At 72.8% G+C, this 201,685-nt stretch carries 192 protein-coding genes, 1 tRNA gene, 1 pseudogene and 3 riboswitches (1 of these 197 running past the window's edge); of the genes and pseudogenes, 106 read left to right on the top strand and 88 right to left on the bottom strand.

Going from position 1 to position 201,685, the window contains the following annotated elements; genetic code table 11:
- Positions 1–96: 96 nt before the first annotated feature.
- Complete coding sequence (locus ACFVFQ_RS12270) at positions 97–747, bottom strand: 4'-phosphopantetheinyl transferase (RefSeq protein WP_383413088.1); 651 nt, start codon at positions 745–747, stop codon at positions 97–99.
- A gap of 158 nt (positions 748–905) precedes the next feature.
- Here ACFVFQ_RS12270 and ACFVFQ_RS12265 point away from each other — a divergent pair, with 158 nt between their 5' ends.
- From ACFVFQ_RS12265 to ACFVFQ_RS12200, 14 genes are all read left to right on the top strand, one after another.
- Positions 906–1,931 (top strand): saccharopine dehydrogenase, encoded by a 1,026-nt coding sequence (locus ACFVFQ_RS12265; protein WP_383413124.1) that lies wholly within the window; start codon positions 906–908, stop codon positions 1,929–1,931.
- Positions 1,928–2,572: a TetR/AcrR family transcriptional regulator gene (locus tag ACFVFQ_RS12260; RefSeq protein ID WP_383413086.1), complete on the top strand. Its 645-nt coding sequence runs from the start codon at positions 1,928–1,930 to the stop codon at positions 2,570–2,572. The genes ACFVFQ_RS12265 and ACFVFQ_RS12260 overlap by 4 nt, the downstream gene beginning before the upstream one ends.
- 149 nt (positions 2,573–2,721) lie before the next feature.
- Positions 2,722–3,909, top strand: a complete 1,188-nt coding sequence (locus ACFVFQ_RS12255) for a cytochrome P450 (protein WP_383413083.1) — start codon at positions 2,722–2,724, stop codon at positions 3,907–3,909.
- Positions 3,910–4,015: 106 nt separating this feature from the next.
- Positions 4,016–4,207 (top strand): ferredoxin, encoded by a 192-nt coding sequence (locus ACFVFQ_RS12250; protein WP_383413080.1) that lies wholly within the window; start codon positions 4,016–4,018, stop codon positions 4,205–4,207.
- Between the two features lie 5 nt (positions 4,208–4,212).
- A complete protein-coding gene (locus ACFVFQ_RS12245; RefSeq protein WP_383413077.1) occupies positions 4,213–5,448 on the top strand; it encodes an NAD(P)/FAD-dependent oxidoreductase in 1,236 nt (411 codons plus the stop codon).
- A gap of 768 nt (positions 5,449–6,216) precedes the next feature.
- Positions 6,217–6,795, top strand: a complete 579-nt coding sequence (locus tag ACFVFQ_RS12240; RefSeq protein WP_383413074.1) for an acyl carrier protein — start codon at positions 6,217–6,219, stop codon at positions 6,793–6,795.
- Between the two features lie 61 nt (positions 6,796–6,856).
- Complete coding sequence (locus ACFVFQ_RS12235; RefSeq protein WP_383413072.1) at positions 6,857–8,224, top strand: beta-ketoacyl-[acyl-carrier-protein] synthase family protein; 1,368 nt, start codon at positions 6,857–6,859, stop codon at positions 8,222–8,224.
- An 8-nt stretch (positions 8,225–8,232) separates the two neighbouring features.
- On the top strand, positions 8,233–9,426 hold the full coding sequence (locus ACFVFQ_RS12230) for a beta-ketoacyl synthase N-terminal-like domain-containing protein (RefSeq protein WP_383413069.1): 1,194 nt from the start codon (positions 8,233–8,235) through the stop codon (positions 9,424–9,426).
- Positions 9,423–10,700, top strand: coding sequence for a beta-ketoacyl-[acyl-carrier-protein] synthase family protein (locus ACFVFQ_RS12225; RefSeq protein WP_383413066.1), 1,278 nt, complete (start codon positions 9,423–9,425; stop codon positions 10,698–10,700). Before ACFVFQ_RS12230 ends, ACFVFQ_RS12225 begins: the two co-directional genes overlap by 4 nt.
- Positions 10,690–12,057, top strand: a complete 1,368-nt coding sequence (locus ACFVFQ_RS12220; RefSeq protein WP_383413063.1) for a beta-ketoacyl synthase N-terminal-like domain-containing protein — start codon at positions 10,690–10,692, stop codon at positions 12,055–12,057. The genes ACFVFQ_RS12225 and ACFVFQ_RS12220 overlap by 11 nt, the downstream gene beginning before the upstream one ends.
- Before the next feature lie 13 nt (positions 12,058–12,070).
- Positions 12,071–14,974, top strand: a complete 2,904-nt coding sequence (locus ACFVFQ_RS12215; protein WP_383413060.1) for an aminotransferase class III-fold pyridoxal phosphate-dependent enzyme — start codon at positions 12,071–12,073, stop codon at positions 14,972–14,974.
- Positions 14,975–15,074: 100 nt separating this feature from the next.
- Positions 15,075–15,821 carry a 3-oxoacyl-ACP reductase family protein gene (locus ACFVFQ_RS12210; RefSeq protein ID WP_383413054.1) on the top strand — a complete coding sequence of 249 codons (747 nt, stop codon included), beginning with the start codon at positions 15,075–15,077 and terminating at the stop codon, positions 15,819–15,821.
- Positions 15,822–15,831: 10 nt separating this feature from the next.
- Entirely contained in the window at positions 15,832–16,662 is an 831-nt protein-coding gene (locus ACFVFQ_RS12205) for an SDR family NAD(P)-dependent oxidoreductase (protein ID WP_383413050.1), read from the top strand.
- Complete coding sequence (locus ACFVFQ_RS12200; protein WP_383413046.1) at positions 16,652–17,491, top strand: thioesterase II family protein; 840 nt, start codon at positions 16,652–16,654, stop codon at positions 17,489–17,491. Before ACFVFQ_RS12205 ends, ACFVFQ_RS12200 begins: the two co-directional genes overlap by 11 nt.
- Positions 17,492–17,551: 60 nt before the next feature.
- Here the strand turns inward: ACFVFQ_RS12200 and ACFVFQ_RS12195 are convergent, their stop codons facing one another.
- The 6 genes from ACFVFQ_RS12195 to ACFVFQ_RS12170 form a co-directional block, all read right to left on the bottom strand.
- Positions 17,552–19,267: a TraM recognition domain-containing protein gene (locus ACFVFQ_RS12195; protein ID WP_383413043.1), complete on the bottom strand. Its 1,716-nt coding sequence runs from the start codon at positions 19,265–19,267 to the stop codon at positions 17,552–17,554.
- Positions 19,264–20,721, bottom strand: coding sequence for an ATP-binding protein (locus ACFVFQ_RS12190; protein ID WP_383413122.1), 1,458 nt, complete (start codon positions 20,719–20,721; stop codon positions 19,264–19,266). The genes ACFVFQ_RS12195 and ACFVFQ_RS12190 overlap by 4 nt, the downstream gene beginning before the upstream one ends.
- A 47-nt stretch (positions 20,722–20,768) precedes the next feature.
- Positions 20,769–22,334 carry an SCO6880 family protein gene (locus ACFVFQ_RS12185; RefSeq protein WP_383413040.1) on the bottom strand — a complete coding sequence of 522 codons (1,566 nt, stop codon included), beginning with the start codon at positions 22,332–22,334 and terminating at the stop codon, positions 20,769–20,771.
- Positions 22,331–23,608, bottom strand: coding sequence for a hypothetical protein (locus tag ACFVFQ_RS12180; RefSeq protein ID WP_383413037.1), 1,278 nt, complete (start codon positions 23,606–23,608; stop codon positions 22,331–22,333). Before ACFVFQ_RS12180 ends, ACFVFQ_RS12185 begins: the two co-directional genes overlap by 4 nt.
- The gene (locus ACFVFQ_RS12175; protein ID WP_383413034.1) at positions 23,598–24,455 is read right to left on the bottom strand and encodes a hypothetical protein; all 858 of its coding nucleotides are present in this window, start codon (positions 24,453–24,455) and stop codon (positions 23,598–23,600) included. Before ACFVFQ_RS12175 ends, ACFVFQ_RS12180 begins: the two co-directional genes overlap by 11 nt.
- A 605-nt stretch (positions 24,456–25,060) precedes the next feature.
- Positions 25,061–25,369, bottom strand: coding sequence for a hypothetical protein (locus tag ACFVFQ_RS12170; protein WP_221906050.1), 309 nt, complete (start codon positions 25,367–25,369; stop codon positions 25,061–25,063).
- A 442-nt stretch (positions 25,370–25,811) separates the two neighbouring features.
- On the opposite strand from ACFVFQ_RS12170, the gene ACFVFQ_RS12165 reads away from it, so the two are divergent.
- Positions 25,812–26,816, top strand: a complete 1,005-nt coding sequence (locus ACFVFQ_RS12165) for an NlpC/P60 family protein (RefSeq protein ID WP_383413031.1) — start codon at positions 25,812–25,814, stop codon at positions 26,814–26,816.
- A gap of 218 nt (positions 26,817–27,034) precedes the next feature.
- Positions 27,035–27,766 carry a phosphatase PAP2 family protein gene (locus tag ACFVFQ_RS12160; RefSeq protein WP_383413028.1) on the top strand — a complete coding sequence of 244 codons (732 nt, stop codon included), beginning with the start codon at positions 27,035–27,037 and terminating at the stop codon, positions 27,764–27,766.
- 109 nt (positions 27,767–27,875) lie between these two features.
- Here the strand turns inward: ACFVFQ_RS12160 and ACFVFQ_RS12155 are convergent, their stop codons facing one another.
- Positions 27,876–29,462 (bottom strand): FAD-binding oxidoreductase, encoded by a 1,587-nt coding sequence (locus ACFVFQ_RS12155; protein WP_383413025.1) that lies wholly within the window; start codon positions 29,460–29,462, stop codon positions 27,876–27,878.
- A gap of 234 nt (positions 29,463–29,696) precedes the next feature.
- The gene (locus ACFVFQ_RS12150) at positions 29,697–29,882 is read right to left on the bottom strand and encodes a hypothetical protein (RefSeq protein ID WP_383413022.1); all 186 of its coding nucleotides are present in this window, start codon (positions 29,880–29,882) and stop codon (positions 29,697–29,699) included.
- 172 nt (positions 29,883–30,054) lie between these two features.
- On the opposite strand from ACFVFQ_RS12150, the gene ACFVFQ_RS12145 reads away from it, so the two are divergent.
- Together ACFVFQ_RS12145 and ACFVFQ_RS12140 are read left to right on the top strand one after the other, a co-directional pair.
- Positions 30,055–30,927 (top strand): hypothetical protein, encoded by an 873-nt coding sequence (locus ACFVFQ_RS12145; protein WP_383413019.1) that lies wholly within the window; start codon positions 30,055–30,057, stop codon positions 30,925–30,927.
- 136 nt (positions 30,928–31,063) lie between these two features.
- Entirely contained in the window at positions 31,064–31,258 is a 195-nt protein-coding gene (locus ACFVFQ_RS12140) for a hypothetical protein (RefSeq protein ID WP_383413016.1), read from the top strand.
- A 33-nt stretch (positions 31,259–31,291) separates the two neighbouring features.
- On the opposite strand, the gene ACFVFQ_RS12135 is transcribed toward ACFVFQ_RS12140, so the two are convergent.
- A complete protein-coding gene (locus ACFVFQ_RS12135; protein WP_383413014.1) occupies positions 31,292–31,732 on the bottom strand; it encodes a metal-sensitive transcriptional regulator in 441 nt (146 codons plus the stop codon).
- 203 nt (positions 31,733–31,935) lie between these two features.
- Between ACFVFQ_RS12135 and ACFVFQ_RS12130 the strand changes: the two genes are divergently transcribed.
- Both ACFVFQ_RS12130 and ACFVFQ_RS12125 read left to right on the top strand, forming a co-directional pair.
- A complete protein-coding gene (locus ACFVFQ_RS12130; RefSeq protein ID WP_383413011.1) occupies positions 31,936–32,556 on the top strand; it encodes a DUF47 domain-containing protein in 621 nt (206 codons plus the stop codon).
- Positions 32,557–32,566: 10 nt separating this feature from the next.
- Positions 32,567–33,565 carry an anion permease gene (locus tag ACFVFQ_RS12125; protein ID WP_383413005.1) on the top strand — a complete coding sequence of 333 codons (999 nt, stop codon included), beginning with the start codon at positions 32,567–32,569 and terminating at the stop codon, positions 33,563–33,565.
- A 125-nt stretch (positions 33,566–33,690) separates the two neighbouring features.
- Here the strand turns inward: ACFVFQ_RS12125 and pstB are convergent, their stop codons facing one another.
- The 4 genes from pstB to pstS all read right to left on the bottom strand — a co-directional run bounded on the left by pstB (position 33,691) and on the right by pstS (position 37,791).
- On the bottom strand, positions 33,691–34,467 hold the full coding sequence (gene pstB, locus ACFVFQ_RS12120) for a phosphate ABC transporter ATP-binding protein PstB (protein WP_383413002.1): 777 nt from the start codon (positions 34,465–34,467) through the stop codon (positions 33,691–33,693).
- A 34-nt stretch (positions 34,468–34,501) separates the two neighbouring features.
- Positions 34,502–35,581, bottom strand: coding sequence for a phosphate ABC transporter permease PstA (gene pstA, locus ACFVFQ_RS12115; RefSeq protein WP_383412999.1), 1,080 nt, complete (start codon positions 35,579–35,581; stop codon positions 34,502–34,504).
- Positions 35,578–36,564 carry a phosphate ABC transporter permease subunit PstC gene (pstC, locus tag ACFVFQ_RS12110; protein WP_383412992.1) on the bottom strand — a complete coding sequence of 329 codons (987 nt, stop codon included), beginning with the start codon at positions 36,562–36,564 and terminating at the stop codon, positions 35,578–35,580. Before pstC ends, pstA begins: the two co-directional genes overlap by 4 nt.
- Positions 36,565–36,660: 96 nt before the next feature.
- Positions 36,661–37,791 carry a phosphate ABC transporter substrate-binding protein PstS gene (gene pstS / locus ACFVFQ_RS12105; RefSeq protein ID WP_383412988.1) on the bottom strand — a complete coding sequence of 377 codons (1,131 nt, stop codon included), beginning with the start codon at positions 37,789–37,791 and terminating at the stop codon, positions 36,661–36,663.
- 483 nt (positions 37,792–38,274) lie between these two features.
- Here pstS and ACFVFQ_RS12100 point away from each other — a divergent pair, with 483 nt between their 5' ends.
- Both ACFVFQ_RS12100 and ACFVFQ_RS12095 read left to right on the top strand, forming a co-directional pair.
- Positions 38,275–39,306 (top strand): NlpC/P60 family protein, encoded by a 1,032-nt coding sequence (locus tag ACFVFQ_RS12100; RefSeq protein WP_383412985.1) that lies wholly within the window; start codon positions 38,275–38,277, stop codon positions 39,304–39,306.
- A 530-nt stretch (positions 39,307–39,836) separates the two neighbouring features.
- Positions 39,837–41,396: a SpoIIE family protein phosphatase gene (locus ACFVFQ_RS12095; RefSeq protein WP_383412983.1), complete on the top strand. Its 1,560-nt coding sequence runs from the start codon at positions 39,837–39,839 to the stop codon at positions 41,394–41,396.
- A gap of 48 nt (positions 41,397–41,444) precedes the next feature.
- Here ACFVFQ_RS12095 and ACFVFQ_RS12090 read toward each other — a convergent pair whose 3' ends face one another.
- From ACFVFQ_RS12090 to ACFVFQ_RS12080, 3 genes are all read right to left on the bottom strand, one after another.
- Entirely contained in the window at positions 41,445–41,786 is a 342-nt protein-coding gene (locus ACFVFQ_RS12090; RefSeq protein ID WP_383412980.1) for a DUF2516 family protein, read from the bottom strand.
- A 147-nt stretch (positions 41,787–41,933) separates the two neighbouring features.
- Entirely contained in the window at positions 41,934–42,569 is a 636-nt protein-coding gene (locus ACFVFQ_RS12085) for a hypothetical protein (protein ID WP_383412977.1), read from the bottom strand.
- A 32-nt stretch (positions 42,570–42,601) separates the two neighbouring features.
- Complete coding sequence (locus ACFVFQ_RS12080; protein ID WP_383412974.1) at positions 42,602–43,054, bottom strand: helix-turn-helix domain-containing protein; 453 nt, start codon at positions 43,052–43,054, stop codon at positions 42,602–42,604.
- Between the two features lie 292 nt (positions 43,055–43,346).
- Here ACFVFQ_RS12080 and ACFVFQ_RS12075 point away from each other — a divergent pair, with 292 nt between their 5' ends.
- The 3 genes from ACFVFQ_RS12075 (at position 43,347) to ACFVFQ_RS12065 (ending at position 45,943) form a co-directional block, all read left to right on the top strand.
- A complete protein-coding gene (locus tag ACFVFQ_RS12075) occupies positions 43,347–44,303 on the top strand; it encodes an SDR family NAD(P)-dependent oxidoreductase (RefSeq protein ID WP_383412971.1) in 957 nt (318 codons plus the stop codon).
- A 109-nt stretch (positions 44,304–44,412) separates the two neighbouring features.
- Positions 44,413–44,751, top strand: coding sequence for a hypothetical protein (locus tag ACFVFQ_RS12070; RefSeq protein WP_383412968.1), 339 nt, complete (start codon positions 44,413–44,415; stop codon positions 44,749–44,751).
- Between the two features lie 7 nt (positions 44,752–44,758).
- Positions 44,759–45,943 carry a glutathionylspermidine synthase family protein gene (locus tag ACFVFQ_RS12065; protein ID WP_383412966.1) on the top strand — a complete coding sequence of 395 codons (1,185 nt, stop codon included), beginning with the start codon at positions 44,759–44,761 and terminating at the stop codon, positions 45,941–45,943.
- Positions 45,944–46,016: 73 nt separating this feature from the next.
- Here the strand turns inward: ACFVFQ_RS12065 and ACFVFQ_RS12060 are convergent, their stop codons facing one another.
- Entirely contained in the window at positions 46,017–46,892 is an 876-nt protein-coding gene (locus tag ACFVFQ_RS12060) for a maleylpyruvate isomerase N-terminal domain-containing protein (protein ID WP_383412963.1), read from the bottom strand.
- A gap of 47 nt (positions 46,893–46,939) precedes the next feature.
- Positions 46,940–47,812 (bottom strand): putative protein N(5)-glutamine methyltransferase, encoded by an 873-nt coding sequence (locus tag ACFVFQ_RS12055; RefSeq protein ID WP_383412960.1) that lies wholly within the window; start codon positions 47,810–47,812, stop codon positions 46,940–46,942.
- A gap of 364 nt (positions 47,813–48,176) precedes the next feature.
- On the opposite strand from ACFVFQ_RS12055, the gene ACFVFQ_RS12050 reads away from it, so the two are divergent.
- From ACFVFQ_RS12050 to ACFVFQ_RS12040, 3 genes are all read left to right on the top strand, one after another.
- Positions 48,177–48,596 (top strand): hypothetical protein, encoded by a 420-nt coding sequence (locus ACFVFQ_RS12050; protein ID WP_383412957.1) that lies wholly within the window; start codon positions 48,177–48,179, stop codon positions 48,594–48,596.
- Positions 48,597–48,655: 59 nt separating this feature from the next.
- A complete protein-coding gene (locus ACFVFQ_RS12045) occupies positions 48,656–49,009 on the top strand; it encodes a winged helix-turn-helix domain-containing protein (protein ID WP_383413119.1) in 354 nt (117 codons plus the stop codon).
- Positions 49,010–49,324: 315 nt separating this feature from the next.
- On the top strand, positions 49,325–50,311 hold the full coding sequence (locus ACFVFQ_RS12040; protein ID WP_383412954.1) for an aldo/keto reductase: 987 nt from the start codon (positions 49,325–49,327) through the stop codon (positions 50,309–50,311).
- Positions 50,312–50,364: 53 nt separating this feature from the next.
- On the opposite strand, the gene ACFVFQ_RS12035 is transcribed toward ACFVFQ_RS12040, so the two are convergent.
- Both ACFVFQ_RS12035 and ACFVFQ_RS12030 read right to left on the bottom strand, forming a co-directional pair.
- The gene (locus tag ACFVFQ_RS12035; protein WP_383412951.1) at positions 50,365–50,739 is read right to left on the bottom strand and encodes a VOC family protein; all 375 of its coding nucleotides are present in this window, start codon (positions 50,737–50,739) and stop codon (positions 50,365–50,367) included.
- Entirely contained in the window at positions 50,739–51,344 is a 606-nt protein-coding gene (locus ACFVFQ_RS12030) for a TetR/AcrR family transcriptional regulator (protein ID WP_383412948.1), read from the bottom strand. The genes ACFVFQ_RS12035 and ACFVFQ_RS12030 overlap by 1 nt, the downstream gene beginning before the upstream one ends.
- A gap of 294 nt (positions 51,345–51,638) precedes the next feature.
- Between ACFVFQ_RS12030 and ACFVFQ_RS12025 the strand changes: the two genes are divergently transcribed.
- Positions 51,639–52,070: a VOC family protein gene (locus ACFVFQ_RS12025; RefSeq protein ID WP_383412945.1), complete on the top strand. Its 432-nt coding sequence runs from the start codon at positions 51,639–51,641 to the stop codon at positions 52,068–52,070.
- A gap of 55 nt (positions 52,071–52,125) precedes the next feature.
- Here the strand turns inward: ACFVFQ_RS12025 and ACFVFQ_RS12020 are convergent, their stop codons facing one another.
- The 5 genes from ACFVFQ_RS12020 to ACFVFQ_RS12000 form a co-directional block, all read right to left on the bottom strand.
- A complete protein-coding gene (locus tag ACFVFQ_RS12020) occupies positions 52,126–52,485 on the bottom strand; it encodes a winged helix-turn-helix transcriptional regulator (RefSeq protein WP_383412942.1) in 360 nt (119 codons plus the stop codon).
- A gap of 72 nt (positions 52,486–52,557) precedes the next feature.
- Positions 52,558–53,127, bottom strand: a complete 570-nt coding sequence (locus tag ACFVFQ_RS12015) for an NADPH-dependent FMN reductase (RefSeq protein ID WP_383412939.1) — start codon at positions 53,125–53,127, stop codon at positions 52,558–52,560.
- Positions 53,128–53,257: 130 nt separating this feature from the next.
- Positions 53,258–53,689 carry an ankyrin repeat domain-containing protein gene (locus ACFVFQ_RS12010; RefSeq protein WP_383412936.1) on the bottom strand — a complete coding sequence of 144 codons (432 nt, stop codon included), beginning with the start codon at positions 53,687–53,689 and terminating at the stop codon, positions 53,258–53,260.
- A 185-nt stretch (positions 53,690–53,874) separates the two neighbouring features.
- Positions 53,875–54,858: an asparaginase gene (locus ACFVFQ_RS12005; RefSeq protein ID WP_383413116.1), complete on the bottom strand. Its 984-nt coding sequence runs from the start codon at positions 54,856–54,858 to the stop codon at positions 53,875–53,877.
- Positions 54,859–54,946: 88 nt separating this feature from the next.
- Positions 54,947–55,711 carry an ABC transporter substrate-binding protein gene (locus ACFVFQ_RS12000; RefSeq protein ID WP_383412933.1) on the bottom strand — a complete coding sequence of 255 codons (765 nt, stop codon included), beginning with the start codon at positions 55,709–55,711 and terminating at the stop codon, positions 54,947–54,949.
- Between the two features lie 174 nt (positions 55,712–55,885).
- On the opposite strand from ACFVFQ_RS12000, the gene dtd reads away from it, so the two are divergent.
- Positions 55,886–56,311 carry a D-aminoacyl-tRNA deacylase gene (gene dtd, locus ACFVFQ_RS11995; RefSeq protein WP_383412930.1) on the top strand — a complete coding sequence of 142 codons (426 nt, stop codon included), beginning with the start codon at positions 55,886–55,888 and terminating at the stop codon, positions 56,309–56,311.
- A gap of 246 nt (positions 56,312–56,557) precedes the next feature.
- On the opposite strand, the gene ACFVFQ_RS11990 is transcribed toward dtd, so the two are convergent.
- The 6 genes from ACFVFQ_RS11990 to ACFVFQ_RS11965 form a co-directional block, all read right to left on the bottom strand.
- On the bottom strand, positions 56,558–57,538 hold the full coding sequence (locus tag ACFVFQ_RS11990; RefSeq protein ID WP_383412927.1) for a YgfZ/GcvT domain-containing protein: 981 nt from the start codon (positions 57,536–57,538) through the stop codon (positions 56,558–56,560).
- 30 nt (positions 57,539–57,568) lie between these two features.
- Positions 57,569–58,024 (bottom strand): Fur family transcriptional regulator, encoded by a 456-nt coding sequence (locus ACFVFQ_RS11985; RefSeq protein WP_383412923.1) that lies wholly within the window; start codon positions 58,022–58,024, stop codon positions 57,569–57,571.
- Positions 58,025–58,045: 21 nt separating this feature from the next.
- Entirely contained in the window at positions 58,046–59,065 is a 1,020-nt protein-coding gene (locus ACFVFQ_RS11980; protein WP_383412920.1) for an ABC transporter substrate-binding protein, read from the bottom strand.
- Between the two features lie 16 nt (positions 59,066–59,081).
- Entirely contained in the window at positions 59,082–59,855 is a 774-nt protein-coding gene (locus ACFVFQ_RS11975; RefSeq protein ID WP_383412917.1) for an ABC transporter ATP-binding protein, read from the bottom strand.
- Positions 59,855–60,898 carry a FecCD family ABC transporter permease gene (locus ACFVFQ_RS11970; protein WP_383412914.1) on the bottom strand — a complete coding sequence of 348 codons (1,044 nt, stop codon included), beginning with the start codon at positions 60,896–60,898 and terminating at the stop codon, positions 59,855–59,857. The genes ACFVFQ_RS11975 and ACFVFQ_RS11970 overlap by 1 nt, the downstream gene beginning before the upstream one ends.
- Before the next feature lie 120 nt (positions 60,899–61,018).
- Positions 61,019–61,103, bottom strand: a riboswitch (cobalamin riboswitch).
- A gap of 56 nt (positions 61,104–61,159) precedes the next feature.
- The gene (locus ACFVFQ_RS11965) at positions 61,160–61,744 is read right to left on the bottom strand and encodes an FABP family protein (protein WP_383412911.1); all 585 of its coding nucleotides are present in this window, start codon (positions 61,742–61,744) and stop codon (positions 61,160–61,162) included.
- 347 nt (positions 61,745–62,091) lie between these two features.
- Here ACFVFQ_RS11965 and ACFVFQ_RS11960 point away from each other — a divergent pair, with 347 nt between their 5' ends.
- Entirely contained in the window at positions 62,092–62,457 is a 366-nt protein-coding gene (locus tag ACFVFQ_RS11960; protein WP_383412908.1) for a DsrE family protein, read from the top strand.
- Between the two features lie 73 nt (positions 62,458–62,530).
- On the opposite strand, the gene ACFVFQ_RS11955 is transcribed toward ACFVFQ_RS11960, so the two are convergent.
- From ACFVFQ_RS11955 to ACFVFQ_RS11925, 7 genes are all read right to left on the bottom strand, one after another.
- Entirely contained in the window at positions 62,531–62,830 is a 300-nt protein-coding gene (locus ACFVFQ_RS11955) for a DUF3099 domain-containing protein (RefSeq protein ID WP_383412905.1), read from the bottom strand.
- A gap of 137 nt (positions 62,831–62,967) precedes the next feature.
- The gene (locus ACFVFQ_RS11950; RefSeq protein WP_383412902.1) at positions 62,968–63,255 is read right to left on the bottom strand and encodes a DUF1416 domain-containing protein; all 288 of its coding nucleotides are present in this window, start codon (positions 63,253–63,255) and stop codon (positions 62,968–62,970) included.
- A 41-nt stretch (positions 63,256–63,296) separates the two neighbouring features.
- A complete protein-coding gene (locus ACFVFQ_RS11945) occupies positions 63,297–64,142 on the bottom strand; it encodes a sulfurtransferase (RefSeq protein ID WP_383412899.1) in 846 nt (281 codons plus the stop codon).
- 165 nt (positions 64,143–64,307) lie between these two features.
- Positions 64,308–64,415, bottom strand: coding sequence for an Ms5788A family Cys-rich leader peptide (locus ACFVFQ_RS11940; protein WP_372503121.1), 108 nt, complete (start codon positions 64,413–64,415; stop codon positions 64,308–64,310).
- 215 nt (positions 64,416–64,630) lie between these two features.
- Positions 64,631–65,332: a DUF2993 domain-containing protein gene (locus ACFVFQ_RS11935; protein WP_383412897.1), complete on the bottom strand. Its 702-nt coding sequence runs from the start codon at positions 65,330–65,332 to the stop codon at positions 64,631–64,633.
- 202 nt (positions 65,333–65,534) lie between these two features.
- Complete coding sequence (locus ACFVFQ_RS11930; RefSeq protein WP_383412895.1) at positions 65,535–66,668, bottom strand: hypothetical protein; 1,134 nt, start codon at positions 66,666–66,668, stop codon at positions 65,535–65,537.
- Positions 66,669–66,678: 10 nt separating this feature from the next.
- Positions 66,679–66,981 carry a MoaD/ThiS family protein gene (locus ACFVFQ_RS11925; RefSeq protein WP_383413113.1) on the bottom strand — a complete coding sequence of 101 codons (303 nt, stop codon included), beginning with the start codon at positions 66,979–66,981 and terminating at the stop codon, positions 66,679–66,681.
- Positions 66,982–67,111: 130 nt separating this feature from the next.
- Here ACFVFQ_RS11925 and ACFVFQ_RS11920 point away from each other — a divergent pair, with 130 nt between their 5' ends.
- Together ACFVFQ_RS11920 and ACFVFQ_RS11915 are read left to right on the top strand one after the other, a co-directional pair.
- Positions 67,112–68,845 (top strand): ABC transporter ATP-binding protein, encoded by a 1,734-nt coding sequence (locus ACFVFQ_RS11920; RefSeq protein WP_383412892.1) that lies wholly within the window; start codon positions 67,112–67,114, stop codon positions 68,843–68,845.
- Positions 68,842–70,863, top strand: a complete 2,022-nt coding sequence (locus tag ACFVFQ_RS11915; protein ID WP_383412889.1) for an ABC transporter ATP-binding protein — start codon at positions 68,842–68,844, stop codon at positions 70,861–70,863. Before ACFVFQ_RS11920 ends, ACFVFQ_RS11915 begins: the two co-directional genes overlap by 4 nt.
- Positions 70,864–70,872: 9 nt before the next feature.
- Here ACFVFQ_RS11915 and ACFVFQ_RS11910 read toward each other — a convergent pair whose 3' ends face one another.
- Entirely contained in the window at positions 70,873–71,784 is a 912-nt protein-coding gene (locus ACFVFQ_RS11910) for an alpha/beta hydrolase family protein (RefSeq protein ID WP_383412886.1), read from the bottom strand.
- 251 nt (positions 71,785–72,035) lie between these two features.
- Here ACFVFQ_RS11910 and ACFVFQ_RS11905 point away from each other — a divergent pair, with 251 nt between their 5' ends.
- The 5 genes from ACFVFQ_RS11905 (at position 72,036) to ACFVFQ_RS11885 (ending at position 77,774) form a co-directional block, all read left to right on the top strand.
- Positions 72,036–72,848 carry a response regulator transcription factor gene (locus tag ACFVFQ_RS11905; protein ID WP_383412883.1) on the top strand — a complete coding sequence of 271 codons (813 nt, stop codon included), beginning with the start codon at positions 72,036–72,038 and terminating at the stop codon, positions 72,846–72,848.
- Positions 72,849–72,872: 24 nt separating this feature from the next.
- Positions 72,873–73,898 carry a LacI family DNA-binding transcriptional regulator gene (locus ACFVFQ_RS11900; protein ID WP_383412879.1) on the top strand — a complete coding sequence of 342 codons (1,026 nt, stop codon included), beginning with the start codon at positions 72,873–72,875 and terminating at the stop codon, positions 73,896–73,898.
- Between the two features lie 143 nt (positions 73,899–74,041).
- Positions 74,042–75,160 carry a S1C family serine protease gene (locus tag ACFVFQ_RS11895; protein WP_383412876.1) on the top strand — a complete coding sequence of 373 codons (1,119 nt, stop codon included), beginning with the start codon at positions 74,042–74,044 and terminating at the stop codon, positions 75,158–75,160.
- A 146-nt stretch (positions 75,161–75,306) separates the two neighbouring features.
- Positions 75,307–76,044, top strand: coding sequence for a response regulator transcription factor (locus tag ACFVFQ_RS11890; RefSeq protein ID WP_383412873.1), 738 nt, complete (start codon positions 75,307–75,309; stop codon positions 76,042–76,044).
- 128 nt (positions 76,045–76,172) lie between these two features.
- Complete coding sequence (locus ACFVFQ_RS11885; RefSeq protein WP_383412870.1) at positions 76,173–77,774, top strand: sensor histidine kinase; 1,602 nt, start codon at positions 76,173–76,175, stop codon at positions 77,772–77,774.
- A gap of 39 nt (positions 77,775–77,813) precedes the next feature.
- Here the strand turns inward: ACFVFQ_RS11885 and ACFVFQ_RS11880 are convergent, their stop codons facing one another.
- Positions 77,814–79,283 carry an LmeA family phospholipid-binding protein gene (locus tag ACFVFQ_RS11880; RefSeq protein WP_383412867.1) on the bottom strand — a complete coding sequence of 490 codons (1,470 nt, stop codon included), beginning with the start codon at positions 79,281–79,283 and terminating at the stop codon, positions 77,814–77,816.
- A 201-nt stretch (positions 79,284–79,484) separates the two neighbouring features.
- Here ACFVFQ_RS11880 and ACFVFQ_RS11875 point away from each other — a divergent pair, with 201 nt between their 5' ends.
- The 4 genes from ACFVFQ_RS11875 to ACFVFQ_RS11860 all read left to right on the top strand — a co-directional run bounded on the left by ACFVFQ_RS11875 (position 79,485) and on the right by ACFVFQ_RS11860 (position 82,430).
- On the top strand, positions 79,485–80,336 hold the full coding sequence (locus ACFVFQ_RS11875) for an NAD(P)H-binding protein (protein WP_383412864.1): 852 nt from the start codon (positions 79,485–79,487) through the stop codon (positions 80,334–80,336).
- A gap of 350 nt (positions 80,337–80,686) precedes the next feature.
- Complete coding sequence (locus ACFVFQ_RS11870) at positions 80,687–81,016, top strand: type VII secretion target (protein ID WP_383412861.1); 330 nt, start codon at positions 80,687–80,689, stop codon at positions 81,014–81,016.
- 1 nt (position 81,017) lies between these two features.
- Complete coding sequence (locus tag ACFVFQ_RS11865; RefSeq protein ID WP_383412858.1) at positions 81,018–82,163, top strand: WXG100 family type VII secretion target; 1,146 nt, start codon at positions 81,018–81,020, stop codon at positions 82,161–82,163.
- Between the two features lie 3 nt (positions 82,164–82,166).
- On the top strand, positions 82,167–82,430 hold the full coding sequence (locus tag ACFVFQ_RS11860; RefSeq protein ID WP_383412855.1) for a hypothetical protein: 264 nt from the start codon (positions 82,167–82,169) through the stop codon (positions 82,428–82,430).
- A 108-nt stretch (positions 82,431–82,538) separates the two neighbouring features.
- Here the strand turns inward: ACFVFQ_RS11860 and ACFVFQ_RS11855 are convergent, their stop codons facing one another.
- Positions 82,539–84,356 (bottom strand): bifunctional metallophosphatase/5'-nucleotidase, encoded by a 1,818-nt coding sequence (locus ACFVFQ_RS11855; RefSeq protein ID WP_383412852.1) that lies wholly within the window; start codon positions 84,354–84,356, stop codon positions 82,539–82,541.
- 166 nt (positions 84,357–84,522) lie between these two features.
- On the opposite strand from ACFVFQ_RS11855, the gene mshD reads away from it, so the two are divergent.
- The gene (gene mshD, locus ACFVFQ_RS11850) at positions 84,523–85,461 is read left to right on the top strand and encodes a mycothiol synthase (protein ID WP_383412849.1); all 939 of its coding nucleotides are present in this window, start codon (positions 84,523–84,525) and stop codon (positions 85,459–85,461) included.
- A 56-nt stretch (positions 85,462–85,517) separates the two neighbouring features.
- On the opposite strand, the gene ACFVFQ_RS11845 is transcribed toward mshD, so the two are convergent.
- Positions 85,518–86,141: a GNAT family N-acetyltransferase gene (locus tag ACFVFQ_RS11845; RefSeq protein WP_383412846.1), complete on the bottom strand. Its 624-nt coding sequence runs from the start codon at positions 86,139–86,141 to the stop codon at positions 85,518–85,520.
- Between the two features lie 303 nt (positions 86,142–86,444).
- On the opposite strand from ACFVFQ_RS11845, the gene ACFVFQ_RS11840 reads away from it, so the two are divergent.
- The 4 genes from ACFVFQ_RS11840 to ACFVFQ_RS11825 all read left to right on the top strand — a co-directional run bounded on the left by ACFVFQ_RS11840 (position 86,445) and on the right by ACFVFQ_RS11825 (position 91,536).
- Complete coding sequence (locus ACFVFQ_RS11840) at positions 86,445–88,724, top strand: RNA degradosome polyphosphate kinase (RefSeq protein WP_383412843.1); 2,280 nt, start codon at positions 86,445–86,447, stop codon at positions 88,722–88,724.
- 127 nt (positions 88,725–88,851) lie between these two features.
- Complete coding sequence (locus ACFVFQ_RS11835; protein ID WP_383412840.1) at positions 88,852–90,093, top strand: CHAD domain-containing protein; 1,242 nt, start codon at positions 88,852–88,854, stop codon at positions 90,091–90,093.
- Between the two features lie 19 nt (positions 90,094–90,112).
- Positions 90,113–90,625 carry an NUDIX hydrolase gene (locus ACFVFQ_RS11830; protein WP_383412836.1) on the top strand — a complete coding sequence of 171 codons (513 nt, stop codon included), beginning with the start codon at positions 90,113–90,115 and terminating at the stop codon, positions 90,623–90,625.
- A 47-nt stretch (positions 90,626–90,672) separates the two neighbouring features.
- Positions 90,673–91,536, top strand: a complete 864-nt coding sequence (locus ACFVFQ_RS11825; RefSeq protein ID WP_383412833.1) for a helix-turn-helix domain-containing protein — start codon at positions 90,673–90,675, stop codon at positions 91,534–91,536.
- A 46-nt stretch (positions 91,537–91,582) separates the two neighbouring features.
- On the opposite strand, the gene ACFVFQ_RS11820 is transcribed toward ACFVFQ_RS11825, so the two are convergent.
- Complete coding sequence (locus ACFVFQ_RS11820; protein WP_383412828.1) at positions 91,583–92,440, bottom strand: class I SAM-dependent methyltransferase; 858 nt, start codon at positions 92,438–92,440, stop codon at positions 91,583–91,585.
- A 196-nt stretch (positions 92,441–92,636) separates the two neighbouring features.
- On the opposite strand from ACFVFQ_RS11820, the gene mshA reads away from it, so the two are divergent.
- Both mshA and ACFVFQ_RS11810 read left to right on the top strand, forming a co-directional pair.
- Entirely contained in the window at positions 92,637–94,019 is a 1,383-nt protein-coding gene (gene mshA, locus ACFVFQ_RS11815; RefSeq protein ID WP_383412823.1) for a D-inositol-3-phosphate glycosyltransferase, read from the top strand.
- Positions 94,012–94,545 carry a YbjN domain-containing protein gene (locus ACFVFQ_RS11810; protein ID WP_383412820.1) on the top strand — a complete coding sequence of 178 codons (534 nt, stop codon included), beginning with the start codon at positions 94,012–94,014 and terminating at the stop codon, positions 94,543–94,545. Before mshA ends, ACFVFQ_RS11810 begins: the two co-directional genes overlap by 8 nt.
- A 15-nt stretch (positions 94,546–94,560) precedes the next feature.
- Here the strand turns inward: ACFVFQ_RS11810 and ACFVFQ_RS11805 are convergent, their stop codons facing one another.
- Together ACFVFQ_RS11805 and ACFVFQ_RS11800 are read right to left on the bottom strand one after the other, a co-directional pair.
- The gene (locus ACFVFQ_RS11805) at positions 94,561–95,862 is read right to left on the bottom strand and encodes an alpha/beta hydrolase family protein (protein ID WP_383412817.1); all 1,302 of its coding nucleotides are present in this window, start codon (positions 95,860–95,862) and stop codon (positions 94,561–94,563) included.
- 204 nt (positions 95,863–96,066) lie between these two features.
- Positions 96,067–97,509, bottom strand: coding sequence for an MDR family MFS transporter (locus ACFVFQ_RS11800; RefSeq protein ID WP_383412815.1), 1,443 nt, complete (start codon positions 97,507–97,509; stop codon positions 96,067–96,069).
- 219 nt (positions 97,510–97,728) lie between these two features.
- Between ACFVFQ_RS11800 and ACFVFQ_RS11795 the strand changes: the two genes are divergently transcribed.
- Positions 97,729–98,490, top strand: a complete 762-nt coding sequence (locus ACFVFQ_RS11795; protein WP_383412812.1) for a phosphoglyceromutase — start codon at positions 97,729–97,731, stop codon at positions 98,488–98,490.
- Positions 98,491–98,641: 151 nt separating this feature from the next.
- Here the strand turns inward: ACFVFQ_RS11795 and ACFVFQ_RS11790 are convergent, their stop codons facing one another.
- Both ACFVFQ_RS11790 and phoU read right to left on the bottom strand, forming a co-directional pair.
- Positions 98,642–98,791, bottom strand: a complete 150-nt coding sequence (locus ACFVFQ_RS11790; RefSeq protein ID WP_383412809.1) for a hypothetical protein — start codon at positions 98,789–98,791, stop codon at positions 98,642–98,644.
- 86 nt (positions 98,792–98,877) lie between these two features.
- Entirely contained in the window at positions 98,878–99,555 is a 678-nt protein-coding gene (phoU, locus tag ACFVFQ_RS11785; protein ID WP_383412806.1) for a phosphate signaling complex protein PhoU, read from the bottom strand.
- 362 nt (positions 99,556–99,917) lie between these two features.
- Here phoU and ACFVFQ_RS11780 point away from each other — a divergent pair, with 362 nt between their 5' ends.
- Both ACFVFQ_RS11780 and ACFVFQ_RS11775 read left to right on the top strand, forming a co-directional pair.
- On the top strand, positions 99,918–101,222 hold the full coding sequence (locus ACFVFQ_RS11780) for a sensor histidine kinase (protein WP_376567388.1): 1,305 nt from the start codon (positions 99,918–99,920) through the stop codon (positions 101,220–101,222).
- Entirely contained in the window at positions 101,219–101,899 is a 681-nt protein-coding gene (locus tag ACFVFQ_RS11775) for a response regulator transcription factor (protein WP_018540121.1), read from the top strand. Before ACFVFQ_RS11780 ends, ACFVFQ_RS11775 begins: the two co-directional genes overlap by 4 nt.
- 73 nt (positions 101,900–101,972) lie before the next feature.
- Here ACFVFQ_RS11775 and ACFVFQ_RS11770 read toward each other — a convergent pair whose 3' ends face one another.
- Positions 101,973–102,578 (bottom strand): DUF461 domain-containing protein, encoded by a 606-nt coding sequence (locus ACFVFQ_RS11770; protein ID WP_383412801.1) that lies wholly within the window; start codon positions 102,576–102,578, stop codon positions 101,973–101,975.
- Positions 102,579–103,397: 819 nt separating this feature from the next.
- Here ACFVFQ_RS11770 and ACFVFQ_RS11765 point away from each other — a divergent pair.
- From ACFVFQ_RS11765 to ACFVFQ_RS11735, 7 genes are all read left to right on the top strand, one after another.
- Entirely contained in the window at positions 103,398–103,880 is a 483-nt protein-coding gene (locus ACFVFQ_RS11765; RefSeq protein WP_003953493.1) for a CarD family transcriptional regulator, read from the top strand.
- Between the two features lie 435 nt (positions 103,881–104,315).
- Positions 104,316–105,062 carry a 2-C-methyl-D-erythritol 4-phosphate cytidylyltransferase gene (ispD, locus tag ACFVFQ_RS11760; RefSeq protein ID WP_383412794.1) on the top strand — a complete coding sequence of 249 codons (747 nt, stop codon included), beginning with the start codon at positions 104,316–104,318 and terminating at the stop codon, positions 105,060–105,062.
- On the top strand, positions 105,055–105,573 hold the full coding sequence (ispF, locus tag ACFVFQ_RS11755; protein WP_383412789.1) for a 2-C-methyl-D-erythritol 2,4-cyclodiphosphate synthase: 519 nt from the start codon (positions 105,055–105,057) through the stop codon (positions 105,571–105,573). Before ispD ends, ispF begins: the two co-directional genes overlap by 8 nt.
- Before the next feature lie 142 nt (positions 105,574–105,715).
- Positions 105,716–106,120 (top strand): PPOX class F420-dependent oxidoreductase, encoded by a 405-nt coding sequence (locus ACFVFQ_RS11750; RefSeq protein WP_383412786.1) that lies wholly within the window; start codon positions 105,716–105,718, stop codon positions 106,118–106,120.
- 128 nt (positions 106,121–106,248) lie between these two features.
- A complete protein-coding gene (cysS, locus tag ACFVFQ_RS11745; protein ID WP_383412783.1) occupies positions 106,249–107,646 on the top strand; it encodes a cysteine--tRNA ligase in 1,398 nt (465 codons plus the stop codon).
- A 161-nt stretch (positions 107,647–107,807) separates the two neighbouring features.
- Positions 107,808–108,761: a 23S rRNA (guanosine(2251)-2'-O)-methyltransferase RlmB gene (gene rlmB, locus ACFVFQ_RS11740; protein ID WP_383412779.1), complete on the top strand. Its 954-nt coding sequence runs from the start codon at positions 107,808–107,810 to the stop codon at positions 108,759–108,761.
- 192 nt (positions 108,762–108,953) lie between these two features.
- The gene (locus ACFVFQ_RS11735) at positions 108,954–110,546 is read left to right on the top strand and encodes a hypothetical protein (protein ID WP_383412776.1); all 1,593 of its coding nucleotides are present in this window, start codon (positions 108,954–108,956) and stop codon (positions 110,544–110,546) included.
- A 379-nt stretch (positions 110,547–110,925) separates the two neighbouring features.
- Here ACFVFQ_RS11735 and ACFVFQ_RS11730 read toward each other — a convergent pair whose 3' ends face one another.
- From ACFVFQ_RS11730 to ACFVFQ_RS11720, 3 genes are all read right to left on the bottom strand, one after another.
- Positions 110,926–111,663 (bottom strand): NDP-sugar synthase, encoded by a 738-nt coding sequence (locus tag ACFVFQ_RS11730; RefSeq protein WP_383412773.1) that lies wholly within the window; start codon positions 111,661–111,663, stop codon positions 110,926–110,928.
- Positions 111,664–111,693: 30 nt separating this feature from the next.
- Positions 111,694–112,110 (bottom strand): hypothetical protein, encoded by a 417-nt coding sequence (locus ACFVFQ_RS11725; RefSeq protein ID WP_383412767.1) that lies wholly within the window; start codon positions 112,108–112,110, stop codon positions 111,694–111,696.
- 324 nt (positions 112,111–112,434) lie between these two features.
- Positions 112,435–113,565, bottom strand: a complete 1,131-nt coding sequence (locus tag ACFVFQ_RS11720; RefSeq protein WP_383412763.1) for an ABC transporter ATP-binding protein — start codon at positions 113,563–113,565, stop codon at positions 112,435–112,437.
- Between the two features lie 266 nt (positions 113,566–113,831).
- On the opposite strand from ACFVFQ_RS11720, the gene ACFVFQ_RS11715 reads away from it, so the two are divergent.
- The 4 genes from ACFVFQ_RS11715 to ACFVFQ_RS11700 all read left to right on the top strand — a co-directional run bounded on the left by ACFVFQ_RS11715 (position 113,832) and on the right by ACFVFQ_RS11700 (position 116,199).
- A tRNA-Thr gene (locus ACFVFQ_RS11715) sits at positions 113,832–113,905 on the top strand.
- 244 nt (positions 113,906–114,149) lie between these two features.
- Positions 114,150–114,335: a hypothetical protein gene (locus ACFVFQ_RS11710; RefSeq protein ID WP_383412759.1), complete on the top strand. Its 186-nt coding sequence runs from the start codon at positions 114,150–114,152 to the stop codon at positions 114,333–114,335.
- Positions 114,336–114,471: 136 nt separating this feature from the next.
- Positions 114,472–115,593 carry an aminopeptidase P family protein gene (locus ACFVFQ_RS11705; protein ID WP_383412756.1) on the top strand — a complete coding sequence of 374 codons (1,122 nt, stop codon included), beginning with the start codon at positions 114,472–114,474 and terminating at the stop codon, positions 115,591–115,593.
- A 351-nt stretch (positions 115,594–115,944) separates the two neighbouring features.
- A complete protein-coding gene (locus ACFVFQ_RS11700) occupies positions 115,945–116,199 on the top strand; it encodes a hypothetical protein (RefSeq protein WP_383412753.1) in 255 nt (84 codons plus the stop codon).
- Between the two features lie 83 nt (positions 116,200–116,282).
- On the opposite strand, the gene ACFVFQ_RS11695 is transcribed toward ACFVFQ_RS11700, so the two are convergent.
- A complete protein-coding gene (locus ACFVFQ_RS11695) occupies positions 116,283–117,281 on the bottom strand; it encodes a zinc-binding dehydrogenase (protein WP_383412750.1) in 999 nt (332 codons plus the stop codon).
- Positions 117,282–117,475: 194 nt separating this feature from the next.
- A complete protein-coding gene (locus ACFVFQ_RS11690) occupies positions 117,476–118,654 on the bottom strand; it encodes an FAD-dependent oxidoreductase (protein WP_383412747.1) in 1,179 nt (392 codons plus the stop codon).
- Between the two features lie 338 nt (positions 118,655–118,992).
- On the opposite strand from ACFVFQ_RS11690, the gene ACFVFQ_RS11685 reads away from it, so the two are divergent.
- Positions 118,993–119,637, top strand: a complete 645-nt coding sequence (locus ACFVFQ_RS11685; protein ID WP_383413110.1) for a pentapeptide repeat-containing protein — start codon at positions 118,993–118,995, stop codon at positions 119,635–119,637.
- Positions 119,638–119,646: 9 nt separating this feature from the next.
- Here ACFVFQ_RS11685 and ACFVFQ_RS11680 read toward each other — a convergent pair whose 3' ends face one another.
- Entirely contained in the window at positions 119,647–120,144 is a 498-nt protein-coding gene (locus ACFVFQ_RS11680; RefSeq protein ID WP_383412744.1) for a hypothetical protein, read from the bottom strand.
- A gap of 143 nt (positions 120,145–120,287) precedes the next feature.
- Here ACFVFQ_RS11680 and ACFVFQ_RS11675 point away from each other — a divergent pair, with 143 nt between their 5' ends.
- Complete coding sequence (locus tag ACFVFQ_RS11675) at positions 120,288–121,589, top strand: SGNH/GDSL hydrolase family protein (protein ID WP_383412740.1); 1,302 nt, start codon at positions 120,288–120,290, stop codon at positions 121,587–121,589.
- Positions 121,590–121,712: 123 nt separating this feature from the next.
- Here the strand turns inward: ACFVFQ_RS11675 and map are convergent, their stop codons facing one another.
- Positions 121,713–122,480: a type I methionyl aminopeptidase gene (gene map / locus ACFVFQ_RS11670; protein ID WP_383412737.1), complete on the bottom strand. Its 768-nt coding sequence runs from the start codon at positions 122,478–122,480 to the stop codon at positions 121,713–121,715.
- A gap of 107 nt (positions 122,481–122,587) precedes the next feature.
- Here map and ACFVFQ_RS11665 point away from each other — a divergent pair, with 107 nt between their 5' ends.
- Complete coding sequence (locus ACFVFQ_RS11665) at positions 122,588–122,875, top strand: helix-turn-helix domain-containing protein (protein ID WP_383412733.1); 288 nt, start codon at positions 122,588–122,590, stop codon at positions 122,873–122,875.
- A gap of 141 nt (positions 122,876–123,016) precedes the next feature.
- Here the strand turns inward: ACFVFQ_RS11665 and ACFVFQ_RS11660 are convergent, their stop codons facing one another.
- Positions 123,017–123,592, bottom strand: coding sequence for a TerD family protein (locus tag ACFVFQ_RS11660; protein WP_383412729.1), 576 nt, complete (start codon positions 123,590–123,592; stop codon positions 123,017–123,019).
- Positions 123,593–123,871: 279 nt separating this feature from the next.
- Between ACFVFQ_RS11660 and arfB the strand changes: the two genes are divergently transcribed.
- Positions 123,872–124,300 carry an alternative ribosome rescue aminoacyl-tRNA hydrolase ArfB gene (gene arfB / locus ACFVFQ_RS11655; RefSeq protein ID WP_383412725.1) on the top strand — a complete coding sequence of 143 codons (429 nt, stop codon included), beginning with the start codon at positions 123,872–123,874 and terminating at the stop codon, positions 124,298–124,300.
- Between the two features lie 59 nt (positions 124,301–124,359).
- Here arfB and ACFVFQ_RS11650 read toward each other — a convergent pair whose 3' ends face one another.
- Positions 124,360–124,968 (bottom strand): flavin reductase family protein, encoded by a 609-nt coding sequence (locus ACFVFQ_RS11650; RefSeq protein ID WP_383412723.1) that lies wholly within the window; start codon positions 124,966–124,968, stop codon positions 124,360–124,362.
- 357 nt (positions 124,969–125,325) lie between these two features.
- Between ACFVFQ_RS11650 and cdgB the strand changes: the two genes are divergently transcribed.
- The gene (gene cdgB, locus ACFVFQ_RS11645) at positions 125,326–127,014 is read left to right on the top strand and encodes a diguanylate cyclase CdgB (protein WP_383412720.1); all 1,689 of its coding nucleotides are present in this window, start codon (positions 125,326–125,328) and stop codon (positions 127,012–127,014) included.
- A 252-nt stretch (positions 127,015–127,266) separates the two neighbouring features.
- Positions 127,267–128,178: a CBM35 domain-containing protein gene (locus ACFVFQ_RS11640; protein ID WP_383412715.1), complete on the top strand. Its 912-nt coding sequence runs from the start codon at positions 127,267–127,269 to the stop codon at positions 128,176–128,178.
- Between the two features lie 52 nt (positions 128,179–128,230).
- On the opposite strand, the gene ACFVFQ_RS11635 is transcribed toward ACFVFQ_RS11640, so the two are convergent.
- From ACFVFQ_RS11635 to ACFVFQ_RS11625, 3 genes are all read right to left on the bottom strand, one after another.
- Positions 128,231–129,160 (bottom strand): 1-phosphofructokinase family hexose kinase, encoded by a 930-nt coding sequence (locus tag ACFVFQ_RS11635; RefSeq protein WP_383412712.1) that lies wholly within the window; start codon positions 129,158–129,160, stop codon positions 128,231–128,233.
- A gap of 187 nt (positions 129,161–129,347) precedes the next feature.
- A complete protein-coding gene (gene nagA, locus ACFVFQ_RS11630; protein WP_383412709.1) occupies positions 129,348–130,592 on the bottom strand; it encodes an N-acetylglucosamine-6-phosphate deacetylase in 1,245 nt (414 codons plus the stop codon).
- The gene (locus tag ACFVFQ_RS11625) at positions 130,592–131,524 is read right to left on the bottom strand and encodes an ROK family protein (RefSeq protein ID WP_383412706.1); all 933 of its coding nucleotides are present in this window, start codon (positions 131,522–131,524) and stop codon (positions 130,592–130,594) included. Before ACFVFQ_RS11625 ends, nagA begins: the two co-directional genes overlap by 1 nt.
- A 307-nt stretch (positions 131,525–131,831) precedes the next feature.
- On the opposite strand from ACFVFQ_RS11625, the gene ACFVFQ_RS11620 reads away from it, so the two are divergent.
- The 3 genes from ACFVFQ_RS11620 (at position 131,832) to otsB (ending at position 134,532) form a co-directional block, all read left to right on the top strand.
- The gene (locus ACFVFQ_RS11620) at positions 131,832–133,100 is read left to right on the top strand and encodes an extracellular solute-binding protein (protein ID WP_383412703.1); all 1,269 of its coding nucleotides are present in this window, start codon (positions 131,832–131,834) and stop codon (positions 133,098–133,100) included.
- A gap of 107 nt (positions 133,101–133,207) precedes the next feature.
- Positions 133,208–133,462, top strand: coding sequence for a DUF3263 domain-containing protein (locus ACFVFQ_RS11615; protein ID WP_383412700.1), 255 nt, complete (start codon positions 133,208–133,210; stop codon positions 133,460–133,462).
- A gap of 110 nt (positions 133,463–133,572) precedes the next feature.
- Positions 133,573–134,532 carry a trehalose-phosphatase gene (otsB, locus tag ACFVFQ_RS11610; RefSeq protein ID WP_383412697.1) on the top strand — a complete coding sequence of 320 codons (960 nt, stop codon included), beginning with the start codon at positions 133,573–133,575 and terminating at the stop codon, positions 134,530–134,532.
- Here otsB and ACFVFQ_RS11605 read toward each other — a convergent pair.
- From ACFVFQ_RS11605 to ACFVFQ_RS11590, 4 genes are all read right to left on the bottom strand, one after another.
- Positions 134,522–135,202, bottom strand: coding sequence for a hypothetical protein (locus tag ACFVFQ_RS11605; protein ID WP_383412694.1), 681 nt, complete (start codon positions 135,200–135,202; stop codon positions 134,522–134,524). The genes otsB and ACFVFQ_RS11605 overlap by 11 nt on opposite strands.
- 84 nt (positions 135,203–135,286) lie before the next feature.
- Positions 135,287–136,285 carry a cytochrome c oxidase assembly protein gene (locus ACFVFQ_RS11600; protein ID WP_383413107.1) on the bottom strand — a complete coding sequence of 333 codons (999 nt, stop codon included), beginning with the start codon at positions 136,283–136,285 and terminating at the stop codon, positions 135,287–135,289.
- 151 nt (positions 136,286–136,436) lie between these two features.
- Complete coding sequence (locus ACFVFQ_RS11595) at positions 136,437–137,942, bottom strand: trehalose-6-phosphate synthase (RefSeq protein WP_383412691.1); 1,506 nt, start codon at positions 137,940–137,942, stop codon at positions 136,437–136,439.
- A 49-nt stretch (positions 137,943–137,991) separates the two neighbouring features.
- Positions 137,992–138,951 carry a glucosyl-3-phosphoglycerate synthase gene (locus ACFVFQ_RS11590; protein WP_383412688.1) on the bottom strand — a complete coding sequence of 320 codons (960 nt, stop codon included), beginning with the start codon at positions 138,949–138,951 and terminating at the stop codon, positions 137,992–137,994.
- A 175-nt stretch (positions 138,952–139,126) separates the two neighbouring features.
- A riboswitch (SAM riboswitch) is annotated at positions 139,127–139,284 on the top strand.
- 17 nt (positions 139,285–139,301) lie between these two features.
- On the opposite strand from ACFVFQ_RS11590, the gene thrC reads away from it, so the two are divergent.
- The 5 genes from thrC to ACFVFQ_RS11565 all read left to right on the top strand — a co-directional run bounded on the left by thrC (position 139,302) and on the right by ACFVFQ_RS11565 (position 145,305).
- Positions 139,302–140,579: a threonine synthase gene (gene thrC, locus ACFVFQ_RS11585; protein ID WP_383412685.1), complete on the top strand. Its 1,278-nt coding sequence runs from the start codon at positions 139,302–139,304 to the stop codon at positions 140,577–140,579.
- Positions 140,580–140,632: 53 nt separating this feature from the next.
- The gene (locus tag ACFVFQ_RS11580; RefSeq protein ID WP_383412682.1) at positions 140,633–140,965 is read left to right on the top strand and encodes a MoaD/ThiS family protein; all 333 of its coding nucleotides are present in this window, start codon (positions 140,633–140,635) and stop codon (positions 140,963–140,965) included.
- Between the two features lie 463 nt (positions 140,966–141,428).
- Positions 141,429–141,632, top strand: coding sequence for a cold-shock protein (locus ACFVFQ_RS11575; protein ID WP_004986573.1), 204 nt, complete (start codon positions 141,429–141,431; stop codon positions 141,630–141,632).
- 466 nt (positions 141,633–142,098) lie between these two features.
- On the top strand, positions 142,099–143,724 hold the full coding sequence (gene groL, locus ACFVFQ_RS11570; protein ID WP_274913949.1) for a chaperonin GroEL: 1,626 nt from the start codon (positions 142,099–142,101) through the stop codon (positions 143,722–143,724).
- A gap of 381 nt (positions 143,725–144,105) precedes the next feature.
- A complete protein-coding gene (locus ACFVFQ_RS11565; protein ID WP_383412679.1) occupies positions 144,106–145,305 on the top strand; it encodes a DUF998 domain-containing protein in 1,200 nt (399 codons plus the stop codon).
- A gap of 217 nt (positions 145,306–145,522) precedes the next feature.
- On the opposite strand, the gene ACFVFQ_RS11560 is transcribed toward ACFVFQ_RS11565, so the two are convergent.
- The 3 genes from ACFVFQ_RS11560 to ACFVFQ_RS11550 all read right to left on the bottom strand — a co-directional run bounded on the left by ACFVFQ_RS11560 (position 145,523) and on the right by ACFVFQ_RS11550 (position 149,407).
- Positions 145,523–147,157 (bottom strand): PTS transporter subunit EIIC, encoded by a 1,635-nt coding sequence (locus tag ACFVFQ_RS11560; RefSeq protein WP_383412676.1) that lies wholly within the window; start codon positions 147,155–147,157, stop codon positions 145,523–145,525.
- 68 nt (positions 147,158–147,225) lie between these two features.
- Complete coding sequence (murQ, locus tag ACFVFQ_RS11555) at positions 147,226–148,191, bottom strand: N-acetylmuramic acid 6-phosphate etherase (protein ID WP_383412673.1); 966 nt, start codon at positions 148,189–148,191, stop codon at positions 147,226–147,228.
- A gap of 262 nt (positions 148,192–148,453) precedes the next feature.
- Complete coding sequence (locus ACFVFQ_RS11550; protein ID WP_383412670.1) at positions 148,454–149,407, bottom strand: MurR/RpiR family transcriptional regulator; 954 nt, start codon at positions 149,405–149,407, stop codon at positions 148,454–148,456.
- Between the two features lie 132 nt (positions 149,408–149,539).
- Here ACFVFQ_RS11550 and ACFVFQ_RS11545 point away from each other — a divergent pair, with 132 nt between their 5' ends.
- The 3 genes from ACFVFQ_RS11545 to ACFVFQ_RS11535 all read left to right on the top strand — a co-directional run bounded on the left by ACFVFQ_RS11545 (position 149,540) and on the right by ACFVFQ_RS11535 (position 150,699).
- A complete protein-coding gene (locus ACFVFQ_RS11545) occupies positions 149,540–149,902 on the top strand; it encodes a hypothetical protein (RefSeq protein WP_383412667.1) in 363 nt (120 codons plus the stop codon).
- A gap of 1 nt (position 149,903) precedes the next feature.
- Complete coding sequence (locus tag ACFVFQ_RS11540; RefSeq protein WP_383412664.1) at positions 149,904–150,173, top strand: DUF4031 domain-containing protein; 270 nt, start codon at positions 149,904–149,906, stop codon at positions 150,171–150,173.
- Between the two features lie 235 nt (positions 150,174–150,408).
- The gene (locus ACFVFQ_RS11535) at positions 150,409–150,699 is read left to right on the top strand and encodes a hypothetical protein (RefSeq protein ID WP_383412661.1); all 291 of its coding nucleotides are present in this window, start codon (positions 150,409–150,411) and stop codon (positions 150,697–150,699) included.
- Between the two features lie 51 nt (positions 150,700–150,750).
- On the opposite strand, the gene ACFVFQ_RS11530 is transcribed toward ACFVFQ_RS11535, so the two are convergent.
- The 5 genes from ACFVFQ_RS11530 to ACFVFQ_RS11510 form a co-directional block, all read right to left on the bottom strand.
- Complete coding sequence (locus ACFVFQ_RS11530) at positions 150,751–152,106, bottom strand: Cmx/CmrA family chloramphenicol efflux MFS transporter (protein WP_383412658.1); 1,356 nt, start codon at positions 152,104–152,106, stop codon at positions 150,751–150,753.
- Positions 152,107–152,195: 89 nt separating this feature from the next.
- Positions 152,196–152,876: a hypothetical protein gene (locus ACFVFQ_RS11525; RefSeq protein WP_383412654.1), complete on the bottom strand. Its 681-nt coding sequence runs from the start codon at positions 152,874–152,876 to the stop codon at positions 152,196–152,198.
- Between the two features lie 18 nt (positions 152,877–152,894).
- Positions 152,895–153,755 (bottom strand): transporter substrate-binding domain-containing protein, encoded by an 861-nt coding sequence (locus ACFVFQ_RS11520; protein WP_383412651.1) that lies wholly within the window; start codon positions 153,753–153,755, stop codon positions 152,895–152,897.
- A 29-nt stretch (positions 153,756–153,784) separates the two neighbouring features.
- Positions 153,785–154,528 carry a hypothetical protein gene (locus ACFVFQ_RS11515; RefSeq protein WP_383412648.1) on the bottom strand — a complete coding sequence of 248 codons (744 nt, stop codon included), beginning with the start codon at positions 154,526–154,528 and terminating at the stop codon, positions 153,785–153,787.
- Positions 154,525–154,992 (bottom strand): hypothetical protein, encoded by a 468-nt coding sequence (locus ACFVFQ_RS11510; protein ID WP_383412645.1) that lies wholly within the window; start codon positions 154,990–154,992, stop codon positions 154,525–154,527. Before ACFVFQ_RS11510 ends, ACFVFQ_RS11515 begins: the two co-directional genes overlap by 4 nt.
- A 303-nt stretch (positions 154,993–155,295) precedes the next feature.
- Here ACFVFQ_RS11510 and ACFVFQ_RS11505 point away from each other — a divergent pair, with 303 nt between their 5' ends.
- Positions 155,296–156,018: a copper homeostasis protein CutC gene (locus ACFVFQ_RS11505; protein ID WP_383412642.1), complete on the top strand. Its 723-nt coding sequence runs from the start codon at positions 155,296–155,298 to the stop codon at positions 156,016–156,018.
- A 269-nt stretch (positions 156,019–156,287) separates the two neighbouring features.
- Positions 156,288–158,579 (top strand): FG-GAP repeat domain-containing protein, encoded by a 2,292-nt coding sequence (locus ACFVFQ_RS11500; protein ID WP_383412638.1) that lies wholly within the window; start codon positions 156,288–156,290, stop codon positions 158,577–158,579.
- 57 nt (positions 158,580–158,636) lie between these two features.
- On the opposite strand, the gene ACFVFQ_RS11495 is transcribed toward ACFVFQ_RS11500, so the two are convergent.
- Positions 158,637–160,844 (bottom strand): HelD family protein, encoded by a 2,208-nt coding sequence (locus ACFVFQ_RS11495; protein ID WP_383412635.1) that lies wholly within the window; start codon positions 160,842–160,844, stop codon positions 158,637–158,639.
- Positions 160,845–161,186: 342 nt separating this feature from the next.
- On the opposite strand from ACFVFQ_RS11495, the gene ACFVFQ_RS11490 reads away from it, so the two are divergent.
- Together ACFVFQ_RS11490 and ACFVFQ_RS11485 are read left to right on the top strand one after the other, a co-directional pair.
- Entirely contained in the window at positions 161,187–161,390 is a 204-nt protein-coding gene (locus ACFVFQ_RS11490; protein WP_383412632.1) for a hypothetical protein, read from the top strand.
- Positions 161,391–161,780: 390 nt separating this feature from the next.
- Positions 161,781–163,025 carry a glycosyltransferase 87 family protein gene (locus ACFVFQ_RS11485; RefSeq protein ID WP_383412629.1) on the top strand — a complete coding sequence of 415 codons (1,245 nt, stop codon included), beginning with the start codon at positions 161,781–161,783 and terminating at the stop codon, positions 163,023–163,025.
- 185 nt (positions 163,026–163,210) lie between these two features.
- Here the strand turns inward: ACFVFQ_RS11485 and ACFVFQ_RS11480 are convergent.
- Both ACFVFQ_RS11480 and ACFVFQ_RS11475 read right to left on the bottom strand, forming a co-directional pair.
- A pseudogene (locus ACFVFQ_RS11480) lies at positions 163,211–164,846 on the bottom strand (DNA repair helicase XPB); the annotation flags it as partial.
- 159 nt (positions 164,847–165,005) lie between these two features.
- On the bottom strand, positions 165,006–167,585 hold the full coding sequence (locus ACFVFQ_RS11475; protein WP_383412626.1) for a helicase-associated domain-containing protein: 2,580 nt from the start codon (positions 167,583–167,585) through the stop codon (positions 165,006–165,008).
- Between the two features lie 197 nt (positions 167,586–167,782).
- Here ACFVFQ_RS11475 and ACFVFQ_RS11470 point away from each other — a divergent pair, with 197 nt between their 5' ends.
- Genes ACFVFQ_RS11470 through ACFVFQ_RS11460 form a run of 3 tightly spaced genes read left to right on the top strand, consistent with a single transcriptional unit; the run spans position 167,783 to position 169,701 of the window.
- Entirely contained in the window at positions 167,783–169,162 is a 1,380-nt protein-coding gene (locus ACFVFQ_RS11470) for a hypothetical protein (protein ID WP_383412623.1), read from the top strand.
- A gap of 27 nt (positions 169,163–169,189) precedes the next feature.
- Positions 169,190–169,453, top strand: a complete 264-nt coding sequence (locus tag ACFVFQ_RS11465; RefSeq protein WP_383412620.1) for a type II toxin-antitoxin system prevent-host-death family antitoxin — start codon at positions 169,190–169,192, stop codon at positions 169,451–169,453.
- Complete coding sequence (locus ACFVFQ_RS11460; RefSeq protein WP_383412617.1) at positions 169,450–169,701, top strand: type II toxin-antitoxin system RelE/ParE family toxin; 252 nt, start codon at positions 169,450–169,452, stop codon at positions 169,699–169,701. Before ACFVFQ_RS11465 ends, ACFVFQ_RS11460 begins: the two co-directional genes overlap by 4 nt.
- Positions 169,702–169,739: 38 nt before the next feature.
- On the opposite strand, the gene ACFVFQ_RS11455 is transcribed toward ACFVFQ_RS11460, so the two are convergent.
- From ACFVFQ_RS11455 to ACFVFQ_RS11440, 4 genes are all read right to left on the bottom strand, one after another.
- Positions 169,740–170,828 (bottom strand): ABC transporter substrate-binding protein, encoded by a 1,089-nt coding sequence (locus tag ACFVFQ_RS11455; protein ID WP_383413102.1) that lies wholly within the window; start codon positions 170,826–170,828, stop codon positions 169,740–169,742.
- Between the two features lie 85 nt (positions 170,829–170,913).
- Entirely contained in the window at positions 170,914–171,765 is an 852-nt protein-coding gene (locus ACFVFQ_RS11450) for an ABC transporter ATP-binding protein (protein WP_383412614.1), read from the bottom strand.
- A complete protein-coding gene (locus tag ACFVFQ_RS11445) occupies positions 171,762–172,865 on the bottom strand; it encodes a FecCD family ABC transporter permease (RefSeq protein ID WP_383412611.1) in 1,104 nt (367 codons plus the stop codon). The genes ACFVFQ_RS11450 and ACFVFQ_RS11445 overlap by 4 nt, the downstream gene beginning before the upstream one ends.
- Positions 172,862–173,872, bottom strand: coding sequence for a FecCD family ABC transporter permease (locus ACFVFQ_RS11440; RefSeq protein ID WP_383412609.1), 1,011 nt, complete (start codon positions 173,870–173,872; stop codon positions 172,862–172,864). The genes ACFVFQ_RS11445 and ACFVFQ_RS11440 overlap by 4 nt, the downstream gene beginning before the upstream one ends.
- 141 nt (positions 173,873–174,013) lie before the next feature.
- On the opposite strand from ACFVFQ_RS11440, the gene ACFVFQ_RS11435 reads away from it, so the two are divergent.
- The gene (locus ACFVFQ_RS11435; protein WP_383412606.1) at positions 174,014–174,688 is read left to right on the top strand and encodes an HAD family hydrolase; all 675 of its coding nucleotides are present in this window, start codon (positions 174,014–174,016) and stop codon (positions 174,686–174,688) included.
- On the opposite strand, the gene ACFVFQ_RS11430 is transcribed toward ACFVFQ_RS11435, so the two are convergent.
- Positions 174,637–174,903: a hypothetical protein gene (locus ACFVFQ_RS11430; protein WP_383412603.1), complete on the bottom strand. Its 267-nt coding sequence runs from the start codon at positions 174,901–174,903 to the stop codon at positions 174,637–174,639. The genes ACFVFQ_RS11435 and ACFVFQ_RS11430 overlap by 52 nt on opposite strands.
- Before the next feature lie 209 nt (positions 174,904–175,112).
- Between ACFVFQ_RS11430 and ACFVFQ_RS11425 the strand changes: the two genes are divergently transcribed.
- Positions 175,113–175,496 carry a cold-shock protein gene (locus ACFVFQ_RS11425; protein ID WP_274913918.1) on the top strand — a complete coding sequence of 128 codons (384 nt, stop codon included), beginning with the start codon at positions 175,113–175,115 and terminating at the stop codon, positions 175,494–175,496.
- A 5-nt stretch (positions 175,497–175,501) separates the two neighbouring features.
- Here the strand turns inward: ACFVFQ_RS11425 and ACFVFQ_RS11420 are convergent, their stop codons facing one another.
- The 4 genes from ACFVFQ_RS11420 to ACFVFQ_RS11405 all read right to left on the bottom strand — a co-directional run bounded on the left by ACFVFQ_RS11420 (position 175,502) and on the right by ACFVFQ_RS11405 (position 179,136).
- Positions 175,502–176,353 (bottom strand): 1,4-dihydroxy-6-naphthoate synthase, encoded by an 852-nt coding sequence (locus ACFVFQ_RS11420; protein ID WP_383412599.1) that lies wholly within the window; start codon positions 176,351–176,353, stop codon positions 175,502–175,504.
- Complete coding sequence (locus ACFVFQ_RS11415) at positions 176,350–177,123, bottom strand: futalosine hydrolase (protein WP_383412596.1); 774 nt, start codon at positions 177,121–177,123, stop codon at positions 176,350–176,352. Before ACFVFQ_RS11415 ends, ACFVFQ_RS11420 begins: the two co-directional genes overlap by 4 nt.
- 26 nt (positions 177,124–177,149) lie before the next feature.
- Positions 177,150–177,659 carry a hypothetical protein gene (locus ACFVFQ_RS11410; RefSeq protein ID WP_383412593.1) on the bottom strand — a complete coding sequence of 170 codons (510 nt, stop codon included), beginning with the start codon at positions 177,657–177,659 and terminating at the stop codon, positions 177,150–177,152.
- Between the two features lie 91 nt (positions 177,660–177,750).
- Positions 177,751–179,136, bottom strand: coding sequence for an MFS transporter (locus ACFVFQ_RS11405; protein ID WP_383412590.1), 1,386 nt, complete (start codon positions 179,134–179,136; stop codon positions 177,751–177,753).
- A gap of 403 nt (positions 179,137–179,539) precedes the next feature.
- Between ACFVFQ_RS11405 and ACFVFQ_RS11400 the strand changes: the two genes are divergently transcribed.
- Positions 179,540–180,445, top strand: a complete 906-nt coding sequence (locus ACFVFQ_RS11400) for a DUF3027 domain-containing protein (protein WP_383412587.1) — start codon at positions 179,540–179,542, stop codon at positions 180,443–180,445.
- Between the two features lie 434 nt (positions 180,446–180,879).
- On the opposite strand, the gene ACFVFQ_RS11395 is transcribed toward ACFVFQ_RS11400, so the two are convergent.
- Positions 180,880–182,346, bottom strand: a complete 1,467-nt coding sequence (locus ACFVFQ_RS11395) for a DUF2079 domain-containing protein (RefSeq protein WP_383412585.1) — start codon at positions 182,344–182,346, stop codon at positions 180,880–180,882.
- 128 nt (positions 182,347–182,474) lie between these two features.
- Between ACFVFQ_RS11395 and ACFVFQ_RS11390 the strand changes: the two genes are divergently transcribed.
- The 4 genes from ACFVFQ_RS11390 to ACFVFQ_RS11375 all read left to right on the top strand — a co-directional run bounded on the left by ACFVFQ_RS11390 (position 182,475) and on the right by ACFVFQ_RS11375 (position 187,653).
- Positions 182,475–183,266: an HNH endonuclease family protein gene (locus ACFVFQ_RS11390; RefSeq protein ID WP_383412582.1), complete on the top strand. Its 792-nt coding sequence runs from the start codon at positions 182,475–182,477 to the stop codon at positions 183,264–183,266.
- Between the two features lie 323 nt (positions 183,267–183,589).
- Complete coding sequence (locus ACFVFQ_RS11385; RefSeq protein ID WP_383412579.1) at positions 183,590–184,231, top strand: SurA N-terminal domain-containing protein; 642 nt, start codon at positions 183,590–183,592, stop codon at positions 184,229–184,231.
- Positions 184,232–184,330: 99 nt separating this feature from the next.
- Positions 184,331–185,344, top strand: coding sequence for a nucleoside triphosphate pyrophosphohydrolase (locus ACFVFQ_RS11380; protein WP_383412576.1), 1,014 nt, complete (start codon positions 184,331–184,333; stop codon positions 185,342–185,344).
- Positions 185,345–185,565: 221 nt separating this feature from the next.
- On the top strand, positions 185,566–187,653 hold the full coding sequence (locus ACFVFQ_RS11375; RefSeq protein WP_383412573.1) for a tetratricopeptide repeat protein: 2,088 nt from the start codon (positions 185,566–185,568) through the stop codon (positions 187,651–187,653).
- 19 nt (positions 187,654–187,672) lie between these two features.
- Here the strand turns inward: ACFVFQ_RS11375 and ACFVFQ_RS11370 are convergent, their stop codons facing one another.
- Positions 187,673–188,029, bottom strand: coding sequence for a hypothetical protein (locus ACFVFQ_RS11370; RefSeq protein ID WP_383412570.1), 357 nt, complete (start codon positions 188,027–188,029; stop codon positions 187,673–187,675).
- A gap of 174 nt (positions 188,030–188,203) precedes the next feature.
- Here ACFVFQ_RS11370 and ACFVFQ_RS11365 point away from each other — a divergent pair, with 174 nt between their 5' ends.
- Complete coding sequence (locus ACFVFQ_RS11365; RefSeq protein WP_383412567.1) at positions 188,204–189,028, top strand: Scr1 family TA system antitoxin-like transcriptional regulator; 825 nt, start codon at positions 188,204–188,206, stop codon at positions 189,026–189,028.
- The gene (locus ACFVFQ_RS11360) at positions 189,015–189,248 is read left to right on the top strand and encodes a DUF397 domain-containing protein (RefSeq protein ID WP_383412564.1); all 234 of its coding nucleotides are present in this window, start codon (positions 189,015–189,017) and stop codon (positions 189,246–189,248) included. Before ACFVFQ_RS11365 ends, ACFVFQ_RS11360 begins: the two co-directional genes overlap by 14 nt.
- Here the strand turns inward: ACFVFQ_RS11360 and ACFVFQ_RS11355 are convergent.
- The gene (locus ACFVFQ_RS11355; protein ID WP_383412560.1) at positions 189,214–190,494 is read right to left on the bottom strand and encodes an MFS transporter; all 1,281 of its coding nucleotides are present in this window, start codon (positions 190,492–190,494) and stop codon (positions 189,214–189,216) included. The genes ACFVFQ_RS11360 and ACFVFQ_RS11355 overlap by 35 nt on opposite strands.
- Positions 190,495–190,601: 107 nt before the next feature.
- Here ACFVFQ_RS11355 and ACFVFQ_RS11350 point away from each other — a divergent pair, with 107 nt between their 5' ends.
- The 10 genes from ACFVFQ_RS11350 to ACFVFQ_RS11305 all read left to right on the top strand — a co-directional run.
- Positions 190,602–191,477: a LysR family transcriptional regulator gene (locus tag ACFVFQ_RS11350; RefSeq protein WP_383412557.1), complete on the top strand. Its 876-nt coding sequence runs from the start codon at positions 190,602–190,604 to the stop codon at positions 191,475–191,477.
- Between the two features lie 256 nt (positions 191,478–191,733).
- Positions 191,734–193,026 (top strand): cytochrome P450, encoded by a 1,293-nt coding sequence (locus ACFVFQ_RS11345; protein WP_383413099.1) that lies wholly within the window; start codon positions 191,734–191,736, stop codon positions 193,024–193,026.
- 239 nt (positions 193,027–193,265) lie between these two features.
- A complete protein-coding gene (locus ACFVFQ_RS11340) occupies positions 193,266–194,345 on the top strand; it encodes a transglycosylase family protein (RefSeq protein WP_383412554.1) in 1,080 nt (359 codons plus the stop codon).
- Positions 194,346–194,595: 250 nt separating this feature from the next.
- A riboswitch (cyclic di-AMP (ydaO/yuaA leader) is annotated at positions 194,596–194,765 on the top strand.
- Between the two features lie 7 nt (positions 194,766–194,772).
- Positions 194,773–195,459: a transglycosylase family protein gene (locus ACFVFQ_RS11335; protein ID WP_383412551.1), complete on the top strand. Its 687-nt coding sequence runs from the start codon at positions 194,773–194,775 to the stop codon at positions 195,457–195,459.
- A gap of 316 nt (positions 195,460–195,775) precedes the next feature.
- A complete protein-coding gene (gene eno, locus ACFVFQ_RS11330) occupies positions 195,776–197,056 on the top strand; it encodes a phosphopyruvate hydratase (protein ID WP_383412548.1) in 1,281 nt (426 codons plus the stop codon).
- A 210-nt stretch (positions 197,057–197,266) separates the two neighbouring features.
- Positions 197,267–197,749 carry a septum formation initiator family protein gene (locus ACFVFQ_RS11325; protein WP_383412545.1) on the top strand — a complete coding sequence of 161 codons (483 nt, stop codon included), beginning with the start codon at positions 197,267–197,269 and terminating at the stop codon, positions 197,747–197,749.
- Between the two features lie 87 nt (positions 197,750–197,836).
- The gene (locus tag ACFVFQ_RS11320; protein ID WP_383412542.1) at positions 197,837–198,406 is read left to right on the top strand and encodes a DUF501 domain-containing protein; all 570 of its coding nucleotides are present in this window, start codon (positions 197,837–197,839) and stop codon (positions 198,404–198,406) included.
- Positions 198,403–199,359: an exopolyphosphatase gene (locus tag ACFVFQ_RS11315; RefSeq protein ID WP_383412539.1), complete on the top strand. Its 957-nt coding sequence runs from the start codon at positions 198,403–198,405 to the stop codon at positions 199,357–199,359. The genes ACFVFQ_RS11320 and ACFVFQ_RS11315 overlap by 4 nt, the downstream gene beginning before the upstream one ends.
- A 470-nt stretch (positions 199,360–199,829) precedes the next feature.
- A complete protein-coding gene (locus ACFVFQ_RS11310; RefSeq protein WP_383412536.1) occupies positions 199,830–201,218 on the top strand; it encodes an NAD(P)/FAD-dependent oxidoreductase in 1,389 nt (462 codons plus the stop codon).
- 201 nt (positions 201,219–201,419) lie between these two features.
- Positions 201,420–201,685, top strand: partial view of a class I SAM-dependent methyltransferase gene (locus ACFVFQ_RS11305; RefSeq protein WP_383412532.1) — the 5' portion only. It continues 1,054 nt past the right edge of the window; the window shows 266 of its 1,320 coding nt (coding positions 1–266); its start codon is at positions 201,420–201,422; the stop codon falls past the right edge of the window.

Raw genomic sequence — 201,685 nt, 5'->3', positions numbered from 1 at the left:
TCCGAGTTTTACTCGGGGAGCGGGGCTTCTTTGCGTTGTATTTGAGTCTCGTTCCCGGGTTTGGCTTGGGGGCGGGGCTTTTTTGCGTTGTGGGGGTCAGGGGGTGGGGAGGGAGGCTGCGGTGAGGAGGAGGGTGGGGGTGGTGTGCCAGGTGCCGAAGAGGGTGGGGTGGTGGGGGAGTTGGAGGCGGGCGGTGAAGGTGTGGGTGGTGGGGGCGAAGGTGATTTCGGCGTCGTCGAAGTCGAGGGGGCGGGGGGAGAGGGGGGCGTAGGTCTTGTAGACCGACTCCTTGGCGCTGAAGAGGAGGCGGTCCCAGGCGATGTCGGGGTGGGTGGTGGTGAGGTGCTGGAGGTGGTGGTGTTCGGCGGGGGTGGTGATGCCCTCGCGGACGGCGGGGGGTAGAGGGGCGTGGGGTTCGGCGTCGATGCCGAGGTGGGGGAGGTCGGTGGTGCGGGTCACGGCGGCGGCGCGGTAGCCGGCGCAGTGGGTGATGCTGCCGGTGATGCCGGGGGGCCAGGCGGGGGCGCCGGTCGGGCCGGGGAGGAGCGGGGCCGGGGGGAGGCCCAGGCGGGCCAGGGCGCGGTGGGCGCACTGGCGGGCGGTGATGAACTCGCGGCGGCGCTTGTCGCCGGCGTAGGCGATCGCGCGTTCCTCCTCCGGGAAGAGGCCGGTGGGGGCGGTCGGCGGTGGGTCACCGAGGGCGTCCTCGCCTACGGCGTGCGGGGGGAGGACGTGCTCGATGAGCATCGGGTGCCTCAACTCCTCGGTGGGGGGCGGTAGTAGACGGTCCGTGGGCTGACGACTCTATGTGACGGGGGCGACAATGACGGCCGTTGTGAATCTAGGTCGCGTGACCTAATGTCTGGGGTGTGGACGATGACCTGCAGCTCGATGTGAATGGTCCGGTGCTCGTGGTCGGCGGTTATGGGACCGTCGGCGGCGAACTGACCCGGCTCGCCGCCCCCTCCTGGCCGTTGCTGCTGACCGGGCGCACGCCCGAGCGTGGGCGGGAGTTGGCCGATGAGGTCGGGGCGGAGGTGCGGCGCTGTGACCTCAGCGATCCGGAGCCGTTCTCGGCCAAGGTCCGGGCCGTGATCAGCACGGTGAACGACCCGGACGACCGGGTGTTGCTGGCCGCCCTGCGGGGCGGGGTGCCGTATGTGGACATCACGCGGTGGACGGCGCGGTTGCAGCGGGCCGTCGCGGTCGCCGCGGTCCATCCGCCGAAGGCGCCGGTGCTGCTGTCGTCGAGTTGGATGGGCGGCGTGAGCACGCTGGTCACCGCGGCGCTGGCGGCCGAGTTGGGCGGGGCGTCCGGGGTGCAGATCGCGATCCGGTACGACCTGAAGGACCGGGCCGGGACGGACTCGGTGGAGTTCATGGACCGGCTGGGGCTGGACTACGAGGTCGTGGAGAACGGCGAGCGGCGGTCGATCATGCCGTTGAGCGACGCCGGGTTCGTGGACATCGGCGGGTACCGGACGAAGGTGGCGCGGATCGACACGCCGGAGCAGTTCACGCTGCCGCTGGTGTTGGGGGTGGACACCGCCATCACGCGGATCGGGTTCAGCGCCAACTCGTCGACGTCGTCGCTGCTGGCGTTGAAGAAGACCGGGTTCTTCCGGTGGGGGCGGGGCGAGAAGTTCGAGAAGACCCGTCGGTCGATGCTGTACTCGCCGGGTGAGGGCGGCAGCGCGCTGCTGCGGATCGAGGTCCACGGGCGGGGCGGCGAGCGCCGTACCGCGGTGGTCAAGGACGCCGCGGGGCAGGCTCATCTCACCGCGCTGGGCGGGCTGTTGGGGCTGCGGCGGGTGCTGGGGACCGACGGGTTCGAGGCGCCGCGCGGGGTGGTGTTCCCGGAGATGACGCCGGCGCCGCAGGACGTGGTGTCCACGTTGGAGAAGGCCGGGGTCGAGGTCACGGTGTCATGAGCGAGGAGAGGGACGGCGGCAAGCCGCACTTGACCCGGCAGGGCAACCTGCGGCGGACGAGTCTGCTGGATGCCGCCGAGTCCGTGCTGGTCGCCAAGGGCAATGCGGATGCGTCGCTGCGGGCCATCGCCGGTGAGGCGGGGGTGCGGGTCGGGCATCTCCAGCACTACTTCCCGACCCGGGCGGATCTGATAAAGGCCGTGCTGGAGCGGGCGTTGGACCGTTCCGTGCAGCGGCTGGCGGAGACCACCGGGCTGCGGTTGGACCCGGCGGACCCCTCGATCATCGAGGTGACGGAGGGGGGCCGGGCGGACGCCGCCGAGGTGGTGGCGGTGGTGCTGGCCGAGCAGGAGGACCCGCAGCTGGTCCGGCTGTATGTCGAGGTGTGGGCGCTGGCGGCGCGGGACGAGGAGATCGCCGCGGTGGTCCGGGAGTTCTACCGGAGGTACGTCGCCCATGTGGAGGCGTTCGTGCAGCAGGGGCGGCCGGAGTGGTCGGCCGATCTCTGCCGGGCGCGGGCCGAGACGTTTGTGGCGTTGGTCGAGGGGGCGGCCCTGATGCGGTCGGGGATCGCCGGGAGCCGGTCGGGCGCGTTGGACGAGCAACTCGCGCGCCAGGCAGTGGGTTTGCTCCGGGACTGAGGAGTCGTTCCGGCGCGTGCAGTGCCGGCCGCCGGGCGTAAGGGTCCGGGGCCGGGTTTCTTCGGGGTCGGTCGGCCCAGGTCCGTTGCGGGATGCCGCCGGGCGGGGCCGACGCCCGTCAGTCATGGCAGTTCTAGGGGGAGTTCGTCATGTCCGAAGTCATCGATCTGGCCGAGCTGGCGGCCACGCCGGGTCTGGAGCGGGAGCTGGAGCGGCTCGCCGCGGACCACGAGATCATCCGTACCCGGCAGTTGAACCAGCAGGAGACCTGGACGGTGCTGGGGGCGGCGCTCACCCGGGAGCTGCTGAGCGATCCCCGGCTCTCCAACGACGTGCATGTGCACGCGCCGCACGGGGCGTTGGTGCCGGGGCTCCAGGTGATGCTGCTGGAGCAGGACGACCCGGCGCACGCCCGGTACCGGCGGCTGGTGAGCGCGGCGTTCGCGTCCAAGGCGGTGCGGCAGTTGGAGCCGCGCATCGTGGAGATCACCCGGCAGCTGTTGGAGAAGTTGGGCGACAGCGGGACGGCGGACTTCATCGACGCGTTCACCTACCCGATGCCGTTGGAGGTGATCTGCGATCTGCTGGGGGTGCCGGGCGAGGACCGGGACCCGTTCCGGAAGTGGGCGATGGACATCTCGGCGGCGCCGTCGCTGGAGGCGATGCAGGCGTCGGCGGGCGAGCTGTTCGGGTACTGCATCGGGCTGATCCGGGCGAAGCGGGAGCGGCCGACCCAGGACCTGCTGAGCGAGCTGATCGCGGCGCGGTTCGAGGACGGTGGGGCGCTGACGGACGAGGAGTTGTCGTCGTTCGCCGCGGTGCTGCTGATCGCGGGGCATGACACGGTGACGAACCTGCTGGCCAACGCGCTGCACGAGCTGCTGACGCACCCGGAGCAGTTGGCCGCGCTGCGCGCGGACCGGTCGCTGGTGGGCCCGGCGGTGGAGGAGGCGCTGCGGTTTCGCGGGTCGGCGATGACGACGGTGAACCGGGTGGCGCTGGAGGACTTCGAGGCCGGTGGGGTCACCATCCGCAAGGGCGAGCTGGTGCGGTTCCTGCTGAACGCGGCCAACCGGGACGTGGAGGTGCGGGCGGACGGCCACACCTTCGACATCGGGCGGGCCACCGCGCAGCACATGGCGTTCGGGATGGGGCCGCACTTCTGCCTGGGGCAGCGGCTGGCCCGCCAGGAGGCGACGATCGCGCTGAACGAGATCCTGGACCGGTTCCCGACGCTGGAGTTGGGGGTGCCGGCGGGGGAGGTCAGGTGGCTGGCCTCGGACGCGATCCGGGGGCTGGTGGAGCTGCCGCTGCGGTACGCGCGGGAGACGGTGTAGGGCTCAGTGTCCCCGCGGTCGGTGGTGCGCCGCCGGCCGCGGGGTGCGGCGGGTGGATGCCCGCCGGGCAACGGCTTGTTCGATAGGGGAGTTGGGGGAGGCAGGCATGCGGATCAAGGTCGATTTCGAGCTGTGTGACGGGCTGGGGCAGTGCGCGCTGGTGGCGCCCGAGGTCTTCGCGCTGGACGACGACGAGCAGTTGGTGGTCGCGGCGGACCCGGCGCCGGAGCTGGCGGGGAAGGTGGCGGCCGCGGCGCGGGCGTGTCCGGTGCGGGCGATCTCGGTCGAGGGGGCCTGAGGGCCGTGCGCGAGGTCGTCGTGGTGGGCGCGGGCCTGGCCGGCGTCCGGGCCTGCGAGTCGCTGCGGGCCCAGGGCTACACCGGTGCGCTGACGGTGGTGTCGGAGGAGGCGGAACTGCCCTACGACCGGCCGCCGTTGACCAAGCAGGTGGTCGCCGGGACGCTCACCGAGGCGGACATCCGGCTGGCGGGCGCCGAGGACTTCGGCGCCCGCTGGGTCCGGGGGACGGCGGCGGTCGGGCTGGATCGGGAGCGGCGCCGGGTGCGGCTCGCCGACGGGGCGGAGCTGCCGTACGACGGGCTGGTGGTGGCGACCGGGGCGCGGGCGCGGGAGTGGCCCGGGAAGGTGCCGGCCGGGGTGCTGACGGTGCGGGGGCTGGACGACGTGCGGGCGCTGCGCGCGGCGGTGGACGGCGGGGCCCGTGAGGTGGTCGTCGTCGGGGCTGGGTTCGTCGGGGTGGAGCTGGCGTCGTCGCTGGTCGGGCTGGGGCTCGGGGTGCGGGTGACGCTGGTGGAGCCGTTCGGGCGGCCGTTGCGGGTGTTGGGTGGGACGGTGCCGGACGTGGTGGCGGACGCGGCGCGCCGGGCCGGGGTCGTGCTGCGGCTGGGGGTCGGGGTGACGGGGTTTTGTGCGGAACGGGGTCGGGTCGCCGGGGTTGAGTTGGCCGACGGGGGCGTGGTGCCGGCCGCGTTGGTGGTGGTGGCGATCGGGATGGTGCCGGCGACCGGGTGGTTGCTGGGGTCCGGGTTGGCGCTGCCGGCGGGGCGGGTGCACTGCGACGAGCGGCTGTTCGCGAGGGAGGCAGGGGCGGACGGGGAAGCCGCGGCGCCGGACCCGCGGCTCGTGGTGGCCGGAGACGTGGCCCGGTGTGATGCGGTGCGGTCGGCGGACGGGCCGGTGGCGTTGGAGCACTGGAGCAATGCGGCGGCGCAGGGGGAGTTGGCGGCGCGGAACCTGTTGGTGGGGCCGGCGGGGGCAAAGCCGTATGTGCATCTGCCGTCGTTTTGGACGTCGGCGTTCGGGCTGCGGATCAAGTCGGTGGGGCTGCCGGGGAGCGGGGATCGGGTGGTCGTCGAGGAGGGGGAGCCGGGGTCACAGAAGATGGTGGAGGTGCACTACCGGGAGGGGCGGTTGGTCGGCGCAGTGAGTGTGAACCTGGGGAAGCGGTTGGCCGGATATGCGCGGCGGCTCCAGGAGGAGCGGGAGTTTCCGGCGGCGGGGGCGGAGGTCGCCGGGTGAGGGCGGCGGTCGGGCCGGTGGCCGGGAAACGTTGCCGTGGCCGGAATTGAACGGCCCTCGTGGCGGCGTTTACGCGCGGTAACCCGCCGCCTTCCTGGGCTTTTCGGTGGGGCCGGGACCGTGTGAATTGCGCGTTAATTTTCGCGTTACCGCGAACCATTCGTGGTTAACCCTTTCTTGTGGCGCTGGGTCACGTGACCTATCGCACAAACGAGTGACGCTCTCTTGGGCCTCTGGTAACGTTTTTGTCGTGCCTCCAGTAGTGGGGCGGGACGGGCTTTGTGAGTGCGTCACAACGATGTGGCCACCGACGGAACTGCCCGTTCTTGGCAAGCAGGTGTCGGGGGATCATTTGCTACGGGGGATGGCCATGTGTAACGCCTACGCAGGCGTCTAAATTCGGGGATTCCTAAGCTGGAATTTTCCCTTCCTCTTGTGCCCACGGGGCAAGTTCCTGGTGCCATGGGCCCAGCGCGTCGGGTTGACGACGCCATGTCACGCCCCAACGGGCAAACCACCACTCACCTTTCATTCACCTTTGCCGTGCGGCAGCCTGCCGTGGCGCTCGTCGACTGACATTCGGCGCGCTGTCACCACGGTTCGCCGAACGGGCTCCTAGCATCGCGCATTCATCGCGCTACGGGTTTTCCGGGGCCGGTGGAACGCGCGCGAAAACACGCTGCCGAGTAATTTCTGCTGCCGTTTTCCGGGAATTTTCATGGCCGGTCGACGGTGGTGTCGAAAGCGCTCAGAAACGAGGAGAGAGCCATGCAGAACCCCTATGCGGCCGAGCAGATCCACGACATCGTGCGGGAGGGGTTGGCCCAGGTCCTGGGCACCGGCGTCGACGAGATCACCGCGGACGCCACCCTGGTCGGCGACCTGGGTGCGGAATCCCTCGACCTGGTCGAATTCCGCTTCGAGATGGAGACCAAGCTGGGCGTGACGCTGCCCAAGTCGAACGTCCTGGACCAGCTCGCCAATGCGCTCGGCGGCTCCGAGCGGCTCTACGACGAGCGCGGCGGGATCACCGAGCTCGCCGCCGACGTGCTGCGCCGCAGCGCCTTCGGTTACTCCGTGGAGCAGGTGCACGCCGGCCAGCGGCCGCACGAGGTCGCCGCGGCGGCCACCAGCGCGCACTGGGCCGCCTTCACCCACGCGATCTTCGACCACCTGCCCGAGCAGTGCACCGAATGCGGCGCGGACAAGGCCGAGTTGGCGGCGTCCGGCAAGGCGATCTGCGCCGGCTGCGGCGCCGCGTTGGAGGCGGCCACCGGTGACGAGGTGATGGCCGAGGGCGTGCGGGCCGCGCTCGTCGCCGTCGGGGACGCCCAGCCCGTCGGCTGACCGCCGAGCGGCCGGTGCACAAGGCGTCGCTCGTCGTGCGAGTCGTGCGAAAGGAAAGCAAGTGACACCCCACTCAACCAACGGGGCCGAACTCCCGACCAACGGGGCAGGGCCCGCGGCCGACGGGCCCGAACGCGAGGTCGTGGTGACCGGGATCGGACTGGTCGCCGGGCAACTCACCGACCCGGAGGCCCTGTTCGACCACCTCGCGGAAGGACGCACGCTCATCACCGAGCACCCCCTCCACTCGGAGTGGGGCGTCCCCTGCGCCGTCTCGGCGCACCTCGACCCCCAGGTCCAGCGGGAGCTGACCGGGGCGGCGCCGGCCGAGGCCGGGCCGCTGGGGCCGGCCGGCGTGCTCGCCTGGCACGCCGCCGCCCAGGCGTGGGAGCGCAGCGGACTGCCGCGGCGGCTGGAGACCGAGCGCGGCGGCGTCTTCCTCGCCTGCAACCGCATGGTCATGGAGCCGGCCGAACTCACCGCGCTGGCCGCCCACGTGGACCACGACGCCGGCGCCCTGGACCTGGACGGTTACCTGGACCGCCTCGACGACGCCGGCACCGACGGCGGGCTCGACCCGCACCGGCACCAGAAGGTCCAGCCGGACACCGCCACCGCCGCGCTCGCCGACTACTTCGGCGCGACCGGCGTGCTGGAGACCCGCGCGGACGCCTGCGCGGCCGGCGGCATGGCCATTGGCAGCGCCTACCGCTACCTGCGCAGCGGCGTGCTCGACGTGGCGCTGGCCGGCGGCGCGGAGACGCTGACCACGCTGGCCTCGGTCACCGCCTTCTACGGGGTGGGCGCGCTCGCCCCGGCGGAGGGGAAGGAGCCCAGCGCGCTCAGCCGGCCCTTCGACAAGGACCGTTCGGGCTTCGTCATCGGGGACGGCGCGGCCTTCCTCGTCCTGGAGTCCCGGGCGCACGCCGAGGCGCGCGGCGCCCGCATCCTGGCCAAGGTCGCCGGGTACGCCGGGGTGACCGAGGCCGGGAAGATGACGTCCAGTTCGCGGGACGGCTCGGACTACGCGGTGTGCATGCGGGCCGCACTGGCCGACGCCGGCCTCGCCCCGGAGGACATCGACCACATCAACGCCCACGGCACCTCGACCGAGGCCAACGACACCTGTGAGGCGGCGGCCCTGCACACCGTCTTCGGGGCGCGGGTCGGCGACGTCCCGGTCACCGGCAACAAGTCCGCGATGGGGCACTCGTTGGCCAACAGCGGGGCGGCCGAGGCGGTGTTGTCGGTGCTCAGCCTGGAGCGCCAGACGCTGCTGCCGACGCTCAACTTCGTCGAGCCCGACGAGGTCACCGCCGGGTTGGACGTCGTCACCGAGCGGCGCCCGGCGCGGGTGCGGACGGTGCTGTCCAACTCCTTCGGCTTCGGGGGCCAGAACTGCTCCCTGATCCTGGCCCAGGCGGGGTGAGCGCGACCATGACGACGCACGACGTGCGACTGACCGCGCCCGGCCTCTACACGGCGGCCGGCACCGACCCGGGCGAGGTGTGGGAGGCCCTGGTCGCCGGCAAGGACACCCGGCGGCCGGTCGCGGAACTCGCCGGCCCCTGGCCGGAGTTCGACACCGCGTACGTGGTCGACGACCCGGACGCGGCCACCCTCGGGGTGCACCGCAGGGTGCTGCGCACCTCGGAGAAGCAGGCCCGGATGGCGCTCTACGGGGCGCGGTTGGCGCTGGCCGGCCCGGCGGCGGACGGCCCGGTGGGCGGCCCCGGATGGGGGCTCTACCTCGGACTGCCCACGGTCGACGAGGAGTTGCTGCGGTTCAGCGCGCTGGAGGGGCTGCACCGGGCCGCCGGTTCGCCGGCCGAGGTCGCCGCCCTCTACGGCCGGGAGGTCCCGCCGTTCAGCGGGCTGTCCCACCTCAACAGCACCGCGGCCGCGCACATCTCGGCGGTCTTCGGGCTGACCGGGGCGATGGCCGCGTACTCGCCGTTCTCCGACGCGGGGCTGACGGCCCTGATCGACGGGGCGCTGTCGATCGCCGAGGGGGAGAACGCGGCGGCGCTGGTCGGGGCGGTGAGCCCCAAGGTGCATCCGCTGCTCTTCGTCCAGTACGAGGAGTTGGGGTGGAACGGGGCCGTCCCCGGGGAGGGCGCGGCCTTCCTGCTCGCCGAACGGGCCGACGGAAGCCCGGACGCCACCGACGGCCCCCGGGCCGGCACCGCGGCCCCGGGGGCGCGGCTGGCCGGCTACGGGCGGGCCTTCGGCGCCGGGGAGGAGGACCGGGCCGAGGCGCTCGCCGAGGCCGTCCACGCGGCCCTGGAGATGGCCGGCACGGACGCCGACGGGATCGGCTGGGTGCTGCCCGACGCTGCCTGGACGCACACCGCCGCGCGCGCCCAAGAGGCCGCGCTGGACCGGGTCTTCGCCGGCGCGGCCAACCGGCCCGCCCACTTCACCGGCGAGCGGGCCACCGGGGTGCTCGGCCCCGCCCACCCGCTGGCGCACACCCTGCTGGCACTGCACGGCCTGGCCACCGGCCGGCGGCTGGTCGCCGACGGCGACGCGGTCCGCGAGGAGCCGCTGCCCGTCCCGCGGGCCCTGGTGCTGGCCTGCGGCGCACGCGGCCAGGTGGGCGCCGTCGTACTGGAAGGAGCCGAGAAATGAGCCGCCGCGTCGTGGTGACCGGGCTGGGCGCCGTCTGCGGACTGGGGCTCGACTGGGAGACCATGTGGGAGGGCCTGACCGCGGGCCGCTCGGCGATCCGCGCCTGGCAACTGCCCGGCGCCCCCAACTTCCCGGTCCGCTACGCCGCGCCGGTCGACGACGCGGCGTTCGCCGCCCGCTACGGCGCCGACGAGGGCCTGGCGGGGCCGCTGGAGCGGCGCACCCGGTTCGGGCTGGCCGCCGCCGCCCAGGCGCTGGCCGACGCCGGCGTCACGGACCCGGGCGCGGTCGGCCGGATCGGCACCGCGGTCGGCTCCGGCGTGCCCGAAAGGGACCCCTACGAGCTGCTGCACGCCATCGGGGAGGACGGCCAGCCCAGTTGGCAGGCGCTCTTCGAGCGGCGCGCCCAACTGGACCGCGCCAGCGGCCTGTTCTGCACCAACGACGCGCTGGCCGCCGGTATCGCCGCCCGTCACCGGCTGCGCGGCCCGGCGCTGAACTTCTCCACCGCCTGCGCCGGCGCCACCCACGCCATCGGTCACGGCTACCGGATGATCCGGCGCGGGGAGGTGGACGCGATGCTGGTGGGCGGCGCCGACTCGGTGCTCAACCTGCCGACCATGACCGGGCTGCACCTGCTGGGCGCCCCGTCCACCTCGGAGCTGTTCGGGGACCGGCTGTGCCGGGCCTTCGACCGGGACCGCAGCGGGCTGGTGGCCGCCGAGGGCGCCGCCATGCTGGTGCTGGAGAGCGAGGCCAGCGCCCGCCGGCGCGGCGCCACGATCTACGCCGAACTGGCCGGTTTCGGCAGCTCGTTGGACGCCTACCAGGTCACCGCCCCGCACCCGGAGGGCCAGGGCGCCGCGCTGGCGATGCGCCGGGCGCTGGCGGACGGCGAGGTGGCGCCGGAGTCGGTGGACTCCATCAACGCGCACGGCACCTCCACCCCCCTGAACGACCCGATCGAGACCCGGGCGATCAAGGACGTGTTCGCGGCCGGCGAGCACTACCGGAAGCTGGCGGTCACCGCCAACAAGACCATGCTGGGCCATCTGATCGCCGCCGCCGGTGCGCCCGAGCTGATCGCCACCGTGCTGTCCGTACGGGACGGCATCGTGCCCCCGACGCTGAATCTGGAGAACCCGGATCCGGCCTGCGACCTGGACTACGTGCCCGAGAAGGCGCGGTACCAGGAGGTGTCGGTGGCGGTGAGCAATTCCTTCGGCTTCGGCGGCCTCAACGCCAGTCTGGTGGTGCGTGGTTATGAGCACTGACATCGATTCGAGCACCGACACCCTGCCCGGCGCCGGGCCGGGCGCGTTTGACCCCGGCGCCTTCGACCCCGACGCGATCGTCGTCACCGGCATCGGCGCCGTGCTGCCCACCGGGCGCGGGCCCGAGGCCCTGTGGACGGCCTGGCGCGAGGGCCGGCCCGCGCTCGTCCCCTACCAGGACCCCTACGTCCGGACGCAGAAGATCACCCACTTCGGGCACGTGCCCGCCGACCTGCAGCAGGTCAGCCGGGACAGCGTCCCTCACAAGCTGCGGAAGTTCGGCACCGCGTTCACCTTCAACGCGGTGCTGGCCGCCGAGGACGCCATGCGGGCGGCCGGCGAGGGCTGGCAGGCGATCCCCGAGGAGCGGCGCGGGCTCTACGTGGCCCAGGACGACTCCACCGAACTGAGCGTCGCCGCCTTCCACAAGGCGCTCGACCAGGCCCGCACCGACACCTCGCCGGGAATGGGCGCGGACCTGACGCGGGTGGTGGCCGAGGCGTTCGGCAACGCCGCGACGTTCAACCCGTTCACCGTCATCCGGGCGCTGAACAACAACACCCTGGCGCTGGTCAGCATCGCCCAGCGGTTCCGCGGCGACTGCGCGGCCTTCGTGCAGGACGCCGGCGCGGCCCTCGGCGCCCTCCAGCGGGCCGCGTTCAGCCTCCGCCACGGGGACTGCGACACCGCGCTGGTGGTCGGCGCCGGCAGCTTCAACGAGCCGCTGAAGCTGGCCGCGCAGTACCGCGCCGGCAACCTCACCGCCGGCGGCCGCGGCGCCGCCTCGCTGCGCAGCTTCGACGCCGAGCGGGACGGCACGGTGCTCGCCGAGGGCGCCGTCGCGCTGGTCCTGGAGCGGGCCGGGGACGCCGCGGCGCGCGGCGCCCGACCCCTGGTCACGGTGTTGGGCACCACGCTGCGGCCAACCGTGGACAGTGCCGTCGGCCCGGCCGCGCTGGCCGAGAGCGCCCGCGGCCTGCTGGCCGCCCACGGGGTGACGCCGGAGCGCCTCGGCGCGGTCCTGGCCGAGGGCCGGGGCACCGTCCAGCACGACGCCGCCGAGACCGAGCTGCTGCGCGCACTGCTGAAGGACTCCGGCGTCCCGGTCAGCTCCGTGCGGCCGGTCATCGGCACCCTGGGCGCCGCCGGCCCGCTGGCCGAACTGGCGCTGGCGCCCAGCCTGTTCGCCGCCGGCGAGCTGCCGCCGATCGCGCACCTTGAGACCCCGCCGGACGGCGGCACCGACTTCGTCACCGGCGCGCCCCGGAAGCGGCGGATCGACTCCGTCCTCAGCCTGCACAGCAGTTTCAACGGGTTCGCGGGCGCCCTGCTCGCCGAGCGGCCGCACCTCGTCTAGGAGACCCCAGTCCATGTCAGCAACACACGCGTTCACCGAGTACGTGCAGCCCCAGATGGGCCGGGTGTTCACCGCCCTGGGACTGGACGTCGAGTACGAGCGGGCCGAGGGCAACACCCTCTACCACCGCGACGACCAGGGCGAGTTGGTGCCGGTCCTGGACCTGATGGGTGGCTACGGCTCCCTGATCCTCGGCCACAACCACCCCGAGATCGTCGCGCACGCCAAGGAACTGCTGGACCAACAGCGGCCCGTGCACGCCCAGTTCTCGCTGCGCGGCGAGGCCGGCCGGCTCGGCGCCGCGCTCAGCGACGTCGTCCGCCGCGAGACCGGCATCAAGGAGCCGTACCTGGCCACCTTCGGCAACAGCGGCGCCGAGGCCATCGAGGCGGCCGTCAAACACGCCGAGCTGGTCCGGGTGACCCGGGCGGCGGCGCTCGCCGAGGAGGCCGCCGCCCATCTGGAGACGGCCGGGGAGGCGCTGCGCCGCGGCACGGCCACCGTCGACCCCGACGCCTACCAACTCCCCGCCCTCCAGGGCCAGATCACCCCCGCCGCCGGCGTCGAGGCGCTGCTGGCCGCCGTCGGCGCGCACAACGCGGCGGCGCTGGCCACCAAGCCGCTCTTCCTGGCCCTGGAGCGGTCCTTCCACGGCAAGCTGGTCGGCAGCGTCCAGCTCACCTACAACGCCGGCTTCCGTGCCCCGTTCCAGAACCTCGGCACCCGGGTCCGCTTCGTCCCCATGGACCGGCCCGACCTGCTGGACCGGATCGCCGAGGACGAGCGGGTGGTGCTGCTCGACGCCGAACTGGCCGACGGCCGGGTGCGGATCGTCGAGCGGGACTTCCCGGCCCTCACCGCCTTCCTGGTCGAGCCGGTGCAGGGCGAGGGCGGCATCCACGCGCTCACCGCCGAACAGGGCCGCGCCATCCGGCTGTTCTGTAACAAGGTCGGCACCGCCCTGATCATCGACGAGGTGCAGAGCGGCATGGGCCGCTGCGGCGCCTTCCTGGCCAGCTCGCTGATCGGGCTGCGCGGCGACTACTACACGCTGTCCAAGTCGCTCGGCGGCGGCCTGGCGAAGGTCTCCGCGATGCTGGTCCGACGGTCGCTGTACCAGGGCGAGTTCGACCTGATCCACAGCTCGACGTTTGCCATGGACGACTTCTCCTCGGCGATCGGCCGCAAGGTCGTCGAGATGCTGGAGGCCGACGACGGGAAGGTCTACCGGCAGGTCACCGAGCGCGGCGAGCGGCTGCGGGAGATGCTCGCCGACCTCAAGTCGGCCTACCCCGACGTCATCGAGGACATCCGCGGCAAGGGCCTGTTCCTCGGCGTCCAGCTGCGCGAACAGGGCGAGGCCCGCTCCATGGTGCTGCGCGGCAGCGCCTACACCGGCGCGCTGGGCTACCTCCTCTCCGGCTATCTGCTGCGCCAGGAGCGGATCCGGATCGCGCCGACCGGCAGCGCCGGTAACGTGCTGCGCATCCAGCCGTCCGCGCAGCTGACCGACGAGGAGATCGCGCGGCTGCGCGGGGCCCTGGACCGGCTCTGCCGCATCCTGCGCTACGAGGACACCCTGCACCTGGTCCACCCGGCCAGCGACCGGACGATCCCCAAGCCGCGGGCCGAGATCCGCGACTTCCGCGGCGCGATCGAGGGCTACGAGCAGGCCGCGCCGCGCGAGGTGACCGGCCCGGTCCGCAAGGTGGCGTTCGTCAACCACCTGATCACCCCGGCCCATCTGCGGCAGGTGGACCCGGCGCTGGCCGACCTCAGCGACGCCGCGCTGCGCTCCTTCGTGCTCGGCATGGAGCCGGTGAAGAAGGCCGCGCCGTATCCGGGCGTGCGGATCGACTCGCCGCTGGGCAGCGCCGTGGAGTTCGCGCTCTACCCGCTGATGGTGGGCTCCGAGCAGATGGGCCGCTACCTGGCGTCCGGGGACGTGGCCGGAATCCGGGCGGACGTCGAGGAGCGGGTGCAGGCGGCCCGCGCGGACGGCTGCGAGGTCGCCGGCCTCGGCATGTACACCTCGATCGTCACCAACAACTGCACCTCCCTCAACGTCCCCGGCATCGCGCTGACTTCGGGCAACGCGCTGACCGTCGCGATGGGCGTACGGGCCATGGAGCGCGGCGCGCGCGACCGCGGCTTCGAGGTCGCTGACGCCACGCTGGCGGTGGTCGGCGCGGCCGGCAACATCGCCTCCGTCTACAGCCAGCTCTTCGCCGAGAAGCTCGGCAAGATCGTGCTGGTGGGCAGCCGCCGGGACGGCTCGGCGCGGCGCCTGCGCACCACCGTGCACGGCATCTACCAGGAGTGCTGGGCGCGGATCGCGGCCGGCGGCGAGCTGACCGGCATCCCGGCCCGGCTCGCCGAGGAGCCGCTGATCGCCAAGTGGCTGGCCGACGGGTCGTCCACCGAGGGCGCGGGCGACGCCGACCGCGGCAAGGCGATCGCCGCCTACCTGGAGGAGCGGTACGGCACGGACCCGTTCCTGACCGTCGCCCAGGACACCGACGCGCTCCGCGAGGCGCAGCTGGTGCTGTGCGCCTCCAACAGCCCCGAACCGTTCCTGACCGGCGAGCACTTCGCGCCGGACGCGGTGGTCTGCGACATCGCGGTGCCCAACAACGCGGTGCCGGACCTGGCCGAGCAGCGGCCCGACCTGGCCTACATGCTCGGCGGCATCGTCGCCACGCCCCACGGCGAGGGCCTGCACCCCTCCGCGCGGGCGTTCCTGGAGGCCGGCCAGCTCTTCGCGTGCATGGCCGAGACCGCGCTGATGGGCCTGGCCGGCATCGACCGGCACTACTCCTACGGGAACATCAGCCGCCAACAGGTCATCGACATCGCCGCGCTGGCCGACGCCCACGGGCTGCGGCTGGCCGACTACAAGAGCGCGCACTCGGTCTGAGCCCCGGGCGCCGCGCGCGACCCGTCGCAGGTACCGCACCGCGCGCGGCGCCCGGCCCATGTGCCGTACGTCCCAACGGACTTGAGAGGACCCAAGCGTCATGGAATTCGCAGGCCAGGTGGCACTGGTGACCGGCGGCAGCCGGGGCATCGGGCGCGCCATCGCCGTCAGACTGGCACAGGAGGGCTGCGACATCGCCCTCAACTACCGCAGCGCGACCACCGAAGCGGAGCAGGTCGCCGAGCAGATCGCGAAGCTGGGCCGCAGGGTCGAGCTGTTCCAGGGGGACGTCTCCGACCCCGAGGTGCCGCAGCGGATCGTCGCCGGCGTCCGCGCCGCTTTCGGGCGGCTCGACGTGCTGGTCAACAACGCCGGGATCACCCGCGACGAACTGCTGGTCAACCAGCAGCTCGCGGACATCCAGGACGTGCTGGCCACCAACCTCGTCGCCCCCATGCTCACCGTCCAGGCCGCGGCGCCGGCGATGCTGCGCCAGCGCTACGGCCGGATCGTCAACATCTCCTCGTCGGCCGCCTCCAAGCCGGGCCGCGGCCAGTCCAACTACGCGGCGGCCAAGGGCGGTCTGGAGTCCTTCACCAAGGCGATGGCGGTGGAGCTGGCCTCCCGGGGCATCCTCGTCAACGCGGTCGCCCCCGGCGTGATCACCACCGACATGACCGACACCATCCGCGCCCACGGCGAGGACGAGATCATGAGCCGGCTGCTGCTGAAGAAGTACGCCGAACCCGAGACGATCGCCGACGCCGTGGCGTACCTCGCCAGCCCGCGCAACACCTACACCACGGGCGAGGTACTGCACGTCGACGGCGGCCTGAAGATGGCGTGAGGGATCGACCATGAGCGAACTGGACACCGCTGCCACGGCCGCCCCCGGGACGGAACGGCGGCCCGCGCCCGGCGAGTTGGCCGGCCGGACCGCGGTGGTCACCGGCGCCGCCCAGGGCATCGGCCGCGAGGTGGCCCTGCTGCTGGCCACCACCGGCGCCGGCCACCTGGTCCTGCTCGACCGGGACGCCGCCCCACTGGACACCGTCGCCAAGGAAGCCCGCGAGCTGGGTGCCGAGGTCACCCCGCTCGTCGCGGACCTGCGCGAGCGGGACGCGGTCCGCGGGGCCCTGCGCACCGCGCTGCGCGCTGCCGGGCCGCTGCACATCCTGGTCAACAACGCCGGCGTCGCCGACGAGAACGGCCCGGACGACGAGGAGACCTGGCTGCGGGTGCTGGACATCAACCTGCACGGCACCTTCGCGGTCACCGCCGCCTGCCTGGAACACCTCGTCGACCACGGCCGGATCGTCAACGTCTCGTCGATCCTCGGCAAGGCCGGCAAGATGCGCAACACCGCCTACTGCGCCTCCAAGCACGGCCTGATCGGCTACACCAAGGGCCTCGCCCTGGACCTGGCGTCCCGCGGCATCACCGTCAACGCGGTGCTGCCGGGCTGGATCGACACCCCCATGCTGCGCCGGGAGATCGCCGCCTCGGCGGAGGAGATCGGCGCCGACCCGGCCCGGATGCTGCGCCAGGCGCGCAAGTCCATCCCGCTGCGGCGGCTGGTCGAGGCGCGCGAGGCGGCCGAGTTGATCGGCTTTTTGGTGTCGGACCGGGCGGCGGCCATCACGGCGCAGTCGCTGACCGTCGACGGGGGGTACACCCGTGGCATGTAGCGCACCCGCCGGCACCCTGCCGCGGCCCCGGACGGCGCCCGCCGCGGACCCGTGGCTGCGCCGGCTGCGCCCGGGGCCGGCGCACCCCGCCGCCGCGGCCGCCCGGATTGTCTGCTTCCCGCACGCGGGCGGCGGCGCCGGCGCCTACCGGCGGCTGGCCACCGCGGTTGCCGCCCGCACCGCCGACGCCCGCCCGCACGAGCTGCTCGCGCTCCAGTACCCGGGCCGCAACGACCGGATCCGCGAGGGGCGCATCGAGGAGCTGACGGAGCTGGCGGCCGGCGCGCACCGGGCGCTGGCGCCGCTGGCCGACCGCCCGTTGGTCCTCCTCGGGCACAGCATGGGCGCCCTGGTGGCCTACGAGACGGCCCGCCTGTTGGAGCGCGACGGCCTGCGCCCCGCGCACCTGATCGCCTCCGGCGCCTGGGCGCCGACGAGGGTGCGCGGCGGCACCGTCCACCTCCGGGACGACGACGGGCTGATCGACGAGATCCGGCGCACCCAAGGGACCGACCCGCGGCTGCTGGACCACCGGGACGTGCTGGCCATGGCGCTCCCGGTGGTCCGCAGCGACTACAAGGCCGTGGAGACCTACCGGCACTGCTCGGGACCGCCGTTGGCCGCCCCGGTCACCGCCCTGGTCGGCGACCGGGACCCGCTGGTGACCGTCGACGAGGCGGCGGCCTGGGCGGAGCACACCACCGGCGGCTTCCGGCTGCGGGTCTTCCCCGGCGGCGACCACTTCTATCTCACCGGCCACTGGGCCGAGGTGGCCGACCACCTGGTCTCGGCCCCGCCCCGCCCGCTGGCGGCGCTGGCGGCCCCGTAACCCCCGAGCCGGCCCGCGGAGTTGGGCCGGGGTGTGGCCCGCCGGGGCGACCCGCGCCGCTCAGGCCGGCGCGAAGTCCTGCGGCCAGCGGGCCCGGGCCTGCTCCCGGGAGCGCATCGTGGCCAGCGTCAACAGGCCGCGCTGCCGGCCCGTTTGGAGCAGCTCGGGCAGCGCGGGCAGCGGGGCGAGCGCCGCGATGTCGTCCAGGACGAGGGTGAGTGGTGGGTCGAGCCGGCCGGCGGATGACCGTTCGGCCATGCGGCGGCCGTGCTCGACCACGTGTGAGAGGAGTGCGGTGAGCAGGGGCATCGCACCCGGGTCGGTGCGCGGGTCCTCGATGGACTCGCCCACCAGGTACAGCGTTCCCCCTTCGGCGACGAATGATTCGAGGGCGAGCGCATCCGATCGCAGCGGATTGCTGGCGTCGCGGATGTGCACCGAGGACAGCGCCGTGAGCGTCCGCCCCACCAACTCCTTGGCCATCTCCCGGCGTTCGGTGTGCGCGGTGAGCACCGACTCCAGCTCGCCGGCCTGCCCGCCGGACGCCTTGGGGTTCGTCCGCAGGATGCGCACCGGCTCCTGGGCGCCGCCCGCCGCGTGCGCCCAACGGTGCAACTGGCGAAACGGGCGGCCGTCCAGCGCGGCGGCGTGCAGCCAGCAGCGCAACAGGGTCGCCGCGGCGTCCGCGAGCGCCGAGTCCAGGGTGCTGGCCGGGCGGACCGGGGCCAGCAGCGCGGCGGCCCGGGCGGTGGCGGTGGCGATGTCCTCGCAGCCCGCGGTGGGCGACCAGCGCAGCCGGGCCGGGGTGTCCAGGCGGTGCGTGGGGTCGTAGGCCAGCAGCGGCCCCCACTTGGCGCGGGCGTCCTTGGTCTCGGCCCAGAGCGCGGGGTCGGTGGTGGCGACGACCAGGGGGCCGGGCGCCGCGGTGGCGGCGGCCAGCGCCGCGGCCCGCGTCACGGCCCGCTCACGGTCGAACTGGAGCCGCGGGAGGGCCGGTTCGGTGACCGCGGCCGCCGGAGCCACCGCGGCCACTGCCGTGGGTGCGTCGGCGGGACGCGGCTCGGGCACCGGCTCGACGACCGGCGGCGCCGACGCCGTCGCGCTGGCCGCCGGATGGGCTGGCGTCGGACTGGCCGGCGCGGGACCGGGCGGCGCCACCGCGGCCTCCGGAGCTGACGAGGCCGCCGGGACCGCAGGGGCCGCCGGGGCAGCCGGTGCCGCCGGGGCAGCCGGTGCCGCCGGAGCCTGCGGAGCCACCGGGGCCTGTGGGGCGGCGGTCTGCGGCGCGTCCGGCGCCGTCGACGCCCCCGCACCGGCCCGCTGCGCCCGCCGCGCCGCCCGTACGGTCCGGTACCGGGTGACCGTCCCGAGCACGAAGATCACCAGCACCAACAGCACCATCAACTCGCCGACGAACAGCCCCCAGAACAGGCCGTAGCCGGGCAGTTGGTCCCTCGGCGCGCCGGGCCAGGCCGCCGCGATGTCGTGCGGCGCGGAGACCAGGTGCGGCAGCGCCAGCGGCGTCCCGCCGTAGGTCACCCCCGACGGCCAACCGCCGTGTGCCAACAGCCCGGCCAGGCCCGTCGCCGTCCACACCACCAGGGTCAGGCCGAGCAGGAAGCCGATCAGCCCCACCAGCAGCGCGTCGGGCACGCCCCGGCTCCGGGGCCGACCGCCCCCGCGGCCGTAGCCGTCGCGCTCCCCACGGCCGTCCGCACGGCCGTCGTAGGGACCGTAGCCGCGGCCGTACCCGTCCTCGTCGTATCCGTGCGTCACGCCACCGTCTCGCTCGACTCGTCCCGCAACTGCCGCTCCATCGCGATCGCTTCGGCCCGCGCCTCGGCCTCGGCGTCCGCCGCCAGCGCCAGCGCGCGCGCCTCGTCCGTCGGCAGCGACGACGACTCGGTCATCGCCCGGTCCGTGTAGACCAGCGGGCGCTCGGCCTCGGTGATGAGGTGCTTGACCACCTGGACGTTGCCGTTGACGTCCCAGACGGCGATGCCCGGGGTCAGCGTCGGAATGATCTCCACCGCCCAGCGCGGCAGCCCCAACACCCGCCCGGTGGCGCGCGCTTCGTCCGCCTTCTGCGCATAGATGGTCCGGGTGGACGCCATCTTCAGGATCGCCGCCGCCTCCCGCGCGGCCGCCCCGTCCACCACGTCGCTGAGGTGGTGCACGACGGCCACGAACGACAGGCCCAACCGGCGGCCGAACTTCAGCAGCCGCTGGAAGAGCTGGGCCACGAACGGCGAGTTGATGATGTGCCACGCCTCCTCGACCAGGAAGATCCGCTTCTTGCGGTCCGGGCGGATCCAGGTGTGCTCCAGCCACACGCCGACGATCGCCATCAGGATCGGCATCGCGATGGAGTTCCGGTCGATGTGCGAGAGGTCGAAGACGATCAGCGGCGCGTCCAGGTCGATGCCGGCCGTGGTCGGGCCGTCGAACATCCCGCGCAGGTCGCCGTCGACCAACCGGTCCAACACCAGCGCCACGTCCAGCCCCCAGGCGCGGACGTCGTCTATGTCGACGTTCATCGCCTCCGCGGAGGCCGGCTCGGGGTGCCGCAACTGCTCGACGATGTCGGAGAGCACCGGCTGTTGTGGACCGCGGGCGCCGCCGCCGGCCTCTCCCACCTCCTCGTACTGGCTGAGCACCGCCGCGTGCGCGACCTTCAGGGCGAAGCCGGCCCGCTCGTCCAGGCCGTGCCCCATGGCGACCTCGATGATCGTCCGGAGCAGGGCCAGTTGGCCGGTGGTGGTGATCGAGGGGTCGAGCGGGTTGAGCCGGATGCCGCCGTTGAGGGCCGCCGTCGGGTCCAGCCGGATGGGCGTTATTCCCAGCTCCTCGGCGATCAGGTTCCACTCGCCGACGCCGTCCTCGCCCTGCGCGTCCAACACCACGACCTGCCGGTCCCGGAAGCGGAGCTGGCGCAGGACGTAGGTCTTCTCCAGCGCGGACTTGCCGTTGCCGGACTCGCCCAGCACCAGCCAGTGCGGCGCCGGCAGTTGCTGCCCGTAGAGCTGGAACGGGTCGTAGATGTAGCCCTTGCCGGAGTACACCTCGCGCCCGATGATCACGCCCGAGTCGCCGAGGCCGGGCGCCGCGGTCGGCAGGTAGACCGCCTGCGCCTGGCCGGTGGAGGTGCGGACGGGCAGCCGTGTCGTCTCCACCTTCCCGAACAGGAAGCTGGTGAAGGCTTCGGTGAGGGCACCGAGCGGATCGAACATGGCCATGACGTACGCGCCTCCCTGGGCTGTCAGCGGCGTTGGCGGCGTTAGCGGCGGATTCCGGTCGCGAACGGCAGGGTGTTCACGAACGCCCGGTGGTGCTCGCGGTCGCACCACTCCAGCTTGAGGTAGGACTTGCCGGCGGAGGCCCGGATGGTCCGCTTGTCGCGGGCCAGGGCCTCGGGCGAGCGCGACGAGACGGTGAGGTAGCCGACGAGGTTGACCCCGGCCGCGCCGGACGCCAGGTCCTCGCCGCGCTGGTCCACCCGCCCGTGGTGCGCCACGTCCCGCGGGTCCACCACCCGGTTCATCTTCGCGGCCCGGCTGGCCTCTGCATCGTCGTTGGTCTTCTCCGTCAGCATCCGCTCGATCGCCACCTCGGTGGGCTCCAGGTCCATGCAGACCGCGACCGTGCGGATCACGTCCGGGGTGTGGACCAGCAGCGGCGCGAGGAAGTTGACGCCCACCGGGGTCAGCGGCCACTCCTTGACCCAGGCGGTGGCGTGGCACCAGGGCGCCCGCGTCGACGACTCCCGGGTCTTGGCCTTGAGGTACGTCGGCTCGGTCGCGTCCAGCTCGGCCGGCCAGGCGTTGCCCTTGCTCATCGCCTGGATGTGGTCGATGGGGTGGTCCGGGTCGTACATGGAGTGCACCAACGACGCCAGCCGCGCCTGCCCCAGCGGCTGGCGGACCCGGATGTCGGCCTCCGTCAACCGGGCGCAGATGTCGGTCAGTTCACGAGCCATCACCACCGCCAGCCCGGCGTCCCGGTCCAGCTTCCGGCGCAGCAGCCCGCCGCGCTGGGCGGCCGCGGCCCGGGCCATGGTGACCGCCTCGGCGGCCAACTCCCGGTTGTAGTGCATGCATGCGACCAGATACGCCCGGTGCTGCTCCGAGGAGGTCGACACCATCGACTGCAACTGGTCGTAGGACTCCTGGAGCCAGCGCGGGGAGTTGGCGTCGCCCCGCTGGGCGACGTCCTTGGCGTGCGCGTCCGGGTCGGCGGGCAGGGTGCGCGCCAACATCTGCAGCCGCGTCACGAAGCCGTCCCCGTTGGCGACGTGCTTGAGCAGCGTGCCGAACCGGTCGACCAGCGCCTCCTGGTCCTCGCTGTCGCGCAGCCCGACGCCCGGCCCCTCGATCTCGATCGCCGCGGTCACCGTCCGCCGGTCGGCGTGCAGCAGCACCGCGATCTCGTCCGGCCCGAACGGCGCCGACAGCCAACTGATCCGCCCGATACCGGGCGGCGGCCCGATCTCCACTTCCCTCCCGTCCAGCCGCACGCCGGCCTCCATCGCCCCGGAGCGGTACACCGCCTCTCCCTTGCGCACGGTACGGCGGAAACTCCGCCGGATCTCAAACCACTTGTAAAAGGTGCGCCCTCGATACGGCACGTAGACCGCGGCCAGCCCCAGCATCGGGAAGCCCGTGAGGCTGGCGATCCGCAGCGGCAGCGAGGGCACCAGCAGCCCGCACATCATGCCGAGGAAGGCGCCGGCGATGATCAACACGATCTCGCCGGTCTCCCGGTTCTTGCCGATGGCGGCATTGGGTCGGGCGCGGCCGATCAGATACGTGCGCCGCGGCGCGATCGGCTGGGACGGCGTGCTCAACGCCCCTCACCTCCTGGTGTGTTGCCGGTGCGGGGGCCGCCGGTACCGGGGTTGGTGCGGGGCGCCGGGGTGCTCGGGGCCGACCGGGAGCCGTGCGCGGCGACCCCGCCGGCCACCGCGTCGGCCGGCCGGGACTGCCCGCCCTGCGCGCCGCCCCCGCCGTCCCCGCCCGAGCGGCGGGAGCTGTGCGTCTTGATGCCCTGCGACACCAGCGCCGCGGGCGAGGAGATCATCGCGGCCGCCTGACTGCCGTCGGTGGCCCGCCCCTTGCTCGTACGGGCCGACACCATCTCGTCGCCGAAGCCGGGCACGAAGCGGTAGATCACCGCGCTCGCGAAGATCGCCAGGATGATGATGGCGAGCCCGGACACCACCGCGGAGAAGGAGTTCGGCCCCTTGTCCCCGGACAGCGCCCCGGCGATGCCGAGCACGATCACGATCACCGGCTTCACCAGGATCACCGCGATCATGATCCCGGCCCAACGGCGCACGTGCCCCCACATGTTCTTGTCGACCAGCCCGGCGTACACCACGGTCCCCAGCAGCGCCCCGACGTACAGCAGCGCGGCCCGCACCACCAGCTCCAGCCACAGCACACCGGCGGCCAGCACGGACACCAGCGACACCACGATCAGCATGATCGGCCCGCCGCCGATGTCCGTCCCCTTGGTCAACGCCTGCGAGAACGCCCCGAAGAAGGTGTCGGTCTGCGCCCCCGTCCCCTTGGCGATGATCGCGGTGACGCCGTCGGTCGCCGACACCACCGTGTAGAGGATCAACGGCGTGAACGCGGACGCCAGCACCGTCAGCCACAGGAACCCGACCGCCTCGCTGATCGCCTCCGTGAGCCGCACCCCGCGCACCGCCCGCTTGGCGACGGCGAGCAGCCACAGCACGAGCGTGAGCACGGTGGACGCGGCGAAGACCACCGCGTACTGCCGCAGGAACGCGGAATTGGTGAAGTCCACCTGCGAGGTCGCCTTCACCGCCCCCGACAACTTATCGACAATCCAGGCCGCGGCTTTGGCACACCCCTTGGCAAGCGAACCGAGCGGGTCGAGGGGGTTGTTGTCGAGGGGGTTGCTCGGCAGCGAGCCGGTTCCTCCCGTTTGGTTCTGTTGCAGACAGTCGGCCAGCGCGGGACCGGTGAAGCCGTCGCAGGGCTTCTGCGGCGCAGCCATGGCGCGCGTCGCGAACATGAGGACGAGGGTCTGCACACCGGCCAGCCCGGCGACGACCGAGAACGCGCGGTGGCGCTGGGGCTTACCGGGCATAGGTGAAACCTCCGTAGCCTTGCACGGCCTTGGTCATGTCCTCCGCAGAAGCGGCCGGCTGATCCTGCCCGACGGGCGCGGGGCCGTTCTTCTGCGTGAACTGGGTGACCTTCCAGTCCCCGCCCTGCCACTGCAGGTCGAAGGTGTTCGTGTACCAGCTCTCCGAGACCGGTTTCTGCGACTTCGGCCCGGCGAGGCCGAAGAGCGCGGAGTACCAGACCGAGACCCGCGCGGTGTCGCCCTGGAACGCCTCGACCTTCGTGCCGACGGGGTTCGCGCGCGAGACGAACGTCAGGCCCTCGGGGGCCGTGCCATCCGGCTTGAGGCCGATCCGCCCGAGGAAGGCCGGATTCGCATAGGCCCTGTCGAGGCTGGTCTTGCGTGCCGCCGCGACGGACGGTGCGTAGACGGAGCCCACGATCTCCTGACGCCTGGCGGCGTTGTACATGCCGTCGCTGTTCAGCGCCACCACATAGTTGGCCGCCGCCGACTGTGCCCCCTGTTCGGTCTTCGGGAAGCCGGAGGCGATGGCTCCGGTCTTGCCGGAGACCGGCTTGGTACCGGTGGGGGCGGTCGGCTGGGCGGCTGCGCCCTGGTCCTTGCCGGAGCCGCCGGATGCCGCGCCCGTCTCGTCGTTGCCGCTGCCGCCGCGGTTCGCGAAGGCGATCGCCGCGATCAGCAGGACGACCACGCCGACGACCGTGATGAGGTTGCGGCTGGAGAGGGTGGACCGGGTGCGGCGGGGCGGGCCGTAGGCGTCGCCCTCGCCGTCGGGGAGTCTGGTCCTGGTCTGGCCCGTGCCGGAGCCGTGGCCGTCGCCGTAGCCCCCGTCGTCGCCGATGCTCATCGCTCCCGTGCCCCCTCTGCCGCCATCGCCGCTGCCGCCCTCGCCGTCCCTGCCGTTGGTGTGCCGCCTTCATATGACCGTAGCCGCGTGGGCGCCGGCTCGGGTGAAGTGGTACGAGTACATCTCACCGTGACGGTTCCTCAGTTGCTGGGCGGCGGAGGCGAATGGGGGACTGTGGGCGGTTTGTGCCCGTCCGCCGAACGCCCGCCGCGGGCTGCTGGTCTCCGGAACCACCTGTCCCCGCGACACGGCCGGCCCAATCGGCCCGCTGGTGGCGGGCGTGGGCACGTCGTGGCTCGGGGCCCCGCGAGCCGGGGTGAAGGAGCGTCAGCATGGGGCCTCGGACCGGGGGATGGGACGTGTGGGGGTACGGGAGGGCACGGGACGGCGGAGAGGGGACGGGCGGGGGCGCATGCGGGGCGGCGCGGGGACGGGCGCGTGCCGACGTGCGCGGGGTGCCGAGCGGTGGCGGCGGGCAGGGCCGGGGTGGTGGCCGGGCCGGGACGCCCGGACGGGCCCGCGGCCGGTGGTGCCGGGCCGCCGGGCCGTCCGTGCGGGCTGCTGGTCGGCTGGGGCCGGTCCGTTGGGTCAGGGCCGGAGGGGCCCTAGACGGCCATGCCGTAGACGATGGTGAACAGCGTGCCCAGCGAGCCGATGATGAAGACCCCGGTGAGGCCGGCCACGATCAGGCCCTTGCCCTGCTCGGCGCTGAAGGTGTCGCGCAGCGCGGTGGCGCCGATGCGCTGCTTGGCGGCGCCCCAGATGGCGATGCCGAGACAGAGCAGGATCGCCACCGCCATGATGACTTCGACCATCACACGGGCCTCGTTGCCCAGGCTGCCGAACGGCCCCCAGTCCGGGGCGATTCCGCCGATGATGGTGGTGATGTCGCCCTTTTGGGCTGCAATGAACATGTGTGAACTCACCGCCCCTTTATGGATAGTTGCCTGACCGTGCCGCTCGGCACGGATGCAGTCTCTATCTTCGCTGACAAAGACGCCATCAGATGTCGACTCGGCGGCTTTCTTCGACGGATCCGGTGGGAGTGCCGTGTGTGCGGCCTTCTTCGCGTCCCGCCGGGCGCCATTGTCTCACCGTGTGTATCACGGGCGATAACGCTGGGCAACGACTGTCTGTCGTTGATTGTCAAGGAGGGTGAGGGGCTGTCAGAGGTGCGGTTTCTGGGAGGGGGAGCCGACGGGGCGTCAGGAGCCTGGCCGGTGCGCCGATGTGACGCGAATCGCACACCGTTCGAAGCGCCCCGTGCGCCGGTTTGTGCGCCTCGGTGCGGCGGCACCGCGCGCGGAGGCCGACGAAAGGGCTGTGAACCCGGCCTGAATGGGGGAGGGTTGGGGGGTGCGGAAATTCTGGGTTGCCGGCGGGCTCGGGGCGGGGCTGATGCTCTGCCTGGTCGGGCTGCTCGTGATCGGTGCGTACGGGGCGGCCGCCGGGCTCGCCGGTGCCACCGGCCGGGCGGTCGGGCTGGCCAAGGGCGCGGTGCCGGCCGCCTACCAGTCGCTGGTGCAGAAGTGGGGCACGCTCTGCCCGGCCCTCAGCCCGGCGTTGTTGGCGGCGCAGCTCTATCAGGAGAGCGGGTGGAACCCCCGCGCGCACAGCCCCGCGAATGCCCTCGGGATCGCGCAGTTCATCCCCGAGACCTGGGCCGCCCACGCCATAGACGGCAACGGTGACGGCAAGAAGGACATCTGGGACCCGGAGGACGCCATCCCCTCGGCCGCCTCCTACGACTGCGAGTTGGCCCGCTATGTGAAGGGCGCACCGGGCGACGCCACCGCGAACATGCTCGCGGCGTACAACGCGGGCGCCTACCGCGTCATCCAGTACGACGGGGTCCCGCCGTACGGCGAGACGCAGGGGTACGTGAAGAGCATCACGACCCTGGCCAAGAGTTTCGAGGCGCCCACCGCCCCGGTGGCCTCCTCCCAGCAGGCGTCCGCCGCCATCTACTACGCCCAGGAGAAGCTGGGCACGCCCTACCTGTGGGGCGGCAACGGCACGGCCGACGAGGGCGGGCGGTTCGACTGCTCCGGGCTGACCAAGGCCGCGTACCACTCGGTGGGCATCGAGCTGCCGCGGGTGGCCAACGACCAGTGGAACGCCGGCCCGCACCCGAAGCGGGACGAACTCCTCCCGGGGGACCTGGTGTTCTTCGCCCACGACCTCAACGACCCGCGGACCATCCACCACGTCGGCATCTACGTGGGCGGCGGATACATGATCAACGCGCCGTACACCGGGGCGGTGATCCGGTTCGACAAGATCGACCAGCCCGACTACATCGGGGCGACGCGTGTGACGTCCGATGGCGCGAAAGCGCTGCCCACCGGGAGCGGTGCTTGACCATGGGTCCTGAACTGCGGTGATGTGTCAAGTTCCGATAACGTCCTGGTGATCATCCCGTGGAGAGTGGAACGCCTCAGGCGGGTGGCGCGTTTCCTTGGCGTGGGAACGCAAGCGCCCTGTCGACGGTTCGCGCTCGACGGCCACACAGATCGGCAACGGGGGTTGGTAGCAGGTAGGCGGCGCTCGCGCGCGCGGAAGATAAGGGGCCACGGCAGATGGCTGGACTCGCATTCGAGGGGCCCAACCCCGATGTCGACGTGCTCGACGGCATCAACGGCCTCGCGAAGCACGCCCCGCAGTGGGTGAACCGCGCGATGGAGTTCATCGGTGAGTACGGCCTGATCGCCGCCCTCGGGGTGCTGTGTCTGCTCGCCTGGTGGTCCGCCCGTCGCAGGCCCGAAGGGCCGGCCGCGATCGCCGGGTTGGTGTGGGCGCCGCTGGCCGCCGGGCTGGCGCTGCTGGCCAACGTCCCGATCCGCGGCTTCGTCGAGCGGCCGCGGCCGTTCAAGGACCACGCCGGCCTCGCGGTGTTGATCCCGGGCAAGAGCGACTTCTCGTTCGTCAGCGACCACGCCACGCTCACCATGGCCGTCGGCGTCGGCCTGTTCATCGCGCACCGCCGCTTCGGGCTGATCGGCATCGGGCTGGCGCTGCTGGAGGGCTTTTGCCGGGTCTACATGGGCGTCCACTACCCGACCGACGTGATCGGCGGGTTCGCCCTCGGCACGGCCGTCGCGCTGCTGCTGGCGCCGCTCGCGCAGGCGCTGTTGGTGCCGCTGATGACGGCGGTGGGGCGCTCCCCGCTGCGGTGGCTGGTGCGGGCGCCGGGGGTGTCGGCGGAGCCGGCCGCGGACGGGCGTGGCGCGGAGTCCGGGCCGGCGTCGGTGGTGAGTGCCGAGCCGGCGCTGCGCCGTCACGACGAGCGGGACAAGGACCTGGCGGCCTGACGGCAACGGACGGCACCGACCGGCCGGATGGAACCGATCGGACGCGGCGCGATGGCCCGGCCCCCTGGAGCGGGGGCCGGGCCATCGGCGTTCTCGGTGGGCGGGGCGCTCAGAGGGCCTGCGCGAAGGTGCTGAACAGCCGCTGCGGGTCGTAGCTCTGCTTGACCTTGTCGAGGCGGGTGCCGGCCGCCCCGTAGTAGGCGGACTTCCAGTCGGTGAGGGCGGCGTCGGTGTAGTTCTGGTAGGCGGCGCCCGAGGAGTGCCGGTGCATCGCGCCGTGGAAGCCGTTGAGCCAGGCGGTGCCGGCGGTGCCGGTGCCGCCGGCGGACCAGGACGTCAGGTACTGGGCGAGGAAGCGGGAGCGGCGGTGGACGAAGGCGGTGTCGCCGGCGCCCACGCGGTTGATGGCGCCGCCCAGCGCGGTGAGCGCGACATTGCCGGCGACGCCCTTGCGGCCGCCGGCCTCTATCTGGGAGAGCAGGGTGTGGATGCCGGCCGCGGACAGCGAGCGGTCGAAGAAGTGCGAGCGGGCGGCGTAGGTCTCCCGGCCCAGGGTGCCGGTACCGGTGTGGCCGGGGAGCGTGCCCTGCATGTGGCACTGGGCGTGGGACTTCTTCGAGCAGCCCGCGTACGCCTCCATCGCCTCCAGGTAGCCGATCGGGGTGAGGCTGACGTGGCTGGCCGGGCCGGGGCCGCCGGGCTGGTCGGCCAGCTTGTCCACGGCGTTTTGGAGGTCGCGGTAGCTGCCCAGGGAGAAGGCCGCGACGGAGACGCCCGGGGTGCCGCCGGGGCGGGCGTCGAAGTGGGCGGTGGACCATATCTCGTCGGCCTGGTCCGGGCCCCACTTCTGCCAAGAGCCCAGCACCGCCGCGGCCTTGGCCCACGGCCAGCTCAAGTACGCCATCACCGCGCGGGGCGCCGGGTGGGTACGGAAGCGCAGTTCGGTGACCACGCCGAAGTTGCCGTTGCCGGCGCCGCGCAGCGCCCAGAAGAGGTCGGGGTGGTGGCCGGCGTCGCAGTCGACGGTCTTGCCGTCGGCGGTGACGACGGTGGCACCGACGAGGCTGTCGCAGGTCAGCCCGTACGCGCGGGAGACCACGCCGTGGCCGCCGCCGAGGGTCAGGCCCGATATGCCGACGGTGGGGCAGGAGCCGCCGGGTATTGTCACGCCGTGCGCGCCCAGGCCCTCGTAGACGTCGATGAGCTTGGCGCCGGCGCCGATCCGGGTGGTGCCGCCGGAGGGCGCGCCGACCTTGTTGAGTGCCGAGACGTCGATGATGAGCTTGCCGTTGCCGCTGGAGAAGCCCGCGTAGGAGTGGCCGCCGCTGCGGATGGCCACGGGGGCGTCGTAGCGGCGGGCGAAGGCCAGGCACTCGGCGATGTCGCCGGGGTGCTTGACGTAGGCGATGGCGGACGGCTTCAGGGCGTCGAAGCGGGTGTTGTAGAGGCGTCGGGCGGTGGCGTAGGAGGCGTCGGACGCGCGTATCAGGTCGCCGTCCAGGCCCTTGCCGAGCGCGCTCCAAGCGGCCTGTGTGGTGGGGTACTTGGCGGCGGCCGCGGTGTTGACGGTGCCGCCGGCCGCGCCGGTGGAGGAGGCCGCGGCCGAGGCGCCGCCGGGCCCGTCGCAGCCGGTGGTTAGGGCGAGCGAGGTGGTCGCGAGTCCGCCGCCGGCCATCAGGAGTGTGCGCCGCTTCACTGGGATGAATCCCCCTTGGTTGTCGTACGGTTCGGCCCCTGCCCGGCCGGTTCGGCCGGCCGGTGGTCGCGGGGCGTGCGGGGCGGGGCGCCGCATCTGGCGGGACCGGCCGGGTGTGCCGCCGTGCGCCGGTGACGTCCGGTTTGCGAGTGAAGTCCGTTGCCCAGTGGTGCTGTTGCGCCCTCACTCCTCAGATGCGGCGCGGGGGGTGGTGGGTTCCCGGAACGGATCGGGTCATTCCACGGGGCGCCCGGGATCGGTGCCGTCGGTGCCCCGCACCGCGGCCAGATGGCGCTCGGCGTCGGTGCGCGCCTGGGAGCGGGCCCGGCGGGCCATCCCGGTCCAGCCGCACGCGCAGCGCGCCAGGCAGAAGGCACCGCGCTCGGTGGTGGAGGTCTGATGCAAGGCGCGTTCGGGCACCCGGCCACGCTACGCGCCCGAGGTGGCGTTGCGTGACGGGGCCCCGGAACGGTCGTTGAACGGATCGGTCGACGCACCGTCAGACGAGCCGGGCGGCGGAACGTCCGACCGTCCCGAGCGGACCGGCGGCCCAGGCGGTCCCGAGCACGAGCGGCCGAGGGGGCTCGTACGCATGGTGGTGCAGGACAGGCGAGGCGGCGCGGTCGCCGCGGCCGTGGCGTGCGGGACGGGGCTGATGGCGGGGCTGCTGGCGACGACGGGCTGTTCGTCGGGCGGGGCCGCGGCGGACGACCAGGCGCAGCCGGTGCGCGCCGTGGCGCGGGCGGCGGCCGCGGTGGAACTGCGGCGCTGCGTCGAGGCGCTGGTCCGGGCGGGCACCGCCAAGGTGCGGACGGCGATGGAGACGGTCAGCGGCGGGACGCTGGTGGCGATCCGGGGCACCGGGGGCTATGACTTCGCCGCCGGCAGCGGGCAGTTGAGGGTGGTGCTGCCGGATCTGAAGGGCAAGCCCAGCGGCGGCCACCAGCCGATCACCGAGGTCCTGGCGCCCGGCGCGCTGTTCATGAAGAACCGCGGCGCGGGGGTGCCGGCCGACAAGTGGGTGCGGGTGGACACCGCGGCGCTCTCCGACGGGAACCTGGTCACCGGCGGGGCGACCGATCCGCTGGCCGCCGCCGAACTGCTGCGCGGCGCACGGGAGGTGACGTACCAGGGGCAGGAGCGGCTGGGCGGGGTCCCGGTGCGGCACTACCGCGGGACGTCCGATCTGACCGCGGCCGCCAAGGCGGCGTCGGCGCGCACCCGGCCCGCGCTGGTGGCGGCGGAAAAAGGGTTCACCACCGCGCTGGTGCCGTTCGACGCGTATCTGGACGATGCCGGGCGGCTGCGCAAGGTCCGCCAGCGGTTCCGCTTCCCCAACGGGGCGCCGAAGGGGGCGGCGGTGACGTCGACGACCGTGCTGTACGGGTTCGGCAGCCGGGTCGCGGTGCGGCTGCCGGACCGGCGGGTCCTCTACACCGGGCGGATCGCCTCGGCGCCCTCGTAGGCCGCGGCGCGTGCCGTGGCCCTCCCGCCGGAGCGGAAATGGTCCTTCCGTGCCATGTGCCAGGCGGGCGGCCCTCCTTACGCTGTCGGGTAACCACCACGGCGTGGGAAGGCGCTCGAAGGAGGAGGTGTCGGACGTGCCCGCCCATCGCCATCCGACCGTTCAGGACCAGGTGGCCCTCGTGGAGATCGACCTCACCGGTGAGTTGATGATCGCGGCGGCGGCCGCGAGCGAGGACCGGCTGAGCACCGACCGGATCGACGAACTCCTGCACGTGGTCGGGGTGCCGCGGGGCGAGGGGGTCGACCGGGAGACGTCGGGCCCGCGCTGACGGGCCCGCGGACGGGCCGCGGACCGCCACACGTCAGCTCCGCAGCATCCGCTCGATGGCCTTGGTCGCCTCCTGGACCTTGGCGTCGATGGCCTCAGGACCCCTGGTGGCGCCCGGAGCGGAGCTCTCGATGACCGCAGCGGCGACGCAGTGCCGCAGGTGCTCCTCCAACAGCTGGAGCCCGAAGGATTGCAGGCCCTTCGTGCTCGCCGAGACCTGGGTGAGTATGTCGATGCAGTAGACGTCTTCTTCGAGCATCCGCTGAAGGCCCCGGATCTGACCCTCGATGCGGCGCAGTCGCTTGATGTGCGCGTCCTTTTGCTTGGCGTAGCCGTGGCCGCCGGGCGCGGAATCTTCCACAGCGGTATCGGTCACAGATCCGGTGTCGCCGACGGGGGCGGATTGCGGTTGGGGGCCGTGGCAGGCCGCGGCGGGTGCGGTCCCGCCGCCGGTGTCCGCGTCCGTGGTCGTCATGGCCATCTCCCGTGGTATTGAGGCGATCCGTATACCCCCGGCGGGTATATCGTACCGAAGTTTTCGGGCCCTCGCGGTACCCCGTGCAGAGCATGCTGCCCGATAGGCGACACTGAAGGAATGCCGGTTAGCTGGGTTAGCTGTGGCTGGATGATGCGCCTAGCATCAACTCGACCGAATCCGATGTACCCCGAGGATTTCACGTGCGCTTTCGTCTGACCCCCAGGGAGACGAGCTTCTACGACATGTTCGCGGCATCCGCGGACAACATCGTCACCGGCTCCAAACTCCTGATGGAACTGCTCGGGGCGGACACCTCCGCACGGGCCGAGATCGCCGAACGGATGCGAGCGGCCGAGCACGCCGGGGACGACGCGACGCACGCGATCTTCCACCAGCTCAACTCCTCGTTCATCACGCCGTTCGACCGCGAGGACATCTACGCCCTTGCCTCGTCGCTCGACGACATCATGGACTTCATGGAGGAGGCCGTCGATCTGGTCGTCCTCTACAAGATCGAGGAGCTCCCCAAGGGCATCGAGCAGCAGATCGAGGTGCTGGCGCGGGCGGCCGAACTGACCGCCGAGGCGATGCCGAACCTCCGCACGATGGCCAACCTCACCGAGTACTGGATCGAGGTCAACCGCCTGGAGAACCAGGCCGACCAGATCCACCGCAAGCTGCTGGCCCACCTCTTCAACGGCAAGTACGACGCCATCGAGGTGCTCAAGCTCAAGCAGATCGTGGACATCCTGGAGGAGGCGGCGGACGCCTTCGAGCACGTCGCCAACACCGTCGAGACCATCGCGGTCAAGGAGTCCTGAGCCCACCGCCATGGACACCTTCGCGCTCATCGTGACCATTGGGGTCGCGCTCGGATTCACCTATACCAACGGCTTCCACGACTCGGCGAACGCGATCGCGACCTCGGTCTCGACGCGGGCCCTGACCCCCCGGGCCGCGCTGGCGATGGCGGCCGTGATGAACCTCGCCGGCGCCTTCCTCGGCAGCGGCGTTGCCAAGACGGTCAGCGAGGGGCTGATCGCCACCCCCCACGGCAGCAAGGGGATGGGCATCCTCTTCGCCGCGCTGCTCGGCGCCGTGGTCTGGAACCTCGTCACCTGGTACTTCGGTCTGCCGTCGTCCTCCTCGCACGCGCTGTTCGGCGGCATGGTCGGCGCGGCGCTGGCCGGCGGGACGCAGGTGATCTGGTCGGGGGTGGTCGAGAAGGTCGTCCTGCCGATGTTCATCTCGCCCATCATCGGGCTGGTGCTCGGCTACCTCGTGATGGTCGTGATCCTCTGGCTGTTCCGGAAGGCCAACCCGCACAAGGCGAAGCGCGGCTTCCGCATAGCGCAGACCGTCTCGGCGGCCGGCATGGCGCTCGGGCACGGCCTCCAGGACGCCCAGAAGACCATGGGCATCGTGGTGATGGCGCTGGTCATCGCCGACGTCGAGAAGGCCGACGACGCCATTCCGCTGTGGGTCAAGCTGGCCTGCGCGATCACCATGTCGCTCGGCACCTACGCGGGCGGCTGGCGCATCATGCGGACGCTGGGCCGGCGGATCATCGAGCTGGACCCGCCGCAGGGCTTCGCCGCGGAGACCACCTCCGCGTCGGTGATGTACCTGGCGTCCTTCATGTTCCACGCGCCGATCTCCACCACCCACGTCATCACCGCCTCGATCATGGGCGTCGGCTCGACCAAGCGCCCGCGCGCGGTGCGTTGGGGCGTGGCCAAGAACATCGTGATGGGCTGGTTCATCACCATGCCGGCCGCGGCGCTGGTCGCCGCCCTGGCGTTCTGGTTCATCAAGCTCACCTTCGCCTGACGCCGCTGGGCGTACGACGGTGAAAGGGCCCGTCCCCGGGTTACGGGGGCGGGCCCTTCGTCCTGCGGTGGCACCGCCATGCAGCACCGCGGGACACCGGTGGCGGCCGACAGGCCCCGAGCGGGTCAGCCGAAGCGGCCGGAGATGTAGTCCTCGGTGGCCTGGACCGACGGGTTGGAGAAGATCCGCTCGGTCTCGTCGATCTCGATGAGCTTGCCGGGCTTGCCGACGGCCGCCAGGTTGAAGAACGCGGTGCGGTCCGAGACCCGCGCGGCCTGCTGCATGTTGTGCGTGACGATGACGATCGTGAAGCGCTCCTTGAGCTCCCCGATGAGGTCCTCGATGGCGAGGGTGGAGATCGGGTCGAGTGCGGAGCAGGGTTCGTCCATCAGCAGCACCTGCGGCTCGACCGCGATGGCGCGGGCGATGCACAGCCGCTGCTGCTGGCCGCCGGACAGGCCCGAGCCGGGCTTGTTCAGCCGGTCCTTGACCTCGTTCCAGAGGTTGGCGCCCTTGAGGGAGCGCTCGACGATCTCCTTGAGCTGGCTCTTCTTGTAGCTGCCGTTGAGCCGTAGGCCGGCCGCCACGTTGTCGAAGATGGACATCGTGGGGAACGGGTTGGGGCGCTGGAAGACCATGCCGACGGTGCGCCGGACGGCCACCGGGTCGACGCCCGGGCCGTAGAGGTTCTCGTCGTCGAGCAGCACCTTGCCCTCGACGCGGCCGCCGGGGGTGACCTCGTGCATCCGGTTCAGGGTGCGCAGGAAGGTCGACTTGCCGCAGCCGGAGGGGCCGATGAAGGCGGTCACCGAGCGCGGCTCGACGGTCATCGAGATGTCGTCGATGGCCTTGTGGGAGCCGTAGTACGCGTTCAGGCCGCTGACGTCGATGCGCTTGGCCATGTCAATCACTGCTTCTTTCGTGGTGGGCGGCCGGTCAGCGGCCGGCTTTCGGGGCCTTCCAGCGGGCGATCCCGCGGGCCACCAGGTTCAGGACCATGACGAGGGCGATCAGCACGAGTGCCGCGGCCCAGGCCCGGTCGTAGGAGGCGTCGGAGCCCTGCTGCCACTGCTGGAAGACGTAGAGCGGCAGGGACTGCTGGGCGCCCTCGAAGGGGTTGTTGTTGATCGTCTTGGCGCCCCAGACCAGCAGCAGCACCGGGGCGGTCTCGCCGGTGATGCGGGCGATGGCGAGCATCACGCCGGTGGTGATGCCGCCGATCGACGTCGGCAGGACGACCTTGAGGATGGTGCGCCACTTCGGGACGCCGAGGGCGAGCGAGGCCTCGCGCAGCTCGTTCGGGACCAGCTTGAGCATCTCCTCGGTGGAGCGGACCACCACCGGCATCATCAGGATCGCCAGCGCCATCGAGCCGGCGAAGCCGGACGGGCCGAAGCCGAGGATCAGGATCCACACGGAGAGGACGAACAGGCCCGCGACGATGGAGGGGATGCCGGTCATCACGTCGACGAAGAAGGTGACGACCTTGGCGAGCGTGCCGCGGCCGTACTCGACGAGGTAGATCGCGGTCAACAGCCCGAGCGGGGCGGCGATCAGCGTCGCCAGGCCGACCTGTTCCAGGGTGCCGATGATCGCGTGGTAGACGCCGCCGCCGGGCATCGCGTCGGGCAGCGTGCCCATCGAGTGGGACAGGAAGTACCCGTCGAGGACCTTGGTGCCGCGGTCGACGGTCTCCCACAGCAGCGAGGCCAGCGGCACCACCGCGAGCAGGAAGGCGGTCCACACCACGCTGGTGGCCAGCCGGTCCTTGGCCTGGCGGCCGCCCTCGACGGCCGCGGTCAGCACGTAGGTGACGACGAGGAAGAGCAGCGCGGCGATCAGGCCCCACTGGACCGTCGAGTCCAGGCCGGCGGCCAGGCCGGTGCCGCAGCCGACGGCGACGGAGGCCAGGGCGAGGACCGGCAGCGTCCAACGGGGGAGCCGGGACTGGGTAAGGGCGAGCGGGGTGCGCGGCTCGGCGACCTTGCGGTGGCGGTGGCTGGTGGCGACGGTCATGAGGAGGCCCCCGAGTACTCCTTGCGGCGGGCGATGATCAGCCGGGCGGCGCCGTTGACGAGCAGGGTGATCACGAAGAGGACGAGGCCGGAGGCGATCAGGGCGTCCTGGCCGAAGGTGTCGGCCTCGCTGAACTTGCTGGCGATGTTCTGGGCGAAGGTGCCGCCGCCCGGGTCCAGCAGGCTTTTGCTGATCAGGAAGCTCGGGGAGAGGACCGTGGCGACCGCCATCGTCTCGCCCAGCGCGCGGCCCAGGCCCAGCATGGAGGCGCTGATGACGCCGGAGCGGCCGAAGGGGAGCACCGACATCCGGATCACCTCCCAGCGGGTGGCGCCGAGGGCCAGTGCGGCCTCCTCGTGCATCCGCGGGACCTGGAGGAAGACCTCCCGGCTGACGCTGGTCACGATCGGCAGGATCATGATCGCCAGCAGGATGCCGACGGTGAACAGCGAGCGGGCGGCCCCGTTGCTGTAGCTGAAGATCCCGGTCCAGCCGAGGTAGTCGTTCAGCCAGCTGTAGAGGCCGCCCAGGTGCGGGACGAGGAAGAGGGCGCCCCACAGGCCGTAGACGATGCTGGGGACGGCGGCGAGCAGGTCGATGACGTAGCCCAGCGGCGAGGCCAGCTTGCGGGGCGCGTAGTGCGAGATGAACAGCGCGATGCCGACCGCGATCGGGACCGCGATGAGCATCGCGAGCACCGAGCTGACGGCCGTGCCGAAGGCGAGGACCGCGATGCCGAACTTGGGCTCGGTGCCGGTGGCGTTCCAGTCCAGGGTGGTGAAGAAGTTGGCCTTGTCGCCGGATATGGCGATCACCGAGCGGTAGGTGAGGAAGGCCGCGATGGCGGCCATGATCACCAGCAGGGCTATGCCGGAACCCCGGGAGAGCCCGAGGAAGATGCGGTCACCGGGGCGGACCGCCTTGCCGGAGACCGATGCGGCGGCCGGTGGCGGGGTGTCGGATAGAGGAGGGGAGTAGTCCATGGGTTTCTCCGGTCTGCGGAGCCCGGGGGGCTCCGGCGCGGCGGTGCACCGGACGGGCGGCGGCCGGGGCGCGGGGCCCGACCACCGCCCGGTGGGTCAGGAGAGCGTGGCGACGGTCTTGCTGACCTTGTCGGCGATCTCGGTCGGGAGCGGGGCGTAGCCGAGGGCCTTGAGGGCGTCCTGGCCGTCCTTGCTGGAGATGTAGGTGAGGAAGGACTTGGTGGCCGGCAGGGTGTCGGCCTTGTTGCCCTTGTCGCAGACGATCTCGTTGGTCACCAGGGTGATCGGGTAGGCGCCCTCGGCCTTGGTGGTGTAGTCCAACTTGAGCGCCAGGTCGTTGCCCTGGCCGGCCGGCTTGGCCGCGGCGATCGCCTTGGAGGCGTTGTCGACGGTGGCCTCGACCGGGGCCTTGGCGCCGGTGTTGATCTTGACCGTGGGGATCTTGCCGGCGGTGGCGTAGGACAGCTCGAAGTAGGAGATCGCGCCGCTGGTCTGCTTGACCTGCGAGGAGACGCCGGCCGAACCGGACGCCGCCTGGCCGCCGCTGCCCTCCCACTTCTTGCCCGGCTCGTGCTTCCAGGCGCCGCCGGAGGCGCCCTTGAGGTACTTGGTGAAGTTGTCGGTGGTGCCGGAGTCGTCGGAGCGGTGGAACGCCTGGATCTTCAGGTCCGGCAGCTTGGCGCCCGGGTTGAGCTTCTTGATCGCCGGGTCGTTCCAGTTGGAGATCTGCGAGTCGAAGATCTTCGCCAGGGTGGGCGCGTCCAGGACGAGGTTGTCGACGCCGGGGACGTTGTAGCCGACCGCGATCGGGCCGCCGACCATCGGCAGGTCGATCGCCTGGCCGCCCTTGCAGACGGACTTCGACTTGGTGATCTCCTCGGGCTTCAACGGGGAGTCGGAGCCGGCGAACGCGGTCTGGCCCTGGAGGAAGGTGGTGATGCCGGCGCCGGAGCCGGTGGGCTGGTAGTTGATCTCGGTGCCCTGGCAGGCGCCGGCGTAGTTCTGCACCCAGACGTCCATGGCGTTCTTCTGTGCCGAGGAGCCGGAGGCGAGCAGCTTGCCCTTGCCCTCGCACTTGATGTTGGCCGCCTTGGCGGAGCTGCCGCTACCGCCGCTCCCACCGCTGGTGTTGTCGGAGCCGCACGCGGAAAGGGCCAGGGCACCGGAGACGGCGAGAGCGCCAACGGCGAGGGCGCGAACCCGGTTTTTGCGCTGAAGCTGCTTCACTGTCGAGAGTTCCTTCCTGGTGCGCGCCGTTTCCTCGGCGTGCGGGTGGTGGCGTGGTGGGCGGTGCCGTCGCCTGCCGGCGCACCGCGCACTCGGTACGGCCGAAATTAGGCAGATCAGGTGAAGCGGCCGATGGAGCGGAGTGAACGCACGGTGAACCTCGGCCGTCGGCTGCGTGCGGCGCGGGCCGGCGTGAGGGCCGGCTCCGGGACGCCCGCCCGGTCGTGAAGTGCCGCCCCAAAGCGCCGCGTTCGGGGCGCGGGCGCCCGTCTTCCGACGAAACGGCCCGTCGCTCTGTCGGTTTACCGGTCGGCATGGCAGCATCCGCGCCGAAGCGCGCACACGAATCGGTGCGGATGGAGCCGGAGGTGACCGGTGGGGAGCCAGGGGGCACAAAGGGGCGTTCGGGACGTGGTGGGGGAGCGGGACGCACGGGGGCTACGTGGCCCACGGGGCGGCCGGTTGGCGGTCTGTACCGCGGTCGTGCTCTGTGCGACGGGGCTGCTCGGCGGGACGGCGACGGCGGCGCAGCACAGGCCCGCCCCGACACCGCCGCCCGACGGCGGGGCGCGCCCTCTCGACGAGGTGCGCAAGGAGATCGAGGGGCTCTACCGCACGGCGGAGCGGGCCACCGACGCGTACAACGCCGCCGAGGAGCAGGTCCAGCTCCAGCAGAAGAAGATCGTCGAGCTGGCCCGCACCATCGTCGCCGCGCAGGGCCGGCTGGCCACCCTCAAGCGGCAGGCCGGGGCGCTGGCCAGCGCGCAGTACCGGGCGGGCGGCATTCCCCCCGAGGCGAAGCTGGTGCTCAACACCGATCCCGAGGCGTTTCTGGCCAATGCCGACCTGGTCCGCAAGGGGCAGCAGGCGATCAAGGGCGTGATCGGCCAACTCACGCACCTCAAGAGTGACTTGGACGGCTACGCCCAGGACGCCAGCCACCGCTGGGAGCAACTGGAGGCCGATCGCCGGAAGAAGGACGCCGCCCGGAAGCAGATCAACGACAAGATCGACGCGGCGAAAGCGCTGGAATCCCGGCTGGCCGCCAAGGAAAAGGACCGGCTGCGGAAACTGGAGGACGACCAGGCGCTGCTGACCCAGCAGAAATGGCTCGACTCCGGCGCGCTCCGGGATATCCGCGGAAAAGCCTCCGAGCAGGGCAAGAAGGCGATTTCCTACGCCACTTCGCAGATCGGCAAGGAATACGTCTGGGGCGCGGTGGGCCCCAACACCTTCGACTGCTCCGGGCTCACCCTGCGGGCCTGGCAGGCCGCCGGCCGGACCATTCCGCGCACCTCGCAGGAGCAATGGCGACAACTGCCCCGGGTGCCGCTCAAGGAGATGCGCCCGGGCGACCTCATCATCTATTTCTCGGACGCCAGTCACGTCGGGATGTACCTCGGCGACGGCGCGATCGTGCACGCCCCGCGCCCCGGCCGGCAGGTGACCATCACCGGCGCCGGCTCGATGCCGATCCTGGGGGTGGTCCGGCCGGACGGTGAGCGGGCCGGCTGACCGGGCGGGCCGGGCGGCACGGAATGATTCCGGACATTCTCCGGCCGCCCCTGGTCGCCCGCTTACCGTCGATTGCCCCCTTTTCTGTGCGCGTTCGACGGTGCGTTCCACACCGCGTTCCGTGTGGCGTCCGTTACGCGTTCCGCCCCGCGTTACCCGTCGTACGGGCGGAATCGACGGCGTTACCGGAAGTCAACGGGCGACCGGATGGGGCAATTTCTCCGGGATCGGTCGCGGTGGCGCGGGGCTGGCTTTCCGTAGCGAAGCGGTAGCGGATTGCGCTCGGGTGGGGTGATGTTCGTCATTCCGCGTGCCGGGCTCCCCAGGTGAAGTGCCATATCGGCGTTGGCATATGACGAAGGCCGCGTGCCAAAGGGCATTCCGCGCCCGGTGCTCCGGACGCTATGGTCGCCATTCGATGCCCGGTAGCGCCCTGCTCAGCTGACCGACGAGCGGGGTCGAGCCGGGCACGGTGGTGCGCCGGACGGTGCGCTACCGCACCCCTCGGGGGGAGGGAAGGAAGCAGACCCATGCCCGTACCCGTACCGCGCCCGCGGACGGCCGTGCTGCCGCACCAGGCAGGACCGGTGAACGCAGGCTGCGCGGAGACCCGCGCGGCCGCCGCCGGCGTGCCCGCGCACGGGGGCTGCTCCGGGGCTTCCCCCGCTCCGCAGGACGCGCCCCACGGGCCCGTCGGTTCCGCCCCGTTGCCCCGGGACCTCCCGGAGGCCGGGCTGCCGCGGCCCGCCGCGGACCCTCGCCTTCCGGCCGGCCGGAAGGCTGCCCACCAGGTGAACGGCCATGCGCCCACCACCGGGGCCGAGACCGTGTCCTCCGCCACACCGCCCGACCCCGAGGTCGAGCCCGTCGCCGCCATGGAGCCGGCGCCCGAGCCGCCCGCCCACGGGCTGACGCTGCTCCTCATCGGCGAGGACCCGAACAACCACGTCCCGGAGATGTGGGACTGGGCCGGCCGCAAGGTCCGGCTGCGCACCGCCCGCAACCTCACCGAGGCCGAGCGGCTGCTCACCGACGACGTGGACTGCATCCTGCTCGACCTCACCCCGGCCGAACCGGCCGGCCGCGAGGAGCGCGACGGGACCCGCGCCGGCGGCTCCGGCGACGAACTCGCCGCCGTCCGCGCCGTCTTGCGCATGGCCCCCGCGCAGGCCGTCCTCGTCCTGACCTGCGAGACGGACGCCGAGCGGGCCGCCGACGCGGTGCGGGTGGGCGCCCAGGACTACCTCTTCCGCGACGAGTTGGACGGCAAGGTGCTCAGCCGCGCGGTCCGCTACGCCGTGGAGCGCAAGCGCGCCGACCTCGCCCAGCGCCAGCTCACCGAGTCCCGGCTGCGCGCCCAGGAGAACGCCCGCCTGGAGCGCGGCCTGCTGCCCACCCCGCTGCTCGACGGCTCGGAACTGCGCTTCGCCGCCTGCTACCGGCCCGGCCGCAGCCGCGCCCTGCTCGGCGGCGACTTCTACGACACCGTCCGCACCCCGGACGGCACCGTGCACGCGATGATCGGCGACGTCTGCGGCCACGGCCCCGACGAGGCCGCGCTCGGCGTCGAACTGCGCATCGCCTGGCGGGCGTTGACCTTCGCCGGGCTCTACGGCGACGAGCTGCTGGCCACGCTCCAGAAGGTGCTGGAGAACGAGCGCCCCGACGACGAGATCTTCGCGACGCTGTGCACCGTCGACATCTCCGAGGACGGCCACCGGGCCGGGGTCTGCCTGGCCGGCCACCCCGCGCCCCTGCTGGCCCGCGCCGGGCAGCAGCCGGAGCTGCTGCCGTACGAGTTCGGCGGCCCGGCGCTCGGGCTGCTGCCGCAGGCCCGCTGGCCGCGCCGCCAGGTCGAGTTGGGCGCCGCCTGGAGCCTGCTGATGTACACGGACGGCCTGATCGAGGGCCGGATCGGCGAGGGCACCCGGCGCCTGGGCCAGGAGGGCATGACCGCACTCGTCACCCGCCAGATGGCCAGCGGTCTCCAGGGCGAGGAGCTGCTGGAGGCATCGGTGCGCGAGGTGCGCGCGCTCAACGGCGGGGAGCTCACCGACGACGTGGCGGTGCTGTTGCTGGACCGGCGGTAGCCGGCGGGTCTCCCCGGTCTCCCAGGGTGCCGTCGGGCCCGCCCGGGCTCAGCGGCCGCCGTTGTACGGCCCGTACGGCCCGTCCGAGCTGGAGCCCTTGCGGAAGCCTCGGCCGCCGCCGCCCACCGCGCGCAGCGCCGGGCGGACGTCGACGGTGTAGACGATCACCGCGATCACGCCGATGATCGGCAGGAACGACAGCAGCGGCAGCAGGAACAGCAGCGCCGTGGCGATCCCGAGGAAGACCAGCCACATCGCCTTGTTGTTCTTGTCCGCCGCGCGGTAGGCGGCCTCGCGGCGGGTGGCCGCATCGACGAGCATCACGGCGGCATACACGCCGAGAGCGAGCTGAACCCAGCTCAGTACGCTCTGAAACCCGTAAATCAGCACGCCGTCCACCACCCGTTAGCCGTTCACCCAGGAAACTCGGTCTGTCATCTCGGTCCGTGCGGCCCTTTCCGCCCCACCGTACCCGGACAACGGGCCGGGCACGTGAACAGTGCCCGGCCCGCCGATGGATCACCGCTCACCGGTGGCTCACTTCGCCGACGGCGGGGTGCTCTTCTTCGCCGGGCCCGCGGCGGGCTTGCGCGGCGCGGCCGGCTTCTTCGCCGTGGCGGTCTTGGGCTCGGTGGAGGCGGTGGCCTTCGTCTGGGCGGGGGCCCCGTTGGCCGGAACGGTCTTGGCGCGGCCGCTGCCCGCGCCCTCGCCCGCGCTCTCCTTGGCCGGCTGCGGCTCGATCGCCACCGCCAGCTCCTCGACTTGCTCGGCGGCGCCGCCGCGCCAGTTCTGCACCGCGCCGCGGCCGCGCTCGGCCAGCTCGTCGTAGGTCTCGCGGGCCTGCACGGCGACCTCGGCGGCCCGGCCGACACCGCGCAGCGCCAGCTCCTGCGCCTGGTCGCGGACCTTCTTCACATCCCCGTCCAGCGACCCCAGCAGCTGGGTCAGCCACTCCTGGGCCTCCTTGGCCTGCTTAGTGACTACGGCCTGGATGTCCTTGGGGTCGGTGCTGCGGACGGCGTCGAAGCGCTTGGGCGCCTCGGCCTTGATCTTCTCGACCAGCTGCGGCACCTCGCCCAGCTTCTCGGCGGCCAGGTCGGCGGTACCGGCCAGGGCGTACAGCGGGGTCGCGTCGGTCAGGGCCTTGCGGACGTCATCGGTGGTGATGGCCATGACGTGGTTCCTCCTGGAAACGATGGGGTTGCTCAGGTGGCGTGCGGGCCGCCGTCGGCCTCTGTCTCATGGGGGCGGCCCCCGTCCTCGGACCCGTCGCCGGCCCGGTGCGGACCGCCGTCGGCCGCGGCACCGCCGAGCCCGTTCTCCTTGCGGAAGGACTCGTAGATCTGCAGCAGGACCTGCTTCTGCCGCTCGTTCAGCGACGGGTCGGTGAGTATCGCGGTCTGCACCCCGGCGCCGTCCGGGGCCCGCCGCTCGTCCAGGATTCCGGCCTGGACGTACAGCGTCTCGGCGGATATCCGCAGCGCCTTGGCCAACTGCTGGAGGATCTCCGCGCTCGGCTTGCGCAGCCCGCGCTCGATCTGGCTGAGGTACGGGTTGGACACCCCCGCGGCATCCGCGAGCTGCCGCAGGCTGAGCTGCGCGGTGCGCCGCTGCTCCCGCAGGAACTCGCCGAGATTGCCGACATTGAGTGATGCCATGACTCGATACTGCACGGTAGCGCTAACTCTTGCAAGCAAGTGCTAGCAAGAGTGACGCGGTCTTGGCGGGGGCGTCCTCTTCGATCGAGGCCCGCGTGGCGCCCTCGTGCGCGGCGGCCGTGACGTGGTGGGCGGGTGCTGTCGGTGGGGCGTCGGCGGTCCGTCGGTGGGGTGTTGGCGGTCACTGCGATCGTGGGCGGGGACCGGGGGCGGGGCGGCAGGGCGTGCGTCATGGCCGGCCCGTCGTCCCGGCGTTCTGCTCGTCGTGCCTCGTGCCATAAGGGAGCCCCGCATGTCGTCTGTGCCGTCCGTGCCCTCCGTCCCGCGCTGGGACGTCCACCGGTTGCCGTCCGCCGACGGCAGCACCTTCCTGGTCACCGGCGGCAACGCGGGCATCGGGTACTTCGTCGCCGAGCAGCTCGCCGCGACCGGGGCCGAGGTCATCCTGGGGAGCCGGAACCCGGCGCGGGCCGAGGACGCCCTGGGGGTGCTGCGTGCCCGGGTCCCCGGTGCGCGGGTGCGGGCCGTCCGGATGGACCTCGCCGACCTCGCCTCCCTCCGGGGCGCGGTGGAGTCCCTGGAGGTGACGCGCCTCGACGCGGTGGTCCACAACGCCGGCGTCGCGCTCGACGGGCCGGCGCGCCAAGAGACCGGCGACGGCCATGAGTTGATGTTCGGCACCAACCACCTCGGGCACTTCGCGCTGACCCGGTGGCTGCTGCCGCTGCTGTCGACCGCGCCGGCGGGCCGCGTGGTGACCATGGGGAGCTTCGCGGCCAAGACCGAGCAACTGGACCTGGACGACCTGGAGTCCCGGCGCGACTACCGGGCCAAGCGCACCTACGGACGGTCCAAACTGGCGCAGATGCACTTCGGGTTCGAACTGGACCGTCGGCTGCGGGCCGCCGGCAGCCCGGTGGCGAGCGTGGTGGTCCATCCGGGCGGCGCCCTCGACTCCCGCACCCCCGGCCGCCCTCCGGTGCACGTCCGGACCGTCGGCGCCTGGCTGGGCGGGCTGCCCGCGGCCGCCGTCCTCCAGGGCAAGGACGCCGGGGCGTGGCCGGCGGTGCGCGCGGTGCTCGATCCGGGCGTGCGCGGCGGGCAGTTGTGGGGACCTCGGGTCCTCGGCCTGCGCGGCCGGCCGCGCAGCGAGCCGCGGTGGCGCAATCTGGTCGACACCGAGGTCGCCGCCCAACTCTGGGCGTCCAGTTGCGCGTTGACCGGGGTCGAACCGGTTGTCGCGCCGTGAGCGGGCCGGGCGGCCGGCGCCGCCGCCCGGCCGCCCTACGGGAGCGGAGGGCGGCCACCTAGGGTGGACGGGCACGATCGTTCGACAGCGACAGACGGGGGTGGCCATCATGGCGCACAAGGCGGACTCGAACCCGATACGGCGGCGGCTGCGCTCCGGCACCGTCATCCTCGGCGGCATGGGGACGCTCGCCGCCGCCCTCACCTCCTGCGCCTCGGAGCCGGACAAGCGCTGCGTGGACCCGAACAGTTATGACGCGGCCCAGGGTTACCGCGTGGTCAGCCCGGCGCGGTGCAAGGGGAGCGCGGCGCCCGGCAGTACCACGAGCGGCCGCTGGTACTACGGCTCCGGCAGCTCCGGCCGCTATGTCAAGGGCGGCTCGTTCGACAAGAGCACCGCCGTCACCCGCGGTGGCTTCGGCTCCCGGTCCGGCTCCTCCGGCGGCTGACCGCGTGATGCGCCGCCACACCATCGAGCCCCGCCCCGACTGGCAGGCCACCGTCGAGGCCCAGGGGTTGATCTACCCGCTCACCCGTTACCCGGACGACTCGCTGCGCCCCTACTGGGACGAGAGCGCCTACTACTCCTTCACGGCCGACGAGGTCGAGGGGCTGGAGGAGGTCGTCGCGGAGCTGCACGGCATGTGCCTGGCCGCCGCCGAGCACCTCGTCGCCCACGACCGGCTCGCCGACCTCGGCATCACCGACCCCCGGGTGGCCGCCCGGGTCGCCGAGGCATGGCGCCGCCGCGCCGAACTCCCCTCCCTCTACGGCCGTTTCGACCTGCGCTACGACGGCCGTGGCCCGGCCAAGCTGCTGGAGTACAACGCCGACACCCCCACCTCCCTGGTGGAGGCCGCCAGCCCGCAGTGGTTCTGGATGGAGGACCGGTTCCCGGCCGCCGACCAGTGGAACTCGCTGCACGAGCGGCTGGTCGCCGCCTGGCAGCGGCAGGCCGCGCTGCTGCCTCCCGGCGCCCCGCTGCACTTCGCGCACTCGGCCGACGACGAGCTCGGCGAGGACCTGATGACCGTCGCCTACCTGCGCGAGACGGCCGAACAGGCGGGCCTTGAGACCGAGGCCATCGCCATGGAGGAGATCGGCTGGGACCCGCTCTCCGGCCGCTTCGTCGACCAGCGGCTGCGCTTCGTCCGGGCCTGCTTCAAGCTCTACCCCTGGGAGTGGCTGACCACCGACGCCTTCGGCCCGCACGTCCTGGACACCCTCGACAACGGCGGCGCCACCGGCACCACCCTGTGGATCGAGCCCGCCTGGAAGATGCTGCTCTCCAACAAGGCGCTGCTGGCCGTCCTTTGGGAGCTCTTCCCCGACCACCCCAACCTGCTGCCCGCCTACCTGGACGGCCCCCGCGACCTGCCCGCCGGCCCCGGTTACGTCGCCAAGCCCCTGCTGGGCAGGGAGGGCGAGGGCGTCACCGTCCACCCACCGGGAGCCGACCCGGTCCGGCCCGAAGGGCCCTGCTGCTACCAGGCGTTGGCCCCGCTGCCCGACTTCGACGGCAACCGGGTGGTGCTCGGCGCCTGGGTGGTCGACGGCGAGCCGGCCGGGCTCGGCATCCGAGAGTCGGCCGGCCTGGTCACCGACGGCTACGCCCGCTTCCTGCCGCACGTCATCCGGTGAGAGAGCCCGGGCGGGCGCGGCGACCGACACCGCCCCCGGAGGGGCGCCGGGCTGCGTAATTACCCTTCTCCTCCTACTCCTTGAGCCAGAAGCTGACGGCGTCCAGCCAGGCGTCGAGGAGGTCGAGGTCGCCGGTGATCTCGACCGGGCCGGTGTGTGCGCCGACCGGACCGGGGATCGGGCCGCGGGTGGGGAGGCGGCCGTAGACGAGCAGCAGGAGGTCGCTCAGGGCGCCGCGGACGGTGGTGGTGGCCTGCGTGGCGAGGGTGCCGGCGGGCGGGCGGTGCCAGGTGAGCGCGTCGGCCTCCAGGCCGATCAGCCAGTCCGCCGCGGCCTCGGGGGTGGCGTCGGTGGCCTGGAACCTCAGGCTGTGGCCGGCGCCCATGAACGCGCATATCCGCGGCCTGGGTTCGAGCACCACCGGCAGTGAGCCGAAGGACATCCACTCGTCCAGGGCGTCGAGGGCGACGTCCTCGACGACGGCGAACGGGCGGTTGGCCGGGGCCGGGCCGGCGGGGGACCGGGCGGTGGCGAAGGCGGCGTCCGCGCGGTGCACCACCGTCTCGTGGGTCATCCGGCGGGCCCAGAAGGCCGGCGTGCCGCCCGGGGCCACCGTCCAGACCGCGGTGTCGGGCCCGGTGGTGCGCAGGACGTCGGCCAACTGCTCGGCGCCCTCGGTGAGCCAGGCGCCGAGCGCGGCCGCGTCCACATCGGCATAGCCGGTGACGTCGTTGACCAGGTCGTCGGGGACCGGGTCGGTGGCCCTGGTCCGGACGATGGTGTCGACCCAGCGGTGCGCACCGCCGAGGTGGCGCACCAACTGGGCGAGCGTCCAGCCGGGGCAGGTGGGCACCGGCGCCGAGAGGTCGGCGTCGGACAGACGGGTGCTCAACAGGGCGGTCTGGGCGACGATTTCGGCACAGTGGCGGTCATAGCTCATCGAAGCCATGTGCCCACCGTACGGCGACCCACTGACAACGGCGAGGGAGTTACCCGCTACGGAGCCGTGGCGCTCCCGGGGCCGGCCGGGCGGGTGCCGATGACGACGGTGGCGAAGAGCTCGTCGGAGGTGGCCACTTGGGGGAGCAGCCCGCTCTGCCGGAAGGTCCGCACCGCCCGGGCCGCCTGGCGTTCGCCGGTCTCCACCAGGAGGTGGCCGCCCGGCGCCAGCCATCGGGGCGCGGCCGCGGTCACCCGCCGCAGCACGTCGAGCCCGTCCGCGCCGCCGTCGAGCGCCACCAGCGGCTCGTACTCGCGGGCCTCCGGCGGCAGCAGCCCGACCTCCTCGGTGGGCACGTAGGGGATGTTGGCCGTCAAGACGTCGATCCGCCCCTGGAGTTGGGCGGGGAGCGGGGCGAACAGGTCGCCCTCGTAGACCAGGCCGCCGCCGGCGGCGGCCACGTTGCGGCGGGCGCAGCGCACCGCGGCCGGTTCGATGTCGGCGGCGTGCAGTTCGACCTCGCCCAGCGCGGCGGCCAGGGCGGCCCCCACGGCGCCGGAGCCGCAGCACAGATCGACCGCCACGGGGCGCCGGCCGGTCCGCCCGGCGGCCCGGCGCCCGAGGGCGACGGCCTGGTCCAGCAGGAACTCGGTGCGCCGGCGCGGCACGAAGACCCCCGGGCCCACCGCGATCCGCAGACCGCCGAACTCGGCCCAGCCGAGGACGTGTTCCAGGGGGTGGCCGGACACCCGCCGCTCCACCATGGCGGCGAGGTCGGCCGGGGTGCGGGCGGTGTTGATCAGCAGCGCGGCCTCGTCCTCGGCGAAGACGCAACCGGCGGCGCGGAGACGGGAGATGACCACCGGGGCCTGCGGTGCGGCGGTGGTCCGGGGTGACGGGTGGGACTGGTGGGGCTGGTGGGACGGCATGGCGGTGAGCCTTTCGGGATGCCGTGCGGCGCGTCCCGAGTCACGGATGTCGGGCGGTCACCTGGAGCCGGTGGACGCACGGACGCGAGACGGGAGCACCTGCCTGGACTGGCGGGGAATCGGTCTCACCTCCTTGGTGCGGCACGGGCGGGCACGCTCCGGCGCGACGGTGCGCGCCGGTGGCGGGGCCACAGTACCCGACCTGGTGAGCGTCCCGGCGCGCTCGTCGAGGGTCCCGGGCGGAGTCCGCCCGCCCCTGCCCGCGCATCAAGTGCCGGAAAGTACTTGCCAGTTTGGAAAGTTCTTGTCAGCATGGTGAGTGTCGAAAGCATGAGCGACGACATGAGTGATGAGGGGGAGTGTCATGGGGGATTACGCGTCCAACGACGCCGCGGCCGCGCTGGCCCGCGCGGCGCAGTTGGGATCCACGGTCCGCAAGGGCACGCGGTGGTACGTGCGGTATCAGTTCGTCTTCGGTGGTGTGACCGGCCTGGCGGTGTTCGCGATCGGTGTGCTGAAGGCCCCGTACGGAGTGGCGGTCGGCACCGGACTTCTGGTGGCTGTGGTGTCCTGGCTCTCGGTCTATGCGGCGCGACAGCCCGTCTCCCGCCGAGGGTTCGGCATCCGGCACGGCATCATGATCGGCACCTGGGGGCTGTTGTACGCCGCAGTGCTGGCGCTCGGCATCATCTTCTTCCCGGGCGTGGCCGCCTGGTGGGTGCCGGGCGCGGTGGTGGTCGCCCTGCCCGGGCTGATAGGCGGCTATCTGGAGGCCCGCCGGTGACGGAGCAGCGCGAGACCACCCGCGAGACCACTCTCGGGACGACCGGCGAGGCGAGCGCGGTGCGCGCGGCGCCGGAGGACCCCAAGTCCCCCGGCGGCGCCGCCCCGCGCGCCGGCAGCCATCCGCGTCACGGGCTGGACGAGGTCATCCACGCCCCCGTCCGCTTCTCCATCGTGGCGACCCTGGCGGCCGCCGAGAAGGCCGAGTTCGCGTTCGTGCGCGATACCGTCGAGGTCAGCGACTCGGTCCTCTCGCGGCAGGTCGCCACGCTGGAGAAGGCCGGCTATGTCGCGGTCACCAAGGGGTACATCGGCAAGCGCCCGCGCACCTGGCTCGCCCTCACCTCGGACGGCCGGGCGGCCTTCGCCGCGCACTGCCGGGCCCTGCGCGCCATAGCGCGCGACGCCACCTGACGGCCTCTGGCGACCTCCGACGACCTTTGGCGGCATCTGACGACACCTGCCGGCGCCGGGCGGGCGGGCGCGGATGCCCACCGCCCGCGAAGTGCCACCGCGCGAAGCCCGGTTGACGGCGAAGCCCCGGTTGACGGCGAAGTCCGGTTGCCTTCGCAGACCGGTTGCCTTCGAAGATCTGTCGCCTTCGCGGATCGGTTGACTTGGAGCGCACTCCAACTCCTACCGTCTGAGGCGGGTTGCGGGACCACGGTCCCCGGGCCGGCCGCGGCCGCCCCGCCCGTTCCGTTCGTGTACGTCCCAGGAGGTAGCAGCATGACCGAGATTCCCACCCGCCACCTCGGCGGCCTCGCGGTGTCCGCGCAGGGCCTCGGCTGCATGGGGATGAGCCACGGCTACGGCGCCTCGGACGACAACCAGTCGATCGCCACCCTCCACCGCGCGCTCGACCTCGGCGTCTCCCTGCTGGACACCTCCGACTTCTACGGCGCCGGCCACAACGAGGAGTTGATCGGCAAGGCGATCGCCGGCCGGCGCGACGAGGTGGTGCTGGCCACCAAGTTCGGCTTCGCCAACCGGCTCGGCGAGCCCACCCAGATCCGCGGCGACGCCGCCTACGTCCGCCAGGCGTGCGACGCCTCGCTGCGCCGCCTCGGCGTCGACCACATCGACCTCTACTACCAGCACCGCGTCGACCCCGACGTCCCCATCGAGGAGACCGTCGGCGCGATGGCGGAGCTGGTCGCGGCGGGCAAGGTGCGCCACCTCGGCCTGTCCGAGGCGGGCGCGGAGACCATCCGGCGGGCCCACGCGGTCCACCCGATCGCCGCGCTGCAGAGCGAGTGGTCGCTGTGGACCCGCGACCTGGAGCCGGAGATCGCGCCGCTCTGCCGCGAACTGGGCATCGGCCTGGTCCCGTTCTCCCCGCTCGGCCGCGGCTTCCTGACGGGGCGTTACACCTCCGTCGAGGGCCTGCCGGAGTCCGATCTGCGCCGCACCCAGCCCCGCTTCGCCGACGGCAACCTCGAACGGAACCTCGCGATCGTGGCCAAGTTGGAGGAGCTCGCCGCCGAAAAGGGCGTCACCACCGGCCAGTTGGCGCTGGCCTGGGTGCAGCACCGCGGCGACGACGTCGTCCCGATTCCCGGCACCCGCCGCGAGAAGTACCTGGCGGAGAACCTCGCGGCGCTGGAGGTGACCCTCTCCACCGAGGAGCTCGCCGCCATCGACGCCACGGCCCCCGTGGGCCAGGTCGCCGGCACCCGCTACGACGCGGTGAACATGACCTACGTCAGCAAGTGACCCACGGGCACGGCCGGCCGGCGCCGCGGGCACCGGCCGGCCGCCGCCCCGGCTCACGCCGGCGACATCACCTCGTAGAGATTGCGGTCGGCGTCGACGAAGAACAGCCCACGGGGGCACAGCGGATGGTCGATGCTGCCGTTGTCCGGGTGGCCCGGGTCGTTGCCGTAGGGGACGCCGGCCGAGCGGAGGCGGGCGAGGATGCCGTCGAAGGTCTCCGGGTCGACGTCGAAGGCCAGGTGGTGGCCCTCGGGGTCCGGGACGGCCATGAAGTCCAGGGTGAGCGTCCCGTTCACCCGGACCGGGGCGAAGTGCCCGTTCCGGCCGGCCGGCGGCAGCTCGGCCAGGCCCATGACCGAGGCGAAGAAGCGGGCCGCCGCGCGGTGGTCGGTCGCCGGGACGATGGTGTGGTTGAGGGTGACGGGCATCAGGCGCTCCCCGGCTCGGTAAGGGTGCCGTGCAGCAGCACGGAGATCAGTTCTTCGGGGGCGAGCGGCGCATCGGCCGGGTCGGCCGGCGAGGGCAGCCGGCTGAAGAGCAGGCCCAGGAAGGCGGCGGCCACCCGCTCGGGGCTCAGCCGCAGCGCCTCCCGGTCCGGCTCGATCAGCTCCGCCACGGCCTCCCGCAGCGCGGCGAAGGACCGGGCCCGCCCGTCCTCCGGCGGCTCGCCGCCCGCCCGCGCCCGGCCCGGCCACCCGCCGTCGCCGCGGTGCCCGGTGGCATAGAGGCTCCGCAGCACGGTCCCCATGCGCTCCATGTGGGCGTAGAGGGCCTCGGCGGCCTCGGCGAGCCGCGCGTTCAGCGGTTCGTCGAGCGGGATCGAGGCCAGTTCGCGCAGTACGTGGTCGACGCCCGCGGCCTCGGCCAGGCAGGCGTCCAGCAGCGCGTCCTTGTCCTTGAACGCACGGAAGACGGTGCCCTCGCCGATCCCGGCGGCGCGGGCGATCTGGCTGGTGGTGACGGCCGTCCCGTGCTCGGCGACCAGCGGCAGCGCGGCCGCGACGATCATCGCCCGGCGCTGCTCGACGCTCATAGCGGGAGCGCGACGGCGAGAAGGCTTCTCCACTAAGGGAGTTGAAGGTTTCGTCATGCCGTTCACGTTACGGAGTGAGTGCTCACTCCGTCAATGCCCGGTGCGCAACCAGGCCCCGATCCGCGCACAACCAGGCCCCCGACCCGCGCGCAACGGACGCCCGCCCCTGCGCAACAGGCGCCCCCACCGCACCCTCCCTAGACTGCGAAGTGAGCGGGCCAGGCGCCCCGCCCGCCCCGGCGGCGGGCCGACCGCCCCGCGGCGACGACCGGTGAGACCCGAGGGCGGCGAGCCATGCGGTGGAAGCTGGAACTGGTGCCGATCCCGGTGCGCGACGTGGAGCGCGCCAAGCGGTTCTACAGCGAGCAGGTGGGGTTCACCGTCGATCACGACCTCCGCCTCGGCGACGGCGTGCGCATCGTCCAGCTCACCCCGCCCGGCTCACACTGCTCGATCGTGCTCGGCGCCGGCGACGGGGTGACCCGGGTGCGCCCCGGCTCGGTGCAGGGCGTGCAGTTGGTGGTGCCCGATGTGGTCGCGGCCCGCGGCGAGTTGCTGGCCCGCGGGGTGCCCGTCGGGCCCGTGCAGCACGTGGCGGACGGCGCGCTGGCTGACGGCCCCGGCGGGGCCTGGAACTCCTTCGTCTACTTCGACGACCCCGACGGCAACGGCTGGGCGATCCAGGAGGGCGCCGCGGAGTCCACCGCCCCGGGGGACGGGGCGTGACCCGGGGTCAGTACGGGCGGCCCGACGCTCCCCGGATCACCAGGCGTCCCCTGGATCACCCGGCATCCGGATGCCGCTGGTTCCAAGTGGCCTCCAGGTGGGCCATGTTGGCGCGCCCCCAGGCGCCCAGCGGGGCCAGCGCCTCGTTGAGCGACGCGCCCAGCCCGGTCAGTGCGTACTCGACCCTCGGCGGCACCTGGTCGAACACCCGCCGGTCGACGATGCCGTCGGCCTCCAACTCGCGGAGCTGCTGGGCCAGTACCTTCTCGCTGATTCCCGGCAGCTCGCGGCGCAGCTGACCGAACCGCCGGGGCCCCTGGGCGAGCGCCCACAGCAACAGCACCTTCCACTTGCCGCTGATGACGTCCACCGCGGCGTCCAGCCCGCACTCGTAGGGCCCCGTGCGCCCGCCCATGCCGTTCCCCTCGCGTTCCCCGCACCCGTTCGTGCGTCAAGTATCGACGATCACGAGCGGGTGCGGGGCGGCTCAGTTGCCGTACGGGCGGGCGGTGCGCGCCTCCCGCAGCGCCACGGCCCACCAGCCGAGTTGGCGCAGCAGGGCATCGGCGGCCTGGGCGGGCGGGACCGGGTCGTGCAGCTTCCCCTCGTCGTCGAAGGGGCCGGCGGTGAGCGCGAAGCTGACCGTCTCGCGGACCGTCGTGGCGTGCAACTCCGCGAAGACCAGCCGAAGTTGCTCGACCGCCCGCAGGCCGCCGGAGATCCCGCCGTACGAGACGAAGCCGACCGGCTTGGCCTGCCACTCGGAGCGCAGCAGGTCGATGGCGTGCTTGAGCGGGGCCGGGAACGAGTGGTTGTACTCCGGCGTGATCACGACGAACGCGTCCGCCTGCTCGACGCGCTTGGCGTAGGCGAGGAACTCCTCGCTGCCGGGCCGCAGTTCGTACGGGCGGACGGCGTCCAGGTCGATGACGTCGAGGAGGAGGTGCGGGTGCGAGGTGGCGACGTGCCGGGTGAACCACTCGGTGATGACCGGGGCGAACCGGCCCTCGCGGGTGCTGCCGACGAGGACGGCGAGGGTGAAGCGCTCTGCGGACATGAAAGGCCCTTCGTGACGGAGCGGGTGTGACGCCCCAGACGCTAGAACCTCGACCAAACTTGAGGTCAAGTGGCGGAGGGGCGGGGTGCGGCCCGCCCCCGGCACCGCCGGTCGTCAGCGCCCCCGCCCGTCACTGAGCGCCGAACAGCTTCAGCAGCTCCGTCTTCTGGAACATCCGGGCCGTCTCGATCGCCGACGGCGTGCCGGCCGCCGGGTCCGCGCCGTGCGCCAGCAGGACCTTGACGACCTCGTCCTCCCCCTTGAACACCGCGCCGGCGATGGGGGTTTGGCCCCGGTCGTTGGGGCGGTCGGCGTCGCCGCCGCGCTGCAACAGGGCCTCCACTGTCGTCGGGTGGCCGTGGTAGGCGGCCAGCATCACGAGGGAGTCGCCCTTGTCGTTCGTCAGGTTGGCGGGCACGCCCGCGTCGACGTAGGCGGCGACGGTGTCGGTGTCACCGTGGCGCGCCAGGTCGAACACCTTGGCCGCGAGCTGGAGCACCTCGGGGTCGTGCGCGTGCTCGACCCCCTCGGGGCCCTGCTGCGGGGAATGCGCGTCGCTCATGGTGGCCGGCCTCCTGCTGTGGTGGGTGGTGAGCGCGCATGTGTTGCGGCTCACCGCCACTCTAGATTTACCCGGCCCCGCGCGTGACGGATGCGGGGGCCCGGATTCCGCAGGAGTCACCGGGGCGTCCCCGCCGACGGGGCCCGGCGGAGGCCCACCCCGCCGGGAACCCCCTACGGGTCCGGTCAGAACGCCGCGCGGATCTCGCCCACCCGGCTGCCGCCGCCGTGCAGCGGCACGTCCTCGATGCGCGCGAGCACCGGGTCGTCCACGCCCAACTCGCGCAGGACCCGGGCCAGCACCGGCCCCAGCGTCCGGGTCGCCCCGTCGTCGATCTTGAAGGCCAGCGCCCGGCCGTCGGGCAGCGCCAGCGCCTGCACCGCCTCGGCGCCCATCTTGGACAGCGTGCCGGGCAGCGCCTGCATCAGCCAGGTGTCGGGCCGGCGGGTACCGGCGACGTACTCCGGGTGCGCCCGCATCGCGTCCGCCACCCGCCGCTCCGGCGTGCCCGGCTCGGCCAGCACGAAGTGGCGGTAGGCCCGCGCCAGCCCCGTCAGCGAGAGCGACATCAGCGGGGCGCCGCAGCCGTCGGTGCCGATGTGGGCGACGTCCTCGCCGCCCGCCGTGCGCACCACGTCGAGGATGAGCTGCTGGAGCGGGTGGTCCTGCTCCAGGTACGTCGCCAGCGGCCAGTCGTTGAGCGCGCAGGCGGCGAGCATCGCGGTGTGCTTGCCGGAGCAGTTCATGGTGAGCCGGTCGCGGACGTTGCCGGCGGCGAGGTAGTGCTCGGCCTCCTCCGGGTCCAGCGGCAGGTCCGGCGGCGTCTGGAGCTGCTCGGCGGTCAATCCGTGCTCGGCGAGCATGGTCCGGACCAGATCGAGGTGGAAGCCCTCGCCGGAGTGGCTGGCCGCGGCCAGCGCCAGCCGCTCACCGGTCAGCTCCAGGCCGGCCCGCAGGATCGCGGCGGCCTGCATCGGCTTGTTGGTGGAGCGGGGGAAGACCGGGGCGTCGACGTCGCCGAGCGCCCGCTCCACGCTCCCGTCGGCGGCCAGCACCACCAGCGAGCCCCGGTGCCGCCCCTCGACGAAACCGGACCGGACGACCTCGGCGAGCACCGGCGACGGCCCCGAGGGCGTCGCCGCCGCCGCGGACGGCGACTGCTCGGGTATCGGGGTGGGCGAGGAGGAGGACTTCGACGGGGTCACGGCCGGCCTTCCGGGGACGGGACCCGCGGCCCCGGAGGCGGCTTGTGGCCGATCAGGACAGCAGGTCGTCTACTTGCGCTTCGCCTTCACGGTACCTGCGGGCGATTTCCGCACTGCAATCGTCGGTGGTGCGCTGCAGGGACTGCCGGCGCTGCGAGATCCCCCGCTCGTGACGGATCAGCCGCCCCATCGCGTCCTGCAACTCCTCGTCCGTACGGGCCGTGAGGTCCGAGAGCTCCACCTCGCCGAGCATCTCGTCGGCGAGCCGGCGGCACTCCTCGCTGTGCGGGGTGCCCAGCGTCACGTGCCGGGCCGACGAGCGCTGGCGGGACGGCAGGTCGGTGAGGATCTCCGGCAGCCGGTCCAGCAGCGCCGAGTGGGCCCCGGTGCGGCGGGCGATCTCGGCGCGGAGAATGTCGATCCGCCCCTGGAGGAGACGGCGCAGATAGCTGAGGTCGGCCTCCTCCTGCTGGCAGTCACGGCGCACCACCCGCAGCTCGGGCAGGCTCAGCCCGGACACCTCACGGGAGCCGGCCGGGCAGAAGCGGTCGCGCTGCTGCGGGGGGCGGGCGGTGGGTGCTGCCTGGCCGGCCTGGAGCATGGGGTCGTCGTCCTTGGTACGGGCGGGCTCGGTGGGAGCCGGTGCCGGGGTGGTGGTGGTCAGCGCGTGCGGGGCCTCCGGGGCGGTGGGGGACTCCGGGGCGGGTCTCGTACGACCGGACGGTGGGGTGGGGAGCGCCGGCGGCGGGCTGCCTGCCGGTGCCGTCCGGGCGGCTGGCACGGGGCCGGGTGTCTGTCCGGCGCCGAGTGTCGTCATGAATCGTTCCGTCCCCTCGTACCGGTGCCGCATCCAGGGCATGTGTCCGTGAAACGCACCGCGTGCACGCATCGTGCCACTCTGCGCGGTCCGTGTGCAGGGGACACGGCACGCGAACGGCCCTTGTGGGGGTACCGGCTTCGGGCGGCGCGGCGGCCCGGCATCATGGCGGGTATGCGAGCTGTGGTGCAGAGGGTGAACGGCGCACGCGTCGACGTGGCGGGCGAGACGGTCGGGGAGATCGTCGGGGAAGGGCTGTGCGCGCTGGTGGGCGTCACCCACGACGACACTCCGGAGAAGGCCGCACAGCTCGCGCGGAAGCTGTGGTCGGTGCGGATCCTCCAGGACGAGAAGTCCTGTTCGGACAGTGCCGCACCGCTGCTGGTGATCAGCCAGTTCACTCTCTACGGTGACGCGCGCAAGGGCCGTCGTCCCACCTGGAGCGCCGCTGCGCCGGGCCCGGTCGCCGAACCGTTGGTCGACGAGGTGGTGGCCCAACTGCGCACGCTGGGCGCCAAGGTCGAGACCGGCCGCTTCGGCGCGGACATGAAGGTGTCGCTCACCAACGACGGACCGTTCACCGTCCTGCTGGAGGTCTGAGGCCCGGGGCCGGCGGGCCTTAGGGGCGAGGGGAACACTTCCCCTAGGGGTTGCGAGCGCCCCCTGCGGGGCCTCAACGCGCCGCGCCGGGGCGGGAATTCCCCGCGGGACCCGCGGATCCACGCACCCGGCGGGACTACCCCGCGCGGCGCGGTCGCACCCGCGCGGCGCGGTCGCACGCTCGCGGGTGTGGCACCGCACGGCGGGGCCCGACCAGCCGGCCCGGCCCCGCCGCACCGTGCTCCCTCACGGCTCGACGACGACCTCCTGGGCCGCCGCGGTGTCGCCCGCGATCAGCGGGGCGTCGGTGGGGACGTTGCGCTTGACCAGGGCCAGGGCGATCGGGCCGAGCTCGTGGTGGCGGGCCGAGGTGGTGATGAAGCCCAGCTGGCGGCCCTCCGGGCCGTCGGCGGCCAGGCGGACCGGCGTGCCGTGCGGGGGCAGGTGCACCTCGCTGCCGTCGAGGTGCAGGAAGACCAGGCGGCGCGGCGGCTTGCCGAGGTTCTGGACCCGGGCGACGGTCTCCTGGCCGCGGTAGCAGCCCTTCTGGAGGTGGACCGCGCCGCCGATCCAGCCGACCTCGTGCGGGATGGTGCGGTGGTCGGTCTCCAGCCCCAGCCGCGGGCGGTGCGCCTCGACGCGCAGCGCCTCCAGGGCCAGCACGCCGATCGCCGGCCCGTGCTCCGCCGCGAACGACTCCAACTCGGCGCGGGGGAGGAACAGATCGCGGCCGTGCGGGGTCTCCCGGACGACGGTGCCCTCGGGGGCCTCGGCGATGGAGCCGGCCGGGAGGTGGACGACGGCGAACGCGTCGGTGCGGTCGGCGACCTCGACCCGGTAGAAGAACTTCATGCTCTCCAGGTAGGCGATCAGCGCCTCCTGCTTGCCGGGCTCGGTGTGCAGCCACGTCGTCTCGCCGTCGTCGACGAGGTAGAGCGCGTGCTCGACGTGGCCGTGCGCGGAGAGGACCAGCGCCTCGGTGGCCTGGCCGGGCGGGAGTTCGCTGACGTGCTGGGTCAGCAGCAGGTGCAGCCAGCTCAGCCGCTCGGGGCCGCTGACGGTGACCACGCCGCGGTGCGAGAGGTCCACGAAGCCGGAGCCGTCGGCGAGCGCGCGTTGCTCCCGGAACAGGTCACCGTAGTGCGCGGCGACCCCTTCGTCGGGGGCCTCGGCGGGGACGGCGCCGGGCAGCGACAGCAGGGGGCTGGCGGATGAATGTCGCAGCATGGGCCCAGCCTACGACCAGTGGCCGCGGAGCTACCCGCTTCCCTCGGCGTCCCGGCCGCCCGGCCCGGTCCCCCGGGTGCAGGACGCACACCGGCCGAAGATCGCGAAGTGCTTCAGGTCGGTGTCGAAGCCGAACTGCTCGCGCAGGGTGGCGGTGAACGGCGCGGCCACCGACAGGTCCGCCTCGATCACGTCGGTGCAGTCCCGGCACACCAGGTGGATGTGGTGGTGGCGGTCGGCGAGGTGGTAGGTGGGCGCGCCGTGGCCGAGGTGGGCGTGGCTGACCAGCTCCAGCTCCTCCAGCAGCTCCAGCGTGCGGTAGACGGTGGAGATGTTGATGCCGCCGGCGGTCTTGCGCACCTCGGTGAGGATGTCGTCCGGGGTGGCGTGCTCCAGCCTGTCGACCGCTTCCAGCACCAGTTGCCGCTGCGGGGTCAGGCGGTAGCCGCGCCTGCGGAGGTCGCTCTGCCAGTCGGTGGTCACCACATGGCCAGTGTAGGAGGGCGGTCAGTCGGCGTGCACTCCTCGGAGGTAACGGGCGAGGTCGGCGATGGCGGTGGGGTTGCGGGGGCTCTCGACGAGTTCGGCGTAGTCCATGACGTAGATGCGGTGGTGCCTGACCGCGGAGACGTTGGCGAGCGGGGCGTAGGACTCCAGGAACGCCTTCTTCTGCGCGGCGGTGGTGTCGCCGTAGTTGTTGACGACGATGACGTCGGGGTCGCGGGCGACGACGGTCTCCCAGCCGACGGTGGTCCAGGAGTCCTTGACGTCCTTCATGACGTTGTCGCCGCCGGCCTTGGTGATGATGTCGTGCGCGGCGGCGTACGCGCCGGCGGTCATCGGCTTGTCCTGGCCGGAGTCGTAGAGGAAGACGGTGGGGCGGTGGGCCGGGGCGTGGGCCGCGGCGTCGGCGACCTGCTTGCGGTAGGTGCGGATGAGGGCTTGGGCGCGGTCCTCGACGTGGAAGAGCTCGCCGAGGTTGGTCAGGTCGGCGTAGAGCGCCTCCAGGGGCGGCATCACACCGCGGGCGGCGGAATCGGTGCCGTTGTGGCAGGACTCGGTCAGGACGTAGGAGTCGACGCCCAGCTTCTTCAGTGTGGCGGGGGTGAGGCCGTCGCCCTCACCGAAGCCGTAGTTCCAGCCGGCGAAGACCAGATCGGCCTTGGCGTCCAGGGCGATCTCCTTGGTGACGGCCTTCTTGGAGAGCCAAGGAACCTTGTCGTAGGCGGCCTTCCAGGGGACCTTGCTCAGGTCGCCCTTGTCGTCCGGCATGACGTAGCCGGCCATCCGGTGCTCCAGGCCCAGCGCGAACATGATCTCGGTGATGCCGACGTCGTTGGTGACCACCCGGCGCGGGGGGTGCGGGTAGGTGGTGCGGGTGCCGCAGTTGGTGAGGGTGACGGGGCGGTCGTCGGTGCCGGCGGACTCGGTGGCCACGTGGGCGCCGCAGCCGGTGAGGGCGAGGGCCAGGACGGTGAGCCAGGCGGCCGGGCGGAGGCGGCGGGCGGGGTGCGGGGTGGCGGTCACGGGTCCCTCGCGGTCGTCAGGAGGCGGGCAGGCGGTCGAACAGCAGCTGGACGGCGCCGGTTTCGGGGTGCTGGACGCGGTGCGCGCGGACGCCGAACACCTTCGCCAGCAGCTCGGCGGTGAGCACGTCGTGCGGCGGCCCGGAGGCGACGATCCGGCCGGCGGACAGCACGTGCAGCTCGTCGCAGTGCACGGCGGCCAGGTTGAGGTCGTGCAGCGCCGTCAGCACCGTCAGGTTGCTCTCCCGCACCAGCGCCAGGACCTCCAACTGCTGGGCGATGTCCAGGTGGTTGGTGGGTTCGTCGAGGACCAGGACACGGGGCTCCTGGGCGAGCGCGCGGGCGATCAGGACGCGTTGCTTCTCGCCGCCGGAGAGGCCGAGGAAGCCGCGGTCGGCGAGGTGGTCGGCGCCGACCCGGGCCAGCGCGCGGGCGCAGATCTCGCGGTCCGCGGCGCTGGGCCGGCCGGAGCCGCGCTGGTGCGGCAGCCGGCCCATGGCGACGACCTCGGCGGCGGTGAAGTCGAAGTCGGTGCCGGCCTCTTGGGGCAGCGCGGCCAGCAACGTGGCGCTCTCCCGGGCGGTCAGCGCGTGCAGGTCGGCGCCGTCCAGGAGGACGCTGCCGGCGGCCGGGCGCAGCGCGCGGTAGACGCAGCGCAACAGGGTCGACTTCCCACTGCCGTTGGGGCCGACGAGCCCGACGAGCCGCCCGCTGCCGGCGGTGAGGGTGACGTCGTGGACCAGGCGCCGCCCGGCCACCGCCACCGACAGTCCGGTGATGTCCAGACGCATCAGGAACCGCCCCCGAAGGTGTAGCGGCTGCGCCGCATCAGCAGGACGAAGCAGGGGACGCCGAGGACGGCGGTGAGCACCCCGACGGGCAGCTCGACGGGGGCCAGCAGCACCCGGGAGAGTACGTCGACCCAGACCATCAACACCGCGCCGAGCAGCGGGGCGAGCGCCAGCACCCGGCGGTGGTCGGCCCCGACCAGCATCCGGGTGGCGTGCGGCACCATCAGCCCGACGAAGCCGATCGCGCCGGAGACCGCGACCACCGCGCCGGTGGCCCCGGCGGCCACCACGAACAGTTCGCGGCGCAGCCGTTCGGGGTCCACGCCCAGCGCGGCGGCGGTCTCGTCGCCCATGGCCAGGGCGTTCAACCGGCCGGCGGAGAGCCGGAGATGGACCAGGGCGGCGGCGACCGCGACGGCGGCGATCGGGACCGAACCCCAGCCGGCGCCGCTCAGGCTGCCCAGCAGCCACATCATCGCCGAGCGGGCCGCCTCGCCGCGGTCGGCGGTGAACACCATCAGGGTGGTGACCGCGGAGAAGCCGTAGTACATGGCCGTCCCGGTCAGCACCAGCCGCATCGGGGTCAGCCCGTGGGCGGTCCGGGCGGCCGCGTAGACCAGGGCCATGGCCAGCAGCGCGGAGAGGAACGCCGAGACGGACAGCGCCCAGACGCCGAGCGCGGCGAGCGCGCCGAAGAGCAGCACGGCGTTGGCGCCGACCGCCGCGCCGGAGGAGATGCCGAGCACGAACGGGTCGGCGAGGGCGTTGCGGACCAGGGCCTGGACGGCGACGCCGATGGCGGAGAGCCCGGCGCCGACCACGGCGGCGAGCAGCGCGCGGGGGAACCGCAGCTCCCAGACGATGGTGTAGGCGGCGACCTCGTCGGGCCGGATGGTGCCGCCGGTCAGCCCGGCGCCGAGGTAGCGCAGCACCTGCGGCCAGCCGATCCCGGCGGCGCCGAGGCCGGTCCCGCACAGCAGCGAGACGAGCAGCACGGCGACCAGCGCGGCGGCCAGGGGGAGGGTGCGGGCGGGGCGTGCCACAGGGCTTTCGCCTTCGGCTCGGGCCGCGTACCTACGGAAAAGGAGCGGCGGCCCGGAGCCAGGCCGTGGCGGCGTCCCCTCGCAGTCCACGGCGAGTTGGTGCGGATCCGGCGCCGCCGCGGGCGATCGGGCTTGCGGAACGGGCCCGTTGGGGCGTTCCGCTTCACCGTTGCGGGTCAGCGCCGGACTCTCACCGGACTTCCCCCGCGGGGCGTCGTCGTTGTCAGGTTGTGGTGCTGGGCCGGGCGGCCCCGGGTGGGCTCAGCCCTCGTACGGGGTGCCGTCCGGGCGGAAGAAGGAGACGCCGTCGGGCATGTCGTCGGGCAGGCTCTCGGCCCACTCCTTGAGGTCGGCGACCTTCTTGAGCTGCGCGGACATGTAGGGGCGCAGCGACACCTCGGGGGTGGCCTTCTCGCCGACCCACATCAGGTCGCCCTTGACGTAGCCGTACAGGCGCTTGCCGCCGCTGTACGGGCCGGCGGCGGCGGTGCGCGCGACGGCGTCGGTGGCCAGATCGATCTGCGGCTTCTGGTCGGCCAGTTCGCCGTACCAGATCTCGACGACGCCCTGGTCGCGGGTCATCACGGCCTCGACCTTGTTCCCGTCGACCCGCCAGAAGCCGGTCTCCGTCTCCAGCGGGCGGACCTGCTTGCCCTCGTTGTCGAGCACCCAGGTGTGCGAGGTGTACTCAAGGAAGTCGCGGCCGTCGTGGCTGAAGACGACCTCCTGGCCGAAGTTGCACTTCTCGGCGCCGGGGAAGTCAAAGACGCCGGCGCCTTCCCAGCGGCCGAGGAGGAAGACGAGCGGCACCAGGGACGGGTTCAGGTCGGACGGGATCTCGATCATGAGCTCAGGCGATCTGTTGTGGGGGATGTAGGGGCGCGCGAAGCGCTCCTACGAAGGGTGGTGGTGGGCGACGGGTGGGTGTCAGCGCTGGCCCTGGTACAGCTTCTTCCAGGTCAGCCCGGCGAAGGCGATCACGCCGACGGCGACCAGAACCAGCAGGGTGGTGAAGAATGCCTCAAGCACGAGCGCGCTCCTTGGGCGGAGTGAGGTGTTACGGACCGCCTGCGAGTCTAGTCGGCGCCGTCGACGGCGGCGCTGTGAGGTCCGCCCCGCCTCTCGGGGGCTGCCGTCCGGCTCCCTTCGGGGCGTCCCCGCCCCGCCGGCCGGCCCGCGCCTACTCTTGGGCCATGGCGAACAAGCTGGTGATCAAGGTGACGGCGGGCGCGGACGCGCCCGAGCGGTGCTCGCAGGCGTTCACGGTGGCGGCGGTGGCGGTGGCCAGCGGCGTGGAGGTGTCGCTGTGGCTGACGGGGGAGTCGGTGTGGTTCGCGCTGCCGGGGCGGGCGGCCGAGTTCGAGCTGCCGCACGCGGCGCCGCTGCCGGAGCTGATCGAGGGGATCCGCGCGGGCGGTGGGGCGATCACGGTGTGCACGCAGTGCGCGGCGCGGCGCGGCATCGAGGAAAAGGACCTGATCGAGGGGGCGGGCATCGCCGGCTCCCAGCTCTTCGTGAGCGAGATCATGCCGGACGGCGTGCAGGCGCTCGTCTACTAGCGCGCGCGGCCGCGAGGGCGCGGGCGGGCGCCGGGCCCTGGGTCCTGGACAACGGGCCAGGCTCGGACAGGACCTAGCTGCGGCGGCGGTCCTCGTCGTCCCGGTCGTCCAACTCCCGCCACCAGCGGTCGGATTCCGGGTCCCCGGACTCGTCCCACCAGCGCTCGCCCGGCTCCCGGCGGTTGCCGATGATGGCCGCGATGGGCGGGATGACCATGGCGACGACGCACATCGCCACCGCGGCCGGCACCGACCACAGCCGCACCAGGCTCCACGACAGCACGAACAGCACCAGGCACACCGCCATGAGTGCGAAGTACCGGCGGTGGCGGCGCTGCGGCGGGGTGGGCGGGCGGTGCGCATGCGCGTACATAAGTCCACGGTAAGTCCGCGGGGCCCGGGAAAGAAGGCCAAAGGGCCGCACCCCACAGCCAAGGCGTCCAAACCCCTGGGGTGCGGCCCTTTGGGCCGTACGGACCCGGGTCACGGGTCCGACGCGCGTGCCTGCCGTCAGACGGCGATGGCGACCTCCGCCAGACCGCCCTTCTGGGCGACGACGGTGCGGTCCGCGCTGGCGCCGGGCACGAGGGCGCGCACGGTCCAGGTGCCCTCGGCCGCGTAGAAGCGGAACTGTCCGGTCGCGGAGGTCGGGACCTCGGCGGTGAACTCGCCGGTGCTGTCCAGCAGGCGGACGTAACCGGTGACGGGCTGGCCGTCGCGGGTCACGCTGCCCTGGATCGTGGTCTCACCGGGCTTGAGGGTCGAGGCGTCCGGGCCGCCGGCCTGTGCTCCACACATAGGGGTACTTCCTTGAGGGGTAGAGAAAGGGGCTCTCGGGCTTACTTGTTGGCGCCGAGCTCGATCGGGACGCCGACCAGCGAGCCGTACTCGGTCCAGGAGCCGTCGTAGTTCTTGACGTTGCTCTGGCCGAGCAGCTCGTGCAGCACGAACCAGGTCAGCGCGGAGCGCTCGCCGATCCGGCAGTAGGCGATGGTGTCCTTCGCCAGGTCGACGGACTCCTGCTCGTAGAGGGCGGTGAGCTCGTCGTCGGACTTGAAGGTGCCGTCGTCGTTGGCGTTCTTCGACCACGGGATGTTGCGGGCGCTGGGCACGTGGCCGGGGCGCTGCGACTGCTCCTGCGGGAGGTGGGCGGGGGCCAGCAGCTTGCCGCTGAACTCGTCGGGGGAGCGGACGTCGACCAGGTTCTTGGTGCCGATCGCGGCGACCACGTCGTCCCGGAAGGCGCGGATCGAGGTGTCCTGGGCCTTGGCCTTGTACGCGGTGGCCGGGCGCTGCGGGACCTCGGAGCCGTCGACCAGGTCGCGGGAGTCCAGCTCCCACTTCTTACGGCCGCCGTCGAGCAGCTTGACGCTGTCGTGCCCGTAGAGCTTGAAGTACCAGTAGGCGTAGGCCGCGAACCAGTTGTTGTTGCCGCCGTAGAGGACGACGGTGTCGTCGTTGGCGATGCCCTTCGCCGAGAGCAGCTTCTCGAAGCCCTCCTGGTCGACGAAGTCGCGGCGGACCGGGTCCTGGAGGTCCTTCTTCCAGTCGATCCGGACGGCGTTCTTGATGTGGTTCTTGTCGTAGGCCGAGGTGTCCTCGTCGACCTCGACGAGGACGACCTTCGGGTCGTCCAGGTGTGCCTCGACCCAGTCGGCGTCTACCAGGACGTCGCTACGGCTCATGTTTTTCTCTCCTCCGGGGCAGTTACGGGGGGCGGGCTTGAGGGTGCACGGGTACCGCGGATGGCGCGGCGCGGCCAGGAGGCGCGCAGCGCTTACGCGGGTACGGGTGCGAGGACGGCCTTCACGGGCGGCCGACGGCCGGGGCGACGGGAGGGATGTGGCCCGTCAGGAAGGGCGACAGAGCATGGCGGCGACGCGGCACAGGTCGACTGCCCGCCGCTTCGTCAGTACCGCCTGTCCCCGTGGACGGAGACCGCTCCATGCGCTCTGCATGGCTCCGATCGTAGGGACGCGGGGTACGGCATGTCACCGGTGTGTCGAATGGCGAGACGTGATTGTCCGCGATGTGGGATGTGCCAGCGTGCCGGGCGGGCGCGCGCCGCGCGTGGGGGCGCCGTCGCGGGTGGGGGTTCTGGCGTACGGACCGGGGTGTCTCAGGGTGTGGACGGGTGGCGGCCCGGTGGGGCGGCCCGTCACCCGCCGACGGGTCAGCCGGTGATCTTGACGTTGGTGCCGGAGGCGGTGACGGAGATGCCCTGCGCGGTGGCGGTGAGCTTCTCCAGCTTCAGGTTGCCCGGCAGCTGGTCCAGCTTCCAGCCGTGGTCGGTCTGGGTCCGCACCTCGCGCTCGCAGGTCGGGAGCGCCCGGCACATGGCGGGGATGTGGTCGGCCCGCACCCGGACGGTGTCGCCGTGCACGATGTCGATCGTGCCGGTCACCTCGAACGAGCTGAGCAGCGGGATGTTCGGGGAGATCTTGACCTGGGCGCGGCCGTCCTTCTCGCCGCCGTAGGAGATCTTGACGCCGCCGCCGGCCGCGTTGGTCAGGTCCTGGTAGGAGATCTCGGCGGTGGCGGTGGCCGAGGCGGCGCTCTCGATGGAGGAGTAGTCGCTGGTCAGCGCCACGTCGTGGAACTGCGCCGACATGTGCTTGAGGGTCAGCGTGCGGCCCTCGGAGCGGGCCGCCAGGTGGTCGAGGTCGGCGTCCACCTCGTCGAGGTTGCGCGCCGCGACCTGGGTCAGGAACGGGAAGCCCTTGATGGAGACCTCGGGCGTCGAGGTGATCCCGTTCATGCTGCGGAGCTTGTCCGCCGCCTTGCTCTCGGCGAGATTGACCGCGACGCGGTCGGCCGCCACGAACAGCCCGCCGAATATGACGACGAGCACCAGCAGCACCTTCAGTGCGCGCATCGAACCACTACCCCCACTCGTGACCGCCGGGCCGGACGGGCCCCGGCCGATTCGTCCACTCCGGAACGCGGGCCCCCAGACCGCGCTCCGCGAACCCTAGACGACCCGGTCGGGAGAACGGGAACGGCGGCCGTGCGGAGCGCACAACCGTGCGCTCCGTACGGCCGCCGCGGCACTGCGTGGCAGACCTCGTGGCCCGGGACTACCCCAGGGCCCGGCCCAGGACGTAGACCGCCGGGGCCGCCAGGGCCAGCGGCAGGGCGACGCCCGCGGTCATGTGCACGAACTTCGACGGGTAGTCGTAGCTGGCCACCCGCAGGCCGATCAGGGCGCAGCCGCCGGCGGCCAGGCCGAGCAGCGCGCCGGCGGTGCCCAGGCCGGTCAGCTGCGCGGCGGCCAGGCCGCCACCGGCGCCCGCCAGCAGGCCCAGCGCCAGCGTCACCGGACCGGGCAGCGGCAGCGCCCGGACGAGCACGGCCAGGGCGACCGCGGCGGCGCCGACCACCACCGCGTCCGGGTCCGCGGCCAGGTGGCCGGAGGCGAGCACCGCCAGTGCGGACGAGGTCAGGCCCGCGGTCAGCGCGTACATCCGCTCGTCCGCGCTGGAGCGGTTGCGCAGCTGGAGCGCGATGACCAGCAGGCACCACACGCCGAGCGTGCCGAGGGCCACCAGCGGCGCGTCCTCGCGCGGGGTGGTGAGCAGCCCGACGTCGGTGGCCACACCGCCCAGGAAGGCCAGCGCGATGCCCTGGCGGGCCGGCCACATGCCGTTCAGCCGGAACCAGCCGGCGGCGGTGACGGCCTGGAGCAGCACCACCGGGACGGCGAGGAGCGGGCGGGCGACCGGCGCGGCCAGCGCGAGCAGCAGGGCCAACACCGCGGTCAGCGCGGCCGGTTGGATACCGGGCGGGATGATCGGCGAGCGGCCCTCGGCGCGGGCGAGCTGGTTGGGCTTCAGCGGCCCGGTGGGGGCGGCGGGCGCGGCCGGCGGGGCGTCGGCCGGCGCCGGCTCGGCGGTGGCGGTGGTCCCGTGCGCGGTTCCGTAGCCGGCGCCGGCGCCGGGGTGTTGGTGCTGGTGGGCGGCGGGCGCCGGGGCGGCGTAGGCGTCCTGCCCGTAGGGGGCGGAGGGCTGCGGCTGCCCGTGGGCAGCCTGGCCGGCGTAGCCGTGGTAGCCCTCGTACCCGTCGTATCCCTCGTAGCCGTAAGGCTGTTGGGGCTGGGACTGGTGTGGCTGGTGGGCCTGGGGTGGCTGCTGTTGGGGCTGCGCGTAAGGGTCGTAGGGCTGCTGCCCGTACGGGTACGGGTTCTGGTGCGGCTGGTGCTGGTTGTCGCTCATGACCCTCTGCTCATCCTCCGGCGAACGGCGGCAGGACCTCGACGGTGCCGCCCTGGGACAGCGTCACCTGTGCATGATCGCGGGAGCCGACCTGGACGCCGTCCACCAGGAAGGAACAGCGCAGCAGGACGCGGCCGAACTCCGGGTCCGCGGCGTGCGCGGCGCGCGCCGCGTCCAGCGCCTCGGCGAGCGTCGCCGCCGCGTACGGCTCCTCCGCCGTCCCGGCGGCTGCCTTGGCCGCGGCCCAGTAGCGCACGGTGCCAGTTGTTGTCACGGCGGCCTCTTCATGTCGGGGGCTCTTGCCGCCTCCCATCATGGCGTACGCGGCGGCCGGCCCGGATCGGGGCAAGTCCGGGTAAAGACTTGTGGCCGTCCGGGAAGATTCCCGCACGGTTCGGAGAAATTCGATTGGCCGAGGCAACCGTTCGCATAGGCTCCGGCGTGTGTTGGTCCGACTCGCGCGGGCGCATCTGCGGCCCTACAGGCGCTCTATATCCCTGATCGTCCTGCTCCAGCTCATCCAGACGCTGGCCACGCTCTATTTGCCGACCCTCAACGCCGACATCCTCGACAACGGTGTCGTGAAGGGGGACACCGGCTACATCCTGCGGATCGGCGGCTTCATGGTCGCGGTGACGCTGCTTCAGATCACCTGCGCGGTCGGCGCGGTCTACTGCGGCGCCCGCACGGCCATGGCCCTGGGCCGGGACATCCGGGCCGCGGTCTTCGACCAGGTGCAGTCCTTCTCCGCCCGGGAGGTCGGCGGCTTCGGTGCGCCGTCGCTGATCACCCGCACCACCAACGACGTCCAGCAGGTCCAGATGCTGGTACTGATGACGTTCACGTTGATGGTCTCGGCGCCGATCATGTGCGTCGGCGGCGTCGTGATGGCGCTCAACCAGGACGTGCCGCTGTCGGCGCTCCTCCTGGTCATCGTCCCGGTCCTCGGCATCCTCGTCTCCCTCATCGTGCGCCGGATGCGCCCGCTGTTCCGCGGGGTGCAGGAGCGCATCGACACCGTCAACCGCGTGCTGCGCGAGCAGATCGCCGGCATCCGCGTCATCCGCGCCTTCGTCCGGGACCGCTACGAGCGCGAGCGGTTCGCCGGGGCCAACACCGACCTGTACGACGTCTCGATCCGCGCCGGCCGGCTGATGTCGATGATGGGCCCGCTGGTGATGCTGATCGTGAACCTCTCCAGCGTGGCCGTGGTGTGGTTCGGCGGACTGCGCATCGACGGTGGCCAGATGCAGATCGGGGCGATGGCGGCCTTCCTCAGCTACCTGATGTACATCCTGATGTCGATCATGATGGCGACGTTCATGGTGATCACGCTGCCGCGCGCCGAGGTCTGCGCCGAGCGCATCCAGGAGGTGCTGGCGACCGAGTCCAGCGTCACCCCGCCCGCCGCGCCGGTCACCACGCTGCGTCGCCACGGCGAACTGGAGCTGCGCGACGTGGAGTTCCGCTTCCCCGGCGCCGAGCAGCCGGTCCTCAAGGACGTCTCGCTGATCGCCCGCCCCGGGGAGACCACCGCCGTCATCGGCTCCACCGGCTCCGGCAAGTCCACCCTCCTGGGGCTGGTGCCCCGGCTCTTCGACGCCACCGGCGGCACCGTCCTGGTCAACGGCGAGGACGTGCGCACCCTCGCCCCGGAGACGCTGGCCGCCGTCATCGGTCTGGTACCGCAGAAGCCGTACCTCTTCTCCGGGACCGTCGCCAGCAACCTGCGGTACGGCAATCCGGACGCCACCGACGAGGAGCTGTGGCAGGCGCTGGAGACCGCGCAGGCCCGGGAGTTCGTCGAGCGGATGGAGGGCGGCCTGGCGGCGCCGATCGCGCAGGGCGGCTCCAACGTCTCCGGCGGTCAGCGGCAGCGGCTGGCGATCGCCCGCGCCCTGGTCCGCAAGCCGGAGATCTACCTCTTCGACGACTCCTTCTCCGCCCTGGACTACGCCACCGACGCGGCCCTGCGCGCCGCGCTGGCCCGGGAGACCGACCGGGCCACCGTGGTGATCGTCGCCCAGCGGGTCTCCACGATCCGCGGCGCCGACCGGATCGTGGTCCTGGACGCGGGGCGGATCGTGGGCACCGGCACCCACGCCGAGTTGATGGCCGGCAACGAGACCTACCGGGAGATCGTGCTCTCCCAGCTCACCGAGCAGGAGGCGGCGTGACCACCGCGGACAAGGCGGAGAAGCAGGACCCGGTCGCCGGGCAGGCACCCGAGGAGGCGCCCACCGGATCGGCCCCCCGTCGCGGCCCGGCCCCCGGCGGCGGCCCGATGGCCCGCATGATGGGCGGCCCGGTCGAGAAGTCCCTGGACTTCAAGGGCTCCGGCAAGCGGCTGTTGGCCCAGATGCGGCCGGAGCGCGGCATCGTCGCGGTGGCGCTGCTGCTGGGCGTGCTGAGCGTGGCGCTGACCGTCGTCGGCCCGAAGGTGCTGGGCCGCGCCACCGACCTGATCATGGCCGGCGTCATCGGCCGCCACCTGCCCGAGGGCCTGACCAAGGCGCAGGCCGTCGCCGAGCTGCGGGCGCACGGCCAGGGCGGGTTCGCCGACATGCTCGGCGCCATGCCGGTGGTCCCCGGCCACGGCGTCGACTTCGGCGCCGTCGGCACCGTGCTGCTCGGTGCCGTCCTGATCTACGCCGGCTCCGCCGCCTTCGGCTTCACCCAGGCCCGGATCGCCACCCGGGTCGTCCAACGCACCGTCTTCAGGCTGCGCGAGCAGGTCGAGGAGAAGCTGTCCCGGCTGCCGCTGAGCCACTTCGACAAGCAGCAGCGCGGCGAGGTGCTCTCCCGCGCGACCAACGACATCGACAACATCCAGCAGACGCTCCAGCAGACCCTCAGCCAGATCATGGCCTCGCTGCTGACGATCCTGGGCGTGCTGGCGATGATGTTCTGGATCTCGCCGCTGCTGGCGCTGGTCGCGCTGGTCACCGTGCCGGTCTCGATCGTCGTCGCCACCAAGGTCGGCAAGCGCGCCCAGCCGCAGTTCGTCCGCCAGTGGAAGACCACCGGCAAGCTCAACGCGCACATCGAGGAGATGTACACCGGCCACTCCCTGGTCAAGGTCTTCGGCCGTCAGAAGGAGTCCGCCGCGCTCTTCCGCGAGCAGAACGAGGCGCTCTACGCGGCCGGCTTCCGGGCCCAGTTCATCTCCGGGATCATCCAGCCCGCGATGATGTTCATCGGCAACCTCAACTACGTACTGGTGGCCGTGGTCGGTGGCCTGCGGGTGGCCTCCGGCGCGCTGTCCCTCGGCGACGTCCAGGCGTTCATCCAGTACAGCCGCCAGTTCAGCCAGCCGCTGACCCAGGTCGCGGCGATGGCCAACCTCGTCCAGTCCGGCGTCGCCTCCGCCGAGCGGGTCTTCGAACTCCTCGACGCCCCCGAGCAGGAGCCGGATGCCGCGCGGCCGGCCCGCCCCGAGCAGGTCACCGGCAAGGTCGCCTTCGAGGACGTCTCCTTCCGCTACGACGAGCACAAGCCGCTCATCGACGGCCTCTCGCTGACCGTCCGCCCCGGCCAGACCGTCGCCATCGTCGGCCCGACCGGCGCCGGCAAGACCACCCTGGTCAACCTCCTGATGCGGTTCTACGAGGTCCGCGGCGGCCGGATCACCCTCGACGGCGTGGACATCGCGAAGATGTCCCGCGAGGAGCTGCGCGCCAACATCGGCATGGTCCTCCAGGACACCTGGCTCTTCGGCGGCACCATCGCCGAGAACATCGCCTACGGCGCCCCCGAGGGCACCTCCCGCGACAAGGTCATCGAGGCGGCCAGGGCCACCCACGTCGACCGCTTCGTCCGCACCCTCCCGGACGGCTACGACACCGTCATCGACGAGGAGGGCGACAACGTCTCGGTCGGCGAGAAGCAGCTGATCACCATCGCCCGGGCCTTCCTCGCGGAGCCGGCGATCCTCGTCCTGGACGAGGCCACCAGCTCGGTCGACACCCGCACCGAGGTCCTCATCCAGCACGCGATGGCCCAACTCCGCACCGGCCGCACCAGTTTCGTCATCGCCCACCGCCTCTCCACCATCCGCGACGCCGACGTCATCCTGGTCATGGAGAACGGTGCGATCGTCGAACAGGGCGACCACGACGCCCTGTTGGCCGCCGGAGGCGCCTACGCCCGGCTGTACGCGGCCCAGTTCGCTCAGGCGGTGACGGAGGCGGGGTAGGCGCCCGGGTCAGTCCGTTTGCCGGGCCCGTCGGGCGATCCAGTGCCCGATCCGGTCCAGCAGCTCCGGGCCGGCGGCGTTCTCCGCGTGGCCGAAGCCCGCTTCGAGCCAGAGCTCGGCGGTGGCCGGATCGGCGGCGGCCATCAGCATTCGCGGATGGTCCACCGGGAAGTACGGGTCGCGGTCCCCGTGGACGAGGAGCAGCGGGGTGGGCGCGATCAGCGGCACCGCCTCGGTGGGGGAGAGGGGGACCGCGGCCCACTCCTCGGGATGGATCCGCGTCCGCAGGCCGACGCGGGAGACCAGCCGCCCACTGGGTCGGGTGACGGCCCAGTGGAGGCGCCGCATGGGCGCGGTGCCCCGGTAGTACCACCGCGCGGGAGCACTGACCGCAACCACTGCATCCGGCCACGCATCCGTGCGCTCCCCGTGCTCCCCCAAGCCCGCCACCGCCGCCCGACGGTCGTGCAGCGCGGCCTGCCGGAGCACGACCGAACCCCCCATGGAGAAGCCCACCGTGGCGATCGTGCGGTGGCCCAGCGAGCGGGCCCAGCGGACCGCGGCGGTCAGGTCGTGGATCTCCCGGTCGCCGACGGTGGACCGGCCGCCGGAACCCCCGTGCCCCCGGAACGAGAACGTGATCACGTCCGCATGCTGGGACAACGCGGCGGCGGCGCGGCGCAGTGCGGGCCGATCGAGCGAGCCGGAGAAGCCGTGCGCGAGGACCACGGCGAGGTTGGCCGAGGGCGTCGGGACGGGGGCGCGGGAGGGGGCGTTCGACCCTTCAGGGCCCGGAATCCGAGGGGTGTAGGCGGCCTCGATGCGCACACCGTCGTCCGTCAACAGGGTCACCCGGTGACCACTCGTTGTGATCGACGGAACACAAGATCGCGCAAAATCGCCCTCGGGTCCGCAAGTCATGTGAGCTATTCTGCTGGGCAGAGGAAGGATCCGGGCAGCGTCGCCCCCGGGTCCTTTTGTGCTTTCACACGCGCAAAGCGCGTGCCCGGAAGCGCCGTGTACGAAGCAGTGCCGCAGACTCCCCCGGCCGGGCCGGGTGGTGCCCCCGTCGCAGGGACCGAGGAGGAACCAGACGTCATGGGCAAGCGAAGCGTGCAGGACAGCGAGCCGCACAGGATGGAGCTCGCCGGAGACCGGGCAGGTGGTCGGCAGTGAGCTCACTTCTGCTGCTGACCAACGCCCTCCAGCCATCGACGGAGGTGCTCCCGGCGCTGGGCCTGCTGCTGCACAGCGTCCGGGTGGCCCCCGCCGAGGGCCCGGCCCTGATCGACACCCCAGGGGCCGACGTCATACTGATCGACGGCCGCCGCGACCTTCCGCACGTGCGGTCCCTGTGCCAGCTGCTGCGGTCCACAGGGCCGGGCTGTCCGCTGGTGCTGGTGGTCACCGAGGGCGGGCTGGCCGCCGTCACCGCCGACTGGGGTGTCGACGACGTGATACTGGACACCGCGGGGCCGGCCGAGGTGGAGGCGCGGCTGCGGCTGGCGATGGGCCGCCAGCAGATCACCACCGACAACGGCCCCATGGAGATCCGCACCGGGGACCTCTCGGTGGACGAGGCCACCTACAGCGCCAAGCTCAAGGGCCGGGTCCTGGACCTGACCTTCAAGGAGTTCGAGCTGCTGAAGTACCTGGCGCAGCACCCGGGTCGGGTCTTCACCCGCGCCCAACTCCTCCAAGAGGTGTGGGGCTACGACTACTTCGGCGGTACGCGGACGGTGGACGTGCACGTCCGGCGGCTGCGCGCCAAGCTGGGCCCCGAGCACGAGTCGCTGATCGGGACCGTCCGCAACGTCGGCTACCGCTTCGTGGTGCCGGAGAAGGTGGAGCGGGCCGCGGCGGAGGCCAAGGCGCAGGGGGAGGCCGAGCGGCCGGGGAAGGACGGCGACGGCGGCAAGCGGGCCGGTGCGCGGGCGTCCTCGTCGGGCGCCGGATCCGAGGCCGCGCAGCCTGCCCGACGGTAGGACCACCCGCGTAGACTGCCGCGCGTGGCCAAGGTGACGCGGGATGACGTAGCAAAACTGGCGGGGACGTCCACCGCCGTTGTCAGTTACGTCATCAACAACGGACCGAGGCCGGTCGCCCCGGCCACGCGCGAGCGGGTGCTGGCCGCCATCAAGGAGCTCGGTTACCGACCCGACCGGGTCGCGCAGGCGATGGCGTCCCGCCGCACCGACCTCATAGGTCTGATCGTGCCGGACACCCGCCAGCCGTTCTTCGCGGAGATGGCGCACGCCGTCGAACAGGCCGCCTCCGAGCGCGGCAAGATGGTGCTGGTCGGCAACGCCAACTACCTCGACGAGCGCGAGGTGCACTACCTGCGCGCGTTCCTCGGGATGCGGGTGGCCGGGCTGATCCTGATCAGCCAGGGCCCCAGCGAGCACGCCGCCGCGGAGATCGACGCCTGGGACGCCCGGGTGGTGCTGTTGCACCGCAGGCCGGACGCGATCGACGACGTCGCGGTGATGACCGACGACATCTGGGGCGCCCAACTGGCCACCCGGCACCTGCTGGAGCACGGTCACCCCTACGTCGCGTTCCTGGGGGGCACGGAGGAGACCCCGAAGTCCGGCGACCCGGTCACCGACCACGTCGAGGGCTGGCGGCGGGCCATGTTGGAGGCCGGGCGGTCGACGGAGGGGCGCTACTTCGAGGCGCTCTACAACCGCTACGACGCCTACGAGGTCGCCCTCCGGCTGCTGTCCGGCCCGGATCGCCCGCCGGCCATCATGTGCGCCACCGACGACCAGGCGATCGGGGTGCTGCGGGCCGCCCGGGAGCTGCGGCTCGACGTCCCCGGCGAGTTGGCGGTGGCGGGCTTCGACGACGTCAAGGAGGCGGCGCTCACCGATCCGCCGCTGACGACGGTGGCCTCGGACCGGCAGGCGATGGCCCGGGCCGCGGTCGACCTGGTGCTGGACGACGGGCTGCGGGTGGTGGGTTCGCGCCGCGAGCGGCTGCGGCAGTTCCCCTCGCGGCTGGTGGTGCGGCGGTCCTGCGGGTGCGGGGGCTGAGCGGCGCACGGCGCCTGGGCGGGGCCCGGCGCCTGCCCAACTAGCGCTCCCGGAGGCGCCCTTATACCGGGCATACCCACTTCTGTTGGGTCTCTCAGGGCGTTCTCAGACGGTTCTCATGCGGCGGCAGCAGAGTCGTGGGCATGACCGAGAGCTACCGCCGTAGCGGCGATGAGATGCCCCAGGACCGGCCGTACTCCTACGACAACGCATACGGCACCGGCCACAGCAGCGAGCACGGCGCGGGCCGCGCCTACGGGGGCGACGTTCCGCCGGCGCCCCCGTACGCGCCGCCGTCCCCGGCGGAGGCGGGCGGTGCGGGTGCGCCCGAGCCGCGGCGCCGGGCCCGCCGGCCGGTCGCGCTGATCGCGGCGGTGGCGTTGGCCTCCGGTCTGATAGGCGGCGGCAGCGCGGCGCTGATCGCCGGCGCCACGCATCAGGGCTCCACGTCGGGCGGCGTCTCCACCCCGCTCGTCAACGCCGGGCAGAACACCGGCGGCAGCGGTGTCGCCGGGGTGGCCAAGGCGGTCAGTCCGGCCATCGTGGAGATCCAGGCGCGGACCGCGGAGGGCCAGTCCACCGGCTCCGGCGTGGTGATCACCAGCAGCGGCGAGATCGTCACCAACAACCACGTGGTGGCCGGCGCGCGCAAGGTCAGCGTGACCTTCAGCGACGGCAGCAAGAAGACCGCGACGGTGGTCGGCACCGACCCCGACAAGGACCTCGCGCTGATCAAGGTCGTCGGCGGCAAGGGGCTCACACACGCGGTGCTTGGCGACTCCAGCAAGCTGGTGGTCGGCGACCCGGTGGTCGCGATCGGCTCGCCGGAGGGCCTCACCGGCTCGGTGACCAGCGGCATCATCTCCGCGCTCGACCGCGAGGTGACCGTCCCCAAGGAGAACGGGCAGAGCCAGGGCCAAGGCCAAGGCCAGGGCGGGGGCCGCGGCTTCGGCGGCGGTGGTGGCGGCTGGCCGTTCGAGTTCGGCGGCAACCAGTACAACGGTGACACCGGCTCGTCCAAGACCAGCTACAAGGCCCTGCAGACCGACGCCGCGCTCAACCCGGGCAACTCCGGTGGCGCCCTGATCAACCTGCAGGGGCAGATCGTCGGCATCAACTCGGCCATGTACTCGCCGAGTTCGTCGGACAGCAGCCAGGCGGGCAGCGTCGGCCTCGGCTTCGCGATCCCGATCAACACCGTCAAGGCCGACCTCGACGCGCTGCGCGGCGGCGGCAGCGGCGGCGGGAACAGCGGGGTCTGAGCCGGGCCCGGGCGGGGCGGGGCGCCGGTCGGGGTTGTCCACAGGCGGTTGTCCACAGGGCGTCCGCCGGCGGGGCATCCGTGTCAGGCTGAAGCCAGAAAGATCCTGCCGGTTGTCCGCACACGCACACCGAGGTAGTCACGCACATGAGCCCCGCCGAGCACGGAGATCACCCCGCCCGCATCCTCATCGTCGACGACGAGCCCGCGGTCCGCGAGGCGCTGCAACGCTCGCTGGCCTTCGAGGGGTACGGCACCGAGCAGGCCGTCGACGGTCTGGACGCGGTGGAGAAGGTCGCCGCCTACGACCCCGAGTTGATCGTGCTGGACGTGCTGATGCCGCGGATGGACGGGCTGACCGCCGCCCGGCGGCTGCGGGCGAGCGGGGTGAGGGTGCCGATCCTGATGCTGACCGCCCGGGACACCGTCGGCGACCGGGTCACCGGCCTGGACGCCGGCGCCGACGACTACCTCGTCAAGCCCTTCGAGCTGGACGAGCTGCTGGCCCGGATCCGCGCCCTGCTGCGCCGCAGCTCGTACGCGGCGGCCGGCACCGCCCAGCCCGACGAGAGCGAGATCCTCGGCTTCGCCGATCTGCGGATGAATCTGGCCACCCGCGAGGTGGTCCGCGGCCGCCGGCCCGTGGAGCTGACCCGAACGGAGTTCACGCTGCTGGAGATGTTCCTGGCTCACCCCCGACAGGTCCTCACCCGCGAGCAGATCCTCAAGGCCGTCTGGGGCTTCGACTTCGAGCCGACCTCCAACTCCCTGGACGTGTACGTGATGTACCTCCGCCGCAAGACGGAGGCCGGTGGCGAGCCGCGGCTGGTCCACACCGTGCGCGGGGTGGGCTATGTGCTGCGGCTGGAGGGCGGAGCGGAATGAGCGGCACCGACGACGCGCATGCGGCGCACGGCGCGGGAGGTGGCGCCGGCGGCTCTCCTGAGGGGGCCTTGGCGGGTGCTCCTGTGGGTGCGTCCGCGGGTGCTCCTGCGGGAGGGCCGCATGCCGAGGTGCCGCACGCCGAGGTGCCGCACGCCGATGTGCCGCACGCCGAGGCGCCCCGTGGCGACGCCCCGCACGAGGACGGCGGCGGGGCGGACGGGGCCCGGCCCGCGGGCGGGGGCTTCGGCCTGACGCGGTTCCACCAACTGCCGCTGCGTTCCCGGCTGGCGCTGCTCACCGCGGTCGCGGTCGCCTTCGCGGTGGCGCTGTCGGCCGCCGCCTGCTGGCTGATCACCCGCGACCGGCTCACCGAGCAGCTCGACACCACCCTGAGCACCGTCGAGGTCAACTCCGACTACGTCCAGGCGATCAGCGCCCGCTGCGCCGGTTCCCCGTTGAACGTCCGCTTCCAACCGACGCCGTACACCATCCAGTTGGTCTCCCCGTCCGGCTACGTCTGCACCTCGCCCGGCAAGAACGCCATCCCCGCGCAGCACGCGGACCAGGCGGTCGCCGACGGGCGGCTGGCCGGCGTCGTGCACACCACCAAGGACGAGCGGGGCGTCGCGATGCGGGTCTCCACCGTCCCGTACCGCGGCCCGGTCACCGACGCGCAGGGGAACCGCCTGGCGATCTCGGTGGCCGCACCGATGGACCAGGTCACCGATCCGCTCAACCACCTCGCGCTGGTGCTGTTGGTCGTCGCCGGGGTGGGGGTGCTGGGCGCGGCGACCGCCGGCCTGTGGGTGGCCCGGGCGGCCCTCAAGCCCGTCGACCGGCTCACCGCCGCCGTCGAGCATGTCGCCCGCACCCAGGACCTCACCATCCGCATCCCCACCGACGGCGAGGACGAAATCGCCCGCCTCTCCCGGTCGTTCAACGCCATGACCGCCGCGCTGGCCGCCTCCCGCGACCTCCAGCAGCAGCTCATCGCGGACGCCGGCCACGAGCTCCGGACGCCCCTGACGTCCCTGCGGACCAACATCGACCTGCTGGAGCGCAGCGAGCGCTCCGGCCGCAAGATCCCGGCCGCGGACAAGGAGGCCCTGCTGGCCTCGGTGAAGGCCCAGATGGGCGAGTTGGCGGCGCTCATCGGCGACCTCCAGGTCCTCTCCCGGCCGGCGGAAACGGGCCTGGGTGGCGGCGCGTCGTCGTCGGTCCGGGTGGTCGCCCTGCACGAGATCGTCGGCTCCGCCCTGGAGCGGGCCCGGCTGCGCGGCCCGTCCCTCACCCTCACCGCCGCCCTCGACCCGTGGTACGTCCGCGCCGAGCCGGCCGCGCTGGAGCGGGCGGTGGTCAACCTCCTCGACAACGCCGTGAAGTTCAGCCCGTCCGGCGGCACGGTCGAGGTCCGCCTCGCGGACGGCGCGCTGACCGTCCGGGACCACGGCCCCGGCATCCCGCCCGGCGACCTCCCGCATGTCTTCGAGCGCTTCTGGCGTTCCCCCGCCGCGCGCAGCCTGCCCGGCAGCGGCCTCGGGCTGTCCATCGTGGCCCGCACCGCGGAGCAGGCCGGCGGCGGCGTCCGCCTCCGTAACGCCCCCGGCGGCGGCACCGAAGCGCTCCTCACCCTGCCGGGCGCCGCCACCCCGCCCCCGGACATACCGGGGCGGTCGGGGTCGGCACAGCCGCCCGGCGGGCCGTCGGGCGCGTCGGACACGGGCGGGTAGCGAACCGGTCGCCCCGGAGAGCCCCGGGGCGACCCGCGCCTACTTCCCCTCGCCCTTCCTCTTGCCGCCGTTCTTCGCCGCGTCGCCGAACGGCAGCTTGGTGCCGGTGAGGTCGGCGTGGATGCCGTCGCTCTCCACGGAGACGTTGGCGAGGCGGATGTTGCCGGGGGTCTTGGGGAGTTGGAAGGAGAGGGCGAGGCGGTCGGCGAGCTGGGGCTTGGTGAGGTCGGTGAGGGCGCCGAGCATCTTCGCGTCGATGCCGACCTTCTGGAGCAGCCAGGGGTGGTCCATCACCACGTCGACGAGGTTGACCGTCATCAGCTGGTGGACGAAGCGCGGCGAGCCGATCAGGTCGTGCAGCTTGTCGTCGCTGCGCAGGGCGTCGTCGATGTACTCCTGGGGGATGCCGATCCGCTTGGCGATGGCCGGGATGCTGAGCATCGCCTTGACCTTGGCGACCTGCCGGGTGAGCTCGGCGGCACCCTTCTGGGTCAGGCGGAGGCCCTCGCCCTCGCCGGTGCCCGGGCGGTAGACGGCCATGTCGCCGATGTCCAGGCGCATCCGGCCGATCTCGGTGGAGATGCCCCGGTCGCCGTTGCGGTGGATGCGGGCCTCGGCCCGGACCCGCAAGGTGTGCCCGGCGACGGGGAGTTCGCCGACCGCACGCACCCCGTTGGGGCCCAGTGCACTGAACTTCACCTGGGAGGCGCCCAGTTCGCGGTTCATGTCGTCGAAGGTGAGCAGCACGCTGCCGTGCATCTCGCCGATGGTGGCGCCCTTGATGGCGCTCGGCAGATCGCCGTCCAGCTGGATGTTCCGGGCGGTCGCCGACACCTTCGCCAGCGAGACCCGGTCGGCGGCGACGTCCGGGATCACCACGTCGACCTGGTCGAGCCGCTTGTCGAAGACCTGGGTGAGGAACGGGAATCCGTGGATGTCCACCTCGGGCCGGGCGTGCAGGTGCAGCGCCGACTTCACCTGGTCCTCGGCCTTGTTCTGCGCGTAGAGCACGGCGAACCGGTCGCCGAGGGCGAGCACCCCCGTGCAGGCCGCCAGCGCGACCAGCGCCTTGATGGTGCGCGGAACGGCCGCGAAGCGACCGATGCCCCGCTTCAGCTTCCGGTGGTTCGGCGGCGACCAGGCGTCCTCGTCCTCGTCGTCCGAGCGCAGGCCGAGGCCGAGCGGATCGTCGCTGTCGTCACGCTCGTTGAGGTAGCCGCGGTACGGGGCAGGCGGGGCGTGCGGTGCGCCGTGCTCCGGGGCGCCGCCCCAGCCGGGCGCGGCGTGCGGGCCGGGTGCCGGGGACGGATCCGGGTCGGCGAGTGCGGCCAGGTCCGCGTACGGGTTGACCGGCGGGAGCTCTCTGGTGTCGCCCTGCGGGCCGTTGGACGGCCCGGCTATGTGGGGCTGGTCGCCGGCCTCCGGAGCGGGGGTGGAGGCTGCGGCGGGGGTACCGGCCGGGGACGAGGCCGAGTACGAGGGTGAAGATATGCGTGTGGGGGTTCGCATCAGCACATCCCACCACGAGCGGGACCCGGAAGCGCAAGTCCCGCCGGCGGAATGTGAGATACGCGAAAGTCGTCCCGCCGTCCTTGGCGAAATCTTGCCGCACGACGCCCGCGTGCTCGCGCGGCGGGCTGAACCAACGTCACTAACCTCGTCGTCCCGGCGCGCATCCGGCGCCGCGTCCCTTGGGAGGAAGTCGTGATCGTGGTCACCGGAGCAACCGGCAACATCGGCCGCGGCCTTGTCGGCCGCCTACTGGAGGAGGGCGTGCCGGTCCGGGCCCTCACCCGGGACCCCGCCCGCGCCGAACTCCCGGTCCGGGCCGAGGTGGTCCGCGCCGACCTCGCCGAGGACCCCGACCTCGCCCCGCTGCTCGCCGACGCCGAGGCGCTCTTCCTCAATCTGGCGGCCGGCGGCGGCGCGTCGACGCAGCGGCTGATCGACGCCGCCAAGCGGGTCGGCGTCCGCCGCCTCGTCCTCAACTCCTCCCTCTCGGTGACCGATTCGCCCGCCGACGAGACCAGCTTCATCTCCCGCTCGCACGCCGAGGCCGAGCGCGCGGTTCGCGCGTGTGGCCTGGAGTGGACCTTCCTGCGCGGTGGCAACTACGCCACCAACGCCCTCCGTTGGGCCCCGGCGATCCGCGCGACCGGCGTGGTCCGCGATGCGCATCCGGGCGCCCAGAGCGCCCCCGTCCACGAGGCCGACCTCGCGGAAGCCGCCGCCGTCGCCCTCCTGGACCGCACCGGCGCCCACGCCCACCAGATCCACCGGCTCACCGGGCCCGAGGTGCTCACCAACACCCAGCAGGTCGCCGCGATCGCCGAGGCCGCCGGCCGGCCGGCGCGCATCGAGCAGATCTCGGAGGACGAGGCCGCCGAGGCGATGTCCGGCCCGCACCTCCCCCTCGAAGCGGCCCGCCAACTCGTCCACCTCTTCGGCCAGTCGGTAAACGGTCCCGCCTTCCCGATCACCGACGACGTCGCACGCGTCACCGGCCACCCGGCCCGCCCGTTCGCCCAGTGGGCGCGGGAGCATGCGGGGGACTTCGCCTGAGAGCGGCGGCACCCGAGCCGGCCGGGCCGTTCGGGGATTCGCCCCGGTACGGCCCGTGTCCCGGCGGACGTCACGTCACGGGGTGCGGGCAACGCCGACACCGACAAGACGGGAGCATCGCCCCGAACTGCACTACCGGTAACGGCCGTTCGCGGCGCGGCTACGGCCGGACGCCCGCTACGGGAGACGCAGCTCCGGGCCCACTGCTGACCACGTCAGGGCATGGGCAAGGTCATGAACACCAAGCGCAGACCAAGCCGGTATCCACATCCCGTTAAAGATCCTTTCGCGGAGAACGCTCCCTGGCGTACCCCTGGAGGCTTGTTACCTGACCGAACAGGGGGAGAGGGATGAGCGGGCAGTTCGGCGTCGAGCCGACGGCGCTGACGGATCTGGCGGGCAAGTTCGACATGCAGGCGGAGGATCTGGACGGCCCGATCCGTTCCTTCACGGCGGCGTCGAAAGAGGTCGGGGAGGCGTTCGGGATCCTCGGCGCCTGTGACGGCGCGTTGCAGAAGTACGAGAAGTTATTGATCGGCACGGTCAAGGCGCTGAGCCAGCTGCCCCAGGTGCTCACCAGCGACGCCGACCGGCTGCGGATCAACGCCTCCCAGTACGCGGAAGCGGACCGGACGGTCGTCGGTCACCTCCAGGCCGTGCCTCGTTACCAGGCGGTGTGACGTGGACCTCAACGGCTGGGTCGACGGCAAGGTGCTGGAGATCCTCCAGGCGTTCGGCGTCGAACTCCCGGGCGGCAACGGCGACACGCTGCGCACGATCGCCCGCTCCTGGGACTCCATGGGCGACGAACTGACCAAGGTCGTGGGGGCCTTGGGCCGCTCCATCGACGGCGTCGACAAACAGGGCTGGCACGGTGCGGCCCGCGACGCCTTCGAGAAGCACTGGCAGGACCAGAAGAAGACCATCACCGACGTCGCGAACAACTTCCACCATGTCGCCGACGGGCTACGGGAGTTCGCCGGTGAGATCGACAAGATCAACAAAGAGATCATCGACATCTGCGTCCAGATCGCCGAGATGGAGGTGCTCGGTGCCGCGCTGTCCGCCTTCACCGGTTTCCTCTCCGACCTTGTCGCGAACGCGGCCGTGGCTGCGAAGGTCGCCAAGATCATGGACCTGGTCAAGCTGTTCACGTCGGCGGCGGAGAAGGTGGCGGAGCTGCTGGAGCGGTTCGGTGGGATGAGCGCGGAAGCCGCGGCGACGCTGGAGAAGATGCTTACCGTGGTGGCTCGAATCGGCGGCAAGTTTGCGGAGACCTATGCCTCGAACTTCGTCGCTGACTCGGGCAGCTTGATGATCAACCAGGGCCTCACCGGGCAGCGGGTGACGGTGGGTCAGGATTTCTCGACCGCGAACAAGGAAGCCCTGGGTACGGCCGCGTTCACCGTGGGCGGAGCGGAGCTGGCGGAGGGCGCCAAGCTGACGGGTGCGGTCGGCAGGGTGCTCAAAGGCGAGGGGCAGGCGGGCAGCGCTGCCAATGGTGCGCTCGGCAACATCGCAGGAGGTCTCACCGCCGACCGGAAGGACGACAGCAAGGGCGCCGCCGACACCGTTTGGGACGCGGGGACGAATGCTGTTACCGGGGCCCTCGGAAACCGTGTCGGAGACCACGTCCTCGGAAATAAGGAGGGGCACAGTCTTGGCGGCCGGGGCGGGGGTGAAGAAGGCGAGCTCATCGACGGGGCGTACAGGAATGCCTTCCGCAACGGCCTCAACACAGGGATCTACGAAGGGGGCGCGGGCATCGAGACCGACTTTCAGCACCTCGTCAAGGAAACCGACGAGGCCGAGAAAGGCGGGAGTTGATTCGTGTACCAAAAGGCCAGCACCGTGATCCTGGCGGGCGTCGCGCACGTCAATCCGAATGAACCCGCCGACTGGCTCGGTTTTCTGGCGCTCCCCGGAGTGATTCTCGGACTGCCGCTCGTCGTTGTCGGTGTCGGTATGACCCTTGCCATCCGGCGCGTCAAGTGGCGGAGGAAATGGGGCGATTACGTGATCGGGCCGGTGTTTCTTCTCGTTGGCTTGGCTATTGCCGTCCCCTGTTTCGGCTTCGCCTTCCACCTACTGTGACGCGGCCGCCGAGCGCCGAACGCAGCGGCCCCGGTCGTCCGCGTCTGAAGCGGGCGACCGGGGCCGTAGGCATGGGCGGGCCGAAGCCGAACAGCCCGCCGCCGGTGGCTACTTCACCACCGTGATCCGATCCGCCTTCGGCGGGGACAGGGGGGTGGACGGCGTCGAGTGGGACGTCAGGTAGGCGGTGAGGGCGTCGAGGTCGGAGGGGCCTACGTGCTTGTTGGTGCCCTGCTTGAGGGCGGGGAAGCCGTCGCCGCCGCCGGCCAGGAACTCGTTCATGGCGACGCGGTAGGTCTTGGCGGGGTCCACCGGCGCGCCGTTGAGCTTGACGGTGTCGGTGACGACGCGGGCGGCGCCGGACTTGGTCATGTCGAGGGTGTAGGTGAGGCCCTTGGAGACCTGGAGGATCTTGGGGGACGCCTCGTTGGGGCCGCTGACCTGCTGTTGGAGGGCGGCCAGGAGCTGGGCGCCGGTCAGGTCGACGACGTGCGTCATGTTGGTGAACGGCTGGACGGTGAACGCCTCGGCGTAGGTGACGACACCGTCGCCCTCCTTGCCCGACGCCTGGTACGCGAGGTCGGAGCGGATGCCGCCGGGGTTCATCAGCGCGAGTTGGGCGCCGCCCTTGTCGGGGGCCGCGGTGGCCTCCTGTTGGGCGTCGGCGATCAGGTCGCCGAGGGGTTCCTCGGGGGTGCCGGCGCCGCGGCCGTTGATGTCGGCCGAGATGTAGCCGACCGGCTTGTTGGCGATCGGGGCGGCCAGCTTGTTCCAACGGGCGATCAGGGACGTCAGGTCCGGCGCCTTGGGCTGGGTGCGGTTGACGACGTGGTTGAGCGCGCGGGGGCCGTGCACCGCGGTGCGGACGATGTCGTGGGTGCGGCGGTCGTAGGTGAGCGTGGTGTCGGTGTAGAGGCGGCCGTACGAGGCGGCCGAGGTGACCGTGCGGGGGTGGCCGGCCGGGTCCGGGATGGTGCAGGTGTAGGACTGGTGGGTGTGGCCGGTGACCAGCGCGTCCACCTTCGGGCTGACGCGCTTGGCGATGTTCACGATCGGGCCGGAGATCCCCGCGCCCGGACCGGGGCTGTCGCAGTCGTAGTTGTACGAGGTGGACGCCGGCATGCCGCCCTCGTGGATCAGCGCGACGATCGCCTTGACGCCCTGGCGGTCCAGGACCTTGGCGTACTTGTTGAGGGTGGCGACCTCGTCGTGGAAGGTCAGGCCCTTGACGCCGTCGGCGTTGACGATGTCCGGGGTGCCCTTGAGGGTCACGCCGATGAAGCCGATCTTGACGCCGTTGTGCTGCCACACCGTGTACGGCTTGAGGATCGGCTTGCCCGTCTTGTCGTCGGTGACGTTGGCGGCCAGGTACGGGAAGGCGGCGCCCTTGAAGGTCTTGCCCTTCTCGTAGCAGCCGTCCTTGGGGTGGCAGCCGCCGCGCTGCATGCGCGTCAGCTCGGCCCGGCCCTCGTCGAACTCGTGGTTGCCGACCGAGGTGACGTCCAGGCCCAGCCGGTTCATCGCCTCGATGGTCGGCTCGTCGTGGAAGAGGCCGGAGAGCAGCGGGCTGGCGCCGATGACGTCGCCGGCCGCGGCGGTGACGGAGTACGGGTGGCCCTTGCGGGCGGTGCGCAGGGACTGCGCGAGGTACTCGACGCCGCCGGCCGGGACGGTCTTCTTGGACCCGTCGGCCTGGCGTTGCTCGACGGTGCCGGAGGAGCCCTGCGGCGGTTCGAGGTTGCCGTGGAAGTCGTTGAAGGAGAGCAACTGGACGTCGACGGTGCGGGCCGGGCGGTGCGGGCGGCCGCTGTCGGCCCCGGCGGGCGGGGCGGTGGCGGTCAGGGCGACGCCCGCGACGGTGGCGAGCACGGCGGCGCCGGCCGCCAATCTGCCGCGCAGGCGCGGCCGTTGAGGTGTCGTTGACATGGTTCCCCTCCGTGGCTGGTGCTGAGCGGTGGGCAGCTTATTGTCGACGCGCGTAGAGGGATAGGGGGCGGAGGTGACGTCCCGGTGGCGGAGAGGTGGCGGGGCCGGCCGGGGGCGGCGTCCGCGGTGCCCGCCCGACGCGGGGACGGCGTCGTACGCTTCACACATGACTGACGCTGCACAGGAGATGGGGCACGCCGGCCGCCGGGTCGAGGTGGTCGACGAGCTCGCACCGGAAAGGGCCGAGGCCGTCCTTGAGCTGATCGAACGGGCCGCGCGGGCGGACGGGCAGCCGGCCGTGTCCGAACAGGGCCGGCTCCAGTTGCGGGGCGGCCGCCGCGAGGGAGTGCGGCACCTGTTGGTGTACGTGCCGGGGGAGGACGGCGAGCAGCTGGTCGGATACGGGCAGTTGGAGGACACCGATCCGGTGGAGGCGCCGGCCGCCGAGCTCGTCGTGCACCCCGGGTACCGCGGTCGCGGTCACGGCCGGGCGCTGGGCGGCGAGCTGCTGGCCCAGTCCGGGCGTCGGCTGCGGGTGTGGGCGCACGGCGGGCACCCGGCCGCCCGGCACCTGGCGCAGACGCTGGGGCTGACGATGTTCCGGGAACTGCGGCAGATGCGGCGGTCGCTGGCGGACTGGGACCTGGCCGAGCCGGTGCTGCCGGAGGGTGTGACGGTGCGGACCTTCCAGCCGGACGTCGACGACGCGGCCTGGCTGGAGATCAATGCGGCGGCCTTCGCGCACCACCCCGAGCAGGGCGCGCTGACCCAGCGCGATCTGGACGACCGCAAGGGCGAGGCGTGGTTCGACCCCAAGGGCTTCTTCCTCGCCGAGAAGGACGGCCGGCTGGTCGGCTTCCACTGGACGAAGGTGCACGCCGAGGAGGGCCTGGGCGAGGTGTACGTCCTCGGGGTGCGGCCGGGCGCACAGGGCGGCGGCCTGGGCAAGGCGCTGACCGCGATCGGGCTGCGGCACCTGGCGGCGCAGGGGCTGGCCACCGCGATGCTCTATGTGGACGCGGACAACGTGCCCGCGGTGACGGTCTACGAGCGGCTGGGGTTCACCACCCACGAGACGGACCTGATGTACCGGTCGGAGACCTGAGCGCTCCTGGGGGATGCGGGGCGGGGCGGGCCGTGGGGCCCGCCCCGTCGCGTGTGTCAGGGCCGCGCGTCACGCTCCTGTTGGGCGCGCCATTCGCGCGCCAGGATCGCGTATATCACCTCGTCGCTCCACTCGCCGTCGAGGAACTCGTTCTCCCGCAGCTCGCCCTCGCGGCGCATGCCCAGGCGCTCCAGCAGCCGGGCGGAGGCGGTGTTGCGGCCGTCCAACTCGGCCTGGATGCGGTGGAGTCCGAGCTCGGTGAAGCCCAGGTCGAGCAGGGCGCGGGCGGCCTCGGTGGCGTAACCGCGGCCGGCGTACTCGGGGTTGAAGACGTAGCCGATGCCGCCCTGGCGGTGTGCGCGGTGAGTGTAGACGAAGGTGACGTCGCCGATCAGGGTCCCGGAGTCCCGTAGGACGACGGCGAGTTGGAGGAAGTCGCCGGACTGCCTCAGCGTCGTGCGGGTCGCCTTGTCGGCGATCGAGGCGCGGGAGGCGGCCTCGTCGTACGGGCCCCAGTAGAGGTAACGGCAGACCTCGGGGCGGCGCTGATAGGCGTGGACGGCGGCGAAGTCGTCGTGGCGGACGGGGCGGAGGTCCAGGCGCGCGGTCCGTAGGGGGTACGCGGGGGTGTACGGGAGCGGGGGCAGCGGGGGTATGGGTGGCGTGGAAGGTCTGGGCACGCGGTCAGCGTAGGGAGCGCGGGCGGGCGGTGCAGCGGACTTTCCGGGAGGCGGCTAGGGCCTGTCCGAGGCGCGCCCGGATTGGCGGCCGCGAAGATCGCCGGGCGTCGGGGCGGAGAGAAAACATCCGGGGGTAGCGTCCCGCTTGCCTGGCCGCCATGTCCGCTTCACCAGCGATTCAATATCGCTTGCAAGCATCACTGAATGCAGCCCGCTGTGCCGAACGTCCCGAACCCGCGGCTCGAAGTCGTGCCGCCGCCTCCTGGCGCGCCTGGAAGGCCCCGGGCGCGGAAGAATAAGGACATGAACCAGCAGCGCAGCGCTCAGGCCCCGGCCCAGCCCGAGATGCCGCCCCAGGAGACGCCGAGGGCGCTGGGACCCCTGCAACCCTCGGTCGGCTCGATCGCCGCGCACCGGCCGAACGCCGTCCGGCGCGACATCTCCGGGCTGGAGCCCGACCTGGACGCCGACCCCGATGCGTACGAGGACCGCGGCGTCCCGGGTGCGAACGGCGAGGAACTGCCGAGCGGGCGGTTCCTGGACCGTGAGCGGAGCTGGCTGGCGTTCAACGAGCGGGTGCTGGAGCTCGCCGAGGACCCGGCCACCCCGCTCCTGGAACGCGCCAATTTCCTTGCGATTTTCGCCAGCAACCTGGACGAGTTCTTCATGGTCCGGGTCGCCGGCCTCAAGCGGCGGATCGCCACCGGCGTCGCCACCCGCTCCGCCTCCGGGCTCCAGCCCCGGGAGGTGCTGGATCTGATCTGGACCCGGTCCCGCGAGCTGATGGCTCGGCACGCCGCCTGCTTCCAGCAGGACGTCGCGCCCGAACTCGCCGACCAGGGCATTCACTTGATCCGCTGGCCGGAACTGACCGAGAAGGAGCAGGCCCGGCTGTTCACGCTGTTCCGGCAGCAGATCTTCCCGGTGCTGACCCCGCTGGCGGTCGACCCGGCGCACCCCTTCCCCTATATCTCCGGGCTGTCGCTGAACCTGGCCGTGGTGGTCCGCAATCCGGTCAGCGGTCATGATCACTTCGCACGTGTGAAGGTTCCGCCGCTGCTCTCTCGCTTCCTGGAGGCGTCCCCGCAGCGGTACGTCCCCATCGAGGACGTGATCGCCGCCCACCTGGAGGAGCTGTTCCCGGGGATGGAGGTGCGGGCGCACCACATGTTCCGGGTGACCCGCAACGAGGACCTGGAGGTGGAGGAGGACGACGCCGAGAACCTCCTCCAGGCCCTGGAGAAGGAGCTGATGCGGCGGCGCTTCGGGCCGCCCGTCCGGCTGGAGGTCGAGGAGACCATCGACCCGGCCGTCCTGGACCTGCTGGTGCAGGAGCTGAAGGTCTCCGAGGCCGAGGTCTACCCGCTGCCCGGCCCGCTCGACCTGACCGGGCTGTTCGGGATCGGGGCGCTGGACCGGCCGGAGCTGAAGTACCCCAAGTTCGTGGCGGGCACCCACCGCGACCTGTCGGAGGTGGAGTCCGCCTCGGCCCCCGACGTCTTCGCCGCGCTGCGCGCCCGCGACGTCCTGCTGCACCACCCTTACGACTCGTTCTCCACCTCGGTGCAGGCGTTCTTGGAGCAGGCCGCGGCCGACCCCAAGGTGCTGGCCATCAAGCAGACGCTGTACCGCACCTCCGACCACTCGCCGATCGTGGACGCCCTGATAGACGCCGCAGAGTCCGGCAAGCAGGTGCTCGTCCTGGTGGAGATCAAGGCGCGCTTCGACGAGCAGGCCAACATCAAGTGGGCGCGCAAGCTGGAGGAGTCCGGCTGTCACGTCGTCTACGGCCTGGTCGGGCTGAAGACGCACTGCAAGCTCTCCCTCGTGGTGCGCCAGGAGGGCGAGACGCTGCGCCGGTATTCCCACGTGGGCACCGGCAACTACCACCCCAAGACGGCCAGGTTGTACGAGGACCTGGGGCTGCTGACCGCGGACCCCCAGGTGGGAGCCGACCTCTCCGACCTCTTCAACCGGCTCAGCGGCTACTCCCGGCGGGAGACCTACCGCCGGCTGCTGGTGGCGCCCACCTCGCTGCGCGACGGGCTGATCCAGCGGATCAACAAGGAGGCCGTGCACCACCGGGCGGGCCGTCCCGCCTACGTCCGCATCAAGGTCAACTCGATGGTCGACGAGGCGGTCATCGACGCGCTCTACCGGGCCTCGCAGGCCGGCGTCCCCGTCGACGTCTGGGTGCGCGGCATCTGCGCGCTGCGCCCCGGGGTGCCCGGGCTGAGCGAGCACATCCGGGTCCGCAGCGTGCTGGGCCGCTTCCTGGAGCACTCCCGGGTCTTCGCCTTCGGCAACGGCGGCGAGCCCGAGGTGTGGCTGGGCAGCGCCGACATGATGCACCGCAACCTCGACCGGCGGATCGAGGCACTGGTGCGGGTCACCGACCCGGCCCACCGGGCGGCCCTGAACCGGCTGTTGGAGACCGGGACGTCGGACACCACCTCGTCCTGGCACCTGGGCCCGGACGGCGACTGGACCCGGCACGCGGTGGACGCGGACGGCACCCCGCTGCGGAACGTACAGGAAATGCTCATCGACGCCCGGAGGCGCCGGCGTGGCCCAGCGACATGACCAGCCGGCCGGGGGGCCGCGGCACGACCTCCTCGGTACCGGCGGGGGAAGCGGAAGCGGAATCGGATACGAACCCGGCCCGGCGCCGGGGGCCTGCGCCGCAGTGGTGGACGGGCCGGGGGACGGTGTGTACGGGAACGGGGTCTACGGGGAGGCGCTCTACGGGGCGGACGGCGGTGCGCGGGGGGCGGCGCGCGCGGGGTGCGGGGACCCGGCGCCCTACGGGCAGGACGACGGCCCCGGTGGCGGGCCCGGGCTCGGCGGGCGGACGGCCGGCGAGGTGCTGGCCGGCTATCTGCACCGGCAGTCCACGGACTTCCTGCGCAGCCTGCGGCTCCACCGGGAGGCCGGCCCGGACGCGGCGGGCGCCGGCGAGGCGGCCTGGCAGCTGCGCCGCACCGCCCGCCGGATCAGCGCCACGCTGCACACCTTCCGGCCGCTGACCGAGGAGGTCTGGGCCGATCAACTCCGGGCCGAGCTCGGCTGGTTGAGCACCACCCTCGCCCGCGAGCAGGCGTGCGAGGCGCGCCGGGACCGGCTGATGGGGGCGCTCACCCGGCTGACCGGGCGCGGCGAGCGGGCCGACCGGCCGGCGGAGCGGGGCGGCCGGGGCACCCGGTCCGGACGCGGCGCCCGGAGCGCCCGGGACGGCCGACCGGCCGCACCGTCCGCCGCCACCCCCGGTGCAAGCACCGGCTCCACTGGAGCGGCTTACACCGCGCCCCCTGCTGCCGCCACCGAGCCGGAGCCGGAGAGCGCGCTGGCCGCCGGCGCCGCCCGGGCCGGGGCGCTGCTCGACCGGCAGCTCACCCTCGCCCGCGCGCGGGCGCACTCGGCGGCCCTCCAGGCGCTGGGCTCGTCCCGTTTCCACGCCGTCGCGGACGCGGTCGCGGTGCTGGCCTCGGAGGCGCCGCTGGCCCGCCGGGCCGGCGAGGTGGAAGCGGCGCAGGCGCTGCCGCCGCTCGCCGAGCAGGCGCACCGGCGGCTCGCCGAGGCGGTCGCCACCCTGCCGCTGGCCCGCGCCGGCCACCCGTACAACGCCGGTGCGCTCGCCGTCGAGCAGGGCCAGGACGCGCCCTGGCACCGGGCGCGGTTGCTGGTCCGGATCAGCCACTACGCCCAGGAGGTGATCGCCCCGGACGCCGTCGACCCCCGGCTGTTCGCGTCCGACCGGGTCCTCACCCAGCACCGGGACGCCGCCGAGGCGGCCGCGGCGGCGGCCACCGCGGCCCGTACGCCGCGGATCGCGCCGGCCACCGCGTACGCGCTGGGCGTGCTGCACGCCGACCAACGGCACGAGGTCGAGGCGGCCCGCTACGCCTTCGGGCGGGTGTGGCTGCCGGGCCCGGCCGGCGAGCGCGGGGCCTGAGCGGGACGGGAGGGGCGCGATGGGCAGGACGGCGGGCCGCGGGGGCGGTGGGGCGTGCGGTGCACGGACGGTGCCGAGCGGGCCGATCCGGGCGGCCGGCTGCGTGCTGTGGCGCCGGCGCCCGGCCGGCGACGGGATCGAACTGGCCCTGGTCCACCGGCCGAAGTGGGACGACTGGTCCCATCCCAAGGGCAAGCTCAAGCCGCGCGAGGACGCCCGGCGGGGAGCGCTGCGCGAGGTGCTGGAGGAGACCGGGATGACCTGCGCGCCCGGCCCGGAACTGCCCACCGTCCGCTACCGGGTCGGCGATCGCCCCAAGGTGGTCCGCTACTGGGCGGCCGAGGCCACCGGCGGCGGCTTCGTCCCCAACAAGGAGGTGGACCGCGTCTGGTGGGTGCCGCCGGACGTGGCCCGTCAGGTGCTCACCCAGGACCGCGACAAGGAGCTGGTGAGCGCCTTGCTGAGCGCGCTGCCCGGGAGCGGCGGCGAGACCGGGGAGGGGCCGGCGGACGGGCCGGGCGGGGGCGGCTGACCGGCACCGCGGAACCCCGCGTTCCCTGCCCGGCGCATACTGGAGTGATGCTGCACGGGGAAATCGAGATCAGTGCCTTCCTCAAGGCGCGCCGTGCCGCGCTCGACCCGGCCGAGGTCGGTCTGCCCGACGGGTTCGGCCGCCGCCGGGTGCGCGGGCTGCGGCGCGAGGAGGTCGCCCAGCTCGCCGGGATCAGCGTGGACTACTACACCCGGATCGAGCAGGGCCGGGCGCCCGCCGTCTCCGGCTCCGTCCTGGACGCCATCGCGCGGGCGCTGCGGCTGTCGCACGGCGAGATGACGTATCTGCGCAACGTCGCGGTGCCGCGGCGCCGGACCGCCGGCACCTGCGCGCCGGTTCCGGCGCAGACCGTGCGGCCGGCGGTCCGCGAGCTGCTGGCGGCGATGGACCCCGCGGTCGCCGCCGTGGTGCTCGGCCGCGGGCTGGACATCCTGGCCTGGAACGGCGCCGGCGCCCGGCTCTCCTTCGACCTCGAAGCGCTCGCGCCGGCCCGGCGGAACACCGCGTTGCTGGTCTTCCTCGACCCGGCGGCCCGGGAGCGGTACCCGGACTGGGAGAAGAAGGCCGAGGAGGTCGTCGGCAATCTGCGGGCGGACAGCGGGCGGCACTCGGACGACCCGCGGATCTGCGAGGTGGTGAACGAACTCCTCGACCGCAGCCCGGAGTTCCGCCGGATGTGGGCGGCCCAGGGCGTCTACGAGTGCCTGCGCGGGACCAAGCGGATGCGGCACCCGGAGGTCGGCGAGCTGACCGTGACCTTCGAGAGCTTCCGGCTGGCGGCCGACCCGGACCAGGTGCTGGTGACGTACACCGCGCCGGCCGGCTCGGCGTCCGAGGCCGCGCTGCGCGCACTGTCCCGGCCGGCGGCGGGCGCGGCGGTGGCGTCCTAGGTCCTGTCCGATGGGGCAGGGGCGGACAGCCCTGGCCAGGCCGCGGCTACTGCACCCCGCCGCCCCGTGGGGCCAACGCCTCCCACCGCACCGTGACCTCGCCCTGGCGTCGCCGGCGGGGGTCCCCGGCCAGTGGCCAGTCGGTGGCCAGGGCGGCGACGGCGGCGCGCCACCGTTGGCGGGCGCCCAGCGCGCCCAGCGGGGCGGCGCTTGCCCAGGCCCGGTCGAAGTCGCGCAGGAAGGCGTGCACCGGCTCGCCCGGCACATTGCGGTGGATCAGCGCCTTGGGGAGGCGTTCGGCCAGGTCGGAGGGGGTGTCCAGGGAGCCGAGCCGGGTGGCGAAGGTGACCGTGCGGGGACCCTCGGGGCCGAGCGCGACCCACACGTGCCGGCGCCCGATCTCGTCGCAGGTGCCCTCGACCAGCAGCCCGCCGGGCGCCAACCGGGCGCGCAGCCGCGCCCAGACGGCGGCGACCTCGTCCTCGTCGTACTGGCGCAGCACGTTCGCGGCCCGGATGAGGAGCGGGGCGCGGCCGGGCGGGCCGGGCAGCGGCACCTCGAAGCCGCCGTGCACGAAGTCCAGGCCGGCGCGGGCATAGGGGAGGGCGGCGGCGACCCGGGCCGGGTCGATCTCGATACCGACGACGCGGGCATCCGGCCGCACCGTGCGCAGCCGGGTCAGCAGCTCCAGCGCGGTCCAGGGGGCGGCGCCGTAGCCCAGGTCGACGGCGACCGGGTCGGCGGTGCGGCGCAGTTCCGCGCCGTGCTCGGCGGCGATCCAGCGGTCCATGCGGCGCAGCCGGTTGGGGTTGGTGGTGCCGCGGGTGGCGGTTCCGACCGGCCGGGACGGCGCGGGGGCCGGGACGGCGGAGGTGCGGGCGGAAACGGTCGAGCGGCGGGCCATGCATCGAGGGTATGGGGTCGCGCCGGGCCGGCTGGCCGGGCGGCCGGCGCCGGGCCCCGCGGCGCCGGCCTCGTCACGCTTTGGCAAAGTACGAAGAAAGTTCGAAGACGGCGGGACGGACGGAAATGGATCGCGGTGCGGTGTTGTTGCAGGGGGGCGGAGGCGAGCGCCCGCCTCGCCTAGGAGGTTGCTCGCAGTGAGCCACTACGTGTCCAGGCTCCGCAGCCGGCCGCACGGCCAGTTCGCGGGCCCGCCGCGGTTGCGGCTGCCCAAGGGGGCCCGGCGTCCCCGCCGGGTGGCGATGCTCAGTGTGCACACCTCACCGCTCCACCAGCCCGGCACCGGCGACGCCGGCGGGATGAACGTCTACATCGTCGAGCTGGCCCGGAAGCTGGCCGCGTCCGGCATCGAGGTGGAGATCTTCACCCGGGCCACCACCGGCGCCCTGCCGCCCTCCGTCGAGCTGGCCCCCGGCATCCTGGTGCGGCACGTCGCCGCCGGCCCGTACGAGGGGCTGGCCAAGGAGGAGCTGCCGGCCCAGCTGTGTGCCTTCACCCACGGCGTGATGCAGGCGTGGGCCGGCCACCGCCCCGGCTACTACGACCTGGTGCACTCCCACTACTGGCTCTCCGGTCACGTCGGCTGGCTGGCCGCGGAGCGCTGGCGGGTCCCGCTGGTGCACGCGATGCACACCATGGCCAAGGTCAAGAACGCCTCGCTGGCCGTCGGCGACACCCCCGAGCCGGCCGCCCGGGTCATCGGCGAGACCCAGATCGTCGGCGCCGCCGACCGCCTGATCGCCAACACCGCCGAGGAGGCGGAGGAGTTGGTCCGGCACTACGACGCCGACCCGGGCAAGGTCGCGGTGGTCCACCCCGGCGTCAACCTCGACCGCTTCCGGCCGCTGGCCGACGACGGCACCGCCGACGTCGAGGCGAGCCGGGCCGCCGCCCGGGCCCGCCTCGGCCTGCCGCAGGACGCGGTGATCCCGCTCTTCGCCGGCCGAATACAGCCGCTCAAGGCCCCCGACATCCTGCTGCGGGCCACCGCCGCGCTGGTCGACGAGGACCCCTCGCTGCGCGCCCGCCTGGTGGTCCCGGTGGTCGGCGGCCCCAGCGGCAGCGGTCTGGCCAAGCCCGAGGGGCTGCAGAAGCTGGCGGCCCGGCTGGGCATCGCCGATCTGGTCCGGTTCCGCCCGCCGGTCGGCCAGGAGCAGCTCGCCGACTGGTACCGCGCCGCGTCCGTGCTGGTCATGCCCTCGTACAGCGAGTCGTTCGGGCTGGTGGCGATCGAGGCCCAGGCGTGCGGCACCCCGGTCGTGGCGGCCGCGGTCGGCGGGCTGCCGGTGGCCGTGCGGGACGGCGTCAGCGGCTTCCTGGTCGCCGGCCACGACCCGGGCGACTACGCCCGCGCGCTGCGCCGCTTCGTCGACGACGGGACGCTGGCCGCCCGGATGGGCAGCGCCGCCGCCCGGCACGCCCAGTCCTTCGGCTGGGACACCGCCGCCGCGGCCACCGCCGACGTCTACACCGCCGCGATGCAGGAGCGCCGCCGTCACCTACGATCACTCCATGGCTGAGGAACGGCGGCCCTGTGGGGGCGAGCAACAGGCGGCGGACGCGGCCGCGGTGGTCGAGCGCACCCTCAAGGACGCCGAGCTGGAGTGGGAGTCGCCGTCCGCCGGCACCTACGTCGTCAAGCTGCCCGGCACCCGCAAGCTGTCCACCACCTGCTCGCTGATCGTCGGCCGCCACTCGCTCTCCGTCAACGCCTTCGTCGTCCGCCGCCCCGACGAGAACCACGAGGCCGTCCACCGCTGGCTGCTGGAGCGCAACACCCGCCTCTACGGCGTGAGTTACGCGCTCGACAAGCTGGGCGACATCTACCTCGTCGGCAAGTTCCCGCTGGCCGCCGTCACCCCCGACGAGCTGGACCGGATCCTCGGCACCGTCCTGGAGAACGCCGACGGCAGCTTCAACACCCTGCTGGAGATGGGCTTCGCCTCGGCGATCCGCAAGGAGTACGCCTGGCGGGTGGCGCGCGGCGAGTCCACCCGCAACCTGTCCGCGTTCGAGCGGCTGACCCGCGGCGACGCGGAGCAGTAGCCGGGCGCCGCCGGCTCACGGTACGAAGCGCACCTCCGGGTGGCGCGCCGAGGGACCGTCCAGCAGACGGCCGTCCCCGCCGCGCAGCCACCGGTCGAAGAACGCGGTGACATAGGCCCGTTCGGCGGCGACCGCGCGCGCCGGGGCGAGCGTCCCGATCAGCTCCGTCACGTCCCTGCGGCCCAGCCCCACCTGCCGCGCGACCTGCGGGATCAGCGCCTGGGCATCGGTGAAACTGGCGTGCCGGCCGCCCCGCAGCGTCAGGTCCCGCAGCCACGCCCCACGGGCCGCGCTGTGCCGCCAGGCCGCACCCCAGGAGGGGATCGAGTGGTGGTCGTCCCCGGCCATCCCCATCAGCAGCAGCGGACGGTCCACCCCATCCCGCCCCACACTGGACGGATGTGACGGATCGTCATCGCGCTGGGTGTAGCCCAGCACCCCGTCCAGGTTCGCCGCCGCCCTGATCCGCGGGTCGTCGTGCATCGCCTGCACGGCGGTGAACCCGCCCGCGGACTGCCCGAACATCCCCACCGTGGACGGGTCCAGCGCCCCGCGCAGCCCGGCCGGCAGCGCCGAGTCGGCCCCGCCGCGCGCCAGTTGGTCCAGCACGAACCGGGCATCGGCCACCCGCACCGCGGTGACCTTCTCCAGCAACGCGGTGATCCGGCCGGCCCGTTGGGCCTTCGCCAGCTCCGCGCGCAGGACGCTGCGCGCCACCCGGCCGTCCGGGAACTCCACGGCGGGCGCCTCGTAGGGGTGGTCGAGGGTCACCACCGCATAGCCGCGGGAGGCGAGTTCGTCGCAGAGCGCGCTGCCGAACGAGCGGGGGTCGCCGGCGCCGGGGGAGTAGAGGACCACCGGCAGCCGGCGGCCGCCCGGCCGGGCCACCGGGGCGCCCCGATGTGCGTGGGTGAGGGTGGCGCCCCAGGCCACCTTGCCCGCCGGGACGCGGTCCGCGAAGTTGTTCAGCCGGTCGAACGCGGTCGCCTCGGCCGCGGTCAGCTGCGGCACCCGCGGGATGCGCCCGGCGTCCCCGGTGGCCGGGTAGCGCACGCTCACCATCAGCTCCCGGTACGGCCGTTGGGCGTCCCAGGGGTCGGTCCGGTGGCGGTCCGTGAGGTGCAGCGCGACCGTGCCGACCGGGTACGGGCCGGTGGGCGCGGGGAGCGTGGGCGCCGGCGCGGCCGCCGCGGCGTGCGCCCCACCCCGCGGCCCCTGGCGCCCGCCCTCCGCCCCGGCCCCGATGCCCGCCGCGGCCGTCACCGCGACCACCACCAACGCCCCGAGCCCCGCCAGCTTCCGCGCCGTGCCGCCCATCGCCGTCTCCCCGTTCGCCGCCACTACGGACGCGACCCGCGCCCGACGGACGCCCACCGCCCGCACCCCGCACGATCCCGGCCCCGACCGGCCCAATCGACCGTGTGGCCACCCGTGTTGGGGGTGTGGCCAGCACGAAGAAGGCGCCCGCGAGACCCGGGGGCGCCGGGCGTGCGCGGCACCACGCCGCGCCGTGCCGCCCTGCTAGGGCCGGTCCGATGGGTCAGGGTCAGGGAGGCCCTGGGAGCCCGACGGGATTGCGCTCCGGTCGGTCCCGGCGCGGCCGTCGTCCGGATTCCCGGCGTCCGGATCCCCGGCGTCCGAACTCGCGGGGCCCGAACTCGCCGCGCCCGCCCGGCCGGTGGCGTCGTCCGCCGTGGCCGCAGGGACGCCGTCCGCCCGCCCCGGCATCCTCCGCAGCAGCAGCCCGTACCCCACCGCGGCCACCGTGCCGACCACCGCGCAGCCGGCCCAGAGCACCCCGGCGCCGTAGTGGTCGATGACCGTGCCGCCCAACAGGGGCGCGGCCAGCGACGCGACGGACCAGGACAGGGAGTACATGCCCTGGTAGCGGCCGCGGCCGTGCCGCGGCGACAGGCGGACCACCAGGCCCATCTGCGTGGGCGAGTTGATGATCTCGCCGAGCGTCCAGACGGCGACCGCGACGGCGAACAGGGCGAGCGAGCCGGCCAGCGCCGTCAGCCCGAAGCCATAGCCGGCCAGCAGCGCCGAGCCGATGAGCAGCGCGGCCGGGCTGCGGTGCTCGATGAAGCGGGTGACCGGGATCTGGAGCAGCACGATCAGCACCCCGTTGACCGCGATGACCAGCCCGAAGTCCGCGCTGGAGAAGCCCGCGAGCCCCATCGACACCGGCAGCGACACATACGCCTGCTGGAACAGCAGCGCCAACAGCAGGTTCAGCCCGACGACGGTCATGAACTTCCCGTCGCGCAGCACCGTCAGCATCGAGACCCGCGCGGCGCCGGCCGCGTCCCCCGGCGCGTCCGCGGCCCCGCCGGCAGCCGGGCGCGACTCCGGCAACGCGAAGAACACCACCAGCGCACAGGCCAGCACCAGCGTCGCCTCGCCCAAGAAGAGGGCCAGATAACCGTGTTCGGCGATCAGCCCGGCGACGCTGGAGGAGACCGCGAAACCCAGGTTGATCGCCCAGTAGTTGAGGGAGAAGGCGCGGACGCGGTCCTTTGGGGCGACGATGTCGGCCATCATCGCCTGCACCGCCGGCCGCGAGGCGTTGGACGCCATCCCGACCACGCAGGCCACCACCGCGATGGCCACCGGATCGGTCATGAACCCCAGCAGCGCCACGGACACCGCCGTGCACACCTGCGCCACCAGCATCGTCGGCCGCCGCCCCAACCGGTCGGCGAGCACCCCCGCCCCCACCGACGAGACCACCCCGCCGAGCCCGTACAGCGCGCCGACCAACCCCGCGTACGAGGCCGAGTAGCCGCGCTCGACGGTCAGATAGAGCGCCAGGAAGGTGGCGACGAACGCCCCCAGCCGGTTGATCAACGTGCTGGTCCACAGCCACCAGAACTGCCGCGGCAACCCCGAGACGCTCGCTACGGCGGCCCGCCGCAGCCGCCCCCGACCCCGGCCCTTGGCACCACCTACGGGCGCAGACATGACGGAACCCCCCTGGACGCCGAGCGGCAACGCGCCGCGAAAACGCCCTCCCGTAGGCGGCGAGGGCGACCCGCGCAAACTACAAAGCGGGCGCTCCCGGCCGCCACACAATTGATCGGAAGCGTCAAACGTCACCCCCAGCCACCCCGCCCGGCACCGATCCGCGCAGGTGACGGCCGCCCGCAGGGGCACCCCACGGCGTCGATTACGCTCGACGGCATGGCCACCGCACCGTACAAGCTGATCCTGCTCCGCCACGGCGAGAGCGAGTGGAACGCGAAGAACCTGTTCACCGGCTGGGTGGACGTCAACCTCAACGAGAAGGGCGAGAAGGAGGCGGTCCGTGGCGGAGAGCTGCTCAAGGACGCCGGCCTGCTCCCCGACGTCGTCCACACCTCCCTCCAGAAGCGCGCCATCCGCACCGCGCAGCTGGCCCTGGAGGCCGCCGACCGCCACTGGATCCCGGTCCACCGCAGCTGGCGGCTGAACGAGCGCCACTACGGTGCGCTCCAGGGCAAGGACAAGGCGCAGACCCTGGCCGAGTTCGGCGAGGAGCAGTTCATGCTGTGGCGCCGCTCCTACGACACCCCGCCGCCCCCGCTGGAGGACGGCAGCGAGTTCTCCCAGAGCGACGACCCGCGCTACGCCGCGATCCCGCCGGAGCTCCGCCCGCGCACCGAGTGCCTCAAGGACGTCGTCGGCCGCATGCTGCCGTACTGGTACGACGGCATCGTCCCGGACCTCGTCGCCGGCCGCACGGTCCTGGTCGCCGCCCACGGCAACAGCCTCCGCGCCCTGGTCAAGCACCTGGACGGGATCTCGGACGCGGACATCGCCGGCCTGAACATCCCCACCGGCATCCCGCTCGCCTACGAGCTCGACGCCGACTTCCGCCCCGTGAAGCCGGGCGGCACCTACCTCGACCCGGAGGCCGCCAAGGCCGCCATCGAGGCCGTGAAGAACCAGGGCAAGAAGAAGTAAGCCCCCGCGCCTCGCGCACGCAAGCCCCCTACCAGCGGTTTTCGCCGCCGGTAGGGGGCTTTGTGCCGGGTCGGGGCCGCGCGGGTCACGGTGCCGTGCTCACCGTGCCGTCGTCACGGGGCCGTTGGCGGGCCGTCGGTGGAGCGGGTGGTCAGCAGTTGCCGCCGCACTGGCACGGGCCCCCGGACTGGCAGCCGCAGCCGCATCCGGAACCGCAGCCACAGGCGCCGAGGACGGGGAGCAGCGGCCGGTCGACGGCCGGCTGCTCGTCCTGGGACGCGGGGTTCGGGGAGTCCGCCATGAGTGCCATTCTTCGCCTCCTAGGGGTCACCTGGTGCTTATTGCAAGCCCGGGTGCATAGGCGCGTCAACGGCGCGTGGGCGCACGTTACGCGCCCTCGACCCCCGTCGGGGGCGCGATCTCGTCCGCGTGCTCGCCGGTCACGAGGTAGACGACGCGCTTGGCCACCGAGACCGCGTGGTCCGCGAAGCGCTCGTAGTAGCGGCCCAGCAGGGTCACGTCCACGGCCGTCTCGATGCCGTGCTTCCAGCGGTCGTCCATCAGGTGCTGGAAGAGGGTGCGGTGGAGCAGGTCCATCGCGTCGTCGTCCTGCTCCAACTGGAGCGCGAGGTCGACGTCCTTGGTGATGATGACCTCGCCGGCCTTGGCCATCAGGCGCTGCGCGAGCTGCCCCATCTCCAGGATGGTGGCGTGCAGATCGCGCGGCACCGCCCGCTCCGGGAAGCGCAGCCGGGCCAGCTTGGCGACGTGCTGCGCCAGGTCACCGGAGCGCTCCAGGTCGGCGCTCATCCGCAGGGAGGTGACGACGATCCGCAGGTCGGTGGCGACCGGCTGCTGGCGGGCCAGCAGGGCGATGGCCCGGGCCTCCAGATCGCGCTGGAGGTCGTCGACCTTCTCGTCGGCGGCGATGACGTTCTCGGCCAGCTTCAGGTCCGCGTCGAGTATCGCCGTGGTGGCGCGCCCGATCGCGGAGCCGACGAGCCGGGCCATCTCGACCAGGCCCTCGCTGATCGAGTCCAGCTCCTCGTGGTACGCGTCCCGCATCAGTGACCTTCTCTCGCTTCGAGGGGGTGGGGGTTCCGGAGTGCCCCCGGGGGTTCCGGGGGCGTGCGTGGTGGTGAAGGGGGGTGGCGTGTGCGCCTACGCTCCCACGGACCGGCCGCCGGCGGTCCCGGCCCCCTCAATGTGCGGCCGGATCGCGACGGGCGGGACCACCGGGGGTGAACCGCCGCCGACCCGAAGGTGAACTCTGGGAGACGTCACCGCGGCCGAGAGGCCGCCGCCCGCGCCCCGCCGTCGCGGCCGGTGAACCGTTCCCGACGCCTCGGTGAACTCTGGGCGAAGGGTGTCCGAGCAGCGGCTCCCAGCACTGGGGGAGTGTCGGAGGCGGCACATACTCTGGATTCATGAACGTGGACGCGGCGGTCGCCGCGATGGCAGCGATCGCCGGGCTGTGCACCGGCGTCTTCGCCATGCTGGCGTTCCGCTGGAGCGAGCGGGATCAGGTCAAGCCCACCCGCACGTCCCTGCATACCGAGGCGGTCCTGCCGCCCGGTGTCGACACCGTCCTGTCGGTGCTGCGCTCCTCCGCCGTCGTCCTCGACGAGGCCGACGCGGTGGTCAAGGCGAGCTCCGCGGCGTACGCCCTCGGGCTCGTCCGCGGCGGCCGGCTGGCCGTGGAGCCGATGCTCCAGATGGCGCGCGACACCCGCCGGGACGGCGAGATACGCCAGGTGGAGCTCGACCTGCCGCGCCGCGGCACCGGCCGCGGGGACGCCCTCGCGGTCTCCGCCCGGGTCGCCCCGCTCGGCTCCCGGCTGGTTCTGCTCCTGGTGGAGGACCTCACCGAGGCCCGCCGCATCGAGGCGGTCCGCCGCGACTTCGTGGCCAATGTCAGCCACGAGCTCAAGACGCCCGTCGGCGCCCTCTCCCTCCTCTCCGAGGCGGTGATGGACGCCAGCGACGACCCGGAGGCGGTCACCCGCTTCGCCGGCCGGATGCAGAACGAGGCCACCCGCCTGACCAACCTCGTCCAGGAGCTCATCGACCTCTCCCGGGTGCAGAACGACGACCCGTTGGAGGACGCCGAGCCCGTTCCGGTCGACGAGCTGGTCGCCGAGGCGGTCGACCGCTGCCGTCAGCAGGCCGGCACCAAGCAGATCACCATCGCCAGCTCCATAGGCGGCTCCGAGGGCGCCGCGAAGCGCAGCGGCGAGGCCGACGGCCTGCACATCTGGGGCAACCGCGGCCAACTCGCCGCCGCCCTGGGCAATCTCGTCGAGAACGCCGTCAACTACTCCCCGGCGCGCACCCGCGTCGGGATCGCCGGCCGCCGGGTGCCCGCGCCCGGCGGCGACCTGATCGAGATCGCCGTGACCGACCAGGGCATCGGCATCTCCGAAAAGGACCGGGACCGCATCTTCGAGCGGTTCTACCGCGTGGACCCGGCACGCTCGCGCGCCACCGGCGGGACCGGCCTCGGCCTCGCCATCGTCAAGCACGTGGCCGCCTCGCACGGCGGGGAGGTCACGGTGTGGAGCGCTGAGGGACAGGGCTCCACCTTCACCCTGCGTCTCCCGGAAGCCGGGGCCGTGCGCGACCGCGAGCGGCCCTCGGACCTCACCGCGGAGGGCCTCGACGACGAGGACCGCCCGTACGAGACCTTCAACGATCCGCTCCCAGCTCACCCAGCCCCGGAGGTCCTTCCGTGACCCGAGTGCTTGTCGTCGAGGACGAGGAATCGTTCAGCGACGCACTGTCGTACATGCTCCGCAAGGAGGGCTTCGAGGTCGCCGTGGCGGCCACCGGCCCCGACGGTCTGGACGAGTTCGAGCGCAACGGCGCCGACCTCGTCCTGCTGGACCTGATGCTGCCGGGCCTGCCCGGCACCGAGGTCTGCCGCCAGCTGCGCGGCCGCTCCAACGTCCCGGTCATCATGGTGACCGCCAAGGACAGCGAGATCGACAAGGTCGTCGGTCTCGAAATAGGGGCCGACGACTACGTCACCAAGCCCTTCTCCTCCCGCGAACTGGTCGCCCGGATCCGCGCGGTGCTGCGCCGCCGCGGCGAGCCGGAGGAGGTCACCCCGCAGGCCCTGGAGGCCGGCCCGGTCCGGATGGACGTGGACCGCCACGTCGTCACGGTCTCCGGCGGCAAGGTCGACCTGCCGCTCAAGGAGTTCGACCTGCTGGAGATGTTGCTGCGGAACGCCGGCCGGGTGCTGACCCGCATGCAGCTGATCGACCGCGTCTGGGGCGCCGACTACGTGGGCGACACCAAGACCCTCGACGTCCACGTCAAGCGGCTGCGCGCCAAGATCGAGCCCGACCCGGGCGCCCCGCGCTATCTGGTGACGGTCCGCGGCCTGGGCTACAAGTTCGAGCCGTAGGCCGCGGCGCGGGACATACGCGAAGGGGCGCCCCTCCCGACCGGGAGGGGCGCCCCTTCGTCTGCTGTGGGCCTCAGTGGCCGGCGTGCGCCGACTCCGAGGGCTTGCCGGAGGTGCTCGGGGTGGCCGAGCCGCTCGGGCTGCCCGGCTTGCCCGACGCGGAGGTGCTCGGCTGCGGCGTCACGGACGGGCCGTAGCTCTCGAAGATGTTCTTCGCCGGGACGACGAAGGCGTTCAGCTTCACCTTGCCGGTGCCGCTGAAGTCGAAGGTCAACTGCTGGGCGTTGCCGTCCTGGACGGCCTCCCGGCCGCTCTCCAGGAGGGCGCTGGGGTTGCCCTTGCCGCCGAGGACGACGGAGCCGCCGGCCGGCACGTTGATCTTGGTGGACAGCTTGGCGGTCTGGCCGGTGCCGTCGACCGAGATGCCGGTCAGCTGCTGGTCCTTGGTGCCGGTGTTGAACACCGTCGCGGTGATCGCGGCCGGACCCGTGGCGTTGGTCTCGGGCTGGGTGACGACGTTGGCGTTCTGCACCTTGATGTCGCCGACGCTGGTCTCGGCGTTGTCCGGCTTGACCCCCAGCGTCTGGGCGTCGTTCCCGGCGGCGCACGCGGAGAGGGTGGCGATCGAGAGCGTAAGGACGGTGGCGGCGAGGACGCCGCGTCGAAGGCTGCGGCTCACGGCGGCGGCATCTCCTTGACGAGCTACGGCGGCCGAACGATTCGTGCCCGGTCGCGGATGGACGGCTGAGGACGGTTCGCGTACGCGTCATGGCGACGGGCACGTAAAGCCGCCCTAAGGGTGGGTCAGCGCCGCTAGGTTACCGAGCCGCCCTCGCGCTCCCGCACCCGACCCGCCCCCTAAGCGATCACGCCCCCGCGCACCCGCCCCGACCCACCCCCACCGGCACCCCACCCGGGCGGCCCGCACCGCCCCGGCCGCCAATTCCGCAAGCCGCTCTCGCCCCGATCTCCCTCCCGATCTCCGGGCGGATCTCCACGCTCTCTCCGCATCCCTCTCCGCGCCCCTCTCCGCCCCGATCTCCGTCCCGATCTCCGGAGAACTGCCGGGCATATTCGGCACGCGACTGTTCGAGTGGTGACCGCGATGTTTCCCCCAGGTGAAAAGCGGTATTCACAGGGAATGCACATGACGCCCGAAATTGATCACCCGCGGCCGTGCGGGATCGTTGATCAATTCCGGGAATCACGCCCGACTCGTCACCAAGCATCCGAACGGAGTAGCGGAACTCGCTCAGGTGGATCGGTGTAAATCGGGATGTTTCGCCTGTTGATCTCCGTGATTCCGGTCCGCTGCGGGTGGCTTTCTGTGCACCCGGGAAGCCCCTCCCACCTGCGAATACCTGCGCCAGGAACCCCCTCGCAGCACGTTCTGACCGCTGTTGTCAAGCCCCGAGATATGCCCTGACCTGCGAAAACGCCATTCAGAACGGCCCGTTCCCGTGTTAGCATGGATAGCCACGGAAGGGGTACCTGTCACATGACGTTCAAGGTTGGCGACACCGTGGTCTATCCCCATCACGGGGCCGCGCTGATCGAGGCCATCGAAACTCGCCAGATCAAAGGCGTGGACAAGACCTACTTGGTGCTGAAGGTCGCCCAGGGCGACTTGACTGTTCGTGTGCCAGCGGACAATGCGGAGTTCGTCGGCGTACGCGACGTGGTTGGTCAAGACGGGCTGGACCGGGTCTTCGAGGTGCTGCGCGCACCGTATGCCGAGGAGCCCACGAACTGGTCCCGTCGCTACAAGGCAAATCTTGAGAAGCTCGCTTCCGGCGACGTGATCAAGGTCGCCGAGGTCGTGCGTGACCTGTGGCGGCGTGAGCGCGAGCGCGGGCTCTCCGCGGGTGAGAAGCGGATGCTTGCCAAGGCCCGCCAGATCCTGGTGAGCGAGCTGGCCCTCGCGGAGAACACCAACGAAGACAAGGCCGAGGCCCTGCTCGACGAGGTCCTCGCGTCCTGACGACGCGCACGCTGACTGCGACGACGCGAGCACGGTGACGTAAGCGGTGTGCCGACGCAGTAGCAACGACGTAAACGCAATGCCGCGGTGCCCGAGCGACGACCGCCTCCCCGAGGTGGAGGGTCTGTTGCCGGGCGCTGCGGCATATCTGCAGGGAGCGTGTGGGAAGGCCGGACGCTGAGCTGGCGGCGACTTCGTCGGTGAAGGCCGCCGGGCTCCGCCCCCGGCCGTGGTGAACGGGGAGGCCCCCCGTGGCGTGCCGGGTGCGGGATGCTGCCCCGACCGCTGTCACGGAAGGGTCGCGGTCTGGGCGTCTCGCCCGGCACACCCCCGAGCTTCACGGGCAGGGGGTCCTCCCAGGCCATACCCACCCCGCCCGAGGAAACAAACCTGTCTGCCCTAATTCCGGGCCCGCCCGGACTTTCGGAGCCTTCGATGTCAGATCCCTCCCGCCCGGCCCGTACCGCGGCGGTCATCCCGGCCGCCGGCCGCGGTGTCCGGCTCGGCCCCGGTGCGCCCAAGGCGCTGCGCACCCTGGGCGGCACCCCGATGCTGGTCCACGCGGTCCGCGCGATGGCCGCCTCGCGCGCCGTCACGCACCTCGTCGTGGTCGCCCCGCCGGACGGCCCCGACGAGGTCCGCCACCTCCTCGACGCCCATCCGCTCGCCGACCGCACCGACCTGATCGTGGTCCCCGGCGGCGCCACCCGTCAGGAGTCGGTCCGGCTCGGGCTCGCGGCGCTGCCCGACGGGATCGACGTGGTGCTGGTGCACGACGCGGCCCGTCCGCTCGTCCCGGTCGAGACCGTCGACGCGGTGATCGCGGCGGTGCGCGACGGCGCCCCGGCCGTCGTTCCCGCGCTGCCGCTGGCCGACACCGTCAAGCAGGTCGAGCCGCGCCCCCAGGGGGCGCCGGAGCCGGTGGTCGGCACCCCGGAGCGGTCGCTGCTGCGCGCCGTGCAGACCCCGCAGGGCTTCGACCTGGCCACGCTGCGCAAAGCGCACGAGGTCGTCGTGGAGGGCGAGGGCGCCACCGACGACGCCGGGCTGGTGGAGCGGCTCGGGGAGCCGGTGGTGCTCGTTCCGGGCCACGAGGAAGCGTTCAAGGTGACCCGGCCGCTGGACCTCGTCCTGGCCGAGGCCGTACTCGCCCGCAGGAGGGCCACCGATGGCTATGTCTGAGTCCGCTGTGCCCGCGCCGGTGCCCGGCATCCCGCTCGTCGGGGTCGGCACCGATGTGCACGCCTTCGAGAAGGGGCGCGAGCTGTGGTGCGCCGGGCTCCTCTGGGACGCCGCGGCGAGCGACGGCTACGGGCTGGCCGGCCACAGCGACGGCGACGTGGCCGCGCACGCCGCCTGCGACGCGCTGTTCTCCGCGGCCGGCATCGGCGACCTCGGTGCGCATTTCGGCACCTCCCGCCCGGAGTGGTCCGGTGCCTCCGGGGTGACGCTGCTGGCCGAGGCGGCGCGCATCGTACGGGCCGAGGGGTTCGCCATCGGCAACGTCGCGGTGCAGGTCATCGGCGTCCGACCGAAGGTCGGCAAGCGCCGGGACGAGGCGCAGCGGGCGCTGTCGGCGGCCGTCGGGGCGCCGGTCTCGGTCTCCGGCACCACCACCGACGGGCTGGGGCTGACCGGCCGCGCCGAGGGGCTGGCGGCGATCGCCACCGCGCTGGTGGTGCGCACCGCCTGAGAGGCCGCGGGACGGGCCGGGTCGGGCTGCGCCGATCGGGCCCACTGCGCCCAAATGCCCGGCGCAGCAGGGGGCGTTGGGCCGAAAACCGGGTACGGGTGTTCCACAAAAGCCAACGGTCCGGTCCACGGGAAGGAACCTCGTGTCTGCCACGCTCTCCGACGGTCTCAAGAAGCTGCTCGACTCCCCGGTCTTCGTCATGGTGGGGACGATCCAGCCGGACGGCAGTCCCCAGATCTCCCCGGTCTGGGTCAAGCGGGACGGTGACGACCTGCTGATCTCCACGACCGTCGGGCGCCGCAAGGAGAAGAACCTCCGCCGCGACCCGCGGGTCTCGGTCGTCGTCCAGCCCTTCGACGCGCCGTACACCTACGCCGAGATCCGCGGCGAGGCGACGCTCAGCACCGAGGGCGGGCAGCAGTTGATCGACGAGCTGTCGCGGAAGTACACGGGCAAGGCGTACGCGGAGTTCAACGCGGACGCGGTCAACGACGCGGAGCGGGTCGTGGTCCGCATCACGCCGCGGAAGGTGGTCGGCGGCGTCTGAGCCGTCGTCCGGAAGCGCTCCGTCCGGAAAAGCCGGTGAAAGCCGGCGAATCGGACGGCTTTGGCGGATCTGTGGCCCTGTGCCCAAGAGGGCACAGGGCACTGCCGCGTTCCGACTACCCTGGTCCCGTGACGATTCGCCTGTACGACACCAGCGCCCGGCAGATCCGTGACTTCACCCCGATCAAGCCGGGCTGTGTCTCGATCTACCTCTGTGGCGCGACCGTGCAGGCCGCACCGCACATCGGGCACATCCGCTCCGGACTCAACTTCGACATCATGCGCCGGTGGTTCGCTCACCGCGGCTACGACGTGACCTTCGTCCGCAACGTCACGGACATCGACGACAAGATCATCCAGAAGTCGGCCGACCAGGGCCGCCCGTGGTGGTCGATCGGCTACGAGAACGAGGTCGCCTTCAACGCGGCCTACGACGCCCTCGGCTGCCTGCGCCCCACCTACGAGCCGCGCGCCACCGGCCACATCCCCGAGATGGTCGAGATGATGCGCGGCCTGATCGAGCGCGGCCACGCCTACGCCGCCGACGGCAACGTCTACTTCGACGTCCGGTCCTTCCCGGAGTACCTCCAGCTCTCCAACCAGGAGTTGGCCAACCTCCGCCAGCCGTCCGGCGAGGGCGAGACCGGCAAGCGGGACCCGCGCGACTTCGCCATGTGGAAGGCGGCCAAGGAGGGCGAGCCCAGCTGGGAGACCCCCTGGGGCCGCGGCCGGCCGGGCTGGCACCTGGAGTGCTCGGCGATGGCCCACAAGTACCTGGGCTCCGCCTTCGACATCCACGGCGGCGGCGTCGACCTGGTCTTCCCGCACCACGAGAACGAGATCGCGCAGGCCCAGGCGTTCGGGGACGAGTTCGCCCGGTACTGGGCGCACAACGCCTGGGTGACCATGAGTGGCGAGAAGATGTCCAAGTCGCTGGGCAACTCCGTGCTGGTCTCGGAGATGGTCAAGCGCTGGCGCCCGATCGTGCTGCGCTACTACCTCGGCACCCCGCACTACCGCTCGATGATCGAGTACAGCGAGGAGGCGCTGCGCGAGGCCGAGTCGTCGTTCGCGCGGATCGAGGGCTTCGTCCAGCGGGTCGTGGAAATGGCGGGGAAGGCCGTCGAGCCCGCGGCCGAGGTGCCGCCGGCGTTCGCCGAGGCGATGGACGACGACCTGGGCGTCCCGCAGGCGCTGGCGATCGTGCACACCACCGTCCGACAGGGCAACTCCGCGCTGACCGCCGACGACAAGGAAGCCGCGGTGGCCCGGCTCGCCGAGGTGCGCGTGATGCTCGGCGTGCTCGGCCTGGACCCGCTCGACGAGCGCTGGTCGGGCGGCGGCGCGGACCGCGGCGAGGACCTGCACGGCGTCGTCGACTCGCTCGTCCGGCTCGTCCTGGAGCAGCGGCAGGGCGCCCGCGCCCGCAAGGACTACGCCACCGCCGACGCCATCCGCGACCAGCTCCAGCAGTCCGGCCTCACCATCGAGGACACCCCCTCCGGCCCGCGCTGGACGCTGTCCTAAGGTCCGCAGCGCCCGTCCCCGGGGACCGTCCCGGGGCCGGCCGCACCCCCGGTCACCAGCCGGATTCGCCCTTCCCGGCGGCCGCGGGCGACACTCAATCCATACGTACGTACCCACTCCACGTCGCGAGACGTCGAGAGCAGTGAAGAAACAGGTGACCCATGGCCGGCAACAGCCAGCGCAGGAACCGCCGCACGTCGAACAAGAAGGGCGCTCAGGTCGGCAGTGGCGGTAAGCGGCGCCGGTCCCTGGAGGGCAAGGGCCCGACCCCGCCCGCGTCCGCCCGCAAGGGGCACGTCAAGAACCGCGTCGCCAACGCCAAGGCCAAGCAGGCCGCGGGCCGCCGGCCGGCGCCGCGGCGCGGTGGCGCCAAGGGCATCGCGGAGCTGGTCGTGGGCCGCAACCCGGTCGTCGAGGCGCTGCGCGAGGGCGTGCCGGCGACCACCCTGTACGTGCAGCAGTTCATCGACAACGACGAGCGGGTCCGCGAGGCGCTCCAGCTCGCCACCGAGCTCGGGCTGAACCTCCTGGAGGCGCCCCGCGCCGAGCTCGACCGGATGACGAACGGGCTCAACCACCAGGGCCTGGTCGCCCAGATCCCGCCCTACGAGTACGCGCACCCCGAGGACCTCTCGGCCGCCGCCTTCGACGACGGCGAGGACCCGCTGATCGTCGCCCTGGACGGGGTCACCGACCCGCGCAACCTCGGCGCCGTCGTCCGTTCCGTCTCGGCGTTCGGTGGCCACGGCGTCGTCGTGCCGGAGCGTCGGGCGGCCGGGATGACCGCCGGCGCCTGGAAGACCTCGGCCGGCACCGCGGCCCGTACGCCGGTGGCCCGCGCCACCAACCTGACGCGCGCTCTGGAGTCGTACCAGAAGGCGGGGCTGACGGTGGTCGGCCTGGCCGCGGACGGCGACACGGAGTTGCAGGACCTGGAGCTGCTGGACGGCCCGGTCGTCATCGTGGTCGGCAGCGAGGGCAAGGGGCTGTCCCGGTTGGTCGGCGAGACCTGCGACGTACGGGTGCGGATCCCGATGCCGGGCGGCGCGGAGTCGCTGAACGCCGGCGTCGCGGCCGGTGTGGTGCTGTGGGAGGCGGCGCGCCGCCGCGCCTGAGCCGTTGTGCCGTGCCGTACTTCGGGCCGGGCGGGCCACGCGCCGCCCGGCCCGGACTTTTGGGGCGCCGTCTGCTCGCCCCGGGGGCGGGACGACGTTCCGCGCGTCTCGCCGTATCACGTGATCTTTTGACGGGTCTCGGACAGATCGGGCCGGTCAAGGCAGTGTCTTAACCGCGGGTCACTCGGTTAGATGAGCGTGGACACCAGAACACCCCGCACGCCTACGGGGGGACGCTCGCCGGGCTTCGACGACGAGCCGGTCCTGAGCTCGGTCAAGGTGCCGTGCGATCCCGCGCAGGTCATCGTCAACCACGCCAGCTTCCGCGTGCAGCTCGCCGCCCCCGCGGCCGCCGGCGCGCTGGCCGAGACCGCGCGCGTCCCCGCCCTCCGGGGCTCGCCGCCCAGACGCCGCACGCCCGTGGTCTGGAGCGGTCGCACCGGACCGGGCGCTACCGCCGGCGCCACCACCCAGCTCCTGCACGCGGTGCGCGACGCGGGCGTCGGCCCGGATTCCCGTCCCGCCGACGACGTCGGCACGACCCAGGTCCTGCCCCGCGTCCGGCTCGGCGACGCCCCCGGCTCCACCGTCGTGGGCCAACGCGGCCCCACCGACGGCGAGGACACCCTGCCGCACGGCACCCGTGCGGTGCCCGGGCCGCTCGCCGGGCGCCGGTGGGGCGACGGGGACGGCCACGACGACGACCGCTTCGAGGACCCTTTCGAGGCGCGCGACCGCTACGAGTCCGGGGCCCGGCGGCGCGGTGGCGACGCCGCCGTCCGGCACGCCTACTACCCCGGCCGCCGGATGAACCTCGGCGTCGTCCTGCTGCCGCTGCGGATCTTCCTCGGCCTGATCTCGGTCTACGCCGGGATGGGCAAGCTCTGCGACCCCGTCTACTTCGACGGCGGCCAGCGGGGCTCGATGGTCACCTGGCTGCTCTCCCTGCACCCCTGGGAACTGGCCGTCCCGCTGCGGGACTTCGCGGTCGCGCACCCGGTCGGCGCCGGCCTGACGGTGGCCTTCCTCCAGGTCGTGGTGGGCGTGCTGACCATCTGCGGGCTGTGGCAGCGGGTCGCCGCCGCGTTCGGCGCGCTGCTCTCCGCGGCGCTGCTGATGACGGTGAGCTGGCGCGCCTTCCCCGCCTACGACGCCCCCGACATCATCTACCTCGCCGCCTGGAGCCCGTTGATCATCGCGGGCGCCCCCGTCTACTCGATGGACGCCCGGCTGACCGGCGAGGCGTGGCGGCGGCTGGGCCCGCGCGTCGAGGTCGGTGCGCTGCGCCGCCGGGTGCTGCGCCGCGGCGCCGTGATGACCGCGGTGGTGGCCGGACTGACCCTGCTCATCGGCTCCCTGCTGGGCGGCGCCGTGCGGACCGCGCGGGTGCCGACCGTGCCGCGGCCCGGTGAGCCCGCGATCAACAACCTCCCCGGTTCGCCGCTGCCCCGCCCCGGCCACCACGCCACCCACCCCGACCACCGCACCCCCACGCACTCCGGTACGCCCTCGACGAGCGCCTCCCACCAGGCCCACAAGCCCGGCACGCCCTCGGCCTCGGCCCCCGGCACGCCGTCGGCGGGAGCCCACACCGGCGCCTCGACGCACCGCCCGGGCGCGACCACCAACGCCCCGCAGCAGTCGGCCCCGACCCACACCCCGGCCCGTACGCAGGCGCCGGCCACCTCGGGCGGCACCGGAGCCGGCACGAGCGGCAGCTCCCACAGCGGCACCCCCGGAGGCGACTCCGGCCACGGCAACACCCTGGGCGGCCTCCTGGGCTGACCCGCCCGTATACCGCCCACCCCGCGTCCCCGATCGCTCGCTCTCCCCACGGCCCCGCGGCCGGGGTGGCGGGCGGTCGGGGACGACTCGTTGGCGGCACGGGGCCGGCGAGCGGGACGGGCAACGAGACGGTCCTGTGGGGGCGTTGAGGGACGCGGGGGAGGCCGGGGGAGGTACGGGGAGGGCCGGGAGCCGAGCGGGGCGCTGGGGCCCTTGTGCGCCCGCCTCGCCCTGCCTCTGCCGCTGGGGTGGCTCCCTGGGGGCGTGGCTCGGCTCCCGGGGGCGGGGTGGGCGCCGGTGCGGGGAGGGGCTCAGGCGCGGGCCGCGTACGGCACGGGCACCTTGGACGCGAGGGGGCAGGCGGAACGGGCGCGCCCGCTCAACGGGCCTGTGGCGCCAGCTCATTGAGCTCTCTGGCGGCCTCGGTCAGGTCCTTGGCGGTGTCGATGGCGCGCCAGTAGGCGCCTTGGGGGAGCGGGTAGCCGGCCAGCCGGCGTTCCCGGGCGAGGCGCGGGAAGGTGGTGCGCTCGTGGTCGCCCCGGGCGGGCAGCAGCGCGGTGAAGGCCGCGGAGAAGACGTAGACGCCCGCGTTGATCAGGTACGGGGAGGGCGGCGCTTCGATGAAGTCCAGGACGTGCCCGAAGGCGTCGGTCTCGACGGCGCCCCAGGGGATGCGCGGGCGGGCCAGCGCCAGAGTGGCCACGGCGTCCCGCTCGTGGTGGAAGGCGGCCATCTCGCGGAGCGGGAAGCGGGTCCAGACGTCGCCGTTGGTGGCGTACCAGGGGTCGTTCGGGCGGGGCAGGGAGTTGGCGGCGAACTTCAGGCCGCCGCCGCGACCCAGCGGCTCGGTCTCGACCACGGTCGTGACGCGGAGGGGGAGTTGGGCCCGCTCCAGCCACTCCTGGAGGACCTCGGCGAGGTGCCCGCAGGAGACGACGGCGTCGGTGACGCCCTCCTTGGCGAGCCAGTTGAGCTGATGGCCGATGATCGGGGTTCCGGTACCGGGAATCTCGACCATCGGCTTGGGTCGGTCGTCGGTGTACGGGCGGAGACGCGAGCCCTGGCCGCCGGCCAGGACCACGGCCTGCGTGGGATACGGATGCGGCGCTCCGGTCATGGTTCGCACCTTATGCGGTGCGAGCGGCGGTCACTGGGCGGCGGCCACGCCGGAGGCGAAGGAGGTGTCGCAGACCGGGCGGGCGTACGCCTGGGCGCGGTGCGGGGCACCGTACTTGGCGACCGCGGCGCGGCCGAGGGCGCGGGCGATGGAGGCGCAGTGCTTGGCCAGCGAGGGCCGGGCGTTGGTGGCCTCCTGAAGGTGCGTCAGGGCGACCCCGGGGTCCTCCTCCTGGAGTTCGACGAGGAGGCGGTCCCGGAGGACGTCCTGGGCGGCGCGCGGGCCGGCCTTGGTGGAGACCTTCCCGGAGGACGCGGCGAGCACCTGCGACTCGGAGGTCTTCGAGGCCCAGGGGACGCGGGTGACCGCGAGGGTCCCGGAGAGCACGAGGACGACGGGCAGGACAAGGGCGAGAGTTCGGCCGATACGGCGGGCTGCGGAGTTCACGGTCGTGATGGTAGCGAGCAGTGATGATTTGGCGACATTTGGTCATCACATCGGGGGATGGATTGGGTTGTCGGTGCGGTCGTCGGGTTGACGCATTGATACGAAAACCCGTTTGCATGGCGGGAGATGGGGGTGTTTTTGGGGTGCATCCGCCGCCCTACGGGGCCGTGGGTGCGGGCCCGTTGCCGTCCCGGACGCACCGCGGCGGCGGAGCGGGGACCCGCAATACCCCACCCCGCCGCCGCGGTAAACCCTGCCGGGTGGGCGCAACGGCCCCCGCCCGCACGGTGTTTGAGGCCGGTCGGCCCTCAGTCGGGTCGGCCCTCAGTCGGTCAGCCGCCTGCCCGTCGAGGTGGAGAAGACGTGCGTCTCGCCCGGCTGCGGGACGACGTGCAGCTGGGTGCCCTTGGCCGGCACCTGGCGGCCGTTGACCCGTACGACGAGGTCCTTGACCGCCCCGCCGACCTCGGCCGTCCCGTAGACGTAGCCGTCCGCGCCCAACTCCTCGACGACGTTGACCGTTACCGCCAGGCCGGCCGGGGCGTCCGCGGTCGCCTTGGACAGCGAGGCGGCGGCCGCGCCGTTCTGCTCGACGATCTCGAAGTGCTCGGGCCGGATGCCGACCGTCACCGTCGTGTCGCCCTCGGCGCCGGCCAGCGCCTCTCGGCTGACCGGCACCACGCTGTTGCCGAACTTCACGCCGCCGTCGGTGATCGGCACCTCGACGAGGTTCATCGCCGGCGAGCCGATGAAGCCCGCGACGAAGAGGTTGGCCGGCCGGTCGTACATCTTCCGCGGCGAGTCGACCTGTTGGAGCAGCCCGTCCTTGAGGACCGCGACCCGGTCGCCCATGGTCATCGCCTCGACCTGGTCGTGGGTGACGTAGACCGTGGTGATCCCGAGGCGGCGCTGGAGGCCCGCGATCTGCGTACGGGTCTGCACCCGCAGCTTGGCGTCCAGGTTGGACAGCGGCTCGTCCATCAGGAACACCTGCGGCTCCCGTACGATCGCCCGCCCCATCGCGACCCGCTGCCGCTGCCCGCCCGACAGCGCCTTGGGCTTGCGCCCCAGGTACTCGGTCAGGTCCAGGATCTTCGCCGCGTCCTCGACCTTCTGCCGGATCTCGGCCTTCGGCACCCCGGCGATCTTGAGCGCGAAGCCCATGTTGTCGGCGACCGTCATGTGCGGGTAGAGCGCGTAGTTCTGGAACACCATGGCGATGTCCCGGTCCTTGGGCGGGAGGTGGGTGACGTCCCGGTCCCCGATGCGGATGGCGCCCTCGTTGACGTCCTCCAGCCCCGCGAGCATCCGCAGCGAGGTGGACTTGCCGCATCCGGAGGGGCCGACGAGGACGAGGAACTCGCCGTCCTCGATGGTGATGTCGAGCTTGTCGACGGCGGGCTTGTCGGAACCCGGGTAGATCCGGGTCGCCTGGTCGTAGGTGACCGTAGCCATGGTGTGTCCCTTCACCGGCAGGAACGTGCCGGACGATCCGAGTAAAGGAGTGCCGGCCCACCGCCCCGGAGCCCCACCCGAAGTGGTGTAGTCCACAGCGACGAACCGCCCGTGACGCTACCGGGGCCGGCGGCCGGTGTCAGTAGGCGGACGAGGACGAATTGGGGGCGGCGGGTCGTGGGCGGCCGCGCTGCGGGAGGGCGGCGGAGCAATGGGCGAATGGGGCAACCGGCACCGGGCGCGCCTAGGTACACTTCTTCCGGTACGCCTCCTTAGCTCAGCTGGTCAGAGCACCGCTCTTGTAAAGCGAAGGTCGTCGGTTCGAATCCGACAGGGGGCTCTGGGGAGCCCAGGTCAGAACGTTGCTGGCCTGGGCTTTTTCTTGTTTGGAGGGGGGTGAGGGGGGCTGTTGTGGTGGTGGTTGTGGTGGTTTGGGGGTGGAGGGTGCGTTTGGGGGGTGTGGTGGGGGGTGACGTTTCTCGGGGTGGGGTGGGTCGTTGGGGGAAGTGAGGTGCGTCGAGGCAGTTGGGCCTTGGCGGGAGGAAGGGAAGGTAACTGTGCGTCGAGTGAGTGCCGTTCTGGCTGTGGCTGTTGCGATGGGTGGGGTGATGGTGGGGGCGGTCGGTGCCCATGCCGCGGACAAGCCGCCGTACCGGTACGCCGACTGTCTGAAGGCGGCGGAGAAGCACAACCACGAAACGCCGCACCACGCGCGGTGGCACTGCGACATCCTGGTGCAGAAGGGGTGGGTCAAGAAGCCGGGAGCCTGAGGCTGGGGCGCGTGTGGTGGGGTGCCGGTGTTGGCGCCCCACATGCGCGTCGGTAGGGGCGGAGATACGGGCGAAGTGGGGTGTGGGGGAGGGGTTTTGAGGGGCTGAGGGGGTGGGGGCGGCGTAGATTCGCGGCATGGTGAATTCGGGGTTCCTGACGCGGGACGGGTACGAGCGGCGGATGGCGCGGGCGGGGCGGGCCGCGGTGGATGCCGGGCTGGCGGGGCTGATCGTTACGCCGGGGCCGGATCTGGTGTGGCTGTGCGGGTATCAACCGACGGCCGTCACCGAGCGGTTGACGGCGTTGGTGATCGAGCCGGGGCGGGCGGGGCGGCTGCTGGTGCCCGTGTTGGAGCGGCCGGACGCGGAGCGTGCCCCGGGGGCCGGGGCGCTGGAGGTGGTGGGGTGGACCGACGGGGCGGATCCCTACGCCGAACTGGGCAAGTGGCTGGCGCCGCAGGGGCGTTACGGAGTGTCGGACGGGATGTGGGCGCTGCATCTGCTCGGGTTGCAGCGGTCGGCGCCGGCGGGTGGTTACGCGGCGCTGACGGAGGCGCTGCCGATGCTGCGGGCCGTCAAGGACGCGTACGAGGTGGAGCGGCTGGCGGCGGCGGGGGCGGCCGCGGACGCGACGTACCAGGACATCCTGGGGGTGCGGTTCGCCGGGCGGCGGGAGTGCGACATCGCGGCGGATCTGGCGCGGCTGTTGACCGAGCACGGGCACAGTCAGGTGGACTTCACGGTCGTCGGGTCCGGGCCCAATGGGGCCAATCCGCACCATGAGGCGGGCGAGCGGGTCATCCAGGACGGCGACATGGTGGTGCTCGACTTCGGCGGGCTGAAGGACGGGTACGGGTCGGACACCACGCGGACCGTGCACGTCGGGCAGCCGAGCGCGGAGGAGCGGACGGTGCACGAGATCGTGCGGGAGGCCCAGCAGGCGGCGTTCGAGGCGGTGCGGCCGGGCGTCGCGTGCCAGGAGATCGACCGGGTGGCGCGGCGGGTGATCAAGGCTGCGGGGTACGGCGAGTACTTCATCCACCGGACGGGGCACGGGATCGGGGTCACCACGCACGAGCCGCCGTACATGGTGGAGGGCGAGCATCTGCCGCTGGTGCCGGGGATGTGTTTCTCGATCGAGCCGGGGATCTATCTGCCGGGGCGGTTCGGGGTGCGGATCGAGGACATCGTGGCGTGCACGGAGGCAGGGGGGCGGCGACTGAACGTGACGGGGCGGGAGTTGGCGGTGGTGGGGTAGGGGCCAGTTCTGGGTGCTGTCCTCGGGGATCCGGGGCGGGCCTCTGTCCTGGGGGCCGCTGTCGTGGGCGGGACCTTTGGCCTGGGTGGGGGTGGGACGTTGGTCGGGGGTGGGGTCGGGGAGGGTCGTTCTTTTTGCCGGGGTGGAGTGGGGGGATTGTGGCCGTTGGGGCGATGTGGGTGGGTGGGGTGGTTCGTAGCGTGGGTGTCGCGGGGGTGGAGGGGTCGGGGGAGAGAGGTGGGGAGAGGGATGAGTGCGGGAGTGAAGAGGAGGGTGAGAAGGATGTTGGCGGTTGGGCGTTCGCGTGGTGGGGCGGGTTTTCGGTGGCTGCGGGGTGTGGTGGCCGGGGCCGTGCGGACGGGGGTGTTGGGCTCGGTCGCGGTGAGTGCCGCCGCGGTGTTGGGGGCGGTGGGCATCGCCCTGGCCGGTGGGATGCCGGCGCACAAGGAGGGGCGGGTGGCGGTCGTGGCGGGTGCCAAGGGCGGTGGCGCCGTGACGGCGGAGCGGGGGAAGGACGGCGATCCGTTGGTCGTCGTGGGCGGGGCGGGGGCCTCGGTGGCGTTGGTGGGGGGTGCGTTGCTCTCCGGGCGGAGACGGCGGGGGTGACCGCCCCTGGGAGCGGGGGTGCCGCCCCTTGGGGGCGTGGGTTCGCCACCGGGGCGGGCCAAGTCGCCCAGGGGCGGGCCGGGTTACGGCTCCAGGACGACCTTGCCCATCGTGCCGCGGGTTTCCAGGGCGCGGTGGGCGGCCGCGGCCTCGGCGAGCGGGAAGCGGTGGACGGTGGGGACGAGGCGGCCGGCGGCAGCCTCGGCGAGGGCGGCGGTCTCCAGGGTGCGGAGCGGGTTGATGCCGCCCACCCGGGCCAGCATCGGGGGGCCGAGGACGGTCTCCGAAGTGAGGCCGCGCTCGGCGAGTTCGGCGTCCGGGAGCGTCAGCGGGGCGCCGGAGGACCAGCCGAAGACCAGGTGACGGCCGCCGCGGGCGAGGAGGTCCACGGCCGCGCGGGCCGGGGCGCCGCCGACCGAGTCGAAGACGATGGTGGCCCCGGGGGCGCCGCGTTCGTCGAGGTAACGGCGGGCGAGGGCTGGCCAGTTGGCGTCGGTGTAGTCGAGGGCGAGGTCGGCGCCGAGTTCGCGGGCGCGGGCCACCTTGGCCGGGCCGCCGGCCAGTCCGATGACCGTGGCGCCGACGTGCCGGCCGTACTGGACGAGCAGCGAGCCGATGCCGCCGGCGGCGGCCGGGATGATCGCGAGGTCGTCGGCGGTGAGGGCGGCGCAGAGCAGGACGCCCATGGTGGTGCGGCCGGTGCCGATCATGGCGACGGCCTGGGCCGGGTCCAGGCCGTCGGGGAGGGGGTGCAGCCGGTCGGCGCTGGTGACGGCCAGTTCGGCGTAGCCGCCGGGGACCATTCCGAGGTGGGCGACGACGGGTCGGCCGAGCCAACTGGGGTCGGTGCCCGGGCCGAGGGCGTCGACGGTGCCGGCGACCTCCCGGCCCGGCACGGTCGGCAGTTCGGGCAGCGGCGCGGGGCCGCCCTCCTGGCCCGCGCGCAGGGCGGTGTCCAGGAGGTGGACGCCGGCGGCGGCCACGGCGATCCGGACCTCGCCCGGGCCCGGCGTGGGGTCGTCGAGGGTCTCGTGGACGAGGTTTTCCGCGGGGCCGAAGGCGTGCAGCCGTATTGCGCGCATGGTGGGGTCGTCTCCTGTGGGGAGGCGGGCGGTCGCCTACGGGGGCGACCGCCCCGCCGGTGGCGGTGGTCAACTGAACTGCCGCCACTCTCGTACCTCAAGTTGAGTTGAGGTCAAGGTGATGGGGGTGGGGTGGTTCCTGTGGTGGGTGGGGGTGGCGGGATCGGTTGGTGGGGTGGGGCGGCTCATAGGGGTCAACGGGCTTGTCCCATTGGTGCGTTGGGGGTGCGGCGGGCGCCCGTGTTGAGGGCGAGCGAGACCGCCTCCAGGGCGCTGGTGAAGGAGACCTCGGCCAGTACGCCGGGGGCCGCGACCTGGTCGCCGGCGAGGTAGACGCCGTTGCCGCGGTCGATGGCCGGGCGGTCGCGCCAGGACGTCCCGGGGAGGTCGAGCGCGCCCGAACGGCCGGTGGCCACGGAGGCGCGGCGCCAGGTGACGCGGTCGCGCCAGTGAGGGAAGCCGGCGTCGAGGAGGCGTTCGGCGCGGGACTCGCCGTCGGCGCGGGTCTCGTCCGGGGCGATGCCGATCTGCCCCTGGAGGAGCTGTTCGCCGGGCGGGGCGAGGCCCGGGTCCGGGCCGGTGAACCGCTCGATCCAGCCGGGGAAGTCGAGCCCGGAGAGCGCGAAGGGGTCGCCGCGCCGGGTCCGGAGGGCGAGGTCGAGCAGGACCGTGCGGGCGCCGGTCCAGTGGAGCCGGTCGTCGCCCAGGAGGGCGCGGGCGGATTCGAGGTGGGTGGCGACGATCACCGGGGTGTTCTCCGGGAGGGCGTCGACGCGGGCCCCGGTCTCGATACGGACGCCCAGGTCGCGGGCGCGGGTCGCCATCCGGTCGATGAGTCGGCCCCAGCCGCCGGCGACGTAGTGGGCCTCCGGTGGCAGGTTGGTGGTGCGGCGCAGCCGTTCCTGGACGAAGGCGGCGGAGAGGGAACCGGGGTCGTGGTGGAAGGTGGCGACGCCGACGTAGTTGGCGGCGGCGCGCACGGTGGTCTCGTCGGCGCGGGTGCGCGCCCAGGTGACGAAGTCCTGGTCGACGGGGGCGTCGCGGTGCCTGCGCAGCCTCAACATGCCGAGCGGGGGCACCGGGTGCAGGGTGCCGCGGTGGAAGAAGCGCAGCCGGGCGGCGTCCTGGAGGGGCAGGCGGGCGAGCGGCTTGAGCAGGCCGCGCTGCCGGAGCCAGGACCACTGCGGGCCGCGGTTGTAGAGGGCGTGCGGGCCGTCGTTGGTGCGGTAGGGGCCGTCGGCGGTGCGGGCGCGGCCGCCGAGCGAGCGGTGGGCCTCGTAGAGGGTGACGGCGGCGCCGGCCTCGGCGGCGAAGAGGGCCGCGGTGAGGCCGGCGAAGCCGCCTCCGATGACGGTGAGCGGGCGGCGGGTCATGGAGCTCCTTCGTTGCGGGCGGACTGTGGACGGGTGGTGGGCGGGCGGTAGGTGGGTGGTGGACGGGTCGTTGGTGGTGGCGTCCACCGGTGGGCGGGCGCTCATGAACGGGGACGGGTGGCGGCGTCGGGGATGTGACATGCGGGCGCGACAGAGGGCGTTTCCGCAGGTCAGCGGCGATTGTCAGTGGGGTGCTTCAGCATGGGGTGTGGGCGTGGGGCCGGCCGCGCGGTGCGGGGCCGGGTCCGGTCCGCGGCAGAGCAGGGGTACGGACGCGCCCGGGCAGGTCCGGGAGCGGAGGGAGGCGGTGAGCCGTGGCAGGGCGTGGGCAGGAGACGGTGCGGGCGGTGCGGCGGCCGGAGGTGCGGCTGCCGGAGCTACGGGCGTACGACGGCGCGGAGTTGGAGACCGAGGGGGACTACGACGGGCTGGAGTTCACCGAGGTGGACTGCGCGGGGCAGTCGGCGCGCGGGGCACGCTTCATGGACTGCGCACTGCGGCGGTGCGCGCTGGACGAGACGGTGCTGAGCCGGGCGCGGATCTTCGACAGCGTGCTGAGCGGGGTGCGCGGGGTCGGCACGGACCTGTCGCAGGCGACGCTGCGCGAGGTCGAGGTGACGGACGCCCGGCTCGGCGGGATACAGCTCCACGGCGCGGTGTTGGAGCGGGTGGTGGTGCGCGGCGGGAAGATCGACTTCGCCAATCTGCGCAAGGCCAGACTGCGGGACGTCGCGTTCGAGGGGTGCGTGCTGGTCGAGGCGGACTTCGGGGGCGCGGAGCTGGAGCGGGTGTCGTTCGAGGGCTGCACGCTGGCGCGGGTGGACTTCTCGGCGGTCCGGATGAAGGACGTCGATCTGCGCGGGGCGGCCGGGCTGGACATCGCGCGCGGGGTGGACTGCCTGGGCGGCGCGGTGATCAGTTCGGTCCAACTGATGGATCTGGCACCGGCGTTCGCGGCCCAGGTGGGCGTGCGGGTGGAGTGAGGGGGCGGGTCAGATGCGGGGGAAGCGGGCCTGGAGCGTCCAGAGGGCGGCGTTGTCGGCGAGACCGTCGTGCATATCGGCGAGGTCGGCGATCAGGTCGTGCAGGAAGTCGCGGGCCTCGCGGCGCAGCGCGGCGTGGTTGAAGGTGAGGGGGGCCTCCTCGACCGGCACCCAGTCGGCCGTGACGTCGACCCAGCCGAAGCGCCGCTCGAAGAGCATCCGGTCGGTGGATTCGGTGAAGTCCAGCTCGGCGTGGATCGGACGGGCGGAGCGGCTGCCGCGGGGGTCGGTGTCGAGCTGCTCGACGATGTCGCAGAGCGCCCAGGCGAAGTCGAGTACCGGCACCCAGCCCCAGGAGGTGGACAGTTCGCGATCGGTCTCGGTGTCCGCGAGGTAGACGTCGCCACAGAAGAGGTCGTGGCGCAGCGCGTGCACGTCCGCGGTCCGGTAGTCGGTCTGCGGGGGGTCTGGGAAGCGCCGGGAGAGGGAATAGCCGAGGTCGATCACCTCTTGATGGTGTCACGCCCGGAGCGACACCGGTGCGGCGGAGGGGCCTGGTGTGACGGCCCCGCGCCCGACGGTGGTGCACCGGCGTTCAGGAACGACACGGACGGACAGAGGGTGGGGTAGTGATCATGTCTGGTTCCTCGGTGAGACGTTCGGGGGTCGCGCTGGTGGCGGCGGGCGCGCTGGTGGCGCTGCCGACCCTGCTGCCCCCGCCGGCCGGCGCGGGCGCGGCGTACGCGGCCGGTCGGACGGGCGGTGCGGGGCACGTCGGCGCCGCGCAGGGTCGGGAGCAGTGGCGCGGTGGCTGGGCCGCGGCGCCGCAGCCGGCGACGGACGTGTACGGGAAGAACTGGTCCGGCAGCGGGTTCGCGCGGCAGACGGTCCGCCAGGTGGTCCGGGTCAGCGCGGGCGGCTCGCGGGCGAGGATCACGCTGTCGAACCGCTACGGCACCGCGCCGCTGAGGATCGCCGGCGCCACCGTCGGGCTTACCGACAAGGGGGCCGCGGTGCGCCACGGCTCGGTGCGTCAACTGACCTTCGGGCACCGGCAGTCGGCGACGATACCGACCGGCGGGGAGCTGCGCAGCGACGGCGTGGGGCTGCCGGTGCGACCCCTCGCGGCGCTCACGATCACGCTGTACTTCGATGCGCCGACCGGCCCGACCACCTTCCACGGGAAGGCGATGGCCACCAGCTACCGCGCGGCCGGCGACCACCGCGCCGACGTCGGCGCGGCGGCGTTCACCGAGACCTCGTCGTCCTGGTACGTCCTCTCGGGTGTCGAGGTCGCCGGCGGCGGGCCCGTCCGGCGGGACGGCATCGTCGCCTTCGGGGACTCCATAACGGACGGGTACGGCTCCACGGTCGACGCCAACCACCGCTATCCGGACGTCCTGGCCGAGCGGTTGGCCGCCGCCGGTCGGCCGCGCAGCGTGCTCGACGAGGGCATCAGCGGTAATCAACTGACCCACACCACGCCCGGGTTCGGGGAGAAGGCGGTGGCCCGCTTCCCGAAGGACGTGCTGAACGTGCCGAACGTCCGCACCGTCGTCCTGCTGGAGGGCATCAACGACATCGGGATGAGCGAGGTGTCGGGCCAGCCTGGCGAGCCCACGCCGGAGGTGTCGGCCCGACAACTGATCGCCGCACAGCGGGAGTTGATACGTCAGGCGCACCGCAGGGGCATCCGGGTGATCGGGGCGACGCTGACGCCGTTCAAGGGCGCGGCGTATTACACCGAGCGCGGCGAGCTCAAGCGCGAGGCGCTCAACGGCTGGATACGCGGCTCCGGCGCGTTCGACGGGGTGGTCGATCTGGACCGGGTGGTGTCCGACCCCGCCGACCGGCACCGGATCGCCGCCGGTTACGACTCCGGTGACCATCTGCACCCGAACGACGCCGGATACCGCGCGATGGCCGGAGCGATCGACCTCGACGCGCTCTGAGACGAGCCCTCGCGGTGCGCCCGGTGCGCCCGATGAGCCCGGTGCGCCCGGTGCACCTAGCGCCTCGGTGTGTTGGGCCGCTCGCCGCGCCCCGGTGCCCGCTGTGGCGTGCCCCGCCGCCCGCTACGGCAGGGTGAGGACGCGCGGCCCCTCTTCCGTCACCGCGACGGTGTGCTCGAAGTGGGCCGCGCGGCTGCCGTCGAGGGTGCGCAGCGTCCAACCGTCCGCGGCCGTGGTGTAGTCGCTGCCGCCGCCGGCCAGGAACATCGGCTCGATGGCGATGACCAGGCCGGGGCGGAGCGGGTAACCGCGGCCCGGGCGGCCGTCGTTGGGGACCGGCGGGTCCTCGTGCATCGCCCGGCCGATGCCGTGCCCGCCGAAGTCCTCGGGTATGCCGTAGCCGGCGGCGCGGCCGATGCTGCCGATGGCGTGCGAGACGTCGCCCATCCGGGCGCCGACCACGGCGGCCGCGATGCCGGCCTCCAGGGCGCGTTGGGTGGTCTCCATCAGCCGGCGGTCCTCGGGGCGTTGGGTGCCGACGGTGAAGCTGGTGGCCGCGTCCCCGGCCCAACCGTCGACGACCGCGCCGCAGTCGATGCTCACCAGGTCGCCGTCGCGCAGCCGGTGGCCGTTCGGGATGCCGTGCACGATCGCGTCGTTGACGGAGACGCAGAGCACCGCGGGGAAGGGGGTGGGGGCGAAGGAGGGGCGGTAGCCGAGGAACGGTGAGCTGGCGCCGGCGTCGCGCAGTACGGCGCGGGCTGCCTCGTCCAGTTCGGTCAGGCGCGTCCCGGGGGCGGCCGCGGCGCGGGCCGCGGCGAGCGCGTCCGCGACCACCCGGCCGGCCACCCGCATCGCGTCCAGCGAGGCGTCGGTCTTGAGCTCCACCATCGGTCGGTCTCTCCTCTCGGTCGCCCGGGTGCATGGTCGCGTGCGTCGTCGACCGCCGAGCGGTATTTATTTACCGGTATTTATTTACCGGTATTAGTATCACGACCATGGTGCGGACTCCATTGACCCCTTGGGAACGTGAGCGCGGTGAACGGCTGGGCGCGCTGCTGCGGGCGGCGCGCGGCGAGCGGAGCATGGTCGAGGTCGCCGCGGTGGCCGGGCTGTCCGCGGAGACGCTGCGGAAGATCGAGACCGGGCGGGCGCCGACGCCGGCGTTCTTCACGGTCGCCGCGCTCGCCGGGACGCTCGGACTGTCGCTGGACGAGGTGGCCGCGCTGGCCGCACCCCCGGAGGCGGCGCCCGGCACCGGCCGGTCCGGCAGCGCGGCGGCCTAGGCCCTGTCCGAGGGGGCGCGGCCAGCGCGGCCATGCCCCGTCGGGCGGGCCTCGGCGCGCGAAAGGCCGAGGGCCGGCCCCCGTTGCGGGAGTCGGCCCTCGGTGCCGGATCGGGTCCGGCCGTGCCCTGGGGTGTCGTCGTCAGACGTTCACGCCGAAGTCCTGGGCGATGCCGCGCAGGCCGGAGGCGTAACCCTGGCCCACGGCACGGAACTTCCACTCCGCGCCGTTGCGGTAGAGCTCGCCGAAGACCATGGCGGTCTCGGTGGCGGCGTCCTCGCTCAGGTCGTAGCGCGCGATCTCGGCGCCGCCGGCCTGGTTGACGATGCGGATGAAGGCGTTCCGCACCTGGCCGAAGTTCTGCCCGCGGTTCTCGGCGTCGTAGATGGAGACCGGGAAGACGATCTTGTCGATCTCGGCCGGCAGCGCGGCGAGGTTGACGTTGATCGACTCGTCGTCGCCCTCGCCCTGGCCGGTGGTGTTGTCGCCGGTGTGGACGATGGACTGGTCCGGCGTCGCGGTGTTGTTGAAGAAGATGAAGTGCTGGTCGGAGTGGACCTTGCCGGTCGCGTTGACCGCGATGGCGCTGGCGTCGAGGTCGAAGTCCGTGCCGGTGGTCGTGCGGACGTCCCAACCGAGGCCGACCGTAACGGCGGTCAGGCCCGGTGCCTCCTTGGTGAGCGAGACGTTGCCGCCCTTGGACAGGCTTACAGCCATGGGATGTCCCTTTCCTCTTCGAGTCGCGCCGACCTGGGGTCGGTGGGGTCGCTGCTGCGGGTGATATCGGTGCTGCTCGCGGCGGGCCCGCCCGAAGCGGAGCCGCCGTTACCCACCTCAACGTCGCGGGGACACCGGGTGGTTCCAGCTTCCTTTACCTTCTTTGCTCGATCCTGATGCGGCCGCCGAGGGTGCTCCGTGGCTCTCGCCCGGAGGTCCGTCGGTGGTGGCCGAGAAACCGAGGTGACGGGCGGCCGCGGGCGCGGGATCATGGGGGGCATGTCCGGGCCCCATGTCATCCGAGGTTCGGTCGTCCTCCCGGAGGCCGAACTGGTCTGGCGGTTCTCGCGCTCCTCCGGCCCGGGCGGCCAGCACGTCAACACCAGCGACAGTCAGGTCGAGTTGCGCTTCGACCTGGCGCGGACGAAGGCGCTGCCCCCGGTGTGGCAGGAGCGGGCGCTGGAGCGGCTGGCCGGCCGGCTGGTCGACGGGGTGCTGACGGTGCGCGCCTCCGACCACCGCTCCCAGTGGCGCAACCGCGAGACCGCGGCCGTGCGGCTGGCCGCGCTGCTCGCCGAGGCCACCGCGCCGCCGCCCAGGCCGCGCCGCAAGACCCGCATCCCCCGGGGTATCAACGAGCGCCGGCTGCGCGAGAAGAAGCAGCGCGGCGACACCAAGCGGGGCCGCTCCGGCCGCGGTTGGGACTGAATCGGCCGGTCGGTCGGCGGCGGTCCGACGGCCGGGCTTGGACCCGCGGCCGGTCCCGCTCAGGTCAACTGCCGGTACTTTCCCCGGAAGTACGTCAGCGGCCCGTCGTCCTCGTCGGAGGCGGTCGTCGCCAGGACGCGTCCGATGACGAGGGTGTGGTCCCCGGCCACCACCCGCTGCTCGGTCCGGCACTCCAGCGTCGCCAGCGCGCCCCCGATGAGCGGAGCGCCGGACGCTTCGCCCCGTTCGGACGGAATGTCCTGGAAGAGCAGTCGGTCGCTGATGCGGCCCTTCATCGCGAAACGTGCCGCTACCTGCCGTTGGTGGCCGGACAGTACCGAGACGGCCCACAGCGGCTGCTGCGCCAGCAGGTCGTCCATCCGCGAGTCGTTGCGAACGCTCACCATCACCAGCGGCGGGTCGAGGGACACGGAGAGGAACGCCGTGGCGGTCATGCCGACGTCCTCGCCGCGCGGCCCGGCGTCCGGGTCGTGGGCGGTGATCAGCACCACGCCGGCGGCGAGGCGGGACAGGGCGGCACGGAACTCGTCGTCACTCACCCCCACAGCATGCGCGATCGGCCCGCCACCCGGCACGGAGGCGGGGGCGACGGTGGGTGCGGCGGCCGAGCCGGCGGCCGGGGCGGTGGCAGGGGTCTTCGTGAACACGCCATGAACGCTAACGTCGCCCGGCGCGGCCGCGCATCGGGCCCCGGGACCACCCGCGCCCTAGGTCCCGCGGCGGAGGCGGAACCCTTCCGGGTGGGTTATCGAGGCGTTCCCCGGGTGGCTGGAATTTGCGTTCAGGAATCTTTCAGGAGGCGTCCGGGCGGCGTTCGCGTGCGCGGATGAGGCGCTGGTCGGCGATCCGTAACGGCCCGTCACTCCCTGTGACTTGAGTCACAAGAGCCCCTAATTGTTGACCCTGTGTACCGGGTGAACAGCTCACTGTGATTCAGTGAGCGAGGAATCGGACGACGAAGAAACCCGGTGGAGTTGCTGTCGAGGTCTCAGGGAGAGCGAGCGATGGAGACCGAGTCGGAGCCCTATGTCCGTCTTGCGACCCTGCGGCAGCTGCACCAAGTGGTCGCCGAGCTGAACACCGCCCGCAGCCTTGCGGAAACCCTGCAGTCCGTCGCCGACGGGGCGATCGCCGGGCTCGGCTACGAGCTCGCCGCGGTCAACCTCGTGCGGCAGGACGGCGATCTCGTGGTCGCCGCCGTGGCCGGCAGCGCGGGCGCGGAGGCGCTGATGGCCGGGCGGGTGGGCTCGCGCGCCTCCTGGGAGCGCCGGCTGGCGATGGGGGAGCGCTGGGGCGAGCTGTGCTTCATCCCGTACACCGAGGGCTGGGTCCTGGATGACGACGACGTGCCGCAGTGGCACACCGCCGGTCCTGCGCCGCGGTTCCCCGACGAGTGGCACCCGATGGACCGCCTCTTCGCGCCCATGTACACCGCCGCCGGCGGCAAGGGCGAGCTGCTCGGCGTGATCTCCGTGGACCGGCCGCGCAACGGGCGGCGCCCCGGCCCCTGGGGCCAAGAGGCGCTCCAGATGTACGCGTTCCAGTCCGCCATCGCGATCAGCAACGCCCGGCTGCGGGCCAACATGCAGCGCGCGCTGGTCCGCCTGGAGCGCGAGCAACAGGCCCTGCGGGCAAGCGAGGAGAGCTTTAGGCAGGCGTTCGAGTACGCGCCGAGCGGGATGGCCGTCGCGGAGATGGGCGGCGACCAGCACGGCCGGCTGCTGCGCACCAACGACGCGCTGTGCCGGCTGCTGGGCCGGCCGGCCTCCGGGATGCGCCGGCTGTCGTTCTCCGACATCTGCCACCCCGAGGACATCGGCACGCTGCTGCGCACCTCGGCCGAGGGCGGCCGCGCCGAGCTGCGGCTGCAACGCCGGGACGGCAGCTACGTCTGGGTCTCGCTGCGCAATTCCGTGGTCGCCGACACCGCCGACGGCCCCCGTTTCCTGCTCACCCACGTCGAGGACATCGAGGAGCGCAAGCGGCACGAGCTCCAGCTCGCGCACCGGGCCAGCCACGACTCGCTGACCGGCCTGCCCAACGCCGCCGAGCTGCGGACCCGGCTCTCGGGCCGGCTGTGCGCCCACCCGCCGAGCGCGCTGGCCGACGCCTACGCCTCCTTGGGCGCGGGCGGCGATCCGCGGGCCCCGCTGGGCTTCGCGGGAGACGGGGAGCCGTTCGACGGGCTCGACGGCTTCGAGGGCGAGAAGCCCCGGCCGACGCCGCGCGGCGCGCTCCCTTTCGACCACCACGTCCACCTCTCCGCGCCCGCCGAGGGTGCCGAGGACGACGGCGCCAAGGGGCTCGCGGTGCTCTTCTGCGACCTGGACGGCTTCAAGTCGATCAACGACCGCTTCGGGCACAACACCGGCGACGCGGTGCTGATCGAGGTCGCCCGCCGGCTGACCAGCGGCGTCCGGGACGGCGACACCGTCGCCCGGCTCGGCGGCGACGAATTCGTGGTGCTGGCCGACGGGTTGGGCACCGCCGACGCCCAGGACCTCGCCGTCCGGCTGCGGAACGCGATCATCCCGCCGATCCGGGTCGAGGGCCGGGCCGTCCGGGTCGGCGCCAGCTTCGGCATCGGGTGGGCGAGTTGTGGGATGACGGCCGAGGAGGTGCTGGAGTCGGCCGACCAGCGGATGTACGTCGAGAAGCGGCGGTCCAAGGGCAACCGCCGGGCGGCGGGCTGAACGCCAGGACCGCCCGCCGGCCCGGTGCCGCGCATCTCACACCGCCCGCGTCCTGCCTGGGCACCGCCCGTTCACCGAGCCCTGGCGCTCTCGCGCGTGGACGGGAACGGCGTGGCCCTGCTCCGACGGGGTAGGCTGCGCCGATGCGGCGCGGCGGCGCCAGGGTGGCCCGGAGGGGCCGGGCGCGTGCAAGGCCCGCGAACGCGTACGGACGCGCACAGGCGCGTAGAGACCGCTTGGGAGTGACACGGAATGACGGCCGGCAACAACGGCGCGGACACGCCGGAGAACGACGACCCCTTCGCCCACCTGTACCGCTCGGAGGGCGGCGAGGGCGGCTCGGGGTCGGGCGTCGGTGCCGCGCGGCAGCCAGGCGTCCCGCGGACCTCCTACAACCAGGTGCGCGCGGTCGGCGAGCGGCAGTACGGCAACCAGCAGGGCCCGCCGGCGTACAACCGGCCGAACCCGACCTACGCGGCCCCGGAGACGCTGCCCGGCAACGGTGGCGGCGACCGCACCCGCCCGGCCCCCGCGTACGGCCAGGAGCCGCGCAAGGGTCGCAACGGCCTGTTGATCGGCGCGGTCGCGGTGGTCGCGGTGGTCTGCATAGGCATCGGCGTGGCGATGCTGACCAACTCCAAGGACTCCACCAGCGACACCGCGGACAAGTCGGGCCCGACGGCCGGCGATTCGGTCAAGCCCAGCGACAGCCCCTCCACCAAGCCCTCCCCGGGCCAGCTCCCCAAGGACGACGCGGGCGCGCTGCGGCTGGACGGCGGCGCGACGACCGCCAAGGACATCCCCGGCGCCCGCACCGCCAGCGGCTCGTACGTCACCAACATGAACAACCCCGGTGCGGCGGCGACTTGGACGCTGGACGTGCCCAAGTCCGGGGACTACACCGTCTTCATCGGCTACGGCGTGCCGGGCAAGGAGGCGAACTCCACGCTCACGGTCAACGGGAACGCCAGCCCGCGGCCGATAAACATGGGCAACTTCGCCAACGCGGCGGACGGTGACTGGGCGAAGGGCTGGACCCGGACCTTCTCCTGGATACAGCTCAACAAGGGGACGAACACCATCAAGATCTCCTGCGAGCAGAACAACAAGTGCGACTTCAACCTCGACCAGGTCTGGTTGAAGGCCGGGCACGTGAAGAACTGACCGAGAGCGGACGAGGAACCGACGGGTTTTCCTTCACGTCGGCGCGGGCGCCTCACGCCCCGCCGGGACGTTCCGTCACCGCCACCTGCGGCAGGAGTTCCTCGTAGGTCGCGGGGTCGAACTCGCCGGCGGTGGCGGCCCGTACGGTGGCGGCGGAGAGCGCCACCGCGCGGCTCAGCCGGTCCGGCCAGGGCAACTCCTCGACCAGTCCGGAGAGTAGGCCGGCCACGGCGGAGTCGCCGGCGCCGGTGGGGTTCCCGGCGATCCGGCGGGGCGGGACGGCCTGCCAGGCGCCGTCGGCGGTCACCGCGAGCATCCCGTCCGGGCCGAGCGAGGCGGCCACCGCATGGGCGCCGCGGCGGCGGGCGTCGCGGGCCGCGCGCAGCGGTTCGGTGCTGCCGGTGAGGGCGGCCAACTCGTCGGCGTTGGGCTTGGCGACGTCGGGGCGGGCGGCCAGGCCGCGGCGGAGCGGTTCGCCGCTGGTGTCCAGCAGGACGGGAACGCCGGCGGTGCGGGCGGCGCGGGTGAGCCGGGCGTAGACGTCCACCGGGACGCCGGGCGGCAGGCTGCCGCAGAGCGCCACCGCCCGTGCCTCGCCCAGGAGTTCGCGGTAGGTGCCGAGGAATGTGGCCCACTCCGCAGGGGAGACGGTGGGGCCGGGCTCGTTGAGCTGGGTGGTGTCGCCGGTGCTCGCGTCCACCACGGCAACGGTGCGGCGGGTGGCGCCGCCGACCGGGACCAGCGCGTCGGTGACGGCGGTCTCCTGGGCGAGCAGGTTGCGCAGCGCCGCACCGGTGCCGCCGCCCGCGAAGCCGGTGGCGACCGTGCGGTGGCCGAGCGCGGCCAGCACCCGGGCGACGTTCAGGCCCTTGCCGCCGGGGCGTTCGGTGGCCTCGGTGACGCGGTGGGTGGTGTGCGGGCGGAGCCGGGGGACGCGGTAGGTGAGGTCCAGGGCGGCGTTCAGCGTGACCGTGAGGATCATGGTCTCCCCTCCAGGAGGAGGCCGGCCGGACGGCCGTGGGTGAGGGCACCGCGCTCCGCGGTGGCATACGGACAAGTGCGCGAGCGATCATGCCATCGCGAACGGCCGTTGGCCCAGACCCGGGTCGGCCACCCTGTGCCGCCCGGCCGCCAAAGTGGCGGCCGGGCCGGGGGAGACCAGGGGGACATTAGACGCCCGGCGGGCGGACCACCCAGGAGCCCTGCCGCAGCACGCCCACCACGTCGTGGGCGGCGTCCAGCACCACCAGGTCGGCGTCCTTGCCGGCCTCCAGGGAGCCGGTCCGGCCGGCGATGCCCAACAGGCGGGCGGGGTTCGCCGACAGCATCCGGACGGCCTGGTCGACGGTGAGGCCGTCGACGGTGACGGCCCGTTTGAAGGCCCGGTCCAGGGTGAGTGTGGAGCCCGCGATGGAGCCGGCGGTGGGGCCCTGGCTGATCCGGGCGACGCCGTCGGCGACCTCGACCGGCATCGGGCCGAGGTAGTACGTCCCGTCGTTCATGCCGGCCGCGCCCATCGCGTCGGTGATGAAGGCGACCCGGTCGGCGCCGGCGTCGCGGACCGCCATCTGCACGATCGCCGGGTGCAGATGGGTGCCGTCGTTGATCAGCTCGACGGTGATCCGGTCGTCCTCCAGCAGCGCGGCGACCGGGCCGGGCGCGCGGTGGCCGAGCGCGGGCATCGCGTTGAAGAGGTGGGTGGCGACGGTGGCGCCGGCGTCGATGGCCTGGCGGGTGGCCTCGTAGGAGGAGTCGGTGTGGCCGATGGCGGCGATCACGCCGGCGTCGGCGAGCAGCCGCACGGAGTCCAGGCCGCCGGGGAGTTCGGGGGCGACGGTCATCATCACCGCGGTGCCGCGGGCGGCGTCGAGCAGCCGGCGCACGGCGGCCGGGTCCGGGTCGCGCAGCAGCTCGGGCTGGTGGGCGCCGCAGCGGTGCGGGGAGATGAACGGGCCCTCGAAGTGGGTGCCCGCCAGGTCGCCCTGCTGCGCCAACTCGGCCAGTACGGCGGCCTGTCGGGACAGGTCGTCCAGGTCGCCGGTGACGGTGGAGCCCACCATCGAGGTGGTGCCGTGCCGGCGGTGGGTGTCGATGACCCGCAGGCATTCCTCGGGGTCGGCGGACGAGAAGGAGCCGCCGCCCCCGCCGTGCAGGTGCAGGTCGATGAAGCCCGGGACGACGAGGTGGCCCGTCAGGTCAATGACGGTGGCCGGCGCCGGCCGTTCGTCCCCCTCGGGTGCGGCGTGTGGCGGCAGGTCGAGGTCGTCGCCCCGGCTGTGGACCGCGGTGATCCGGGTGCCCTCGATGGTGATCCGGCCGTCGTCGGTGACGCCGGAGGGCCGGGCGATCCGGGCGCCGGTCAGGACGGTGCGCCCGGCGTCCGAGGGGCGGCCCGCGGACTGTTGCTGTGCCATCAGGCGGTTACCTCCGTTGCGAGAAGATCCCAGGCGAGCAGTCCTGCGCCCAGGCAGCCGGCGGCGTCCCCGAGGGCCGCCGGGACGATCGAGGGGAGGTGCTGGAAGGTCACGCGCGCTTGGACCGCCTCCCGCAGCGGTGCGAACAACGTGTCGCCGGCCTCCGCGAGCCCGCCGCCGATGATGATCGTGTGCGGGTCGAGCAGGGTGAGCGCGGTGGTCAGGCCGTCGGCGAGCGCGTCCACGGCGCCCTGCCAGACCTCCCGGGCGCGGGCGTCGCCGGACTCCACGGCCTTGGCGCAGTCGACGGCGCCGGCCTGCGGATCGCCGCAGACCGCCGCCCAGTCGCGGCCCACCGCCGCGGCCGAGGCCACCGCCTCCAGGCAGCCGAGCTGGCCGCAGCCGCACCGGGGCCCGCCGGGCCGGACGACGATGTGGCCGATCTCGCCGGCGCTCCCGTGGGCGCCGGCCTCGATGCGGCCGCCGGTCCCGATGGCGCCGGCGATCCCGGTGCCCAGGGGGACGAAGAGGAAGCGGTCCGCGTCCCGGCCGGCGCCGATCCGGCCCTCGGCCAGGCCGCCGGTGCGGACGTCGTGGCCGAGCGCGACCGGTACCCCGCCGAGCCGCTCGGAGAGCAGGGCGCGCAACGGGAGGTCCCGCCAGCCGAGGTTGGCGGAGTAGGCGGCGATGCCGCAGGTCTCGTCGACGATGCCGGGGACGGCGACGCCGGCGGCCAGCGCGGTGTTGCCGAATCGCTCCCGGCCGGCGTCGCGCAGGTCGGCGGCGAAGCCGAGGATCGTCTCGACGACCGCCTCGGTGCCGCGCTCGCGCCCGGTGGGGCGCCGCGCCTCGTAGAGGAGGGTGCCGTCCGCCCCGGCGAGGGCGGCCTTCATTCCGGTGCCGCCCACATCAAGGGCGATGACGTGTTTCACGGGGGACAGTGTCGCGCGAGGGCCCAATAAAGGTCTAGTCCACTCACCGTGCTGATCGCCACGTCGCGGGCGCCCCACGTCCCGCTGCCCGCTACCGGGCAGCGCCCGACATCGGGCCCGCCCCTATGGAGGGCCCCTGACCTGCACAACGGACGGGGCCGATAAGGGAAATGGCGGGAGGGTGGTGTAGACCTTGTGGGGGGACAGTGGAGGGACCTGCTGTTCCGCGTCGTTCGAGGGCGATCCCCGAGGCGACGGAGAGCACACCCGCAAGCGCGGAATTCGGGACAAAGGGGCGGTAACAGCGGTGCGACGGCGGTACGTGAGCCTGGCGGCGGCGGGACTCACCGCAGCCCTGACCCTGACTCTCACCGGCTGCGGGGGCGGCTCCGGCGACAACGGCGTGACCCTCACGCTGGTCGCCGCGGACTACGGAGACAGCAAGGCCAACAGCTCCCGGCACTACTGGGACGACCTGGTGCACGCCTTCGAGGAGCAGAACCCCGGCATCAAGGTCGACGTGCAGGTCTACAACTGGACCCAGGTGGACAAGAAGGTCGAGGACCTGGTCCACGCCGGCAAGGCCCCCGACATGGCGCAGATCGGCGCCTATGCCGACTACGCCGCCCACGGCAAGCTCTACACCGCCGACGAGCTGCTCTCGATACCCGTCCAGGCCGACTTCATGCCGTCCCTCGCGGGGGCCGGCGAATACCAGCGGAAGCAGTACGGCATGCCCTTCGGGGCCAGCACCCGGCGCCTCTTCTACAACAAGAAGCTGTTCGCCGACGCCGGCATCACCTCCCCGCCGCAGACCTGGAGCGACATCGTCAGCGACGCCCAGGCGCTCAAGGCGCACGGCGTGAAGATGCCCTTCGCGCTGCCGTTCGGCCCGGAGGAGACCCAGGCCGAGACGCTCCAGTGGATGCTCGCCGGCGGCGGCGACTACACCGACAACATCGGTAAATACAGCATCAATTCGACCGAGAACGTCAAGACCTTCGAGTGGCTCCAGAAGGAGCTCGTCGGCAAGGACCTCACCGGCGGCGACCCCGCCAAGGTCAACCGCGAGGACGCCTTCGCCGCCTTCGCCGACGGCAACGTCGGCATGCTCAACGGCCACCCCACCCTGATGAAGCAGGCCGAGGCGAAGGGCGTCGACTACGGCACCGTCGAACTCCCCGGCCCCAACGGCAAGGCCAAGGCCACCATGGGCGTGGCCGACTGGATGATGGCGTTCAAGCAGAACGGCCACCGCCAGCAGATCGGCAAGTTCCTGAACTTCGTCTACAGCGAGAAGAACGTGCTGAAGTTCTCCGCCGACTACAACCTGCTGCCGGTCACCACCTCCGCCTCCCAGGCGATGCTGGCCGACGACAAGTTCAGCAAGCTGCACGGCTTCCTCAACCAGCTGCCCACCGCGCACTTCTACCCGTCCGACAAGACCTCCTGGCCGCTGGTCTCCAAGACCCTCAAGGCCCGGATGGGCATCGCGGTCGGCCCGCAGGGCAACCCGTCGGCCACCCTCACCGACATCCAGAACACCGCGGACACCGCGGACAACAGCGCGCAGTAGCGCCTCCCTTGCCCGGCACGGGCCCGGCTTGCGCCGCCGGGCCCGGCCCGCCGGGCGCCGCGCCGGTGGGCTTATCGTGGAAGCGTGACCAGGGACGGCGGGACGGGATGACGGACGGCAGCGACGAGGGCACCACACGCGGGCTCTCCGCCCGCGACGAGGCGGTCCTCGCCGTCGAGCGCCGCTCCTGGCCCGGCCCCGGCGCCAAGGAACGCGCCATCCGCGAACAGCTCGGCATCTCCCCGACCCGCTACTACCAGCTCCTCAACGCGCTGCTCGACGACCCCCGCGCCCTGGAGCACGACCCGGTGACCGTCAACCGGCTGCGCCGCGTACGGGACGCGCGGCGAGCGCGCCGCTGACCCGACCGCACCCGACCTCCGCCCCCAGATGACGGCGCTGCGCGCCGGACGCCGGTTGTGTGCGCCCGTACACCCGGCGTGCGCCCGCGTTCCGCCGGTAGGGTCGGGTCATGGGCACCCCGAACGCCGCGCCACTCAACGATCCGGCACCGGACCCCACCCCGGCGCCGCCCACCGTCCCGCTCCCCGACACCGCAGCCGGCCGCGAGGGCCTCACCGCCCTGCTGGCCCACCCCGAACGCGCCGTGGTCGCCCTCGACTTCGACGGCACGCTCGCCGACATCGTCCCCGACCCGGCCAAGGCCCGCGCCCACCCCGGTGCGGCCCGGGCGCTGGCCCGGCTCGCCCCGCACCTGCGCGCGGTCGCGGTGATCACCGGCCGCCCGGCCGCGGTCGCGGTCCGCCTCGGCGGCTTCGACGGGGTGCCCGGCCTGGCCCACCTCTCCGTCCTCGGCCACTACGGCGCCGAGCGCTGGGACGCCGCGACCGGCGCCCTGCACGCCCCCGCCCCGCACCCGGGCATCGCCGCCGTGCAGGCCGAACTCCCCGGCGTACTGGACCGTTCCGGGGTCTGGCACGGCACCTGGGTCGAGACCGCCGTGGAGCGCAAGGGCGGCCGGGCCGTCGCCGTGCACACCCGCCGCGCCGCCGATCCGCAGCGCGCCTTCGAGCAGCTCCGTCAGCCGCTGGCCGAGCTCGCCGAACGACACGGCCTGATCGTCGAACCGGGCCGGCTGGTACTGGAGTTGCGCCCGCCCGGCATGGACAAGGGCGTCGCGCTGGCCGAGTGGGTCGAGGAGACCGGGGCCGCCGCCGTGCTCTACGCCGGCGACGACCTCGGCGACCTGGCGGCCTTCGGCGCCGTCGAGAAGCTCCGCTCCGAGGGGACCGACGGCGTCCTGGTGTGCAGCGGCAGCAGCGAGGTCACCGAACTCGCCGACCGCGCCGACCTGGTCGTCGACGGCCCCAGGGGCGTGGTGGCCCTGCTCGATGCCCTCGCCGACCGGATCGAGAACCCGGCCCGGGAGCCGGGGACGTCGACGGGGACGGAGCGGCCCGCTACTCCTTGAGCCCCAGGGAGGACAGCGCCGTCGTCCAGTCGTGCGCGATGGCCTGCTGGGCCTTGGCCAGCTCGACCTTGTTGCCACAGATGGCGGCCTTGAGCTTGTTCTCCACGCCGTCCTTGGGGTTGTTGGGCCCGGCGCCCGGCTTGTGCCCCGGGGACGGCGGCTCGACCCAGAGGTTGCGCGGGTCGTTGGGGGCGCCGCCCAACTGGAGGCTGATGAGGTGGTCGTACTCGGCGTCGTGCAACGAGCCGCTGTAGCCGTACGACTTGGCGTTGGCGGTCTTCTCCCGGCTCGTGATGCTGACCGGCGGCCGGATGCCCTTGGTGTAACCGCTCTGGCAGATCGTGGACTTGAGCGTCTGCGGGGTCACCTTCGGATTGGTCGCCCCCGGCGTGCACTTGGGGTCGGGCAGCGGCTGCTTGTCGGCCGTGTAGTGGACGTGGCAGCTACCGGGCGCGGGCTGCTGCTGCACCGTGTACGCGGACTGCGGACCGGGGCCTACGGGTATCGCGCCGGACGGCGCGGACGCGGAGGAGGAGGCGGACGCCGACCCGCCGCTTTTGGGGTCGGTGTCGCCCTTCCCGGACGAACACCCGGCGACCGTGGTCGCCAGGACGGCGGTGGCCGCAACTGCGGCCCACCGGGCGGTACATGACCGTGCGCTGAGAGCCATGGACAAGGACTACCCCGCTTCGACCCGTTCCAGCCGCCCCGCACGCGCGTGCGGGAGCATCCACGGGTCGGACGCACCCGCCTGCTAGCGCTCCCCGCGGAACCGCGCGCCGACCTCGCCCTGGTCGGTCTCCCACCACGGCCGGGTCAACTCCGGCTGCAAAGCGCCCGCTTCCGGCTCCGCGGCCGCCTGCGGGCCCGCCGCCGGCGCCGGTCCGGCCACCGCCAGCTCCCGGTCCAACCGCGCGTCCAACGCCGACGTCCTGCGCCGCTCGTCGCGCACCCACTCCGCGAACACCGCGATCATGAACGGCAGTCCGACCAGCTCCGCGATGGTCAGCATCAGCCCACCGCCGATCATCTGGTCCTGCTGGAGGCTCGGGTCCCACGGCCGGTGCTGGGTGGCGTACCAGCCGCCCGCGATCAGCGTCCCGCTGGTCATCACCACGATCCCGGGCACCGCGTCCACCAGCCCGTCCACCAGCACCAACAGCGCCCGCACCGGGTGGCTGCACCACGACGGCAACAGCTCCTCCCGCGTGAGCATCGGCAGCACGAAGAGGCTGCCGACCACCAGCAGTTGGAGGTACATCAGCTCGTGCACCGGGCCGTGCCGCAGCGCGGTGGGGAAGTACGGGGTGAAGTAGATCGCCAGCTCGGAGGAGAGCACCAGCACCGTACTGACCAGGGGGAAGGTCAGGAAGCGGAGCAGTCGGCCGGAGACCGTCGCGCGCAGCCAGCGGGCCGCGCGCCGCTTAGGCGGCAGCGCCCGCAGCGCCAGCGACAGCGGGTCGCCCAGCGCCAGGCCGAGCGGCGCGATCAGGTCCAGCACGATGTTCTGCACCGCGGCCGGCCAGAACAGCTCGTGGTCGTAGACCGCCAGCCCCGACATGGTCGCCACCGCGATCGCGCCCAGCCCGAGCCCGGCGAACGCCACCACCCGGGCCACCGGCCAGCGCTCCTGGCGCCGGGCCAGCCGCGCCACGCCCCAGGCGTACAGGCCGCCCAGCACGACGATCAGGACCAGTGCGTACGGATCGAGCTGCCAGGTGCCGAGCAGCCGGCCGGCGGTGAGCTCCGGCAGTCCGGCCGCGAGCCGCTGCGCGGCCGGGTCCGCGGCCGGGACGAGCGTCGTGGTCGCGGCCGCCGCAAGGGGGGAAACTGTCACGGCCCACCACGCTAGCCCCGCCCGCTGACGATCTACCGGCGGGGCACCCTTCCCGGGCGTCCCGCGGTCACTCGCCCAGCGCCCGCAGCTGCTCCAGGAACCACTGCGCGGGCGGCAGCGCCGTCGCCGCGGCGGCCAGCCGGGCGCAGCGCGCGGTCCGCTCCTCGGCCGGCATCGTCAGCCCCGCGTGCAGCGCCCGCGCGGTCTGCGCCACGTCGTACGGATTGACCGTGAGCGCGTCCGCGCCCAGCTCCTCCCAGGCGCCGGCCTCCCGGGAGAGGACCAGGGCGCACCCCGCGTCGGAGACCACCGGCACCTCCTTGGCGACCAGGTTCATCCCGTCCCGGATCGGGTTGACCAGCGCCACGTCCGCCAGCCGGTACGCCGCCAGCGACCGTGCGAAGTCGTCCTTGACGTGCAGCACCACCGGCTGCCAGGTGGCCGTCCCGTATTCCGCGTTGATCTCCTCGGCGAGCGCGCCGACCCGCGCGGTGTAGTCGCGGTAGACGGCCAGGTCCTGCCGCGAGGGGTAGGCGAACGCGAGGTGCACCACCCGCTCCCGCCACTCCGGCCGGTCGGCCAGCAGCCGCCGGTAGGCCAGCAGCCCGCGCACGATGTTCTTGGACAGCTCCGTCCGATCCACCCGGACGATCGTCTTCCGGTCGACCCCGCCGATCTGCGCCCGCAGCGCCGCCATCCGCTCCTCGACGTCCGGCCGCCGCGACCGCTCCCGCAGGAACTCCGCGTCCGCGCCCAGCCCGTGGACCCCGATCCGGGTCCGGCGCGCCTCTCCTTCCGACGGCACCGCGACCACGCTCGGCGTCTCGTGCCGCGGCCAGTGCGCGGTGCAGTCCGGCTCCAGCGCCCGCTCGCAGCAGGCGGTGAACGCCCGCGCCCAGCGCTCGGTCAGGAAGTTGGCGCGGTCGGCGCCCAAGATGCCGAGCGTCAGCTTCCGTTGGACGTCGTCGGGCAGTATCGCGAAGTACTCCGGCGGCGCCCACGGGGTGTGCGAGAAGTGCGCGATCCGCACGTCCGGCCGTGCCTGGCGCAGCATCCCCGGCACCAGCGCCAGGTGGTAGTCCTGCACCAGCACCGCGGCCCCGGGGCCCGCGCCCTCCGCGAGCGCGTCGGCGAACGCCGCGTTGTACGCCTCGTACGCCGCCCACTGGTCGCGGAAGTCCCCGTCGAACGCCGGCTCCAGCGACGTCTGGTACAGCATGTGGTGGACGAACCACAGCACGGAGTTGGCGACGTCGTTGTAGGCCGCGGCGTGCACCTGGGCCGGGATGTCGAGCATCCGCACGCGCTGCCCGCCGGTGTCCGCGACGTCCAGCAGCCCGCCGGTCCGCCGCACCGCCTCCCGGTCACCGTCCCCGAGCGCGGCACAGACCCACACCGCGTCCGTCTCAGGACCAATGGCCGAGAGCCCGGAGACCAGCCCCCCGCCGCCCCGCTTGGCGGTCAGTTCGCCGCCCGCTCCCAGGGCGTACGACACCGGCCCGCGGTTGGACGCGACGAGGACTGAAGCACCTGGCTGGACCGGACTGCGCTCGGAGACCGTCTCGGAGACCATGTCGCGACATTAACCCGCCGGGGAACCGCGCAAACGTACGGGCCGCCTCTCAGGCGGCCCGCCGCTCCGCGTATTCGGGTATCTCGGCCATCGGCGGCCGCTCCTCGGTGTCCACCGCGGTCGTCCGCGGCACGAAGCCGTGCTCCCCACGGTCGAACTGGGTCAGCCGGGGGCGGATCAAGTGGCCGCGGGCCAGCCGGAGTTGGGCGGTGCGGTAGATGGCGGCGGCCATCCGGCCGAGCGCCTGGCCGCCCTGGTGGCGGTGCTTGCGGACCCCGACGTCCACCTGGGCCAGGGCGTCCAGCCCGACGGTGTGCAGGGCGTCCACCAGCAGGCCCAGCTCCACGCCGTAGCCGACCGGGAACGGCAGCTGCTCCAGCAGCGAGCGCCGGGCCGCGTACTCCCCGCCCAGCGGCTGCACGAAGCCGGCCAGTTGGGGCCAGTGGAGGTTGAGCAGCGGCCGGGCGACCAGCTCGGTGACCCGCCCGCCCTGGCCGGGCGCCGGGCCCTGCCCGGTCTCCAACGGCCGGTCGTACATGGCCTTGACGAACTGGACGTCCGGGTCGGTCAGCAGCGGCCCGACGATCCCCGAGACGAAGGTGGCGGAGAACTCCCGCAGGTCGGCGTCGACGAAGCAGACGATGTCGCCGCCGGTCACCATCAACGAGCGCCAGAGCACCTCACCCTTGCCGGGCAGCGCGGGCATACGGGGCAGCACGCTGTCCCGGTGGACGACCCGGGCGCCGGCTTCCGCGGCGACCTCGGCGGTGCGGTCGGTGGAGCCCGAGTCCAGCACCACCAGCTCGTCGACCAGCGGCACCTCCCCGGTCATCAGATCGGCGCGGATCGCGGTGACGATGGCGCCGACCGTCGCCTCCTCGTCGAGCGCGGGCAGCACCACGCTGACCGTCTGGCCCGTCTGGTGCTTGGCCTCCAGCAGCCGCGCAAGCGGGCGGTCCGCGGCGGACCAGGAGCGTTCGGCCAGCCAGCGCTCCACTTCTTCCAGCACGTCTACGACTCTCCTCGGTGGGCCCCGAACGGGAGCCCGTTATGTGATCCATCTCGCGGACCGGACGACTATCTCAACGGTCAGTGCCTTCGGTTACAGTCTTGAACAACGCGGACGCGCCCCGCATGTCGGGGTCGCCGCGCAACAAATGCCTGGGCTCCGCCCAGCGCCATAGCGCTCATCCAGAGGGGCAGAGGGATACGGCCCGTTGAAGCCCCGGCAACCCTCCAGCCGGTCTCCGCCGCAAGACAGCACAGTGCGCGCGCGAGGCTCCCGGCTAGGGAAGGTGCCAAATCCGTCTCGCGGCGAAATGCGCCGTGAGGAAGATGAGGAGAAAGGGCCTCGCCTCCATGGCTGTGCAAGCAACCGAACCCACCCCCGCTGTTGCCCTCGGCCCCGCCGTCGCGCTCTCCTGCCGCGAGTGCGCACAGCGCTTCCAGCTCGGCCCGATCTTCGCGTGCCAGGAGTGTTTCGGCCCGCTGGAGATCGCCTACGACCTGCCGACCGGTGACCCCGAGGGCCTGCGGAAGCGGATCGAGTCCGGCCCCGCCAACATCTGGCGTTACGCCCCCCTGCTGCCCGTCCCCGCCGACGTGGCCGACAAGCCCAACCTCAACCCCGGCTTCACCAAGCTCGTCAAGGCCGACCGGCTCGCCGCCGAACTGGGCGTCACCGGCGGCCTGTACGTCAAGGACGACTCCGGCAACCCGACCCACTCCTTCAAGGACCGGGTCGTCGCGATCGCCGTCGAGGCCGCCCGCGCCTTCGGCTTCACCACCCTCTCCTGCTCCTCGACCGGCAACCTGGCCGGCGCGGTCGGCGCCGCGGCGCGCCGCGCGGGCCTGAAGTCCTGCGTCTTCATCCCGCACGACCTGGAGCCCGGCAAGGTCGTGATGGCCGCGGTCTACGGCGGTGACCTGGTCGCCATCGAGGGCAACTACGACGACGTCAACCGCTTCTGCTCCGAGCTCATCGGCGACCCGCTGGGCGAGGGTTGGGGCTTCGTCAACGTCAACCTCCGCCCGTACTACGGCGAGGGCTCCAAGACCCTGGCGTACGAGATCTGCGAGCAGTTGGGCTGGCAACTGCCGGACCAGTTGGTCATCCCGATCGCGTCCGGCTCCCAGCTCACCAAGATCGACAAGGGGTTGAAGGAGCTGATCGCCCTCGGCCTGGTCGAGGACAAGCCGTACAAGATCTTCGGCGCGCAGGCCGAGGGCTGCTCGCCGGTGTCGGTGGCCTTCAAGGCCGGGCACGAGGTCGTCCGGCCGCAGAAGCCGAACACCATCGCCAAGTCGCTGGCGATCGGCAACCCGGCCGACGGCCCGTACGTGCTGGACATCGCGCGCCGCACCGGCGGCGCCGTCGAGGACGTCACCGACCCCCAGATCGTGGAGGCCATCAAGCTGCTGGCCCGTACGGAGGGGATCTTCGCGGAGACCGCGGGCGGGGTGACCGTCGGCGTGACCAAGAAGCTGATCGAGAACGGTGTGTTGGACCCGTCGTTGACCACGGTGGTGCTGAACACCGGCGACGGGCTGAAGACCCTCGACGCCGTCGCCTCCGGGCCCACCGCCACCATCCGCCCGGACCTGGACGCGTTCCGCGCGGCCGGCCTGGCGGACTGAGCCGGCCCCGCCCCTCCCGCTCCCCCTCTTCCCGCAGCCCTGGAGGCAGCAACATGAGCGTCACCGTCCGCATCCCCACCATCCTGCGCACCTACACCGGCGGCAAGGCCGAGGTCCCGGCCGAGGGCGCGACCCTCTCCGAGGTGATCGCCGACCTGGAGAAGAACCACACCGGCATCGCGGCCCGGGTGCTCGACGACGCCGGCAAGCTCCGCCGCTTCGTGAACGTCTACGTCAACGACGACGACGTCCGCTTCGAGCAGGGCCTTGCGACCCCGACCCCGGAAGGCGCGGGCGTCTCGATCATTCCGGCGGTGGCTGGAGGTTCCGGGGCGCAGCCCCGTCCTGCCGGGGTGGTGGTCGGGCGACGGGCGGGCGGCTGCTGAGGCCCCTCGACCGCCCCGCGCGGAGCGCGCAGATCGGATTTGCGCCAACTCTGTCCGGGTGGTGTCCGGAAATTGCCCCGTCCGTGCCAAACGGACGGGGCAATTCCGTGTGGTGAAAGGGGATACCATTGGGGCGATCCCCCTCCGTTTATCTCCGCGTGCATGCCGAACGCATATGAGATCGCGGTGAGTTGTGCGCAAGTTGTGTGCGCGATTTGTCGGCTGTGTGCCTTATTCCCGGCCCGACTTGCTCTGGAATAACGGCATTTGAGCGCATACGGCCGTTTCTCTGACTCCAGAATTCTCGTCCGATTGACCTGTTGCGCTGGGCATCGGTCCAGATACATTCAGCGGCGGTCGACGCGTTCCGGCGCACACCCCACGGACCATTCCCAGGGGTGAGGTCTGACCCGGGTCCGCGGAGTGCGGTCCTGTGCAAGGGCCAGTAATAGGGGAGTTAGGCATGGCTCAGGGCACCGTCAAGTGGTTCAACGCGGAGAAGGGGTACGGCTTCATCGCGGTCGACGGTGGTGCGGATGTTTTCGTCCACTACAGCGCGATCCAGATGGACGGGTACCGCACCCTTGAGGAGGGTCAGCGGGTCGAGTTCGAGATCTCGCAGGGCCAGAAGGGGCCACAGGCGGACATGGTCCGGGTCACCGCCTGAGGCGGCGGCCGACTGCATCGTTGGAAAGAAGGCCCGCATCCCCGCGTACGGGGTTGCGGGCCTTCTGCTGTTCCCGGGCCCGGAGTTCGGGCCCGTACCGCCGTGCTACGCGGGCGCGCGGGGCGCGCGCACGGAGGCAGGGGTGGCAAGGGTGGTGCCGCGAGCCGGGTGGCCGCCGGTCAGGCGCCCGCGTCCACCCGTCGCCCGACCGTGATCCCCGGGGGAGACATCTCCGATGCCGCTTGCACTCGATGGGTGCGAGTGCTAATCATTGCGTTAGCACTCTCCTCGTGAGAGTGCTGAATGAGGACCGGGTCGGTGAGGCCCGCACGCCGGGTGGGGCAAGGAACCGCGCGGCATGTAGGCCGTCCGTCGCGGGCGCCAGCACGGTCCAGGAGCTTCCTCCCCCAAGCTCGGCTTGGTTCGAGTCGGGGGTACCCCCATCAGTCCGGAGGGACCACTTCACATGGCCAAGATCATCGCGTTCGACGAGGAGGCGCGGCGCGGCCTTGAGCGCGGTATGAACCAGCTCGCCGACGCCGTCAAGGTCACCCTCGGCCCCAAGGGCCGCAACGTCGTCCTTGAGAAGAAGTGGGGCGCCCCCACGATCACCAACGATGGTGTGTCCATCGCCAAGGAGATCGAGCTGGAGGACCCGTACGAGAAGATCGGCGCTGAGCTGGTCAAGGAGGTCGCGAAGAAGACGGACGACGTCGCCGGTGACGGCACGACGACCGCGACCGTCCTGGCCCAGGCGCTGGTCCGCGAGGGCCTGCGCAACGTCGCTGCCGGTGCCAACCCGATGGCCCTGAAGCGCGGCATCGAGAAGGCCGTCGAGGCCGTCTCCGGTGCGCTGCTCGACCAGGCCAAGGAGATCGAGACCAAGGAGCAGATCGCCTCCACCGCGTCCATCTCCGCCGCCGACCCGCAGATCGGCGAGCTGATCGCCGAGGCCATGGACAAGGTCGGCAAGGAAGGCGTCATCACCGTCGAGGAGTCCCAGACCTTCGGTCTGGAGCTGGAGCTCACCGAGGGTATGCGCTTCGACAAGGGCTACATCTCGGCGTACTTCGCGACCGACATGGAGCGCATGGAGGCGGCGCTTGAGGACCCGTACATCCTCATCGTCAACTCCAAGATCGGCAACGTGAAGGACCTGCTGCCTCTCCTGGAGAAGGTCATGCAGTCCGGCAAGCCGCTGCTGATCATCGCCGAGGACGTCGAGGGCGAGGCCCTGTCGACCCTGGTCGTCAACAAGATCCGCGGCACCTTCAAGTCCGTCGCCGTCAAGGCGCCCGGCTTCGGTGACCGCCGCAAGGCCATGCTCGGCGACATCGCCATCCTCACCGGTGGCACCGTCATCTCCGAGGAGGTCGGCCTCAAGCTGGAGAACGCCGGTCTCGACCTGCTCGGCCGCGCCCGCAAGGTCGTCATCACCAAGGACGAGACCACCATCGTCGACGGTGCCGGCGACAGCGAGCAGGTCCAGGGCCGGGTCAACCAGATCCGCGCCGAGATCGAGAACAGCGACTCGGACTACGACCGCGAGAAGCTCCAGGAGCGCCTCGCGAAGCTGGCCGGCGGCGTGGCCGTCATCAAGGCCGGCGCCGCGACCGAGGTCGAGCTCAAGGAGCGCAAGCACCGCATCGAGGACGCCGTTCGCAACGCGAAGGCGGCCGTCGAGGAGGGCATCGTCGCCGGTGGTGGCGTGGCCCTGCTGCAGGCTTCCTCGGTCTTCGAGAAGCTGGAGCTGGACGGCGACGAGGCCACCGGTGCCGCCGCCGTGAAGCTGGCCCTGGAGGCCCCGCTCAAGCAGATCTCCGTGAACGCCGGCCTTGAGGGTGGCGTCATCGTGGAGAAGGTGCGCAACCTGACCCCGGGTCACGGCCTGAACGCCGCGACCGGCGACTACGTCGACATGATCGCCGAGGGCATCATCGACCCGGCCAAGGTGACGCGCTCCGCGCTGCAGAACGCCGCCTCCATCGCGGCGCTCTTCCTCACCACCGAGGCCGTCATCGCCGACAAGCCGGAGAAGGCCGCCGCTGCCGGCGCGCCGGGCGGCATGCCGGGCGGTGACATGGACTTCTGATCAACCCCTGGTTGATCTCGTCCGTTCCGTTCGCCGGGGCGGCACCTCCTTCCCAAGGGGGTGCCGCCCCGGCGGCGTTGTATCCGGGGTCCTCGTCTTACGGGGCGCGGGACATGCGGCGAGGGCCTACGGCGGGCGCCCCTCCCACGCACTGACGGCGCGTCAAACGCGAGGACGGGCATGGCCGGATACCGCGTTCAGGGGATCGGTTCGGCCTGACGGGTGGCGGCTCGGCGCGCCTCCACCCGGCGCTCCTACGTGGAGGGCCATGCCGGGGAGACCCTTCGCACTAGGGCCCGTCCGATGGGTCAGGGGCGGTCCCGGCCATGACCCATCGGACAGGCCCCAGGCCCCCGACCCCACCCGGAACAGGACCCGCACGTGCCGAACGTCCCGAACCCCACGCGGACCGGCGACCGCACCGCCTACGAGCCCGTGGTCGCGCCCACCACCCACTACGCCGGCCGGGAGGCGACGGCGGCCGTGCTCTTCGGCGCCGCCGCCCTGCTCTACAACTGGTGGCTGCTGGAATTCCGACTCCCCACCGGCCTCGACCCCCGCCACTCCTACGTCAGCGAGCTCTACGCCGCCGACCAGCGGTTCCGGGTGCTCTTCGGCGCCCTGGAGAGCGGTTGCGCACTCCTCGTCATCGTGGGCGCCCTGCTCGCCCGCAGCACGCCCGCCGGGCACGGCCGTTGGGCCCGCGCGGGCTGGCTCGCACTGGTCGGCCTCGGGCTCTCCTCGCTGGCCGACGTGCTGCTCCCGATGGCCTGCGCCCCCTCGCTGGAGCCCGGCTGCGAGCCCGTCCACCCCTGGCACACCGCCACGAGCGCCTTCGCCCACTTCTTCCTCTTCGCCTCGATGGCGTGCCTGAGCCGTGCGGCCGCGGTGCAGCGGCCGCCGATGCCGTCGGTCCGTCGCTGGGGCCCGCGCGTCCTGGCCGTGGCGATGCCCGCCGCGATCCTCACCGTCGGCCCGCTCCTGGGGCACCCCGGTTGGCACGGCGTACCGCAGCGCGTCCACCTGGTGCTGGTGGGCGTGTGGTTCGCCCTGCTGGCCACGGAGTTGGGGCGCTCGGCGCGCCGGCGGCGGCGCTGGGCCGGCCACTGGGACGGCCGCTGGGAGCGGTACGTCGAAGGGCTCAGGCGCGCCTGCCGGAGCGAACCTCTGGGGCGGGTGGACGAACTCAGTGAGGGGGACGGCGCGCTTCCCGGGCCGGAGAGCCGCCCCCGTGGTGGGGAGGGTGTGCTTTCCGTGTGGGAGGGCGGTCCTCTTGGAGGCGACGGTGCGCTTCCTGGGCGGGAAGACGGTTGCCTTGGGCGCGAGGGTGAACTCCCTGGAGGAGAAGGGGGAATTGGCGCGGGAACTGAAGGGGGACATCGCGGGCGGGGGAGTGGGCCCGGGCCCCATGGCGAGGGGAGCGCTCCGCTTGGGGGCGAGGGTGTGCCTCTCAAGTCGGAGGGTGAACTTCCTGGAGGAGGCGAGCGCGGACCGGTTGGACGTGGGCGTGGACCTGGTGGGGAGGGAGTCGGTCCGGCGGGAGCCGGGGTGGAGGCGTCTGGTCCGGAGGGGGCGGGGTGAGAGGGGCCGGGTCGTAGGAGTTGGGACCGTCCGGAGGGGTGCGGTTGAGGGAGGTTGGGTCGGCTGCGCCGGGGCGCGGTGCCGGGGCAGCAGGGCGCTGGGCCGTGGGGGGTGGTGCTGAGGGGCTGGCTCTGCGGGGGCTGGTTCTGGTTCTGTGAGGGCGTCGGTTTGGGGTGAGGGGGGCGGGGCGGAGTGCGGTGGGTGAGGGGTTGGACGGTTATCCGGTGCCTTTGAGCGCCGTGGTTCGAGGGTCGGGGGTGGGGGGCCGCAGGGCGTCGTGGGTGGTGGTGTCGGGCCCCGGGGGTGTGGCCGGTTCGTTGGTGGGGGCGTTGGGGCTGTCGAGGATGCTGAGGTCATCGATGCCGTCGAGGTTGTCGTGGGTGTTGAGGTCGGTGCGCTGTTGCTTGCTGAGGCCGAAGAAGTAGGTGGCGATGAAGCCGACGGCGTAGCCGATGAGGAGGCCGAGGGCGTAGACGGCGAGTGTGGTGGTGAGCGGGTGGTTGCCCTTGACCAGCGGGAAGAGCGCCCAGCCGGAGGGGCCGATGGCGGTGGCGCCGACGGCGTCGCCGAGTTGGTTGAACAGGCCGATGAAGCCGCCGCCGAACGCGCCACCGAGGCAGGCGGTGATGAAGGGGCGGCCGAGGGGGAGCGAGACGCCGTAGATCAGGGGTTCGCCGACGCCGAGGAAGCCGGCGGGGAGGGCGGAGCGGATCGTGGTGCGCAGCGAGTGGTTGTGGCGGAGGCGGACGTAGAGGGCGAGGGCGGCGCCCACTTGGCCGGCGCCGGCCATGGCGAGGATCGGCAGCAGGGTCGTATAGCCCTGCTGCTGGATCAGGGTGGTGTGGATGGGGATGAGGGCCTGGTGGAGGCCCAGCATCACCAGGGGGAGGAAGAGGCCGCCGAGGAGGAAGCCGGCGATGGCGCCGCCGTGGGCGAGCAGCCAGGTGGCGGCGGTGCCGATGGCGGCGGAGACCTCGCCTGCGGCCCACATCAGGCCGAAGACGGTGACCAGGCCGGTGAGGAGGACGGTGAGGGTGGGGGTGAGGAGGACGTCCAGGGCCTCGGGGATGCGTCTGCGGAAGTGCTTCTCCAACTGGGCGGCGAGCAGGGCGGCGGCCAGGGCACCAAGGACGCCCCCTTGGCCGGGTGCCAACTGCTGGCCAAACGCGGTGACATGGGCGATGCCCGGGAAGACCGTGACGGCGGCGACGGCTCCTCCGAGGACGGGCGTGCCGCCGAACTCCTTCGCGGTGTGGTAGCCGACGAAGACCGCGATCAGGGACATGAAGCCGGAGGCGATGGCCGTCAGGGCCGGGACCAGGGCGGGCAGCCAACCGGCGTTGGTGAGCAGGCCGTTGAGGCCGGCGATGATGCCGCAGCCGATGAGGGCGGGGATGAGCGGCACGAAGATGTTGGCGATCCGGCGGAGGAACAGCTTCACCGGGGTGGCGTTGCGGGCCTTCTGCCGGGCCTTGAGGGCGGCGCCCCGGGCGGCTAGGTCGGCGGGGGTGGACCCGTTGGTTGCCTGGGATGTGGTGGGGGCGGGTGTGGTTGTGGATGTGGGCGTAGGGGCGGTTGTGGGGGCGTGGGCTGGAAGCTCGTTGAGGAGGCGGTCGAATTCGGGGGTGACATGGGCGACCGTGCCGGGGCCGAGCACGATTTGGTAGGTGTCGTCCTCCACGACACCCAGGACGGCGGGGAGCGCCTTGAGGGCGTCGTCCTGGACCAGGGAGCGGTCCCTGATGCCCAGGCGGAGGCGGGTCATGCAGTGGGCGACGGAGGTGACGTTGCCGGCGCCGCCTACGAGGGGGAGGAGCGCGGCAGCGGTGGCGCGATGCTTGTCTTCGGTCATGGGCGGTGCCTTGCTGTGCGATCAATGGGAGGGGAGGGGTGGTGGGTTGGCGGGTGAGGGGCTGGGCGTCAGTTGTGGTGGGGGTGGCCGGGGGCGGGGGTGCGCGAGGATTGGAGGGCGGTGCGGAGGTGGCCTCTGGAGGTGTCGAGGAGACGGGCGGCCTCGTGGCCGTCGACGCCGCCGAGCAGGACGAGGATGGCGTTCTTCACCTCGCCGCCGGTCTCGGTGAGGGCGGCCTCGATCTCCAGGTCGGAGGCCCCGGTGGCGAGCGCGATGATGCGGCGGGAGCGGGCCCGTAGTTTGTCGTTGGAGGCGCGGACGTCGACCATCAGGTTTCCGAAGGTCTTGCCCAGGCGGATCATGGTGATCGTCGAGATCATGTTGAGGACCAACTTCTGGGCGGTGCCCGCCTTGAGGCGGGTGGAGCCGGTGATCAGCTCGGGGCCGACGACGATCTCGATGCCGTGCTCGGCGGCCGCGGCCAGGGGGGAGTCGGCGTTGCAGGACAGGCCGATGGTCAGGGCGCCGATGGCGCGGGCGTGCTCGACGGCGCCGACGGCGTAGGGGGTGCGGCCGGAGGCGGAGATGCCGACGACGACGTCGCGGTCGGCCACGGCCAGGGCGGTCAGGTCGCCGGCGGCCAACTCCTTGCTGTCCTCGGCGCCTTCGACGGCGGTGACCATGGCGGAGGGGCCGCCCGCGATCAGGCCGAGGACCTCGGAGGGCTCGGTGTTGAAGGTGGGCGGGCATTCGCTGGCGTCCAGGACGCCGAGGCGGCCCGCCGTACCGGCACCGGCGTAGATCAGGCGGCCGCCGCGGGCCATACGGGCGGCGGTGGCGTCGATGGCGGCGGCGATCTCCGGGAGGCGTTCGGCGACGGCGGCGGGGACGGTGGCGTCCTCGTCGTTCATCAGGCGGGCGATGTCGAGGGTCGGGCGGCGGTCGATGTCGGAGAGTTCGGGGCGGAACGCCTCGGTGGTGAGGGACTCCAACTGGGTGCGGAGCGCTGTGTAGTTGGGGTCGGTGGGCGGCATGGGGGCTCCTTGGGGGCGGGGTGGGGTGGGACGGTGGGTGGTGGGTGGTGGCGCGGCTGACGTGGGTGGGTGTTCTTTGCTCTTTCCGGTCGTTGGTGGGTGCGCATCTGCCTGTCGGTGGGGGCGTATCTATCTGTCGGTGGGGCGCATCTGCCCGGTGGTGGGTGCGCCGTGCTGTCGGTTGGCTCGCCGCGGGGAGGGGCGCGGTGCCCATGCGTGCCGCCCCGGCGGTATGCATGCCCACGGCGCGGGGCCGGTCCGGTCAGTGGCGAGGGTTGTGGCGGTGGGCCAGGGCCTCGTATGACGCGGAGAGGGCGGGGGCTGCCGTTTCGTAGGTGCGCTGGGCGACGCCTATGAACAGGCAGTCGACGACGAGGAGTTGACTGGTGCGGGAGGACATGGCCGCGGGGCGCAGCTCGCTCTCGCGGGCCGTGGACGTCGTCAGGATGTGGTCGGCGTAGGCGGCGATCTCGCCGTCCGGGCGGCCGGTGATGGCGATCGTCGTCGCGCCGTGCTCGAAGGCGACCCGCAGCGGCTCTATGACGTCCGTCGTGCGGCCGGAGTGGGTGATCGCGATGGCCACGTCGCGCGCCCGCATCTGCACGGCGTTGGTGACGGCGAGATGCGGGTCGGAGTGGGCGTGCGCGATCAGGCCGATACGCAGCAGCTTTTGGGCCAGGTCCTGGGCGACGAGGTTGGAGGCCCCTATTCCGTAGACGTCGATCCGGCGGGCGGAGGCGAGGGCGGCGACGGCCGCCTCCAACTGCGTCACGTCCAGCGCGGTGGCGGTGTCGGCGAGGCACTGCCGCTCCTCCTGCGCCAACTTGGCGACGACGTCGATCAGGGAATCGTCGACCGCTATATCGGCCGTCACGGCGGGCGCGCTGCCGGTCGCCTGCTGCGCGGCGAGGGCGGCCAGGGCCAGGCGGAGGTCGCGGTAGCCCGGGTAGCCGAGGAGGCGGGAGGTGCGGACGACGGTGGCCTCGCTGGTGCCGGTGCGCTCGGCGAGGCCGGTGACGGTGAGGGCGGCGCAGCCGGCCGGATCGCCGGCGACCGTCTCCGCTACTCGCTGCATGGAGCGCGTCATCGTCGGCGCGAGCGTGCGGACCTTGGCGGCCAGTGCCGCGGGGGCGGGTGGGGCCGGCGCGGTCGCCGGCGGGGCCGGTGTCGACGTCGACCTGCGGTCGTCGAAACTTTCCTTCACTGCGCTGTTCATGGCTGAAAGCTATTTTCAGCGCCGGTCGCGCGTCAACACCCTCCGTGATGCCTGTGGACGGACCGTGGCGGCGTTGGTGACCGACCTGTGGATAACTTCGGCCCGGTCGGCTGCTCGCGCGAGAATGACGTCATGGAGTTGGAACAGGCATTGCACGCCGCGCGAGCGCTGGTGCTCGCCGACCTGATGGCAGACGACGTCGCGGACGCAGAGATCGTCTCGCTCGTCGAGGATGCGGTCACGCATCGCCGATGGTGGGTGGAGCAGTGGCCTGAGGGTGCCGCGTTCGTCGCGGGGCTGATAGCACAGGACGTACAGGACGCACTGCTGGAGCGCTACGGGCGCTGGCCGCTGTGCCCGGTGTGCACGGAGAGCGGTGACCCACACGCGCTCGATGTGGAGCCGGAGTTGGGCCCGGACCCGCACTGGGTGTGTCCGAAGACGGCGGTGTCCGTCGCCCCGGTGGGGCGGTTGCGGGCGTCGGCGGAGGACTGAGGTGACGCTCTACATCGACCCGCCCATCTGGCCGGGGCACGGTCGTATGTGGTCGCACCTGGTGAGTGACCGGTCGTTCGACGAACTGCACCGCTTCGCGGCGTCGATAGGCGCCCCGCGGCGTGCCTTCGAGCGCGATCACTACGACCTGCCGGCCGAGCGGTACGACGATGCCGTACGGGCGGGGGCGTTGGAGATCGGCTCCAAGGAACTGGTCCGCCGACTCACGGACGCGGGCCTGCGACGCCCGAAGGGGCGGCGCGCCGGGTGATGGTGAGTGTGGCGGGCGAGCTGGGGACGTCCGTTGATTGGCCGTGGAGTGTGGAGTGTCTGTGCGATGGGGCGGTCGCTCGGCGGGTGCTTGTGGGGATGCGGGGGAGGGAGTGACGGTGGCGTTCGCGGGGTGGTCCCGTGTGTCGTCGTGTTGTCGCGGTCGTGGGCAAGGGAATCCGGCCGAGGGGCTGGGTCAGTAACCGGGCGAGAAGCCGGGGAGAGGGGGAGGCGTCGTGGGAGACGCGCAGAACGGTTCCGATGCGGGGCGTAGTGGCGGGAAGGGCCGCTGGAGAGACGACGAGAGAGTGGTCAACGGTGTGAAGTCGGCGCTGATCGACTTCGTCAGACCCTCGGGGAACCGTCCGTTGGTACTGGGGGTCGGCTTCACGATCGCCGGGATCGTGGGGTGCGTGCGCGCGATAGCGACGGGCGCGGGAACCATCGCCGTTGTGGGTGCCTTGGCGGCGTCCGTCATCGGCGCCTGCGTCGCGGTGCTGAGCGTGCGGAAGTACCTGAAGAAGTGAGCCGGTCCGGCCGCTGCGCGTAGCGACCGGACCGGGGAGGCAGCGGGACCGTCAGAGGTTGTCCGCGGCCTCAGCGGTGGTGGAGGTGGGGGAGGGGGCCCCGCTACCGGAGGGGGAGGGGGCCCTCAGGCGTGCGGCGGCGGCCGCGCCCGAGGCTCCACCCCCCGCCCCCGACCCCCCGGAGCCCCCCTCCGACGACGCCACGACCCGCGAGCGCCCCGCGGACCGGTGGAGCCGGTAGGCGAGGGCGGTGGTCAGGACGGCGACGGCGGCGAGGGCGGCGCCGGTCCAGGCGACGGACGGGTAGCCCCAGCCGGCGCTGATCGCCAGGCCGCCCAGCCAGGGGCCGAGGGTGTTGCCGATGTTGAACGCGGCGGTGGTGGTGGCGCCGGCGAGGGTCGGGGCCGCGTTCGCCACGTTGAACATCCGGGCGTTGAGCGCCGGGGCCGTGGTGAACGCGGTGACGCCGAGCATCAGGGCGAGGGCCACCGCGGCGACCGGGCTGTGGGCGGTCAGCGCCAGGATGGTGAGGACGAGGGTGGAGGCCGAGATGCCGGTGAAGAGCGTGCCGAAGAGGTGCGCGTCGGCGATCCGGCCGCCGATGAACGTACCGATCAGCGCGCCGACGCCGAACAGGGCGAGCACCGTCGGGACCCAGCTCTCGGCGAGGCCGGCGGTGTCGGTCAGCAGCGGGGAGAGGTACGAGAAGAGGGCGAAGACCGCGGCGCCGTTCATGGCGGTGGCGATCAGCGCCAGCCAGACCTGCTTGTCCTTGTAGATGGTCAGCTCGCGGCGGAGCTGCGGGCGGTCCTCGCCGGTCGGCACCTCGGTGCGCGGCACCAGGGCGATGACGCCGATCAGGCCGATCACGGAGAGCACGGCCACCGCCCAGAAGGCGGAGCGCCAGCCGGCGTGCTGGCCGAGCAGTGCGCCGGCCGGCACGCCGGCGATGTTGGCGATGCTCAGGCCGCCGACCATGACGGCCATGGCGCGGGCCCGGGCGGTGACCGGGACCAGCGAGACGGCCACGGCCGCGCCCACCGCCCAGAAACCGGCGCAGGCCAGCGCGCTGACCACCCGGGACGCGAAGAGCACGCCGTAGGAGGGCGCCAGCGCGCCCGCTGCCTGGCCGAGGCCGAAGACGGCGAGCAGGCATATCAGGGTGGTGCGGCGCGGCAGGCGGAGCGTCGCGGCGGCCAGCACGGGGGCGCCGACCACCATCCCGATGGCGAACGCGGAGACCAGCAGCCCGGCCTGTGGGATGGAGACCCGCAGATCACGGGCGAGCGGCTGGAGGATGCCGGAGAGCATGAACTCGCTGGTACCCAGGGCGAATACGGACAGGCCGAGGACGTATACGGCGATGGGAAGGCGGGTGCGGGGAGGGGGGACGGATGGTGCTGGCATGACAGCTCACAACGGTGCCGGCCGGGGTGGGCATTCCCGTGCGCGGGGTGGCGTTCACCACGTGGCGGGGCGCCCCCCCCCGCTCCCGGTTAGCCGTCGTCGCCGGTAGCGGGGGCGCCGCCGCTCTCCAGGAGGGCGAGTTCGGTCGCCAGGTTGCGGCGGGCCGGTGCCTCCCACTGGTCGTGCGCCCGTGGGGTGCGGAACAGGCGGGGGAGCGCGAGGAGTTGGCGGAGCACGGCGGCGCGGCCGGCGCGGAAGTCCGGGTCGGGGACGAAGCCGTACTCGGTGCGGACGGCGGCGGCGTAGGCCGCGTACGCGTCGGGGCCGCCGGCCAGGACGGCCAGGTCGGCGTCGCACAGCACGGCGCCGTTGCGGTCCTCGGGCGCCGGGTCGTGGGTGACGGTGAGGCGGACGAGGCGGGCCACCTCGGCGGTGCGGGCCGCGTCGATGCCCAGTTCGGGGAGGGCGCGCTCGGCGAGGGCGGCGCTGCGCTCCTCGTTCTCGGAGCGGTCGGGCCGGTAGACGGCGTCGTGGAACCAGGCCGCCAACTGGACGGCGGGCAAGTCCTCGGCGTGCGCGGCGAGTTCGTCGATCCGGTCGAGGACGGCGACGAGGTGGTCGGTGGTGTGGTAGCGCCGCTGTGGCTCGGCCCAGCGGCGCAGCAGGTTGTCCGCGTACGGGGCGGGGTCGGGGCCTTCCTGGGCGGCGTCGCGGGCCTGCGCGACGGTGGCCGCCCAACGGGCGGCCAGGGCGGGGCGGGGGTCGGTCATGGGCGTCATTGTGCCCGCTCAGAAGGCGGGCTTGTCGCGGCAGGAGAGGGCGTCGATGTTGGCCGCGCGGGGCTTGTAGTGGCCCTCCCAATCGGCGTCGGCACGCGGAATGGACGGGAGGGTGGTGGAGAAGTCCTGGCTCCAACTGCTGCCCGAGACGTATTCCTTCAGCGCGTCGCGGATTTTGATGCAGTCGGCGTGGTGGCCCTTGTTCATCGCGATGCCGTATTGGTTGAAGGGCCCGTAGGCGATGTTGGGGATGACCTTGAGGTCGCGGTGTTCCTGGGTGAATCCGTAGAGGATCATCTGGTCGGTGGAGACGGCGTCGGCGGTCTTGTTCAGCAGGTCGGTGATGCAGCCCTGGGCGGTCTGCGACTGGTAGACCTTCATGCCCGCGCCCTCCGGGCCGTTGAGGGTGTTGTACGAGGTGGTGCCGGGCCAGGTGCAGACGCGCTTGCCGATGACGTCGGAGGGTTTGGTGATGCGGGGGTCGTTCTTGCGGACCATGATTCCCTGTCGGGTGTTGGCGTAGGGGCCCGCGAAATCGAGTTGTTTCATGCGGTCGGGGGTGATGGAGAAGGTCGCGATGATCAGGTCCTTCTGTTTCCCCGTGAGTACGGTGAGCCGGTCCTCGGAGGGGACGGCGCTGAAATCCGGTTCCGCGCCGACGGTCTTGAGTATGTGCCGGGCAAGGGTGATGTCGAATCCGGACGGGTTGTAGCCGTCCGGGAAGTATCCGGTGCCCGGTTGGTCGCTTTTCACGCCGACCAGGACCTTTCCGGAGGCGAAAAGCGAGGCGGGCTCGCTGGAACTGCAGGCGGTGGCGGTGAGCGCGGTGAGCGCGAGCGCGGCCGCGATGCTGGTGGCGCGGAGGTGCATGGGTCCCCGTTTCTCGTGCGTGCGGTGGTTCACCGGTCGTGGAGCGTGGCCTGTGTGGGCCGGACGTTCATCCGGCAACCGGGGCCGGTGGTCAGCGTGACCTCGATCCGTACGGCGTTGGCCTGCGCGCCCAGGTCGAAATCGGCGGTGCCGCCGGGGTTGACGCTCTGCTGCTGGGAGGGCACGCCGGAGCTGATCAGCGTGGCGGTGGCGGAGGAGTCCGGGACGCAGGTCGGGCCGGCGGCGTCCTGGTCCTCGATGGCCAGGGTGAGGCGGAGGGCGTTGCGGCTCCCCTTGAGGGCGGCGGGTTCCAGGCGCAGGGTGAGGGTGCGGTGGGCGGTGTCGTCCACGGGTTGCCGGCCCTGGACCGTGATCTTGCCGGTCACGTCGAGCTCGCCGTGGGTGACCACGTGCCGGAAGGCCAGCCAGCCGCCGACGGTGGCCAGGACGGAGACGAGGGAGAGCGTGGCCACGATCCGGGCGTCGCGCGGGCGTTGGACGAGGACGCGGGCGGCGGCGGTGGCCAGGGAGAGGGCGACCAGGGCGCCCCACAGGAGGTACTGGGCGGCCGGGCCGTCCGGCCAGGTGGTGCCGGCGAGGAGCAGGCCGGCGCAGGCCAGGATCAGGGGCAGCCAACGGGCGCTGGGGTGTTGCAGGGCCCAGCGGATGACGACGTTGCGGATGTTGCCGGCGGCGATGGAGTGGTCGCCGTGGCTGGTGGCGTTGTTCTGGGTGGGCCCCTGGGGCGGGCGGGGCGGCCGTCGGGCGCTCATGCGTCGTCCCGGGACTGGGGGCCGCCTCCCATGTTGATGGTGCCGTGGATCTCGCCGGCGGCGATGGAGCCCTGGCCGGTCGCGGTGGGGTTGTTGTAGGTGATCTGCGGGCCGCCGGCGGTGAGTTGGGCGACGTGCCGGCGGAAGCCGTCGGCGTCGCGCTCGGGGGAGTTCAGCCAGGCGGTCAGGGCGGCGGCGAGCAGCCGGCGGTCGCCGTCGTCGAGGGTGGCCAGCCGCCGGTCGAGGGCGTCGGCGCGGTCGGCGTCGAGGAGCGGCTGCGCGGGGTCGTCGCCGAGGTGGGTGTCGCGGCGGTGCAGCAGGCGGCGGAAAAAGCCCTCGCCGGCGGTCACGGTGCGTTCGGCGATCCGGTCCTGGGCGGCGGCGAGGACGGAGGTGCCCAGACTGTTGGCCGCTAAGACGAGATATGGGGCTATTTCGGAGGAAACAGTTGCAAGGTCGGACATTCGGTCTCTCCGTCCTCGGGGTGCGGGCGAGCGGCGGATGCGAGCAACGCCCTTACAGGAAAGGCGTGTTACCCAAGTGAGGGCTGATTCACACTCCCTTCATTGAGCGGTTTCGGGAGGGCGGGAGCGGAGGGAACGGGTGGTTTTCGGTCGCGTTGCGGGGTGCGTGGCGGTGCGGTGCGGGGTGAGCGCTTAGGCTGGGTATTGGACTAGACCTGTTGCGGGGTGCGGGCTGGGGCGCCGACCCGGGCCCGCGCCCCGCGCGCTCTTGCCATGTCGTTCGCCATCGGAAGGTTGGGTCGTATGAATCAGCGCGCGCTCCTGGAGGTGATCGCGCTCGGCCCCGAGGACGCGGCCGCCGCGCAGGCCGGCGGTGCCGACCGCCTGGAACTGGTCGCGGACATGGCCGCGGACGGGCTGACGCCGTCGCGCGCCACGTTCGCCGCGATCCGGGCGGCCGTCGACATCCCGCTGCGGGTGATGCTGCGCGCCACCGACGGCTTCGCCGCGGGCGACGTGGACGCGCTGTGCGCGCAGGCGGCGGCGCTGCGGGCCGAGGGCGCCGAGGAGTTCGTCCTGGGCTTTCTGACGCCGGACGGGCGGCCGGACCTGGCCGCGGTGCGGGCGCTGGCCGGGGTGATCGACGGGTGCCGGTGGACCTTCCACCGGGCCGTCGACCGGGCCGCCGACCGCGACGCGCTCCGCCGGGAACTGGCGGGCCTCGCCGGCCCGTCCGGGCTGGACACGTACCTGACCGCGGGCGCCGCGGAGGGCGTCGGCGCGGGGCTGACGACGCTGATCGCCGAGCAGGCGCGCACCGCGGCCGACGAACCGGGGTACGCGCCGCGGATCTTGGTGGGCGGCGGGCTCCAGTTGGGGCACCTGCCGGAGCTGCGGGCGGCCGGGCTGGACGCCTTCCACATCGGAGGCGCGGCCCGCCCCGGCGGCTGGAGCGGCCCGGTGGACGCCGCCGCCGTACGGGAGTGGCGGGCGGCCCTGGACGCGCCGGTGGTCTCGCCGGTCTGAGGGGCGGTGAACGGGCGGGCCGGGCCGGGGAGTTCGTCGAGCCGGCCCGCGGTTGCCCGTAGCGCCGGGGGTGCAAGCGTGCGCGCCCGTAAGAGCGAGACCTCGTGGCGCCGCGCGGACGGGACGAAAAAGGGAAAGCGCCCCCGAACTACCCATTGGTAGGATTTGCGCGAATCAGCATGGGGGGAACGAATTCCATCGGCTTGGGGGATTCGTGTGTGTCCTCCCGGCCGCCCTCCGGCCCGCACCACGCCTTGCCAGGAGGGCAGATGACCCAGTCCGCCATACCTCGTCGGCCCCGCACCCCGGGGTCGGCCGGCCGCTCGCGCCAACTCGTGACCGGAGCCGTCGCGTTGGCCCTGACGGTCACCGCCGGCCCCCTCGTCGCGCCCGCCGTCGCCGCCACCCCCGCCGCCTCCGCGACCACCGCCCCCGACCAGGCGCTGAAGATCGCCGCCGGCTCCGAGATCGTCAGCGCGGGCCGCACCGGCTTCCTCTCCGTCGACGCCCAGCACACCGTGCGGTGGACCCGGTACGCGGACGGCGCGACGACCAAGCTGTCCCAGGACGACCGGCTGTCCTCCTACGAGACGACGCACGGCACGGCGTCCGACATCGTGGCGCTCGGCGACGACCCGGTCATGGGCGCCTCCCAGAAGATCACCCTGCGGGACATGGCCACCGGGTCGTCCACCCTCATCGACCTCACCAAGTACGGCTACCACTACCTGGGCACCGTGGGGTCGCGGGTCGTCGCGTACGAGCGGGACAAGGCCAAGGGCACCGTGCGGGCGCACGTCTTGGAGGCCGCGGGCGACAAGGTCACCGACCAGGTGATCAGCGGGTTGCCCGACGTCACGCGGGAGGTCGACCTGGAGTCGGGCTTCGGCAACCGGGCCGTGCTGCGCTACTCCACCGCGTCACCCGACGTCGACAACCGCGGCATGTACGACTTCACCGTGGCCGACCTGCGCCACGCCAAGGTCATCACCGGCCGGGGCATGCTGGGCGGCTACACGACCAGCACCGCGGTGTCCGGCCGCCATCTGGCGCTCGCCGGCGGCCTGTTCATGGGCGACACCAACGCGTCGCTGCGCACGATGGAGATCGCCAACGGCCAGCGGTGGGACATGGACCTCAGCCGGATGGTCACCCCCAAGGTGGGCCTGGTCGGCGACTGGGCGCTGTACGGGAACGCATGGCGGGCCAACGAGGGCTACGACAGCGGCGATCCGGCCTTCCGGGCCGCCCCGATCGGCGGCGGCAAGGGCCGCAAGGTGCTGGACCACGCCTCCTCGCTCACCCCCACCCCGGATGGCGACCTGCTGGTGATGGGCGGCACCGCGGAAAACGGGGAGGGGCTCTACCGCGTCTCCCCCGGGACCGACGGCGCACCCGTCGTCAAACTGATCGCCAGCACCGGCGAGCGGACCGGGCTCGCCCTGGTGGACGCCAAAGTCCCGGCCGTGGCCGAACTGAACAAGGGGCACTGGAAGCCGCGTTGGCAGCTCTCGCACACCAACGCCGACGTGACCGTCACCCTGCGCCACACCGCCTCCGGCGCGGAGCGCGAGGTCGAGATCCGGATCGACCCCGCCAAGTGGGAGGCCAAGGGACCGACCTGGGTGGAGCTGGACTGGGACGGCCTGGTCGGCCCCTTCTATGCCCCCAACAAGGCCGCGCCCAACGGCGGTTACACCTGGAAGCTGACGGCCAAGCCGCGCAACGGCATCGGGCCGACCCTCAACGCCAAGGGCTCCTTCACGGTCTCGCGCAAGCCCGCCCCGCACGACTACACCGACAACGGCACGCCCGACCTGCTGGTGCGCGACTGGTGGGGCGACCTGGACCTCAAGGACACCTACCTCGACCCGGAGAACGGGAAGCTGAAGAGCGGCGACGCGGCGCGGATCGGCACCGGTTGGGACATCTACAACGAGGTCACCGCCGTCGGGAATGTGGCCGGCGGGCCCGCGGGCGACGTGGTGGCGCGGGACAAGGACGGCGTGCTCTGGTCGTACCTCGGCAAGGGCGACGGCACCCTGGACCGCCGGGTGAAGATCGGCGCCGGCTGGGGCGGCTACACCCAACTCACCGGCGGCGCCGACCTCAACGGCGACGGCCGCGGCGACCTGCTGGCCCGTGACGCCGCCGGAGTGCTCTGGCTCTACAAGGGCACGGGCAACTGGCGGGCACCGTTCGCGCCCCGGGTGAAGCTCGGTGGCGGCTGGAACGCCTACGACCGGATCGTCGCGGTCGGCGACATGGCCGGCGGGTCCGCGGGCGACGTGGTGGCACGGGACAAGGACGGCGTGCTCTGGTCGTATCTCGGCAAGGGCGACGGCACCCTGGATCGCCGGGTGAAGATCGGCGCCGGTTGGGGCGGTTACAAGCAGCTGGTCGGCGTCGGCGACGCCAACGGGGACGGCAAGGCCGACCTGCTGGCCACCCTGGACGACGGCAGCACGTTCGTCTACCACGGCACCGGCAAGTGGAACGCGCCGTTCGCCCCGCGCGAGTCGACCGACCTCTCCGTCTGGACGGACGAGACCCTCGCCTGAGCGGTGCACCACGGTGCGGGGGCGGCGCGCGCCCCCGCACCGCCGCCCCAACCGCCCTCAGCCGTCGGCGAGTTGCCCGGGCAGGGCCGCCGCGTGGACGATCGTCAGGCCGGAGACCGGGCGGGTCAGGCACACGTACAGGCGGCGGAGGCCGGTCCGTTCGTCCGGCTCGCCGGCCACGATCGCGGCCGGCTCGTCCAGCACCACGTAGTCGTACTCCAGACCCTTGGCCAGAGTGGCGGGCACCAGCGTCAACCGGGCGTCGGCCGAGGTCTCCGCACCCGGTGGCAGCGCGTTGATGCCGGCCTCCTCAAGTGCCGCGCGCAGCAACGGAATACGCGCATCCGCCGCGATCAGGCCGATCGAACCCTCCTTGGCCAGCGCGTCCCGACAGGCCGTCAGGACCGATGCGTCCAGGTCCGCGGGCTGGACCGCGCGGATTCCGAAGTCGCCCGCCGACTCGCGGATGGAGGTGGCCTCCTTCAGGTCGGGCGCGATCGCGGGCAGCAAACGGGACGCGTAGCCGATGACCTCGCGCGGCACGCGGAAGCCCTGGGTCAGCTCCTCCACGACGGAATCGGGCTTGCCCAGGTGGGCCAGCGCCTGCCGCCAGGTGTCGGTCGCCCACGGGGTGGTGCCCTGGGCGATGTCCCCCAGGATCGTCGCCGACCCCGTGGTGCAGCGGCGGCCCACCGCGCGATACTGCATCGGCGACAGGTCCTGCGCCTCGTCCAGCACCACATGGCCCAGCGACTGCGTGCGGCTCACCAGGTCCATCGCCTCGTCGATCAACACCGCGTCCGCGGCCGACCACTTGGCGCTCCGCACGCTGCGCGGCGGCTTCTTTCCCGAACCGGGCGGCGCCCACAGGATCGTCCGCTGCTCCTCCTCGGAGAGGACCCCCTCGGCGTGCTCGGCGAGGAAGTCCGCGTCGCCCAGCAGCCGCAGCGCCAGCTTCGCCGGGTCGACCGGCGGCCAGATCGCCTTGACCGCCGCCTTCACCGCGGCATTACGGGCCACCGCGTCCTGCACCCGGTCGTCGGGGGCCTCGCCCGCCTGCTCCATCCGGACCAGCACGGCGTGCGCGATCCGCTGCGGCAGCGCCTCGCGGGCCGCGCCGTAACGGATGTCGCGGTCCCGCAACTCCTGGACGATCTCCTCCAGTTCGTACGCCGGAACGCGCCAGCGGCGGGAGCCGCGGACCACCACGCAGGGCTCCTGTGGCGCCGTGACGTGCGAGCGGACCGCCCGGCGCAGCACCTCGGCCATCCGCGCATCGCCCTTGATCGTGGCCGCGGCCGCGTCGTCCGCGCCGCGCACCTCCACATGGCCGACCAGATCGTCGATCGTGGCCTGCTTGACCTCCAACTCGCCCAGGGCGGGCAGCACTTGCTCGATGTAGCGGAGGAACGAGCGGTTCGGGCCGATCACCAGGGTGCCGGAGCGGGCCAGCCGCTCCCGGTGGGCGTACAGCAGATACGCGACCCGGTGCAGGCCCACCGCGGTCTTGCCGGTACCGGGCGCCCCCTGGACGCAGACCGTGCCCCCGATACCGGCCCGGACGATCTCGTCCTGTTCGGGCTGGATGGTGGCGACGATGTCCCGCATCGGGCCGACGCGCGGACGCTCGATCTCCGCCTGGAGGAGGGCGCTGGTGGTCTCGGCCTCGGCCGGGTCGGTCAGGTGCTCGTCCTCGTAGGCGGTCAACTCGCCGCCGGTGTAGCCGAAGCGGCGGCGCAGCTTGAGGTCCATCGGGTCCTTCTTGGAGGCCCGGTAGAACGGCTGGGAGACCGGGGCGCGCCAGTCGATGACCATGGGGTCGCCGTCGGCGTCGTGCACGTGCCGGCGCCCGACGTAGAAGCTCTCGCCCTCCCGTCGCCCACCGCCACCCTCGCCGGAGGCGCTTCGCGCCGCCCCTCTTGACGCGCCCTCGGCGAGGTCGACGCCCGGGGCGTGGAGGTAGTCGAGCCGGCCGAAGAACAGCGGGGTGCCGGAGAGGTCGGCGAGCGCCTTGATGCGGGCGTCGATCTCGCCCTGGAGGACCTCGGCGTTGACCCAGTTCGCGGTGACGTCCGCGATGTTCAGGGCCTGTGCGTCCTCCCGCATGGCGCGCAGGGCGGCCCTGGAGGCGGCGAGGTGCGCACGCTCCCGCTGGAGCGGGTCGGGGGGCGCGCCGGGCGCGGAGCCCTGATCGGGGACGGGGGCGGGGGGCCTGGCCTCCTGGTCGAGGGCGTGCTGGGGTGACGGGTGGGCGTGCGAGGGCACGGGCTTGCCTCCGGTGGGCGGTCATTCAACGGCATGCGGTGCCGGTGCGACGGCGGCTGCGGCATGATGCGAAGGGCCGACCGGTTTCCGACCGGTCGGTGGCGCTCCCCAGACGGGAGGCAGGCAGGCGCGCGATTGTAGTCAGCGGCCCGGCCGAGGCGCCAACGAGTTTTCCGGTGGGCGGCCGCGTGCCGCCTCCTCGTACCGTCCTTGTGGTGGAGAACCCTGAGTCCCGTAGGTCTCCCGTAGGGGATGGAGTGGACCCAGAGACCGATGCCGAGGCGCGAAGAGATCGCACTGTGGGGCGATGTGTACCAATCGCGCGCTCACGATGATGGAGGCATGAGCAGCGCAACGTTCACCTCAGCCCCTGTCCACGCCGTCCCACTCCGCTCGACCAAGGGCGACACGTCCCTCGGCGCCGCCACCGGCTCGGCGGACGCCCCCGAGCACCGTCACGCGTGGGGCAACGCCCTGCGCGCGGTCAAGGTCTTCACCGCGGCCGCCTTCAGCGTGGTGGTGATGGGCGAGTTCACCGAGCGGTGACCACCGGCGCCCCGCCTGGCCGAGGGCGTGGGCACCACCCGGCACACATCGGCACACATACGAGTCCGAGCACACACGAGTCTGAGCACGTACGAGAGTCCGAGCAGGCACGAGAGTCCGAGAGCACCCACCACTACGCACGGCTGCGCACCGCTCCACGCGGCTGCACGGCCGCCACATGTACCGCAGGGGCAGGCGGGATCGCGCACCTTTCGTGCGTGTGACGCCCGATTCCGCATGGACATCCGGTTGACCGGAAAGCGTTACGGACGGTCGGTCTCGATCCGCTAGCGTCGCCGCAGTGAGCGCGCGCTCGGGGCGACGAGGAGGGGTCAACGGTTGTCTGCCGCCGACGGGACGGGGACGTGGAGACGCACGTGGGCGCAGAGCATGGCAAGCCCCGGTCGACTGGGGATAGGCGTGGCGCTGTTGGCGCTGTCCTTCGCCGGGCTGTACGCGCTCTCCCTGGCCGTGCAGCTCCCGATGTCCGACATAGAGGTCTACCGCGCCGAGGGGCACGCCGCCGCGACCGGCGGTGATCTCTACGGCTTCACGGTCACCAAGTGGGCGCTCCCGGCGACGTATCCGCCGTTCGCCGCCCTGCTGTTCGTTCCCACCACCTGGATCTCGCTCACCACCCTCAAGATCACCTGCGTGCTGGTCAACGCGGCCCTCCTGGCGCTGCTGATCCACCTCTCCTGCAAGGCCGCCGGCCTGCGCCGGGCCGCGTACTCCGCGCCGCTGGTCCTCGCGACCACCGCCGTCGGCCTCTGGCTCGAACCGGTCTTCCAGACCCTGGTCTTCGGGCAGGTCAACCTCGCCCTGACCTGCCTGGTGCTGTGGGACCTCTCCCGTCCGGACGGCGCCCGCTTCAAGGGCTTCGCCACCGGCCTCGCCGCGGGCATCAAGCTCACCCCCGCGATCTTCGCGGTCTATCTGCTCATCACCGGCCGGGTGAAGGCCGCCTTCACCACCTTCGCCGGGTTCGTGGCGTCGGTGCTGCTGGGCGCGCTGGTGCTGCCCGGGGCGACCGTGGAGTTCTGGACGCAGCGGATGTTCGAGACGCAGCGGGTCGGCAAGGTGTGGATCGTCGACAACCAGTCGCTCCAGGGGCTGGTCGCCCGGCTCCTGCACACCGCCGAACCGGGCGGGTGGTGGCTGGCGGCGGCCGCGATCACCGCGGTGGCCGGGCTCTGGGCCGCCCGTCAGGTCTACGTCCGCCGCGGCCACGACCTCTGGGGTGTGTTGGCCACCGCCGTCACCGCGCTGCTGGTCTCGCCGATCAGCTGGTCGCACCACTGGGTCTGGTGCGTTCCGCTGCTGGTCGCGCTGGTCGCGCACGCCCGGCGGGACCGCTGGCGCTGGGCGCTGGTGGGCGCGGTGGCGGTCGCCTTCAGCGCCCGCACGATGTGGGCCCAGTACCACCGGGGCACCGTGGCCCTGCACTTCTCCTGGTGGCAGCAGCCGCTCGCCGCCCCCTACCCGATGCTCGGCCTCGCGCTGTTGGCCGCGCTGACCTGGTGGGCGTACCGGACGCCACCGCGCGCCGGCGGCCCGGGCGGCATCGCGGCCGGCCGCCGCGTCCCGTTCCCGCGCACCAGCGGCCGGAGCCCCGCCGCCAGCCCGTTGGGCTGACGGCGGGGGAGGCGCTCACGCCGTCGCCGGATCATCCTCCCCGGCCGCGAGGCCGCCCCCACCCGTGAGGCCACTGCCACCCGCGAGGTCGTCACCGCTCACGAGGTCGTCCTGGCCGACGAGTTCCTCCCCGCCCATCAGGTCGTCCAGCTCGTCACCGTCACCACTCCCGTCCGCGTCGCCCGCCGCGAGCAGCTCGCTGGCGTCCACGATGCGGTAGGCGTAGCCCTGTTCGGCGAGGAAGCGCTGGCGGTGGGCGGCGAAATCCTGGTCGATGGTGTCGCGGGCGACGACCGAGTAGAAGCGGGCCTCGTGGCCGTCCGCCTTGGGGCGCAGGACGCGGCCCAGCCGCTGGGCCTCCTCCTGGCGGGAGCCGAAGGTGCCGGACACCTGGATCGCGACGGTGGCCTCCGGCAGGTCGATGGAGAAGTTGGCGACCTTGGACACCACCAGCACCGAGAGCTCGCCCTCGCGGAAGGCGTCGAAGAGCTTCTCGCGCTGCGCGTTGGAGGTCTCGCCCTTGATCACCGGTGCGTCGAGGTGCTCGCCCAACTCGTCGAGCTGGTCGATGTATTGGCCGATGACCAGCGTCTGCTCGCCCGCGTGCCGCCGCACCAGCGCCTCGGTCACCCGCTGCTTGCTGCCCGTGGTGGCGCAGTAGCGGTACTTCTCCTCCGTCTCGGCCGTGGCGTACGCCAGCCGCTCCGAGTCGGTCAGGTCCACCCGCACCTCGACGCAGTCCGCCGGCGCGATGTAGCCCTGCGCCTCGATCTCCTTCCACGGAGCGTCGAACCGCTTGGGCCCGATCAGCGAGAAGACGTCCGACTCCCGCCCGTCCTCGCGCACCAGGGTCGCGGTCAGCCCCAGCCGGCGCCGGGCCTGGAGATCGGCGGTGAACTTGAAGACCGGCGCGGGCAGCAGGTGCACCTCGTCGTAGACGATCAGGCCCCAGTCGCGGGAGTCGAAGAGCTCCAGGTGCGGGTAGACGCCCTTCCGCTTGGTCGTCAGCACCTGGTACGTGGCGATGGTGACCGGGCGGATCTCCTTCTTGGTGCCGCTGTACTCGCCGATCTCGCTCTCGGTCAGGGACGTCCGCTTCACCAGCTCGTGCTTCCACTGCCGGGCCGAGACGGTGTTGGTGACCAGGATCAGCGTGGTCGCCTTGGCCCGCGCCATGGCGCCGGCGCCGACCAGCGTCTTGCCGGCGCCGCAGGGCAGTACCACGACGCCCGAGCCGCCGTGCCAGAAGCCCTCCACGGCCTGCTCCTGGTACGGGCGCAGCGCCCAGCCGTCCTGGTCCAGCTCGATCGGGTGCGCCTCGCCGTCGACGTAACCGGCCAGGTCCTCGGCCGGCCAGCCCAGCTTCAGCAGCGTCTGCTTGATCTGGCCGCGCTCGGAGGGGTGCACCACGACGCTGTCCGGGTCGATGCGGTCGCCGACCAGCGGCTGCACCTTCTTGGAACGGAGGATCTCCTCCAGGACGGGGCGGTCGGTGGTGGAGAGCACCAGGCCGTGCGCGGGGTGCTTGGTGAGCGTCAGCCGCCCGTAGCGCGACATGGTCTCGGCGACGTCGACGAGCAGTGCGTGCGGCACCGGGTACCGGGAGAACTGCACCAGGGCGTCCACGACCTGCTCGGCGTCGTGGCCGGCGGCCCGCGCGTTCCACAGCCCGAGCGGGGTGACCCGATAGGTGTGGATGTGCTCCGGCGCCCGCTCCAGCTCGGCGAACGGCGCGATGGCCCGGCGGCAGGCCTCCGCCTGCTCGTGGTCCACCTCCAGCAGCAGCGTCTTGTCGCTCTGGACGATGAGGGGTCCGTTCACGCGCCTCGCCTTTCGCTCTTCGGTGCGGTCTGCGGTGCACAGCCGTGGGGACGTGGCCGCCGGGGCGGTCGAACGTGCCAAACGTCCAGTGTGCCGCATCGCACCGACAGGGCGGTCCGGTTCGGTGGACGGGCCTGGTGGGGCGCCGTGGGGCCGGGCTCAGACCGCGTCGTCGGCCAGTTCCGCGACGCCGGTGATGCGGTGGAGGGGGTAGGTGCGGACCTCGTCGGAGGTGTGGTCGTAGGCGGTGACGAAACCGCCCTCGACGCGGACGGGGGCGATCACCCGCTGGCTGGCGGCGCCGTCCGCGTTGACGTAGCCGATCCAGACGGGGGAGCTGGTGAGGACCGCGGCCTGCATGGTGGCCAGGGTCTCGGCGGAGGTGGTGCGGGGCAGGGCGCCCGGGGCGCGGGGCGGAGTGTCGGCGGGGGCCGACGGCGTCGCGGGGCGGGCGCCCGGGGCCGGCTTGCGTTCGGCGGTGGCGGCGAGGTCGCCGGCGCGGATGGCGCGGACCGCGGCCGACAGGAGGGTGGCGTCGGGCGGCGGCGGGCCGTCGGGCACCGGGGTGGGGGCGGTGCGCGGCGGGGTGCGGTAGGCGTCGGCGCGGGCGACCAGGACGTCGCCGGCGGCGGACTCCGCGGCCGGGGCGAAGCCCATCGCCCGTAGGCCGTCGAGGAGTTGGTCGGGGGAGGTCTGGGAGGCGAGGACGGTCGGGGCCAGGCGGCGCAGGCGCAGGGCGGCGGCGCGGCGGTCGGCGAGGAGTTCGGAGAGCAGCGCGTCGTCGTCGCAGCGGACGTAGGCGGTGGCGGCGCCGACCCGCAACTGGCCGTGCCTGCGGGCCACATCGTCGATGAGGTACGCGAGCGGCTGGGGCACCGGGGTGCGGGAGTGGGCGGTCAGGAACTCCTGGAGCTCGGCGGCGGACCGGCCGGCGTCCAGGGCGCGGCGCACCGAGCCCGGCGTGAAGCGGTAGACCGTCGCGCCGCCCTTGGACTCGATGTCGGCCAGGGTGCCGAGGGCCTCGGCGAGCGGGCGCTGCAACGGGCCGGGGGCGACGGCGGTCAGGTCGGCCTGGAGCAGGATGTGGTCGAGCGGTTCGGGCAGCAGCGGGGCGAGCAGAACGGCGGCGCGGCCGGCGGCGGTGGCCGCCTCGGCGGGGGTGAGGGGGAGGGACGGCTCCTCGGTGTCCGCCATGGGCGCGTCCGGGGCGGCGCCGATGAGGGCGCGGCCGTGGGTGGCGAGCGCGCCGCGGCCGGTCACGCCCAGCAACTCGGCCTCGGCCAGCGTCCATTGGGCGAGCCGGGAGCGCAGGTCCTCGACGGGGGCGGGGTCGGTCGGGGTGTCCGAGGGCGCGGGGGCCGACGTCGGGGGCTGGGTGGCCGGTGCGGCGGCCCGTAGGGGGCGTTCCCAGCGCAGGCGGGCGAGCAGGGTCGACTCCGGTACGGAGCTGCCGGGCGGGAGGGTGGCCAGGAGGGACAGGACGCGGTGGCGGACCTCGGGGGCGGGGGAGCGGTCGAGGTGTGGGCCGAGGGCGGCCAGCGCGCGGCCCTTGGCGTCGGCGGTGCCGACCACGCCGGGGGCGCGGGTGGCCGGCAGCCAGGCGGCGACCAGGATCGACCAGCGCTCGGGGTCGGGGAGTTGGAGCCACTCCTCGGCGGCCGGGGTGGCGGCGTAGCGCTCGTCGGCCTCGCCGTCGGAGGCGATCAGTCCGGCCGCGTAGGAGAGTTCGAGCCAGAAGGCGGCGAGCTGCTCGGTGGTGTCCAGGGCGGTCGCGGTCCGCTTGAGGTCGCGGATGCTCAGGCCGCCGGCGCGCAGGACGGGCGGGCCGCCGAGGTCCCACTCCTTGAGCAACTCCTCGACGGTGGCCAGCGCGGTGAACGCCTGGCCCGCGGCAGTGTTGTCCACAAGCTGTGGATCGCGGGCGGTGGCGGCCGGGGCGAGGGCGGGTGGCGTCGGCTCCGGCGCGCGGTGCGCGCGCCCGGCGCGCAGGTGCAGCGCGGCCTCCCGGGGCAGGACGACGTTGCGGGCGCCGGCCGGGAGCAGCAGGCCGCGGTCGAGCAGCCACGTCAGATGGGCGGCCGGCCGGTCGGTGACCGCCCCGTACGGCGGGCCCCACAGCAGCCTGTCCAGGACGGCGACGGCCTCGGCGGGCGCGGTGTCCAGCAGCGCGGCCATCCGGACCCTGTCGGAGAAGAGGGCGGCGAGGGCGGCGACCGCGGACACCGGGTCGTGGGTGGCGGGCAGGCCGGCCGCGGCCAGCAGCTCCTGGAGCCGGCCGGGCGACATCCCGGTGGTGGCCTCGGCGACGGTCGGGCCCAGGCCGGTCGGCGAGGGGCGGGCGGGGCTCGGGGCGAGCAGCTCGCGAACGGTGCGCACCAGCCGCAGCCGGTCGTCCGGGCCCCACACCAGCGCCTGGGCGCGCAGCTTCGCCACCGCTTTGGGCAGCGCGGCGGTGACCGCTGCGTTCCCGGCGTCCCCGGCCATCAGCGCCGCCAGCGTCGGGTACGGGCACGGGTCCGGCGCGACCGCCAGCGCCTCGGCGGTCTGTAGGGCGAAGGCGTCCAGCCGCTCCACGGCGCGGACCGCCGATGCCCGGGTCCCGGCCCGGGTGGCGAGCTGCGTCAGGTCGCCGGGCACCGGGTTGAGCAGGTCGGGCCGGGCCCGCAGCAGCCCGGCGAGCCCGTCGTCGGAACGCGTCCGGAGCTCCTCGGCGAGGGTGCGGGGGGTAGCGGTGGTCATTCGTCCAACGGTAGCCGGGCCGGGGTGGCGGCGGGAGCAGGCGACGGGCGCGGACCGGGATGGGGGAGTGGCGGCGGCTTGACGGGGGCAGGACGCACCGGGCGGGCGGGTGTGCCCGGGCCCGGGCGGTCCGCGGTGCCGGGGCGGGGCACGCGGTACCGTCAGGGCAGCAACCAGCGCACGCCGCAGGGGTTTTCGTGGGGATCGAGAGCGAGCAGCTCGTCTTTGACTATCTGAGCCGGGTGGGCGACCTGGCCCAGCAGCGGGGGCTGCCGTCGGGCGCCCGGATGCGGCTGGTGGCCTCGCTGCGGGCCGAGATCGACGCGCAGAAGGCCGACCCGAAGGCCGATTCGGTGCCCGGCGTGAAACGGATGCTGGCCCGGCTGGGGACGCCGGAGGCGGTGGTGCGGGCCGCGGCCGAGCGGGAGGGCGGGGCCGGCCCGGAGGGCGGTGGGGCGCCCCGGCCGGCCGCTCCGGCGCCCGCACCGGCCCCCGCCCCCGCGCCCACGGAGCCGGGCCGCCCCGCGCAAGGGGCCGGCGCCCGCGAGAAGTTGGGCGGGCTGCTCGGCAGGGTGCCCGCGCCGCGGGACGGGGACGGGGCGGAGCCGGGCGGCCGCCGGCCCGGTTTCCTCAAGAAGCGCCCCGACCCGCCGGCCGCCCCGGCCCCGTCGGTCGGCGCCCCGCCCCATCTGGCCGGCGCCGACGAACTGGGGGACGCCGAGGACCCGCCCGATTGGTGGCGGGTGGAGGCCGCGCCCTTCGGGACGGAGTCCCTGGCCTCCGGGGCGGCGGACGCGGTGCCCGGCTTCGTCGGCGGCATCGAGATCCCCGAGGTCTGGGAACACCCCGAGGACGAGGACAAGGACGAGGACGAGGGCGAGAAGGGGGCCGGAGCCAAGGGCAAGGACGGGGACGGGGACGGCAAGGACCGCAAGGGCGCGCCGTCCTTGGTGAAGGGTCTGGCCAAGGGGTTGGCGAAGGCCCCGGCGCAGGACCCGTCCAAGAGCCCGCCCCAGGACCTGACGAAGGACCCGGCCAAGACGCCGTCCAAAACCCCGGCGCAGGACCCGTCGAAGGCCCCGGAAGGCGACGGCGCCAAGGCACCCGGCCCGATCCTGCCGGCCCTGTTGCGGCGGACGCTCGGGCACCGGCGCGCCCCCGCCCCGGCCGGGCCCGTGCCCGCCGCGGAGCCCGCGCAGGACGCCGCGGCCAGGCCGGCGCGGATGCCGCTACGGGCCTGGCTCAGCCCGGTGTTGACGCTGGCGGTGCTGCTGCTGGTGGCCGGCGCGGTGGTCGGCTCCTTGCTGGCGCTGGCCGGTGGCTGGGGGCTCGCCTACGTCTCGCACCGGCTCAGCCGCCGGGAGGCCAAGTTCGCGGCGCTGGGCGTGCCCGGCCTCGTCGGCGGCAGCCTGATCGGCTGGATCTGGGGCCGGGCCACTGGCCGTTGGGGCACCCCGATCCCCCCGGGCCACCTGGGGCAGGAACTCCTCGCCGGCCTCCCGGTAGCGGTGCGCGTGGCGGCGATCGCCTCGGCGCTGTTCCTGCTGTGGCGGATGCGGCGGACGGCGCGACCCTGAACTGTAATGTAGGTGTACTCTATGTGCATGTCGACTACGTATCCCATCGCGGAAGCTCGGGGCAAGCTCGGTGACCTGGCGCGCAGAGCCGCCCAGCACGAACACATCACGCTGACCGACCGTGGAGTCCCCGCCGCCGTCCTCATCTCGCCTGCGGAGCTTGAGGACTTGGAGGACGCGCTCGCGCTGGCCAGGCTGGAGCGGGACCGCGCCTTGGGGCGCACCGAAGCCCCGATTCCGCACGACGAGGCCCGCCGGGCCCTTCTTGACGCCGCGGGGAAGAACGAGTGACCTGGACCATCCTCTGGGAAGCCGCAGCTCTCGATTCCGCGGCCGGGTACCTCAAGGACGACCCGCATGGCGTGGACGCCTTGCTCCATGCCACCGATCAGCTGACCGACAATCCCCGCCCGGAGGGCTCCCGTCCCTGGGGCACGGACCACCGACGACTCCGCCACGGGCCGTGGCGCGTCCTCTACCGGATCGACGTCGAGAAGAGCGCTCTCCACATCGAACACATCGGCCACGCCGGCTTCTGACGCCCCGGGCGGCGGTGCCAACCGCCGCCCGCGGCGCGTCACTTCTTGGCCAGCCGCTGCTGGATCTCGTCGAGGATCTTGTCGGCGGCGGTGTAGCCGATGCCCTGGATCCAGAGCTGGTCGTCGACGCGGAGCGACCTGCCGTCCTTGACCGCCCGCAGGTTCTTCCACAGGGGGCCGGTGGTGATCTGGGCCTCCTTGGACTTCTCGGGGCTGCCGTAGGTGGAGTAGAAGACGGCGTTGGCGTCGGCCTTGGTGATCTGCTCCGGGCTGACCTCGACCATCAGGCCGTTCTGGGCGCCGTCGACGACGGAGGTGGGGCCGGTGCCGATGTCGTCGAGGAGGGTGCCGATGTAGCTCCGGCAGCCGTAGATGCGGGTGTCGGCGCCGTCCACGAAGCGGACGACGTTGGCGCGCAGGGCGCGGGCCTTGGCCGGGCCGCCGAGGGACTGGGTGACGCGCTCGGCGTGCGCCTGGTAGGCGGCGACGGTGCGCTTGGCCTCGGGGATCTTGTTCAACGCGGCGGCGTGGACGGCGAAGTTCTGCTTCCACGGGTAGCCGGTGGTCTCGGTCATGACGGTCGGCGCGATCTTCTTGAGCTCGGCGTAGCGCTGGCCGTCGCGGACCTTGCTGGTGAGGATCAGATCGGGCTTGAGCGCGGCGACCGCCTCCAGGTTGGGGGCGCCGATCTTGCCGACGTCCTTGACGCCGGCCAGCTTGTCCTTGGGCAGGTAGTCCAGGAAGCCGGAGGCGACATCCGCGCGGGTGGCGCCGACGGGGGTGACGCCCAGGGTGAGCGCGGAGTCCAACTCGGCGGTGTCCAGCACGACCACGCGTCGGGGGGCCTTGGGGACGTTCACCTCGCCCATGGCGGTGCGGACCGGGTGGCTGCCGCCGCCCTTGGGCGCCGGCTCGGGCCAGGAGGTGGTGGGCTGTGCCGGGCAACTGGCCGCCTTGAAGCTGCCGTTGGGGCCGGCGGCGGAGGCGCCGGAGTCGGCGCCGTTGCCGCAGGCGGTGAGCAGCAGTGCGCCGGCGGCGACGGCGGCCGCGGTGCGCGCGGCGGTGCGGCGGGACCGGCCGGCGGCTGCGGTGGAGCGGGACCTTGCCGGGCGGGTGGGGTGGGTCATCGCCGGGTGGGTGGAGTGGGTCATCGCTGCCCTTTCGGCTCGACGGCGGGACGGTCGGCGGGGCGGGTACCCCGGGGGACGAGCGTCACTGCCGTGCTTTCCCTTCCCAGGGGCGGCCCGGAACCACCAGGGGCGAGCCGGTCACCGGGTCCGGCACGACGACGGACGCCAGGCCGAAGACCTCCTGGACCAGGTCGGCCGTGACGGTCTTCTCGGGAGGGCCCTGGGCGACGACCCGGCCCGCCTTCATGGCCACCAGGTGGTCGGCGTAGCGGGCGGCCTGGTTGAGGTCGTGCAGGACGGCGACGACGGTGCGGCCGCGCTCGTGGTTGAGCTGGCGCACCAGGTCCAGGACCTCCACCTGGTGGGCAATGTCCAGGTAGGTCGTCGGCTCGTCCAGGAGGAGCAGGTCGGTCTCCTGGGCCAGCGCCATGGCGATCCACACCCGTTGGCGCTGGCCGCCGGAGAGCTCGTCGACCGGGCGGTCGGCCAGCGCCGCCACGTCGGTGCGGGTCATCGCCTCGGCGACCGCCCGTTCGTCCTGCCCGGACCACTGCTGCCACCAGCGCTGGTGCGGCTGTCGGCCGCGGGCCACCAGGTCCGCGACGGTGATCGCCTCGGGTGCGACCGGCGTCTGCGGGAGCAGGCCGAGCGACTGGGCGATCTTCCGGGTGGGGATGCGGGCCAGGTCCGTGCCGTCCAGGAGGACCGCGCCGCTACGGGGCCGCAGCAGCCGCCCCAGGGCGCGCAACAGGGTCGATTTTCCGCAGGCGTTGGGGCCGACGACGACGGTGACCGCGCCGTCGGGCACGTCCAGGTCCAGGCCCTCGACGACGGTGCGTTCCTCGTAGGAGAGGGTCAGGTCGCGGGCCGTCAGACGGGTGGCGGCGGTCTCCCGGGTGGCGGTGCCCGCCTGCGGTGTGCCGGTACCGGTCACGCTTGTCCTCCTGTGGCCCGGCCACGGGCCCGATGGCCCCTGACGATCAGCCAGATCAGATACGGGGCGCCGACCGCGGCGGTCAGCACGCCCACCGGCAGCTCGGTCGGCGCGAGCAGCTTGCGGGCGAGCAGGTCGCCGAGGACGACGATGACGGCGCCCAGCAGCGCCGAGCAGAAGAGCGGGATCTGCGCGGTCCGGGTCAGCCGGCGGGCGATCTGCGGGGCGAGCAGCGCCACGAAGTCCACCGGCCCGGCCGCACCGGTCGCCATCGACGCCAGCACCACCCCGACCGCCACCAACCCGAGCCGGGTGCGGCCCAGATGGATGCCGAGCGCGGTCGCGGTGTCGTCGTCCAGGGAGACGGTCCGCTGGGCCCGCGCCGCCCACAGGACGGCCGGCAGCAGCACCAGCAGCGCCCACCCCAGGGGCGCCGCCTCCGCCCAGCCGCGCCCGTTGAGCGAACCGGTCATCCATACCTGGGCCTGCTGGGCCACCAGGTAGTCGCCCTTGGTCAGGAACAGTTGGGTGACCGAGCGCAGCGCCACCGCGAAGCCGATGCCGATCAGCACGAAGCGGGTGGCGTGCAGCCCGCCGCGCCAGGCGAAGAGGTAGACCAGCGCCGCGGCCAGCACCCCGCCGGCCACCGAGACGTACGGCAGCACCGCCGAGGACGTGACGCCGAAGGTCATCGCGCCGACCGTCACCGCGCCCGCGCCCTGGGTCACGCCGATGATGTCGGGGCTGGCCAGCGGATTGCGGGCGACGGTCTGGATCAGCCCGCCGGCCACCCCGAAGGCCGCGCCGACCAGCAGCCCGACCACCATCCGCGGCAGCCGCAGCGTCCCGACCACGAGCTGCTGCGCGGACTCCTCGCCCACCAGCACCTTGAGCACCTCGGAGGGCGCCACCCAGCTCTCGCCGGCGCACAGGTAGGCCACGCAGACCACGGCCAGGAGGACGGCCAGCGCGGCACCGACGACGGTGGCGCGGCGGTGCAGCAGGAAGGAGCCGCGGCCGGCCCGGACCAGCGCGTACCCGGCGGGGCGGGCCACCGGGCGGGCGGCGGGAGCGGCGGGGGAGCGGGTGGGGGCCGTCATGCCGCCACCGCCCGCCGCCGGACCAGGGTGACCAGGAACGGCACGCCGATCAGCGCGGTCATCACGCCGGCCGGGACCTCTGACGGCGGGAAGAGGACCCGCCCGACGGTGTCCGAGACCAGCACCACGACCGGCCCGAGCAGCGCCGCCATCGGCAGCGCCCAGCGGTGGTCGCCGCCCACCAACGCCCGGGCCAGGTGCGGCACTGCCAGCCCGACGAACGCGATCGGGCCGGCGGCCGCGACACCCGCGCCGGTCAGCACCGTCGCGCCCAGCCCGCCGACGATCTGCACCACGGCGACCTTCTGCCCCAGCCCCCGGGCAACGTCCTCGCCCAGCGCCAGGGCATCCAGTCCGCGCGCGACCGACAGCACCAGCACCGCGCCGACCAGCAGGAACGGCCAGATCTGGGCGGCCACCGCGGCGTCCCGGCCGGTCAGCGAGCCGACCTGCCAGAACCGGAACTCGTCCAGCGCCGCGGCCTTGGTGGTCAGGATCGCCATCGACACCGACACCAGCAGCGCATTGATCGCGGCGCCGGAGAGCGCCAGCTTGACGGGCGTGGCGCCGCCCCGGCCACGGGTGGCGATGCCGTAGACGACGACGGCGGCGACGCCCGCGCCGGCGAACGCGAACCACACATAGCCGGTCAGGGTGTGCACGCCGGCGAAGGCGATGGCGGCGACCACGGAGGCCGCCGCGCCCTGGCTGATGCCGAGGATGCCGGGGTCGGCGATCGGATTGCGGGTCAGGCCCTGCATGACCGTGCCGGCCATCGCCAGCGCGGCCCCGACCATCAGGCCGATCAGGGTGCGCGGCAGCCGCAGGAACCGCACGACCTGGGAGGCGTCGTCGCTGCCGCCGTGCACGAGGGCGTCGAAGACCGCGGACGGCGCGAACGCGCGGCTGCCGACGGCGAGCGAGAAGACCACGGCCAGCAGCAGCGCCAGCACCGCCCCCGCCGTCAGGACGAGCCGCCGGCTCCGCTTTCGGTGCGTCACGGGCATGGCATCACGGGCGTCGGGTCCATTCACGCGGTCTGGAGCTGTCGGTACGGACCCGCGGCCCTCGCACGGCGGCCACGGGTTAGGTAAGGCAAGGCTAACGGTACGTCCCGGTCGGTTCGGCGCGCAGGCACAATGGCAGGCATGGCTGCGCACCCCCTGACCGTCGGGTTCGACCTCGACATGACGCTGATCGACTCCCGCCCCGGAATCAAGGCCGCCTACGAGGCGCTCGCCGCCCGCACCGGGACGCACATCGACGCCGAGGCCGCGATCACCCGGCTCGGGCCACCGCTGGAGCAGGAGATCCGCCGGTGGTTCCCCGAGGAGCGGGTGGCGGAGGTCAGCGACCTCTACCGGGAGCTGTACCCGACGCATGCGATAGCCGGCTCGCTCGCCATGCCGGGCGCCCGGGAGGCGGTCGACGCGGTGCACGCGGCCGGCGGTCGGGCCATCGTCGTCACCGCCAAGTACGAGCCCAACGCCAAGCTGCACCTGACCCACTTGGGCATCGCCGCGGACGCGGTCATCGGCTCACTCTGGGCGGAGGCCAAGGCCGAGGCGCTGCGCGAGCACGGCGCGCAGATCTACGTCGGCGACCACACCGGCGACGTGCGCGGGGCGCAGGCCGCGGGCGCGCTGTCCGTCGCGGTCGCCACCGGCCCGTGCGACGCCGCCGAACTGCGCGCGGCCGGCGCCCGGGTGCTGCTCGACGACCTGACGGACTTCCCGTCGTGGCTGGATCGTTACGTGGCCGATCCCGCTCGTTACGTGGCGGACGGCGCCGACGGGGACGGGTCGACCGCCGCCTGCGCCTGACGGCGCTGGGCGCTCACGGAACGCACCACTCCGGCACCCGCGATCAGGAAACCGGCGCCCATCAGCATGGACACCCAGTAGAACTCCCACGGCAGCGGGTGGGTGCCGAGGAACAGCGGCAGCACTGTGGCGAGAGTGGCCAGCGCGCCAACTAGGAATACGATCGCGCCGATTCGGACCAGCAGATCCCCGGCCTGGGGAGTTTCGTCAGACACCTGACCAGGGTAAGTCCGGCGCAGAGCCGCCGAGGATCCCCCTGGCGACGTCTTGTCACCGGGCCCCGGACCATTAGCCTTGGAGTAGGCGGGCTTGGTGGCCCGCTGCACTGTTATCTAGACCATTTTCCCCGCCGGCGGCGCACCGCAGCGCCGCCGGCGGAAACCAGCCCAGCATTTTCCCGACGAGTACAAGGACGAGGACAGACGTGCCTACCGGCAAGGTCAAGTGGTTCAACAGCGAGAAGGGCTTCGGCTTTCTCTCCCGCGACGACGGCGGTGACGTCTTCGTACACTCGTCGGTGCTGCCCGACGGCGTGGACGCGCTCAAGCCGGGCCAGCGCGTGGAGTTCGGCGTCGTCGCAGGCCAGCGTGGTGACCAGGCACTGAGCGTCATCCTCCTCGATCCGGCCCCCTCGGTCGCCGCGGCCCAGCGCCGCAAGCCCGACGAGCTCGCCTCGATCGTCCAGGACCTCACCACGCTCTTGGAGAGCGTCACCCAGCAACTGGAGCGCGGGCGCTACCCCGACAAGGCGCACGGCGGCAAGATCGCCGGCATGCTGCGGGCGGTCGCCGACCAACTCGACGTCTAGGACCGTCAGACGAACTTCAGCGCATCGCGGCCGAGGGGCGGTACCAGCCCCTCGGCCGCGGCGCGCGTGAGCAGCCCGCGCACCGCGGCGTAGCCGTCCTCGCCGAGATCGGCGGTGAACTCGTTGACGTACAGCCCGATGTGCTGGTCGGTGACCTTCGGGTCCATCTCCTGGGCGTGCTCCAGGACGTAGGGCCGGGACGCCTCCGGGTCGTCCCAGGCCATCCGGACGGACGTGCGGATCGCGTCGGCCAGCCCGCGCAACACCCCTTCGCCCAGCGACCGCTTGGCGATGATCGCGCCCAGCGGGATCGGCAGCCCGGTGGTCCGCTCCCAGTGCTCGCCCATGTCCGCCAGGCAGTGCAGCCCGTAGTCCTGGTACGTGAAGCGGGCCTCGTGGATGACCAGACCGGCGTCGACCTTGCCGTCCCGCACGGCCGGCATGATCTCGTGGAACGGCAGCACCACGATCTCGCCGACCCCGCCCGGCACTTGGTCCGCCACCCACAGCCGGAACAGCAGGTACGCGGTGGACCGCTCGCTGGGCACCGCGACCGTCTTGCCCACCAGGTCCGCCGCGCCGCCCGGCTGACGGGTCAGCACCAGCGGGCCGCAGCCGCGCCCCAGCGCCCCGCCGCAGGGCAGCAGCGCGTACTCCTCCAACACCCACGGCAGCACCGCGTACGACACCTTCAGCACGTCCAACTCGCCGCGCTCGGCCAGGCCGTTGGTGACGTCGATGTCGGCGAAGGTGACCGCCAGCTCCGGCGCGTCCGGGACCCGGCCGTGCGCCAGGGCGTCGAAGACGAAGGTGTCGTTCGGGCACGGCGAGTAGGCGATGGACAGCGGGCCGGTCATGGGGTCCTCCGGGGGGTGTGGGGCGGCGGTGCCGCATCCGGGGCCGCCGCGCGGACGCCGGTCACGGCTCCGGGGAAGGTGCGGAAGGCGTCGGTGAGCGCGGCGAGGGCGGGGCCGATCCGCCAGGCGGCGCGGTCCCGGGGGCCGACCGCGTTGGAGATCGCACGGACCTCCAGCACCGGCAGGCCGTGCGCGGCGGCTGCCTCGGCGACGCCGAAGCCCTCCATCGCCTCGGCCAGTACGCCGGGGTGACGGGTCGCCAGCTCGTCGGCGCGGGCGGCGCTGCCGGTGACCGTGGACACCGTGACGACCGGGCCGACCGCCCCGCCGGACGCCGCGGCGACGGCCGCGACCAGCGCCGGGTCGGGGCGGTGCGCCACCGTCCCGAAGCCGAGCTCGGTGACCGGCACGAAGCCCTCGGGCGTCTCGGCGCCCAGGTCGGCGGCGACGATCGCGTCCGCCACGACCAGCGAACCCAGCGGCGCGGCGGGCGCGAAGCCACCGCCGATACCGGCCGAGACCACCAGCTCGTACGGGGCGCCGGCCAGCGCGGCGGCGGTCAGCGCGGTGGCGGTGCCGGCGGCCGCGGCGGCCGGGCCGACGCCGGCGGCCAGCACGTCCGGGGCCGGGGCGCCGGCGGGCGCGCGGTGCAGCGCACCGCCGCCCGGCAACGCCTCGACGCGAGGGCCGTCCGCGGCGTCGTCGACGGCCAGCGCGGCGCACACCGCGTCGCGCTCCGCGGCCACCGCGGTGACGACCAGCGTCCGCACCAGACGCCCCCTGGCGCTCAGTGCGCTCAGTCCTTCTGCTTCAGGTTGAAGTGCCACATGGCCACCGGGCCCTGGCCGGTGCTCTTGCCGGCCTCGGCGACCAGCAGGGTCACCTCGTCCAGCGAACCGGTCTGGCCGGTCGCCGGGTTGGTCTGCTTGAAGAGGTCGTCCGCGTTGAAGGTGCGGTACGTCTCGGTGCTCGGCGCGCGCATCAGCGGCTGCCCGCCGATGACGAACCAGCCGGCCTTGGCCACCTTCGGGTCGACGCCCACGCGGACCTTCTCACCCGGGCGCACCGTGATGGTGTCGCCGCCCTTCTTGGTGATGCAGGTCTTGAGGGCCGCCTGGTCGAGGGACTTGCCGTCGCCGTCGCAGCCGGGGGTCACCTCCGCCGTCACCGTCTTCGTGCCGACGGTCACGGTCGCCAGCGCGGTCGGCTGCTGGCAGGCGGAGAGGGTGAGCAGGCCCAGGGACACGGCACCGAGGGCAGCGGCGGCGCGGCGGCCCTTGCCCCGGGAGATCAACGCAGCGGTCATACGGGCAGGCTATCGGGCGTCCCGGCGCTCGCCACGCGCGGGTGCGGCGCGCCGCACCCGCGCCCGCCGCCCGAGGGCGTCACCGGCGCCGTCACGCCACCCGGGGCGCCGGCCGGCCGCCCCGCCCGCCCGCGTCGAGCAGCCCCCGCACGGCCAGCACCGCACCCACCGCCACCAGCACCGCGGCCGTCGCCAACCCCAACACGCCCAGCAGCGGCAACGCGATGCCGAGCGCCCCGCCCACCACCCACGACATCTGGAGCACCGTCTCGGACCGGGCGAACGCCGACGTCCGCACCGCCTCCGGCACATCGCGCTGGATCATCGCGTCCAGCGACAGCTTCCCCAGCGCCTGGCACAGCCCCGCGGTGGCCGCGGCCGCCGGCACCACCAGGATCGCCAGCACCTCGTAGAAGAGCGCCGCCACCGCCGTGACGCCCAGCGCCAGCCCCAGCACCGCCGCGACGATCAGCTCCGGGGCGCGCGCCTTCAACCAGGCGCCGACCGCCGTGCCCAGCGCGTTGCCGGCGCCGGCCGCCACCGCGACCAGCCCCAGCGACACCGCAGGACCCAGCCCGCCCAACGGGTGCTCGCGCAGCAGGAACGCCAGGAAGAAGGTGAGGAAGCCGGAGAGCGCGCGCAGCGACGCGTTCGCCTGGAGGCCGTGCAGCACCGACGGGCCGACCGTCCGCAGACCCGGCCGGTTCCGCCGGCCGCCCGGGCCGGCCGACCCCGCGCCGTTGCGGGACGCCAACCGGGCCCGGGCCTCGCCCCGGCCCGAATCGACCTTGTGCGGCAACGAGAACGACAGGAACGTCCCGGCCACGAACACCGCACACGCCGCGTACAACGGCCAGGCCGGGCCGATCAGATGCAGCCCGGCGCCCAGCGGTGCCGCCGCCGCGGTCGCCAGCAGCCCCGCCAGCGTCACCCGGGAGTTGGCCCGCACCAGCGAGATCTGCCGGGGCAGCAGCCGCGGCACCACCGCGCTGCGCACCACCCCGTACCCCTTCGACGCCACCAGCACCCCCAGCGCCTCCGGATACAGCGCCAGTGCGCCGCCGGCCACCGCCGCCGACAGCATCAGCGCCAGCACCGCGCGGGCCAGCATCGCGCCCGCCATCGCCGCCCGGCGGCCGTGCGGCAGCCGGTCCAGCAGCGGCCCCACCACCGGCGCCAGCAGCGCGAACGGGGCCATGGTGACCGCCAGATACAGCGCCACCCGCCCCCGCGCCTGGTGCGTCGGCACCGAGAAGAAGACCGTCGAGGCCAGCGCGATCGTGATCAACACGTCACCCGCGGAGTTCACCGCGTGCAGCTCGATCAGCTTGGCCAGCCCGGACTCCCCCGCGCCCTGTGCGTGGGTGGCGCGCCGGACCCCACGGGCCGCGCCGGTCAGCGGCCGGTGCAGCGCGCGCCCGGCCGCCCGGCCCGCCCAGCGGGCCCGCGACCCCCTCGACGCCCTCGCGGCAGCCACCCGGCCATAGTGCCCCAACTCGCCCCGGAGAGGGCGTTTTCTCCCTCGGGCTGGGCGGGGCGCCCACGGGCCCGGACCGGGCGCCGCCCCACCTGCCGGGTCACCCTCGAAGAGATTTGCCGCTCCCGCCGAGGGGTCGTGCAGCGCTGAAGGGGTAGCGTGTCCAGAGCGCCACCGGCGGTCCGTTCCGGCCGCGTACCTCATTTCCCTGCGATCGCGCAGAATAGGACGTAAGAGGTGCGCTTGACCGAACGATCCGGCCGGGCGCGGACGTCGACGCGGTCCCCAGGTCCGCTCCGCCCGCCCCGGTACCCACCGGTCGTCCGGACAGGACCAGGACAGCTCCGGCTGGCGCGCTCGTGAGACGGCGTGGAAGAGAGAATCGATTCTTGTGAGTGCAGCGATGCGAAGCCGTACCCCTGACCGCCTGTGCGCCGAGGCGGTTGACCTCGCCCGCACCGCGGCCGAAGAGGTCGGGACGCCGGGCATGGTCGGCGACCACATCACGGCCGTTGCCGAGGGGGACCGCGTCGTCACCCACCTCTTCGACTGCAAGGAGCCCGGCTACCGCGGCTGGCGCTACGCCGTCACCGTTGCCCGGGCCTCCCGCGCCAAGGTCGTCACGCTGGACGAGTCCGTCCTGCTGCCCGGCCCGGACGCCATGCTGGCCCCCGAGTGGGTGCCCTGGAGCGAGCGGCTGCGCCCCGGCGACATGGGCCCCGGCGACCTGCTGCCCACCGAGGCCGACGACCTCCGCCTGGAGCCCGGCTTCAGCGGTGAGGACACCCCGCCGCCGAACTCCCCGGTCGCCGAGGGGATGGCCGCCGACGTCGCCGACACCGAGGAGGCCGACGTCGTCGCCAGCTCGCCCGCGGCCTTGCCGGTCACGGCCCGCGGCAGCATCGCCGCGGTCGCCGAGGAACTGGGCATGGGCCGCGCCCGGGTCCTGTCCCGCTACGGACTGCACGCCGCCGCGGACCGCTGGGAGGAGTCCTTCGGCCCCAAGACCCAGATGGCCCAGTCGGCCCCCGCCACCTGCATGACCTGCGGCTTCCTGACGCCGATGGCCGGCTCGCTGCGGTCCGCGTTCGGCGTCTGCGCCAACGAGTTCTCTCCCGCGGACGGCCGCGTCGTCTCGCTGTCGTACGGGTGCGGGGCGCATTCGGAGGCGGCGGTCATGCCGAAGCCTCCGCGGCCGGCGTCGCCGGTGCTCGACGAGACGGTCGTCGAGCCGGTCTCGATTCGGCCCGCGGCCGATGGGGGGTCCGTCGAGGACGGTGGGCCGACGGAGGAGCTCGGTCACAGCTAGGGGTTGTTGTTTGGACGGGGGGCCGCTCTCTGTCCGTTGTGGTGCCGGGGGTCTGCGGGGCGGGCCTCCGGCACCTGTGTGTGGACTGCTTCGCTTTACGTCCACACACAGGCGCCTCCGGCCCACCCCACCCCCTCCCGCGATGCTTGGCGGCCCCCGCCCGGTGGAGGGGGAAGGAACGACAGGCCCGTCGTGGTAACCCCGAGACCAGAAGCGTGGGTTGGGCTGCGCACCCAGGGCCCAACCATTCATCCCCTTGGGGTGGGGCCGGGGTTCGGCGGGAGGGTGTGGGGCCGGAGGGGTGGTGTCCTGGACGTAAAGCGAAGCAGTCCAGGACACCACCCCGGAGGCCCCGCACCCGGCACCCACCACCCACGAGCGGCCCCACCCCACAAACAACCCTCACCAACGGCGAGCAACCCCCACGGCGAGACTCACGCGCGGCACAGGACGGCCACCTCCCCCGCCACCCCGACCACCACATACGCGGCCCCCGGATGCCGAGCCTCCGCATCGGCCACCGCCCGCTCGGCCTCGCGGCCGTCGCCGTGGCCGTCATCGTCACGGCACTGGACGGCGACGTAACGGGGCGTCAACCCCCCGGTGTTGCCGACCCAGTAGACCTGGGCGCGCCCGATGAGCCGGCTCATCGGGCGAACGTCGGACTCGACCGTCGCCCCGTCGGGAATCCGGTCGAGCAGCCGCTCGGCCGCGACCGCCGGCGGTGGCGTGCGGTACGTCGCGGCCTCGCTCAGCCGCGCCAACGGCAGCGTCGTGGTGAGCGCGAGGGCCGTGGCGAGGACGGCGGCGGGCAGGTGGTGGGCGTAGGAGCGTAGCCAGGGGCGCGCGGAGGCGCGGGCGTGCGGGAGGGCGTCGACCAGGGCGAGGAAGACGACGGGCATCAGGACGGCGCTGTAGTGCCAGTCGGTGCCCCAGTAGTGCGGTTCGTGGGAGAGGAAGCGCCAGCCGAGGGTGGGCGCGGCGACGAGGAGGAGGGGGGAGCGCAGGGCGAGCAGGCCGGTGGTGGGGAGCAGTACCCACAGCAGGGTGCGGAGCGCGACGTCGAGGGGGACGCCGGCCCCGCCGTGGCTGCCGAGCTTGGCCCAGTAGTCGTACGAGCCCGAGCCGTTGAAGGCGGGTATGAGCAGGGTGAGGGTGACGGCGGTGGCCGTCAGGCCGAACGCGACGAGGGCGAGCGGGAGGGGCGCGGGGCGGCGGGCGCGGAGCAGGGCGAGCGCCCCGATGGCGGCGGCGGTGACCCCGAGGTCCTCCTTGACCAGGACGAGGGGGACGGCCCAGTACGCGGCGGTGTTCCAGCGGCCGCGCAGCGCCGCGTCGAGGGCGAAGGCGATCAGCGGTACCGCGAAGGCTATTTCGTGGAAGTCGAAGTCAACTGCCTTCTGGGTGCCCCAGGACAGGCCGTAGGCGAGGCCGAGGGCGAGCCCGCGCCGGCGGCCCAGGTGGCGGGCCGCGGCGCGGGTGACGGGTATCGCGGAGAGCGCGAACAGCGCGGCCTGCGCGGTGAGCAGGGTCAGGGGGGAGGGGAGGAGGCGGTAGAAGGGGGCGAGCAGGACCAGGATGGGGCTGAAGTGGTCGCCGAGGATGTTGGTGCCGGGGCCCTTGAGGTCGACGATCGGGGCCCGGAGGTGGGCGTAGCCGCGGACGGCCTGTTCGAAGATGCCCAGGTCCCAGGAGATGGTGGAGAAGGTGCGGTAGCGCCAGAAGGACAGTGCGGCGTAGGCGAGGAAGAAGAGGCCGGCGATCCAGTACGGGTCCAGGCGCGGGGCGCGGAGCGCGGCGAGCCGGGGTGGGGGGCGGAGGGCGGTCGGCCGGTGCGGTGCGGCGGGGTGCGGGGTGGGCCCGGAGCGGCCGACCGCCGCCGTCGCTGCGGCCGTGTCCATGAGCGGCGTCCTCACTCTCGATTTTCCGAAAAGATATACGACCGGGCTTCGGGTCGGTCCGGCGTCCGTCGGCCGGCCCTCCCCTTGTTCACCTGTCCCGCAACCCTGTTGCCACGCTCATGGATTGGATGTCCGACGTGAAGTCGATCACCCGCCGTTCCGCCGCCCCCTCCCGTACGCCCCGCGCCCTCGCCGTTGCCGCCCTGGCCGCGTTGTTGACGGTGACCGGCTGCTCCGGGCACGGTGGCGGCTCCTCAGATGCCGGGCGCGGGCCGTCGGTTCCGGGGGACGACGGCGGGAAGCAGGGGGAGCCGGGCAGTGCGCTGCGCGCCCTGGACTCACTGGCCGTCAAGCGGGCGGGGACGACGTCCGGTTACGCCCGGAACCGTTTCGGGACGGCCTGGGCGGATACCGACGGCAACGGCTGCGGCACCCGCGACGACATACTCAAGCGGGACCTGCGGGGCACCAAGTTCCGGGACGCGAAGCAGTGCGTGGTGGTGGCCGGTTCGCTGCCCAAGGACCCGTACACCGGGAAGGCGTTGCAGTACCAGCGGGGGCGCAGCACGATCGACATCGACCACGTGGTGGCGTTGTCGGACGCCTGGCGGACGGGCGCGCGGGGGTGGGACGGCCGTAAGCGGGTGGCGCTGGCCAACGACCCGTTGAACCTGATCGCGGTGGAGGCGTCGGCCAACCGCCGCAAGAGCGACGGGGACGCGGCGGACTGGCTGCCGCCGTACGCCGGTTACCGCTGCACCTATGTCGCGCGGCAGGTGGCGGTGAAGAAGAAGTACCAGCTCTGGGTGACGCGCGAGGAGAAGGCCGCGATGGCGAAGGTCCTCAACTCCTGCCCGCACCAGGCGGTTCCGGGCGGCGGGAACCCGACGCAGGCGCCGGAGCGCTTCACGGCGAAGTAGCGCCGTGCGGGGGTGAGACGACCCCGGGCCCGGACCGCGGTGGCGCGGATCGATCCGGGCCCGAGGGCCGTCGGGGGCGTTCCTTCCGGGCGGTGCGGGTGAGGTGGCGCCGGCAGGTGCCGGGTGAGGTGGCGCCGGCAGGCGCGGGGCCGAGCCGGTGCCCGGCCGAAGGAACCGTCCCCGCCGCGGCTCGTTGGCCGAAGCAGTGGCCTGCGCCACGTCGAATCCCTAGCATCGATCACTCAAGGTCGTTACCAGGTCGGTCGTTGTCAGTTCCGTCGTTGTCAGTTCCGTTGCACGATCTGCATCCGCCGGGAGGCCATGTGTTCCGCCGTAGGACAGCGCTCTCCGTTTCCGCCGCCGCCGCTCTGCTGGCCGCGACCCCGTTGCTCACCGCCTGTGGTTCCGAGGCCCACCCCGGCGCCGCCGCCATCGTGGACGGCAAGCGGATCACCGTCGCCCAGCTCCAGACCCGGGTGAAGGAGGTCCGCGCCGCCCAGGCCGCGTCCCCCGAGGGCAACCAACTGATCGCCAACACCGGCCGGCTCGGCCTCTCCACCCTCAACGGCATGATCTTCGACGAGGTGCTGGCCCGCAGCGCCGCCGACGCCGGGGTCACGGTCACCCGCGCCGACGTCCAAAAGGGCCGCGCGGCGGCCGAGGAACAGGCCGGCGGCCCGGCCCGGTTGAAGCAGATGTGGCTCCAACAGGGCATCGCCCCCGACCGCGTCGACGCGGTGATCCGCAACCAGCTCCTCCTCGACGGCCTCGCCAAGCACCTGCACGCGGACCGCGCCACGCCCACCGGCCAACGCACCCTCGTCCAGGCCCTGGCGAAGACCTCCCGCTCCCTGGGCGTCGACGTCAACCCCCGCTACGGCAAGTGGGACGACCAGCAGGTGATCCTCGGCCAGACCAAGGATCCGTGGATCATCCCGTCGACGGCGCGGCAGCAGCAGGCGTAGGGGCGTAAGGGGGCGGCGGCCGTTTCCCTTCCGGGGCGCGGGGCGGCCGCCGCCCGGGCGCTCGGCTCACTGTCAGTGCCGTGCGTTACGTTCGTTGATGTGAACGCTGACGCCGCAGACGCCACCCCCGCAGCCGCGCCCGCCCCCGAGGCCCCCGGCACCGGCCGCCTGGTCCTGCTCACGACCAGCCACCGGGTCGCCCCCGGCCTGCTCTCCTGGCCCGCCTGGCAGGCCCTGCGCACCGCCGACCGCGTCCTGTGCGCCGACCCCGACCACCCCCAACTGCCCTACCTCCACGAGGCCGGCATCGTGGTGGAGACCGCCGCCCCCACCGCCCGCGAGCTGGTGGACTACTGTGTCCCGGCCGCCCGCACCGCCGTCGTCCTCACCTCCGCCGACGGCGAGAGCGCCCTCACCGACGGCCTGGCCCGCCTGGCCGGCTCCGGCCGCGAGACCATGCCCGACCTGGAGCTGCTGCCCGGCTCCTACGACCTCCCCGGCGCCCGCCTGCTCGACCTCGTCCAGGTCATGGACCAGATCCGCACCGCGTGCCCCTGGAGCAGCATCCGCACCCACCGCGACCTCGCCAAGTACGGCATTGAGGAGGCGTACGAGCTGGTCGAGGCCATCGAGGAGGGGGACCGCGAGGCGCTGCGCGAGGAGCTCGGCGATGTCCTCCTCCAGGTCGTCTTCCACTCCCGCATCGCCCAGGACGACCCCGACGCCCCGTTCTCGATCGACGACGTGGCCGGCACGATCGTCGAGAAGCTGCTCCACCGCCACCCGCACGTCTTCGGCGCCGAGACCGCCGAGACCCCCGAGGACGTCAAGGCCCACTGGCTCCGCACCAAGGCCGAGGAGAAGCAGCGCGCGTCCGTCACCGAGGGCGTTCCCCTCGCCCAGCCCGGCCTCGCCCTCACCGCCAAGCTCGCCTCCCGCGCCCGCACGGCGGGCCTGGAGGTACCGCTGCCATCGGGGCCCGGCATCGGCTACGAACTCCTCTCGCTCGCCGTCCGCGCCGAATCCGAGGGCATCGACCCAGAGGCAGCACTTCGGGCGGCGGCTCGGGCTTATCGGGACGCGGTGCTGGCGGCGGAGGGGGGCGAGGAGTAGGGGCTTAGTACCGTTGGGGGGACGGGAGTTGAGGGGGAGGGGTGCGGGTGGACGAGGAGTTGGTGGTCAGGGCGGCGACGGCGATCGTGCACGCAGCGAGCACCGAGACATGGGATGACATTCGCTGGCGTCTCGTGAAGATGTTCCGCCGCGTTCAGGATGACGACCACACGTTGCTTCCCGAGATGCCGCACGGGTCGTATGCCGGCGACACGGAGTCCGTGCCCACGTGGCAGATCCTCCTGCGCGAGTTGATGGAGAACGACTCGGGCGCTGCCGCTGAAATCCGTTCCCTCGTAGACGAGTTGCCCGCGCCCGCGCCCGCCGAGCCTCAGGGCCCCGCCCGGGCACCCGCCGCCGTCCGTAACCTCGTCTCCGGCGGCACCGTCCACGGCCCCATCGTCCAGGCGGGCGCCATCAGCGCGCTCACCTTCCACACGACCGCCTACCCCGGCGCCCTCCCCGATCCGGAGAGCTGGCCCACGGCCGGGGACGTCGACCCGATCGCCCTCGGCGTGCGGCCCGCCCACCGCGTCCCCGACCACCCGCCCCTCCCTCCCTACGTCCCCCGCGACCACGATCACGAGCTCGACGAGGCGCTGGGCGCGGCCCGCGCGGAGGGCGGGCTGGTGCTGCTGCTCGGCGAACCGTTCACGGGGAAGTCGCGTACGGCGCTGGCGGCCCTGGCCCGCGGGCCGGCCGGCCGCCGAGTGTTCGCGCCCGCCCGCGGCACGGACCTGCGCGGCCTGCCCGTGCTGCTCCAGGGGCGTTCGGACCGCTACGTCGTCTGGCTCGACGACCTCGACGGGCACCTCGGTGACAGCGGTGGACTGGAGCCGCGCCTGCTCGCGCAGTTGGCCGCCCTGCGGGTCGTCGTGCTGGCCACGATGCGGGAGGACGCCTACGACGACTGTCGGAACGCGCCCCGCGGACGGGTCCTCGACCTCGCGCACACCGTCGAGCTGGGGCGCGAGTGGAGCCTGGCAGAGCGGTATCGGCTCGCCGCGGAGGCCGCAGGCACGGGGGACCCGCGCCTGTTGGACGCGGCCGCTGCGAGCGGCCCCGAAGGCGCCCCCGCCTACCTCTCCCTCTCCCCCCTTCTCTGGGAGGAGTGGTGGCGCGCCCGCCGCGCCGACCGGCACCCGCGCGGTCACGCCCTGGTCCGCGCGGCCCTCGACCTCGCCCGCTGCGGCCTGACCGGGCCGCTCACCATGGACCTGCTCCTCAAGGTCCACGAGGGGTACGACGACGTGCCCGGTATGGAGCGGGAGTCGGTGGCGGACGCCCAAGCCTGGGCGATCGAGCGCCGCCACGGTCTGCTGCGGCTCCTCGACCGGGCGTCGGGCGACACCTGGCGGGCCGCGCCGTTCCTCATCGCGGCGGCGGCCCGGCGTCAACTCCCGCCCGTATCGGGCCCGGTGTGGGGCTGCGCCCTGGAGGCGGCCCGCACGGACGCGGCGCACGATTACGCCGAGATCATGGCGAAGGCCCGGGCCGCCTTCGAGCGCGCCGCCGAGGAGGGGGACAACCGAGCCCTGCACAACCTCGGCGTCCTCGCCGAGGCGCGCGGGGAGCCGGTGGAGGCCGAGCGCTGGTTCCGCCGGGCCGCGGACGCCGGGGAGGCGCGGTCCGCCGCCCGCCTCGGCCGGCTGCTCGCCGAGCGGGGCGAAGACCGGGCGGCCGAGCCCTTCCTGGAGACCGCAGCCGAAGCGGGGGACGCGGACGCGGCGACGCTGCTGGGAAAGCTGCTGCGCGAGCGCGCACAGCACTGGCTGGGCGCCGCCGCGGAAGCCGGCAACGCCGAGGCCGCCCACCTCCACGGCGACCTGCTGCTCGGCAGCGGCGACGACAAGGGCGCCTTCCGCAGCTACCTCACCGCCCTCAAGGCCAACTACGAGCCCGTAGCGGCGAGTTACGCGGCGCTGCTGATCCGCTGGAGCGAGCGCACCGAGGCCGTGCTCTGGCTCCGGCGCGCGGTGGACCGGGGCGACGAGCGCGCGGCCCAGGCGCTGGAGTACCTCGCCGACCCCCTCTCGGGCATCGACACCGAACAGGAGCTCAGGGAGGGCGTCGAGGACGGCGAGAAGCTGGTCGCCGCCAACCTCGGTCGCCTCCTGGAGTCCCGCAACCGCCTCGACGAGGCCCGCACCTGGTATCTCGCCGGCTACGAACAGGGCGACGCCTACGCCGCGTTCCGCCTCGCCGAACTCCACAAGAAGGCGGGCGAGGACGCCGAGGCCACCGCCTGGTACCGCAAGGCGGCGGCCATGGGGCATCCCGGGGCCAGGCGGGCCCTGGGGGAGTCTTGAGTGAGCTGAGCCCGCTGGCTCAGGTGGGACGCGTTGCGTCCCTCTCAGGGGCTTCCCGGTCGGGACAGTCGTACGGAGGCTCGGGCAGGCGGGCGCCCCGGCTCACCGCCACCCGGCGGACGTTGGCGAGCGAGGTGGTCAAGTCGGCCGCGAGCAGGTGGATTTCGCCGGGCGTCCAGGTCCGTTCCCGAAGGACGTGGCCGGCCTCCTCGATGAGCTCGGCCGCCGAGTCGAGCTGCTCGGCCTCGACCCGGTCGGCCATACGGGAGACGTATCCGGTCCCGTCGCCGGAGAGGAGGTAGCAGGGCTTTCCTTCCGGGCTGGACCACGGCAGAAGCCGTCCGCCGTCCATGAGCCCTCCGTTAGGCTCGGTCATGTCGTCAACCTCCGTGGGGTTGGTGGCCACGCCCTCGGGCCGGTGCACTCCGGTCGCGAGGGTCTGCGCTTCTTCACGCTGTGTGGCCGTTCCCTCACAGATTCGGCCTCTTCTGGCTACGCTGCCAGTAGGTCGAGCCCGACAACGCAGTTGTCAAGGAGGGGAGTTCAGCCCATGGAGCGGAAACACCGGCCACGTACCCCCAGGGAGAAGTACGGGGAGGAGTTGAGGATTCGGCGCGTAGCGGCCGGTCTGACGCAGGAGGAGTTGAGCGAGATCGTGGTGTGCTCGCCGACGTTGATCAGCCACTTCGAGGCGGGCCGGCGGCTTCCGAAACCGGACGACGCGCGGCGGATCGACCAGGCGTTGAAGACGGACGGCTTCTTCTTGCGGTGGTTGGAGGACTTGGAGTCGAAGTACGTCGACCACTTCGCGGCCGTGGCGGAGTTGGAGCAACAGGCCACGTTGATCCAGTACTTCGCGCTGACGCTGATCCCCGGCGTATTGCAGACCGACGAGTATGCAAGTGCCCTGTTCCGCTCCTACTGGCCGAACTACACGGCCGAGGAGCTTGACGAGTTCATCGTCACCCGAACGAAACGCCGCCGCATCCTCGACGGGCCGATGCGGCCCGTCGCCTGGACGCTGCTCGACGAGGCCGTCCTCCGGCGCTGCGTCGGCGGGCCGCAGGCCATGGCTGAGCAGTTGCGCAGGGTCGCGGACCTGGCCGAATCGGGGCGGCTGCGGCTGCACGTGCTTCCCTTCGATGTGGGGGCGCATGCGCTCCAGCAGAGTCTGCTCACGCTCATGAGCTTCGAGGACTCGGCCCCGGTGGCCTATGTCGAGGGCTTCGTGACGGGGAACTTGATGGATGATCCGGCATTGGTGAGTGCCAGTCAGACGGCCTACGCTCTGGCCCTGGGTGACGCGTTGTCGCAGCAGGAGTCCATTGCCCTCGTCAGGGCGGCAGCAGAGGAACACACGCATGGTCGGCAGTAAGGGATTTGTCTCCAACTCGTCCGCCCTCGCCGGGTGGTACAAGTCGAGCCACAGCGGAGGCGATCAAGGCGAATGCCTGGAGGTCGCCCGCGGCCACGCCAACATCCCCGTGCGTGACAGCAAGCGTCCCTCCGGTCCCGCGTTGATATTCCCCGTCGCGAGCTGGTCGGCGTTCGTGTCCGCCGTCAGGGGCGGGGAGTTCGGGGAGCCGGCCGCCTGAGGCGGTCCACCGCACACACCGCCACCGCGGCCGCCGCCAGCGCCGCGCCCAGGGTGCACACCCCGCCCCAGCCGGCGGCGACCCAGACCACCGACGTGAGGGCGGAGCCGGCCGCGCCGCCGGCGAAGTAGCTGGTCATGTAGGCGGAGTTGAGGCGGTTGCGGGCCTCGGGGCGGACGGCGTAGACGAGGTTCTGGTTGCTGACGTGGACGGCCTGGGCGGCGAGGTCCAGGACGATCACGCCGATCAGCAGGGCCGCCAGCGACCAGGTGCCGCCCGTGCCGCCGGCCGCCAACAGGCCCCAGGAGAGCAGGAGGAGGACCGTGCCGGCCCCCGTGACGCGGTGGGCCAGGCCGCGGTCCGCCAGCCGGCCGGCCATCGAGGCGGCGAGGGAGCCGGCCGCGCCGACCAGCCCCAGCAGCCCGATCGTCGACTCCCCCCAGCCGTACGCGGGGCCGGAGAGCAGGAAGGCCACCGCGGTCCACAGGACGCTGAAGCCGGCGAAGGTGAGGGCGCCGAGCGCGGCGCGCCAGCGCAGTACCGGTTCCTGGGAGAACAGGGCGAGGGTGGAGCGGAGCAGGGCGGGGTAGCTCAGGCCGACCGTGGTGCGCAGGGCCGGCAGGCGGAGCCGGAGCAGGAGCGCCATCAGCAGCATCAGGGCCGCGTTGACCCAGTAGACCGTGCGCCAGCCGCCGAGTTCGGCGAGCAGGCCGGCCGCGGTGCGGGCCAGCAGGATGCCCAGCAGCAGGCCGGTCATGACGGTGCCGACGGTCCGGCCGCGCTCGGCGGGCGCCGACAGGGTCGCCGCGAACGGCACGACGACCTGGGCGGCGACCGAGGCGAGGCCGGTCAGGGCGGTGCCGATCAGCAGCAGGGCCCCGTTCGGGGCGCTGGCCGTCACGGTCAGGAAGGCGGCGGTCAAGGCGCACAGGACGACCGCGAGCCGGCGGCGTTCCAGCAGGTCGCCGAGGGGGACGAGGAGCAGCAGGCCGAGGCCGTAGCCGGTCTGGGCGACGGTGACGACGAGGGCGGCGGTGCCGGCGGAGAGGTGGAGGTCGCGGCCTATGACGTCGAGGAGGGGCTGGGCGAAGTAGTTGCCGGCGACCGAGAGGCCGGTGGCGACGGACATCAACAGGAGGGTGCCGCGCCCCAGGCGGGAGGCGGGTGCTTCCGGGGCCGCGGGGCCCGGGTCGCCTCCGGGGTTCTCGCCCGGTCCGGTCTCTGCTCGCGCTGCTGCGGTTCTCATGGGGACAAGCGTCCGCCCGGAGCATTCATCGGTCCAACGCATTGTTTTCATTGCATCGATCGTGATGGGTGATGGATCGGGGACGGGGCGCGCTTACGATCGCGCGCATGGAGCTCCAGCAGATGCGGTACGTCGTCGCGGTCGCCGAGACCGGTGGGTTCACCCGGGCCGCGGAGCGCTGCCATGTGGTGCAGTCCGCGCTCAGCCATCAGATCGCCCGGCTGGAGAAGGAGTTGGGGGCGCGGCTCTTCGACCGGACCAGCCGGAGCGTGCGGCTGACCGCCGCGGGGGAGGCGTTCGTTCCGGTCGCCCGGCAGGCGCTCCAGGCGGCCGAGCGGGCGCGCGCGGAGGTGGCGGCGGTGAGCGGCGCGGTGCGCGGGCGGCTGGCGGTGGGGGCGATCTCGACCGTCAGCGCCGTCGATCTCGCCGGGGAACTGGGGGCGTTTCGCGCGAGGTACCCGGAGGTGCGGATCAGCCTCCGGATGGAGATGAGCGATCCGCTGCTGGACGAGGTGCGGGCGGGCACGTTGGACGTCGCGTTCGTGGGGCTGACGCCCGGGGCGCGGACGGTCGGCGTGCGGGAAAAGGTGCTGGCGCGCGGGGAGTTGGTCGCGGTGGTGCCGCCGGAGCATCCGCTGGCCGGGCGGGAGTGGACGACGTTGGCGCGGGTGGCCCGGGAGACGTTCGTGGACTGGACGGCGGGGTCGGCGGCCCGTCGCCAGCGGGACGAGGCGTTCCGGGCGGCGGGGCTGACGGCGGAGGTGCCCTTCGAGGTGACGACGGTGGAGTCCATGGCGGAGCTGGTGCGGGCCGGGCTCGGGATCGGGATGGTGCCGGAGGCGTTCGCCCGTCGGCTCGGCGGGCTGCGGACGGTCCGGGTGCGGCCGGCGCCGGAGCGGACCGAGCGGGTGGTGTGGAGCGGGCTGGGGATGTCGCCGGCCGCGGCGGCGTTCCTGGCGGGGCTGGGGGTGGAGACGGGGTAGGGGCCGGGCCCCTGCGCAGGGACCGCGGAGGGGGCACGTCACCGCGGAGGGGCGGGTAGGAAAGGGCGCGGACGCGTGGGGCGGGTGCGGCACCGGTTACGGTCGAGGTGTGCACCACAAGCCCGACGCCTGCCCGGAGAGCGGACCCGACGCCCGCACGGAGACCGGGTCCGAGAACCGCCCGGAGACCGCCCCCACCGCCGGCCCGGAGAGTGGCCCTCCGGCCACCGGAGCGCCCGCCCCCACCGACTGCCCCGTGACCGCCGCCGCCCTCGGCCCGACCCCGGCGCTCTTCTCCTGGCAGTTCGCCGCCGACCCGTACCCGGCGTACGCCTGGCTGCGCGAGCACGCGCCGGTGCACCGGACCCGGTTGCCCAGCGGCGTCGAGGCGTGGCTGGTCACCCGTTACCCGGACGCCCGGCAGGCGCTCGCCGACGCCCGGCTGTCGAAGAATCCGGTGCACCACTCCGAGTCCGCGCACGGAAAGGGCAAGACGGGCATTCCGGGCGAGCGCGGCGCCAACCTCATGACGCACCTGCTGAACATCGACCCCCCGGACCACACCCGGCTGCGCCGCCTGGTCTCCAAGGCGTTCACCCCGCGCCGGGTCGCCGCGTTCGCGCCGCGCATACAGGAGTTGACCGACCAGCTCATCGACGGCTTCGCACAGCGCGGCAGCGCCGACCTCATCCACGAGTTCGCCTTCCCGCTGCCGATCTACGCGATCTGCGACCTGCTCGGCGTCCCGCCCGAGGACCAGGACGACTTCCGGGACTGGGCGGGCATGATGATCCGGCACGGCGGGGGCCCGCGCGGCGGCGTCGCCCGTTCCGTGAAGAAGATGCGGGCGTATCTGGCCGAGTTGATCCACCGCAAGCGGGCCGACCTCGGCGACGACCTGATCTCCGGCCTGATCCGGGCCTCCGACCACGGCGAGCACCTCACCGAGAACGAGGCCGCCGCGATGTGCTTCGTCCTGCTCTTCGCCGGCTTCGAGACCACCGTCAACCTCATCGGCAACGGCACCTACGCGCTGCTTCGCCACCCGGCCCAGCGGGAGCTGCTCCAGAAGTCGATCGCGGCCGGCGACGCCGAGCTGCTCGCCATCGCCGTCGAGGAACTGCTGCGCTACGACGGGCCGGTGGAGCTGGCGACCTGGCGGTACGCGACCCGGGAGTTGACGCTGGGCGGGCAGCGGATCGCCGAGGGGGACCCGGTGTTGGTGGTGCTGGCCGCCGCCGACCGCGACCCGGCCCGCTTCGACGAGCCGGACGTGCTCGACCTCACGCGGCGTGACAATCCTCATCTCGGCTACGGGCACGGCATCCACTACTGCCTCGGCGCACCGCTCGCCCGCCTCGAAGGGCAGACCGCCCTCGCCACCCTCCTGACCCGCCTACCGGACCTCCGACTTGCGGCGGAACCGGACGATTTGCGGTGGCGCGGCGGGCTCATCATGCGCGGACTGCGCACCCTGCCGGTGGAGTTCACGCCGGAGGTCGCACCGGAGGGAGCGCCGGAACCGTCCCCACCAGGCACGGCCGCATAGTTGACGAACTGTCAGGCATGTGACCATTGCGTGATCTCCGCTACACCGGCTTGTGACTGCCCGTAACCCCGGCTACCTTTCGTCCGGCGATCGAGGTCGATCGCGGGCCGCCCTCCACGGCGCCCCCGCCGACCGCGATCCGACAACTCAACCGCCGCGCGAAAGGCAACCGCATGCGTTCCGGGAACGGCCGGCATCGTCGCCCCCGACAAGCACCGGCCATCTTTGTCACGGCAGGAGTGACCGGCGCGGGGCTGGCCCTGCCCCTGCTCAGCGCCGGTGGCGCACAGGCCGCCGACGCGGCGACCTGGGACCGCGTCGCGCAGTGCGAGAGCGGCGGAATGTGGAGCTCCGCCACCGGCAACGGTTTCTACGGCGGCCTCCAGCTCACCCAGGAGATGTGGGACCACTACGGCGGTTCCGCCTACGCCTCCCGCCCCGACCTCGCCAGCCGCGCCCAGCAGATAGCCGTGGCCCAGGCGATCCTCGACGACCGCGGCCCGGACGCCTTCCCGAGCTGCGCGGTGGACGCCGGGCTGACGAAGGGCGGCCGCAAGCCGGGCGTCGACCCGGGCAGCACCAGCCGCCCCACCCCGCGCCCCACGCACGACCCCTCGGCCGACGACCCGGCCACCGGCGACCCGTCCGGCACGTCGGGCGACGCGGACCGCGCGGGTCCGGGCGCCACGACGCCCGCCCCGTCCGGCAGCGACGCCGACCCCGGGGCGGACTCCGACTCCGGTACCCCGGGCGCCCCTTCGGCGAGCCAGGACCCGACGGACCCCACGGGCACCACGGGCCCCACAAGCCCGACGGACTCCGCGTCGCCGTCCGGATCGCCGTCGGGTTCCCCGTCGGCCACCCCGTCCCCCTCGTCGCCCGGGAAGCCGACCGGGGGCCCGACCGGGGAGCCGTCGGGGTCGCCGTCCGGGCCGCCCGCCACGTCGCCGTCCGGCACCCCCTCCACCGATCCCTCGGACGCGACCCCGTCTCCCTCCTCGCCCCCGTCCGACCCCGGTACGCCCCCCGCCGCCGGCAAGCACCGCGGTGCGCCCGGCGACGGCTCGGGCTCCGGAGACGAGCGGGACGGCGGCAGCGGCCGGCACGCCTCGCGCGGTGGGGCGGCGCACCGCACGCCCCCGGCGGGCGCCGACGACTACCGCGTACGCCCGGGTGACAACCTGTCAGCCATCGCCGAGCGCCATGACCTGCCGGGCGGCTGGCCCGCGCTCTACGACCGCAACCGCGGCGTCATCGGCTCCGATGCGGACCTCATCCTTCCTGGTCAACTGCTCGATCTCGGGCGGGCGCAGGGGTAGTTACCGCCGGTTCGGGGCGGTTTCGTAAAAGTGAGATATGGCTCTCGTTGCGGGGGATGGGGCGGGTCCCGCCCCCCGTTTCGATACCGGGGTCCACCTGCGGAAATGTCCGCCCTGATGATCAAAAACGGTCAACTTGGTTCAGAAGATGGGGTTTGAACACCAACAGGGTTTTGCTTACGGTCAGGACCGCTCGCCAAAGCGGGCCCTTCGATCGCACGCCGAATCCTGCCGGCGGTCGGAGGACGACGACGCGCAAGCGCCGAAGGCAGGAGCGGGGGACCCAAGGTAAGTGCCGGCCCCACCCGTGAAAGCGGGTCAACCGGCTTGGGGTGAAGTCGCGTGTGCAGCACACGCGGCCGGGCAGCTCACACGGCCCGAACCCGACAGCTCACCTCGTAGGCGTCGGTGAGGAAACGAACGCACGATGCTGATCAACAAGGGCAAGCACCGCCGCAGCTCCAAGGCCGTCCGCGTCGCCACCCTGGCCGGTGTCGCCGGCGCCGCCGTCGCCGTCCCGCTGATGGGCGCCACCTCCGCTTCCGCCGCCTCGGTCGCCACCTGGGACAAGGTCGCCCAGTGCGAGTCCGGTGGCAACTGGTCGATCAACACCGGTAACGGCTACTACGGTGGCCTGCAGTTCTCCAACTCCAGCTGGGCCGCCGCCGGTGGTACCCAGTACGCGGCCCGCGCCGACCTGGCCACCAAGGCCCAGCAGATCGCCGCCGCCGAGAAGCTGCTCGCCATCCAGGGCCCGGGTGCCTGGTCCTGCGCCGGCGCCGGCAACCTGACCGCCGGTGGCCCGGCCGCCAACGTCGACACCTCCGGTGGCGCCACGGTCAAGAAGAGCCAGGGCACCTCCGAGACTCGCAAGCAGACCGAGGGCACCACCAAGAAGAAGTCCGCCCCGGTCCGCGAGAAGGTCGAGAAGGCCCAGCCGGCCCCGCAGCAGTCGCACCGCTCCGGTGACACCTACACCGTGAAGTCGGGCGACACCCTCGCCAAGATCGCCAAGGCGCACGGCACCAACTGGAAGGCGCTCTACGCCGCCAACAAGTCCGTCGTCGGCGGCAACCCCAACCTGATCTTCCCGGGCCAGAAGCTCAGCATCTGAGCCGCCCGCGAAAGCTGCCCCGCCCCGGCGCGTACCCCCGAGCGCGCCGCGGCGGGGCTTCTTATGTCCAAGCGCCCCTGCGCCGTGCCGCACCGCGCCCGAGCCCCCCCGCTGACGTGCACCGTTTCCGAGGCCATCAGACGGCCCGGCGCGGCGTTACCCGCATAGCGAACAACGCCCGGAAACCTCCCATGAACTGGGAGTTTGGCCTGCTTGTTGGGTTTTTTCGTCCCACGGAGCGGGCCACGGGCAAGCGGACACGTCCGGGGCCGTTAGGCTCATGGCGAGAACTCCAGACACCCCCGAAGGAGACAACGTGCCGTCCATCGACGTCGTCGTAGCCCGCGAAATTCTCGACTCGCGAGGTAATCCCACGGTCGAGGTCGAGGTCGGCCTCGACGACGGCAGCACCGGCCGTGCCGCCGTCCCGTCCGGCGCCTCGACCGGCGCCTTCGAGGCCGTCGAGCTGCGGGACGGTGACCCCAACCGCTACCTCGGCAAGGGCGTCGAGAAGGCCGTCCTCGCGGTCATCGAGCAGATCGGCCCGGAGCTCGTCGGCTACGACGCGACCGAGCAGCGGCTGATCGACCAGGCGATGTTCGACCTGGACGCCACCGACAACAAGGGCTCGCTGGGCGCCAACGCCATCCTCGGCGTCTCCCTGGCCGTCGCGCACGCCGCCTCCGAGGCCAGCGACCTGCCGCTGTTCCGCTACCTCGGTGGCCCGAACGCGCACGTCCTGCCGGTGCCGATGATGAACATCCTCAACGGTGGCTCGCACGCCGACTCCAACGTGGACATCCAGGAGTTCATGATCGCGCCGATCGGCGCGGAGTCCTTCTCCGAGGCGCTGCGTTGGGGCGCCGAGGTCTACCACACCCTCAAGAAGGTCCTGAAGCGCAAGGGCCTGGCCACCGGTCTGGGCGACGAGGGCGGCTTCGCCCCGAACCTCGGCTCCAACCGCGAGGCCCTGGACCTCATCCTGGAGGCCATCAAGGAGGCCGGCTACGCCCCCGGCCAGGACATCGCGCTGGCCCTGGACGTCGCCGCCTCCGAGTTCTACAAGGACGGCAAGTACCAGTTCGAGGGCAAGGAGCGCTCGGCCGCTGAGATGACCGAGTACTACGAGGAGCTCGTCTCCGCGTACCCGCTCGTCTCCATCGAGGACCCGCTGTTCGAGGACGACTGGGCCGGCTGGAAGGTCATCACCGACAAGCTCGGCACCAAGGTCCAGCTCGTGGGTGACGACCTGTTCGTCACCAACCCCGAGCGCCTGGCCCGCGGCATCGAGGAGGGCTCCGCCAACGCCCTCCTGGTGAAGGTCAACCAGATCGGTTCGCTGACCGAGACCCTGGACGCCGTCGAGCTGGCCCAGCGCAACGGCTTCAAGTGCATGATGTCGCACCGCTCCGGCGAGACCGAGGACGTCACCATCGCCGACCTCGCCGTCGCCACCAACTGCGGCCAGATCAAGACCGGCGCCCCGGCCCGCTCCGAGCGCGTCGCCAAGTACAACCAGCTGCTGCGCATCGAGGAGATCCTCGACGACGCCGCGGTGTACGCGGGCCGCAGCGCCTTCCCGCGCTTCAAGGGCTGACGCCCGCGTCGACCCGGAGGCGCCGCCCCGCGCCTCCGGGCGCCGACCACACCACCGCCCCCGCGGTGCTCCGCACGATGTGACCTGCGGGCAAAGCCGGGGCGAAGCGCGCACGTCCCCGGCCCCGGTCCCGTACCGTGGCCGGGGACGACGCACGTCGTGACGACCGCCGTGACGCGTGTGATGGACGGAAGCTGAAGGGGAGGCGACGTGCCCGCGGACCGGTTCTCCACCGCGACCCGGCTCAAGGCGCTCGGCGAGCAGGCCGCCGCCCGCGTCTACCGCGCCAAGCGGCGACCCCGCCGCAACCGCCTCACCGGCCGCGCCGCGCTGCTGGCCCTGGTGATGTGCTCGCTGGTGGTCGCCCTCGCGTACCCGATGCGGCAGTACATCTCCCAGCGCTCCGACATCGCCGACCAGCGCCGCAAGGCCCAGAACGCGGCCGCCGCGCTGAACCGGCTGCGCGACGAGAAGGCCCGCTGGCAGGACCCGGCCTACGTCCGTCAACAGGCCCGCCGCCACCTGCACTTCGTCATGCCGGACGAGACCGGGTACATCGTCCAGGACGGCTCCGGCGCCCGTGCCGCGCCCAAGGGCGCCGAGGCGGCCGACCGCCCCTGGTACGACAAGCTCTGGAACGCCGTGGACGACGCCGACGCCACGGACCCCATCGACGCAGCCGTGGGGCGGTAGCCCGCACCGGCGGCGACCGGCGAGACTGTACGGGCGGGCCCGCCCCGGCCGCCCGCCACCCACCACCGGCCCTCACCGAAAGCGCACATGGACACGCCCCCGCCCCAGACCGAGCCCACCGAGCCCACCGCCGCGGACATCGCCGCCTTCAAGGACCAGCTCGGCCGCCCGCCGCGCGGCCTGCGCGCCATCGCGCACCGCTGCCCCTGCGGGCAGCCGGACGTCGTCGAGACCGCGCCGCGCCTGGAGGACGGCACCCCCTTCCCCACGCTCTACTACCTGACCTGCCCGCGCGCCGCGTCCGCGATCGGCACGTTGGAGGCGAACGGCGTGATGAAGGAGATGACCGAGCGGCTGGCCGAAGACCCGGAGTTGGCCGCCGCCTACCGCGCGGCGCACGAGGACTACATCCGGCGCCGGGACGCCATCGAGGTGCTCCAGGGCTTCCCGAGCGCGGGCGGGATGCCCGACCGGGTCAAGTGCCTGCACGTCCTCGTCGGCCACTCGCTCGCCGCCGGCCCCGGCGTCAACCCGCTCGGCGACGAGGCGCTGGCGATGCTCCCCGAGTGGTGGCGCAAGGGCCCCTGCGTAACCCCGTGCGCGCAGGGCGCAGAGGCCCCCGAAGCTCCCGAAGCCCCCGAAGGAGACGCCAAGTGACGCGGGTCGCCGCCATCGACTGCGGTACGAACTCCATCCGGCTGCTGGTCGCCGATCTGGACCCGACGACCGGTGAACTGAAGGACCTGGACCGCCGGATGCAGATCGTCCGGCTCGGCCAGGGAGTGGACCGCACCGGCCGGCTGGCGCCGGAGGCGCTGGAGCGCACCTTCGCGGCCTGCCGCGAGTACGCCGCGGTGATCAAGGGCCTGGGCGCCGAGCGGCTGCGGTTCGTGGCGACCTCCGCCTCCCGGGACGCGGAGAACCGCGAGGACTTCGTCCGCGGGGTCGTGGACATCCTGGGCGTCGAGCCGGAGGTGATCTCCGGCGACCAGGAGGCGGAGTTCTCCTTCACCGGCGCCACCAAGGAGCTGACCGGCCACCCGCACATCCAACTCCCGTACCTCGTCGTGGACATCGGCGGCGGCTCCACCGAGTTCGTGCTCGGCGGCGAGGCGGTCCGCGCGGCCCGCTCGGTCGACGTCGGCTGCGTCCGGATGACCGAGCGCCACCTCCACGCCGCGACGGGCGGTTCGGGCGCGCCGCTCAGCGACCCGCCCACCGCTGCCCAGATCGACGCCATAAGGGCCGACATCGCCGCGGCGCTGGACCAGGCAGAGGAGAGCGTCCCGCTGACCGAGGCCGCCACCCTGGTCGGGCTCGCCGGTTCGGTGACCACCGTCGCCGCCATCGCGCTGGGCCTTGCGGACTACGACTCCGCGGCGATCCACCACTCCCGGATCTCCCTGGCCACGGTCCGCGAGGTCACCGAGCGCCTGCTGGCCTCCACTCACGCCGAGCGTGCGGCGATCCCGGTGCTGCACCCCGGCCGGGTCGACGTCATCGCCGCCGGTGCGCTCGTGCTGCTGTCGATCATGGAGCGGGTCGGCGCCGAGGAGGTCGTGGTCAGCGAACACGACATTTTGGACGGAATCGCCTGGAGCATCGCCTGACGGTGCCCGGGTGCACCGCCGGCGAACGGTGCGACAACCCCCGCCCGCGACGGGGTTTTTGAGCGGGCGGGGGGTCGTCCGAGCGGTTTTCAGGGGCGCATAAGGCCCTCCGGGCGGGCCCCCGGAAAAAAGGTTCGTGAAATCCTTCACATGAAAAACCCGCCTCCCGGGCGAACTAACCCGCCGTTCGTCCCTCATTCGAAGGTCTTAGGACTCATCTGCCCGGGAACCTCGGGGTCTTCGCAGGGTGTCCGCCGTGTTACGGGAGCGTGCGCGAGGGGCGCGGTACGGCCGCTCAGAGGGGGACAAGCCCTGATCAACGGGGGTATCCAACGTGTCGCGTTATACCGTGGTTCCCGTAACGCGCTATGGCGTCGGTCACGAAGCCGGCGGAGTGTAGCAGATGCCTCCGTCATTCTTGTGAAGGGGCTCACGAGCGACCCCCCATGTGGGGGTGGATACTCGATTGCATGAGCACCACGGAGCGTCCCAGGATCCTCGTTGTAGGCGGTGGGTACGTAGGCCTGTACGCGGCACGCCGCATCCTGAAGAAGATGCGGTACGGCGAGGCGACCGTCACGGTCGTCGACCCGCGCTCGTACATGACGTACCAGCCCTTCCTCCCTGAAGCTGCGGCCGGCAGCATCTCCCCCCGCCACGTTGTGGTCCCGCTGCGGCGCGTGCTGCCCAAGGCGGAGGTCCTCACTGGTCGGGTGACCACCATCGACCAGGACCGCAAGGTCGCCACCATCGCCCCGCTCGTGGGCGATGCGTACGAGCTGCCCTTCGACTACCTGGTCGTGGCGATGGGAGCGGTCTCCCGCACCTTCCCGATCCCCGGCCTGGCCGAGAACGGCATCGGCATGAAGGGCGTGGAGGAGGCCATCGGCCTGCGCAACCACGTGCTGGAGCAGCTGGACAAGGCCGACTCCACGACCGACGAGGAGGTCCGCCGCAAGGCGCTGACCTTCGTCTTCGTCGGCGGTGGCTTCGCCGGTGCGGAGACCGTCGGCGAGGTCGAGGACATGGCCCGCGACGCCGCGAAGTACTACAAGAACGTCAAGCGCGAGGACATGCGCTTCCTCCTCGTCGACGTCGCCGACAAGATCCTCCCCGAGGTCGGCCCGAAGCTGGGCGCCTACGGCAAGGAGCACCTGGAGTCGCGCGGGGTCGAGGTCTACCTCAAGACCGGCATGGACTCCTGCGTCGACGGCCACGTGATCCTCAACAACGGCCTTGAGGTGCTCTCCAACACCATCGTGTGGACCGCCGGCGTCAAGCCGAACCCGGCGCTGTCCCGCTTCGGTCTGCCGCTGGGCCCGCGCGGTCACATCGACACCGCCGCCACCCTCCAGGTGCAGGGCACCGACTACATCTGGGCCGCGGGCGACAACGCCCAGGTCCCGGACCTGGTCGGCCGCAAGAACGGCAACGAGAACGCCTGGTGCCCGCCGAACGCGCAGCACGCGCTGCGGCAGGCCAAGGTCCTCGGCGACAACGTGGTCTCCGGCATGCGGGGCTTCCCGCAGAAGGAGTACAGCCACGCCAACAAGGGCGCGGTCGCGGGCCTGGGCCTGCACAAGGGCGTCGCGATGATCGTCATGGGCAAGATGAAGATCAAGCTCAAGGGCCGTCTCGCCTGGTACATGCACCGCGCGTACCACGGCATGGCGATGCCGACGTTCAACCGCAAGATCCGGGTCTTCGCCGACTGGACGCTGGCGACCTTCCTCAAGCGCGAGGTGGTCTCGCTCGGCGCCATGGAGAACCCCCGCGAGGAGTTCTACGAGGCCGCCAAGCCGGCCCCCGCCCCGGCCGCCGCGGCCGGTGGGGACAAGCCGAAGGCCAAGGCTTCCTGAATCCCCGGTCGGGTACCCCGACCAGCCCGAAGGGCGTCCGCCATCCGTGGGGCGGGCGCCCTTCGGCGTGCCCGGGGTGTGGCCGAATCCGGCCGGCGTGCTGTTCTCTAGCAGGCGAACGGGACTAGTGGGGCACCCACTTGACGTTTACGTGGTGGGTGAAACTTCTTCGCCCGACTCGTCATGACGGAGGTGTGCGACATGGCCGGTGCCGCTGGACGGCTCACGAAGCTCGCCGAGGAGGTGCTGGGAGCCCCGCTCCCGGTGCGGATTCGCGCCTGGGACGCAAGCGAGTCCGGTCCGCCGGGAGCCCCCGTGCTGGTCGTCCGCAACCGCCGGGCGCTGCGCCGACTGCTGTTCAAACCAGGGGAGTTGGGCCTGGCGCGGGCCTGGGTGGCCGGCGACATCGACGTCGACGGTGACCTCTACGAGGCGCTGGACCGGCTCGCCGGGATGATCTGGGAGCG

This window comes from Streptomyces sp. NPDC057743, from assembly GCF_042798755.1.
Classification (GTDB): Bacteria; Actinomycetota; Actinomycetes; order Streptomycetales; family Streptomycetaceae; genus Streptomyces.
This window is presented reverse-complemented; position numbering and strand designations above follow the sequence as displayed.

Bases quoted from the DNA above. Each gene is read 5' to 3' on its own strand.
- ACFVFQ_RS11705 (WP_383412756.1), top strand. From the start codon at position 114,472: ATGGTGAATTCGGGGTTCCTGACGCGGGACGGGTACGAGCGGCGGATG.
- ACFVFQ_RS11400 (WP_383412587.1), top strand. From the start codon at position 179,540: ATGCGAAGCCGTACCCCTGACCGCCTGTGCGCCGAGGCGGTTGACCTC.
- ACFVFQ_RS11595 (WP_383412691.1), bottom strand. From the start codon at position 137,942: ATGGTCTCCGAGACGGTCTCCGAGCGCAGTCCGGTCCAGCCAGGTGCT.
- ACFVFQ_RS11720 (WP_383412763.1), bottom strand. From the start codon at position 113,565: ATGGCTACGGTCACCTACGACCAGGCGACCCGGATCTACCCGGGTTCC.
- ACFVFQ_RS11975 (WP_383412917.1), bottom strand. From the start codon at position 59,855: ATGCGTCTGGACATCACCGGACTGTCGGTGGCGGTGGCCGGGCGGCGC.
- ACFVFQ_RS12170 (WP_221906050.1), bottom strand. From the start codon at position 25,369: ATGTTCATTGCAGCCCAAAAGGGCGACATCACCACCATCATCGGCGGA.
- pstA (WP_383412999.1), bottom strand. From the start codon at position 35,581: ATGACCGTCGCCACCAGCCACCGCCACCGCAAGGTCGCCGAGCCGCGC.
- ACFVFQ_RS11990 (WP_383412927.1), bottom strand. From the start codon at position 57,538: ATGCTGCGACATTCATCCGCCAGCCCCCTGCTGTCGCTGCCCGGCGCC.
- ACFVFQ_RS11440 (WP_383412609.1), bottom strand. From the start codon at position 173,872: ATGCCCGTGACGCACCGAAAGCGGAGCCGGCGGCTCGTCCTGACGGCG.
- ACFVFQ_RS11455 (WP_383413102.1), bottom strand. From the start codon at position 170,828: ATGACCCACCCCACCCGCCCGGCAAGGTCCCGCTCCACCGCAGCCGCC.
- ACFVFQ_RS11660 (WP_383412729.1), bottom strand. From the start codon at position 123,592: ATGGCTGTAAGCCTGTCCAAGGGCGGCAACGTCTCGCTCACCAAGGAG.
- ACFVFQ_RS12010 (WP_383412936.1), bottom strand. From the start codon at position 53,689: ATGAGCGACGCGCATTCCCCGCAGCAGGGCCCCGAGGGGGTCGAGCAC.
- ACFVFQ_RS11335 (WP_383412551.1), top strand. From the start codon at position 194,773: ATGCTGATCAACAAGGGCAAGCACCGCCGCAGCTCCAAGGCCGTCCGC.
- ACFVFQ_RS11635 (WP_383412712.1), bottom strand. From the start codon at position 129,160: ATGATCCTCACGGTCACGCTGAACGCCGCCCTGGACCTCACCTACCGC.
- ACFVFQ_RS12220 (WP_383413063.1), top strand. From the start codon at position 10,690: ATGAGCACTGACATCGATTCGAGCACCGACACCCTGCCCGGCGCCGGG.
- ACFVFQ_RS11355 (WP_383412560.1), bottom strand. From the start codon at position 190,494: ATGAGAACCGCAGCAGCGCGAGCAGAGACCGGACCGGGCGAGAACCCC.
- ACFVFQ_RS11360 (WP_383412564.1), top strand. From the start codon at position 189,015: ATGGTCGGCAGTAAGGGATTTGTCTCCAACTCGTCCGCCCTCGCCGGG.
- ACFVFQ_RS11395 (WP_383412585.1), bottom strand. From the start codon at position 182,346: ATGGACACGGCCGCAGCGACGGCGGCGGTCGGCCGCTCCGGGCCCACC.
- ACFVFQ_RS11735 (WP_383412776.1), top strand. From the start codon at position 108,954: ATGAGCGTGGACACCAGAACACCCCGCACGCCTACGGGGGGACGCTCG.
- ACFVFQ_RS11640 (WP_383412715.1), top strand. From the start codon at position 127,267: ATGACGGCCGGCAACAACGGCGCGGACACGCCGGAGAACGACGACCCC.
- ACFVFQ_RS11615 (WP_383412700.1), top strand. From the start codon at position 133,208: ATGACGGACGGCAGCGACGAGGGCACCACACGCGGGCTCTCCGCCCGC.
- thrC (WP_383412685.1), top strand. From the start codon at position 139,302: ATGGCTGTGCAAGCAACCGAACCCACCCCCGCTGTTGCCCTCGGCCCC.
- ACFVFQ_RS11820 (WP_383412828.1), bottom strand. From the start codon at position 92,440: ATGGCCCGCCGCTCGACCGTTTCCGCCCGCACCTCCGCCGTCCCGGCC.
- ACFVFQ_RS11940 (WP_372503121.1), bottom strand. From the start codon at position 64,415: ATGCAGAGCGCATGGAGCGGTCTCCGTCCACGGGGACAGGCGGTACTG.
- ACFVFQ_RS12210 (WP_383413054.1), top strand. From the start codon at position 15,075: ATGGAATTCGCAGGCCAGGTGGCACTGGTGACCGGCGGCAGCCGGGGC.
- ACFVFQ_RS12255 (WP_383413083.1), top strand. From the start codon at position 2,722: ATGTCCGAAGTCATCGATCTGGCCGAGCTGGCGGCCACGCCGGGTCTG.
- ACFVFQ_RS11575 (WP_004986573.1), top strand. From the start codon at position 141,429: ATGGCTCAGGGCACCGTCAAGTGGTTCAACGCGGAGAAGGGGTACGGC.
- ACFVFQ_RS11830 (WP_383412836.1), top strand. From the start codon at position 90,113: ATGGGCAGGACGGCGGGCCGCGGGGGCGGTGGGGCGTGCGGTGCACGG.
- ACFVFQ_RS11955 (WP_383412905.1), bottom strand. From the start codon at position 62,830: ATGTACGCGCATGCGCACCGCCCGCCCACCCCGCCGCAGCGCCGCCAC.
- ACFVFQ_RS11515 (WP_383412648.1), bottom strand. From the start codon at position 154,528: ATGAGCGCCCGACGGCCGCCCCGCCCGCCCCAGGGGCCCACCCAGAAC.
- otsB (WP_383412697.1), top strand. From the start codon at position 133,573: ATGGGCACCCCGAACGCCGCGCCACTCAACGATCCGGCACCGGACCCC.
- ACFVFQ_RS12205 (WP_383413050.1), top strand. From the start codon at position 15,832: ATGAGCGAACTGGACACCGCTGCCACGGCCGCCCCCGGGACGGAACGG.
- ACFVFQ_RS12025 (WP_383412945.1), top strand. From the start codon at position 51,639: ATGCGGTGGAAGCTGGAACTGGTGCCGATCCCGGTGCGCGACGTGGAG.
- ispD (WP_383412794.1), top strand. From the start codon at position 104,316: ATGTCAGATCCCTCCCGCCCGGCCCGTACCGCGGCGGTCATCCCGGCC.
- ACFVFQ_RS12050 (WP_383412957.1), top strand. From the start codon at position 48,177: ATGGGGGATTACGCGTCCAACGACGCCGCGGCCGCGCTGGCCCGCGCG.
- ACFVFQ_RS11520 (WP_383412651.1), bottom strand. From the start codon at position 153,755: ATGCACCTCCGCGCCACCAGCATCGCGGCCGCGCTCGCGCTCACCGCG.
- ACFVFQ_RS11910 (WP_383412886.1), bottom strand. From the start codon at position 71,784: ATGACTTGCGGACCCGAGGGCGATTTTGCGCGATCTTGTGTTCCGTCG.
- ACFVFQ_RS12075 (WP_383412971.1), top strand. From the start codon at position 43,347: ATGTCGTCTGTGCCGTCCGTGCCCTCCGTCCCGCGCTGGGACGTCCAC.
- ACFVFQ_RS11730 (WP_383412773.1), bottom strand. From the start codon at position 111,663: ATGACCGGAGCGCCGCATCCGTATCCCACGCAGGCCGTGGTCCTGGCC.
- ACFVFQ_RS11780 (WP_376567388.1), top strand. From the start codon at position 99,918: ATGAACGTGGACGCGGCGGTCGCCGCGATGGCAGCGATCGCCGGGCTG.
- ACFVFQ_RS12065 (WP_383412966.1), top strand. From the start codon at position 44,759: ATGCGCCGCCACACCATCGAGCCCCGCCCCGACTGGCAGGCCACCGTC.
- phoU (WP_383412806.1), bottom strand. From the start codon at position 99,555: ATGCGGGACGCGTACCACGAGGAGCTGGACTCGATCAGCGAGGGCCTG.
- ACFVFQ_RS11965 (WP_383412911.1), bottom strand. From the start codon at position 61,744: ATGATCGAGATCCCGTCCGACCTGAACCCGTCCCTGGTGCCGCTCGTC.
- ACFVFQ_RS11465 (WP_383412620.1), top strand. From the start codon at position 169,190: ATGTCGACTACGTATCCCATCGCGGAAGCTCGGGGCAAGCTCGGTGAC.
- rlmB (WP_383412779.1), top strand. From the start codon at position 107,808: ATGGCCGGCAACAGCCAGCGCAGGAACCGCCGCACGTCGAACAAGAAG.
- ACFVFQ_RS11475 (WP_383412626.1), bottom strand. From the start codon at position 167,585: ATGACCACCGCTACCCCCCGCACCCTCGCCGAGGAGCTCCGGACGCGT.
- ACFVFQ_RS11365 (WP_383412567.1), top strand. From the start codon at position 188,204: ATGGAGCGGAAACACCGGCCACGTACCCCCAGGGAGAAGTACGGGGAG.
- ACFVFQ_RS12080 (WP_383412974.1), bottom strand. From the start codon at position 43,054: ATGGCATCACTCAATGTCGGCAATCTCGGCGAGTTCCTGCGGGAGCAG.
- ACFVFQ_RS11825 (WP_383412833.1), top strand. From the start codon at position 90,673: ATGCTGCACGGGGAAATCGAGATCAGTGCCTTCCTCAAGGCGCGCCGT.
- ACFVFQ_RS11545 (WP_383412667.1), top strand. From the start codon at position 149,540: ATGGAGTTGGAACAGGCATTGCACGCCGCGCGAGCGCTGGTGCTCGCC.
- dtd (WP_383412930.1), top strand. From the start codon at position 55,886: ATGCGAGCTGTGGTGCAGAGGGTGAACGGCGCACGCGTCGACGTGGCG.
- ACFVFQ_RS12160 (WP_383413028.1), top strand. From the start codon at position 27,035: ATGGCTGGACTCGCATTCGAGGGGCCCAACCCCGATGTCGACGTGCTC.
- ACFVFQ_RS12055 (WP_383412960.1), bottom strand. From the start codon at position 47,812: ATGCCGTCCCACCAGCCCCACCAGTCCCACCCGTCACCCCGGACCACC.
- ACFVFQ_RS11895 (WP_383412876.1), top strand. From the start codon at position 74,042: ATGACCGAGAGCTACCGCCGTAGCGGCGATGAGATGCCCCAGGACCGG.
- nagA (WP_383412709.1), bottom strand. From the start codon at position 130,592: ATGGCACAGCAACAGTCCGCGGGCCGCCCCTCGGACGCCGGGCGCACC.
- ACFVFQ_RS12175 (WP_383413034.1), bottom strand. From the start codon at position 24,455: ATGAGCATCGGCGACGACGGGGGCTACGGCGACGGCCACGGCTCCGGC.
- ACFVFQ_RS11605 (WP_383412694.1), bottom strand. From the start codon at position 135,202: ATGGCTCTCAGCGCACGGTCATGTACCGCCCGGTGGGCCGCAGTTGCG.
- ACFVFQ_RS11805 (WP_383412817.1), bottom strand. From the start codon at position 95,862: ATGGGCGGCACGGCGCGGAAGCTGGCGGGGCTCGGGGCGTTGGTGGTG.
- ACFVFQ_RS11390 (WP_383412582.1), top strand. From the start codon at position 182,475: ATGTCCGACGTGAAGTCGATCACCCGCCGTTCCGCCGCCCCCTCCCGT.
- ACFVFQ_RS11790 (WP_383412809.1), bottom strand. From the start codon at position 98,791: ATGGCGGACTCCCCGAACCCCGCGTCCCAGGACGAGCAGCCGGCCGTC.
- ACFVFQ_RS11695 (WP_383412750.1), bottom strand. From the start codon at position 117,281: ATGCGCGCAATACGGCTGCACGCCTTCGGCCCCGCGGAAAACCTCGTC.
- ACFVFQ_RS11855 (WP_383412852.1), bottom strand. From the start codon at position 84,356: ATGTCAACGACACCTCAACGGCCGCGCCTGCGCGGCAGATTGGCGGCC.
- pstC (WP_383412992.1), bottom strand. From the start codon at position 36,564: ATGGACTACTCCCCTCCTCTATCCGACACCCCGCCACCGGCCGCCGCA.
- ACFVFQ_RS12225 (WP_383413066.1), top strand. From the start codon at position 9,423: ATGAGCCGCCGCGTCGTGGTGACCGGGCTGGGCGCCGTCTGCGGACTG.
- ACFVFQ_RS12040 (WP_383412954.1), top strand. From the start codon at position 49,325: ATGACCGAGATTCCCACCCGCCACCTCGGCGGCCTCGCGGTGTCCGCG.
- ACFVFQ_RS12030 (WP_383412948.1), bottom strand. From the start codon at position 51,344: ATGAGCGTCGAGCAGCGCCGGGCGATGATCGTCGCGGCCGCGCTGCCG.
- ACFVFQ_RS11935 (WP_383412897.1), bottom strand. From the start codon at position 65,332: ATGCGCGCACTGAAGGTGCTGCTGGTGCTCGTCGTCATATTCGGCGGG.
- ACFVFQ_RS11810 (WP_383412820.1), top strand. From the start codon at position 94,012: ATGGCTGAGGAACGGCGGCCCTGTGGGGGCGAGCAACAGGCGGCGGAC.
- ACFVFQ_RS12190 (WP_383413122.1), bottom strand. From the start codon at position 20,721: ATGTTCGATCCGCTCGGTGCCCTCACCGAAGCCTTCACCAGCTTCCTG.
- ACFVFQ_RS11890 (WP_383412873.1), top strand. From the start codon at position 75,307: ATGAGCCCCGCCGAGCACGGAGATCACCCCGCCCGCATCCTCATCGTC.
- ispF (WP_383412789.1), top strand. From the start codon at position 105,055: ATGTCTGAGTCCGCTGTGCCCGCGCCGGTGCCCGGCATCCCGCTCGTC.
- ACFVFQ_RS11435 (WP_383412606.1), top strand. From the start codon at position 174,014: ATGGCTGCGCACCCCCTGACCGTCGGGTTCGACCTCGACATGACGCTG.
- ACFVFQ_RS11580 (WP_383412682.1), top strand. From the start codon at position 140,633: ATGAGCGTCACCGTCCGCATCCCCACCATCCTGCGCACCTACACCGGC.
- ACFVFQ_RS11500 (WP_383412638.1), top strand. From the start codon at position 156,288: ATGACCCAGTCCGCCATACCTCGTCGGCCCCGCACCCCGGGGTCGGCC.
- ACFVFQ_RS12215 (WP_383413060.1), top strand. From the start codon at position 12,071: ATGTCAGCAACACACGCGTTCACCGAGTACGTGCAGCCCCAGATGGGC.
- ACFVFQ_RS11945 (WP_383412899.1), bottom strand. From the start codon at position 64,142: ATGAGCCGTAGCGACGTCCTGGTAGACGCCGACTGGGTCGAGGCACAC.
- ACFVFQ_RS12180 (WP_383413037.1), bottom strand. From the start codon at position 23,608: ATGCCCGGTAAGCCCCAGCGCCACCGCGCGTTCTCGGTCGTCGCCGGG.
- ACFVFQ_RS11800 (WP_383412815.1), bottom strand. From the start codon at position 97,509: ATGTCTGCGCCCGTAGGTGGTGCCAAGGGCCGGGGTCGGGGGCGGCTG.
- groL (WP_274913949.1), top strand. From the start codon at position 142,099: ATGGCCAAGATCATCGCGTTCGACGAGGAGGCGCGGCGCGGCCTTGAG.
- ACFVFQ_RS12270 (WP_383413088.1), bottom strand. From the start codon at position 747: ATGCTCATCGAGCACGTCCTCCCCCCGCACGCCGTAGGCGAGGACGCC.
- ACFVFQ_RS11880 (WP_383412867.1), bottom strand. From the start codon at position 79,283: ATGCGAACCCCCACACGCATATCTTCACCCTCGTACTCGGCCTCGTCC.
- pstB (WP_383413002.1), bottom strand. From the start codon at position 34,467: ATGGCCAAGCGCATCGACGTCAGCGGCCTGAACGCGTACTACGGCTCC.
- mshD (WP_383412849.1), top strand. From the start codon at position 84,523: ATGACTGACGCTGCACAGGAGATGGGGCACGCCGGCCGCCGGGTCGAG.
- ACFVFQ_RS11525 (WP_383412654.1), bottom strand. From the start codon at position 152,876: ATGACCGACCCCCGCCCCGCCCTGGCCGCCCGTTGGGCGGCCACCGTC.
- ACFVFQ_RS11370 (WP_383412570.1), bottom strand. From the start codon at position 188,029: ATGACCGAGCCTAACGGAGGGCTCATGGACGGCGGACGGCTTCTGCCG.
- ACFVFQ_RS12070 (WP_383412968.1), top strand. From the start codon at position 44,413: ATGGCGCACAAGGCGGACTCGAACCCGATACGGCGGCGGCTGCGCTCC.
- ACFVFQ_RS12125 (WP_383413005.1), top strand. From the start codon at position 32,567: ATGGACACCTTCGCGCTCATCGTGACCATTGGGGTCGCGCTCGGATTC.
- ACFVFQ_RS11795 (WP_383412812.1), top strand. From the start codon at position 97,729: ATGGCCACCGCACCGTACAAGCTGATCCTGCTCCGCCACGGCGAGAGC.
- cdgB (WP_383412720.1), top strand. From the start codon at position 125,326: ATGGAGACCGAGTCGGAGCCCTATGTCCGTCTTGCGACCCTGCGGCAG.
- ACFVFQ_RS11960 (WP_383412908.1), top strand. From the start codon at position 62,092: ATGGCGAACAAGCTGGTGATCAAGGTGACGGCGGGCGCGGACGCGCCC.
- ACFVFQ_RS12015 (WP_383412939.1), bottom strand. From the start codon at position 53,127: ATGTCCGCAGAGCGCTTCACCCTCGCCGTCCTCGTCGGCAGCACCCGC.
- ACFVFQ_RS12250 (WP_383413080.1), top strand. From the start codon at position 4,016: ATGCGGATCAAGGTCGATTTCGAGCTGTGTGACGGGCTGGGGCAGTGC.
- ACFVFQ_RS12085 (WP_383412977.1), bottom strand. From the start codon at position 42,569: ATGGCCATCACCACCGATGACGTCCGCAAGGCCCTGACCGACGCGACC.
- ACFVFQ_RS11530 (WP_383412658.1), bottom strand. From the start codon at position 152,106: ATGCCAGCACCATCCGTCCCCCCTCCCCGCACCCGCCTTCCCATCGCC.
- ACFVFQ_RS11950 (WP_383412902.1), bottom strand. From the start codon at position 63,255: ATGTGTGGAGCACAGGCCGGCGGCCCGGACGCCTCGACCCTCAAGCCC.
- ACFVFQ_RS12230 (WP_383413069.1), top strand. From the start codon at position 8,233: ATGACGACGCACGACGTGCGACTGACCGCGCCCGGCCTCTACACGGCG.
- ACFVFQ_RS11485 (WP_383412629.1), top strand. From the start codon at position 161,781: ATGGCAAGCCCCGGTCGACTGGGGATAGGCGTGGCGCTGTTGGCGCTG.
- ACFVFQ_RS11870 (WP_383412861.1), top strand. From the start codon at position 80,687: ATGAGCGGGCAGTTCGGCGTCGAGCCGACGGCGCTGACGGATCTGGCG.
- ACFVFQ_RS12000 (WP_383412933.1), bottom strand. From the start codon at position 55,711: ATGACGACACTCGGCGCCGGACAGACACCCGGCCCCGTGCCAGCCGCC.
- ACFVFQ_RS12240 (WP_383413074.1), top strand. From the start codon at position 6,217: ATGCAGAACCCCTATGCGGCCGAGCAGATCCACGACATCGTGCGGGAG.
- ACFVFQ_RS12145 (WP_383413019.1), top strand. From the start codon at position 30,055: ATGGTGGTGCAGGACAGGCGAGGCGGCGCGGTCGCCGCGGCCGTGGCG.
- ACFVFQ_RS11560 (WP_383412676.1), bottom strand. From the start codon at position 147,157: ATGACCGAAGACAAGCATCGCGCCACCGCTGCCGCGCTCCTCCCCCTC.
- ACFVFQ_RS11930 (WP_383412895.1), bottom strand. From the start codon at position 66,668: ATGAGCGACAACCAGCACCAGCCGCACCAGAACCCGTACCCGTACGGG.
- ACFVFQ_RS11765 (WP_003953493.1), top strand. From the start codon at position 103,398: ATGACGTTCAAGGTTGGCGACACCGTGGTCTATCCCCATCACGGGGCC.
- arfB (WP_383412725.1), top strand. From the start codon at position 123,872: ATGTCCGGGCCCCATGTCATCCGAGGTTCGGTCGTCCTCCCGGAGGCC.
- ACFVFQ_RS12035 (WP_383412951.1), bottom strand. From the start codon at position 50,739: ATGCCCGTCACCCTCAACCACACCATCGTCCCGGCGACCGACCACCGC.
- ACFVFQ_RS11410 (WP_383412593.1), bottom strand. From the start codon at position 177,659: ATGACCGCTGCGTTGATCTCCCGGGGCAAGGGCCGCCGCGCCGCCGCT.
- ACFVFQ_RS12020 (WP_383412942.1), bottom strand. From the start codon at position 52,485: ATGGGCGGGCGCACGGGGCCCTACGAGTGCGGGCTGGACGCCGCGGTG.
- ACFVFQ_RS11320 (WP_383412542.1), top strand. From the start codon at position 197,837: ATGGACACGCCCCCGCCCCAGACCGAGCCCACCGAGCCCACCGCCGCG.
- ACFVFQ_RS12060 (WP_383412963.1), bottom strand. From the start codon at position 46,892: ATGGCTTCGATGAGCTATGACCGCCACTGTGCCGAAATCGTCGCCCAG.
- ACFVFQ_RS12135 (WP_383413014.1), bottom strand. From the start codon at position 31,732: ATGACGACCACGGACGCGGACACCGGCGGCGGGACCGCACCCGCCGCG.
- ACFVFQ_RS11925 (WP_383413113.1), bottom strand. From the start codon at position 66,981: ATGGGAGGCGGCAAGAGCCCCCGACATGAAGAGGCCGCCGTGACAACA.
- map (WP_383412737.1), bottom strand. From the start codon at position 122,480: ATGGTGGAGCTCAAGACCGACGCCTCGCTGGACGCGATGCGGGTGGCC.
- ACFVFQ_RS11490 (WP_383412632.1), top strand. From the start codon at position 161,187: ATGAGCAGCGCAACGTTCACCTCAGCCCCTGTCCACGCCGTCCCACTC.
- ACFVFQ_RS11690 (WP_383412747.1), bottom strand. From the start codon at position 118,654: ATGACCCGCCGCCCGCTCACCGTCATCGGAGGCGGCTTCGCCGGCCTC.
- ACFVFQ_RS11350 (WP_383412557.1), top strand. From the start codon at position 190,602: ATGGAGCTCCAGCAGATGCGGTACGTCGTCGCGGTCGCCGAGACCGGT.
- ACFVFQ_RS11840 (WP_383412843.1), top strand. From the start codon at position 86,445: ATGAACCAGCAGCGCAGCGCTCAGGCCCCGGCCCAGCCCGAGATGCCG.
- ACFVFQ_RS12095 (WP_383412983.1), top strand. From the start codon at position 39,837: ATGCCCGTACCCGTACCGCGCCCGCGGACGGCCGTGCTGCCGCACCAG.
- murQ (WP_383412673.1), bottom strand. From the start codon at position 148,191: ATGCCGCCCACCGACCCCAACTACACAGCGCTCCGCACCCAGTTGGAG.
- ACFVFQ_RS11550 (WP_383412670.1), bottom strand. From the start codon at position 149,407: ATGAACAGCGCAGTGAAGGAAAGTTTCGACGACCGCAGGTCGACGTCG.
- ACFVFQ_RS11445 (WP_383412611.1), bottom strand. From the start codon at position 172,865: ATGACGGCCCCCACCCGCTCCCCCGCCGCTCCCGCCGCCCGCCCGGTG.
- ACFVFQ_RS11505 (WP_383412642.1), top strand. From the start codon at position 155,296: ATGAATCAGCGCGCGCTCCTGGAGGTGATCGCGCTCGGCCCCGAGGAC.
- ACFVFQ_RS11665 (WP_383412733.1), top strand. From the start codon at position 122,588: ATGGTGCGGACTCCATTGACCCCTTGGGAACGTGAGCGCGGTGAACGG.
- ACFVFQ_RS12260 (WP_383413086.1), top strand. From the start codon at position 1,928: ATGAGCGAGGAGAGGGACGGCGGCAAGCCGCACTTGACCCGGCAGGGC.
- ACFVFQ_RS11420 (WP_383412599.1), bottom strand. From the start codon at position 176,353: ATGACCGGCCCGCTGTCCATCGCCTACTCGCCGTGCCCGAACGACACC.
- ACFVFQ_RS11510 (WP_383412645.1), bottom strand. From the start codon at position 154,992: ATGTCCGACCTTGCAACTGTTTCCTCCGAAATAGCCCCATATCTCGTC.
- ACFVFQ_RS11310 (WP_383412536.1), top strand. From the start codon at position 199,830: ATGAGCACCACGGAGCGTCCCAGGATCCTCGTTGTAGGCGGTGGGTAC.